This is a genomic window from Streptomyces sp. NPDC020965, assembly GCF_044333555.1.
In the GTDB taxonomy this organism is placed as follows: Bacteria; Actinomycetota; Actinomycetes; order Streptomycetales; family Streptomycetaceae; genus Streptomyces.
The window spans coordinates 228,549-459,234 of the sequence record NZ_JBIRRE010000006.1; the positions used below are offsets into that span (position 1 = coordinate 228,549).

186 protein-coding genes, 19 pseudogenes, 2 CRISPR repeat arrays and 1 riboswitch are annotated in these 230,686 nt (G+C 70.1%); of the genes and pseudogenes, 112 read left to right on the plus strand and 93 right to left on the minus strand.

The window, feature by feature from the left end; translation table 11 throughout:
* The first annotated feature begins 420 nt into the window (after nt 1-420).
* The gene (locus tag ACH4S7_RS20095; protein ID WP_398522564.1) at nt 421-933 is read left to right on the plus strand and encodes an SRPBCC family protein; all 513 of its coding nucleotides are present in this window, start codon (nt 421-423) and stop codon (nt 931-933) included.
* Nucleotides 934-962: 29 nt separating this feature from the next.
* Complete coding sequence (locus tag ACH4S7_RS20100) at nt 963-3,149, plus strand: ATP-binding protein (RefSeq protein WP_398522565.1); 2,187 nt, start codon at nt 963-965, stop codon at nt 3,147-3,149.
* A 122-nt stretch (nt 3,150-3,271) separates the two neighbouring features.
* Here the strand turns inward: ACH4S7_RS20100 and ACH4S7_RS20105 are convergent, their stop codons facing one another.
* The 3 genes from ACH4S7_RS20105 to tdh form a co-directional block, all read right to left on the minus strand.
* Entirely contained in the window at nt 3,272-4,207 is a 936-nt protein-coding gene (locus ACH4S7_RS20105; protein ID WP_398522566.1) for a LysR family transcriptional regulator, read from the minus strand.
* Nucleotides 4,208-4,251: 44 nt separating this feature from the next.
* The gene (locus ACH4S7_RS20110) at nt 4,252-5,433 is read right to left on the minus strand and encodes a glycine C-acetyltransferase (protein ID WP_398522567.1); all 1,182 of its coding nucleotides are present in this window, start codon (nt 5,431-5,433) and stop codon (nt 4,252-4,254) included.
* A gap of 82 nt (nt 5,434-5,515) precedes the next feature.
* Nucleotides 5,516-6,544: an L-threonine 3-dehydrogenase gene (tdh, locus tag ACH4S7_RS20115; RefSeq protein ID WP_398522568.1), complete on the minus strand. Its 1,029-nt coding sequence runs from the start codon at nt 6,542-6,544 to the stop codon at nt 5,516-5,518.
* A gap of 513 nt (nt 6,545-7,057) precedes the next feature.
* On the opposite strand from tdh, the gene ACH4S7_RS20120 reads away from it, so the two are divergent.
* Together ACH4S7_RS20120 and ACH4S7_RS20125 are read left to right on the plus strand one after the other, a co-directional pair.
* Nucleotides 7,058-7,348, plus strand: coding sequence for a hypothetical protein (locus tag ACH4S7_RS20120; RefSeq protein ID WP_398522569.1), 291 nt, complete (start codon nt 7,058-7,060; stop codon nt 7,346-7,348).
* A gap of 71 nt (nt 7,349-7,419) precedes the next feature.
* A pseudogene (locus ACH4S7_RS20125) lies at nt 7,420-7,620 on the plus strand (hypothetical protein); the annotation flags it as partial.
* A 304-nt stretch (nt 7,621-7,924) separates the two neighbouring features.
* On the opposite strand, the pseudogene ACH4S7_RS20130 reads toward ACH4S7_RS20125, so the two are convergent.
* Nucleotides 7,925-8,617 (minus strand): annotated as a pseudogene (locus ACH4S7_RS20130) (DUF6397 family protein); the annotation flags it as partial.
* Between ACH4S7_RS20130 and ACH4S7_RS20135 the strand changes: the two are divergent.
* Complete coding sequence (locus tag ACH4S7_RS20135; RefSeq protein ID WP_398522813.1) at nt 8,514-8,807, plus strand: hypothetical protein; 294 nt, start codon at nt 8,514-8,516, stop codon at nt 8,805-8,807. The pseudogene ACH4S7_RS20130 and the gene ACH4S7_RS20135 overlap by 104 nt on opposite strands.
* A 137-nt stretch (nt 8,808-8,944) precedes the next feature.
* On the opposite strand, the gene ACH4S7_RS20140 is transcribed toward ACH4S7_RS20135, so the two are convergent.
* A complete protein-coding gene (locus ACH4S7_RS20140) occupies nt 8,945-9,349 on the minus strand; it encodes a roadblock/LC7 domain-containing protein (protein WP_398522570.1) in 405 nt (134 codons plus the stop codon).
* A 534-nt stretch (nt 9,350-9,883) separates the two neighbouring features.
* Between ACH4S7_RS20140 and ACH4S7_RS20145 the strand changes: the two genes are divergently transcribed.
* Both ACH4S7_RS20145 and ACH4S7_RS20150 read left to right on the plus strand, forming a co-directional pair.
* Complete coding sequence (locus ACH4S7_RS20145; RefSeq protein WP_398522571.1) at nt 9,884-10,456, plus strand: GNAT family N-acetyltransferase; 573 nt, start codon at nt 9,884-9,886, stop codon at nt 10,454-10,456.
* A 106-nt stretch (nt 10,457-10,562) separates the two neighbouring features.
* Nucleotides 10,563-10,862 (plus strand): hypothetical protein, encoded by a 300-nt coding sequence (locus ACH4S7_RS20150; protein WP_398522572.1) that lies wholly within the window; start codon nt 10,563-10,565, stop codon nt 10,860-10,862.
* Nucleotides 10,863-11,028: 166 nt separating this feature from the next.
* On the opposite strand, the gene ACH4S7_RS20155 is transcribed toward ACH4S7_RS20150, so the two are convergent.
* Together ACH4S7_RS20155 and ACH4S7_RS20160 are read right to left on the minus strand one after the other, a co-directional pair.
* Nucleotides 11,029-11,211, minus strand: coding sequence for a hypothetical protein (locus tag ACH4S7_RS20155; RefSeq protein ID WP_398522573.1), 183 nt, complete (start codon nt 11,209-11,211; stop codon nt 11,029-11,031).
* Nucleotides 11,212-11,280: 69 nt separating this feature from the next.
* Nucleotides 11,281-12,549 (minus strand): fatty acid desaturase family protein, encoded by a 1,269-nt coding sequence (locus ACH4S7_RS20160; protein ID WP_398522574.1) that lies wholly within the window; start codon nt 12,547-12,549, stop codon nt 11,281-11,283.
* A 372-nt stretch (nt 12,550-12,921) separates the two neighbouring features.
* Between ACH4S7_RS20160 and ACH4S7_RS20165 the strand changes: the two genes are divergently transcribed.
* From ACH4S7_RS20165 to ACH4S7_RS20205, 9 genes are all read left to right on the plus strand, one after another.
* Entirely contained in the window at nt 12,922-15,744 is a 2,823-nt protein-coding gene (locus tag ACH4S7_RS20165; protein ID WP_398522575.1) for an SNF2-related protein, read from the plus strand.
* Nucleotides 15,741-17,042, plus strand: coding sequence for an SWF or SNF family helicase (locus ACH4S7_RS20170; RefSeq protein ID WP_398522576.1), 1,302 nt, complete (start codon nt 15,741-15,743; stop codon nt 17,040-17,042). The genes ACH4S7_RS20165 and ACH4S7_RS20170 overlap by 4 nt, the downstream gene beginning before the upstream one ends.
* Before the next feature lie 326 nt (nt 17,043-17,368).
* Nucleotides 17,369-18,733, plus strand: coding sequence for an esterase-like activity of phytase family protein (locus ACH4S7_RS20175; RefSeq protein WP_398522577.1), 1,365 nt, complete (start codon nt 17,369-17,371; stop codon nt 18,731-18,733).
* Nucleotides 18,734-19,164: 431 nt separating this feature from the next.
* Nucleotides 19,165-19,791: an N-acetylmuramoyl-L-alanine amidase gene (locus ACH4S7_RS20180; RefSeq protein WP_398522578.1), complete on the plus strand. Its 627-nt coding sequence runs from the start codon at nt 19,165-19,167 to the stop codon at nt 19,789-19,791.
* Nucleotides 19,792-19,880: 89 nt separating this feature from the next.
* A complete protein-coding gene (locus tag ACH4S7_RS20185) occupies nt 19,881-21,134 on the plus strand; it encodes a GAF domain-containing protein (RefSeq protein WP_398522579.1) in 1,254 nt (417 codons plus the stop codon).
* A gap of 235 nt (nt 21,135-21,369) precedes the next feature.
* Nucleotides 21,370-22,839, plus strand: a complete 1,470-nt coding sequence (locus ACH4S7_RS20190; protein ID WP_398522580.1) for an aldehyde dehydrogenase family protein — start codon at nt 21,370-21,372, stop codon at nt 22,837-22,839.
* The gene (locus ACH4S7_RS20195) at nt 22,836-24,413 is read left to right on the plus strand and encodes an APC family permease (RefSeq protein ID WP_398522581.1); all 1,578 of its coding nucleotides are present in this window, start codon (nt 22,836-22,838) and stop codon (nt 24,411-24,413) included. The genes ACH4S7_RS20190 and ACH4S7_RS20195 overlap by 4 nt, the downstream gene beginning before the upstream one ends.
* Nucleotides 24,414-24,499: 86 nt before the next feature.
* Complete coding sequence (locus ACH4S7_RS20200; RefSeq protein ID WP_398522582.1) at nt 24,500-26,062, plus strand: GMC family oxidoreductase; 1,563 nt, start codon at nt 24,500-24,502, stop codon at nt 26,060-26,062.
* A 127-nt stretch (nt 26,063-26,189) separates the two neighbouring features.
* Nucleotides 26,190-27,713 (plus strand): aldehyde dehydrogenase family protein, encoded by a 1,524-nt coding sequence (locus ACH4S7_RS20205; RefSeq protein WP_398522583.1) that lies wholly within the window; start codon nt 26,190-26,192, stop codon nt 27,711-27,713.
* Between the two features lie 61 nt (nt 27,714-27,774).
* Here ACH4S7_RS20205 and ACH4S7_RS20210 read toward each other — a convergent pair whose 3' ends face one another.
* From ACH4S7_RS20210 to ACH4S7_RS20225, 4 genes and pseudogenes are all read right to left on the minus strand, one after another.
* Nucleotides 27,775-28,830, minus strand: a complete 1,056-nt coding sequence (locus ACH4S7_RS20210; protein WP_398522584.1) for a tyrosine-type recombinase/integrase — start codon at nt 28,828-28,830, stop codon at nt 27,775-27,777.
* 426 nt (nt 28,831-29,256) lie between these two features.
* Nucleotides 29,257-29,445: pseudogene (locus tag ACH4S7_RS20215) on the minus strand (helix-turn-helix transcriptional regulator); the annotation flags it as partial.
* A 639-nt stretch (nt 29,446-30,084) separates the two neighbouring features.
* On the minus strand, nt 30,085-30,411 hold the full coding sequence (locus ACH4S7_RS20220; RefSeq protein ID WP_398522585.1) for a hypothetical protein: 327 nt from the start codon (nt 30,409-30,411) through the stop codon (nt 30,085-30,087).
* 45 nt (nt 30,412-30,456) lie between these two features.
* Nucleotides 30,457-30,585 (minus strand): annotated as a pseudogene (locus tag ACH4S7_RS20225) (IS5/IS1182 family transposase); the annotation flags it as partial.
* A gap of 1,015 nt (nt 30,586-31,600) precedes the next feature.
* Between ACH4S7_RS20225 and ACH4S7_RS20230 the strand changes: the two are divergent.
* The gene (locus tag ACH4S7_RS20230) at nt 31,601-32,272 is read left to right on the plus strand and encodes a hypothetical protein (protein ID WP_398522586.1); all 672 of its coding nucleotides are present in this window, start codon (nt 31,601-31,603) and stop codon (nt 32,270-32,272) included.
* Nucleotides 32,209-32,802, plus strand: a complete 594-nt coding sequence (locus ACH4S7_RS20235; protein ID WP_398522587.1) for a hypothetical protein — start codon at nt 32,209-32,211, stop codon at nt 32,800-32,802. Before ACH4S7_RS20230 ends, ACH4S7_RS20235 begins: the two co-directional genes overlap by 64 nt.
* A gap of 321 nt (nt 32,803-33,123) precedes the next feature.
* Here ACH4S7_RS20235 and ACH4S7_RS20240 read toward each other — a convergent pair whose 3' ends face one another.
* The gene (locus ACH4S7_RS20240) at nt 33,124-33,645 is read right to left on the minus strand and encodes a hypothetical protein (protein WP_398522588.1); all 522 of its coding nucleotides are present in this window, start codon (nt 33,643-33,645) and stop codon (nt 33,124-33,126) included.
* Nucleotides 33,646-34,235: 590 nt separating this feature from the next.
* Complete coding sequence (locus tag ACH4S7_RS20245; protein WP_398522589.1) at nt 34,236-34,661, minus strand: hypothetical protein; 426 nt, start codon at nt 34,659-34,661, stop codon at nt 34,236-34,238.
* A 187-nt stretch (nt 34,662-34,848) separates the two neighbouring features.
* On the opposite strand from ACH4S7_RS20245, the gene ACH4S7_RS20250 reads away from it, so the two are divergent.
* The gene (locus ACH4S7_RS20250) at nt 34,849-35,793 is read left to right on the plus strand and encodes a MerR family transcriptional regulator (RefSeq protein ID WP_398522590.1); all 945 of its coding nucleotides are present in this window, start codon (nt 34,849-34,851) and stop codon (nt 35,791-35,793) included.
* A 1,122-nt stretch (nt 35,794-36,915) separates the two neighbouring features.
* Nucleotides 36,916-37,479, plus strand: a complete 564-nt coding sequence (locus tag ACH4S7_RS20255) for a barstar family protein (RefSeq protein ID WP_398522591.1) — start codon at nt 36,916-36,918, stop codon at nt 37,477-37,479.
* A gap of 137 nt (nt 37,480-37,616) precedes the next feature.
* Here ACH4S7_RS20255 and ACH4S7_RS20260 read toward each other — a convergent pair whose 3' ends face one another.
* Nucleotides 37,617-38,207 carry a DUF5959 family protein gene (locus ACH4S7_RS20260; protein WP_398522592.1) on the minus strand — a complete coding sequence of 197 codons (591 nt, stop codon included), beginning with the start codon at nt 38,205-38,207 and terminating at the stop codon, nt 37,617-37,619.
* A 28-nt stretch (nt 38,208-38,235) separates the two neighbouring features.
* Here ACH4S7_RS20260 and ACH4S7_RS20265 point away from each other — a divergent pair, with 28 nt between their 5' ends.
* On the plus strand, nt 38,236-38,604 hold the full coding sequence (locus ACH4S7_RS20265; RefSeq protein ID WP_398522593.1) for a hypothetical protein: 369 nt from the start codon (nt 38,236-38,238) through the stop codon (nt 38,602-38,604).
* Between the two features lie 266 nt (nt 38,605-38,870).
* Here the strand turns inward: ACH4S7_RS20265 and ACH4S7_RS20270 are convergent, their stop codons facing one another.
* From ACH4S7_RS20270 to ACH4S7_RS20280, 3 genes are all read right to left on the minus strand, one after another.
* Nucleotides 38,871-39,146, minus strand: a complete 276-nt coding sequence (locus ACH4S7_RS20270) for a hypothetical protein (protein WP_398522594.1) — start codon at nt 39,144-39,146, stop codon at nt 38,871-38,873.
* A 47-nt stretch (nt 39,147-39,193) separates the two neighbouring features.
* Complete coding sequence (locus ACH4S7_RS20275; protein WP_398522595.1) at nt 39,194-39,865, minus strand: hypothetical protein; 672 nt, start codon at nt 39,863-39,865, stop codon at nt 39,194-39,196.
* A 412-nt stretch (nt 39,866-40,277) separates the two neighbouring features.
* Nucleotides 40,278-40,832, minus strand: a complete 555-nt coding sequence (locus tag ACH4S7_RS20280) for a hypothetical protein (protein WP_398522596.1) — start codon at nt 40,830-40,832, stop codon at nt 40,278-40,280.
* A gap of 191 nt (nt 40,833-41,023) precedes the next feature.
* On the opposite strand from ACH4S7_RS20280, the gene ACH4S7_RS20285 reads away from it, so the two are divergent.
* Both ACH4S7_RS20285 and ACH4S7_RS20290 read left to right on the plus strand, forming a co-directional pair.
* A protein-coding gene (locus tag ACH4S7_RS20285) for an IS5 family transposase (RefSeq protein WP_398522597.1) occupies nt 41,024-41,867 on the plus strand; the annotation gives its coding sequence in 2 pieces (ribosomal slippage) (nt 41,024-41,361 and nt 41,360-41,867; 846 coding nt in all).
* Nucleotides 41,868-41,909: 42 nt separating this feature from the next.
* A complete protein-coding gene (locus tag ACH4S7_RS20290) occupies nt 41,910-42,215 on the plus strand; it encodes an aminoglycoside phosphotransferase family protein (RefSeq protein WP_398522598.1) in 306 nt (101 codons plus the stop codon).
* 929 nt (nt 42,216-43,144) lie between these two features.
* Here ACH4S7_RS20290 and ACH4S7_RS20295 read toward each other — a convergent pair.
* The 3 genes from ACH4S7_RS20295 to ACH4S7_RS20305 form a co-directional block, all read right to left on the minus strand.
* Complete coding sequence (locus tag ACH4S7_RS20295; RefSeq protein WP_398522599.1) at nt 43,145-43,879, minus strand: hypothetical protein; 735 nt, start codon at nt 43,877-43,879, stop codon at nt 43,145-43,147.
* Between the two features lie 456 nt (nt 43,880-44,335).
* Nucleotides 44,336-44,530, minus strand: a complete 195-nt coding sequence (locus ACH4S7_RS20300; protein WP_398522600.1) for a hypothetical protein — start codon at nt 44,528-44,530, stop codon at nt 44,336-44,338.
* An 835-nt stretch (nt 44,531-45,365) separates the two neighbouring features.
* The gene (locus ACH4S7_RS20305) at nt 45,366-46,178 is read right to left on the minus strand and encodes a hypothetical protein (RefSeq protein WP_398522601.1); all 813 of its coding nucleotides are present in this window, start codon (nt 46,176-46,178) and stop codon (nt 45,366-45,368) included.
* Nucleotides 46,179-46,419: 241 nt separating this feature from the next.
* Between ACH4S7_RS20305 and ACH4S7_RS20310 the strand changes: the two genes are divergently transcribed.
* The 6 genes and pseudogenes from ACH4S7_RS20310 (at nt 46,420) to ACH4S7_RS20335 (ending at nt 57,628) form a co-directional block, all read left to right on the plus strand.
* Nucleotides 46,420-46,731, plus strand: coding sequence for a hypothetical protein (locus ACH4S7_RS20310; protein ID WP_398522602.1), 312 nt, complete (start codon nt 46,420-46,422; stop codon nt 46,729-46,731).
* A 2,415-nt stretch (nt 46,732-49,146) separates the two neighbouring features.
* A complete protein-coding gene (locus ACH4S7_RS20315) occupies nt 49,147-52,086 on the plus strand; it encodes an FG-GAP-like repeat-containing protein (protein ID WP_398522603.1) in 2,940 nt (979 codons plus the stop codon).
* 553 nt (nt 52,087-52,639) lie between these two features.
* Nucleotides 52,640-52,870: pseudogene (locus ACH4S7_RS20320) on the plus strand (Rieske 2Fe-2S domain-containing protein); the annotation flags it as partial.
* A gap of 1,539 nt (nt 52,871-54,409) precedes the next feature.
* Complete coding sequence (locus ACH4S7_RS20325; RefSeq protein ID WP_398522604.1) at nt 54,410-55,633, plus strand: serine hydrolase domain-containing protein; 1,224 nt, start codon at nt 54,410-54,412, stop codon at nt 55,631-55,633.
* A 770-nt stretch (nt 55,634-56,403) separates the two neighbouring features.
* Nucleotides 56,404-57,132, plus strand: coding sequence for a DUF3592 domain-containing protein (locus ACH4S7_RS20330; protein ID WP_398522605.1), 729 nt, complete (start codon nt 56,404-56,406; stop codon nt 57,130-57,132).
* Nucleotides 57,133-57,358: 226 nt separating this feature from the next.
* The gene (locus tag ACH4S7_RS20335; RefSeq protein WP_398522606.1) at nt 57,359-57,628 is read left to right on the plus strand and encodes a hypothetical protein; all 270 of its coding nucleotides are present in this window, start codon (nt 57,359-57,361) and stop codon (nt 57,626-57,628) included.
* Between the two features lie 291 nt (nt 57,629-57,919).
* On the opposite strand, the gene ACH4S7_RS20340 is transcribed toward ACH4S7_RS20335, so the two are convergent.
* Complete coding sequence (locus ACH4S7_RS20340) at nt 57,920-58,267, minus strand: hypothetical protein (protein ID WP_398522607.1); 348 nt, start codon at nt 58,265-58,267, stop codon at nt 57,920-57,922.
* 40 nt (nt 58,268-58,307) lie between these two features.
* Here ACH4S7_RS20340 and ACH4S7_RS20345 point away from each other — a divergent pair.
* From ACH4S7_RS20345 to ACH4S7_RS20355, 3 genes and pseudogenes are all read left to right on the plus strand, one after another.
* Nucleotides 58,308-58,501: pseudogene (locus ACH4S7_RS20345) on the plus strand (IS5/IS1182 family transposase); the annotation flags it as partial.
* A 326-nt stretch (nt 58,502-58,827) separates the two neighbouring features.
* On the plus strand, nt 58,828-59,295 hold the full coding sequence (locus ACH4S7_RS20350) for a peptidase inhibitor family I36 protein (RefSeq protein WP_398522608.1): 468 nt from the start codon (nt 58,828-58,830) through the stop codon (nt 59,293-59,295).
* A gap of 606 nt (nt 59,296-59,901) precedes the next feature.
* A complete protein-coding gene (locus ACH4S7_RS20355) occupies nt 59,902-60,228 on the plus strand; it encodes a hypothetical protein (protein ID WP_398522609.1) in 327 nt (108 codons plus the stop codon).
* Between the two features lie 54 nt (nt 60,229-60,282).
* Here the strand turns inward: ACH4S7_RS20355 and ACH4S7_RS20360 are convergent, their stop codons facing one another.
* Both ACH4S7_RS20360 and ACH4S7_RS20365 read right to left on the minus strand, forming a co-directional pair.
* On the minus strand, nt 60,283-60,747 hold the full coding sequence (locus ACH4S7_RS20360) for a hypothetical protein (protein ID WP_398522610.1): 465 nt from the start codon (nt 60,745-60,747) through the stop codon (nt 60,283-60,285).
* A gap of 190 nt (nt 60,748-60,937) precedes the next feature.
* Nucleotides 60,938-61,366, minus strand: coding sequence for a hypothetical protein (locus ACH4S7_RS20365; RefSeq protein WP_398522611.1), 429 nt, complete (start codon nt 61,364-61,366; stop codon nt 60,938-60,940).
* A gap of 91 nt (nt 61,367-61,457) precedes the next feature.
* Here ACH4S7_RS20365 and ACH4S7_RS20370 point away from each other — a divergent pair, with 91 nt between their 5' ends.
* From ACH4S7_RS20370 to ACH4S7_RS20405, 8 genes and pseudogenes are all read left to right on the plus strand, one after another.
* Entirely contained in the window at nt 61,458-61,796 is a 339-nt protein-coding gene (locus ACH4S7_RS20370; protein WP_398522612.1) for a hypothetical protein, read from the plus strand.
* 141 nt (nt 61,797-61,937) lie between these two features.
* Nucleotides 61,938-62,135, plus strand: coding sequence for a hypothetical protein (locus ACH4S7_RS20375; RefSeq protein WP_398522613.1), 198 nt, complete (start codon nt 61,938-61,940; stop codon nt 62,133-62,135).
* 133 nt (nt 62,136-62,268) lie between these two features.
* Nucleotides 62,269-63,201: a hypothetical protein gene (locus tag ACH4S7_RS20380; RefSeq protein WP_398522614.1), complete on the plus strand. Its 933-nt coding sequence runs from the start codon at nt 62,269-62,271 to the stop codon at nt 63,199-63,201.
* Between the two features lie 70 nt (nt 63,202-63,271).
* Nucleotides 63,272-63,409 (plus strand): annotated as a pseudogene (locus tag ACH4S7_RS20385) (Ku protein); the annotation flags it as partial.
* Between the two features lie 224 nt (nt 63,410-63,633).
* Entirely contained in the window at nt 63,634-63,798 is a 165-nt protein-coding gene (locus ACH4S7_RS20390; protein ID WP_398522814.1) for a hypothetical protein, read from the plus strand.
* A 134-nt stretch (nt 63,799-63,932) separates the two neighbouring features.
* On the plus strand, nt 63,933-64,895 hold the full coding sequence (locus ACH4S7_RS20395) for a helix-turn-helix domain-containing protein (protein WP_398522615.1): 963 nt from the start codon (nt 63,933-63,935) through the stop codon (nt 64,893-64,895).
* A gap of 217 nt (nt 64,896-65,112) precedes the next feature.
* Nucleotides 65,113-65,544 (plus strand): hypothetical protein, encoded by a 432-nt coding sequence (locus ACH4S7_RS20400; protein WP_398522616.1) that lies wholly within the window; start codon nt 65,113-65,115, stop codon nt 65,542-65,544.
* A gap of 394 nt (nt 65,545-65,938) precedes the next feature.
* Entirely contained in the window at nt 65,939-66,064 is a 126-nt protein-coding gene (locus tag ACH4S7_RS20405; protein ID WP_398522617.1) for a hypothetical protein, read from the plus strand.
* Between the two features lie 1,035 nt (nt 66,065-67,099).
* On the opposite strand, the gene ACH4S7_RS20410 is transcribed toward ACH4S7_RS20405, so the two are convergent.
* Nucleotides 67,100-67,729: an RICIN domain-containing protein gene (locus tag ACH4S7_RS20410; protein ID WP_398522618.1), complete on the minus strand. Its 630-nt coding sequence runs from the start codon at nt 67,727-67,729 to the stop codon at nt 67,100-67,102.
* 551 nt (nt 67,730-68,280) lie between these two features.
* Between ACH4S7_RS20410 and ACH4S7_RS20415 the strand changes: the two genes are divergently transcribed.
* On the plus strand, nt 68,281-68,802 hold the full coding sequence (locus ACH4S7_RS20415; protein WP_398522619.1) for a hypothetical protein: 522 nt from the start codon (nt 68,281-68,283) through the stop codon (nt 68,800-68,802).
* A 10-nt stretch (nt 68,803-68,812) separates the two neighbouring features.
* Here the strand turns inward: ACH4S7_RS20415 and ACH4S7_RS20420 are convergent, their stop codons facing one another.
* A complete protein-coding gene (locus ACH4S7_RS20420) occupies nt 68,813-69,688 on the minus strand; it encodes an IS5 family transposase (RefSeq protein WP_398522620.1) in 876 nt (291 codons plus the stop codon).
* Nucleotides 69,689-70,373: 685 nt separating this feature from the next.
* A CRISPR array of direct repeats spans nt 70,374-70,584; the repeat unit is 28 nt; unit sequence GTGGTCCCCGCGCACGCGGGGGTGTTCC.
* A 229-nt stretch (nt 70,585-70,813) separates the two neighbouring features.
* Between ACH4S7_RS20420 and ACH4S7_RS20425 the strand changes: the two genes are divergently transcribed.
* From ACH4S7_RS20425 to ACH4S7_RS20435, 3 genes are read left to right on the plus strand one after another with little or no spacing between them, the layout of a single operon-like run.
* Entirely contained in the window at nt 70,814-71,476 is a 663-nt protein-coding gene (locus ACH4S7_RS20425; RefSeq protein WP_398522621.1) for a hypothetical protein, read from the plus strand.
* The gene (locus tag ACH4S7_RS20430) at nt 71,473-72,249 is read left to right on the plus strand and encodes an erythromycin esterase family protein (protein WP_398522622.1); all 777 of its coding nucleotides are present in this window, start codon (nt 71,473-71,475) and stop codon (nt 72,247-72,249) included. Before ACH4S7_RS20425 ends, ACH4S7_RS20430 begins: the two co-directional genes overlap by 4 nt.
* Entirely contained in the window at nt 72,207-72,383 is a 177-nt protein-coding gene (locus ACH4S7_RS20435; protein ID WP_398522804.1) for a hypothetical protein, read from the plus strand. The genes ACH4S7_RS20430 and ACH4S7_RS20435 overlap by 43 nt, the downstream gene beginning before the upstream one ends.
* 372 nt (nt 72,384-72,755) lie before the next feature.
* Here ACH4S7_RS20435 and ACH4S7_RS20440 read toward each other — a convergent pair whose 3' ends face one another.
* The 6 genes from ACH4S7_RS20440 to ACH4S7_RS20465 all read right to left on the minus strand — a co-directional run bounded on the left by ACH4S7_RS20440 (nt 72,756) and on the right by ACH4S7_RS20465 (nt 76,964).
* Entirely contained in the window at nt 72,756-73,808 is a 1,053-nt protein-coding gene (locus tag ACH4S7_RS20440; RefSeq protein ID WP_398522623.1) for a serine hydrolase domain-containing protein, read from the minus strand.
* The gene (locus ACH4S7_RS20445) at nt 73,798-74,733 is read right to left on the minus strand and encodes a DUF6895 family protein (RefSeq protein WP_398522624.1); all 936 of its coding nucleotides are present in this window, start codon (nt 74,731-74,733) and stop codon (nt 73,798-73,800) included. The genes ACH4S7_RS20440 and ACH4S7_RS20445 overlap by 11 nt, the downstream gene beginning before the upstream one ends.
* Complete coding sequence (locus ACH4S7_RS20450) at nt 74,730-75,485, minus strand: hypothetical protein (protein ID WP_398522625.1); 756 nt, start codon at nt 75,483-75,485, stop codon at nt 74,730-74,732. Before ACH4S7_RS20450 ends, ACH4S7_RS20445 begins: the two co-directional genes overlap by 4 nt.
* 53 nt (nt 75,486-75,538) lie before the next feature.
* Nucleotides 75,539-75,733: a hypothetical protein gene (locus ACH4S7_RS20455; RefSeq protein WP_398522626.1), complete on the minus strand. Its 195-nt coding sequence runs from the start codon at nt 75,731-75,733 to the stop codon at nt 75,539-75,541.
* A gap of 530 nt (nt 75,734-76,263) precedes the next feature.
* Nucleotides 76,264-76,554, minus strand: a complete 291-nt coding sequence (locus ACH4S7_RS20460) for a hypothetical protein (RefSeq protein WP_398522627.1) — start codon at nt 76,552-76,554, stop codon at nt 76,264-76,266.
* Complete coding sequence (locus tag ACH4S7_RS20465) at nt 76,551-76,964, minus strand: ATP-binding protein (RefSeq protein WP_398522628.1); 414 nt, start codon at nt 76,962-76,964, stop codon at nt 76,551-76,553. The genes ACH4S7_RS20460 and ACH4S7_RS20465 overlap by 4 nt, the downstream gene beginning before the upstream one ends.
* Between ACH4S7_RS20465 and ACH4S7_RS20470 the strand changes: the two genes are divergently transcribed.
* The 5 genes and pseudogenes from ACH4S7_RS20470 (at nt 76,938) to ACH4S7_RS20490 (ending at nt 82,759) form a co-directional block, all read left to right on the plus strand.
* Nucleotides 76,938-77,210, plus strand: coding sequence for a hypothetical protein (locus ACH4S7_RS20470; RefSeq protein ID WP_398522629.1), 273 nt, complete (start codon nt 76,938-76,940; stop codon nt 77,208-77,210). The genes ACH4S7_RS20465 and ACH4S7_RS20470 overlap by 27 nt on opposite strands.
* Before the next feature lie 867 nt (nt 77,211-78,077).
* Nucleotides 78,078-78,714: direct repeats of the CRISPR family, unit length 28 nt; unit sequence GTGGTCCCCGCGCACGCGGGGGTGTTCC.
* 747 nt (nt 78,715-79,461) lie between these two features.
* Entirely contained in the window at nt 79,462-79,986 is a 525-nt protein-coding gene (locus ACH4S7_RS20475; RefSeq protein WP_398522630.1) for a hypothetical protein, read from the plus strand.
* A 173-nt stretch (nt 79,987-80,159) separates the two neighbouring features.
* A pseudogene (locus ACH4S7_RS20480) lies at nt 80,160-80,429 on the plus strand (hypothetical protein); the annotation flags it as partial.
* A 501-nt stretch (nt 80,430-80,930) separates the two neighbouring features.
* Nucleotides 80,931-81,833, plus strand: coding sequence for a class I SAM-dependent methyltransferase (locus tag ACH4S7_RS20485; RefSeq protein ID WP_398522631.1), 903 nt, complete (start codon nt 80,931-80,933; stop codon nt 81,831-81,833).
* Nucleotides 81,830-82,759, plus strand: coding sequence for a malate dehydrogenase (locus ACH4S7_RS20490; protein WP_398522632.1), 930 nt, complete (start codon nt 81,830-81,832; stop codon nt 82,757-82,759). The genes ACH4S7_RS20485 and ACH4S7_RS20490 overlap by 4 nt, the downstream gene beginning before the upstream one ends.
* A 600-nt stretch (nt 82,760-83,359) precedes the next feature.
* Here the strand turns inward: ACH4S7_RS20490 and ACH4S7_RS20495 are convergent.
* The 4 genes from ACH4S7_RS20495 to ACH4S7_RS20510 all read right to left on the minus strand — a co-directional run bounded on the left by ACH4S7_RS20495 (nt 83,360) and on the right by ACH4S7_RS20510 (nt 86,893).
* A complete protein-coding gene (locus ACH4S7_RS20495; RefSeq protein ID WP_398522633.1) occupies nt 83,360-83,671 on the minus strand; it encodes a hypothetical protein in 312 nt (103 codons plus the stop codon).
* A gap of 70 nt (nt 83,672-83,741) precedes the next feature.
* Nucleotides 83,742-85,070 (minus strand): cytochrome P450, encoded by a 1,329-nt coding sequence (locus tag ACH4S7_RS20500; protein WP_398522634.1) that lies wholly within the window; start codon nt 85,068-85,070, stop codon nt 83,742-83,744.
* 1 nt (nt 85,071) lies between these two features.
* On the minus strand, nt 85,072-86,058 hold the full coding sequence (locus ACH4S7_RS20505) for a terpene synthase family protein (protein WP_398522635.1): 987 nt from the start codon (nt 86,056-86,058) through the stop codon (nt 85,072-85,074).
* Nucleotides 86,036-86,893 (minus strand): class I SAM-dependent methyltransferase, encoded by an 858-nt coding sequence (locus ACH4S7_RS20510; RefSeq protein WP_398522636.1) that lies wholly within the window; start codon nt 86,891-86,893, stop codon nt 86,036-86,038. The genes ACH4S7_RS20505 and ACH4S7_RS20510 overlap by 23 nt, the downstream gene beginning before the upstream one ends.
* Nucleotides 86,894-87,719: 826 nt before the next feature.
* Between ACH4S7_RS20510 and ACH4S7_RS20515 the strand changes: the two genes are divergently transcribed.
* From ACH4S7_RS20515 to ACH4S7_RS20525, 3 genes are all read left to right on the plus strand, one after another.
* Entirely contained in the window at nt 87,720-89,102 is a 1,383-nt protein-coding gene (locus ACH4S7_RS20515; RefSeq protein WP_398522637.1) for a protoporphyrinogen/coproporphyrinogen oxidase, read from the plus strand.
* Between the two features lie 628 nt (nt 89,103-89,730).
* On the plus strand, nt 89,731-90,537 hold the full coding sequence (locus ACH4S7_RS20520) for a hypothetical protein (protein ID WP_398522638.1): 807 nt from the start codon (nt 89,731-89,733) through the stop codon (nt 90,535-90,537).
* Between the two features lie 190 nt (nt 90,538-90,727).
* The gene (locus tag ACH4S7_RS20525; RefSeq protein WP_398522639.1) at nt 90,728-90,961 is read left to right on the plus strand and encodes a hypothetical protein; all 234 of its coding nucleotides are present in this window, start codon (nt 90,728-90,730) and stop codon (nt 90,959-90,961) included.
* Between the two features lie 327 nt (nt 90,962-91,288).
* Here the strand turns inward: ACH4S7_RS20525 and ACH4S7_RS20530 are convergent, their stop codons facing one another.
* On the minus strand, nt 91,289-91,450 hold the full coding sequence (locus ACH4S7_RS20530; protein WP_398522640.1) for a hypothetical protein: 162 nt from the start codon (nt 91,448-91,450) through the stop codon (nt 91,289-91,291).
* A 1,512-nt stretch (nt 91,451-92,962) separates the two neighbouring features.
* Nucleotides 92,963-93,121: pseudogene (locus ACH4S7_RS20535) on the minus strand (alpha/beta fold hydrolase); the annotation flags it as partial.
* On the opposite strand from ACH4S7_RS20535, the gene ACH4S7_RS20540 reads away from it, so the two are divergent.
* Nucleotides 93,074-93,466 (plus strand): hypothetical protein, encoded by a 393-nt coding sequence (locus ACH4S7_RS20540; RefSeq protein ID WP_398522815.1) that lies wholly within the window; start codon nt 93,074-93,076, stop codon nt 93,464-93,466. The pseudogene ACH4S7_RS20535 and the gene ACH4S7_RS20540 overlap by 48 nt on opposite strands.
* 178 nt (nt 93,467-93,644) lie before the next feature.
* Complete coding sequence (locus ACH4S7_RS20545) at nt 93,645-94,448, plus strand: IclR family transcriptional regulator (protein WP_398522641.1); 804 nt, start codon at nt 93,645-93,647, stop codon at nt 94,446-94,448.
* Between the two features lie 214 nt (nt 94,449-94,662).
* Here the strand turns inward: ACH4S7_RS20545 and ACH4S7_RS20550 are convergent, their stop codons facing one another.
* The 7 genes from ACH4S7_RS20550 to ACH4S7_RS20580 form a co-directional block, all read right to left on the minus strand.
* Nucleotides 94,663-95,889, minus strand: coding sequence for an NAD(P)/FAD-dependent oxidoreductase (locus tag ACH4S7_RS20550; protein ID WP_398522642.1), 1,227 nt, complete (start codon nt 95,887-95,889; stop codon nt 94,663-94,665).
* Nucleotides 95,889-96,107, minus strand: coding sequence for a ferredoxin (locus tag ACH4S7_RS20555; protein WP_398522643.1), 219 nt, complete (start codon nt 96,105-96,107; stop codon nt 95,889-95,891). The genes ACH4S7_RS20550 and ACH4S7_RS20555 overlap by 1 nt, the downstream gene beginning before the upstream one ends.
* A gap of 61 nt (nt 96,108-96,168) precedes the next feature.
* Nucleotides 96,169-96,960, minus strand: coding sequence for an SDR family NAD(P)-dependent oxidoreductase (locus tag ACH4S7_RS20560; RefSeq protein ID WP_398522644.1), 792 nt, complete (start codon nt 96,958-96,960; stop codon nt 96,169-96,171).
* Nucleotides 96,957-97,940 (minus strand): ornithine cyclodeaminase family protein, encoded by a 984-nt coding sequence (locus tag ACH4S7_RS20565; protein WP_398522645.1) that lies wholly within the window; start codon nt 97,938-97,940, stop codon nt 96,957-96,959. Before ACH4S7_RS20565 ends, ACH4S7_RS20560 begins: the two co-directional genes overlap by 4 nt.
* Before the next feature lie 40 nt (nt 97,941-97,980).
* Nucleotides 97,981-98,256: a hypothetical protein gene (locus tag ACH4S7_RS20570; RefSeq protein WP_398522646.1), complete on the minus strand. Its 276-nt coding sequence runs from the start codon at nt 98,254-98,256 to the stop codon at nt 97,981-97,983.
* Nucleotides 98,257-98,805, minus strand: a complete 549-nt coding sequence (locus tag ACH4S7_RS20575; RefSeq protein ID WP_398522647.1) for an aromatic-ring-hydroxylating dioxygenase subunit beta — start codon at nt 98,803-98,805, stop codon at nt 98,257-98,259.
* Nucleotides 98,802-100,145 carry a Rieske 2Fe-2S domain-containing protein gene (locus tag ACH4S7_RS20580; protein ID WP_398522648.1) on the minus strand — a complete coding sequence of 448 codons (1,344 nt, stop codon included), beginning with the start codon at nt 100,143-100,145 and terminating at the stop codon, nt 98,802-98,804. Before ACH4S7_RS20580 ends, ACH4S7_RS20575 begins: the two co-directional genes overlap by 4 nt.
* Before the next feature lie 360 nt (nt 100,146-100,505).
* On the opposite strand from ACH4S7_RS20580, the gene ACH4S7_RS20585 reads away from it, so the two are divergent.
* The 3 genes from ACH4S7_RS20585 (at nt 100,506) to ACH4S7_RS20595 (ending at nt 103,970) form a co-directional block, all read left to right on the plus strand.
* Nucleotides 100,506-101,522: a dihydrodipicolinate synthase family protein gene (locus tag ACH4S7_RS20585; protein WP_398522649.1), complete on the plus strand. Its 1,017-nt coding sequence runs from the start codon at nt 100,506-100,508 to the stop codon at nt 101,520-101,522.
* Nucleotides 101,523-101,555: 33 nt separating this feature from the next.
* Nucleotides 101,556-103,001 (plus strand): NAD-dependent succinate-semialdehyde dehydrogenase, encoded by a 1,446-nt coding sequence (locus ACH4S7_RS20590; RefSeq protein WP_398522650.1) that lies wholly within the window; start codon nt 101,556-101,558, stop codon nt 102,999-103,001.
* 69 nt (nt 103,002-103,070) lie between these two features.
* Nucleotides 103,071-103,970: a VOC family protein gene (locus tag ACH4S7_RS20595; protein ID WP_398522651.1), complete on the plus strand. Its 900-nt coding sequence runs from the start codon at nt 103,071-103,073 to the stop codon at nt 103,968-103,970.
* 94 nt (nt 103,971-104,064) lie between these two features.
* Here the strand turns inward: ACH4S7_RS20595 and ACH4S7_RS20600 are convergent, their stop codons facing one another.
* The gene (locus ACH4S7_RS20600) at nt 104,065-104,847 is read right to left on the minus strand and encodes an IclR family transcriptional regulator (protein WP_398522652.1); all 783 of its coding nucleotides are present in this window, start codon (nt 104,845-104,847) and stop codon (nt 104,065-104,067) included.
* A 364-nt stretch (nt 104,848-105,211) separates the two neighbouring features.
* Between ACH4S7_RS20600 and ACH4S7_RS20605 the strand changes: the two genes are divergently transcribed.
* From ACH4S7_RS20605 to ACH4S7_RS20635, 7 genes are all read left to right on the plus strand, one after another.
* Nucleotides 105,212-106,444, plus strand: a complete 1,233-nt coding sequence (locus ACH4S7_RS20605; RefSeq protein WP_398522653.1) for a DUF1116 domain-containing protein — start codon at nt 105,212-105,214, stop codon at nt 106,442-106,444.
* A gap of 53 nt (nt 106,445-106,497) precedes the next feature.
* Entirely contained in the window at nt 106,498-107,829 is a 1,332-nt protein-coding gene (locus ACH4S7_RS20610) for an amidase (protein ID WP_398522654.1), read from the plus strand.
* The gene (locus ACH4S7_RS20615) at nt 107,823-109,829 is read left to right on the plus strand and encodes an acetoacetate--CoA ligase (RefSeq protein ID WP_398522655.1); all 2,007 of its coding nucleotides are present in this window, start codon (nt 107,823-107,825) and stop codon (nt 109,827-109,829) included. Before ACH4S7_RS20610 ends, ACH4S7_RS20615 begins: the two co-directional genes overlap by 7 nt.
* Nucleotides 109,819-110,628: an enoyl-CoA hydratase/isomerase family protein gene (locus ACH4S7_RS20620; RefSeq protein ID WP_398522656.1), complete on the plus strand. Its 810-nt coding sequence runs from the start codon at nt 109,819-109,821 to the stop codon at nt 110,626-110,628. Before ACH4S7_RS20615 ends, ACH4S7_RS20620 begins: the two co-directional genes overlap by 11 nt.
* A gap of 427 nt (nt 110,629-111,055) precedes the next feature.
* On the plus strand, nt 111,056-111,826 hold the full coding sequence (locus tag ACH4S7_RS20625) for a cyclase family protein (protein WP_398522657.1): 771 nt from the start codon (nt 111,056-111,058) through the stop codon (nt 111,824-111,826).
* A 1-nt stretch (nt 111,827) separates the two neighbouring features.
* On the plus strand, nt 111,828-112,220 hold the full coding sequence (locus ACH4S7_RS20630) for a RidA family protein (protein WP_398522658.1): 393 nt from the start codon (nt 111,828-111,830) through the stop codon (nt 112,218-112,220).
* A gap of 276 nt (nt 112,221-112,496) precedes the next feature.
* Nucleotides 112,497-113,726, plus strand: coding sequence for a nitrate/nitrite transporter (locus ACH4S7_RS20635; RefSeq protein WP_398522659.1), 1,230 nt, complete (start codon nt 112,497-112,499; stop codon nt 113,724-113,726).
* A 533-nt stretch (nt 113,727-114,259) separates the two neighbouring features.
* Here ACH4S7_RS20635 and ACH4S7_RS20640 read toward each other — a convergent pair.
* Together ACH4S7_RS20640 and ACH4S7_RS20645 are read right to left on the minus strand one after the other, a co-directional pair.
* A pseudogene (locus ACH4S7_RS20640) lies at nt 114,260-114,739 on the minus strand (hypothetical protein).
* Nucleotides 114,740-115,185: 446 nt separating this feature from the next.
* Nucleotides 115,186-115,623, minus strand: a complete 438-nt coding sequence (locus ACH4S7_RS20645; protein ID WP_398522660.1) for a hypothetical protein — start codon at nt 115,621-115,623, stop codon at nt 115,186-115,188.
* 304 nt (nt 115,624-115,927) lie between these two features.
* On the opposite strand from ACH4S7_RS20645, the gene ACH4S7_RS20650 reads away from it, so the two are divergent.
* Nucleotides 115,928-116,476 (plus strand): hypothetical protein, encoded by a 549-nt coding sequence (locus tag ACH4S7_RS20650; RefSeq protein ID WP_398522661.1) that lies wholly within the window; start codon nt 115,928-115,930, stop codon nt 116,474-116,476.
* A gap of 147 nt (nt 116,477-116,623) precedes the next feature.
* On the opposite strand, the gene ACH4S7_RS20655 is transcribed toward ACH4S7_RS20650, so the two are convergent.
* Both ACH4S7_RS20655 and ACH4S7_RS20660 read right to left on the minus strand, forming a co-directional pair.
* Entirely contained in the window at nt 116,624-117,256 is a 633-nt protein-coding gene (locus ACH4S7_RS20655) for a hypothetical protein (protein WP_398522662.1), read from the minus strand.
* A 216-nt stretch (nt 117,257-117,472) separates the two neighbouring features.
* Nucleotides 117,473-118,054 (minus strand): hypothetical protein, encoded by a 582-nt coding sequence (locus ACH4S7_RS20660; RefSeq protein ID WP_398522663.1) that lies wholly within the window; start codon nt 118,052-118,054, stop codon nt 117,473-117,475.
* Nucleotides 118,055-119,255: 1,201 nt separating this feature from the next.
* Here ACH4S7_RS20660 and ACH4S7_RS20665 point away from each other — a divergent pair.
* The gene (locus tag ACH4S7_RS20665) at nt 119,256-119,900 is read left to right on the plus strand and encodes a hypothetical protein (protein ID WP_398522664.1); all 645 of its coding nucleotides are present in this window, start codon (nt 119,256-119,258) and stop codon (nt 119,898-119,900) included.
* 165 nt (nt 119,901-120,065) lie between these two features.
* A complete protein-coding gene (locus tag ACH4S7_RS20670; RefSeq protein ID WP_398522665.1) occupies nt 120,066-120,221 on the plus strand; it encodes a hypothetical protein in 156 nt (51 codons plus the stop codon).
* Between the two features lie 263 nt (nt 120,222-120,484).
* Here the strand turns inward: ACH4S7_RS20670 and ACH4S7_RS20675 are convergent, their stop codons facing one another.
* Nucleotides 120,485-120,811: a hypothetical protein gene (locus ACH4S7_RS20675; RefSeq protein ID WP_398522666.1), complete on the minus strand. Its 327-nt coding sequence runs from the start codon at nt 120,809-120,811 to the stop codon at nt 120,485-120,487.
* Between the two features lie 314 nt (nt 120,812-121,125).
* Nucleotides 121,126-121,476: a hypothetical protein gene (locus ACH4S7_RS20680; RefSeq protein ID WP_398522667.1), complete on the minus strand. Its 351-nt coding sequence runs from the start codon at nt 121,474-121,476 to the stop codon at nt 121,126-121,128.
* Nucleotides 121,477-121,967: 491 nt separating this feature from the next.
* Between ACH4S7_RS20680 and ACH4S7_RS20685 the strand changes: the two genes are divergently transcribed.
* The 3 genes and pseudogenes from ACH4S7_RS20685 to ACH4S7_RS20695 all read left to right on the plus strand — a co-directional run bounded on the left by ACH4S7_RS20685 (nt 121,968) and on the right by ACH4S7_RS20695 (nt 123,728).
* Nucleotides 121,968-122,582, plus strand: coding sequence for a YdeI family protein (locus tag ACH4S7_RS20685; RefSeq protein WP_398522668.1), 615 nt, complete (start codon nt 121,968-121,970; stop codon nt 122,580-122,582).
* Between the two features lie 382 nt (nt 122,583-122,964).
* A pseudogene (locus tag ACH4S7_RS20690) lies at nt 122,965-123,090 on the plus strand (DUF2867 domain-containing protein); the annotation flags it as partial.
* A gap of 164 nt (nt 123,091-123,254) precedes the next feature.
* Entirely contained in the window at nt 123,255-123,728 is a 474-nt protein-coding gene (locus ACH4S7_RS20695) for a hypothetical protein (RefSeq protein ID WP_398522669.1), read from the plus strand.
* A gap of 117 nt (nt 123,729-123,845) precedes the next feature.
* Here ACH4S7_RS20695 and ACH4S7_RS20700 read toward each other — a convergent pair whose 3' ends face one another.
* Nucleotides 123,846-124,532, minus strand: a complete 687-nt coding sequence (locus ACH4S7_RS20700; RefSeq protein ID WP_398522670.1) for a TetR/AcrR family transcriptional regulator — start codon at nt 124,530-124,532, stop codon at nt 123,846-123,848.
* A 617-nt stretch (nt 124,533-125,149) separates the two neighbouring features.
* Here ACH4S7_RS20700 and ACH4S7_RS20705 point away from each other — a divergent pair.
* Nucleotides 125,150-126,013 (plus strand): alpha/beta fold hydrolase, encoded by an 864-nt coding sequence (locus ACH4S7_RS20705; protein ID WP_398522671.1) that lies wholly within the window; start codon nt 125,150-125,152, stop codon nt 126,011-126,013.
* Nucleotides 126,014-126,286: 273 nt separating this feature from the next.
* Here the strand turns inward: ACH4S7_RS20705 and ACH4S7_RS20710 are convergent.
* Nucleotides 126,287-126,485 (minus strand): annotated as a pseudogene (locus ACH4S7_RS20710) (oxidoreductase); the annotation flags it as partial.
* A 140-nt stretch (nt 126,486-126,625) separates the two neighbouring features.
* On the opposite strand from ACH4S7_RS20710, the gene ACH4S7_RS20715 reads away from it, so the two are divergent.
* Nucleotides 126,626-127,279: a hydrolase gene (locus tag ACH4S7_RS20715; protein WP_398522672.1), complete on the plus strand. Its 654-nt coding sequence runs from the start codon at nt 126,626-126,628 to the stop codon at nt 127,277-127,279.
* A gap of 239 nt (nt 127,280-127,518) precedes the next feature.
* Complete coding sequence (locus tag ACH4S7_RS20720; protein WP_398522673.1) at nt 127,519-128,067, plus strand: dinucleotide-binding protein; 549 nt, start codon at nt 127,519-127,521, stop codon at nt 128,065-128,067.
* A gap of 70 nt (nt 128,068-128,137) precedes the next feature.
* Here the strand turns inward: ACH4S7_RS20720 and ACH4S7_RS20725 are convergent.
* From ACH4S7_RS20725 to ACH4S7_RS20785, 13 genes and pseudogenes are all read right to left on the minus strand, one after another.
* Nucleotides 128,138-128,368 (minus strand): annotated as a pseudogene (locus ACH4S7_RS20725) (alpha/beta hydrolase); the annotation flags it as partial.
* 60 nt (nt 128,369-128,428) lie between these two features.
* Nucleotides 128,429-128,893, minus strand: a complete 465-nt coding sequence (locus ACH4S7_RS20730) for a MarR family winged helix-turn-helix transcriptional regulator (protein WP_398522674.1) — start codon at nt 128,891-128,893, stop codon at nt 128,429-128,431.
* Nucleotides 128,894-129,075: 182 nt separating this feature from the next.
* Nucleotides 129,076-131,814, minus strand: coding sequence for an AAA family ATPase (locus ACH4S7_RS20735; protein WP_398522675.1), 2,739 nt, complete (start codon nt 131,812-131,814; stop codon nt 129,076-129,078).
* A 277-nt stretch (nt 131,815-132,091) separates the two neighbouring features.
* Nucleotides 132,092-134,884, minus strand: a complete 2,793-nt coding sequence (locus tag ACH4S7_RS20740; RefSeq protein WP_398522676.1) for an AAA family ATPase — start codon at nt 134,882-134,884, stop codon at nt 132,092-132,094.
* 28 nt (nt 134,885-134,912) lie between these two features.
* Nucleotides 134,913-136,478 (minus strand): carbamoyltransferase C-terminal domain-containing protein, encoded by a 1,566-nt coding sequence (locus ACH4S7_RS20745; RefSeq protein ID WP_398522677.1) that lies wholly within the window; start codon nt 136,476-136,478, stop codon nt 134,913-134,915.
* Nucleotides 136,479-136,550: 72 nt separating this feature from the next.
* Nucleotides 136,551-137,357 (minus strand): histidinol-phosphatase, encoded by an 807-nt coding sequence (gene hisN / locus ACH4S7_RS20750; protein ID WP_398522678.1) that lies wholly within the window; start codon nt 137,355-137,357, stop codon nt 136,551-136,553.
* Nucleotides 137,358-137,437: 80 nt separating this feature from the next.
* Entirely contained in the window at nt 137,438-138,127 is a 690-nt protein-coding gene (locus tag ACH4S7_RS20755) for a methyltransferase (RefSeq protein WP_398522679.1), read from the minus strand.
* A 26-nt stretch (nt 138,128-138,153) separates the two neighbouring features.
* Nucleotides 138,154-139,443 (minus strand): DegT/DnrJ/EryC1/StrS family aminotransferase, encoded by a 1,290-nt coding sequence (locus ACH4S7_RS20760; RefSeq protein WP_398522680.1) that lies wholly within the window; start codon nt 139,441-139,443, stop codon nt 138,154-138,156.
* A gap of 47 nt (nt 139,444-139,490) precedes the next feature.
* A complete protein-coding gene (locus ACH4S7_RS20765; protein WP_398522681.1) occupies nt 139,491-140,513 on the minus strand; it encodes a Gfo/Idh/MocA family protein in 1,023 nt (340 codons plus the stop codon).
* A gap of 96 nt (nt 140,514-140,609) precedes the next feature.
* Nucleotides 140,610-141,098: an NUDIX hydrolase gene (locus ACH4S7_RS20770; protein ID WP_398522682.1), complete on the minus strand. Its 489-nt coding sequence runs from the start codon at nt 141,096-141,098 to the stop codon at nt 140,610-140,612.
* 326 nt (nt 141,099-141,424) lie between these two features.
* Nucleotides 141,425-142,267, minus strand: coding sequence for an SAM-dependent methyltransferase (locus ACH4S7_RS20775; RefSeq protein ID WP_398522683.1), 843 nt, complete (start codon nt 142,265-142,267; stop codon nt 141,425-141,427).
* A 722-nt stretch (nt 142,268-142,989) separates the two neighbouring features.
* Nucleotides 142,990-144,840, minus strand: coding sequence for an asparagine synthase (glutamine-hydrolyzing) (asnB, locus tag ACH4S7_RS20780; protein ID WP_398522684.1), 1,851 nt, complete (start codon nt 144,838-144,840; stop codon nt 142,990-142,992).
* Between the two features lie 196 nt (nt 144,841-145,036).
* Nucleotides 145,037-145,711 (minus strand): TetR/AcrR family transcriptional regulator, encoded by a 675-nt coding sequence (locus tag ACH4S7_RS20785; protein WP_398522685.1) that lies wholly within the window; start codon nt 145,709-145,711, stop codon nt 145,037-145,039.
* A 372-nt stretch (nt 145,712-146,083) separates the two neighbouring features.
* Here ACH4S7_RS20785 and ACH4S7_RS20790 point away from each other — a divergent pair, with 372 nt between their 5' ends.
* Together ACH4S7_RS20790 and ACH4S7_RS20795 are read left to right on the plus strand one after the other, a co-directional pair.
* On the plus strand, nt 146,084-160,375 hold the full coding sequence (locus ACH4S7_RS20790; protein ID WP_398522686.1) for an SDR family NAD(P)-dependent oxidoreductase: 14,292 nt from the start codon (nt 146,084-146,086) through the stop codon (nt 160,373-160,375).
* Nucleotides 160,376-160,426: 51 nt separating this feature from the next.
* Nucleotides 160,427-166,765, plus strand: coding sequence for an SDR family NAD(P)-dependent oxidoreductase (locus tag ACH4S7_RS20795; RefSeq protein ID WP_398522687.1), 6,339 nt, complete (start codon nt 160,427-160,429; stop codon nt 166,763-166,765).
* A gap of 177 nt (nt 166,766-166,942) precedes the next feature.
* On the opposite strand, the gene ACH4S7_RS20800 is transcribed toward ACH4S7_RS20795, so the two are convergent.
* The 6 genes and pseudogenes from ACH4S7_RS20800 to ACH4S7_RS20825 all read right to left on the minus strand — a co-directional run bounded on the left by ACH4S7_RS20800 (nt 166,943) and on the right by ACH4S7_RS20825 (nt 172,398).
* Nucleotides 166,943-167,317, minus strand: a complete 375-nt coding sequence (locus ACH4S7_RS20800; protein ID WP_398522688.1) for a hypothetical protein — start codon at nt 167,315-167,317, stop codon at nt 166,943-166,945.
* Between the two features lie 539 nt (nt 167,318-167,856).
* Complete coding sequence (locus ACH4S7_RS20805) at nt 167,857-168,489, minus strand: TetR/AcrR family transcriptional regulator C-terminal domain-containing protein (RefSeq protein ID WP_398522689.1); 633 nt, start codon at nt 168,487-168,489, stop codon at nt 167,857-167,859.
* A 335-nt stretch (nt 168,490-168,824) separates the two neighbouring features.
* Complete coding sequence (locus ACH4S7_RS20810) at nt 168,825-169,700, minus strand: intradiol ring-cleavage dioxygenase (protein WP_398522805.1); 876 nt, start codon at nt 169,698-169,700, stop codon at nt 168,825-168,827.
* Between the two features lie 147 nt (nt 169,701-169,847).
* Nucleotides 169,848-170,564, minus strand: a pseudogene (locus tag ACH4S7_RS20815) (FAD:protein FMN transferase); the annotation flags it as partial.
* 1 nt (nt 170,565) lies between these two features.
* Nucleotides 170,566-170,973 carry an FMN-binding protein gene (locus tag ACH4S7_RS20820; protein WP_398522690.1) on the minus strand — a complete coding sequence of 136 codons (408 nt, stop codon included), beginning with the start codon at nt 170,971-170,973 and terminating at the stop codon, nt 170,566-170,568.
* An 87-nt stretch (nt 170,974-171,060) separates the two neighbouring features.
* Nucleotides 171,061-172,398, minus strand: coding sequence for a ferric reductase-like transmembrane domain-containing protein (locus ACH4S7_RS20825; protein ID WP_398522691.1), 1,338 nt, complete (start codon nt 172,396-172,398; stop codon nt 171,061-171,063).
* A gap of 154 nt (nt 172,399-172,552) precedes the next feature.
* Here ACH4S7_RS20825 and ACH4S7_RS20830 point away from each other — a divergent pair, with 154 nt between their 5' ends.
* The 6 genes and pseudogenes from ACH4S7_RS20830 (at nt 172,553) to ACH4S7_RS20855 (ending at nt 177,331) form a co-directional block, all read left to right on the plus strand.
* On the plus strand, nt 172,553-173,242 hold the full coding sequence (locus tag ACH4S7_RS20830; protein WP_398522692.1) for a response regulator transcription factor: 690 nt from the start codon (nt 172,553-172,555) through the stop codon (nt 173,240-173,242).
* A complete protein-coding gene (locus tag ACH4S7_RS20835) occupies nt 173,239-174,750 on the plus strand; it encodes a sensor histidine kinase (RefSeq protein ID WP_398522693.1) in 1,512 nt (503 codons plus the stop codon). Before ACH4S7_RS20830 ends, ACH4S7_RS20835 begins: the two co-directional genes overlap by 4 nt.
* 309 nt (nt 174,751-175,059) lie before the next feature.
* Nucleotides 175,060-175,152 (plus strand): annotated as a pseudogene (locus tag ACH4S7_RS20840) (FAD-dependent monooxygenase); the annotation flags it as partial.
* Between the two features lie 3 nt (nt 175,153-175,155).
* Entirely contained in the window at nt 175,156-175,638 is a 483-nt protein-coding gene (locus tag ACH4S7_RS20845; RefSeq protein ID WP_398522694.1) for a hypothetical protein, read from the plus strand.
* Nucleotides 175,639-175,830: 192 nt separating this feature from the next.
* Nucleotides 175,831-176,088: an IPT/TIG domain-containing protein gene (locus ACH4S7_RS20850; protein ID WP_398522695.1), complete on the plus strand. Its 258-nt coding sequence runs from the start codon at nt 175,831-175,833 to the stop codon at nt 176,086-176,088.
* 361 nt (nt 176,089-176,449) lie between these two features.
* The gene (locus ACH4S7_RS20855; protein ID WP_398522696.1) at nt 176,450-177,331 is read left to right on the plus strand and encodes a hypothetical protein; all 882 of its coding nucleotides are present in this window, start codon (nt 176,450-176,452) and stop codon (nt 177,329-177,331) included.
* 403 nt (nt 177,332-177,734) lie between these two features.
* On the opposite strand, the gene ACH4S7_RS20860 is transcribed toward ACH4S7_RS20855, so the two are convergent.
* Entirely contained in the window at nt 177,735-179,135 is a 1,401-nt protein-coding gene (locus tag ACH4S7_RS20860) for a cytochrome P450 (protein ID WP_398522697.1), read from the minus strand.
* A 380-nt stretch (nt 179,136-179,515) separates the two neighbouring features.
* Between ACH4S7_RS20860 and ACH4S7_RS20865 the strand changes: the two genes are divergently transcribed.
* From ACH4S7_RS20865 to ACH4S7_RS20920, 12 genes are all read left to right on the plus strand, one after another.
* Complete coding sequence (locus ACH4S7_RS20865; RefSeq protein ID WP_398522698.1) at nt 179,516-182,221, plus strand: phosphoenolpyruvate synthase; 2,706 nt, start codon at nt 179,516-179,518, stop codon at nt 182,219-182,221.
* Nucleotides 182,214-183,926: an AMP-binding protein gene (locus ACH4S7_RS20870; RefSeq protein WP_398522699.1), complete on the plus strand. Its 1,713-nt coding sequence runs from the start codon at nt 182,214-182,216 to the stop codon at nt 183,924-183,926. The genes ACH4S7_RS20865 and ACH4S7_RS20870 overlap by 8 nt, the downstream gene beginning before the upstream one ends.
* Nucleotides 183,923-185,560 (plus strand): hypothetical protein, encoded by a 1,638-nt coding sequence (locus ACH4S7_RS20875; protein WP_398522700.1) that lies wholly within the window; start codon nt 183,923-183,925, stop codon nt 185,558-185,560. Before ACH4S7_RS20870 ends, ACH4S7_RS20875 begins: the two co-directional genes overlap by 4 nt.
* 16 nt (nt 185,561-185,576) lie before the next feature.
* Nucleotides 185,577-185,864 carry a phosphopantetheine-binding protein gene (locus ACH4S7_RS20880; protein ID WP_398522701.1) on the plus strand — a complete coding sequence of 96 codons (288 nt, stop codon included), beginning with the start codon at nt 185,577-185,579 and terminating at the stop codon, nt 185,862-185,864.
* The gene (locus ACH4S7_RS20885; RefSeq protein ID WP_398522702.1) at nt 185,861-186,973 is read left to right on the plus strand and encodes an SDR family oxidoreductase; all 1,113 of its coding nucleotides are present in this window, start codon (nt 185,861-185,863) and stop codon (nt 186,971-186,973) included. Before ACH4S7_RS20880 ends, ACH4S7_RS20885 begins: the two co-directional genes overlap by 4 nt.
* Entirely contained in the window at nt 186,970-187,977 is a 1,008-nt protein-coding gene (locus ACH4S7_RS20890; protein WP_398522703.1) for a nucleoside-diphosphate kinase, read from the plus strand. Before ACH4S7_RS20885 ends, ACH4S7_RS20890 begins: the two co-directional genes overlap by 4 nt.
* 14 nt (nt 187,978-187,991) lie before the next feature.
* Nucleotides 187,992-188,975 (plus strand): ScbA/BarX family gamma-butyrolactone biosynthesis protein, encoded by a 984-nt coding sequence (locus tag ACH4S7_RS20895; RefSeq protein ID WP_398522704.1) that lies wholly within the window; start codon nt 187,992-187,994, stop codon nt 188,973-188,975.
* Nucleotides 188,972-189,610, plus strand: coding sequence for a nitroreductase family protein (locus ACH4S7_RS20900; RefSeq protein WP_398522705.1), 639 nt, complete (start codon nt 188,972-188,974; stop codon nt 189,608-189,610). Before ACH4S7_RS20895 ends, ACH4S7_RS20900 begins: the two co-directional genes overlap by 4 nt.
* On the plus strand, nt 189,598-190,515 hold the full coding sequence (locus ACH4S7_RS20905; protein ID WP_398522706.1) for a UbiA family prenyltransferase: 918 nt from the start codon (nt 189,598-189,600) through the stop codon (nt 190,513-190,515). The genes ACH4S7_RS20900 and ACH4S7_RS20905 overlap by 13 nt, the downstream gene beginning before the upstream one ends.
* Nucleotides 190,512-191,828 (plus strand): amidohydrolase family protein, encoded by a 1,317-nt coding sequence (locus tag ACH4S7_RS20910; protein ID WP_398522707.1) that lies wholly within the window; start codon nt 190,512-190,514, stop codon nt 191,826-191,828. Before ACH4S7_RS20905 ends, ACH4S7_RS20910 begins: the two co-directional genes overlap by 4 nt.
* Nucleotides 191,825-192,688 carry an SAM-dependent methyltransferase gene (locus ACH4S7_RS20915; protein WP_398522708.1) on the plus strand — a complete coding sequence of 288 codons (864 nt, stop codon included), beginning with the start codon at nt 191,825-191,827 and terminating at the stop codon, nt 192,686-192,688. Before ACH4S7_RS20910 ends, ACH4S7_RS20915 begins: the two co-directional genes overlap by 4 nt.
* A gap of 273 nt (nt 192,689-192,961) precedes the next feature.
* On the plus strand, nt 192,962-194,158 hold the full coding sequence (locus ACH4S7_RS20920) for a macrolide family glycosyltransferase (RefSeq protein ID WP_398522709.1): 1,197 nt from the start codon (nt 192,962-192,964) through the stop codon (nt 194,156-194,158).
* Here ACH4S7_RS20920 and ACH4S7_RS20925 read toward each other — a convergent pair.
* The 3 genes from ACH4S7_RS20925 to ACH4S7_RS20935 all read right to left on the minus strand — a co-directional run bounded on the left by ACH4S7_RS20925 (nt 194,150) and on the right by ACH4S7_RS20935 (nt 196,703).
* Nucleotides 194,150-194,299 carry a hypothetical protein gene (locus ACH4S7_RS20925; protein ID WP_398522710.1) on the minus strand — a complete coding sequence of 50 codons (150 nt, stop codon included), beginning with the start codon at nt 194,297-194,299 and terminating at the stop codon, nt 194,150-194,152. The genes ACH4S7_RS20920 and ACH4S7_RS20925 overlap by 9 nt on opposite strands.
* Nucleotides 194,300-194,790: 491 nt before the next feature.
* Nucleotides 194,791-195,207 (minus strand): hypothetical protein, encoded by a 417-nt coding sequence (locus tag ACH4S7_RS20930; RefSeq protein WP_398522711.1) that lies wholly within the window; start codon nt 195,205-195,207, stop codon nt 194,791-194,793.
* A gap of 116 nt (nt 195,208-195,323) precedes the next feature.
* Nucleotides 195,324-196,703 carry a hypothetical protein gene (locus tag ACH4S7_RS20935; protein ID WP_398522712.1) on the minus strand — a complete coding sequence of 460 codons (1,380 nt, stop codon included), beginning with the start codon at nt 196,701-196,703 and terminating at the stop codon, nt 195,324-195,326.
* Between the two features lie 744 nt (nt 196,704-197,447).
* Here ACH4S7_RS20935 and ACH4S7_RS20940 point away from each other — a divergent pair.
* Nucleotides 197,448-197,882: a VOC family protein gene (locus tag ACH4S7_RS20940; protein ID WP_398522713.1), complete on the plus strand. Its 435-nt coding sequence runs from the start codon at nt 197,448-197,450 to the stop codon at nt 197,880-197,882.
* A gap of 69 nt (nt 197,883-197,951) precedes the next feature.
* Here ACH4S7_RS20940 and ACH4S7_RS20945 read toward each other — a convergent pair.
* Nucleotides 197,952-198,352, minus strand: a pseudogene (locus tag ACH4S7_RS20945) (hypothetical protein).
* Nucleotides 198,353-198,481: 129 nt separating this feature from the next.
* Here ACH4S7_RS20945 and ACH4S7_RS20950 point away from each other — a divergent pair.
* Nucleotides 198,482-198,955 (plus strand): VOC family protein, encoded by a 474-nt coding sequence (locus ACH4S7_RS20950; protein WP_398522714.1) that lies wholly within the window; start codon nt 198,482-198,484, stop codon nt 198,953-198,955.
* Nucleotides 198,956-199,079: 124 nt separating this feature from the next.
* On the opposite strand, the gene ACH4S7_RS20955 is transcribed toward ACH4S7_RS20950, so the two are convergent.
* From ACH4S7_RS20955 to ACH4S7_RS20965, 3 genes are all read right to left on the minus strand, one after another.
* The gene (locus ACH4S7_RS20955) at nt 199,080-199,811 is read right to left on the minus strand and encodes a poly-gamma-glutamate hydrolase family protein (RefSeq protein ID WP_398522715.1); all 732 of its coding nucleotides are present in this window, start codon (nt 199,809-199,811) and stop codon (nt 199,080-199,082) included.
* Between the two features lie 417 nt (nt 199,812-200,228).
* Nucleotides 200,229-200,735, minus strand: a complete 507-nt coding sequence (locus tag ACH4S7_RS20960; RefSeq protein ID WP_398522716.1) for an NUDIX hydrolase — start codon at nt 200,733-200,735, stop codon at nt 200,229-200,231.
* Between the two features lie 99 nt (nt 200,736-200,834).
* Nucleotides 200,835-201,428, minus strand: a complete 594-nt coding sequence (locus tag ACH4S7_RS20965) for a TetR family transcriptional regulator (protein WP_398522717.1) — start codon at nt 201,426-201,428, stop codon at nt 200,835-200,837.
* Nucleotides 201,429-201,513: 85 nt separating this feature from the next.
* On the opposite strand from ACH4S7_RS20965, the gene ACH4S7_RS20970 reads away from it, so the two are divergent.
* On the plus strand, nt 201,514-202,362 hold the full coding sequence (locus ACH4S7_RS20970) for a methyltransferase domain-containing protein (RefSeq protein ID WP_398522718.1): 849 nt from the start codon (nt 201,514-201,516) through the stop codon (nt 202,360-202,362).
* Nucleotides 202,363-202,704: 342 nt separating this feature from the next.
* Here ACH4S7_RS20970 and ACH4S7_RS20975 read toward each other — a convergent pair whose 3' ends face one another.
* Nucleotides 202,705-203,070: a hypothetical protein gene (locus tag ACH4S7_RS20975; RefSeq protein ID WP_398522719.1), complete on the minus strand. Its 366-nt coding sequence runs from the start codon at nt 203,068-203,070 to the stop codon at nt 202,705-202,707.
* A gap of 371 nt (nt 203,071-203,441) precedes the next feature.
* On the opposite strand from ACH4S7_RS20975, the gene ACH4S7_RS20980 reads away from it, so the two are divergent.
* The 3 genes from ACH4S7_RS20980 (at nt 203,442) to ACH4S7_RS20990 (ending at nt 206,568) form a co-directional block, all read left to right on the plus strand.
* On the plus strand, nt 203,442-204,398 hold the full coding sequence (locus ACH4S7_RS20980) for a GlxA family transcriptional regulator (RefSeq protein WP_398522720.1): 957 nt from the start codon (nt 203,442-203,444) through the stop codon (nt 204,396-204,398).
* Nucleotides 204,399-204,504: 106 nt separating this feature from the next.
* A complete protein-coding gene (gene gap / locus ACH4S7_RS20985) occupies nt 204,505-205,503 on the plus strand; it encodes a type I glyceraldehyde-3-phosphate dehydrogenase (RefSeq protein WP_398522721.1) in 999 nt (332 codons plus the stop codon).
* A gap of 432 nt (nt 205,504-205,935) precedes the next feature.
* Nucleotides 205,936-206,568, plus strand: a complete 633-nt coding sequence (locus ACH4S7_RS20990; protein WP_398522722.1) for a GNAT family N-acetyltransferase — start codon at nt 205,936-205,938, stop codon at nt 206,566-206,568.
* A 286-nt stretch (nt 206,569-206,854) separates the two neighbouring features.
* Here the strand turns inward: ACH4S7_RS20990 and ACH4S7_RS20995 are convergent, their stop codons facing one another.
* From ACH4S7_RS20995 to ACH4S7_RS21005, 3 genes and pseudogenes are all read right to left on the minus strand, one after another.
* Nucleotides 206,855-207,082: a DUF5133 domain-containing protein gene (locus ACH4S7_RS20995; RefSeq protein ID WP_398522723.1), complete on the minus strand. Its 228-nt coding sequence runs from the start codon at nt 207,080-207,082 to the stop codon at nt 206,855-206,857.
* Nucleotides 207,083-207,278: 196 nt separating this feature from the next.
* Entirely contained in the window at nt 207,279-207,818 is a 540-nt protein-coding gene (locus ACH4S7_RS21000; RefSeq protein WP_398522724.1) for a DinB family protein, read from the minus strand.
* A gap of 250 nt (nt 207,819-208,068) precedes the next feature.
* Nucleotides 208,069-208,254, minus strand: a pseudogene (locus ACH4S7_RS21005) (dihydrofolate reductase family protein); the annotation flags it as partial.
* Between the two features lie 183 nt (nt 208,255-208,437).
* On the opposite strand from ACH4S7_RS21005, the gene ACH4S7_RS21010 reads away from it, so the two are divergent.
* The 3 genes from ACH4S7_RS21010 (at nt 208,438) to ACH4S7_RS21020 (ending at nt 211,277) form a co-directional block, all read left to right on the plus strand.
* Nucleotides 208,438-209,280, plus strand: coding sequence for a hypothetical protein (locus ACH4S7_RS21010; RefSeq protein WP_398522725.1), 843 nt, complete (start codon nt 208,438-208,440; stop codon nt 209,278-209,280).
* 111 nt (nt 209,281-209,391) lie between these two features.
* On the plus strand, nt 209,392-209,922 hold the full coding sequence (locus ACH4S7_RS21015; protein WP_398522726.1) for a carboxymuconolactone decarboxylase family protein: 531 nt from the start codon (nt 209,392-209,394) through the stop codon (nt 209,920-209,922).
* Nucleotides 209,923-210,002: 80 nt separating this feature from the next.
* Nucleotides 210,003-211,277: an MFS transporter gene (locus tag ACH4S7_RS21020; RefSeq protein ID WP_398522727.1), complete on the plus strand. Its 1,275-nt coding sequence runs from the start codon at nt 210,003-210,005 to the stop codon at nt 211,275-211,277.
* 294 nt (nt 211,278-211,571) lie between these two features.
* On the opposite strand, the gene ACH4S7_RS21025 is transcribed toward ACH4S7_RS21020, so the two are convergent.
* On the minus strand, nt 211,572-212,795 hold the full coding sequence (locus ACH4S7_RS21025; protein ID WP_398522728.1) for an MFS transporter: 1,224 nt from the start codon (nt 212,793-212,795) through the stop codon (nt 211,572-211,574).
* A 604-nt stretch (nt 212,796-213,399) separates the two neighbouring features.
* On the opposite strand from ACH4S7_RS21025, the gene ACH4S7_RS21030 reads away from it, so the two are divergent.
* A complete protein-coding gene (locus ACH4S7_RS21030; RefSeq protein ID WP_398522729.1) occupies nt 213,400-213,537 on the plus strand; it encodes a hypothetical protein in 138 nt (45 codons plus the stop codon).
* Between the two features lie 128 nt (nt 213,538-213,665).
* On the opposite strand, the gene ACH4S7_RS21035 is transcribed toward ACH4S7_RS21030, so the two are convergent.
* From ACH4S7_RS21035 to ACH4S7_RS21045, 3 genes are read right to left on the minus strand one after another with little or no spacing between them, the layout of a single operon-like run.
* Complete coding sequence (locus ACH4S7_RS21035) at nt 213,666-214,235, minus strand: rhodanese-like domain-containing protein (protein WP_398522730.1); 570 nt, start codon at nt 214,233-214,235, stop codon at nt 213,666-213,668.
* Nucleotides 214,236-214,270: 35 nt separating this feature from the next.
* Nucleotides 214,271-215,014 carry a sulfite exporter TauE/SafE family protein gene (locus tag ACH4S7_RS21040; protein WP_398522731.1) on the minus strand — a complete coding sequence of 248 codons (744 nt, stop codon included), beginning with the start codon at nt 215,012-215,014 and terminating at the stop codon, nt 214,271-214,273.
* Nucleotides 215,011-216,399, minus strand: a complete 1,389-nt coding sequence (locus ACH4S7_RS21045; RefSeq protein ID WP_398522732.1) for a rhodanese-like domain-containing protein — start codon at nt 216,397-216,399, stop codon at nt 215,011-215,013. The genes ACH4S7_RS21040 and ACH4S7_RS21045 overlap by 4 nt, the downstream gene beginning before the upstream one ends.
* A 368-nt stretch (nt 216,400-216,767) precedes the next feature.
* Here ACH4S7_RS21045 and ACH4S7_RS21050 point away from each other — a divergent pair, with 368 nt between their 5' ends.
* The 3 genes from ACH4S7_RS21050 to ACH4S7_RS21060 all read left to right on the plus strand — a co-directional run bounded on the left by ACH4S7_RS21050 (nt 216,768) and on the right by ACH4S7_RS21060 (nt 223,034).
* Nucleotides 216,768-217,040 (plus strand): metal-sensitive transcriptional regulator, encoded by a 273-nt coding sequence (locus ACH4S7_RS21050; protein ID WP_398522806.1) that lies wholly within the window; start codon nt 216,768-216,770, stop codon nt 217,038-217,040.
* A gap of 855 nt (nt 217,041-217,895) precedes the next feature.
* On the plus strand, nt 217,896-220,655 hold the full coding sequence (locus ACH4S7_RS21055) for a hypothetical protein (protein ID WP_398522733.1): 2,760 nt from the start codon (nt 217,896-217,898) through the stop codon (nt 220,653-220,655).
* A 930-nt stretch (nt 220,656-221,585) separates the two neighbouring features.
* Complete coding sequence (locus tag ACH4S7_RS21060) at nt 221,586-223,034, plus strand: amidase (RefSeq protein WP_398522734.1); 1,449 nt, start codon at nt 221,586-221,588, stop codon at nt 223,032-223,034.
* Between the two features lie 266 nt (nt 223,035-223,300).
* Here ACH4S7_RS21060 and ACH4S7_RS21065 read toward each other — a convergent pair whose 3' ends face one another.
* From ACH4S7_RS21065 to ACH4S7_RS21075, 3 genes and pseudogenes are all read right to left on the minus strand, one after another.
* Nucleotides 223,301-224,326: a tectonin domain-containing protein gene (locus ACH4S7_RS21065; RefSeq protein ID WP_398522807.1), complete on the minus strand. Its 1,026-nt coding sequence runs from the start codon at nt 224,324-224,326 to the stop codon at nt 223,301-223,303.
* Nucleotides 224,327-224,599: 273 nt separating this feature from the next.
* A pseudogene (locus ACH4S7_RS21070) lies at nt 224,600-224,779 on the minus strand (transposase); the annotation flags it as partial.
* Nucleotides 224,780-224,896: 117 nt separating this feature from the next.
* Complete coding sequence (locus ACH4S7_RS21075; RefSeq protein WP_398522735.1) at nt 224,897-225,523, minus strand: TIGR03086 family metal-binding protein; 627 nt, start codon at nt 225,521-225,523, stop codon at nt 224,897-224,899.
* A gap of 103 nt (nt 225,524-225,626) precedes the next feature.
* Here ACH4S7_RS21075 and ACH4S7_RS21080 point away from each other — a divergent pair.
* Nucleotides 225,627-225,830, plus strand: a pseudogene (locus tag ACH4S7_RS21080) (GNAT family N-acetyltransferase); the annotation flags it as partial.
* 85 nt (nt 225,831-225,915) lie between these two features.
* Here ACH4S7_RS21080 and ACH4S7_RS21085 read toward each other — a convergent pair.
* A complete protein-coding gene (locus ACH4S7_RS21085; RefSeq protein WP_398522736.1) occupies nt 225,916-226,389 on the minus strand; it encodes a DUF2000 family protein in 474 nt (157 codons plus the stop codon).
* Between the two features lie 49 nt (nt 226,390-226,438).
* On the opposite strand from ACH4S7_RS21085, the gene ACH4S7_RS21090 reads away from it, so the two are divergent.
* The 3 genes from ACH4S7_RS21090 to ACH4S7_RS21100 all read left to right on the plus strand — a co-directional run bounded on the left by ACH4S7_RS21090 (nt 226,439) and on the right by ACH4S7_RS21100 (nt 229,177).
* Nucleotides 226,439-227,245 (plus strand): AraC family transcriptional regulator, encoded by an 807-nt coding sequence (locus ACH4S7_RS21090; RefSeq protein WP_398522737.1) that lies wholly within the window; start codon nt 226,439-226,441, stop codon nt 227,243-227,245.
* Between the two features lie 87 nt (nt 227,246-227,332).
* Nucleotides 227,333-227,836, plus strand: a complete 504-nt coding sequence (locus ACH4S7_RS21095) for a YfbM family protein (protein ID WP_398522738.1) — start codon at nt 227,333-227,335, stop codon at nt 227,834-227,836.
* A gap of 255 nt (nt 227,837-228,091) precedes the next feature.
* Nucleotides 228,092-229,177, plus strand: coding sequence for a hypothetical protein (locus tag ACH4S7_RS21100; RefSeq protein ID WP_398522739.1), 1,086 nt, complete (start codon nt 228,092-228,094; stop codon nt 229,175-229,177).
* A 146-nt stretch (nt 229,178-229,323) separates the two neighbouring features.
* On the opposite strand, the gene ACH4S7_RS21105 is transcribed toward ACH4S7_RS21100, so the two are convergent.
* Complete coding sequence (locus ACH4S7_RS21105) at nt 229,324-229,584, minus strand: hypothetical protein (protein WP_398522740.1); 261 nt, start codon at nt 229,582-229,584, stop codon at nt 229,324-229,326.
* A 241-nt stretch (nt 229,585-229,825) separates the two neighbouring features.
* A riboswitch (guanidine-III (ykkC-III) riboswitch) is annotated at nt 229,826-229,889 on the plus strand.
* 17 nt (nt 229,890-229,906) lie between these two features.
* Here ACH4S7_RS21105 and ACH4S7_RS21110 point away from each other — a divergent pair.
* Together ACH4S7_RS21110 and ACH4S7_RS21115 are read left to right on the plus strand one after the other, a co-directional pair.
* Nucleotides 229,907-230,221 carry a DMT family transporter gene (locus tag ACH4S7_RS21110; RefSeq protein ID WP_398522741.1) on the plus strand — a complete coding sequence of 105 codons (315 nt, stop codon included), beginning with the start codon at nt 229,907-229,909 and terminating at the stop codon, nt 230,219-230,221.
* On the plus strand, nt 230,221-230,589 hold the full coding sequence (locus ACH4S7_RS21115; protein WP_398522742.1) for a DMT family transporter: 369 nt from the start codon (nt 230,221-230,223) through the stop codon (nt 230,587-230,589). Before ACH4S7_RS21110 ends, ACH4S7_RS21115 begins: the two co-directional genes overlap by 1 nt.
* Nucleotides 230,590-230,686 lie beyond the last annotated feature (97 nt).

Below are 230,686 nucleotides of genomic sequence, written 5' to 3' on the forward strand. Positions count from 1 at the left end.
GCACATTTAATTGCAAGCGCTCTATATCGTCGCACGCATGGTACGGGGGTGACGCGGACCGCGTCCGACGGCGGTACGGACTCCACGCGGACGGCGGGCGGGCGCTCCGCCGCACGCGGCGTGTGTGTGCCGGGGGATGTGTTTCCGGCGCTACGGCAGCGGACGCCCTCCGGGCCGCGCGGGCCGACAGCGCGACCCGGGGCCGGCCCGGACTCCCCCGCCCCGCCGACACGGTCCGCCCCCGCGCGCCGAGGCGCGGCGGGGGCCGGCGATCATGTGCGAGGCCGGTACCCGACGGACACCCCGCGCGGGCGGGGTTCGCCGAAGACGCCGGGGCCCACCGTGGCGAGGGGTTGAATCCCGCCCACGGGGCATGGGCCCGAACACAGTACGGAATCCAACGGATCGGAGTCGTCCACCATGGCACGAACCCTGGCGGTCTCGGACAGCATCGTCATCCAGGCCGCCCCTGCCACGATCTACGAACGGGTGAGCGATCCGCGCCTGATGGGCCGGTGGAGCCCGGAGAACCTGGGCGCGACGGTGCGCGGCGAGAGCACGGGCGCGTATGTGGGCATGGTGTTCGACGGCCACAACCGGCGCGGTCCGCTGCGCTGGACCACGCGGTGCACGGTCCTGGCGGCGGACCCGGGCGAGCGCTTCGCCTTCCGGGTGCACGCCATCGGCGGGCGCCGGCCGATCCTGCGGGGCCGGATCGCCACCTGGGAGTACCGCTTCGACGCGGTCGACGGCGGGACGCGGGTGACCGAGACCTGGCGGGACGACCGCAGGTCGTGGCCCGACGCCTTGGCCAACGCCTTCGACCGGCTGGCGACCCGCGGCCACACCTTCGCCGATTTCCAGCGTGCGAACATCCGCAGAACACTGAGCAATCTGAAGAAGGCGATGGAGTCACCACCGACCGGTTCCTGAAGGTCCCGGTATACGGGAGACTGTCCCTCGTGTTGGGCAACCTTCCCGAAGAATCCACCAGTTTCGTCGGACGGGACCGGGAGCTGCTCGAGCTCCGTCGGGCAATGATGCGTCATCGGCTGATCACCCTGGTGGGCAGCGGTGGTGTCGGTAAGTCACGGCTCGCCCTGCGGGCCGCGCGGCGGGCGGCCGGCTCGTTCCCCGACGGGGTGGCGTGGGCGGATCTGGCGGCGTTGTCCGGGGATCGGCTGCTGCTGCCCACGGTCTCGGACGCCTGCGACCTCTCCGACCACACGCCGCGGATGCCGGTCGACGCCTTGTGCGAGTGGCTCGCGGACAAGCGGCTGTTGCTGGTGCTGGACTCCTGCGAACATCTGGTCGACGCCTGCCGGACGATGGTCGGCGATCTCCTGACGGTGGTTCCGGGGCTGACCGTGCTGGCCACGAGCCGGCAGCCGCTGGGGATGGTGGACGAGCGGCTGATCGAGGTGGAGCCGTTCCCGGCCCAGGGGGCGGACGCCCAGGAGCTGTTCCGGCAGCGGATGGCGGAGGCGGCACGCGGCACGCGGGCCCGGGGGCCCGCGGGATCCTCAGGGCCCGCCGGCTTCCCGGGTGCGGGGCGCTTCGAGACGGACGGCAGCTCGGCGGAGCACGCGCGGGCGGAGGACGGGCCGGCGGGATCGGCCGAGGACCCGAGCGCGGCGAACACCCGCCGGACCGCTGCCGCCGTGACCCGGATCTGCCGTCGACTCGAAGGCATTCCGCTGGCGCTGGAGCTGGCGGCGGCGCACGCCGCCCGCTCGGGGGTCGAGCGGGTCGCCCGCCGGCTCACCTCCCGCTTCGACGTGCTGAAGACTCCCGCCGGTCTCCCCGTGCACCCGGAGCGCCACCGGGCGATGCTCACCACCATCGGGTGGAGCCATGAGCTCTGCGCCCCGTCCGAACGGCTGCTCTGGGCCCGACTGACCGTCTTCCGGGGCGATTTCGACGAAGCGTCCGCGCGGGCGGTCTGCACCGGCGAACCCCTGACGGCCGATCAGGTCGGACCACTGCTGGACCGACTGGTGACCGGGTCCGTGGTCCGGATCGTCAGAACGCCGGGCTCCGACGGCGTGCGCTACCGGATGCTCGACGGAATCCGGGAGTACGGCGGTCTGTGGCTGCGTGCCCTGGGCGAGCAGAGCGCCGTGGCGGAGCGGCACGCCCAGCACTTCCTGCTGTTCGCGCACCGCGCGGACGCCGGCTGGCTCGGCCCCGAGCAGGCCCACTGGTACCGCACGGTCGGCGCCGCGCACACCGATCTGTGCACGGCGCTCGACCACTTCCTGGCCACGTCACCGGTGCGGGCGCTGCGGCTGGCGGGACTGCTCGGATTCTTCTGGAGCTGCTGCGGCCACCTCCACGAAGCACGGGACTACCTGGAGCAGACCCTGGCCGCGCACCCCGGTGGCGGCCCGGACCGGACGCGCGCGCTGTGGGCGCTCGGGGTCGCCGTCACCCTCCAGGGGGAGTACGGGACGGCTCAGCGGGTCAGCGACGAATGCACGCGCTCGGCCCGCCTGGACGGGGATGTGGAGGGGGCTCTCGCGGCGGGGTACCTCGGCGGCCTCATCGCCCTGCTGACCGGCCGGCCACTGGCGGCCGATCGGCTGGCCGCGCAGGCGCTGGACCGGTCTCCGGGCGATCCGTTCGTCTCCCCGGCCGGGCTCCGCTGCCATCTGGTACAGGTATTCGCGCTGACCGGGCTCGGCCGGCTGCCCGAGGCCCGTGAGCGGGCGCTGGCACTGCGGCGGGGCTGTGTGGAGCGGGGCGAGTCCTGGACCCGCGCCTATCTCGACTACCAACTCTGTCTGATCGCGCTCTTCGGAGGAGAGCCGCTGGAGGCGGCCGAGCACGCGCGCGCGATGCTCGCGTGCAAGAAGGGGATCGGCGACAGTTTCGGAGTCGCGCTGGGGCTCGACGTCCTGGCCGCGGCGGTCGCGGCGGCGGGCGACGGCGAGCACGCGGGGCTGGTGTACGGCACGGGCCAGGCGTTCTGGAGCACGGTCGGTCACCCGCAGCGGGGCACTCCGGAACTGGGCGCGGTGCGCGAACAGTGCGAACGGGCGGCCCGTGCCGATGTCGGCGACCAGGTCTACGAGGCGGCGTTCACGCGCGGCGTGAACGCGGATCTGGAGGCGGGGCTGAAGGCGGCGCTGATACCGCCCCCCGGGTAGACCCCAGCTCGATCGCCCCGGAGGCCGAGACGGGCCCGCGGGCCCTCTATCAGGGCTCCGGCTGCGGGCCGGACCGGTCCCGCTCGGGAGTCGACCCGCTCGGGAGTCGACCCGCTCGGGGATCAGCCGGAGGAGTCCGGCGCACCGAGCCACTGGCGTTCCGCCGCGGCCTTCTCCAGGGCCAGCAGGACCGGGCTGATCAGCGGATGGTGCTCCGCGCCCCGCCGTACCGCAGCGAAGACCCGCCGCGTCGCGGCCGGACCGGACACCGGCCGTACGACCGTGTCGCCGCGTTCCATTCCGCGCAGCGCCGAACGCGGCACGAGCGCCACCCCGGCTCCCGCCCCGGCGAGCGCGACCACGGCGCGGAAATCGTCGGACGAATGGACCAGTCGCGGCTGGAAACCGGCCAGCTCGCAGGCGAGCAGCACCATGTCATGACAGGGATTGCCCGGATAGGGACCGATCCAGTCGTGGTCGGCCAGCTCGGCGAGCGCGACCCGCTCCGCCGCCCCGAGGGGGTGGTCCGCGCGCAGGACGGCGTCGAAGGGTTCCGCGTAGAGCGGTACCCGGGCCAGCCGTCGGTCGTCGGCGCCGGGCGCTCCCCGGTACTCGACCGCGACCGCGAGGTCCGCCTCGCCATCGAGCACCAGGGGCAGGCTCTCGTCCCCCTCGGCGTCCCGGACCCGGACTCCGATACCGGGGTGGTCGGCGGCCAGCAGGCCGATCGCCGGGGCCACCACCTCAGCGATGCCGGTAGCGAAGGCGGCGACCGTGACCTCACCTGCCGCACCACCCGCGTACGCGGCCAGCTCGGCCTCGGCGCGTTCCAACTGGGCGAGCACGGCATGGGTGTGGTGGAGCAGGATCTCGCCGGCCGCCGTCAGCCGGACCCCCTTGCCGTTACGGATCAGCAGGGCGTGGCCGGTCTCCTGCTCCAGCGCGTTGAGCTGCTGGGAGACGGCCGACGGGGTGAGGTAGAGCGTGGCTGCCGCGGCGGTCACCGTACGGTGATCCGCCACAGCCCGCAGGATGCGCAGCCGTCGAGGGTCGATCACCCCACCATCCTGCCAGCCGGGCCCGACCCCCTCCGACCTCGGTGTCAGTCCTTCAACGCACGGCGCGCGTCGACGAACGCAGCGACCGCCCGCTCCACGTCCTCCGTGGAGTGCGCGGCGGAGAGCTGGACCCGGATCCGGGCCTGCCCCATCGGGACGACAGGGTACGAGAATCCGATGACGTACACCCCCCGCTCCAGGAGAAGTTCGGCCATCCGCGCCGCCTCGGCGGCATCGCCGATCATGACGGGGGCGATGGGGTGGTCGCCGGGCAGGACCTCAAAGCCCGCGTCGACCATCGCCGTACGGAACAGGGCAGTGTTCTCGCTGAGCCGCTCCCGCAGCTTTCCGGCCGACTCCAGCAGGTCGAGGACCTTCAGGGAGGCGGCGGCGATCACGGGGGCGAGCGAGTTGGAGAAGAGGTACGGGCGGGAGCGCTGCCGCAGCAGGGCGACGATCTCCGCGCGGGCGGCGACATACCCTCCGGACGCTCCGCCGAGCGCCTTGCCGAGGGTGCCGGTGACGATGTCGACCCGGTCCATGACCCCGGCCAGCTCGGGCGTGCCGCGCCCCTGCGGGCCGACGAAGCCGACGGCGTGCGAGTCGTCGACCATGACCATGGCGTCATAGCGGTCGGCGAGGTCGCAGATGGCGGCGAGCGGTGCCAGATAGCCGTCCATGGAGAACACCCCGTCGGTGACGACGAGGCGGCGCCGGGCGCCCTGGGTCTCCTGGAGCCGCTGCTCCAGTTCGGCGAGATCGCGGTTGGCGTAACGGTGGCGGGCGGCCTTGGAGAGACGGATGCCGTCGATGATGGAGGCGTGGTTGAGGGCGTCGGAGATGACGGCGTCCTCGGGGCCGAGGAGGGTCTCGAAGACTCCTCCGTTGGCGTCGAAGCAGGAGGAGTAGAGGATCGTGTCCTCCTGGCCGAGGAAGGCAGAGAGCCGCGCCTCCAGCTCCTTGTGCACATCCTGGGTGCCGCAGATGAAGCGGACGGAGGCCATGCCATATCCCCAGCGGTCCAGGGCCTCCTTGGCGGCGTCCACGACCTCGGGGTGGTCGGCGAGACCGAGGTAGTTATTGGCACAGAAATTGAGCACCTCGCCGGAGGCGACGGAGACGGTGGCCCCCTGCGGGGTGCCGATGACCCGCTCGGGCTTGTGCAGACCGGCGGCGCGGATCTCGTCGAGGGCAGTGCGGAGGTCGTCGCGGACGGACGCGTACATGGTGGGTGCTCCCTTGGGGGTGGTCCGGTGGGCGGGCGCCGCCGGGGGGCTCATCGCGCTCCGGGGTGGGCGCGGGCCGGGGTCAGCGGGTCCAGTCGAGAATGATCTTGCCGCTGCGGGCGGTGGCGGCCTCGTCGAAGGCGGCTTCGAAGTCCCGGTGGCCGTAGCTGCCGGTGATGACCGGGCTGAGGTCGAGTCCGGCCTCCAGCAGGACCGTCATCGCGTACCAGGTCTCGTACATCTCGCGTCCGTAGATGCCCTTGACTGTGATCATCGAGGTGACGATCTTCGACCAGTCGACGGCGAATTCCTTGGCCGGCAGTCCGAGCATGGCGATACGGCCGCCATGGGTCATGTTGTCGACCATGTCGCGCATGGCCTCGGGTCGGCCGGACATCTCCAGGCCGATATCGAAGCCCTCCTTGAGGCCGAGCCGGTGCTGCGCCTCGGCGATGCCGTGCTCGGAGACATTGAGCGCGAGGGTGGCTCCGGCCTTGCGGGCGAGCTCCAGACGGGGCTCGCTGACGTCGGTGATCACCACATTGCGCGCGCCGGCGTGCCGGGCGACGGCGGCGGCCATGATGCCGATCGGGCCCGCGCCGGTGATCAGCACGTCCTCGCCGACGAGCGGGAAGGAGAGCGCGGTGTGCACGGCGTTCCCGAAGGGGTCGAAGATCGCGGCGATGTCCAGGTCCACCCGGGTGCGGTGCACCCACACATTGGACGCGGGCAGGGCGACGTACTCGGCGAACGCGCCGTCCCGTCCGACGCCGAGGCCGACGGTGCTGCGGCACAGATGGCGTCGGCCGGCCAGACAGTTGCGGCACCGGCCGCAGACGAGATGCCCCTCGCCGCTCACCACATCGCCCACGGCGATGTCCCGGACATCCGCACCGACGGCGACGACCTCACCGGCGAACTCGTGACCGAGGACCCTCGGTGCCGTGACGGCCTGCTGGGCCCAGGCGTCCCACGAGCGGATGTGCAGATCCGTGCCGCAGATCCCCGTACGGAGCACCTTGATCAGCACATCGCCCGGTCCGGTCTCCGGCTCCGGCACGTCCATGAGCCACAGACCGGGCTCGGCGTGCTGCTTGACAAGTGCCTTCATCGGGGCGGCTCCAGGCGTGACATCGGATTCTTCATGACAAACACGATCTACTGCATAGATGTCTTGGATCGCGACAAACTATGTCAGTGATGATCATCGGGCCCACACCAATCTGCCCAGCGTGGCCCCGAGAGTCCATCGAGGATTTCTTAAGCAGGCCCACAGCGAAGCTTCATACGACGGGACGGACGACGAGGTGGACACAGACCGCGCGGGTGGGCGACCCGCACCCGAGGTGGCACCCGAGGGCCTCGGCCATGAGTCCTCGACGCGGGGCCGCACTTATCCGGTCACACCGCGTGGCCGACCGGGCACAGGGCCGGGCCGTATAGGGCACGCCCGCCGGCGAGTGAGCACGGCCTCCGCACCCCTGCGACACGGTGCGTGCGTCGCCCCCCGGAGGGCCCCTCCCCTTCCCCCGGCCCCTCCAGCCCCTCCCGTGGAACCGCACCAGAAGCCGCCCCAGCCGTCACATCGGTCGCGTTTACGGTCCGGCGGTGCGAGCCTGGGAGGATGAGCTGGGCATCGTGGACGACCACCGGGGTGTACTCCGGGCGTGGAGGGGTGCTCACCGACGAGGTCGGCGTCCTGACCGGAGACCTCTCCGTGCACACCACCTGGGCCGACGGCGAAGCGCGCGTCGCCGTGCAGTACAGCGGTGCCTCCGACTGGTTCACGATGTCGGGCAGCCCCACGCACTGCGCCACGGAGGACGACAGCCGGGCTCTGCACCAAGCCGTGGTGCAGGCGGTGGCGGCGGGCGGCGGCGCCACCGTCCCCGCGGCACCCAGCGGCACCCCGTGACTCCCGGACCGACACCGGGCGACACAGACGGGCCCGGGATCGGCCCACCACCCGCCGGTCGCTCCCGACCCCGGGGGGTCGTGGAGCGGAGTTTCGGGTGCATCATGATGCACCGCCGCCTCGTCCGCGACCACGAGACCAAACCCGCGCACTCCGAGAGCGTGATCCGCCTCTCGATGATCTCGAACTTCGCGAAACGAGCAACCAGTGAAACGCCCATAGCCTGGCACCCTCCCGTGAACTATCCGGTTTTTGACCAGAACGCCCTCTGACCACGGATCGATCCGCTGACCGACCGCCTCCGGTGGGACGGCCAGCGGGACGATGAGCGGGGCAGTCGGGTCGTGAGTCGCTTCGGGAACCGACGCCGGTCACAGGGCGGGGCGCTGGGCAGGGCGCCGGATCGGGATGGGAGTGGGGGTGGGGCGACAGAACCGGTCCGTGGAGCGGAGCGCGCCGCACCAGGAGGGTGGCTGCGGAGCCGGCGCCGAAACCAGCAGGCTTCGCCGGACCGGACGCGGACCCTGCCTGCCGGGCACGGCTCACCGCTCGCGCCAGGTGCGCCCGGTGCCATCGAATCTCGTCCGGGCGGTCCGCCCGGACCAACCGCTCCACCACCGCGAGGGCGGCGGCGGAGTTCGGGCGGAAGTCAGCGAACTCCGGTCGCGCGAGCAGCAACCGGGAGCGCTCGGCGGGATCGGCCACCACCTCGGCGACGGTGCTGGGATCGAGCACGGCGGCGACGGTCGCCGCCCGCAGCCACGGATCCTCCGCCGTCCGCAGCAGCATCCCCAGCCGCCTCCCGCGCCAGGCGCTGGCGCGGCGGTCCACCCCGTCATCCAGCATCGCCCGCAACGCGGGTGGGGTCGGGCCAGTCAGCAGTCCGGGATGGTCCGCCGCGCATCGCGTCACGTCGTCGGCGAGATAGAGCCAGACGACCGCGCGATAGCGGTTGAGGTAGAAACGGACCGGAGTGAAGTGGCCTGTGCGGGCGAGCCGCCCGAAGCGCCAGGGGCTGATGGAGATGAGCTCCGCGCCCGTGCGCGTGTCCACCGCGCGCACCCGCTCCCGCAGCGTGCGGGGGAAACCCTCGGAGCCGCGGAGCCGGTCGACCTCCGCCTGGGCGATCCGTGGTGGGCCGCCACCCGGTGCCGATGTGGTGCCGATGTACCCCAGGCCGACCGCGAGCCCGAATTCCGTGCTCCTCAGCCCCAGTTCATGGGCGGCCCGGCTTGAGGGCAGGGTGGGTAAGGCCGCTTGCGGTACCACCGCGCGCGCTGCCGCCTCCGCCGTCGGTCCCGTGGTGCCCGTCGTCCACGCCGTCCCGTCCGCCGTCGGTCCCGTGGTGCCCGTCGTCCACGCCGTCCCGTCCGCCGTCGGTCCCGTGGTGCCCGCTGTCCGTGCCGTCCTGTCCGCCGTCCAAGCTGTCGCGCGCGCTGCCATGTCGGTCTCCCCGTGAGGTTGCTTACTCTCGGTGATGACCCTAGCCCGGCACCGCGCGCTCTCGCCCGGCCTGTGGATAACTCCGCGGATCAGTTCGGCCACAGACCCGGTGAAGGCCGGGCCGCGGGTGATTGCCGGCGAAGTATGCGCAGCTCAGCGTCGGTTGATCCCTGGCTGCCTGGCTTCGACACCGAGATGCTCGCCGACTCGGTTGACCATGAGCGTCATCTCGTACGCGATCTGGCCGACGTCCGCCTCGGCCTCGCTCAGGACACAGAGACAGCTCCCTTCCCCCGCGGCCGTGACGAAGAGCAGCGCCTCGTCGAACTCGACCATGGTCTGTCGGGCCCGGCCCGCGCGGAAGTGTCGTCCCGAGCCACGGGCCAAGGAGTGCAGACCGGAGGAGACGGCCGCGAGATGCTCGGCGTCCTCCCGCTCCAGCCCCGTACTCGCCCCGGTCACCAGGCCGTCATTGGACAGCACCAGTGCGTGCCTGACGTGCTGTATCCGCTTGGTGAGATCGTCGAGCAGCCAGTCAAGTCCTTTGTCCAGCGGCATGGTTGTTCCTTCCCAGCGCATGCGTTCCCCGTGGCGCCCGTAAGCTTTTCGTACCCGGAGCGGTAGGGCAAGGTGCAACCGACCTATCGAATCGAGCAATAGTTCGCCGTACATTCGAGCGGCATATTCAAGGCGCCGCGCGAACAGGCCCATCGGCACATGATCACGTACGTCACTCCACCCGGACAGAGTTCCGGGAACCGGATCGTGCGTGCGAAGAACCTTATGGCAGCCATAAGAATCCAACTCACGGCGGAAACCTCTGCCGGGGGTATTCCCGCCCGAATCCGCCAGGTATCACGCTCGCCGCTCCGAATGGCCCGCGACCGGTAATTCCACGGCGTCGAACGGTTCATCTGGTATCCGTCGATCCGCCTGCCCACGGCCGGCAACGGCAGACTCCCCGTAGGCCACCGCCATGGAATTTCTCCATAAGTCGGCTGGTCAGCGGCCCGGCTGCAGGGGCCGGACGAGGAACCCAGACCGACACAATCGGGTGGCGGGCGACGGCCGCGGGTCGCGAAGATGGGAGCCATGACCGTCCTCCTCACGACCGAACGACTGTCCCTGCGCGCCTTCGACGCGGCCGACCTCGACCATCTCCTCGACCTCGACAGCGACCCTCAGGTCATGCGCTTTCTCAACGGCGGCCGCCCGACGACACGGTCCGCGGTGCGGGCTGATGTGCTGCCCCGACTGAGCCGGCGCATTCCGTGTCTCGACAAGCCCGGCTACTGGGCGGCCGAGGACCGGGCGAGCGGGACGTTCCTGGGTTGGTTCGAGTTCCGTCCGGTCCGCGACGACAGCACCGCCGTGGTCGAACTCGGGTACCGGCTCAACAGAGCCGCATGGGGCCGAGGCTGTGCCACCGAGGGAGCGCGCGCCCTGATCCGTACCGGCTTCACGGAGCTGGGCGTGGAGCTGGTGACCGCGAACACGATGACGGTCAACGTGCGTTCGCGGCGGGTCATGGAGAAGGCCGGTCTGCGGTACGTCCGCACGTACTTCGAGGAGTGGCCCGACCGCATCGACGGATCCGAGCTGGGAGAGGTCGAATACACCCTGACCAGGAGTGACTGGCAGCGTCATGGCGAGGCGGCGGGCTGAGAGCAGGCACCCGGATACGGGATGGAGTCAACGCGCCCTGGGCATGGACACCCTGACGACCTGAGAGATCGGCGGCGACCGCCGCCCCTGGCGGAGGGTGGACCGGATGTTCGACAGGCTGAGTGGAATCCGCGCGCGAATCGGACGCCGCCCGGAGAAGATACCGGCCCCGGCGCCGACCCGCTCGCGACAGCACAATCTGTTCGAGGCGGCCGCGACCTATGTAGCCGGACGTGCGGAGGATGATCAGGACCGGATGGAGGAGGCCGGGGGCTGGGTCTCGCCCGAGGCACTCTCCTTCGGGGTCGACGAACTGGCCTGTCGCGCCGTCATCGCCCTCGCCCGCGAGCGGGGTGAGTCACCCGGGACGGTGGCACGGAGCCTGCTGGGCCTACCCGCCGCGTGACGGACGGGCGGCGCGGATCGCCGGATAGGGGCCACGGGGCGCCCTCGCCCCGCCGCCCGGGGAGCACCCCAGCTACGACAGCACGAAGCCTCCCCTCAACGGAACCAGGAACCCCAGCTCGCGCCCGCCGCTCACACGGCGGGCGCGGCGGCCAGGGCTCCCGGTCTCAGCGGCCCAGCTCCTTGCGGGAAACCCTCCGCAGCCTGCGGCGCTGACTGGGGTCGAGCATCAGATACGCCACCGTGGGCACCCCGATCACCACCAGCAGCGACAACCAGAATCCGATCAGCGGCATCAGGAGCAGGCCGACGGCCACTCCCCCGATGACGAGCTTCGTACGTGTCGACATCTCGACGCCTCCTTGCACGGCCTTGGCCGTCTCTTCCTGGGGAACGCGCAGCCACCCCTCACAGTTCCACTATGCGTCCGCCCGCAGCGGTTCGCCGACCTCACGCATATGGGCCAGCGCCTGCCGGTAGGACTCCACCAGCCCGGTTTCGGCGTACGAGAGGGAGAGCGCGTGACAGTGCGCGCGCACCAGCGGCTGCGCGAGCCTGAGGTTCGGGCGCGGCATGTTCGGGAAGAGGTGGTGTTCGATCTGGTAGTTCAGGCCACCCAGGAACCAGTCCGTCACCGGTCCGCCCCGGACGTTGCGCGAGGTGAGCACCTGGCGGCGCAGATGCCCCCAGCGCTCGCCGCTCTCCTCGTCGGGCGGCATCTCCATGCCCTTGTGGTTGGGCGCGAAGGCCATACCCAGGTGAAGCCCGAGGAGCATCTGGTGGATGAGGGCGAAGAGCAGGGCCTGACCGAGCGGCATCGTGGTGAGCAGCAGGGTCACATACCCGATGACGTGGGCGGCGAGCGACAGACCCTCGACCGCCCGCGCCCGCGGGGACGGACTGGGCCCGTCCCCCGGAGGCCCCACCGGCCGGGTTGCCGTCGGGGTCGCCTCGGGAGAGTCGGAGGAGTTGGAAGAGGACGACGAACCTGAGGGCTTCACGTCCGGAGACTGCGAGCCCGGGGAGTTCCGGCCCGGCGCGGGGGGTCGCGAGCCCGGGGATTTCGCGAACACGGCACGGAATCCGTAGACCTTGAGCGCGATGCCCTCAAGGGTGGTCAGCGGAAAGAACAGCCACGCCTGATGGCGGGTGAGCCAGCCGCGGAACCCCGTACGGCCCACGGCCTGCTTCTGGGTGAAGACCAGGATGTCCGCCCGTACATCGGGATCCTTCTCGATGTGGTTCGGATGGGCGTGGTGGCGATTGTGCTTGTCGTTCCACCACTGCTGGCTCATGCCGAGCAGCAGATTGCCGAGGAAGAGCTGAAGGAGCCGGCTCTTGCGCCGGTCGCCGGTGATCTGCGCGTGTCCGGCGTCATGGGCGAAGAAAGCGGTACGGGTGGAGAGCAGTGCCAGCGCCGGCGCGAGGAGGAGTACCCACCAGGAGCCGCCGACGAGCGCCACAGCGGTGATGACCGCGGCGAGTCCGCCCAGATTGACGGCCATGGTCCGGGCGTACCAGGCTGTGCGACGCTCCAGTAGTCCCTGCTCCTTGACGATCCGCAGGAGGGGTGCGAAATTGCTGCCGGGGTTCCGTTTCGCACCTGCGGATGCGGCCCCTGAGCCCCGTTTCCGGCCGGTGGCGGATGTGGCCGGGGAGTCCCCGACATCTGCGATGGCCTGGGGCATGACGGTGTCTCCGGTCTGTGGGCCGTACGTGGACGTACGCGACTGTGCTGACCCGAGAAAACCTAGGTAAGGGCGCCCGTGCGCGGCCATGGCGCCATCCCCCGGATCCGGTGGGGGGCAACCCGCACCCCGGGGTGGTGTTGAGTACACCACCCCTCGGCCACCCGAGTACACGTGAGCCGGAACACATCCCCGAACGCCCCGCGCGGGTTCCGGGTCAGGTACCCTCGGCGATTCCGCCTCCTTCTAGTCAAATTTGAGGAATGCGTCATCGCTGTGCATCCGCCCTCCGCGGCAACGCTCTTCCCGGCCCCCGAAACCACCCTCCCCTCGCCCTCGCCCTCGCCCGACGGGCCCTCCGCCCGTCACTCCGTGGTGTTCCTGCCGGCCGACCCGCCCCGCGCCGGGCGGGTCGCGTTCTGGAGCCCCGACGGCGCACCGGTCCCCGGAGCGGCCGGCGAGGTGACCGTCGTCCTGGACGACCTGCGCCCGCACACCGTGCCCGCGCTGATCGTCCCTGTGCGGGAGGCGCTGCCGGTCCTGACCCGGGCGCGCGTCGCCCCGGACACCTCCGTTTCGGCGGCGTTCTGGGGTGGTGCGGCCGTGCTCGCGCTGCAGCTCGTCTCCCGTGGCCTGCTGCTGCCCGGGCTGACCACCGACGACCACGACGCCTGGCGCGTCGGCCCGCTCACGCCCGAGGACCTGGAGCGGACCCGGACGCTCGCGGCGTCGATGCCACCCGCCGCACACGCCGTCCCGCTGGAACCGGCCCACGGCGTCGTACTGCTGCCCGAGCCGGAACGGCTGCTGCGGTCGTTCCTCGACGCGGTGGCCGACGGGCTACCGCGCTCCCCCGCCGCGGAGTTCGCCGCGGGCGGTCCGGCCTTCGCCGCGCCGGAGCCGCAGCGACTGCCCGGTCGGCGTGCCTGGGCCGCGGACATCGCCGCGGGCCACGACGCGGGCGTACGGCTCTCGCTGCGCATTGAGATTGACGACGCCCCCGACGGGTCCCCGGCACAGCCGGAGCAGGAGTGGGACGAGAGGGGGCCGTCCTTCCGGGCCGTTCTCCAGATGCACAGCGTCAGTGATCCGGCCCTCGTCGCGGACGCAGCCGACGTCTGGGCGGGCGGGGAGCGCGCGGGAGAGGCGTTCGGGCCCCGCGCCCGGATGGACGCCCTGCTGGCGCTGCGCCGCGCCGCCCGCGCCTGGGCGCCGCTCACCCCGCTGCTGCACGCCGCCGTCCCCGACGCGATCGACCTCGCCGACGAGGAGGTCGCCGAACTCCTCGGCGACGCCACCCGCGCGCTGGCGGCCACCGGTGTCCAGGTGCACTGGCCGAAGGCGATGACCCACCGGCTCACCGCGCGCGCCGTGATCGGCCCGCCCGCGGGCGACGGTACGGGCGACCACGGCGCCCCGGTCGGCGAGTCCGCGCTGCCCTCCTTCCTCTCCGCCGACGCACTGCTCACCTTCGACTGGCGTTTCGCCTTGGGCGACCAACCGCTCAGCCGTGCGGAACTGGACCGGCTCGCCGAAGCCAACCGGCCCGTGGTGCGCCTGCGCGACCAGTGGGTACTCATCGACCCCGAGGAGGCCCGCCAGGTCCGCGCGGTCCGGAACGGCACCCTCTCCCCGGTCGACGCGCTCGGCGCCGTCCTGACCGGCTCCACCGAGGTCGACGGCCGGCAGGTGGAGGTCGAGGCATCCGGCTGGGTGGCACGGCTGCGGGACCGGCTCACCGACCCCGAGGGCGGTACGCAGGAGATCGGCCCGCCCGCCGCGCTCGCCGCCACGCTGCGCGACTACCAGCTACGCGGTCTCAACTGGCTGAACCGGATGACCTCCCTCGGCCTCGGCGGCTGCCTCGCCGACGACATGGGGCTGGGCAAGACCATCACCGTCATCGCCCTCCATCTGCACCGCCGCACCGATCCGTCGGCGGCGGGACCCACTCTCGTCGTCTGCCCGACCTCCCTGATGGGCAACTGGCAGCGGGAGATCGAGAAGTTCGCACCCGGTACGCCGGTACGGCGTTTCCACGGCGCCACCCGCACTCTGGACGGCGTCGCCGACGGCGATGTGGTGCTCACCACGTACGGGACGATGCGGCTCGACGCGGACCGGCTCGGCGAGGTGCCCTGGGGCCTGGTCGTCGCTGACGAGGCCCAGCACGTCAAGAATCCGTACTCGGCCACCGCCCGGCAGCTCCGCACCATCGGCGCGAAGGCCCGGGTGGCCCTGAGCGGCACCCCCGTGGAGAACAACCTCTCCGAACTGTGGGCGATCCTCGACTGGACCACACCCGGTCTGCTGGGCCGGCTCGGCACCTTCCGCAGTCGGTACGCGCGGGCCGTGGAGAGCGGCGACGACCCCGCCGCCGCCCGCCGACTCACCGCGCTGATCACGCCGTTCCTGCTGCGCCGCCGGAAGTCCGACCCGGGTATCGCGCCCGAACTCCCCCCGAAAACCGAGACGGACCGGGCGGTGTCGCTCACCGCCGAACAGGCGGGTCTGTACGAAGCGGTGGTCCGGGAGACCCTCGACGCGATCTCCGCGGCCGACGGCATGGAGCGGCGCGGACTGGTGATGACCCTGCTCACGTCACTCAAACAGATCTGTAACCACCCCGCGCAGTACCTGAAGGAGGAGCGGCCCGTCGTCGCGGACCGTTCCGGCAAGGTCGAACTGCTGGACGAACTCCTCGACACGATCCTCGCCGAGGGGGCGGGCGTGCTGGTCTTCACCCAGTACGTCAGGATGGCCCGGCTGCTGGAAGGCCATCTGGCGACCCGGGGGGTGCCGACCCAGTTCCTGCACGGCGGTACGCCGATCGCCGAGCGCGAGGCCATGGTCGACCGCTTCCAGCGCGGCGAGGTGCCCGTCTTCCTGCTCTCGTTGAAGGCTGCCGGCACCGGGCTCAATCTCACCCGTGCCGAGCATGTCGTCCACGTCGACCGGTGGTGGAATCCCGCCGTCGAGGCGCAGGCCACCGACCGCGCGTACCGCATCGGACAGACCAGGCCGGTGCAGGTCCACCGGCTGATCGCCGAGGGGACCATCGAGGACCGGATCGCCGACATGCTGGCCCGCAAACGCGAGCTGGCCGACGCGGTACTCGGCTCCGGCGAGGCCGCGCTGACCGAACTGTCCGACGCCGACCTGGCGGATCTGGTGGAACTGCGGGGGCGCGCATGACGAACGACCACGACCATGACGGCATGCACGATCCGGAGGAGCGGATCTTCGCCGCGCTGCCGGCCGCGCGGGACCGCGCGTTCGCCCAGTCCTGGTGGGGCCGGAGCTGGGTGCAGGCGCTGGAGGAGACGGCTCTCGAATCCGACCAGCTCACCAAGGGCCGCAAGCAGGCGCGCGCGGGCGCGGTGGGAGCGGTGTCGGTCCGCCCCGGGCGGGTCACCGCCGTCGTCCGGGACCGGGACGGCACCGGACACCGCTGCGATGTGCTGCTCTCCCGGCTGGACGACGCCGACTGGGACCGGTTCCTGGACATGGCGGTGGACCGCGCCGGGCACATCGCGGCGCTGTTGGACCGGGAGATGCCCCCGCACCTGGTCGAGGACGCGGCGACGGCCGGGGTCGAACTGCTGCCGGGCATCGGGGACCTGGAGCCCGAGTGCGACTGCGGGGCGTGGGACCTGTGTCCGCACACGGCCGCCCTCTGCTACCAGGTGGCCCGACTGCTCGACCAGGACCCGTTCGTCCTCCTTCTGATGCGCGGACGGGGGGAACGCGGGCTGCTCGACGAGTTGCAGGCGCGCAGTGTGGCGCGGGCGGCCGACGCCGCGCCCGCGCCAGCGGATCTCGTGGCGGAGCCGGCGGGGGTCCCGGCGGACGAGACCTATGCAGCGCGGGACATCCTTCCGCCACCGCCGGGGCCCCCGCCGGTACCGGACCGGCCGGGGCCGCCGCCCGCCCTGCACACCGAGAGCGCTCCGCCACCGGGCATCGACCCGGACGCGTTGGAGTTCCTGGCGGCGGACGCCGCCGCGCGGGCCCACCGGCTACTGGTCGAGGCGCTCACACCGGTCCATCGGCACCAGTCCTTGGACGACGGGTTGACACCCGGTCAGGACGCGGTGCGGATGGCCGCCTCGGTGCCCGGCCCGGTGATCACCGGCCGGCTCGCGACGGCGACCCGGCGGACGCGCGCCGAGCTGGAGCTGGCCGTACGGGCTTGGCGGGCGGGCGGTCCGGCCTCGCTCGCCGTGCTCGACGGGGAGTGGACGCCGTCGGCGGTTGAGCTGGCGCGGGCGGCCACGGTGCTGGAGGCGGCCTGGGAGGCAGCGGACCGGCCGCGGTTGCGGCCGGCCGGAGCCGGGCGGTGGACGGTGGTGGGCGCCGAGGCGCAGTTGCGGCTCGGCGCGGACGGCCGCTGGTGGCCGTACCGCAAGGAGCGGGGACGCTGGAGCCCCGGCGGTCCGGGCGACCACGACCCCGCCGCCGCGCTGGCGGAGGCGCTGGGCGAGACGGGCTGACAGACCACCCGGCCGGGTGTCCGGGAGCGCGCGTCGTCGTGTCCGCGCTCCCGGAGCCGGGGCGGGCGCACCCCGGGTCCGGTGGGGGCGCGTCTGATCCGCCCGAGATCACCCGAACCGCCCCGGGGCCCCCGGTAGTCGGATGGCACCGAACCGGCCCAACCACCCCCGCGGCGGCGCCGTTTCGGGCAGTGTTCCTCCCGACGGCCCGTGACGGTCCCCTCGCCCGGGGAGGGCGCACGACCCCACCGCGCCACCCGCCGAAGGTTTCAGCGGCGTCGTCGAGCAGACCTGACCGATCCGCCTGCTCCCCACCAGGAGGCCCGATGTCCCGTTCCTCGCGTCCGCCCCGCCCGGTCCGCCGCGCCCTCACCATGGGGCTGCCGGTCGCGGTCGTGGTGGCGCTCACCGCCACGACGACCGCGACCGGCGCGCCCGCCCCGTCCGCCGGTGAGCCCGCGCCGTCGGTGGTCGGCAGCGCCGTGCTCCAGGACGTTCCCCTGGGCGAGTTCAGCAACTCCCTGGTACCGGATTCCGTGGACGACGACCGCGGGATCCACCTGGGTATCGGCAGCGACCTCTACCCCGCCGGCCGGGCGGGCGAGTTCTGGGCGATGACCGACCGCGGACCCAACGGTCAGATCAGGATCGACGGCAAGAAGCGCCGTACGTTCCCGGTGCCCGGTTTCAATCCCGCCATCGTGAAAGTGCGGGTCTCCGGCGACGACGTACGTGTGCTCGGGGCGATCCCGCTCACCACCTCGTCCGGCAAGCCGGTCTCCGGCCTGCCGAACCAGGCGTCGCGCGACGAGGCACCGTATACGTACGACGCCAGCACCCCACTCCCGTACAACCCGAACGGACTGGACACCGAGGGCCTCGTGCGCGCCGCCGACGGTTCGTTCTGGCTCGCCGACGAGTACGGGCCCTCGCTGGTGCATGTCTCTCCGCGCGGCCGGGTGCTCGCCCGGTACGTGCCCCGAGGGCTCGATCTGCGGGGTACCGACTATCCCGTCGTGGAGGCGCTGCCCGCCATTCTGTTGCAGCGGAAGCTCAACCGCGGTTTCGAGGGGCTGACCCGGCTCCCCGGCGGCGATCTGGTGGCGGCCGTGCAGAGCCCGCTCTCCGTGCCCGATCAGGCCGCGGGCGAGACCTCGCGTAACGCGCGACTGCTGCGCTTCTCGCCCGCCGAGCGGGCCGTGACCGCCGAGTACGCCTATCGCTTCGACGCGGTGAACGTGGTCGACCCCACCGAGACGGACACCTCCGAGCTGAAGATCTCCTCGCTCGTCGCGCTGGACCGGGACACCCTTCTGGTGCAGGAGCGCACCGACAAGGCATCCCGGCTCCAGCGCGTCACCCTGCCGCGTGGTGCGGGCATGCTCGGCAGCCGTTGGGACGATCCGGCGACCTCCCCCAGCTATGAGCAGATCGAGGACCCGGCCGCCGCGGGTGTGCCGGTGCTCGGCAAGCGACTGGTGGTGGACTTCGGGAAGGTCGCCGGGGTGCCCGGGAAGATCGAAGGCATCGCGGTGGTGCGCCGGGACACCCTCGCACTCATCAACGACAACGACTTCGGGATGACGGACGGGCCCGGCGCGTTCGACCCGGAGGGTCGGCTGATCGATAGCGGTATCGAGACGCGGATGACCCAGGTACGGCTGCCGCGCCCGCTGCTCGACCGACGGTAGGGCGGGCGGGTCGGCACGTGACTGACTCACTGACTCACTGACTGACCGGATCACAGCGGGGAGCGGCCCCGGGGGAAGTGACAGACCCCGGGGCCGCTGCCCTCGCCACGGACCGCTCGCCGGCGCCGGGGCCACCGTGAACGCCCGCCCGGTGTCCGCATCGCTCCGTACCGTGAGGTCCGCCCGGGCCCCCCGCCGGGGGGCACCATCCACCACTCCCTCACCCCGTCTGCCGGCGGGGGCGACCGGCCCTCCGCCCGCTGCCGTGGCACCGGTCCCCCGCCTCTCCGCCCGTCCGCCGCGACACTGGCGAACTCGCCTCGCCGATGTCCCCGGTGAATGGAGGCCGGCGCGAGATCCTCGAAGCGGCCTCCGCCGCCTCGCGCCGCAGGCCGTCCGCCTCACTTCGGACACCCACCAGGAGAGGTCCCATGGACCGTAGAAGACTGCTCCGGGGCGCCGCCCTCGCCGCGGCGACCGGCGCACTGCTCCCCCCGGCCCGGGCCACGGCCGCCGCGCCCGCCCGATCCGCCACCGCGACCACCGACGCCGCGACCACCGACGCCGCGACCATCGACTACCCGGGCGCCCTCTGGCTGCCCGCCACCACCGCCAACTACACAGCGTCCGAACGCCCTTCCTCGTACGCCGTCGACCGGGTGGTCATCCATGTCACCCAGGAGACCTTCGACGACACGGTGAAGATCTTCCAGAACCCGGCACGGAAGGTGTCCGCGCACTATGTGGTGCGGTCGGCGGACGGGCTGGTGGCCCAGTGCGTACGAGAGCGGAACATCGGTTGGCATGCCGGTAGTTGGGGCCACAACACCCGCAGCGTCGGCATCGAGCACGAGGGCTGGGTGGACCAGCCCGGGTATTTCACCGACGCGCTCTACGAACGGTCGGCGGCCGTCACCGCCGCGATCTGCAAGCGGTACCGGATCCCCAGGGACCGTACGCACATCATCGGCCACCACGAGGTCCCGGGTGCCACCCACAGCGACCCCGGGCCGTACTGGGACTGGGCGCGTTACATCCGACTCGTCAACCTCGACTGACGCGCCGGGGCGCACTCCCGGCCACGACGCGCCCCCACCGCTTGTCGCGTCCGGCCGCCGGGGGCCACGATGGGTCCAGGGAGGCCGAGTTGAGCGACGCGTGGGTGGCCCTGGAGCCGGGTGTGGATCCGGCCGAGCGGATTGTCGCGCTGCGCCGGGCCCATGACGCGTATCTGACGGCCGGCCGGGTCCAGCGGCCGGTGCGCCCCGTGGTCGCGGACTCGTGGCGGCGTTCGGCACGGGCCCGCGTCAGCCCGGAGGGCACGGCCGGCGTCGAGTTGACCGACGACCACCTCAGCGCCTACCGCGAAGATCATCCGCTGGCGCGCGTGATGCCCCTGGTACGTGAGCTGACCGGCGATTACGCCAGGGACGGCGAGCATCTGGTGGCGGTCTGCGACGCGCACGGCCGCCTCCTCTGGGTGGAGGGCGCGCCCGCCACCTGCCGCGCGGCGGGACGGATGAACTTCGTGCCCGGCGCCCGTTGGGCCGAGACGGCGGTCGGGACGAACGCGCCGGGTACGGCGATCACCGTGGACCGGCCCGTCCAGGTGTTCGCGGCCGAGCACTTCCGCCGCCCCGTCCAGGCATGGACCTGCGCGGCGGCCCCGATCCACGACCCGGCGACCGGGCGGGTGCTCGGCGCGGTGGACATCACCGGCGGTGACGGGCTCGCGCATCCACACAGCCTCGCCTTCGTCGGCGCCGTGGCGCGGGCCGCCGAGTCCCAGCTCGCGCTGCTCGCGCCGCCGCCCGCGGTGGGCAGTGTCCGGCTCCGCGCGCTCGGCCGGGACGAGGCGCTTCTGACGGCGGACGGGCGCACCGTTCGGCTGAGCCGACGCCACAGCGAGATCGTGCTGCTGCTGGCCCATCGCCCGGAGGGCGTCGGCGGTGATGAACTACTGATCGAGTTGTACGAGGACGAGTCCGTCACCCCGGTCACCCTGCGGGCGGAGGTGTGCCGGCTGCGCCATCTACTCGGGCCCGAACTGCTGCGCTCGCGGCCCTACCGGCTGGCCGCGCGGGTGGACACGGATGCCGACACGGTGAGCCGGCGGCTGGCATCGGGGGCGGTGCAGGCGGCGCTGGGCGCGTACGCGGGCCCCCTCCTGCCCGCGTCCCGGGCGCCCGCGGTGGCACGGCTGCGGCGGCGGCTGGAAGACCAGTTGCGGGCGGCGCTCATCGCGCGCGGCGATCCGGGGTTGTTGACCGACTGGGCGTACAGCCCGTGGGGGGAGAACGACGTGGCGGTGTGGCGGGCGCTGGCCGGCGCCCTGTCCGCTTCGCAGCGTCCGGCGGCGCTGGCCCGGGTGCGGGAGCTGGACGGCTGGCAGGGCTGCTGACGATCCCGCCCGTACGCCTGCCCGCGCCCCACGACGTCCGGTGATCCGACGGACCGTCAAGCAGCCCGGAGATCAACCGATCTGACGAGGGGGCACGTCGTCCCCATACCTCCCGTAATGCTTCGGCACCGCACTGACCAGGTACTTCCCCTCTCCACTCCGCGGAGGAGTACGACCGGCCCAGCCGGGCAGGGGTCCCCTTGCCCGACTGCGTGAGAACCGGAGGAACCACCCCATGGCGGAGCTGTTCATCGGCGGCGAGTGGATCGCGGCCCGCGACGGACGGATACGGGAGATCCGTTGTCCCGCCGACGGCACTCTCGTCGCGACCGTCGACGAGGCCGGTCCCCAGGACGCGGCGGCGGCGGTCGCGGCCGCCCGCGACGCCTTCGACCGCGGTCCCTGGCCGCGCACCCCGGCCGCCGAGCGCGGCAGGCTACTGCTCCGCGTCGCCGATCTGTTGGAGCGCGACAAGGACACACTCGCGCGGGCCGAATCCCTGGACACCGGGAAGCGGCTCGTGGAGAGCGAGTACGACATGGCCGATATCGCCAACTGCTTCCGCTGGTTCGGCGGCCTGACGGCGGCCGGTGACGGCGGCCGGGTCGTCGACACAGGAAACCCGGAGACGGACAGCCGGGTGGTGTACGAACCGGTCGGAGTCTGCGCCCTGATCACTCCGTGGAACTATCCGCTGCTGCAGACGGCGTGGAAGGTGGCCCCGGCACTCGGGGCGGGCAACACCTTCGTCCTCAAGCCCAGCGAGCTGACCCCGCACACCGCCATCCTGTTGATGCGGCTGCTGACCGAGGCAGGACTGCCCGACGGGGTCGCCAATCTGGTGCTCGGCACGGGCGCCGAGGCGGGCGCGCCGCTCACCGAGGATCCACGGGTCGATCTGGTCTCCTTCACCGGAGGGCTGCTCACGGGCCGGCGGGTGATGGCGGCGGCGGCGCCCACCGTGAAGAAGGTGGCCCTGGAACTGGGCGGCAAGAACCCGAACATCGTCTTCGCCGACGCCGATTTCGACACCGCCGTCGACCACGCCCTCACCGCCGTCTTCCTCCACTCCGGGCAGGTCTGTTCGGCCGGGGCCCGACTGCTGGTCCAGGACGAGCTGCACGACCGGTTCGTGGACGCGGTGGTCGCGGGCGCCCGGGAGATCCGGCTGGGCGGCCCCTTCGACGACAGCGCCCGGACCGGACCGCTGATCTCCGCAGCGCACCGGGACAAGGTCGAGGCATATGTGGCGGCCGGGATCGCCGAGGGCGCGGTGCTGCGCTGCGGCGGGGCCCGGCCGGACGATCCGGAACTGCGGGACGGTTTCTACTACCCGCCGACGGTGTTGGACGAGTGCACCCCGGATATGTCGGTGGTCCGTGACGAATCGTTCGGCCCGGTGCTCACCGTCGAACGGTTCCGGCACGAGGAGGAGGCCGTCGCGCTCGCCAACGACACGATCTACGGGCTCGCGGGCGCGGTCTGGACGCGGGACGAGGGGCGTGCCCAGCGGGTGGCCGGGCGGCTGCGCGCCGGGACCGTCTGGATCAACGACTTCCATCCCTACGTCCCGCAGGCGGAGTGGGGCGGGATGAAACAGTCCGGCTTCGGCCGCGAACTGGGTCCGGCCGGGCTGGCGGAGTATCAGGAGGCCAAACACATCTGGCGCAACCTCGCTCCCCGCCCGCAGCGGTGGTTCTCTTGACCGGACCGGAGGACGCCGCGCGGCACGACGGACCGGACACCTCCCTGCCGGGACACGAGGACGACCGGGCACTCGGCGACCTCGGCTACCGGCCCGAACTGAAACGCACCCTCGGCACCTTCCACACCTTCGCGGCCGGGATCAGCTACATCTCCATCCTGACCGGGACCTTCCAGCTCTTCTACTTCGGCGTCTCGTTCGGTGGACCCGCCTACTGGTGGTCCTGGCCGCTGGTCTTCGCCGGACAGCTGATGGTGGCCCTGTGCTTCTGTGAACTGGCGGCCCGCTATCCGGTGGCCGGATCCGTCTACAACTGGGCCAAGAGCCTGGGCGGCCCGCACATCGGTTGGCTCGGCGGCTGGATGATGTTGATGGCCACGATCGTGTCGATGTCCGCCGTGGCGCTGGCGTACCAGGTCACACTGCCGCAGATCGACGGCTGGTTCCAGTTCGTCGGCGACGGCAGCGGCGCGTCCGACGCCGCCACCAACGCAGTACTACTGGGCTCGGCCCTCATCCTGTTCTCCACGCTGGTGAACGCCTTCGGGGTCCAGTTGATGGCCCGGATCAACTCGGCGGGGGTGTTCGTCGAACTGATCGCCGCCGTGGCCCTGATCGTCCTGCTCGCCGCGAACATCACCCGCGGCCCCAGCGAGGTCCTCACCGACACCCACGGCCTCGGCGGCGGGGACTCCCTCGGATATCTCGGCGCGTTCCTGACCGCGTCACTCGCCTCCGCCTATGTGATGTACGGATTCGACACGGCCTCCTCGCTCGGCGAGGAGTCGCACGACCCGAGCCGTAACGCGCCCCGGGCCATCCTCCGCGCGCTGCTCGCGTCGTTCCTCATCGGCGGGCTGATCCTGCTCTTCGCCCTGATGGCGGTGCCGGATCTGGCGTCGAAGGAGCTGACGGCCGGTGGACTCCAGTACGTGGTGCTGGAGACGCTCGGCTCCACGGTCGGCGAACTGGTCCTGTGGTGCGTGGTCGTCGCGATCACCGTCTGTGTGCTGGCGGTGCACGCGGCGGGCATCCGGCTGATGTTCGCGATGGCGCGCGACAACAATCTGCCGGCGGGCTCGGTCCTCGCCCGGGTGAGCCCGCGCTTCCGGACACCGGTCGCCCCCGCCGTCCTGATCGGCGTGGTCAGTGTCCTCATCCTGGTGATCAACATCAAGCAGCCACAGATCTTCTCGGTGATCACCAGCATCGCGATCATCATGATCTATCTGGCCTATCTGCTGGTCACCGTCCCCATGCTGGTCCAGCGGCTGCGCGGCACCTGGCGCCCGGCCGAAGGCAGGTTCTCGCTCGGGCGGTTCGGACTGCCCGTCAATGCCGTCGCCGTGGTGTGGGGCGCCGCGATGTCGCTCAACCTGGCCTGGCCCCGAGCGGAGGTCTACAACGCGACCGGGGACCAGCACTGGTATCTGCGCTGGGGCGCGTTCCTGTTCATCGGTGTGGTCGCACTGGGGGGCTTCGCCTACTACTGGTTCGTCCAGCGCCACCGTACGGGTGTGCTCGCCGAACACCGGGCCGTCGTCACTGACGACACCCCGCCCGCCACCAGTTGACCTCCCGCACCAACTCCTCCCCCTCCCCCTCCCCTGCCCCATCCCCTGTCCCATCCCCTGTCCCGATACGGAGACCTGGAGACCTCATGCCCGCCCAGAACAGCCCTGTCCATGAGTACGACTATGTGGTGGTCGGCGGCGGCACCGCGGGCGCCGTCATCGCCGCGCGGCTGTCCGAGGATCCGGGCGTCAGTGTGTGCGTACTGGAAGCGGGCCCGTCGGACGTCGGCGATGAGAACATTCTGCGGCTCGACCGCTGGATGGCCCTGCTGGAGTCCGGCTACGACTGGGACTACCCCGTCGAACCGCAGGAGAACGGCAACAGCTTCATGCGCCACGCCCGCGCCAAGGTGCTCGGCGGCTGCTCCTCGCACAATTCGTGCATCGCGTTCTGGGCGCCCGCCGAGGACCTCGACGAATGGGCCGCCATGGGCTGCGCGGGCTGGAGCGCCAAGGACTGCTTCCCGCTCTACCAGCGGCTGGAGACCAATGACGCGCCCGGCGCCCACCACGGCCGCTCGGGTCCGGTCACCATCCGCAGCGTCCCCCCGAACGATCCCTGCGGCAGGGCGCTGCTGGACGCGTGTGCCGCCGCGGGCATCCCGACCACCCCGTTCAACAGCGGTACGACGGTGGTGCGCGGCGCCAACTGGTTCCAGATCAACTCACGGGAGGACGGCACCCGTTCCTCCGCCTCGGTCGCGTACCTCCATCCGATCATGAACCGCCCCAATCTGGAGATACGGACGGGACTCCAGGCCAAACGACTGCTGTTCACCGACGACGGGCGCTGCTCCGGGGTCGAATACCTGGAACCGGACACCGTGCACAGCGGTTCGGTGGGCGCGCGGCGCGAAGTGATCGTCTCCTGTGGAGCCATCGACTCGCCGAAGCTGCTGATGCTGTCGGGCATCGGGCCGGCCGCCCATCTGCGGGAGACCGGCGTGCCGGTACGGGTCGACTCCCCCGGTGTCGGCGCACACCTCCAGGACCATCCCGAGGGTGTGATCATGTGGGAGGCGCAGCAGCCCATGGTCACCTCGTCCACGCAGTGGTGGGAGATCGGCGTCTTCGCCGACACGGAGCCCGGCCTCGACCGGCCGGACCTGATGTTCCACTACGGTTCGGTGCCCTTCGATCTGAACACCTACCGGCGCGGCTATCCGACCACGGACAACGCCTTCTGCCTCACGCCGAACGTCACCCGCGCCCGGTCCACCGGAACGGTCCGGCTGCGCACGCGTGACTTCCGGGACAAGCCGAAGGTCGACCCCCGCTACTTCACCCACGAGCACGACATCCGGGTGATGACCTACGGGCTGCGGCTCGCGCGCGACATCGTCGCGCAGACGCCGATGGCCGGGTGGGCGGGCCGGGAACTCGCCCCGGGGCCCGCTGTCCAGTCGGACGAGGAGTTGTTCTCCTACATCCGCGAGACCCACAACACCGTCTACCACCCGGCGGGGACGGTACGGATGGGGGCGCCGGACGACCCGGACTCGCCGCTTGATCCAGCACTGCGGGTCAAGGGAGTGCGCGGACTGCGAGTGGCCGACGCCTCGGCGATGCCCCTGCTCCCCGCGGTCAACCCCTGCATCACGACGATGATGATCGGCGAGAAGTGCGCCGATCTGATCAAGGCGGGCTGACTCTGATCAAGGGGGCTGACCTCGGCTCCGGCCGTCGCGTCGCAACCCCGTTGCAACGTCGGGGCTCCTAGCCTCCCGCTGAGTGCCGTCCACTCGCGGACGGCGTCCTCACCGGGAGGCCCTGGAGATGACCCGATACGCAGCGCCGGGGAGCGATGGCGCGATCGTCTCGTACCAGCCGCGCTATGACCACTGGATCGGCGGCGCGTACGTACCCCCGGCGCGCGGGCAGTACTTCGAGAACCCGAGCCCGGTCAACGGCCGCCCGTTCACGGAGATCGCCCGTGGCACCGCCGAGGACGTGGAACGGGCGCTGGACGCCGCGGAGGCAGCGGCACCCGGCTGGGGCCGTACCTCGGCCGGCGAACGCGCCGGAGTCCTCCTGAGGATCGCCGACCGGATGGAGGAGAATCTGGCGGAGCTGGCGGTCGCGGAGAGCTGGGAGAACGGCAAGCCGATCCGGGAGACGCTCGCCGCCGACGTCCCCCTGGCGATCGACCACTTCCGGTACTTCGCCGGAGCGCTGCGGGCCCAGGAAGGTTCCCTGAGCGAGCTCGACGACGACACCGTCGCGTACCACTTCCATGAACCGCTCGGTGTGGTCGGCCAGATCATCCCCTGGAACTTCCCGATCCTGATGGCGACCTGGAAGCTGGCGCCCGCCCTGGCCGCGGGCAATACGGTGGTGCTCAAGCCGGCGGAACAGACCCCGGCCTCCATCCACGTCTGGCTGGGGCTGGTCGCCGATCTGCTGCCGGACGGCGTCCTCAACATCGTCAACGGGTTCGGCGTAGAGGCGGGCAAGCCCCTCGCGTCCAGTGCCCGCGTCGCGAAGATCGCGTTCACCGGGGAGACCACCACCGGGCGGCTGATCATGCAGTACGCCTCCGAGAACATCAAACCGGTCACCCTGGAGCTCGGCGGCAAATCGCCGAACATCTTCTTCGACGACGTCTGGGCCGCCGACGACGACTTCAGGGACAAGGCGCTCGAAGGCTTCACCATGTTCGCCCTCAACCAGGGCGAGGTGTGCACCTGTCCGTCACGGGCGCTGATCCAGCAGGGCCACTACCGCGACTTCCTGGCGGCGGCCACCGCCCGCACCGAACTGATCGTGCCGGGCCACCCCCTGGACACGGACACGATGATCGGCGCCCAGGCATCCAACGACCAGCTCCAGAAGATCCTGTCGTACTTGGACATCGGCCGGCAGGAGGGCGCGAAGGTCCTGACGGGCGGCGAGCGCGTCGAGTACGACGGGGAACTGGCCGGCGGGTACTACGTCCAGCCGACGATCTTCGAGGGCGACAACCGGATGCGGGTCTTCCAGGAGGAGATCTTCGGGCCCGTCGTAGCCGTGGCGCCCTTCTCGGACTTCGACGACGCCATGAAGACGGCCAACGACACGCTGTACGGGCTGGGCGCGGGCGTCTGGACCCGCGACATCAACACCGCGTACCGCGCGGGCCGGGCGATCCAGGCGGGCAGGGTCTGGACGAACTGCTACCACGCGTATCCGGCACACGCGGCCTTCGGCGGCTACAAGCAGTCGGGCATCGGTCGCGAGACGCACCGGATGATGCTGGAGCACTATCAGCAGACGAAGAATCTCCTGGTGTCGTATTCACCGAAGAAGCTGGGCTTCTTCTAGACGCCGAAGAAGGGCGCCTGACCAGGGGTTCTCCCTGCCAGGCGCCCTTCGCGACGCACTTCTACGCGGCGAGTCGAAATTCGGCGTTACTCCCGATTTCACCCACCCGTATCCCACCTCTGACCAGCTGTTCCGGGGCCATTCCGGGCCAGTAGCCGGTTAACCCGCCCTCATCAGCCTCCGAGGAGCTCTCCCAGCGGCGCATGGAGTCCTCGATGAGCCGGTTGGCGTGGTCCCGTGTCTCGGCCAGGAACTTTGCGTAGTGCCGGAAGAGGACCTGGATGCTCTGTCCGGCGCGGCGGGCGCATTCGGCCGGGTCGACGCCGGAGGCGAGCCAGAAGGAGATGCCGGCGTGCCGGAGGTCGTAGGGTCGCTTGGCGAGTTCGAGGGCGTGTTCGTCCAGGGTGAGAGGGGCTTCGCGGGCCCGGTTCCAGGTGATGCCGTAGGCGGAGGCGTCGATGTAGTTGCCCTTCGCGTTGCGGAAGAGGCGGCCGTCCGGTGCGACGCCGAACTGTTCGATGTGTTCGCGCAGGATGCGGACGAGTACGGGTGGGATGGGTACGGGCCGGGTGGCTTTGGCCGCGCGCCGCTTCAGGGAGTGCACTTCGTGGACGGCACCGTCGTCGGTCCATTCCTTTCCCGCGGTGACGACGCCGCCCTTGAGGTTCAGCAGGCCCCATCCGGTGGCCGGGAGGCGGCACTGGGCCTTGCGGAGATGGATGACTTCGGCGGGGCGCATGGCGGCGTGGTACATGCAGCCGAAGAAGCCGTACAGGTGAGGCCCTCGGCCCGGGAGTTCCCTGACGGCTTCGAGTAGCCGGGCGGCTTGGGCGGGGTTGGGGACGCAGTCGGGGTCGACCTCGTCCGCCACTTCCGGTGCCGTCCATCGGAGTCCGTTGAGCGGGTTGTGGGTGAAGTAGCCGCGTTCGACGGCCATGCCGAAGACCTCGTTGACCGCTGCCTTCTTCCGTTTCGCGGTCTTGGCGGCGGCGGCCGTTCCGTCGAGTTTGCGGCACAGGGCGTCCAGCGCGCGGCGGAGGATGTCGGGGTCCTCCAGCTCGCTCACGGGTAGGGAGTTCTGTTCCAGCCAGGCCAGTGCCGTCTGCCACTCCTCCATGGGCTCCGGTCTTCCAGGCGTTCATGTTGAAGGCCCATGAGTACAGGGCTCGCCGCAGAACGCGCGGATGGCGGTAGGCGGCTCCGGGCTCCACCAGGGCGGGCGTGATCGTGGCCAGGGCGTCGGCGAGGGTTCGGCGGGTGTTGCCGGGTGTGCGGTCCCAGCGCTGTTCGATGTATTCCCGGGCGAGGACGTACCAGGTGGTGCGCTGTTTCAGGGCGCGGACTTCGGAGGCGGGCAGTCCGGTCCGGGGATCGAATGGCTCGCTGTCCCGGGCTGCGGTCATCAGTTTGGCGCGGCGACTCTCCGCGAGTCCCTTGGTCCTGAAGGACTCGGACTCTTCACGACCGCTGGCGGTCCAGCGGGCCTCGAATCCCTTTTGGCGGCCGGTCCGCTCGCGTATTTCCCAGAATCGAACCTTGTAGCTCATCGCCATTCAGGCGTTTCCCTTTCACACGCAGCCCACCACGCGTCCAGATCAGCGCGGCGGCAGCGCAGTTCACCGTTCGGTAGCTTGATCATTCGGGGAGCGTCGCCCCGGGCTCGGAGGCGGTAGAACGCCGACGGGCTCATACGGATCGCCGCGAGCACATCGGCAGGTTTGAGTGCGGGGGGGACGGGCCATTGGAGTCTTCCTCATCTTTCAGCAGGGCACCTGAGCGGCGTCCGCCTGGAGGACCCCGCAGCGCTTCATCTTTCGGCGCGAATATCCACCGGAGCCGCTGATGCAACACTCACACAAGGGAACATGTGACCGCGCGGCTCCATCGCTAAGTACAGCCAGTGCGAACACCACCAATGGTCCGAAGGATTCCCGTTTTGGCGAACCGGGGATCTTCGGCTATAGCTACACAGCGCTCTGCTTCATCGTCGGCATATCGCGTGACCGGCAGGAAAGTCCGGTGGCGGACAGGGCTCCTGCGTGAGGGGGCCGCCTCCACGAAACGAAGCAAGGAGCTCTGACAGGGGGTCGAACGAGTATCTGGTGAGGTGTTACTCGTTCAGCAACGGGGACAGCAGCTACGCAGGCTTCCGCCACCGGGTGATCTCCGGGGTGTCGTAGGTTGACTTGCCCAGGAGGGATCTTCAACTCCCTTCGGGGTTTTATCCTTCTGCCGTAAGCGAATAAGAAACCACTCCGCTATATTTGACCCGGCCTCGGTTATTCTTGTCCGCCCGATTGTCTGGCATCAGCGCGGGGGGAAAGTGGGTACCGACACCGCCTAAGAGCGGCTAACACAATGAGGTTGCTGACTACATGCAGGCGATGGAGCGGGTGAGATCTTCCGTGAGGAAGATGATGAACCGTCGCTGCGATCCGGTGATCGTCGCCAGGGAGATCCGTGCTGTTCCCGCAGCATGGAGTCTGTCGACGGCTTCGGCCAGCCCGGGGCGAGGAATGACGCCGGTGTCGAGCATGACCTGATGCCGGTGGGACCAGATGTCCCAAAGCTCGTGTGCGGAGACGGTCTGGCTCTGGAAGAGCTCGAAGTCGGAACCTGCCTGGAGCTCGACCAGGGCGGCACGTGCGGAGGTGCTGTTGTCCCGATCGAGTGCGGATTGCAGGTCGTCACGGTGCATGCGATCAGTCTGCCGGACCCCTCCTCCGGCATGGGCAGTTGCTGATCAGGTAAGCGACAACACTTGGCGGTGGGTGATCAGGCAGCAGGCAAGCTTAAGGAAGGCTTCGTGGATGTCGGCTCGGCGTTCCCAGCGGATGCGGAGTCGTTTGAAGCCGTGGAGCCAATGAACACGTCATCCCGTACGAGATCACGCTGCCGGCCTGTCCCTGGACGGTGAGCAGTTCGCTGGTGATAACGGTTTCAGTGAGGCGGTGACGGAATTGGGGCAGGGCGGGGTCCGGGGTCTGCGCGGAGTGGTTGAGCGGGTGGACGCGCACGTCGGCGGCGATTCGGCTGAGTTCCCGGATCGCGGTGGGGTGGAAGGCGAAGTCGAAGTACCCGGGGCAGGTGAAGAGCGGAGAGTCGGAGCAGGCGCGGGCGAAGGTTGTTGTCGGCGAAGGGCGGGGAGGGCGGGGACACGGCCCAGCAGTTCCCGCCGGTGCTTTCGGCCCGGGAGAGCCGGAGTCGTCGAGGAAGGAGGTGGCGGCGGAACTCCAGCGCTGGGCCTGGATCCTCTGGCCGCTCTCGTCGAGGGGGAAGCGGCCCGGTTGTGAGGCCGTCCACCGGCGGACCCGGGCAAGGTCGCGCTCGATCATGCGGGCGAGGCGTGAAGGGCACTGGCGGTAGGCGGGGTCGGCGCTGAGCTGAGGAGGGTCGGGGACTGGCGCGGTGGCTGATGCTCCATTTCCAGTCCCCGCCGTTTCAAGCCGCACGTGCGATTCTCCCGCATACGGCTTGCTGGCACCGTTCCCCAACTGGCGTGCGCTGTTGCCGGTCTGGGCCTGGAGTGTGCCGAGGGCGTTGGCGTCATGGCCGGGGGCCATCGCCGTGCCCTGGCTGGCGGTGACCGTTCCGGCGCCTTCAGCAGTGGGCGGAGAGTTCAGCGGCTGCGGTGACCACTGCTGTTCCCAGTGCGGTCGGGCGTATGGGCCGGTTGCGGCCGGCGGGGGGTCAGGAGGGGGCCGCCGAGGTCGCGTGCCAGGCGCCTCATCTGGCTGCAGAGGGTGTACTGGTTGATGCCGAGGGCGGCCGCTGCATCCCGGAGGGTGGGATACCGGACGACCTCGGGGAACCGGAGCAAACGCTGGCGGGCGTGTGGGCCGGTGAGGGCGGGGCGTAGCAGCGCGGGCACGGTTTCGGGTGGGTCGGTGGTGCGGCGGAGAGACCGTGCCCGACACCACCCCACCCTCCCGGCCCCAGGCCGACTGCCTCACCGCCTTCAGCGCCCTGCGCCAAGGCAGGGCAGGGCAGACGACGCGGTCGAGATCGGCCAGGGCTGCAACCGCTTCCCACCCGCACCCGACCTTGCCTCCCATCTCTCCGCCGGCATCGCACGCCTCGCCCTCGACGGCTCCCTGTCCGCCTACACCGGCCCCCGAAGCAGCGGAGCCCGCACGGTCCTGGCCGAGCTGCTCTCCGCCCACCTGGGTGTGCCCCTGGAGCCGCCTGACATCTTCGTCACCCGCGGAGGCACCGAGGCCATCAGCCTCACCATCGACCACCTCGCCGAAACCGGCCACGACCTCCAGCTGCCGCTGCCCAACTACTACGCCTTCGACCAGAGCGCGGCCCCCTGTTCCGCGCCCGTCACCGGCTGTTACCGGCACGACGGGCACACCGTCACCACCGGCACCCCGGGCACCGGCCGTACCTGCCTCGTCGAGGTCCTCCCCAACGGCGTCACCAGCACCCGCCACACCCTCCCGCCGGCCCCGCCTTCACCCTGGTCGACGTCCCCTTCCAGGTTGGCGCCCGAATGCGGCCCGGAGCCCTGCTGCGCGAACCCATCCGGCAGCTCGACCTGCGCACCAGCGCGCTGATCATCACCGCCTCCAAGGACCTGTCCCTCCCCGCACTCCGGGCCGCCGTCGTCATCACCAGGAACAGGCCCTTGCTCCAGCACCTGGGCAGCGACCGGTTCGAACGCCTCGCCACGACCAGCAGCCCCATGGCCGAGGCAGTCATGATCCTTTACACCACACTCCTCCAGATCCTCCAAACCCCCGCGAGCACCAGCAGCATCGTCCAGGCCGCTCACGGCCTCACCCGCGCGGCGGGTCAGCCGGCCCCTCCCGGCCCGGAGGCCTTCGACCGTCTCCGCCTGCACCTCACCGCCATGCGCCGACGGTTCCGCCACAACCTCCACACCCTGGAAAGGATGCGACTCCCCCTGCGCCGACCCTCCGGGCACGCAGCCCCCGACGGCTACTCGGGATTCGCCGAGCTCGCCACCCCACAAGCAGACTTCTTCGCCTGGACCCGTCACTGCGCGAGCCGGGGACTGCTCCTCAACCCCACTGTCGTCCACGGCGGCACCGCCCCCGCCTGGAAAGCCCTCCACCCCGGGTAACAGCTCCTGCGGATCAACCTCTCCGAGGACCCCACCACGCTGAGGCAGCACCTCGACCTGATCCAGCTGTCGCACGAGTACGCGGACCACTTGTGATCAGCACAGGCCCAGGCGCCCACCGGCCGGCTCTGCGCGCTGTTCTTCGCCCCGTTCGTGGGGGGCGGCGTCCCAGGGCCGACCGCCCGCCACGCACCGCCGCCCTGCACGGGCTCCAGGCCACTACTCAGGCAGCCACGCCCGGCTGATTCCTGGGGGTTTCGTCTCGACGGCTCGCACAGTGCCACCAGTTCGTTCCCGCGGCCTCTTCATCTTCTCCAGCCGTCAGGTCGGTTGCCTCAGCCACGAGTCGAGAGCCACATAGTCGCGGTCAGTCAGGCCATGGCAGGGATCGACACGATGGAGCATGGCCGGCCCCTGATGATGGGCAGCGACCCAGGACCGATCGATGTCGGTCACCTCGTCATCGGCCCAGGCGAACGGGCGTCCCGCAGCCCACTCGACGAGGGCACGGGTCTTCCAGTGCAGTCCGTTCCGTACGTCCTGGTCATCGATGTCGGACGGCTCCGGCCAGGCCACCACGGCCAGCTGCGGCAGACCGATGCGGGGCGCGATGCACTCGTTCGCGTCCGCCATCCATGTCGTCGCCCAGACGAGCTCGCACGGGAGTGCCGCCAGCCGGGGTCCGTGCTCGGGATTGATCCTGGTCAGGAGCGGATTCGCGTCGGCACCAGCCGGTTCAGAACCCGTCGCATAGGTCGGATACGGCTGGGCCACGGCCCCGAACGGAATGAGCGGCCCGTCGACATCGAGAAACAGCAGCGCGCGCTGCACGGAACCAGTCACGAAAGCACGATAGCCGCAGATCCCATCGCTGACCGTCTCAATGACCAGGCCCGCCGACCGCCCGTCGCCCCGCCTACTGCTCGTGCGTGCCGACGACACCGATGGGGCGGACCTTTGGACATACACGCCAGGCGCGGTCGGGGGCATGAGCGCCCCGTCGGTCCATCGAGCCGGGGGCATGGAGAACTGCTGGATTCCTGCGCTTCATCTCCGTGGAGCTCACCCCCGGGGAGCTTCCAGGCAAGGTTGAGGCCCTTCTTCCCGCACATGGTGGGGGCCGACCCTCTCGTCCACGCGGTGGAGGGCGGTCTGGGCCACCGTGAGTTCGGCAGGTTCATCGAGGCTGTCCACGACGTTAGGACGGAACTCTCTGGAGAGGAGGAGCCCGCCGGTCTGAGCTGATCTGGTGTCTCTGCCCGGCGCCTGAAAGAGACCCTTCAGGCATGCTCCCCCGAGCCGTGAGTGCGCATCGGGTGGCGGCTTTGTGGTGGAGAGCCGCCACCCGATTGAGGAGCTGGCTTCTTCGGCCGTGAACCCGCGCCGTGCGGACTCACCTCACATCAGAGGCGACGGTGACGCGGACTACGTGCTCATCCGATCTTGAGCCAGGGGCTCCAGGGGCTCACGTCGACGTTCGGTCCGGTGGCGCCGTCCCGGGTGACGACACGGATGCTGATCCTGCCGCCCTCCCACATCTGGTAGTCGCAGTAGCCGCCCGCACCGGCGCCGCCGGTCTGATGGCACTCGCCGGGTGCACGGTCGTAGTTGAACCTGTACTGGACTATCGCCCGCAGACCGTCGGCCCTCTTGTCCTTGACCCAGATCCTGTCGCCGTGGTGGAAGAAGCATCCTTCGGCCTCAGGGATGCTGATGCAGCCGTTCTGGCCGGCCAGCGGCGCCGGCGTCGCGCCGCTGGAGGCCACGGCGACGTCACCGTTGTCCGCCTGCGCGGGGCTCGCCGTCATACCGAAGGCGGCTAAGCCGGTGAGGGCCGCGGCAGCGATTCTCATTCTCATGGTCTTCTCCTTCGATGGTGAACTCGACTTCCAGGGTGGGAACATGCGACCTATGCGTTCGAACGCAGGCCCCCTGGCCGACGGGGTGTTCTGTCGGCCACCAGATAGCAGCGAGACCCGTAGGGCCTCGCCTCTCGCCCTGGCGCTTCGTACGCTAGGGCCTCCAGCGCACTGGAGGTTCAAGTAGATGAGTCCCATAACTTGGACGATCGGAGGCCTGGCGGCCCGCACCGGACTACCGGTAAAGACCATCCGGTACTACTCCGACATCGGGCTGCTCCCGATGGCCCAGCGCAGTTCCGGCGGGCACCGCCGGTATGCGTACGAGGCATTGGAACAGTTACGGCTGGTGCAGCAGCTACGCGCCCTGGGCACCCCGATAGCCACCATCACCCAGCTCACCACTGGTGAACGGTCCCTCGGTGAGCTCGTTAGCCGCGAGCTCGACCAGACGCGGACACGATTGGCCGAACTGAGCTGGCGCCAGGCAACTCTGCAAGCCCTCGACGACTGCTCCGAACTGGAGCGGCTGCGCCGGCTCGCGGTGCTGTCCCGAGTGCAACGGCTGTCCGAAGCGCCTCTCGATCTCGCCAGGGCGTGGGAACGAGTGATTCCCGCTGAGGTGCCCGCGCATCTGGCTGATCTCATCACCGCGCAAGCCGTTCCGGAACCACCACAGGACCCTGCGCCCCAGACAGCACTCGCCTACGCCGAAGTCCACAGCCTCATCGAGGAGCCGGGCTTTCGAATGTACTGGGCCGCACCCCATGTGCGGGACAAGGCGTCGCTGTACTCCGAACTGGTCGAGGCCGCCGAACTCGCCGAAGCCGCGGTCGCCGCCGGGCTGCCGCCGCAGCCCGGGGAGGCACTGGACCGGTTCACCCGTGCCTGCGCACGCGCCCGCGGCCAGGACGACAGTCCCGGGTTCCGCGCCTTCATGGGCGCGGAGTTCCGCAGCACTGTGCCGTTGTTCCGCCGCTACTGGCAGCACATCGCAACGCTCACCCCCCGCGACAGACCTGATGTGGGCAGCACTCACTGCTGGCTCGTGGAAGCCCTCATCACGAGCGCAGCGCCTGTGGACTCCCGTGGCTACCTGCGCGGACCGCCGTTCTTGCTCGGCACCGAATGAGCAAGTGCCTGCAGGGCCACACCCGTGACCGGACTCGTCCGTCGCCCGGCTCAGCGCTCCACACCGATACCCCGGTAACCGAGCCCGAGTCCGCGCCACGTCGGACGGGACCACGACGACGTCACGGGGCCGGCACCCCGGACCACCGCGCCACCGACATGTGGTCGAAGCGGCGGCCGCTCAGGATCGGCAGCCTCGCACATTGAATAAGGGTCCGTGGTGGGGGATCAGTAAATCCGCGATGAGAACCTCAAGCCCTGGTCTCGGTCGCGGCTGACCTTCTCCTGGCCTTTCCCTACCGGACGACTACCGCCGAGTCCGCGAACCAGCGAAGACCCTCCCGATCACTCGCTCATGCGCACTCTCGATGCCCCGGTCGGTCCCGTCGTCGCCCAGCGCCCACCAGAGATGGACAGAGGGCTGGGGGCGGAACTCGAGATCGACCCCGACGACCTTCACCCGCCGCCCAAGCGCACCCACCCACCACGCCTTCACTGTGGGCTGCCCGGCATGACTGCTGCTCGGCCTATTTCCGGGCTTCCGGTGGATCGGTGAACCGGAGGTACTGAACCCGACAACTGCACCGCGTGGGCGTGGTGGCCGCGCGACGCGCTCCCGGCCGACACCGTCGCCTACACACGGACCGCCATCAGGGAGATCGTCGCGGCCCGCCCGTACTCCGAGCTCGGATGGCGCCCCTGACCCCCGCCCATCGACCCGAGCACCTCGACAGCATCCACCTGCCGGGCGGGCCACACCGAGCAACGTTCCGAAGCGGCGAGTTGTCGGTGCACCGCAGCTGTTCTGCCGGCCTAGTCAACGCCGCCTGATCGAAGCCTCTGTAGGCTTTCCACTGATCAGAAGGGGTGCTGTGGACGTGGCGGGCAGTGCAGAGCGTAGGTACGCGTTGACGGGCGACGAGGACAAGAGCGACTTCTGGGGCTTCGCGGAGGAAGCCAGGGGTTTGTTCGTTGCGAGTGAGGTGAGGGCGGAGTTCGTCACGTCGAACTCCTGAGATGCTCGCCGCGAGGAACACTCCTGGCCGGCCTCGGTCATCTCGGTGGCCGCCGCGCATTCGCCGGGAGCGCGGACCTGGCCTTCCTCGACGCTGGCGGCGTCGACATGGGTTCGTACTTCGTCAGCGATGTCACCCCGATCGCCGCCGTGCCGTCACAGCGTGGGGAGGGTCTCCTCGATGTCACGGTACGTTTGTGGTGCGCGGAGCTCCTCACCGGTTCGGCGTGGGTGTGGGACGCGGTTCGCACGGGGCGTCTGAACCGTCAGGGCCTGTGGCACGGTCTCGACGCGGAAGGACGGAGGGCCTGGTTGTCCGTGGCCCTGTGGTCACGGCGGTACCAGCGCCGCGACCGCCCGCAGGACGCCGCACCGGGACAGGTGTTCCGTCTGGACGGCCGGCAGGTCGTTGATGCGGACAGCTTCTACTGTGCGCTGGGTGAGGCCGTCAACGGCCCCGGCGGATACTTCGGGTGGAATCTCGCCGCCGTGGACGACTGCCTCAGAGGAGGCTTCGGTGCCCGAGCTCCATTCACTCTGGAGTGGCACAACTCAGGCGAATCGCTGTCACGGCTGATGAGCAACGACGCCGGGGACAAGGACACCGGAGCCTTCTTCGATGTGCTCCTGGAAATCTTCGCCGACCACGACATCCACGTTGCCCTGCTGTGAAGCAAGAGCGCCTTCATCCCGCAAAGGGAACGTCCGCAGGGCGGCAACAGTCGGCACGACGAAACCCGCCCGCTCGGACCGCCCACCTTGCGCGCGAAGGGGCCGCTGACCTCATGGCGGACCGGCGCCCCCGGGCATCACTGCCAGAAGCTTCGTGAACGCGTGGACGTCACCATCTCGCGCGGCCAGGTCCGCTGAACCCGCGCGTAGCGCTGGCGCAGGTCATCGACCCAGCCGTGGCCGACGTCCAACCAGACGCGTACCGCGGACGATGAATCTTCCTCGTCCGTCACGGTGACGATGGGCACGGGCACCGAGAACTGCCGGTCGATCTCGATCCGCATCTCGGTGTTGCGCAGCCAGATGACATCCCTGCCCGCAGCAAGCTCCTCAAGGGTTGCGGACCAGTCGTCCATGTCTTCCGGCGAAAGAAGCAGTTCAAGACGGCCGTTGGCGAAGCCGCTCGTGATGACGATCGCGGCGTCAAGGTAATCGTGGTACGGCGTCTTCCCAGACTTGTGACGCCCCAGCACCCGCAGTCGGACGCCACTGCCTGCCGATCTCATGTGGATCAGATCCACCCCGCCGTCCTCCATCACATCCCCTCCCACAGGAAGTCGTCGACCTCCATGATGGAGGAACTGCGCACCGATATGGTCGCCCTTGCCGTCCTTGGCGCGGGGTTGATTTCGCGGAGGCACACCGCTCGCCACCTTCCGGTGGAACACCGCATCACAGTGGGGACATGATCTACTCATGGAACGAGTTGTTGATCTCGATCAGGCGGCCGCGGTCCTTGCTGAGCGGGCCGCTCGTTGGGGGGAGGCCGGCCTCACAGTCGGGAGGGTGACATGGCGTGACGAAGCAGCGTCGTGGCCTCAGGGGCTTGAGATTGACCGGGAGCTCGTAGGCGATCCTGACTCGGTCGGCGTGCTCATCTCCGGCCCTGCGGATGCCGAACTGTCCGTTGTGCTCTTTCGCGGAGGCTGGGCCGACGTGGACTTCATCGCCAGCCTCGACGACGCCGGAACACTGCCGGCATTCGGTATCGACTCAGCAGCGGCCTTCGGCACCCAACTAGATCAATGGATACCACGGGCCTTCGGGAAAACCAGCGACAAGTAGAGCTGGAGGGGCAGGCACTCATCTGCGACAGGACCCCGACGCCGCGCTTCCCGCTTCAAGGCACGGCTCGACGAGCCCTTCGAATCATGGTGGATCGCCGCATACAGATCGACCTTGGACTGCGGCAGCACCCCGCCCCCTCGTCGTGCCGCGCATATCCATGGCCCCGAAGCAAGCGCTCAGGTGCTCTCACAACCCAGTTCTAGCGAAGATCTGGGGGAGCTGTCTCTGCCGTCACCTCCGTGTTCGAATGCACTCGTGACTGGCTACTCCAGAGCTCGGTAGTCAGGTGATGGATGAACCAGCTCGGAGCGTTCGGCTCCATACCGATCGCCGTGGATCGCCAGCATCGCCCAGTGCCACGCCTCGTCGTGAAAGATCAGTCCGCGGTTCGGCACTTCAGCCGGTTCGTACGGGTACCGTCCCAGGGCTGCCTCCCGGGCCTCCTTCGGAGCCAGCCCGCCGTGATGCCGCATTACCCAGGCGTAGCCACGCCGCTCGGACCGCAGGCAGTCGAGATAGTCGGCTTCGTTCCACGTCACGGCGCAACGGTAGACCAGTCGCCGAAGGTAGCAGGCCCCTACCGGGGTCACCCCTTCGAGGCGAGGGCTTCGGCCTGAGCGCGTTGGGCAGCGGCAACGGCAGACGCGCCGTACTCGGGGACCTGCTCGGTGATCGTCGGGGTGACCGGCCCCTGGACCGCCACGTTGATGACGACGGTGCCGGACCGGATATGAAGGGCGTCCCACGGCCCCTGGTCCGTGCCACGGAACCGGGCCTGCTCCTCCCCCAGTGCGGTGACGGGAAGATTCTTCAACCCCGGCTTCGCGGCCGGTTCGGCCAGCCCCTCCCGGTACGCCGCGCGTGCAGCCGCCACATCGCGGTAGGCGTTCAGGGTCAGGACCATCATCCAGCCCTTCTCCGGGTCGTCGGACTGCTTCACCCAGTGCACCTGACCGCCGTACAGAAGCCCCTTGCACCACGGTTCCACGGGCTGGGACACATCCTGCTCGGGGCAGACGAGTTCGGCGGGGTCCATCGCCCGGCTCGCCTCCTTCGCGATTCCCGGCACCGTGAGCGTCGGCAGCGCCTTCGCCGCGCCCGCGGCGTCCAGCGGCGCGGCGACCGGAGGGGACACAACCGCAGGACCGGCTCCGGCCACCGCGGGCGCTGCCCTCTTCTGCGGTGACGCCTCCTCACCACACCCGGTCAACAGCCCCACCGCCACCACCGCCACCGAAACCGCACGTCTGCCACGCATCCCGCCCCACCCCTTCACCCGTTCGAGGCGGGTCATCCTACGCACGCGGCAATCCCAGGCCGTGCACCGGTCCCTCCGACCCCCTGGACGCAGGGGTGGCGCTCGCGGCCCCGGGCCCGAGTATCGACGTCGGAGACGGATGCCTGACCGGATCGCAGGGGACACGGGAACGCGGAGCGGGAGAAGGCCGACGCGGCCGCCGAGGCCCGCAAGAGGGCAGCGGCCGAATGTGCTCGGAACGCGACCACGACGTGTGCCTCCGACGATGGACGCCTCGGACCCTCACCTGGGCGGACTGTCGACATCGGTGCTCACCTGGTCTCCGTGTGACGGTTTGACCAGGCGCACCGGCGTGGGGCCATCGCCCGGGCTCATGACCGCCCGCCGCGCGAAGGGAACTCCCGCGCTGGTCTCAGTCGGAGAAGTTCCAGAACATGCCGACCTCGGTGACGACGACCAGGCCGCAATCCTCCATGTAGGTGCTCAAGGGGCTGTAGCCGAAGCCCTTCAGGGCGAAGTCGAGTGTGCCTGAGGGGCTGCCTTGCTTACTGACATTCGTCAGATAGCGGGCCTCGTCGCCGTAACGCGCGAGGATCGTCCGTGCCATCGCCCGCAGTTCCTCCCGGCTCTCCGGGAAGCGTGCCAGGTTGGACAGGGTGCACCCGTCGTCCGTAAGGGCCAGGAGCAGGTTCTCGGCGCTGCCCCGGTCGATATCCTTCAAGCGCTCCGCGATGTACTCCGGAGGGTGGACGGCGAAGGGGTACGTGGGGTGCCCGTGGCGGTCCGGATGCTGTGCGGCGTCTTCGAGTCCGGTCCAGCCCTGGGGGTCCGGGACGGCCCGGGCCATCAGCGCGAGGACGTCGAGGATCCAGTCCTCGTGACGGCGCGGGCCCGTCGCGTCGTACGGGTACGCGTCCTCGAACAGATGGCGTACCGCGGCTTCCCAGGACAACTGATTGACGGACATGGAGTACTTGGCCTTTCTCGGGTTCGGGTGCTCCCGCCTGGTGGAACCGGCGAAGCCAGGATGCGTTCGACGTTGCGTGCTGAGCGACGGTGCAGGCGACGGCGCCTGTGCCCAGGGGACGTACGCGGGTACGCCTGTGGGCGGGGGCGGCTAGGCCGTTTCTTTCGGATCATCGGATCATTGATTGATGTGTGTCGTTGACTGATGCGCAGTGGGCGCGGATCGAGCCGTTGCTGCCGGACCGTTCGCCGAGGCGGGGTGGGCGGTGGCGTGATCACCGGGAGGTGATCGACGCGATCGCGTTCAAGTACCGCACCGGAACGCCGTGGACGGAGCTGCCAGAGCGGTTCGGGTCGTGGAAGGGCGCCCACAACCGGCTGCGGATATGGGCGGTCGACGGCACGTGGGAGAAGGTCTTCACCGCCCTGCTCGCCCAGGCCGACGCCGACGGCGACCTCGACTGGGTCGTGGCGGTCGACTCCACAATCGTCAGGGCGCATCAGCACGCCGCCGAGCCCGTCAAAAGGGGCGCCGGCAGGCGAGCCGGATCACCATGCCCTCGGACGCTCCCGCGGCGGACTGACGACAAAGATCCACCTTGCCGCGGACGGCCGCCGCAGACCGCTCGCCTTCGCCGTCACACCAGGCCAGTTCGGCGACGCGCCCGCATTCGAGCAGGTCATGGCACGGATCCGGGTGCCCCGGCCCATCGGTCGCCCCAGGACCACGCCGGACGCGGTCCTGGCCGACAAGGCGTACTCGTCCCGGGCGATCCGCCGCCACCCGCGCCGTCGCGGGATCCGGGCGGTGATCCCGCAGCCCGCCGACCAGGCAGCAAACCGCAAACGGCTCGGTAGCCGAGGCGGCCGCCCGCCAGCGTACGACCGCGAGACCTACCGACAGCGGAACACCGTCGAACGGGCCATCAACAAGATCAAGCAGTGGCGCGGCCTGGCCACCCGCTACGACAAGACCGCCACCATCTACCTCGCAGGACTCCACCTCGCCGCCATCCACATCTGGTCTGCAAGGTGATCCGAAAGAAACGGCCTAGCCGCCAGTGGGCCCGTTGGACTCGTGCATGGCGATCTCCATCCGGCCAACGTGTTGTCGGGTCCGGGCGCCCGCACGGTGGCGATCGACCCGAGGCCGACATGGGGCGACCCAGACTTCGACGCTGTGGACTGGGTCCTCGACGGAGTTACAGATCCGGCCCTGCTGGAGCAGAGGATCGAGAAGCTGGCGGCGCTGGTCCCTGACCTGTCTCCTCACCGTCTGCTGCATTGGTGCCGGGCCCTGGCCGCCCCCAACGCGGTCCCCGGACTGTGCTCAGGGCAGGACGATGCAGAGACACAATTTCTCATGACCCTGGCCAACGGCTGATCCACCCGGTGGCCGTGGCCGGATCCGCTCAGCCTGTGCCACCCCGCCTGTCAGCCGCAGTGAGCGTACGGAACGCAGTTCTTCCAGGGGGCACCGGATTGAAAAACGGGTCAGCTTCGTGCACCCCTCCATCACGCAGAACGACACAACGCCGGATTTCGCGCAACGCGCTCAACTCGTCGCTCCCAGGCTTGTCGTCACCCGCGCCGATCTCGCGAGACGGCTCCGACCTGTGCTGGTAGGCGTGACCCCTCTTCCAGCAACTCCGGCCGAGGGCCGGGATGACAGAATCCGCGCTCACGGTGACAACCATCGCCCTCAGCGACGGTTGCCATGAACTCGCCGGCCGCTCGGAAGCAGCCGTCGTCGTGGAGCAGCTCAAGCGCGCTGCTTCACCGCGAGGACTCCCGTCCCCGTCCTCCGGCCGTGTGGCATGAGCAGGCACTCCTCGCGCATGCCGAGACCGTGGTCATGCTGTACCGGCCCGCCTCCTACGACCCCCGCTGCCAGGCGGGACGCTGGGAGGCGGGACGCTGGGAGGCGGGACGCTGGGAGCGCTCGCCCGACCCCGACCTGTACTACCCCGCGCACCTGATTGCTCGGTGCGGGCTTCCCGAGACAGCCGTCCAGGATGCCGTGAGCGTGGAACCGGGCTTGCTTCCGCGACCTCCCCGCCGACACCGCCTGATCCCGCGGCCAGGAACACTCTGCGGCAGTCCGAGCGAGGACCGGAGCCTCACCGTCCGCACCCTGCCCGGCTCACGGAGGATGAGTGGCGGTGGAGATCATCAGGCAGGATGACCGCGACGAGCGGCCGAACGCGCGGCGCGGCGGGCGCGGTCCGCCGCCGCACCGGCTTCCCGTTCTGCGGTGACCGCTTCGTCAGCAGCGGCGCGGGCCGTGCGCTGTTCATGCTGGGCCAGCCGGAGCTACTCCTCCAGGTCCCGCACGCGGGCGATGGCCGCCGTCTCGACGGCCTCCGCCCGGGTGCGTTCGGTCTGGGCGAGTTCCAGCGCCTTCTCGCGGCGCCCGGTCTCTGCCTGCGCCTCGGCTGACGCGCGCCGCGCTTCGTCCTGCCGCCGATCCGCCCTGTCCTCCTGGTGCCTCTTCGCCGCGCGGGTGGTTCCTGGCTCATCCGGTTCCGGGGCAGGGGGTCGGTTGTGCCGTCCGTCGGCGAGTGCGGGGTCCATGGTGGCGAAGCCGCCGACGGCCTGTGGGACGCTGACCATCCTTCCCGCCGCCCACCGGGCTGCCGTCTCGGGGTCGATGAGCACCGCGTGGAGGATCTGTTCCACCTCGTGCCGGACGGTTTCCGCGATCGGCTGTCCGGCATCGAGGGCGAGGTCGGCGGCCTGGCTGGCCAGGGCGGCGGTGACCCGGTGGCGGTCGTGGCCCAGTTCCCGGAGTGCCGCTCCGTCCAGTCCTTGCTGGGCTTCACGCAGATCCGTCCCCAGCTTCAGGAACCGCTCGGTCGCATCGCGGTCGTGGCGGGAGAGGAGGTTCGCCGACCAGGCCGCGAGCACCGGCTTCCGCAGCGCGGCGATCCGCCGTACCGCCTCCCGGTCGCCTTCTCTTCGGGCCCGGGCAATGCACACGGCTCGCTCGGCGATGAATTCGTCCGGGCGCAGCGCGTACAGCGCGCCGGCCACCTCCTCCACATCCACAGCTCCACACCTCCTCATCCTCATCCTCATTTCCACTGTCCGCTCCGTGGGCACGGTCAGCACCCCGGTCTCAGATGGATGGCACCTCAGACTGTTCCCCAATCCGGCGAGGGGTGCCCGGTGACGGTGGGCGCGGCACCAGCGCGACCGGGCCGGGCGCACATGATCCAGCTGCGTGTGCCGGGGCCAATCGCTGGCTCCTCCCCCGCAAGCACCCCGATCTCGAGGACGCTCTCCTCGCCCACCGCTCCACTCCGGCGACACCGTCCCCCGTCATCAGCCGACCACCGGATCTCATCGGCCAACTGCCGCGTCCGGGCCCTGGAGCGCCACTGCGGCATGTCGGTCGCTGGTGTCTGGTCGCGGGAGGTCAGCGGGCGGCGTTCTCCCACGCGTCGCGTAGGTGTGCGGCTGATGTGTTGTCGAGCGGGAACCGGCTGCGGGTTTCTTCGCCGGTCACGGTGGGTTCGGCTTCCTCGGTGGGGGTGACGAGGAGGTGGACGTCGGGGTCCCGCTGTCGAGGCCGTGCTCTTGGGCGCAGGTCAGCAACTCGTGCGGGATGTCGAGGTCGTGAAGACCGGGGTCGAGGGCATGGGTGGTCGGGGATTCGCCTCGGATGACGAGCCACCCGGCGGAAGAGTGCTCGGGCATGGGACCTTCAGGAGAAAGCGGGGCGGCCGCCTGACCGCCATGGATCGGCCGGGGCCCTCCTGGGCGGATGAGGTGCAAAGGGTAGCGCTGTCGTCGCACCGACGAGGAGTGGCACGCGCGAGCACCTGCGGGCCGAGAGCCAGCGCCTGGCCGAACGGGTGCACGTCTACACCCAGGCCATCGCCACCCTCCGTACCGACCCCAAGGGCGCCGCAAGTCCGGGCCGGTTGTCCTTTCTGCCTCTCAGAGTGAGAGGTGTCGCGCTGCGGGCCGAGGGCATTCGGCCGGCCGCGGCGGCGCGGCTGATGTTCGACTGGGTGGTTGAGAACGGCGGTCTTGGGGAGAGAGTGGCTGGCCGGGCGCGTTCGCTCTGGGGGCCCGGCATCATCGCCCGCGCGGAGGGGATGGTGGGGAGGGCATGGGGTACGACGGTCTTGCGGGCTCAAGCCGCGTCAGGCTGGCCAGTAGCGGCGGGAGTGGATTCGGTGCCTGCTGACGGAGGCGGGCGTGGTACGCGCTCGAGGCCGCCGGCCGAGTGTCCAGCCGGTTCGCCACCGCGCCGACTGGCCTCACCCGTGGAGCGCAAGGGGGTGCCGGACAGATTGCCGGGCGGGCGGCTATCGTGCGGTGCGGGTTCAGACTCGGCAGGCTCCCGCTACCCGCCTCCCACTGCGCCCTCGGGTCTCGGGCGCGCCGTCTGACGAGACTGTGTTGGCCTGCTGCACTGCTCGGCGTGGACTCGCCATGCTGTCCATTGGCAGACACTGCTGCCTCTGCCTGCATAGCGCGGCCCGGACCCGTGCGTGCGCTTGGCGGAAAAACACGCATCGCGACATCAGTTGATCTGGTCTTTCCTTGCGTCTGTCGGCGTGCCGGTCCGGGGGGGGCGCGCTGCGGAATGGATTGCCGTGGCGACCGATCGTGACGCTGCCCGTCTGCGCCAGAGGTACACGGGTGTTTTCCCACCGTCAGCTGATGATCTTCTCGGCGGGAGCTCACGCGGAAACGGACCGCGCGGGGAGGGCCGCGGCGCGTCAGCCAACGCGGTGTCGACGCCCCCGGTACACCCACGCCGGGGGCAGCCTTCACACTGCGTCCGCGCCGACGGCTCGCGTTCACTGGGCCGGTGCTCAGAAGTCGAACCGGTCCAGGAGGGGCTGCTTGTTCTTCTTCCGGCGGATGTGCCCGCGGTACCCGGCCAGGAGCGCCATGGCCGTCCAGGTAACGGTTCCCAGATCAGCCAGTCCAGCTTCTCGGCGGAGTCGACGTCGCTCCGGTCCCAGAGCGGGGGGATTCCCTCCGGGTCGCGGAGGATCTCGATCCGGTCCCCCACCTCGTAGGGGGAACCCCCGCCGCGCCACACCGTCTTCTCCTTCAGGATCCCCTGATCGCCGCGGAGGGTGTAGGCGTGGCACTTGTTGTCCGTCCCTGCGGCGCTGTCCGCCGTGATCGTGACCTGCTCCCGGACACCGCGCTGCTCCAGTGCCAGCTCGGGCGTGTAGTCGCCGGCGCCGAACATGACCATCAGCGACGGTACGAGGGAGAGCGCGGCGAGCCACCAGGCCCGGTGCAGTGCCCGCAGCGCCACGGCGATCACCAGGCCGAAGATGACGCTGGCCATGACCGCGATGAAGCCCGTGATCCCCATCGTGAGATAGGCGATCGCAGTGTTGGCTGCGCCGGACCGAGACCCATACCGGGACAGCCCCGCTCCGGCGACTGCCGTTGGACTGTGGAGCCGGCGTGCCGCCAGCGAGTATGTCTGCGTCGAGCATTGGCGAAGCATAGGCGCGCTCAGCGGACACCGCCGTCGGTGCCGTCCGAACCGGCCGCGGCGTGAGTGCGGGGGCTCCGGTCAGTGCCTGGAGTACGATCGACATGATCTGAACATGTTCAAAACTGAGGAGTGGGTCTTGCCCGAGCGGACCGCGCCCGACCCGGCGGACTCGCCGGCTGTTCTGCTGGGCACCGCGGCACTATTCTTCGGCGCCATCGCCGCCCTGGCGGTGTCGGTGCCCGTGCCGTTCTTCCTGACCCCGTTCGCCGCGCCCGCCGGCGGCCTCGCCCTCGCCTTCGGCGCGGCGGGCATCCACTACGCGCGGCGCGGTGTCGGACGCCTGTGGGTCGCGGCGGCCGGGACGGCCCTCGGTTTCGTCGGGTTAGGCGCTTTCATCGGCTTTCTCGTGATGTTCGCCGCTTAGCGGGGCGGCTCGCTGCTCTCGGTGCTGTGAAGCCGGGGCACGCCGCGGTGCATGTGTGAAGTCCAGTCCGGAACAGGCGAGTCCGGCCAGGGCGCGTGACGGGCCTCAGCCCAGGGTGCGCAGGTGCAGCCCCTCACGTCGGTTGCCCGCCGCCGATGATGTATCCGGGGGCCCGGGTCGTTCAGGGGGTCGAAATGCCCGTACAGGACGCGCAGGAGACGGGCGTAGTGGAGGACGGCTTCGGCCGCTGTGCAGAGGCTGTTGCCGGCCGGTAGACGGTCGGCGAGGTGGTGGAGGTCGTCGGCGACGGAGTGCGAGCTGCTCTGGTGGTCAGGTGGAGCACGGTCTGCTGCTGGTAGACGAGCGCGTCGATTCCGCGGTCGCCGAGCCGGGCGAGGGACCGTGGAGGAGGGTCTGACGGGTGGTCGCCCGGTCGACGTGCGAAGGGCGTCCGGGCGGACTCCGCCACCCACGATGCCCTGTCCTGCACGCCTGGTCTCGTGGGTGCGGCGGGTCGGTGAGCCGAACGAGTGCACCGGTACTTCCGTATACGCCGCGTCGGCGTATACGGCGCCAACTGCACTGCTGAATCGCCGACTGGTGGCGCAGTCGACGAGGAGCGCCGCGCACCCCCGCTGTGCCCTTGTGGCCGTGGGGCCTCTGCCATGCCTTCGGCAGCGCGGGAAGGAGACAGCGGTCCTCGCTGCGGGTGACGAGCCGCTGCGACGCCCGGGGTCTTTCCGGGTTTCGGAGCTCTTGGCCAAAAGCTTGGGCCCGGTGGTCACCGGGTGCGGCCGAAAGCGCGACCGGTCGCGGGGGCGAAGGTCACTGAGGCGCTCCGTGAGTACGCCGGCGAACGTGCTGATCCATCAAACGAACTGCGCGTTCAGATCAGTTGGCACGCGTCGGCTGCGGCCTGGGGCGACGGCCATGATCGTGTGCAGGCGACTGGCTCATGTCGCACCTCCTGCTTCGCGCTTTCCGACCACGTGACGAACAGTAGAACGGCCGGACGGGGAAAACTCATCGCCGCATCGTGCCGTTCTCGTTGAGCTCCGGAAGCCGGGCGCCGGGCGCCGACTCCAGGGTGGTCCTCCCCCGGCGCGACCCCGTACGGAGCCGTACGGCTCCGGGCGAGCGTCCAGCGGGAGCGACGGGCCTTCCGGCCCGTACTTTCGCCGCGGGCTGCGGCGGTCAGGGGTCCTGTCGGGTGTGGAGGAGGTGTCGGGAGCGGGTGGCGGCGAGGTAGATGGCGGCGAGCAGGGTGGCGAATTGTTCCCAGGGGGACGCTCAGGATGAAGCCGGAGATCTGGGTGGCGATGACCACTGTCAGCACCAGGGCGATGACCAGGCCGAGGAGCGTGCCGGCGGCGACAAGGACACCGACCCGGACCAAGCCGCCCCCACCGCCAAGAAAAAGAGCAAGGGCAAGGGCAGGAACACCGCCAGGAGCAAGGACGGAAAGGACACCTCCGGCGACTCCCCCGCCCACAGAAACCGGTGCCGCGAAGGACCTGACCGTCAAGGTCACCTCCCCGCGGGGCGTTCCCGCCACCGTCCGCGTCATCAACCGTCACCAACAACGGCTCCGCCTCCTGCGGCCTGGACCACCACCCCACCGTCGGCTTCAGCGCCAAGGGCAAGGCCCTCGGCGTCGAGGCCACGGCCCCCGGCTGCCTCGGCGGCGCCCCCGCCTACCCCTCCAGACCGGCATCACCGCCTACGCCGCGGTCGACCTCGGCCCCGAAGGCGGCAGCGGCCCCCTCGCCGCCGCCACCAGCATGCCCAACGCCGACGGGACCAGCCTCCCCCTCACCAACCCCGCCAGAGTCCCGGCCCCAGGATCGGCCTCTACCGCCCCAGCGCCACCAAATCCCTCAACACCCTCCTGAAAGGAAGCCACCCCACCCAGGACCGCCACACCGCCGGGCCGGACGGAGTCCCTGGCCCGGCCCGGCCGTACGTCAGCAGATCGATAGCGGAACGTCAGCGGTGTGTGGGACCGTTGTGGGGCAGCGGGTCCAGCGGTGTCACAGCAGGACCCGGATCCACCACGCACCGTCGGGGGAGCCATGTACGACGAGAACAGGGGTCTCACCGTCACGGCGGCCGTCACCGGCAAGTCGCGCCGGGCCGGCCATTGCTGAAGAGAAGGCCCCCGTCCGGGCGCCGCAGGCGTGACCGGCATCCTCACTCCCCCGCGTGTCTCCGGTACCGGTGCTCCGCGCCTGGCGCCGGTGGCCGCGCGGACGACAGAAATCCCCGTCGGAGCGGACGGTCCTTCGGGGCCGTCCGCTCCGACGGGGTTTCCCGCCCCACACCGGGGTGCCGTGTCCGCCGATCCGGCACAGCCCGCTGCCTGTTCACCCCGGTGTGCATCCGCACCGGTGATCTCCTCACAGGAATGGTGACCTCTTGACCAAGAGAAGCCCGGTGACGGCCCACGGCCCCGCCGACGCGTACGCCCCACCCGGGAGATCCGGGGGAAGACACCCCACCGGACCTCTGAGACGGGTGGTGGTCCAACTGCTCGTGGTGGCACTGGCCGTGGGAATGCTCAGCGCCGGCGCGTTCACCGGTGGCCCCCAGGCGGCCATGGCGGCGCCGCCCACGACGGAGATCTATCTTCAGAACCTCGGCTCCGGCAACGAGGCCATGGGCACCGGCAATCTGCGGAGCGTGGAAGTGGCTCCGCCAAAGGGTGGCCAGCAGGGCAAGCAGTGGCGGATTGAGCACAAGAGCGCGGACCTGTACTGGATCAGGAGTGTGGACTGGCCGGACCACTGCGTGGCACGGACCACCGTCCACAGCGGCGGGGTGGCGACCCCGGTCGTGCGCCTCATGTCCTGCGGTACCCACGCGGAGTGGAGGTTCACCACCCTCGGCGGTGAGCGCTACCGGATCATGGACCCGGCGAGCGGGGATCACCTCACCCACACGGCCAATGACGAGCTCGGATACGCCACGGGGGTGGGTGCGAGGGAATCCTGGTTCGTCACCCCGATCACCTCGCCCAAGTCACCGATGGCGGCCGACCCCACCTTCGACCAGATGACCTTCCTCACCGCGCACAATGCGTACCAGAACACGGAGGACATCCCGAACGCCTGGTTCCCCAACCAGCCGCACTCGATGGAACGGCAGCTGAACGACGGCGTTCGCGCTCTGATGCTCGATGTGCACAAGCTCTCCAATCACAGCGAGCCCATGCTCTGCCACCAGGGGATGTGCGGCGACAGAACACCGCTGCACGGAAAACTGGTGATGCTCACCGCGTGGCTCAACGCGAACCCGACCCAGATCGTCACGGTCTTCATCGAGGACTACATCCCCGCTTCGGAGATGGCCGCCGCGGTGCAAAGGGTCCCCGGGATGGGTGCCCTGATCTTCAACCCGGCCAAGGAGAAGGTCCGGCAGAAAGGCTGGCCCAGGGTCTCCGACATGGTCAGCCGGAACAAGCGGCTGTTGCTGTTCACCGACGCGGCGCGACCGGAATCACCGCCCCCGGGACCGGATCCACGGGAAGAGGCGGGAGTCGCGTACGGGCGTGAGTGGACGGTGGAGAACCACTGGTCCATGGGGCCGGGACTCGGTAACTCGGACTGGACGTGCGTCAGGCGCGGCAGCAGCCCCCCGCTGCTCGCCGAGGAGCCGAACTTCCGGCGGCTGTTCGTGATGAACCATTTCCGGGACGTGGCCATGAGCCCGACGTACAGCAACGACAACGAGAAGCTCCAGGACCGGGCGGAGCGGTTCTGTATGCCGGCGGCGCGGAAGAAGCCGAACTTCCTGGCGATCGACCAGTACAAGGACGGCAACCCGATGGCTGCCGTCACCGCCCTCAACCAGTACACCTACCACGGTGACTCCCCCGGGGGTAACTGGTCGACGGCCCGGCTTGCCGTGATGCCGCTCGGCGACTCCATCACCCATGGGGTCGGCCACTCCACCTGTGCCGGGGGCACGGGGCACGCCACCTGTGAGGGCTACCGCACCGTTCTTCGTAAAGACCTGACACCGCGAGCCGGCACAGTCGACTTCGTCGGCTCCCTCAGGAACGGAAGCCACGCCGACTCGGACCACGAGGGTCACTCGGGCTGGCTCATCGAGCAGATATCGGCGAACATCGGGCCCTGGCTGCAGGCGGCGAAACCGAATGTGATCACCCTGCACATCGGTTCCAACGACATCAACCGGAACCACCTGGTCGCCACGGCACCGGCCCGGCTCGGCACGCTGCTGGACCGGATCACCGCCGCCGCACCGGATGTGACCGTCCTGCTGGCGCCGATCGTCCCCAACAGCAGAGCGGGGGCGCAGCCGCGGGTCGACGCCTTCAACGCAGCCCTGCCCGCGCTCGTCAATGAGCGTCTGCTCCTGGGCAAGAAGATCCAGCTGGTCGACTTCAGCGCCATCGGAACAGGAGACCTCAAGGACGGTCTGCACCCCAATGACAGCGGCTACGAGAAGATGGCCGAGGCGTTCTACGCCGGAGTCGCGAAGGCCGTCGACCGGGGCATGATCACGGAGAACGTGACGGTCTCGCCCATCCCGGAGGTCTCCGGAGTCCAGGGAGACGGACCGATCGACCTTGACGGGGACGGTAAGGGCGACTACCTGGTGCTGGGGCCGAACGGATCGGTGAACGCCTACCGGAACATGGACGGCGCCGGAGCCTGGACCGACCTGGGGCAGGTGGCCAGCGGTTCGGAAACCTGGATCGACCGGCAGGTACGGTTCGCCGACATCACCGGCGACGGCAAGTCCGACTACCTCGTCCTCGGACCCAACGGCTCCGTCGACGCCTACCGCTACGACGGCGGCACCACCTGGACCAACCTCGGCCGCATCGCCAACGGTTCGGAGACCTGGGGCGACGCGCAGGTGCGGTTCGCCGACCTTACCGGCGACAAGAAGGCCGAGTACCTGGTGCTCGGTGCCAACGGCTCGGTGACCGCCTACCGTTACGACGGGGGCACCGCCTGGACCAACCTGGGGCAGGTAGCCAACGGCTCCACGAACTGGATGGCCGCACAGGTACGGTTCGCCGACATCACCGGGGACGGCAAGTCCGACTACCTCGTCCTCGGACCCAACGGCTCCGTCGACGCCTACCGCTACGACGGCGGCACCACCTGGACCAACCTCGGCCGCATCGCGACCGGGTCAGCGAGCTGGACGGAGAACCAGGTGCGGTTCTCCGACGTCACGGGGGACGGGAAGTCCGACTACCTCGTCCTCGGGCCCGACGGCTCCGTCGACGCCCGCCGCTATGACGGCGGCACGGCCTGGACCAACCTCGGCCGCATCGCGACCGGGTCAGCGAGCTGGACCGACCACCAAGTACGCGTCTGACACACCGGCCTCATGGCCCTGAGCAGCGGGTCCGTCACCCCACACGGTGTGGGGCGGCGGGCCCGCCCGCGTTCCGCGACGCTCCGGCACGAGGCCCCGGGGCGCGGTGCTCGCCGACTGTCCCGGAGCACAGCGCCCCGGCTCACCGGTTCACCGGACGAGGACTACCGGGCTCACGGACAGGTCTCGCCCGTCGTGACCGTCGAGAACACGATGAGCGTGCCCGAATCCGCATCACCGGCCGCCGGAGACGGCGGCAGCCGGCCGCCACGGTGCGCTGGCTGCCGTCCGCTCCGGCCGCGCCTCACGGCGGGGCCGCGTGATCATGGAAAATGCTGTCGGCCGGGCACGCGCGCTGCCCAACCCCTACGCGGACAACACCACCGCCCGGACGCCCCGGACAACCCGTCGAGCGCCCGGCCCAGGTGATCGTCGCCGAGCCCGGCCCGCCATGTACCGGCCGCGGCCGGCCCGCTGCAGCTCAGCTCTGATCCCTGGAGCAGCAGCAGTACCTCTATCAATGCGATGAAGGACGGTGTCTTCATCACCCCGACCAGGGCAGGGGAAGGTGATCCGGCGCGGGGCATGCCACTACGCAGTGGCCCGCGGCGACGACGGCACCCTGCGCACGCTCTCAGCGCGCTGTACCCACCTCGGCTGCCTCGTCCAGTTCAACGACGCGGAACGTACCTGGGAATGCCCCTGCCACGGCTCCCGCTTCGCCACCGACGGCAGCATCCTCCAAGGCCCCGCCACCCGCCCGCTCAAACCCACCGCCCCCTGACCCGACAACTGAGCAGCGGCTCAACGACCTCCGTACCGACCACCGTGTCAGAGACCGTGGGCACCCGGTCCAGCTCGTGCGCCTACTCGACATGGCCGGCACCCGCTCAGCCACCGGGGCACCCACTCCGGCCTCCAAGGAGTCAGCACCTCCGGCAGGGGAAGTCGCGGAGCAGGCGCGCAGCGACTGAAACGGGAGGGTTATGGGCTGGTTGAAGGCCAAACTCCGACAGTGACACTCTCGCCCGCGTAGACCGACACCGGAATGGGACAAGTCCGGTCGGTGACCGCGGTGGCGTGCATGACATCCCGCACGACCGTGCGCAGGGTCGCGCTGACCTGGTCGTTCAGCGGGCGGAGGTCTTTCTCCTGGGGATGGCGTACGACCAGTGCCCGCCGTCGTAGAGAGAGCAGCAGTTCGGAACCCTTGCTCGGGCACGCGATCATGACCAGCCTCTGGATCCGGGCGAGTTCGCTCCCTCTGCCGTCATGGAGCACGGGCCAGGCGGACTGACCGGCATCAGCCCGGTCGCGTACTCGAACGGCAGCGGCTCGACGAATCCGAGACCCCGGTCCGCGGCGATCAGTTCGCGTAACAGCTCCCACACCTTCGGCCCGGACATGATCCCGTGGACCGGTTCCGGGGGAAGCGGATTTCCCTGTGCACGGAGGCCATCACCAGCCGTCCGCCGTCGAGCAGCGCGAGGAGACCGGGCATGATCAGGGTCGGGGGCACCTCGGCGTTCAGAGGGGTGGGCCTCTTGGACGTAGTGGGCGAAGGGGGCGTAAATCAGGCCATGGATCGCTTGCGTGTCCGGGTCCTCGGTGTAGGCGCCGTATCGTCTGGCGCCGTCAAGGAGGTCGAACATGGTGGGCGCGGTGCCGGTTCGGGCAAAATGTGCCATGCGGAGGCAGGCATGCTGCACAGGTGGCCGCACCACCGGCCGTAGGTGACGGGGGTTACGGGACACCTACCGGCGCTCCCTGGGAGTCGTCGAGCGGCGCTTCGGGCTGTCTCTTCCGCCCGTCTGCCTGCGGGAGGGGCGTTTGCCGGCGTACGCGGTCCGCGGGACCCCGGACATGAGGATCTGACGACACCCCCGGGGCGTTTGGGTCGTCGCGGCGAGCCGACCGGTTCCCACGCTGTACGGCCAACTCACGTATCACAGGTCGTCTGTGATCAGGCACCCGACCACATCGTCCGCCATGGTCACGGCGCAGGTGATACCCATGCGTGGCGACGCCGCTCGGACTGCAGGCTGCCGAGCTACCAGACTGGGGTTTTCCTCAGCCCGCGATGGGGTGGTGACCTCATGGTGCGGGGGCCCTGTCGATGAGTTCATTGATCACAGAGAGAGCGATGCGCAGAAGCCACGAGGAACTCAAGCCGTCGGCAAAAGGGACGGGCGGCGCAGGACGGCGTACCGTCGTGCGGCGCCGTGGTGAGCCCACGCATCGCCCGCTCGACACGAGGCCGCCCGGCAGGGGAGGGCGGTCGCGTGGTTTCACCTGGCATCCAGGCGATTTGAGGCACATCAGCATGATGCAGACACCGAACTCCGCTCCCGGCGCCGGACCGCGCCCCACCCTCCTTCGACGCCGGGGGAGCCTGCTCGCCGCGACCATGGCACTCACCCTGGCTCCCCTGTCGATGCCGCTCTCCACGGCATGGGCGGATTCGGGCACCCGATCCTCCGGCTACACCAGGGCCGATCTCCAGCGGGACCTGGACACCCTCACCGCCAAGGACGGCGTGGTGGGCGCCCAGGCCACGCTGGTGAAGGGCGAGGACCGGATCGCCGCCCGCAGCGGCACCGCCGAGCTCGGGACCATGCGCCCGATGCCGAAGCAGGGTTTCTTCCGCATGGGCAGCAACACCAAGACCTTCGTCTCCACCGTGATCCTGCAACTGGTCGGCGAGGGCGGGATGAAGCTCGACGACACGGTGGAGGACTGGCTGCCGGGGATGGTTCAGGGCAACGGCCACAACGGCGATCGAATCACCGTCCGCCATCTGCTCCAACACACCAGTGGTCTGCCGGACTACGCCGCGAGCATGCCGGGCATATCCACGGCGGACGGCTTCCAGAAGTACCGATACACCACCTTCGAGCCGCGCGAGCTGGTCGCCCTGGGCCTCAAAAGCCGACCACTCTTCGCCCCCGGTCACGGCTGGAGCTACTCCAACACGGGCTACATACTCGCCGGCATGATCATCGAGAAGGTGACCGGGAACCCCTGGAGCCGCGAGGTCCGCTCACGGATCACCGAGCCACTCGGACTGAAGCACACCTACTCCCCCGGCAGCGATCCCACCCTGCCCGCGCCGCACGCCCGCGCCTACATGCAGTTCAGCGAGGAGGGCCCACTGGTCGAGGCCACCCGGCTCAACATGTCCTGGGGGGACTCCGCCGGCGATCTCATCACCACCCCTCACGATCTCGCCCGCTTCTGGCAGGGCCTGCTCGGCGGCGAACTACTGGCGCCACGCCTGCTGACCGAGATGCGGAAGACCGTGCCGGCGACCTCCGGAAGCGAAACCTCCGGCGTCCGAGCCGGGCTCGGCATCTTCAAGACCCCCCTGAGCTGCGGCGGCAGTAGCTGGGGCCACGGCGGTACCACCCTCGGCCACCTCAACGGCAACGGCTTCACCGACAAGGGCCAGCGGGGTGTCATCACCCTCCGCTCCACCAACCTCGCCCACATGGACCGCGACGTCCGCAACGACCGGCTCATCGACAAGGCCCTCTGCAAGACGCGCTGAGCACCACCTCCAGGAGTATCCCCGGCCCCCGGGGCCGCAGGGTAAGCGGTACTTCAGCTCGTCAGACGCCAATACAGACCTCCAGTATCACCGAGTCGAACCGTTGTGCTGGGTGCACCACAGCAACGCGTGCGGCTGCCCGGATGAAGAGGAGCAGCCCGGGATGAACCGGGTCACGGGTATGCCGTAATCCGCCGTTCTCGCCTGGTATGCCACCTGTGGGCAGCACCATGCCGGAGCCGCGGTTGTGTGGTCCGACACCGTGAGCGTGCGGGCGGCAGAGGGGGGCCACTGGCTGGATCGCCTTCATGTTGCAACCCCGCCGAGTGGCGAGCGCCGTCGTTCTTCGTTCAGACCGTTCGCGCACACCAGTCGCGCACGCAGCTCCACTTCCGGTCCGGCCGTGGGGGTGGCCGGCTTGATCGGGCTCGGCCGGCGGTGTCTCCACGGGACGGGTCGACGGTTCCTCCTCACCTGGCCCAGAGTTCGGCCGTGCGGCGGGTGCGTGGCCGGAGGGGCACGGTTGGGCGACTTCGTGCAGCATCGAGGCGAAAGGCGCGCTGCTCGCGGCGTCGTCCGGGCTCTCCGGGTGGGTTCAGTGGTGGGTGAGCATGCCGGCGCTCGCCGGCTGCGGTCCCGTGGCGTCCGGCCCCAGGCTCGTAGGATGCATCTCTATGGGGGAGATCAGCGTAGTGCTTAAGGGTCGTGGAGGCTCGTTTCGCCTGGAGGGCTCCGAAGTACGGGTGATACAGGGGCGCACCGTCTGGCGGGTGCCGTTGGAGGCCATCGCGCACGTCGAGTCCGCTGACGGGAGGTCCGTACGGATCAGGATCAGCGGCGGCGACGGACAGCTCTTCCGTGTCCGTGGCCGTCCCGAGGCCGCGCGGGCGTTCACCGGTGTTCTGGAGCGGGCGCTGGCCGGGGTGCGGCACGTGCCCGAAGGGGCGGCACGGGTGACTATGGTGGTCCGCCCGTGGACTGTGCCGATTCCGTCTCCGCGCACCCGCAGGGTGATGGCCTTGACCGGGCTCTTCCTCGTGCTGCCCGCCGTGGGGTTGATGACGGGTTCCCCCGGTCAGCGCGCCGGCGTGGTCCTGTCCACCCTGGCGTCTCCTGCGGGGGCGGCCCTGCTGGCGCTCTCCTGGAAGTTCTTTCTGCGCGACCCCTGGATCCTGTGGCGGCGGGGTGTGATCGTGCCGGGCACCGTGGTCGACTATCGGACCTCGACCAAACAGCAGGCGATGTACCCGGTGTACCGCTTCACCCTGGTGAACGGAGACATCCGGAGGGAGAGTTCATCCGTCAGCGTCCTGATGCGCCACAGAGACCCCCGGGTGGATGTGGTCTACGATCCGCACGACCCCTCTCGGGTGCGCGGTGGCCGGGCTGTGGCGCATATGACCGCAGGGCTGGCACTCGGAGTGCTGGGCGGGCTCATCCTCGTACCGTCACTCGTGGCACTGGTGAACATCGCGCTCGGTGGGCTGCTGCCGGGGTGAGTCGCCCGCGACAGGTGGACAACGGCGTACGGCGAGCGACGCGGCAGCCGACGCGGCCGGGCGTCACGGAGACAACCAGGAAGGACGGCCCGGCGTACCGGGCCGTCGACACGGCCACGAGAGTACGAGTTTGCGCCAAACGCGTCGATTCCATCCTGCACAATGCGGCTGACGAGCCCACCGCCGTTCTACACACGGCGGCGGGCAACTCGGCCCAACAGAGCCCGTGCATCCCGTCCTGTACCACCGGGCGGGTGACGCCGAAGGTCTCGGTGAAACGGGTGTGCAGGGCATCCCGCCCGTGACGGCCGCGGTGTTCATGGAGGCTGCCTTCTGGTGGAGTTGGTGGCGTCGACGGCAGGGCCCCCCGGCGGTGCGCGGCGACCTGCTCCCGGCCGTCTGCGGCACCTGGGAACTCCCCGACACCCCCGCCGCGCGACAGCAAGCCGCCCGCCTGGTCAGCCTCCTCCTCGACGGACTCCACACCACACCCTGACCTCCGCAGCCCGGAAGAACCGGGCAAACCACACGGCGACCTCGGGGGCGGGGAGGCTCGCCCGCCGGAACCCGTCTCCTCACTCCCGCCCAGCCGGACGCCCTCTCCGAGGCCATCGACGCCTGCCCGATCAACCGAGAACGCGCCCGGCTGGTAGCCGCCGCCCTTCTCGAACCACCCCGTTGACCGAACCCGGGGCGCGGTCAGGCGATCGTGTAGGGCCTGGGGTGGCCCATCCGCTCCACCACGGTGCATGAGGGGAAGCCCTCCTCGACCCCGATCCCGCCCCGGTCAGGGGGTGAGGTCGAGGATGCGCACAGGCTCTCCGTCCCACCGTTTTGGTGCGGTGGTGGCGACGACCGCGCCGTCGAGGCGGTCCGCGGTGGGCTGCGCGGCGTGTCGGCTGCGGGTCGCGGCCCACGTCTCCTGCTGGGCGGCGGACAGGTCGAGGTCGAGGACAGTGATGCCGGACAGCGCTGCCAGGTGTTCGGCCGTGCCGGGGCGTGCCCGGTCAGCCTCGACCAGCGCGCAGGCGGGGGGCGTACCGGCGCGCAAGCCGGCGGCGAGGAAGAAGACGACCGCTGCGAAGAAGACCGCGTAGACCTCGCAGGCGGGTGAGAGACTTCGGTCTTCAACCATGCCCTGCCGGGGGTCGAACGGATGGCTCGCCACCGCGGACTGGGCGGCGGACCGGACCTACGGCTGGCTCATGCTGAACCGCCGCCTGGCCCGCAACTACGAGACCCTCCCACCCGCTCCGAAGCCATGATCCACCTGGCCATGAGCGACCTGATGGCCCGCCGCCTGACCGGCGAGAGCACCATCTCCTGGCGCGACCCGACATCACCGGAACAAGCTCGTACAACGGGATGAAATAACGGAAGGAAACGACCTCTCAGGGAACCAGCGGACGCCGGAGATCAATCAGCCCTCACACGGGAGTGATTCCCAGGTGTGAAGCATTGACATCCATGGGGGGCAACCTTTGATCCGAAGGGTATTTTCCCTGGCCAGGAGGGTTTTCCATATTCCCCGCCTAGTCATACAAGCGCACTTTGTAACTCGAAAGCGTGATGCGCACGATCGAGGACTACCGGCGTGGCGCAGGGACTGGTGTGCTCTGGGCGGCCCGTCATCAGGCGGGCCGCTCGCCATAACGCGGACATGTCCTCCGCGTATGGAAGGTGAAGGAGTACGCCATGATCCGTACGTCGAGGACGAGGGCCGTGACGGCCGTCGCGAGCGCCGTCGGCGCCGCCGTGCTGGCCCTCGGTGCGACCGCCGCCCCGGCCCAGTCCGCCCCGGCCAGGAGCGACGCTCCGGTCAAGGCCGCCGCGCCCGTCCTGCCCGCCGGTGCCGTCGCTCTGCCGAGCGGGGCGCGGGGGCCGGAGCAGTGTCCGGACGGCGCGATGTGCTTCTGGGAGGGCGCGAACTTCTCCGGGAACGGCTGGGCCCTGGCCAAGCCGTCCAACGGCCTGCAGTGCCAGGGCGCGGTGCCGCAGGGGTTCTCCGCGCCGCGCAGTGCCTACAACCGGACCAACGGGAACATGGCCTTGTACCGGGGCGGTTCCTGCATCGGCGTGTGGCAGATCGGGGTCCTCAGCCCCGGCTACGCGTATGGCGATGTCGACCCGAACCGCATCTACGCCTGGAACTGGACCCTGTGACCGTCCGGGCGTTCCTCTGACGGATCCGTCCGGGCCCGCTCCGTGAGACCCCCGCCCCGGCTGTCCCGGTACGGGGACCGGTGAGGCGGTCTTGAGAGCCCGCGCCCCCTTTCCGGGCCCCGGGGTCCCGCCTCACCGACCGGCCGTGCGACCGCTCTCCGCCGAGGGTCACGGCCCGGCGAAACCTCCGCTGTCCGACCCGATACGCCTACGTATCCGGCCGGCACCGGAGGCTTCAGCGGCGTCGAGCCACGACAAGCCACCAGCGAGGGTGATGGCGACCGGGAGCTCGCCACCACCTTGTACGAGCGGATCGAGGAGAACCTGACCGACCTCACCGCCAACGGTGAGCCGGTCAACCATCAGCCGCCAGGGCCGAGGACGACCCCTCGGTCTCAGAGGAACCGGCCCCGGACACGGCCGAGCCAGAAGGGCCCTTCGAAGGCTGATCGAGACCGGGCGGCGAAGCCCGCCGTCCTGGTCGCGTTCCTCGCCCGAGCAGGACGGGGCGCTGCCGGGAGGCACCCCGACGAAGCGGTACTGCTCGCTACGTGGCCGTCATGCCGCAGGTGGCGAAGGTCGAGCTGTCCCTGGAGACCACGATGGGTGGCCCGGCCCGACGACAAGGCGTTCCTCAGGCTGCGGCTGCTGACCATGCCCTGTGTCGATCCGGTCGAGGACCGCACCCGCGTACGGCGGTCCGCGGTTGAGGTCAAGGAGGGGGACGCTGTGTCCGTACGCCCGGCGCGCCCGCTGCGGTGTTCAGCGGATGATGTCGACGGCCGTGATGGTCAGGACGCTGTCGTGGACCCAGCACAGGACGATGGCGTCGGGGACGAGACCACTCGCCGGTCCTTGGTCTGCGGGCGCCCCGGCACCTGCTCCGAGCCCGCCCGTGCGATGAAACGACTCCTCGGCGTGCACCGGAAGTGAGCTGGCCCCGGGCCGGCAGTGCGGAAGTCAGCAGTCCGCGGCTCTGGCAGGGGGCTACCGGTGCCAGGCGCTCCAGGCCCCGTTGGCGTAGCGGTCCTTGTACCAGCTTCTACCGTCCGTGCCACGCACTTTCAGCGTCAGGGCATTGCCGCTGTAGGCGCTGATGACGGGATCGGAGGTGACCTTGCCGCCCAGTGAGACCATCGGGCCCCAGCCCTCCCCCGGAGTGAACCAGCCGGACCAAATCGCGTAGTCGGCACCGACGAAGAATACCTGCTGTGAGCCGTCCGCGAAGAGGTACCGGGCGATCTTGTCGCCGAACCCTCCGCCGCAGAGGTACAGCGCACCGGGCCACATATAGGGTTCGAACTCCAGGGCCGTGATCCCCGGCTTGTTGCAGTGGTTGTAAGTCATCTCCGACGGATATGCCTGGGCGGTGCCCGCTGTTCCGGCGATGGCACCCACGACCGTGGCGGTGACCACGGCGGCCGACGCGACGGCTCTCCTGAGTCTCTTCATCCTCATTGTCCAACCTCCGGATCGCACAGCGGCCCGTCTGCCGGACGGCAGGCGGTGCACGTGGCCCCCGGCCGGGCCGACCGCCCCCGGGTGCCGTACCGGTAGAGGGGGATCGGGGCGTTCTGGTTCCACGGACAAGCCGGCCAGGGGCACCGGGCAGGAGGTCTACTCCGCCTGAGGAAGCCCGAGTTCACCCTCGCCCGCGCCGAGCGCGCCCGCGCCGGGCAGCCGACCCCGGCAGCTCCCGCACCTCTTCGTCCCGGCGCTGGTAGGTGTCGGGGTCGTACTCGGCCATGACGACGTCGAGCGGGACGCCGTTGTCGATCCCGGCCTCGTCGTCGGCGACGGCCCGGACAATGTCCGGGTGGACCCTTGCCATCCACTCGACCCGATAGGCGCTGATCACGTCCCGCACCGCGCGCAGCGGCTCGGCACCGTCCTGGTGGAACGGCGCGGCCTCCAACTCGGTGGTGAACTGGGCCAGCAGGTCGGGCCACGGGGTCAGCGCGGCCCTCAGCTCGCCGATGCTCCAGGGGTCCCTCGTCCGCGTCCAGCCGGTACGGCGAGCGGGTTGGCGACACCGGTTCGTCCGGCGTCTCCTGCTCGCGGGTCGGGTCACTCATCGCGCTTCCTTCCGCGTCGGCGGCGGGCACCCCTCGGTGTCGTCCCCAGGCTGCCCCAAACCAGCACTCATCACCCCATCGGATGACATGGTCCAGCCCGATGACGCCGCCCCTGCGGCGTGGTGGTTTGACCGGTTTCCCGGTGAGGCGTTTCGTCGGCCCTGGGCCCGTGGGCGCCCGGCCGACGGACCGCCGTGCCCCGACCTGATCCGCCTCCTCGGCGACGGCCCCACCGGGACCGGCTGGCAGATCACCCACAAGCGCTGCACCTGCCGGTGCGACCACGAACACGACACCTGCACCGTCAACTTCCTCGACCCGCCCACAGGAATCGCCATCCACTACAGCAACGGCCGATGGGGCCGCACCGCCAACCACGCCCACCACCAGCAGATGGCCGAAGTGAACGACAAAGCCTTCGGGTGAGTGGGTGTTTCTCTTCCTCAGCACGTCGAAGCGTCCATTGACCTGCAGGTTTCGTCTGACATGGGCTGTTGAGGCGGCCGTGAACGTTCCCTGGCCCCGACGGAGGCGGGGCCAGGGACGGGGCCCTTCGTATCGACCGCCATGGCCATGCCGAACCAGGCGGGCATCGCCCGGACCATGGTTACGGTCAGCCAGCGCCACCGGTACCACGCTGCTTCCTCGCACGCCGACGTCCGCGTCGCGGACGGAACGCGCATCGAGCGTCTGGACGCCGAGGTGGAGCGGGCCCGGGCCCTGGAACGGTGGAACGAGGACCCCTCTGCTTGGCACCACCGCTGACCGTCCTGGGGCGCGCGGGCGGGCCGGTTGAGTAGCGGGCCGGGTCCGGCTGAGTGCGAGTGCTCAGGGCGGGGCGCCGAACTCCTCGTACCGTCGGGGGTGGTAGTCGAGCGGACCGGACGGCGGGGAGCCCATGAACGGACTCATGCAGCACGCGAGCGGTGGTTCCTGCGCGTCGGAGGAGTGGCCGATGCTCTACCTGGGCGTGGTAGCCGTCCTCGCGGGGTGTGGGTTCCTGGTCAACCTGATCGCGCTCTGGGTGTGCGTCAACGTCGAACAGCCGGTCAGGAGGTGGGCGGTGGCGATGGTCCTGCTGCCGTGGATCGGCCTGGTCGTGGCGTTGGTGGCGTCCGTCGGGCTCGGCCTCAACGCGGCGGACCGGGGCGGGTCACCCTGGTGGTTCCTGCTCGCGGGAGCCGGGGCGCACCTGGGGGCGCTGGCCGTGGTGGCCCTTCTGGCCTGGTCCGCCGCGCGGAGGGCCTACCGTGATGGCGTCCCGGCGCCGGACACGGCCGCGCCCGGCGTGCGGACCGGTGGGACACGTGCCCCATCGGAACCGGCGCGGTCGCGGCCCTCCGCCGTCCCCGTCGACTCGCCCCGCTCGCAGGAGGAGCGGCGGGCCCGGGTGATCCGCAGGCCGGACGACGTGGGATACGGGGTCCTGCTGCCGTGGCTGGCCGAGAAGTACTTCGCGCACTACCACCGCCTGGTGGACCGGCACCTGCCCTCCGGCTGCCACCCCGGAGAGACCGCCACCGCGGACGACGCGCTCGCGGTCCTCGCCCTGGGGGAGAGTATTCACCGCATGCTCTTCCGGGACCGCTCCTGGTTCGTGCACGACGCTATGAGGTGGGGTGCCACCTGGAACGAGGTGGCGGCCGCGCTGGACGTGACGACGGGCCGGGCCCGGTCCGTCCTCCGGTCCTACGCAGAGACGCAGCGGAAGCTGTACGAGGAGACTGAGAAGACGGGTGACCGGCCCTTGGGCTACTCCGCCGAGAAGTACCGCTCCGCGCTGGCGCTCATCCGGCTCGCCGACGACGCCCGGTCACCGTCCGCCGCGTAGCGGGACGGACGGACTCAGTCCAGGTCGGGGATGAGAGTGCCCCGGCCTGGGTCAGCCGCGGACGTCGACGGTGACGCTGCGCCGGGCCCTCGACCGCAGCGCCAAGGTCGCCGTCGCCAAATTCGCCTGGCACAGCCACGAACGCCTGGGGCTGTTGCGGGTCAAGGACGACGTGATTGTGCTCCACTCCCTGAAGTGGCCGGACGAGGTCCGCTCCCTCGCGACGCTGGCCCCGACGGCCGTAGACGTGGACGAGGACGAGATCAAGAGCGCGCTCGCGCTAATGGAGACGATGGCCGAGGAGGACGCCTCCGGCTACAGCGACCACACCGCGAAGCCCTCGAAGACGTCATCGCGGCCAAAGCCGACGGCAAGATACCGCCCCGGGCCGAAAGCGACGGTGGTGAGCCGGCCGGGCAGGTCGTCGACCTCATGGCCGCGCTCAACGCCTCCGTCGAGAAGGCGAAAGAACGGCGCGGCGAGCACGAGGGCCGTGGGGCGACCGTGCACGACCTGCCCAAACGGCCGGCGAAGAAGAGAACCGCTGCGAAGAAGACGGCGAGGAAGAAGGCGACCACCGCGAAGAAGACCGGGTAGACCTCACCGCTGCGCCAGTCAGGATCTACAGGTCACCCTATCGAACAGCTCAGTGGCCGAAGATGTGCTGGTCTCCATGCATCTCCCCATGTCACGTTTCAAGCCTGCGAGAAAGACCAGACGTGGGGTGGGCAATGCTGGTGACGGAATTCAGCACGGGGATCGTGGCAGCGTCGGAGCGGTTCGACCTGTTCGCCGACGCCACGTCACGGCCGCATATGGCCTACCGGCTGCGCAGCGACGATCGTCACGACTTCCGTGCCACGGCGCGCCTTCTGCGTTTAGGAGGTGTGGACATCTGTTCGCATGCCAATCCGCATCTGGAACTCGCGCGGACCCCGAAGCTGGTACGGCAGTCCGATCCGGAGATCTACACCGTCCACTGGCTGATCTCCGGCAAGGGCCGGCTGGCACAGGATGGGCGTGAAACAGTCTTCCGTCCCGGACAGTTCGTGCTCGCGCACAGCAGCCACCCCGTGGACATCACCATGAACACGACCACCGGCTTCTGGTCCTCGCTCATCCTCCAGTGCCCACGCTCCCGACTACCCCTGCCGGAGAACACGGTGCAACGCCTGACCGCCGTACCGATCCCCGCCCTGCACGGCATGGGCGGGGTCCTCTCACGGTGGCTGGCCGACCTCAACGCACGCGCCGAGGAGTTCACCCCCGCCGACATCCCCACCCTCGCCTCAGTCACCCTCGACCTCCTGGCGGCCACCCTCGCCCGATGCTTGGAAGCCGAGCAGTCACTGACCCCGGAAGCAGGCCGCAGCGCCCTGCGGGCCCGGATCACCACATTCGTCGAGCAACACCTCGCCGACGCGCACTTGACCCCCCAAACGATTGCGGACGCCCACCACATCTCCCTGCGCCACCTCCAGCACCTGCTCGCCGAGGACGACACGACGCCAGCCGCCTGGATCCGCCACCGCCGCCTCGAACGCTGCCGCCTCGACCTGACCAACCCACGCCTGAGCGCCCGCCCCATCCACGCCGTCGCCGCACGCTGGGGTTTCAGGGATCCGGCATACTTCAGCCGCCTTTTTCGCGCCACCTATGGTGTACGGCCCGGTGAGTACAGACCTGCTACCTGAGGCATGCGCGCATCTCCAATACTCCTGCGCGGAATAACAAGGTCAGACGCTTTGGCCTGCGGCAATCTGAACGCAGAGCGTGCCACCACGGACGCTCCAGGGGCTCGTCCGGCTGGCTGGACAAAGACACGAGGACAGGGGGGACGCGGCAACAGTCCGCGTCCAGCGGGCAGCACGTGTTCTCTGAAAACAACCACACCCTGCTAGGGAGTCTTCTGTGAGAAAGCTCTTAGTGTTTCTGATGTCCTTGGTGGCTTCGGTGGGGCTGGCGGCTCTGCCATCCTCGGCTTCCGCCACGGCGCTGGCTTCCCTCAGCGGCTCAAGCTATAACAACTGCGCCCGGGTCAGCGGCGACTTCAGTTGGACGTACCGGGGCAACTATGACGGATACCCCGGCTACTCGACCTCGGGCACTGCGCACATCAGGCGCGGTAACTCAGCGTGCAGCCTCACCCCTGTTTTTCAGTTCAAAGGATGGGTGTATAGCGGGACCAGCAGCTGGGTGCCCATCAACACCTTCCGGACCCTCAGTACTGGCATTGGCTCCGTCGATCTCTCCTTCGACAATGGTGTCACCCGGTTGATCGAATTCCGCATTTGCAACCGGCAGCCCGATGGAAGGATCAACGGCTGCGGCCCTGTGTCATGACTACCCGTACAGGACCGTCGGCACATTGGACGGCGGTCCTGTACATCGGTAGCGGGGAACACCGGCCAGGGGTAATGCGACGCGCAGCTAGCGCTGGTGCGCAGCAATCTCCCTCTAGAGGTCTTTTTCATCCATTTCGCCCGTGTGTCAAGTAATTACAGGAGTGGGATTGCTGTGCGCGCGTGACCCGGGCGTGCTCCTGGGTGAGGTGGGCCCGTGCGGCTGCGTAGGTGAGATCGGAGAGCGCATGTCGCCGGATTCGGAGAGCGGTCCGTGTCTCTAGCCATCTGGAATGTTGCTGAGAGCTGGCAGCGGACAGTTGCGTCGGAACCTGGGTGACGTCGAGCAAACGTTCGGCGGCGGGGACCAGTGGAGCAGCCAGTAACCTAAGCGTGTGATCTTGGGCTTCTGGCAGCTCAGGGCGGGATTGTCGAGCATGCGTCTCGCGGAGGCCCTCGGCGTCGACGATCTCGCCTCTCTCACCGGCGACGAGAGGCTCGCGGCCGCGACCTACACCTAGGCCACCCACCCGGCGCTTGCGCGGGGTGGGTGGCGCGCTGACGGCCTTCAAGCTGACTGTCCGGCACGAACAGCCCGCCCCGACCCGCGTGCTGGGCGAGCGGCTGCACCGGACATGGCAGGCGTGGCACGGGTTCGGCGACCACCGCACCCTCGTCGCCGACGTCCTGCCTGGTCTGCGAGAGCCGGGGCATCGTCAGCCTGCCGGTCTCGATCGCGATTTCACCCACCCAGGACTTCGTCCGACGAAATCGGCGAGCATCGGGCAACGCCCCCTCAGTCGCCTCCCTGTACCCGGCGCTCGCCGAAGCCGAGGCGAACGGCGCATCCGACGGCGCGACGGTCATCGGCCCCCGCCCGCATCACCGGCCCCTGCAGCGGCACCGACCCCGAACTGATGGAGCGCCTCACCCGGCAGGTCCTCGACGGCGAACCCGTCGGGGAAGACCGCGCCCGCCGGGCCCGGGACGGGTCCGACGACACGGTGGCCCCAGTTCCTCGCCCAGGCCAGGAACGGAGAACTCGAGTGATCCCGACGCCGCACTGGACGAAGGGCCCCGGCGCCCTCGGAGCCCTCCGTACTCGCCGGCGGTGTCGCGGAGGTAGACGCCGATGCAGAAGCGCCGGAAGCCGATGCTCTCCCACAGCGCGGCAATCTTCCGGGGGGCCTCGGCGGTGTACGTGTCGGTGAGCAGACTCTCGTCGGAAGGATTCTCCCTACGATCTGTCACGGCGCAACTCCACGTATAGGTGCGCCGTGCGTGGCGCTGCTCCTTGACGGTGAACTGCTCCGGCACCCTGACCAGTTCGGCACGGCGTCATCCGGTCGGTGTGATGTCGCGTGGTCCAGGCAGGTGGGAAGTGGCCGACCTGCCGCACTCCCTTCCTTGACAGGCCGGTTCCCGCACCGTACATGCGGGAACCGGCTTGTGTGCATCTCGTCAGGAACACCTCCACGGAGCATCGCACGGCCCCGGCAGGCGCAGCGAAGATGGCCGCCTGAACGAAAAGCGAGGGCTCTTCCTCAAGAGACCGCTCACTGGGGCGCCCAGGTCCAGCGCTGGGTGGCAGTGCCGGTGTAGTCCCACTGGATCGCGTTGGCGCCGTTAGCATCGCTGCCCGCACCGATCGCCAGGAACTTGCGGCTGTTCTGGTTGATGATGTGGGCGCCGTCCTTCCTCCAGCGCTGCGCGGCAGTGCCGGTGCGCTCCCACTGGATTGCGTTGGCGCCGTTGGCAATGCTGCCCGCACCGATCGCCAGGTACTTGCCACTGTTGAAGTTGACGAGGTGCTCGCTGCCCCACACCCACACCTGGGCGTTGCTGTTCAGGCAGTCCCATTGAATGGCCCTGGCGCCGTTGGCATGGCTGCTCGAACCAATGGCCAGGCATTTGCCGCTGTTCTGATTACGGATCTTGTAGAACTCAGCTGCAGTCGTCCCCACGCCGCCGGAACCGGAGGAGTGGGCGATGGCCTCCCTCACACGCTTGGCCTGAACGGGGAACCTGCTTTCGAGATCCCGCACCTCGTCCGGGGAGAGCCTGTCCAGCGATGCGCCGGAAGTAGGTTGGGCCGACGCTGTGGTCGGTGCTGCGAGCACCGGGGTCGTCACCGCTGTCACCGCGACCGCGATGCATCCGGCAAGCATCCTGGCGGTACGAGTCATGACCGTTTCCTCCTGAGGGTCAGGGCGCGCGACGCCTCCACGTCCTCCCGCGACCGTTCCCCGGGTGTTGTGACCCGTTTCACTCCCTGATCGCAGTGCGCGGAGGATTCACACCAGTCGTCGACCTCATTCAACAGCCTTACGGTCAGTGCCTGTTCGGGATCGGCGGGAATGCGCTTGCACCCGAGAGGACCGTCATGCACATGTACATCGCGATATCTGCCGACCGGGTGATGTGCCGAATACGGGAGGATCCGTCTTCCGGGGCGCTTGTCTGTGATCCACCTCGTGTTGGCCCGCACCTGCACTTCGGCCGGATCGCCTCGACGAGCCCGCCGCGATGGTCGGCCTTCCGCAGCGGTGGTCCCCGCGCACGCGGGGAGGACTTCCTGGGCCAGGCCCGGTCTGGGCGGCCCCGCGAACTACCCCCGCGCGGGCGGGGCGGACACTTGGTGTGGTGGTCTTCACGATGTGGAAGCCGGCCGCTACCCCCGCGTGGGCGCGGCGGACGCCCCTAGGGCGTGTGTCGGAAGTGCTCTAGGTTGGCTGATGTGAGTGCGCGGGGGCGGAGCTACCAATATGTCGGACCGGTCGAGCTGAAGGCTGCGGTCCGGCCTGGCAGCGGCGGGTGCCGGATCAGCTCGGCAGCCGAATTCAGCGACTGGATCGCTGAACGATCGGCGGCGGATCTGACCGAGCCGTTCACCTTCGTGGTCGGCACGGACGGTGTGCTTCGGCTGGCGCCGCGGCGGAGCGAGCACGTGGCCTGTGCCGGCGGAGACATGGTTCTGAGTGCCGGCGAGATCGGTTTCGTGCGCGAGGCGGACGGGTGGGCCGTGAGCGAGGTCAGCAACCAGTCCACCGGGTATTGCCCCGACATCGGCTCCTGGTCGGAAGTCGCTCGAGCTCTGGACGACGTAGGGCTCGGACGGCCTTCCGGCTTTACCCACGAGATGGTGTTCCGGCGGTGCCCCGGCTGCCAGAAGCACAACATCGTGCGCGAGGACGACTTCGTCTGCGTCTTCTGCGGAAGCGATCTGCCGGAGACGTGGAACATGGATCCCACCGTGTAATGGCCGAGGTTCACAGCCGCTCGTTGACGGCCGCGACGAGGACGGTCGCCTCGTAGCGGACGGCGAGCTTGTCGTATCGCGTGGCGACAGCGCGGTTCCTCTTGAGGCGGTTGATCCCGCACTCGACCGCATAACGCTCGCGGTAGTCGACCGGGGCGAAGTGCGGTGGTCGGACGCCGCGGGAGCCGAGCTTCCGGCGGTTGCGTACTTGGTCGGCCTTGTCGGGGATGTTGCAGCGGATTCCGCGGCGGCGCAGGTAGGCGCGGTTCTTGCGGGAGGCGTACGCCTTGTCCGCGCGGACCCGATGGGGGCGGACGCGTGGCCGGCCCGGCCCGATGCGGGGCACGCGGACCTTCTTCAGAACGGGTTCGAACTGCGGCGAGTCGCCGCGCTGCCCGGCCGTGACCACGATCGACATGGGCTTCTGACCTTGCTCGACGGCCAGGTGCAGTTTGGTGGTGAACCCGCCGCGTGAGCGTCCCAGTCCGTGATCTCCGGGCTCGGTGAACACACCGCCCGGTGGTTCCTTCTGCAGCTCACCCTGCCTGCGGGCCCCTGCCGCACGCTGATGAGCGCGGCACACGGTGGAGTCGATGCTCAGGTCCCACGTGATCGCGCCCTTCGCTTCGCTCAGGGACTGAAGCCGGGTGAGGATACGGTGCCAGGTGCCGTCCCGTTGCCAGCGTCGGAACAGGTCGTAGACCCGGCCCCACGGCCCGTACTCGACAGGTACATCCCGCCACGGCACACCGGTCCGCACCCGGAACCGTACGCCGTCGATCAGCTGCCGCCAAGGCCAGACGGGCGGCCGCCCCGCTTTCGCCCCCTTCGGCAACAACGGCTCCAGCGTTGCCCATTGCTCGTCCGTGAGATCTCCCCGCCCCATGAACCGTGATCATTCACAACCCAAGATCCACTTTCGATACACGGCCTTGAGGGCTTCGGTTCTGGGACAGAACCGAACGACCCCCGCGTGGGCGGGGTGGACGAAGCATGGTCGAAGATCGCCAGCACCACCAAAGGACTACCCCTGCGCGGGCGGGGCGGACACTTCGTGACCTGGGGTGTTGTCAGGTGATCATGCTGTTTGCTTTACCTGCTTCATGGCGGTTCCCAGGCGTTGTTGTTGTGTCTGCGTTCGGCGGCGGCAGGTCTGGTGGCACCGTATCCGTTGGAAGCATTGGCGCGTCGCCGGTTCCCCAGGGACAGTGACGGCTGGCCATCGGACCCAGCCAAGAGGGAGGCCGGTGGCCGGTGCCTGGCAGTGACGAACTGACGCGACCACCTGCCACTCCCCTGCGCGGGCGGGGCGGGATCGGAGGGCGAGGACAACCCGCGCGCGTGGATGACGACCGTCTCTCCGCGTTCTGGACGACGTGCAGAAAGCTGGACGATGTGTCGTCTGGGCGTCGTCGTCTGTCTATCGTTGGTGCGGGACCGTGTCTTCGGGCAGCGTGATTCACTCATGGCGCCCGCGCGCGGCCTTAATATGCCGGAAGTGGAATATGTTCGAATCTTGGGAAGTTGCCAAAAACAGGCACCTGCCGAGTTAAACCCGCAGGTCGCGAAGGGTGGTCCCCGCGCACGCGGGGGTGTTCCATGATCACCACCGACATCAGCCCGCCCGCGCTGGTGGTCCCCGCGCACGCGGGGGTGTTCCCCATCCGACGGTGAACACGTTGAGATGGACCCTGTGGTCCCCGCGCACGCGGGGGTGTTCCCAAGCAGCCGATCAGATGCTGTTGAGAATCGCCGTGGTCCCCGCGCACGCGGGGACGACGCAGCGACAGCTAGCCCGCTGACCGCACTCGGCGTGGTGGTTTGACCGGTTTCCCGGTGAGGCGTTTGATCGGTTCTGGGCCCGTGGGCGCCCGGCCGCGCGAGGGACAGCCCCGTCACGTCCTTCGCCCAGGACCGGTCAGAAGCTCACTCTCATCAGCTCGTTCACCATTGTCTTGAGCCGTCGTCATCACCGTCGGCCGTGCGGGGCCGGTCCGGCGTGGAAAGACCCATGATGAGCTCACCTAAGGCCCTGGCCCGTACTGCCGACCGGCGCCGCAGCACCGGCGAGTCGCACCAGGCCCTCGAACCGCTCCTACCCGGCGACGAGAGCGTGCTGACCATCCCGGCCGCCCGGCACGAAGAGCAGGCCCGACTGGAGGCGGAGGTCTTCCTCGGCCTCGGCGCGGTCGGCGGCCTCACCGCGCACCCGCTCGGCATCGCCCGTCTACGCCCGGAGCCCGACCGGCTCACCATCCGGGTGACCGACACGTCGTATGTGGTCATGTGCTGGGCAGACCTTCTCCTCCCCCGCCCCACCGGCGAACCCGCAGAGGATCCCCGCGACCGCATCACAGGCGTCCCCGGCCTCCGCTACCGCCGCGACCACGGCGACCACGGCGACCACGGCGACCACGGCGACCACGGCAGCATCCACCTCCACCGGCCAGACATGCCCACGAGGATCACCCTCACCGGATTCCCCGCCCACTGGTGGGACCGCATCACCAACCCCATGAACCGCGACTACGACCATCTCCTCCAGCCGCAGCCCGGCTGGACCTCGGACGAACGGGCCGCGTACGACACGGACTCCCGCTGGCTTACCCGCCCGGCCCGGTCTTCTCACCCCTGCTGCGCCGGCCCCGGGCCACGGCCGGCCCCGGGACCGTGAACTCCACCAACGCCTGGACCTCGGACAGCGGCTACCGGATGGAGGCGACCGACGGACCGCCGTGCCCCGACCTGATCCGCCTCCTCGGCGACGGCCCCACCGGGGCCGGCTGGCAGGTCACCCACAAGCGCTGCACCTGCCGGTGCGACCACGAACACGACAGCTGCACCGTCGACTTCCTCGACCCGCCCACAGGAATCGCCATCCACTACAGCAACGGCCGATGGGGCCGCACCGCCAACCACGGGCTCGACGACTACATCCACCAGGGGACGGGCGATCCCCGGGCGCTGCTGGCCGGGGCCCGGCCGTTCTGGCGGACCGAGGAGGTCCTCGCCGCGGTGCAGTGGATGCGCGGGTACAACCGGCGCCACCCGGACGACCCGGTCCGGTTCGCCGCGGTACCGCCTCCGCCGCCGCCCGGGGCGGCGCGCCCGGCGGGCCAGGCCGGAATCGAACTCGCCCTGGCCGAGCAGGTGATCCAGTGGTACGAGCGCACCGCGGACCGGATCGTCTACTGGGGCGGTCTGGCCCATACGGTCAAAGGCTCCGACTGCGTGCCCCCCGTCCTTCACACCGGCGGGCTGCTCACTGGCACCGCTGCCGCCCGACCCGCCGCAGCCGCCGCCCCGGGCGGCGGACGGCGCGTCAGCACCCCCGGGAACAGCCGTCCCCCGGCCCCGCGGCACTCCACCGCCCCCCCGGGACAGAGCGGAACGCGGGCAGCTATCTGCGGGAGCGGTTCGGCGCCGACTATGTCTCGCTCGGGCTGACGTTCCACCACGGCCCGGCGCCGGTACCCCCGCCGGACTACGCCGAAGCGGTCCTCGGCAGCGCCGGACACGACGCCTATCTGCTGGATCTGCGCAGCGGAGTACCCCCCGGCGGGGGGTCTGGCGCTGGCTGACCGCACCGGCGCGGACCCGTCTCGTCGGACCGGGGTACGACCCCGCGGACGACCGGGCGCACCAGCTGTCGGGCGGCTCGCTCGCCCAGTGATTCGACGCGATCGTGCACTGGCGGAAGGTCACCCCGGCCCAGCCGCTCCGGGTCCCGCACTCCGAACCCACGCCCTGAAGCTACGTTCTGAAGCCGCGTCCTGAATCCGTGTGCCGAACCCTGCACCGAACCGGCGCGCACAACCCCCGTACCGGACCCGCGGTGTGCGGCCACACCGGACCGAACCAGCCACACCGAACCGGCCGTGCTGACCCGCCCTGCCGACCAGTCGCGCCGGCCGGCGCAGCCGGCACCCGCGCCGAACGCAGCCGGGGAAATCTCAGCCGCTCGGCCGCCGGACAAGGGTCCAGAGCAGCTCATTGGCGGCGTTGATGTACCGCAGCCGCAGATTGGGCATCACATTCGCCAGCGCCACCACGGCGACCGCCGGGTCCTGGCTGAAACCGATGAAGGTACTGAAGCCCCGGGTGGCACCCGAGTGGGAGAGCACCACCTGTCCCCCAGGCAGCTCGTGCCTGCTCCAGGCGAGCGCGAGGGCCGGGCCGCCCTGGGCACGCGGGCGCGGCAGCGCCACCTCGCGCAGCGCGGTACGGAGCGTTGCCTGCGGCCCGGTGTGGTCCGGCGGCGAGATCAGCGCGTGCAGATAGTGCAGCAGATCACGAGCGCTGGAGCGCAGCACTCCGGCACCCGGCAGCCCGGGAATCACAAACGGCGGACGGGGCCTGCCGTGCCAGTGCCCGGTGGCCTGGGGCTCGCCGGGGTCGGCCGTGGTGTCGAGCATGCCCAGCGGCTCCAGCACCCGGTCGTTCAGCAGAGCGCCGTACTCGGTACCGCCCTGTTCGGCGAGGAGATGACCGAGCAGACCGACGCCGAAGTTGGAGTAGCGCACCCGGATGCCCGGGGCACGGTCCACCCGGGTGCGGGACAGTGACTCCAGCAGCCTCCCCGGCGGATAGCCCCGGTAGGGGTTGGTGGTCCAGGAGGGCACCGCGGTGCGCAGCAGACCCGGCGGGAGCCGGGGCAGACCCGAGGTGTGGGTGGCCAGCTGCTCCAGGGTGATGTCGGCACCCGCCGGTCCGCGCGGCAGCGCCCAGCGCGGGACCCACGCGCTGAGCGGCTCATCCGCGCTGACGGTGCCGCGCGCGGCCATATCGGCGAGGAGCAGCGCGGTGAAGGTCTTGGTCACCGAGCCCAGCTCGAACCGGGTCCGGTCGGTGACCGGTTCCCGCCGCGACCGGTCGGTGAAGCCCTGGCAGAAGGTGGTGGTCGCGCCCCCCGCCGACACCGCGATCACGGTGGCCGCCCGGCGGGGGGCCGCCGCCGCGACCCGCTCCAGCAGCGCGTCCGGTGCCTGGACGCGGTCAGACGTCAACGGTGTCGCCGAGCCGGGACAGCGCCAGGGTGCCGGCCACGATCGCCACGATGGAGGTGTGCCGGTTGTCCAGGAACGCCTGGTCCGGGTCCTCGTCGAGAGGCTGCCCGTCGCGCGGCACCAGACCGTCGGCGTGCTGGGCGGCGGCGAGCCGCTCCCAGTACTCCGCCTCGCACCGCGGCTGGGGCAGACAGGCGTCGACAATGATCAGCTCGGCGAGCAGGTCCCACTCCTCGATCTCCGCCCAGGCGTCCATCCAGACCGGGAGCCAGTCGATGAGATAGTCCCGGATCCGGGGTGGCAGCCCATGCGGCTCGGCTCCCCAGTCGGTGGCGTGGAAGACGGTGTGCGTCATGCAGTACGCCGTCATCCAGTCGATCATCCAGGGCTCGGGGGTGTGCCCCAGCCAGGTGGCCTCGATCAGTGACGTCCAGTCCGCCTGGCGCTCGATCCCGGCGACCCGGGCGGCGTTGGCCACCGCCATCCGCCGGTTGGGAATCATCTCGGCACCCCGGTGCGAGGCCATCGAGCCCAGATGCCGCAGCAGCCCGTGGAGCCGGTCGTGCCGGTAGCCGACCCGGGCGAAGTGGGTGTACATCTCCAGCGGGTCGGTCATCATCGGGAACCGCATCTGCCGCTCGTAGAGCAGATCACCGGAGGCGAGCTGCCCCCAGGCGAAGTCGAGCAGATCCCGGGCCGACTGCTGCTCGCCGGACGAGGCCATGCCCTCACGGAGCACCAGGGAGGCGGCGAGCGCCAGCTCGCCCAGCGGCTTGTAGAAGCCATCGGGATCGGCGAGCACCTCCCGGGACTCCGGCGGCAGCGAGCCCCGGCTCCGGTTGGTGTGCAGCCAGCCGATGGCGCGGGTGGCCACCTGGTGCGCGATCTGCCGGCGGGTCGCCGGTGCTCCGGTCGATGTGCTCATGCGCCGCACCCTTTCCGTTCCTGCCGCCCGGGAATGAGCAGAGCCGCGATCTCGATGTCCAGAACCGTCCGGGCGTCGACGGCGCCGCACAGCTCCAGATGTTCGACCACGGGCTCGGTGTCCAGACCGGGCAGCGCGGCACCCCGGCTCTGGACCAGTGCGGCCCAGCGGGCCAGCCGTGCCGCCGTCGGATAGTCGCGGCGCAGCATCGAGCGGGTGAGCCCGCGCTTCAGCGCCGTCACCCTGCGGACCGCCTGTTCGGTCACCGGGCCCGGCAGACCGGGCAGCGCCAGCGAGGAGAGCCGGGCCATGCCCTGTGACCAGGGGCGCCAGTGCAGAGTCTCCGGGAGCAGCGGTACCCCCGGCTCCCGGTCGGCCTGCTCCTCGATGGCCGGGTCCCGGCCCCGGTCGGCCCCCGGCGCGAACCGGGTGAGCAGGGCGTTGGTCGCCTGGCCGAGACAGACCATCTCCGGGGGGTCCTCGGGAGAGGCGGGGAAGACGTTCAGCGCCTCCGCCACCACATCCCAGTCGTCCGGCCCAAAGGCCGTCGAGGCCAACAGCGCGGGTGCGAAGACATCAGGTCCCAGCACCCGCACCGCGGCCAATGCCGCTTTCGTGTCCGCCGCGCCATCCACGTGCACCGCCAGGCTCGCGGAGTGCCCGGTGCCCCGCAGGGCATCGAGCAGGCGTGCGGCCAGACTCTCCACCGCCGCTCCGTATTCAACCGACGGTGCGGAGTCCGCTTGCGACATGGGATCTCACCTTCTTTTAGAAGTGATCAGCACTGCTGTGGCGGTGAGCGGTGTTACTTGCCGCTCGGCTGCTTCGGCTGACGCGGCGAGAGCAGAACAGCGGCGAGCAGGAGCAGAACGGCCTCCGGCGCGTAGACCGGGGCGCCGCTGACGGCCGCCTCGGGCTCGGTGAAGAGACCGCGCACGGCGGTGCGCTCAGCGGCCTCGGCGCGGACGGTGCGGGTACGGATGGGAGTGTGGACTGACATGTTTCCTCCAGGTTGTCTGCCGCCCGCTTTTTCGGACGGGTCAACCGGCGTCGCACGGCGGATACCGGCGACGGACAGACCGGCGTGGTTACGTGCCGTCACGAGATGGTCACCCAATGGCGCAACGACTCGCCATGGCAAGTCACCCTTTTTCACCTGATCAAGTGAACAAGGTGCATCGCAATGAAGCCGCGAAGAAACGCTTCTCCCTCGGCTGGGCAGGCGATCCCGACGGCGTCCACCCCACCCGCCCCGCCCCGGAACCCCGCATGGCGGATTGCCACCCACCGCCCACCCTGCTCACCCGCGCGCACCCGCCCGCGATCCGCTCGGTGAATCACCCGTACGGGGGGGGCCGCCTCGGTCCGGGTCCAGCTCCCCGGGCAGCGGCCGGGGCGTCATGGCGTGCGCGCATCCGGGGCAGGCGTACCGCCCGGCTCCTGTCGGCACCGGCGCACCGGTGAAGCACCCGCACCGCGCGCAGCGCACCCTGCGAGCCGGTGGTACGGGCACGGTGAGCCCCTCGGGCGTCACCGCGCCTCCCTCGCGCCGGGCCGCCGCCCGCGCCGGTGCCGCCCGCGCGCCCTCGCGGCTTCGGTACCACCGGTACCGGCATCGGCATCGGTATCGGTGAGGACCAGCACCCGGACCGGTCGGCCGTAACAGCGGCAGCGGTAGCCGACCCCGGGCCGGTCGAGCGGCGGCATGCAGGCGAGCCGGGGATCAGGATGGGCGCGGTGGATCGCCACCACCGCACCGGCCGCGAGCGCCACGGCCGTGCTGATCAGCGCCCAGAACGCCACCCCGTCGGCCGGGCTCACCGGGTCGCCGCCCGCCGGGCGGCGACCCGGAACCATACGGTCTTGCCCCCCCACGCGTCGGCGACGGCCCCCAACAGCAGCAACCCGCGCCCGTGTTCCGCCCCGGGCCCCGCCCCCGCCGCTTCCGGCAACGGCCCGGCCCGGCCGTCCCGTACCCGCACCAGCACATACCGCCGCCGGATGAAGACACAGACCCTGATGACGGATGTCCCGGTGTGCCGGTGCGCATTGGTGACCACCTCGGAGGCGCAGAGCAGCACATCATCGACCAGCTCCGGATGCGCCTCCCGCACGGGCCCGGCGATCCGGTCACGCACCTTCCGTGCGGCGCTGGGGTCGTTGGCCACCGCTATCCGCAGCCGGACGGATCCGCCGGGTGCGCCGTGTTCACCGCGTTCCTGTCCGAACACGCGATCGTGCTCACCCCGCCCCCCCACGCCTACCTCACCGCTGCCTCCGGCGCTGAAGGGAACCGGCTGTTGCGGGAGCGGCACGCGAGTGGTCTCAACGCGGTCCTGCGGCCCGGCGACCAGGAGGAGGCCGACCGGCTGGTCGCCGACATGGGTCCGCTGCCCGACGGCGTGTTCTCCTGGACCGACCTGCTCAACCCCACCGCCTTGGAGCGGTTCCTCGACGACCCGGCGCCCGAACGGTGACCTCGCAGCCCGAACCGGCCGTCCGCATGGAGGTGAGCGAGGCCCTGATCCTGGTGACCGTTGGCACGGTCCCCGGCTCGGTCACGGCCGTGCTCGCCCAGTAGCTCGCGGACACCGTGGTTCACCTGCCGGTCCCGGCTGCGGCCATGATCGGATTCGTGACGATGCCCGCAGACATGAACTACCCCCGCGCGGGCGGGGCGGACACTTCGTGACCTGCGGGTCTGTCACGTGATCATGCTATTTTCCTTTACCTGCTTCAGAGCAGCTCCCAGGCGTTGTTGCTGTGTCTGCGTTCGGCGGCGCGGGGCCTGGTGGCACCGTATCCGTTGAAAGCATCGGCGCGTCGCCGGTTCGCCTCAGATAGCGGAGGCCGGCCAGCGGACCAGCCAAGGAGGGGAGGCCGGTGGCCGCTGCCTGGCAGTGACGACCCGACGCCACCAACCACCACTCCCCCAGCCACCGACGGGGCGGCCGGTGACCGGCTACCCGGCGTAGACAACCCGACCCAACCCCACCGCCACTCCCCCATGTGGGCGGGGCGGATTCCAGCAAAAGCCCCTGGTGCTCCTCCTCCGCCGAACGACCCCCGCGCGGCGGGCGGGGCGGGCTTCGGAGGGCGAGGGGCGACCCGCGTGGATGACGACCGTCTTTCTGCGTTCTGGATCACGTACAGGAAGCGGGACGATGTGGCGTCTGGGCAGCGTCGTCTGTCTATCGTTGGTGCGGGACCGTGTCTTCGGGCAGCGTGATTCACTCGTGGCGTCATCGCGCGACCCCTCAATGCGCTGGAAGTGAAATATGTCCGAATCTTCGGAAGTTGACAAAAACAGGCACCCGCCGAGGTAAACTCGCAGGTCGCGAAGGGTGGTCCCCGCGCACGCGGGGGTGTTCCCGTACCGAGCGCCCGGCCGGACTCCGGGCCCATGTGGTCCCCGCGCACGCGGGGGTGTTCCCCGAAGCATCAAACAGCGAGCGGCCCCCTGGCGGTGGTCCCCGCGCACGCGGGGGTGTTCCATCCACCACGTGGGTACTGTATCCACTATGTGGTGGTCCCCGCGCACGCGGGGGTGTTCCCATCAACGTCACGCTCACGTCGCGCATCCGCTGGTGGTCCCCGCGCACGCGGGGGTGTTCCCGGCGCTCCACCCGTTCGCGTCACCAAACAGCGGTGGTCCCCGCGCACGCGGGGGTGTTCCCTCACCGTCATCGATCCGTGCCCGCAGGTCGTCGTGGTCCCCGCGCACGCGGGGGTGTTCCCCGCGTGTCAGGTCGGCCGGAAGGTAGGAGGTCGTGGTCCCCGCGCACGCGGGGGTGTTCCCGTTTTACGCTGCTAGACGGTGGGTGTTTGCGAGTGGTCCCCGCGCACGCGGGGGTGTTCCCGTTTTACGCTGCTAGACGGTGGGTGTTTGCGAGTGGTCCCCGCGCACGCGGGGGTGTTCCTCATCCTCGGGGGTCAGCGTCAGGTAGCGAGCCGTGGTCCCCGCGCACGCGGGGGTGTTCCAGAAGGAGGCGGCAGCCGCGATGTCGGGACTGCCGAGATCGAGCCAGTTGGGAGATCCGGTGCGGAAGTCGGTGCCGAGCATGTGGGTCCTCCGGCGCGTGGAGCGACACGGTCGCCGACCACCATGCCCGCGCGCCGCGCTCAGGACGGCGTACAGCGGCCCACTTGTCCGGCCGATTCATCCGTTCGCATTACCACCCGGCCGGGCCCCGGCACGGAGGTGGGCCGTGCGGGTGCACCGGAGGACCGCTCCTGGCCACCTCTCGCTTCCACAGCTCCACCAGACGGCCGTGGAGATCGTCAAGGCGCGCTCGTCATCAACCCTCGAGGGTTCGCGACAGTCTTGGGCGTCGCAGCTCTAGAACTGTGTGAACGAGGAAGATCCGGACCATTCCCGGGCCAAATCATTGACTCAGGGCCCCAACGCACGCGTCTCCGCAAGTCATGAGTCCGCGGTGCCGGTACCACCAGCAGACGAAGAACCTCCTCGTGTCGTATTCACCGAAGAAGCTGGGCTTCTTCTAGGCACCGAAAAAGGGCGCCTGACCAGGGCGTGCGTTCGGGAATGTGGTGACGGCTCTGCAACGCGAGGACGCGGATGCGGTCCACCGGGGGTCAGCCCACAGCCGCACCGGCGCGGGGAAGGCCCGGGAACGTGGACTCCGTGACAGGTAGCACCACCTGTGGGCCCTTGTGAGGTGGTCCGTATGCTCTGCTACTAGTTGATCACTCAATCGGGGGGAAAGCATGGAGTCGAAGCGGCGTCGAATCGCACTGTGGGCTGGTCTTGGCGTGCTGGTGGTGGGTGCCCCGGCCACCGTGTACGGCGTGGTGCAGGACCAGGAGGCGGAAGCCCGCGAGGCGGTGGAGCGCGCGACGCTGGCGATCATGCAGCAGCGTGCGGACCTGTCCAGTGCCGTCGCACGCGAGGAACGGGCACCCGTACCACGCGGGATGACCGCGGATTTGACGACCAAGCTGGGACCGCACTACGCGGAGATCGCGAAGTCGGGTCGTGCGTGGGCCGCCAAGGGCGAGGGGTGGCGTGAGGCGGAGGTGGAACTGGTCCCGCTCTCCGTCGACCTCATCGACGACTCCGCCACGATCCGCTTTCATTCATTCACCCACATCCGCTACGAGGACGCCACGGTTGAAGGGTCCGACCAGGACACACCCGCGCTGTCGATGCACAGCTTCGCCTTCGTCCAGCAGGACGGCGAATGGCGCCTCGGCCGGGACCGCACCCAGAAGGACATCAACGGCGTCGGATAGCCCCCGGACGGAAAGCCCGAACTGCCCACACCAACGGGGAAGAAGGCGGTGGCCGACCTCTTGGCCGTCTCTGCGGTTGGACGACGTCACCCAACCGCGGGCGGTTCCGAATCCGCGACGCGCACAGCGCATACGGACCGCTTCCTGTGCAGCCTCGGCCAGCCGCCGACTGGGTCGCGGCGACCAGTATGCCGGAGACCTATCGGGCCAGGCACGCGTTGCGAGACACCGGGCTCGCGCTGGGGATCGCCCCGCGAGTGGTCGACCGGATCGCGAAGTCGTTCCCGCACATTCGTGCCCGCGACATCCGTAGGGCGCTGGTCGAGCTGCCCGAATTGCAGCCCCTCGCCGCCGAGGCAGCGTCGTTCGGGCCCTTGCGGGAGCTCGCCGAAGGGCTGGACGCGCTGCCGCGGGGACACCCTCGGCATGTTCCAGTTGGACTCTGTTTCAACTCCAGGCGTGTTGCCCGCGCGTGGCAGGTATACGCCACAGGGTCGGACGGCGGCCGGGGTGATGTTCATCGATCGTTTGTGGTGCAGCGTTGGTCCCCGGTGGGATCACCGCTGATGACCGCTGCCATCACAGCTGTGTATTGGACGGGCGTGGACCGGTGGCCGGACGCTGATGCCAGGCTGCAGTTCTGCAGCCGCATTCCAGAGTTCCCGGGTCGGAGGAGGCGTCGTCATCGGTGGACTCCAGGACCGCTGAGCTTGCCGAGTTTCTGCCCCACCGGTCCCTGACCGGCGACACGGACAGGTCCCTACGGTCTTCCCGTCGATGCCCGACCGGCCGGGCGAAGCGAGGAAGGCGAGGGGCGCAACGGCTTCGTACGCCGACGCTCCTTCGAACCCGCCGCGTATCCGCCTCCGCAGCCGTCCCCTTGTCCGGGAACACTCCAAGGCGCCGACACCGTATGAGCACCGCACTCGTGGCCCCGGCCGCAGGTGCCGGCCACCGTCGACATCGGCGCCGCGTACCGCAGGGCGGAGTGTGACCGAGAAGCAGGCGATGAAAGGACATCCCCCATGACGAGCGCATTCTTCCCGGAGCGCGCTGAGGCTCACCCCTACGTTTTCGCCGACTCCGGGTCGGAAGAGCGTGATCGTCTGCGGCTGCTGGCGCGATTACTGGATCCGCTGCACCAGCGGACGCTGAGAGCGGCCGGGATTCGCGCGGGGATGCGCTGCCTGGAACTCGGATCGGGAGCGGGCACGATGGCCGCGTGGATGGCCGATCAGGTGGGAGCCGATGGTCATGTCATGGCCACGGACATCGATCTGTCGATTCTGAAGGACCTGCGACGCCCGAACCTGACCGTGCGTGAACTCGACGTGATCACGGACGAGATGCCGCGAGGCGCTTTCGATGTGATCACCTGCCGTGCGCTCCTGCACCATCTGCCGCAGCGGGAGGCCGTGGTGAAGCGTCTGGCTGGTGCTCTTGAGCCGAACGGTGCCCTGGTCCTGATCGAGCCGGATGCCGGCGCCGCGGTGTTCGGCGATCCGGAGCAACAGCGCTTCTGGTCAGCCTGGTGCCGCTGGGGAGAGGCCGAGGGAATCGACTTCCAACTCGGCCGCAAACTGCCCCGAACCGTTCAGCGAGCGGGGCTCGACCTCCGTGACGTGACCATGGAGGTGCCCTTCTACGGCGGCGACTCCTCCTGGGGGGAGCTCTACCGCTCCACCGTCAGAGCAGCTCGGCCGCGCCTGGACGGCTGGGTCGACCCCGAGCTGATGGCCGGGTTCGAGCACTCCGGCACCCGAAGCGCTCATCCGATGTGCTCGTTCGGCTGGGTGGCGGTCCGCGGCCGAGCCGCCCATGAGGCGAAGGCGGTGCGATCGCGGTGAAACCCCCCAAGGTCACCATCGTCGGCGCGGCGGGCGGGGTGGGGGCATCCCTCGCCCATCTCCTCGTCAACGCCCACGACCCTTACGAGATCGCGCTCATCGGCCGAAGCCCGCAGTCCGTCACCTGTCTGCTGATGGATGCCGCATCACTCGCGCCGCTGGGACGGACGCCGATCGTCAGACACGGAGAGACCCGGGATTTCCACGACTCGGACATCATCGTCATCACCGCGTCGGTCCCGTTGACCGCCTGGGCGCCACGCGCGGACTCGTTGGCGGACAATGCGGAGGTGGTGCACCCCTACTTCCGCGAGATCGCCAAAATCTCTGCGGACTGGCGTGGGCACGTCATTGTCGTGACCAACCCGATCGATGTGTTCAGCAGTTGGCTGCGGCGGTATGCGCAGATCGACCGCTCAAGGATCCTGGGCTACTCATGGAACGACAGCCTGCGTCTGCGAGTGGCCGTCGCCCGGGCCCTGGGAGAGGACGCGGCGGACATCACGGCCTGGGTCATCGGCGAGCACGGGGACGCGTTCGTGCCGCTCTTCGATCGGATCCTGGTGGCTGGCGAGCCCGTACGACTGTCCACCCCCCAGTGCGAGACCATCCTCGCCGACCTGCGGACCTTCTACACCCGATGGGGTCGACTCGGCATCCCGCGCACCACGGAGTGGACCACGGCCGCGGGAGTCGCCCGGATGATTCACGACATCACTCACGGATGGCCGGTCCAGTGGACGGCTTCCGTGGCCCTGAACGGGGAGTACGGCTTGAGCGACGTCAATGTCGGAGTCCCCGTCGCCATGGACGCACAGGGAGTCCTGGGCGTGGTCGAGTGGAACCTGGAGGCATCGCAACATGCCGCCCTCGAACGGGCGGCGGCTGTCGTACGGGACCGGGTGGACGGTCTAGGCGGGCTGTGAGCGGCCCCGCGCCCCGCCGCCGAGCTCTGGTGCCGCGGATCACCGGTGGTACGCGGGCCCCAACCCAGGTCACGATAATCCTCCGCCCCCGGTCACGCGGCGCTCGTGCGCCGTGACCGGCTCGGGTTCACTCGCGCCCGGTCCCCCACGCCACAGCCCCGCGAGCCCGACGCCCACCTCCTGGACCGCCGACACCACTCGTGCGGTGAGACCGTGCCGCCCTCCTCCGTACCATCCGTCAGATACCTGACACCCAACACCGTATGCAGCCTTCTGATCAGGAACCGTAGCTACCAGCCCTCCCTCAGGTGCGCGTTGTGGACCTCGTGCCCCTTGGCCTCCAGGCCCGCGATCGGTGCCTCGCAGCGGGACCGCTCCCGCATGGCGCCGGTCTCGTCCACCAACGCTGTGAACGGTCCGCCGAGGAAGACCCCGCCCGACGCTGCCCGTGCTCATTCACACCCTTAACACAGTGGATGAGAAACGGTGGATGCCCCGTCGTCCAGCGACGGGTCCGTGCTAACGAGGTCCGGGACATCGCCGAGCTGCGATTCACTGACGGTGACCGCGCCGAAACCCGCCCCGGTGAGGACTTCCCCATCAGTTCCCATGGCTCTCCCCCGCCATTCGCACAACTCCCATCGCTTGTTCCACCGTCTCGTTGCTCAGACTCGGGGTCGCCAGTGCGGGGTTGTCGGGACGGGCGCGAAGACCGTTGAGGAGAATTTCGAGGTAGCGGCGCCAGATGTCCGGCTGCTGGCCCCGGGTGAACTGGGCAGCGGCGTACAGCATGTGCTGGATGACCGGAATATCGGAAGGAGTCACCTCCGGACGGAGATCCCGACCTTCCTGGGCCCTGCGGATCAGGGCTTCCAGGAACGGCGCCTCGATCAGGTCGACCCCATGCTTCACCCTGAATCCGACCCGGTGGCCGATGCGCTCGATCCGGCCGGGCCTCGTGCCTCGCGTGGCGATTCCGGGGTCAGCCCGGATGAGGGCGGGCGGAGACCGTCATGGTGATGGGGGCGGGGCCGAGTGTGGCGGCTGCGACCGGGGCGGGTTCACTGCCCGGTGCCGGGTTCAGGTGCCAGCGCGCGGTGACGGCGGCGGTGAGCAGGGTGAGTTCCGCCAGGGCGAAGTCTCCTCCCGGGCAGGCGTGCACTCCCGCGGCGAAGGGAATGCACGCGCCCTGCGGCGGCTGGGCGCGGCGGGTCGGGTCCCACCGGTCGGGGTCGAAGGACTCTGGTCGCGAGTACCAGCGGGCGTCGCGGTGCATGGCGTAGGGACTGTAGAAGACCTGGGTTCCCCGCTTGATGGAATGCCCGCCCAGTCGCAGGTCGGTGGCGGCTCGCCGGGGGAAGAACCAGATGGGCGGGTAGAGCCGTAGGGTCTCCTGGACGATGTGGCGGGTGTGGATAAGTTCGGGCAGGTCCGAGGGGGCGGCGGGGCGGTCGCCCAGCACGCGGTCGATCTCCTCGTCGAGGCGTCGACGGATCTGCGGGTGTCTGCCGAGGAGGATGAACAACCACGCCGCCGCGGCCGCGCTGGTGTGAGACCCGCCGATGAGCAGTGCGGTCACGTCATCATGGAGTTGCTGTTCGTCCGCGCCGGCGGACAGTCGGGCCATCGTGGGGCTGTCCGGGTTGGCGGCGATGACCTCGTCCACCACATGGTGAATACCGGTCAGGGCCTTTCGATACCTGCTGCGCTCCGGAGTGGGTACGCGGTCGAGAAGTGCCGCCGTCGGCCCGTGGGCACGGCGGGCCAGGCCGGCGACGACGATCGGTAGATCGTGGTGGATCGACGAGCCGGCCCCGGCCGGGAGATGTTGTCCGAAGATGGTGGCGGCCACCACGTTCAGGGTGAGATCGGCCATCTCGGCGTTCAGGTCGATACTCTGGCCATCGCTCCAGGAGGCCGCTCTGGCATTGGTGTGATCGGCCATGGCGTCGAGGTAGGGCGCCAGGCGCGTGGTGTTGAGCAGGGGCTGGATCACGCGTCTGCGGTCACGGTGGTGTTTGCCGTCGGCCACGGCCACGCCGTTCCCGAACAGGGGGCGTGCCCTGGTGAAGATCTCACCGCGGTCGAAGCGCCGGCTGGGTCCGGTCAGCATGGCCTGGACCAGGTCCGGGTGGTTGAGGATGAAGGCGGGCCGGCGTCCGATACGGATCTCCACGATGTCTCCGTACCCGCGTTGCCGGTCGAGGAAGGCCAGGGGGTCCTTGATCAGGCTCATGGCGTGGCCCACGAGGGGGAGGCCCCCGGGGGCGCGGGGTACCCGGTGTGTTCCGTGTCCGGAGGGTGCCGCCATGTCAGTCCCTTCCCGTTCGCGTGGTCCCGGAGTGGTAGCGCGGTGTCCGCAGACCCCATTCCAGATGGCCGCGGACCCAGACGCGGAGGGAGGCGGCACAGCGATCCGCGTCGGTCCGGACGGTGTCCGGCAGTCCCAGAGCAGCGGTGAGCGCGGAGAGCTCTCGGCAGGCGGCCGTGTAGGTCCGAACCCTTCGTTCGCAGGCGGCCGACACCTCGGCGGCTGCCACCCGTCGGGCCTGGAGTCGTTCGTGCGCGGTGACGAGTACGAGGTTGTGAAGGTCGCCGTGTGCGGCCTCCTTGTCCACGGTCATCAGATCGTTGGTCCAGCACACCAGGTCCGCGGCCGCGACCAGGAGATCCTGGTAGGCGCGTGAGTAGTAGACGCTCGACGGCAGCGCGCCGCCGTTCGTTCTCTCGACCAGATCGAACGTCGGCATGATGGCTCCGAACGCGCGGCGCCAGTACGGGAAGGTGCCGGGGAACGGGACCTGCGCGGCCTGCCGGTGCGCGGCCTGCCATACACAGGCGGACAGATAGGCGCTCACGTGCTGGCGGAACCTGAGTTGCCAGGCATCGCTCATCCCCGCCGACGCCTCCCCGATGATCTCCTCCAGCGCCCGGCTCATCGGCCGGGATTCGGAATCGAGGGTGCCCAGGGCGGTGGCCTGGAGGTCGTGCAGGTGTTCCTCCAGGCGATCGGCGTCACGGCCCAGATCGCTCTCGTCGATCCGGTCGTCGAGAAGGAAGAGCCATGCCATCCATTTGGCCGACAGCGTCAGGTCGGCTTCGGTCGCCTCCGGGTGGCACCATGCGGCCAGCAGACCGGGCCGGATGCGGATCAGATTCTCCCGTTCCGCTGCGTCGTCGCAGAGTTCACCCGCGTCCACCCAAACGAGCGTCCTGGCGTCAGCGGTGTCGGCGTGGGGGCCGCACCGGGCGGGCCCGCTCCAGATCGCCGATCCCTCAACCGGTCTGGTCGACAGCATGGTTCCGTTCCCTCCCTCGGCCCGAAGGCAGAACACCCCACATAGCGATCATCGCGTGCGCCACATCGATGAAATCGGTTCGCCTCAGGTGTGCCAGGGCGGCGACAGCTTCCGCCTCCGGCAGAGTCCCCTGCTGATCCATGACCGGCATCAGATCGGCCACCGAGAGCCGCCACGCGGCTCCTGCGGCGTTCTCCGAGGTCAGGGTGGAGCAGTGGACACGCACTCCGACCTCGACGAGGCCCTGCCCGAGCAGCGGGGCCGGAAATGATCGCGCCCATGCCTCCACGTCACTGCCGAGTACCGAGGCGAGGGTCGTGGTGATCGCGCCGCCCAGGCGTCGTACGACCGGATCGGAGGAGGACGCGGCGGGAAAGAAGGAGGGGTCCTCGACGTAGATCCGTCCCCCCGGTGCCAGCCAGGACACCATCCTGGCCAGCACCGCGTCCCGCTCGCGCAGATGGCACAGGACGCTGCGGGCGAGGATGAGGTCGAACGTCCCGGATGGGAAATCCTCGGTCCGGACGTCGTGCCGGAGCACGCGCACACCCGGGTGCCGAAGTGCTGCCAGGAACCGAAGGTCGGTATCGGTGGCCGTGACCTCCGCTCCCGGACATCGCCGTGCGAGCCAGCGCGACACCGTACCGGCCCCCGCTCCGATCTCCAGGCACCGTGCCCCCGGAGGCACCTCCCACCGTGAGATAACTGCCTTCGTCGGGGGATCGCACACGACGGCCAGAGCCTGGAGCCGCTCTCTCTGTGAAGGGTGCTCGAAGGCGAACATCTCGTCCCCGTAATCCGGACGATCCCCACCGGCCAGCGGGTCCTTCCGCATAGCCCCTCCTCCTCAGGCGCCCCTCAGGGGAAGTGCCCTTCGGTGCTTCGCAAGGGAATTCCTTCACCCGTCCGGCAGGGGACGGCGCGTTTCGATGAGTGTGCTCTCATTGTCAGAGGAATCCTCTTCGAATTCCCGGATCTGACGGCCGGTGCCGCCCCCCTGAAGAAGCTCGTTCACCTGCACATACCGTTCGCAGGGAGACACTTACCCATTCCGGGTAGAACTGATGCCGCCTTCAAGGACTTGCTCACAGTGCCCCCGGACGACCATCGGGCGAAGCCCTACACCTCCCACGGTCACGCCTCCCCTCGTCGCCACGGGGAGTCCAACGGCGAGGAATCGGGGCCCGGGAGCGGCCATCACCGCGAACGAGTACGGCCGCCAACCGCCCCTGCCCATGCGCAGGTCAGCGGCATGGGACGGCATGACGTACAACCCCACATCGCGCGGCCACACGTCCCACCCCGATCATGGACGGAGACCTGCCCCATCAAGACGGAATGCCAATAACTCTTTCATTCGATATTCCTATGCACAATTCCGAAGGCGCAACCCACGAGTTGACCGCACGGCACGGCACGAAGCAAGGTGCGGCAACACGTCACCATCGGGTGCATATTGAATCATCGTCACAATGGGAAACGAGACGCATCGAACCCCACGGGGCCGTGCGCCATTCCCCCGCACCGACCGCATGACGGCACCCCTACTTGGGGATGGATGGGCTGAGAACCGGAGCAGGTACCAGGTCGCGACAGCCGCCGAACCGCGCCGATCGGCGAACGGGCCTCAAAGGTTCCAGCCCATCCCGAGGAGGCACCGCATGGCAGCGCGGACAACCACCAGACATGTGATCGTCATCGGCTCCGGAATCGCGGGAACCACCGCCGCGTTCCGTCTGCGACAAGCGGGGCACCATGTCACTCTCCTCGAACAGGAGGACTACCCCGGTGGCCGCATGTCCTCATACACGAAAGCCGGCGAGTACGGCCGGTACCGGATCGACCGGGGCGCGAGCTGGCTCTCCCACAACTACCGGCCCATGATCGAACTGCTGGAGGAGACGGGGCTCGCCTCACACATGCTCCCGTGCTCCAACGAACTGGGCGTGCTCCGCGACGGCAGGGTTCACCGTCTGTCGCTGGTACGGCCATCGGACCTGCTGCGCACACGGCTTCTGGGATGGCGGTCCAAGCTCAAAGCAGTGCGCCTTCTTCGTGACCTCTCAGCAGCGCGCTCGTCACTGAGCTGGAACGACATGTCCGAAGCGGCCGGGATCGACATCGAGAGCGCACAGGACTACGCCCTACGCCGCCTCGACCGGCCCCTGCTCGACTATCTGGTGGAGCCCTTGTGCGGCACTCAGTTCCTCGCCCCCGCCGACGAGGTCTCGGCCGTCGGGGTCCTCAGCATCATGTGGGGCACCTTCGGAGCGGCGAGCTTCACCTTCGACGGTGGCGCCGGCCGGCTCCCCACCCTCCTCCTCGATCTTCCCCTGATGCGATCCGAGCAGACGCGTGTCGAGCTGAACGCACGAGTGCACGAAGTGCGGCAGGACGGAAACGGCGTCCACGTCACCTGGGAGCGCGACGGGACGAGCAGCGTCGCCCACGCGGACGCGTGCGTCGTGGCCGTTCCCGGACCAATCGTGGCGAACATCGTCCACTCGCTCACCGACGATCAGCGCGCGTACCTCACCGGACTGCGCTACACCAGCGACGTCCATGTCACCTACGGGCTGCGCAGGGCGCCCCGCGAAACGGCGCTGGGTGTCGCCGTTCCCCTCCGGGAGCACCCCGACCTGTGCGTGGTGCTGCACGAGCACAACCTCGGCCCCGGGCGGGCCCCCGCGGGCCGGGGTCTGGTCTCCCTCGTGTTCCGGCACCACTGGAGTGCCGCACATATCACCCTCGACGACGACAGGGTCATCGAGGACTCCCTCACCGCCGTCGACGAGGCCCTCCCCGAACTCGCCGCCCACATCGGCGAGCACCGCGAGATGGCTGCCGTCCAGCGGTGGGACAGAGCAGTCCTCGCCCGCCCCGCCGGTGGCTACCGCGACCTCGCGCGCTTCACCAACAGCCTCGACACCCGATCACCGGTCCAGCTCGCCGGAGACTACTTCGCGTACAGCACCACCAACAGTTCCCTGGCGACCGGGGAGACCGCCGCGCATCGCATCGCCGCCCTCCTTTCCGCACCGTGACGCCTCGGCTTGATCATCGCCACACACGCCGCGTGCGCGACCACGGCTTGTCTTCGGGCAGCGTCTTGGGCGAGGGCGCCCGCGCGGTTCACCCTGCGGGTGGTTCCGCGCCCGCCCTCGTAGCCCTTCAGGTCCTCACCACTGCCTCCGGGCCCGTGGGTCAGCGAACCGACGCGGAGGCCGTCAGGGCGTCCATCGCCACGGTCAGTGCGGCTTCCCGGGACAGGTCGGCGACGTCAGCGGTCCCGTCCGCCGCCTTGAAGTACTGGACGTAGGAGTACGGCGTCGCCGTACGGGCTGAAGTCCCCCGCCCGCGACCGGGGTCCGAGGCGCTCGTTGTCCCCCTGAAGCGAGCGTGAGAGGCGGGTGGCGATGGCCGCACAACGAGAACCGCGCCGGCGGGGGCCGCGCATACGCACCCGGCGCACCATGCGTCCGCGCACCACGGGACGAACGGCGCCCCCCCGGAGACCGATCCGGCGACCGTCCCGGCTGCCGGCCCGACACCCCGCGCGGCAACCGGGCCACGCGCATGCTGCGGTTCCTCCTCGACTGTCTCAACCCGGGGAGCGAAGGGATCCCCCCGGCGCGGCGATGGGCGACCCTGGCTCTCGCGGGAATTCTCACGGTGGCCGCCGTCGTGGTCGGCGTCTGGGTGCAGGCCGCCGCTCCGGTCGCCGACCATCTGTTCGCCGGCGAGGACCAGGCCCAGGACCGCGCGGACAGCGGGAAGCCGCCGTTCGAGCAGACCGATCCCGTCCATGACTGGGAAGGAAACGGCAAAGGCGGTGAGCACGAGAAGTGGGCTCTCGACCGTGTGCTCACCGCGGACGAGATCACGATGCTCAGGAGGTTCGGTTCCCTCGGCCCCAGTGGGGAGAGCGGACCCGCGCACAGCGCCCGGCTGGGCGCGTGGGCCAGGTCCGTGGGCGCCCGGCCCATTCTCAGCACCGGGGACGTAGGTGAGGTCGTGGTGAAGTTCCAGTTGCTGGGCACGCGGACCAAGCCCGTGGTCATCCATCGGCTACGAGCCGAGGTCATGGAATCCAGCTGCCGCAGGTCCAGAGTGAGGACGATCATCGGCCATGTCTCGCAGGGCGGCGGCGAAGCCGCGCAGGTGTACTTCGACCTCGATGATCCGAAGCCCGTCGCCTCCCTGATCGGTGCACCAACGGAGTCGGAGGAGGAATACGACGACAAGCGTTTCGAATCGCTGAGTGCCGGCGGACAGCCTTCCGGATTCGTTGTCAGCGCCACATCCCGAAGGACTTGCGCATGGCAGATCGAGGCCGACTGGCAGGATTCGTTCGGGAAAGGGACCGCCATCATCGACGACAGCGGGAAACCCTTCACCCTTGAGGCGCCGGGGCCGGATGTCGAGCACTTCGCCGAATGGGATGGCGACTTTGTTCCCCTTGACGAGTGGGCGAAGTAGAACCCCATCAGCCGGAGGAGGCCAGTCTGTCTGTTCACGCCGGAGTCCACCGAGCTGTGTGAGCTCGTGTGTGCGCCGTCGTGCGGCGCGCTGCGGACGGGGCTGGTGACGAGCGGCGGTTGTCCGTGGCGGGGGTGTCACCCAGGCCAGTGATGGCCCGCGTCATGGACTGGTCGGGGCATGGTGGTCGTTGGGCACCATCACCCGAGCCAGCCAGGCGAACCGCCGCCGCAGTGACGTCGGACCAGTCCGGTGCGTCGAGATAGACCTCGTCGGGAGCATCGGCGCCCACCGCGTCCTGGACCGTGTCGTAGGCAGCGCCAAGACGGGCCATCAGCTCGACCTCCTCCTCGGTCCGCAGACACCGCCCACGCCCTCCTCGCCCTCGACGACCACCCCGGGGCTCTCCGAGAGCTCCTGGTGATCGCTTCCTTCTCGGCCGAAGAAGTCGCCCACGCGGAGGAGCCGCAAGCCCCGAACCGACGGGGACGGTGTACGGGGACCTGCTGCGTCTGTACCTGAGGAGCGACAACCAATCGAACGACGTTTCCCCCCTCTGCGACCACACCCCAAGATCTGTGCCAGAACCCACAACTCGGCGAGGAATGGCGCACCGCGGACGCCGCGGACGCACATCCACTGCCGCTACCTGGTCGATCTCACCAACTGGTAGCGAAGGGGCTGGTGACGGCTTCGTGTTCTGCGGCCTCGCTGTCGAGGATCGGGCTCGTCGCTTGGTACGGGTGCCGCGCTACTCCACGGCTCGGTGTTCCACCCAGGCTTGTGCGGTCGCCTCCATGTCGCGCAGCCATGTCTGCGCGGGGAGGCGTTCCGCGCGCCTGCGGAACATGCGGAGGTTGGCGTGGTCGAACGCGTCGATGCTTCGGTGTCCGATGCCGTGGACGCCGGACACACCCCGGCCACGACGTGTTCCGCCGTGGCCGGGGTGTGTCCGGCTGCGGTGAGTTGGAGGACACAAGCCCCTCCACCGCGCCTGGTTCGGCTTCGCCGCCCGCATCTTCAACCGGGACCGCACGATCGACCGGACCGGGGTCTTCGGCTTCGACACCCTCCTGCGCAAAGCCCAGGAGCAGCACGCCCAGGGGTTTCGAGGTCTTCGTCATCCTCGACGCCGAGGGCGGCTCCCAGACCCGTCTCCAGCAGGACCCCCGGCTACAAGGCGCAGCGGTCCGGCCCGGTCCCGGGGTTGATGGATTCGCTTCCGCTGGTCAAGGCGGCTCTCGACCACGCCGGGGTTTAGTGGATCGCGCAGGGCGTGTGTCAGGCCGACGATGTGATCGCCACCCCCCACTGCCCGGGCGCGTGCCGCAGGTCGGCCGGTCGATGTCATGAGCTCGGACAAGGACTACATCCAGTTTCTCTGTGACGACGATCCCGCCGTCCGGCTGCGGCCGAGCCACTGCCGTCCTCGGCGGAGGTCAGCGACGCGCAGCGGAGGATGGCCGCACAGCTGATCGACGCCCTCACAGGCGAGTGGCATCCGGAGGAGTACGTGGACACCTACCGTGAACGGGTCGCGGCTTTGGTCGAGGCGAAGCGCAAGGGCGAGGCCGCCGAGAAGGGGCCCGACGCCGAAGGCCACCCCCGTGGTGGACCTGGTGGAGGCCCCTGCGGACGAGGCGAGGAGCCCCGAGGACACCGGTGCCAGAGCTACCGCCGTGCGAGGGCACGGCCGCACGCGGGAGGCGAGTGGCCGGGGCGGAGCGAACGGCGGTACGGCGAAGAAGCGCGACCCCTCGCCGCCCGGTCGCCGCGCGAGGAGCTGGAGGGACCGACGGGGGCGGAGCTGTACGAGAGGGCCGCCCGGGCCGGGGCGCCGGGGTGGTCCTACATGCGGCGGGGCGAACTCCTCCGGGCCCCGGCTGAGCGCCCGGGGCGGCGCAGCCCGCTTCCCCAGCGGACGCGCGCGGTGACCGGTCTCCGCCGTGTTGTCCGGCCGTCCGGGGTTCTCCGGTTGCGGTCCGTCCCGGCGGCTGGGCTGATGGAGACGGACCACCCCGCCCCCGGGTACCCGGCCCGTGCCCCGCGGCCACGACAGCGGCACGGCGGGGTGCGCACCAGGGCGGAGCCGACACGAGGAGGCCGGATGGGACAGCGGCCGAGCAGGTACCCGCGCCGCCGGGGACACCGGCAGCGGCGCGGCCGCTTGCGGCGGTGGACGGGACGGGCGTGGACCCGGTGGGCGTGGTGGCTGTGGGTCCTGCGCGCCGTCCGGCGCTGGAGACGCCGGTCACGGATCCGGAAGGCGGGACGACGCCCGTGACGCCGATGGGGCCGCCTGGCCGCAGCACTGCGGGCGCCCGCGGTGTGCGGGTCGGATCCCGCTCGGGACCCGGCCGCCCGGGGCTCGTTCAGGCGACGCCGCCAGTGATCGCTGGTGGCGTACGCATCGGGGTCGGTGGCCCGCCGGTTTATCGGTGGCGCCGTAGCCCCGCAGGTCAGGACAGATCACCGTGTGGTCGTCGGCGAGCCTCTCGGCTACGTGTCGCCACATGAGGTGGGTCTGGGGAAATCCGTGCAACAGCACGACCGGGCTGCCGCTGCCGCCTACACCCACAACCACCTCCGTCGCCCCGACCCCGGATCCCTTGCGACCGGGGAGTCCACCGTGGCGGAGCGCCGGGTGTGGCACGCCCTCACCGGCCACCCCGACACGGGGACGGCCGCGCGGTCCCTCGGCCACGAGGAAACAGCCGTCGCCACCATCGTGGACACGCTCCTCGTACGGACCGGAGCCCGCAGCGTGCCGCATCTGATCACCCACGGACACGCCCTCGGGATCCTGAGCACGGGCGGGGTCGACCCCGGGACCGATCTCGCCACGATCGCCCTCCCCGGCCTGTCCCGCGCCCTGCTCCAACGGGCCGAACAAGCCGAACCCGGCTTCCCCTCGGGTGGCGGGCCGTGAGGCGTACGGACTCATCTCCCCCATCTCCTGGCCGCCGCGCAGTCGGAGGGTCGGCACGGCGGCAGCGGGATGGCCTCGAAAGAGGCTTCGGGACGACGGTCGGGCGACGGTGGACGCCGCGGATTGGGACAGTGCATCGGCTGACCAGGTGCGATAGGGAGCGTGGTAGATTCTGGCGATGTTCGAAAGTGGCGATTCGGCCCGCGCGTCCACATCCAGCTCGATGCAGAGCATGCACAGGGCTATGCAGATGCTTGAATATCTCGCCGAAAAGCCGATGCGGGCGACAGAACTCGCGGAACGCACGTCCTCGAAATGGGCGACGGCCCACCGCACGCTCGCGTACCTCCGCGAACACGGATTCGTGCATCGGGACGAGGCGACCGGACTGCATTACGTCGGTCGCCGGCTCTTCGCGATCGGGTCCTCGTACCTGAGCGAGCACCCTCTTTTCCACACAGGCGAACCGCTCATGCGGAACGCTGCTGATCGTGTGGGCGGATTTGTTCAGATCGCCGAGCGCGAGGCGTATGCGTCCATCGCGATCGCGAGTGTCGAACCGCGCAATCCGGTTGCCAGTCTCTCCTACGGCAATACCTATCGACCGTACCCGCTGCACATCGGTGCCCGGGGGCTGGTTCTCCTGGCCTTCGCCCCGGCCGATTTCAGCGATGCCTACATCGGCCATTTCGCGTCGGTCGAGGACGATGAGACCGGCATCGGCGACACCGCCGCGTTGTACTCCGTCCTTGAGTCTGCGAGGAACTCGGGGTCGGTGACCACGGACCACGACATCACTGCGGCGACGACCGCGACCGCCGCTCCCGTACGCAATGCCGAAGGCGTGGTCGTGGCGTCCGCGTCCGTTGTGAAGGGGCGCGGGGACGGCCACGATCCTGCGCAGGTCCGGGAAGTGACGCTCGGTCTGGCCGTATCACTGTCCCAACTGCTGGGGTGGCGGGGGAAAGTGGCGCCTCGTTGATCGGGCGGGAGCGCAGGGGCACGTTGTTCGGCGTCCTCACCGAGGGCGCGCCGACAGCACCCCCGGCCCCCAGTGTGTGCCCCCGTGGGTGCCCTTGAGGGAATGACTTCCGGTGGGGCCGCCCACGGGGCCGTGCCTTCTGTGGTGGAGCGACATTCCGGACGGCGGACGACCGGGTCCGTCCACTACCGACCGCCGGGGGTGGGCACCCGGGTCAGCGGGCGCCGTTCGTGCGGGGCCAGGGGGCGCCGTCGGCCACGAGTGCCTGGTGGCGGATGAGGGCGCGGGGTGCGTCGACGGCCAGGGCGGCTGTGGCCCGCCCGTGCCGGGTGTAGACGGCGACCAGACCGGATTCCCCGGGTGCGCCGGCGAGGATGTCGACGTCGTCCTCGGGGTCGGGGGCCCCCACCAGTTGCGTGCGCGTACCGAACTGGTCCGTCCAGAAGGAGGGCAGCGCGTCGAGTCGTGACACGGCCTCGCCGTCGGCGGCGACAGCACCGGCGACGATGTTCTCCGCCACGACGGTCGCCTGCGGGCTGACGTGGTTCCAGTGTTCCGACCGCACGGGGCGGCCGTGCCGGGGGGAATGCCACCTGGCCGCGTCCCCGAGCGCGAGAACGCCGGCGACGGACGTGCGGCCCGCGTCGTCGCAGACCACCCCGTTGTCCACGTCCACGCCCGACCCCCGCAGCCAGTCGGTCGCGGGGACTCCGCCGAATCCGATGACCACCAGATCCGCGTCGAGGACGCGGCCGTCGGTCAGCCGGACGCCGGAGACATGATCGTCGCCGACCAGCCCTGCCACGCCCGTGCCGAGTTCCAGCACGGTGCCCCGGGCCCGGTGCAGTTGGGCGAAGTGGTTGCCGACGACGGGGCCCAGGACAGTGCACATCGGGGCGGGCTGGAGATCGACGACGGTCACACTGCGGCCGAGGGAGCGGGCGCTCGCCGCGACCTCGCAGCCGATGAAGCCGGCCCCCAGGACGACGACGTTCGTCGCGGTCGCCAGGTCGGTGCGGACCGCGAGGGCGTCGTTCAGGGTGCGTAGCACGTGGACGCCGCGCAGGTCCGCGGGGAACGGCGGTCGGCGGGCGGCGGAGCCCGTCGCGATCACGACGACGTCCGCCTCGACCGACGATCCGTCGTCGACGGTCACGCTCTTCCTTCCGGTGGCGACGCTCAGCCCCGTGGCCCGGCGCCCGGTGCGCAGGTCTAGCCCGAGGTCGGCCACCTCCTCCTCGGTCATCAGGTACAGCGACTCGGGTTCGGCGAGACCGGTGAGCAGGTCCTTGGACAGCTGGGTGCGGTCGTAGTGGGCGCGCGTCCTCTCCGCCCCGATCACCGTCACCCCACCCTCGTAGCCGAGCCGGCGCAGCTCCTGTGCGAGGGACATGCCTCCGAGGGAGCCACCGACGATCGTCACGTTCTCGGGCCGGGCCATCAGCCGGTCACCTGAAGGGCGCGGGCGGGGCAGGACCGCACGGCACGCTCGGTCTTGGCACGCAGCTCGTCACCCGGCTCGTCGTCGAGCACGACGACCCGGTTCTCGTCCTCGTCCAGTTCGAACACCGCGGGGGCCTCCAGCATGCAGCTGCCGTAGCCGCGGCATTTGTCGAGATGGGCGATCACTTTCATGGCAGTACCTCTGATCTTTCGCATACGCCGGTGCACCTTCGGATGCGCCGAATCATCGGGGACGACGTGAGGGGAGGCGGCCTCGTCAGCCGAGGAGGTAGCCGCCGTCGATCGGCAGGACGGTGCCGGTGATGTAGCGGGACCGGTCGTCGGCGAGAAAGACGATCCCGTCGGCGACCTCGTCAACCGTGCCGGGCCGCCGCATGGGAATCACGCCGCCGACGGGCGGCGGCTCGTTCGGGATGTCCCCGGCCCGCGCGTCGGCACGCAGTGCGACTGCGCTGGTCTCGAAGAGCCGGGTCGGTATCCAGCCGGGTGCGACCGCGTTGACGCGTACCCCTTGGGCCGCGACCTCGGCGGCCACCTTCTGGGTGAGGCCCACCACGGCGTGTTTGGACGCGATGTACGCGGCGCCGCCGCCCCGGGGGACGAGCCCGGCGGACGAGGCCACGGTGATGACGCTGCCCCGCCGCCGCCCGACCATGGCGGGAAGCGAGGCACGCAGGACATTGACGGTCCCCTGGACGTTCACCCGGAGCACCACCTCCCAGATGGCATCGGAGAGTTCCGCGAAGGACTGGTTCTGGTCGAAGATGCCGGCGGCGTGCACCACCACGTCCAAGGGGCCCAGTTCGTCCTCGGCGGCGCGGACCGCGTCCGCGACGGCGGTCCCGTCCGTGACGTCCACCGCGTATGCCGCGGCTGTCGAGCCGGAGGACCGGATCTCGTCCGCGGTCTCCTTCGCCCCGCAGCCGGACAGGTCCACGGCCGCGACGGCGTATCCGGCGCGACCGAGCGCGCGGGCGGTGGCGGCTCCGATCCCGCTGGCGGCTCCGGTGACCAGCGCTGTGCGCCCAGGGGTGACGGGCGCGCTCATGACCCGGCCGGCTTCTTGACGCGCAGGAGGTCGAATTCGGTGCCGGTGCCGCTGGCGAGGGCGCCCCCGTACACCACGCGGGCCGCGACGAGATCCTGGAGCGCCGTCCCGACGGACTTGTAGACCACGATGTCCGTGGGGTTGTCGCGGCGTGCCCCGTTCGTGGCGAGTTCCGCGAGCGACCTCATCTTGCCGTCGAGCACACCGGCGTCATCCGCGGCGATCAGGTCACCGGACTCGCCACGGGCCTGTTCGGGGGCGTCACTGACGACGAGGGAGGCGCGGGCGATCACCTCGACGTCGAGCTCGCGCAGGGCGGGCATCGTGGAGCCGATCGACAGGACCGTCGCACCGGGTCCGAGCCAGCCCCCGCGCAGGGCCACCCGTCCGGTACCCATTCCGGTGTTCGTCGCCACGATCACCACCGTGGCCGAGGCGGCCTCCTCGGCCGCGTCCACCGGGGCGACGGCGATGCCGAGCCGTTCGGCCATACGCGCGGCGAACCGCTCGCGCCGCTCGGTGTTGGGGCTGAACACCGAGACCTTCGCGACTTCGATGGCGGCGCAGACGCCTTCGAGATTGGTCTCGGCCTCCAGTCCGGAGCCGATCAGCCCGACCTCGACCGGGCCGACGGGTCCGAGCAGACCCGCCGCCACCCCGGTCGCGGCGCCCGTCCGGGCGGCGGTGAGGTAGGCGCCGTCCAACTGGGCCAGCAGTTCGCCCGACGCCTCGTCGTAGAGGCCGATGAGGTACTGGACACCGCCAGCGGCGACCTGGTTGAACACTTTGAAGCCCATCACGCCGGCGCCGCCGACGATCCCGGGCATGAGGCGGAAGAATCCCGGTTGCGCATCCAGGTTGATGCGGTCGGGGAGTCGGACCCCGCCTCGGGCCTCGACCCGGTACCCGTCGCGCAATGCGTTGACGAGCTGGTCCATCCGGAGGGAGGCGCGGACCTGGTCGTCCGTCAGAAGAAGCATGTTCGGCAACTTTCTCGATGGCGGCAATGTCGCTGTCGGGTCAGAGGTGGGACGGGTCGGACTCGGGCCCGAAAGGCTGGTCGAGGAAGTGGGAGAACACGTCCGGCGACTGCCAGCTGATGCTTTCGAGGGCGAGGGGATCGAGGCGTACGCGATGGCCCAGGCGCAGTGACCGGATCTCGACCCGGTGACCGTTCGGGGTCCTGATCTTGCTGATCCGCACGGCCGTGAATTCGTTGATCACGGTGAATTCGGCCTCGACGATGCTGTCGTCGTCGAGGGGTGCGACCGTATGGGGCAGGTCGCCGCCCGGCACTCAGATCACCATCCGCAGATGGGGCAGCCGGATGACGCTCTCGTCGTAGACGGTGGTGCGGCTCACCAGGCCCCAGCCGTCCGGGCGGCGCCGTACGAGGTCGTGTCGTCCCGCGGGGGCGATGACGGCGGGCTGCGACTGGTGGACGACGCTGACCAGCACATTGCTGTCGATCATGTACTCGCCGTCCCGCTCACCGGGCTCCGCGACGACATTGGTGACGAAGCGGCGGATGCGGTGCAGCGGCACCTCGCCCCAGGCGAAGTCGATGTGGTCCGGTTCGAAGCGGCGCGCCCACAGCGAGGCCAGCGAGTCCCGCGACTCGTCCACCAGATACGCGCCGGGGAAGGTCGGCGCCAGCGACGGGTCATCGCGGGTGACGGTGACCGGGACGCGGTAGACGAACTCGTCCTCCAGGAGAGGAAGCCAGTTCGGGTAGTCGTAGGCGTCCAGGAGTCGCGCTTCGATGTCGTAGAAGTGGCGCAGTGAGCTCGACGTGTCGGCGTCCACGGCCCGGAACCGGGGGAGCCGGCCGGTGTGTGTGCTCATCGGGTCGTCCTCCGACCCGTTCCGGTGGAAACGAATGTCTCGTCGTTCATCAGCTCGGCCCAGCGGCGGTACAGTTCCCGCTGGTTCGTCTCGGAGTGATCGATGTCGTAGACGTCCCCGGGCCAGGTCTTCTCCGTGTCCTTCGGCGCGGAGAGGCCGCCCTCGTAGACGAAGTCCGTCGCGCGTGCGACCGATCCGCGGCTCATGTCCGCGACGCTCGTCCAGTTCTGTAGATCGTCGGTGTCGAAGATGCCGGCCAGGCCGACCATCCTCAGGTTGGCCCGGAGTGAGTGCGCGCGCTGCTCGTCGTCGTACCAGCTGGGCACCAGTGCCCAGAGCATGAGCTCGCTGTGCATGCTGTCGATCGGCTGCCACACGCGGAACTGGACGTACGACACGGCCGGCGTGTCGTCACCGGAGCTGAGGGAAGCGGCGTCGATGAGCGACAGGTTCGGGAAGATGTTCCCGTGGAGGACGGACTGGCGTGACATCAGGTCGATCTGGCCGGGCTCCAGTCCCTGTGCCATCTCCTGCCACTTGTCGGGCGGGTAGCCGAAGAACATCGGCTCGGTCCCGGGCAGGTCGTAGTGCTGCACACGGAACGCGTGGCCGTTTCCGGCGACGATGCACCGGCCGCGCATTTCGGCCATCGAGACACCGTCCAGTTGTGGGAAGGCGTCGGTGTTGAGGTAGGTGCCCAGTTCGATCGGGCTCTGATGGGTGGTCGCGAGGTGGTATCCGTCTCCGGCGAAGTTCTCCGAACCGAGCTTCCAGTTGGTCCGGACCCGGGCGCGCGCCGGTGGGCCGACCGCCACCAGGTCACCGGCCTTGTCGAGGACTCCCTTGAGGTACCACGCGGCCGGCCCCAGTTCCTCGGTGAGGGGCGGCGCGTCCGGGTTCCAGCTCGCGAACACGAGTCCGTGGAAGCTCTCCACATGAGGAACGCGGACCAGGCCGAACGCCGACTTGTCGAACGACGGCTCGAAGACCTGCTTGCGTTCCGGGACCCCTTTGAGGTCACCCGAGTTGGAGAAGGTCCAGCCGTGGTAGCTGCACCGGAAGTGCGAGGAGTTGCCGAGGTCGGCACGGCATAGCTGAGTCCCTCGATGTGTGCACGAGTTGAGGAACGCCCGGATCTCCCCCCGCTCGTCGCGGGTCACGATGACGTCCTCGCCACCCAGGTTCCGCGTGACGTAGTCACCGGGTTGGGCGATCTCGCTCTCGTGCGCCACGAAGAGCCAGCATCGGCGGAAGATGCGCTCCATCTCCAGTTGAAACTCGTCGTCGCCCCAGTACGACTGTCGGCTCACACGGGTGTCGGTCGTTTTCGCCCTGATCATCTGCAGACTCCTGTCGTCCAGCGCAGCACAGGCGTTATCCACATAGTGGATACATCATCCATTTAGCGGGTGCGGTGAAGCTACAACCGCGATTGACGGGTGTCAACGCCTGCGGGAGTGCACGGAAAAGCCCCGCTTTACCCCTCGGACCCCCACGAGCCGCAAGGACGCCGGATCGGGAGCGAGTGGCGCACGACCAGGTCACGCCGAGACGGAAAGAGCAACCCGCCGACGAACCATTGACCCACCCCAGAGTGGTTGCTAGCCTCCGCAAACATCCACCACGTGGGTACTGTATCCACTATGTGGATATCCATATGCGCTGCAGATCCGCGCCCCCCCTACGAATGGAGTCCGTCCATGAGCTACTCACGCCTCGAAGCCCGCGAGTGGGCCAAGCGGAACATGACCGGCATCTGCGGATGTGTGATGCCGACCTTCACCAGCGATCTGGCCAGGATCAACGAACGTGCCGTCCGACATGACGTCGACATGGAAAAGAACATGGGCATGTCCAGCACGCTCATCGTGTCGGAGTGCGGCACCTCCTTCGAGGAGCTCCTCCAGGTCACCGAGATCGCGATCGACGAGGCCGGGGACGAGCTGCAGACCGTGGTCCACGCCGCGCTGCCGACCCTGGAGGACAACATCCGTCTGGTCCAGGAGTCGGAGAAGCGAGGGGCGACCTTCGTCCTCCTGTCGTACCCGCTGACCTTCTACCCGGCGACCGAGCAGGAGGTCTTCGACTACACCAAGGCCGTGGCCGACAGCACCAACCTCGGCGTCATCATCTTCGCGATGCACCTGTGGAACTTCCGCCGGCTGCACCCGAGTCACTTCTCAGCGCGGTTGATCGGCCGGATGATCGAAGAAATCCCGAACGTCGTCGCCGTGAAGAGCGAGGTCGGCGGTCCGGGAGTGGGCGGCATCGCCGAGATCTTCCACCGGTACCGGGACCAGGTCATCGTCATGGACCCGATCGAGTCCAACTCCCCCGCGTGGCACTCGATGTACGGGATGCAGTGGATGGGGACCTCGAACTACGAGGCGTACGGGCCCTGGGTCGCCCGCTACTTCACCCTCATGCGCGAGGGGAGGTTCGACGACGCAATGGAGATCTACTGGAGGATCCACCCGGTGCGCGAGGCGGACTCCGCCGCCGTCGGGCAGGCCGTGGCCGGCACCGCCATGGTCCACCGCTACCTGTGGAAGTACCAGGGGTGGCTCAACGGCTTCAACGGCGGACCCATGCGCGCACCGCTGTCGCGCATCAACGACGGGCAGATGGCACAGCTCCGCGCCGCTGCCGTGGCCGCCGGACTCGACGTCACGGACTCCCCGGACAGCGAGTTCTTCGCCGGCCGCAACCCGGCCTGACGCTCTCCCGCGACACGTAGCGAAGGATCCCCGATGACGACGTCCATCCCCTCGCCGTACTCCGATCTCATCATCGGCACGGCGCCCCCGAATCGCCGACGCGACACGATCGACGTGCTCGACCCCTCCTCCGGCGAGCTGCTGAGCAGCGTCCCCGACGGCACCGTCGGCGACGGGCTCGCCGCTGTCGACGCGGCAGCGCAGGCATTCCCTTCCTGGCGGGCGACCAGCCCACGAGAGCGGGCCGAGATCCTCCGCCGCTGCTGGGAGTTGATGACCGAACGCAAGGACGAGATCGCCCGGCTCATCTCGTCGGAGAACGGCAAGACACTCTCCGACGCCCTGGGGGAAGTCGTCTACGCGGCCGAGTTCTTCCGGTGGTACTCCGAGGAAACGGTACGGACGACGGGCCAGCTCGGCACCTCGCCGAACGGGGCCAACCAGATCATGGTGTCCTACGAGCCGATCGGGGTCGCCGTGCTGATCACCCCGTGGAACTTCCCGGCTGCCATGGCCACCCGGAAGATCGCACCGGCCCTGGCAGCCGGTTGCCCGGTCGTCCTCAAGCCCGCCTCGGAGACCCCGCTCACCAGCTACCTCATCGCACGGATCTGCGCAGAGGCGGGGGTTCCGGACGGTGTCATCAATGTCGTCACCACGAGCCGTTCCGGCGAGGTGGTGCGCGCGATGATCCACGACCCGCGGGTGCGGGCCCTGTCGTTCACCGGCTCCACCGAGGTGGGACGCGTCTTGCTGCGCGAGGCCGCTGACACGGTCCTCAAGTCCAGCATGGAACTGGGTGGCAACGCACCCTTCATCGTGCTCGACGACGCCGACCCGGACCAGGTCGTCGACGGCCTGATGATCGCCAAGATGCGCAACGGCGGACAGGCATGCACCGCCGCCAACCGAATCTACGTGCACCGCTCACTGGTCGGGAAGGTCTCCCGACTGCTGGCCGACCGGTTCGCCGAACTGGTCATCGGCCCGGGGACCGACCCGGCGACCGGGTGCGGGCCGCTGATCAACGACCGCGCTGTCGACAAGGTGGCCTCCCTGGTCGAGTCGGCGGTGGCCGCCGGGGCACGGGTCCTCGTCGGCGGCGAACGTCCGCCGCGTGAAGGTTCGTTCTACCCGCCCACGGTCCTGGTCGACGTCCCGCCCCAGGCGGACATCGTCCGCGAGGAGGTCTTCGGTCCGGTCGCCACCCTCATCGCCTTCGACTCCGACGACGAGGTCGTCCGCGCCGCCAACGACACCCACCTCGGACTCGCGGCTTACGTCTACACCTCCGACCTGCGGCGCGGCCTGCGGATGGCCGGCGAACTCGAAGCCGGGATGGTCGCCGTCAACCGCGGGCTGCTCTCCGACCCCGCGGCACCGTTCGGCGGCGTCAAGGAGAGCGGCCTCGGCCGTGAGGGCGGTTCCGAGGGAATGCTCGAATTCATGGAATCGAAGTACATCGCCACCTCCTGGTGACCGCGGTCGGCCTTTCGGCAAGAAAGCGAGAATCACATGCCCATTCCCGTCCCCCATCCGATCACGAGCGTGCGATCCGTCGCGATAGCCGTCGAGGACCTGCCCGTCGCCAGGGGCTTCTACCGCGATCTCTGGCAGCTCGACCTGGTCACCGAGGAGCAGGACAGGAGCTACTTCGGGTCCGGATGCCCCAGCAACTACATCATCAAGTTGCGCCAGAACGACGTCGCCGGCATCGAGCTCACCACGTTCGACGTCCGGGACCGTGCCGGAGTGGACCAGTTGTTCGAGCGGGTCGCTCAGAGCGGTACGAAGATCATTCTCGAACCGGGTGACCGTGCCGACTTCGGCGGCGGCTACTCGTGTGCCTTCTTCGACTGCGACGGCCGGGCCATCGAACTCGCCACCGAGGTCGAGCAGCGTGCCCACCGCCCGATCGAGCGGGGCGAGTCGCGGCCGAAGTTCATCAGCCATGTCGTCTTCAACACCACCGATGTGAACCGGGCGGTCGCCTGGTACGGCGAGGTCCTCGGCTTCAAGGTCTCGGACTGGCTCCAGGACTTCTTCTGCTTCCTGCGCACCGGAAGCTGGCACCACATCCTGGCGTTCGCCCATTCGAAGCACACAAGCCTCAACCACGTGTCGTTCGAGCTCAACGGGATCGACGAGTTCATGCGCGGAACAGGACGACTGATGCGCGCGGGCGTCCAGCCGCTGTGGGGCCCCGGGCGGCACGGCGCCGGGGACAACACCTACTCGTACTTCCAGGAGCCGTCCAGCGGGTTCGTCATGGAGTACACGACCGAACTGATCCAGATCGACGAAGAGCACGGCTGGGCCCCCAAGGTCTGGGGCACCACCCCCGAGGAGCAGGACCAGTGGGGAACCGCCAACGCCTTCGACGAGCTGATTCTCGCGAAGATGTCCCCCGCGAACGACCCCGTCCTGTGGACGCCGCCGAGCATCTGACGGCGCATTCCCCTCCGCCCCGCTCGGCCCCGGTGCTGTTCCCGGGGCCGAGCGGGCCCATGAGCCTGCCGGGCCGGGAGCCCCCGGCCCGGCTTCAGTCCAACCGCCAGCCCAGCGCGTGGGACAACGACCGGGCCAGATCGACGATCCCCCGGACGGCCGCGGCCGAGTGCTCCCCGCCCTCGTGGTAACTGATGGCCGCGGCCGAGGCGACGACCTCTCCGTTCCGGTCACGGATCGGTGCCGCCACCGATGCGCTCCACACCGTCACGTCCTGCGCCGTCACGGCGTAGCCATTCCGCCTCGTCCTCTCAAGCCGCTCGCGCAACTCCTGAGGGTCCGTGATCGAGAACATCGTGAGCGGCTCCAGGGGTGATGCGAGGTACTCCTCGACGACTTCCGCGTCGGCGTAGGCGAGGAGCACCTGGCTGCGGGCCCCGGTGTGGAGTGGGTAGCGCCTGCCCAGCATTGAGGAGGCCGTGATCGAGTCGGCCGGGGTACGGGGCTCGACGCTGGCTATCGCCGTCGAGAACGCACCATCGCGCTCCGCGATCTGCACGAAGCCGCCCATTTCGTCCGCCAGGGCACGCATCGCGGGCAGGGCGTTGTTCAGGAGGGCGTGGTTGCCGAGGTAGGCGGCACCGATCGAGAACATACGACGGCCGACGTAATGGAGCCCACTGTCCTCGTCGCGCCGGACATAGCCGCTCCCCCGGAGGTAGGTCAGGGTGCGGTGGGTCGTCGCCCACTTGGAACCCAGGGCATCCGCCAGATCTTTGGCTCGCATGGGTCGCTCGGCGAGCAGCTCAAGGATCCGCATCCCCCGGTCCATGCTCTGCAGGGTGGGCGCCGGGGTCGATTCCTTCGTCTGTGACATGCAAGCACGCTACCAAGCCGAACAGAGTGTCCACTCTATGGGCACTACGTCAGGCGGGCGCCCCCTCCCCACCGTCACACCGCCTGAAGCATTGACGCTTCACCCTCATGATGGATAGCGTCTCCGTACAGTGGGCATGATATCCACTATCTGGATGCGCATGTTCCCCTCTTCTCCGTGAGACCCATCAGCGTTCCACGCCCCGAACCCACGCCGCGGACGACTACCGCAAGCCACCGCCGACGAAGAGTCGGCTTCGTGTCGGCCGTGGTGGCGCGGACCAGGCCGAACCTTCCCCGCCGTAGCGGCAGGTCGGCGACGGCCGAGCGCTTTCGATTCCCCCAGACGGCAGGAGTGAGCAGGTATGAGTATCAGTGACGGCTGGACACTGTTGTCCGAGGCGCCGGCAGTGGCGAGAAGGGTTCGACGGGCGGGCGACATCACGGACGCCGTCGGCCCCAGGAGGTTCCTGCACGCGGGCCCCCCGCTGGGACAGGACGACCTCGTCGGCCCGATGCGCGGCGCCGTCCTCGGCGCGCTCATCCTCGAAGGCGAGGCCGAGGACCTGCGGGCGGCGGAGGAACTACTCGACTCCGGTGGGGTGACACTGGCACCGTGCCACTCTGCCGGCGCGGTGGGCGCGATGGCCGGCATCATCTCCCCCCGTATCCCCGTCGTCGAGGTGGAGGGGGCTGACGGACGGAGGGCGTTCTCCCCCCTCAACGAAGGTCTGGGCGAGGCCCTACGGTTCGGCGCGACGAGCGATCGGGTGGTGGCACGCCTCAGATGGATGGGCGACACCCTCTCCCCCGTACTCGATGACGCACTCACCGCCGTGGGCGGGGTCGACGTCGTCGCGCTACAGGCGGAAGGGCTGCGCCGCGGCGACGAGTGTCACAACCGCAACGTCGCCGGCACGGCCGCCCTGCTGGCCAGGCTCGCGCCGGCCGTGGTCCGCAGGGCCCCCGACCCGGAGACCGCCGCTGCTGTCCTGGAGTTCCTCGCGGGCAACCCGCACACCTTCCTGTCCTTCTCGATGGCCGCCGGCAAAGTGATCGGCGACGCCGCACATGCCGCGGCGGACGCGCCCGGGCTGGTCACCGCGATGTGCTCGAACGGCAGACGCATGGGGCTGCGGGTGAGCGGCGTGGACGGCTGGCTCACCGCGCCCGCTCCGACCGGGCGACCGAAGGTGTTCTCCGGCTTCACCACCGCAGACGCCTGCCCCGCGATGGGCGACTCCTTCATGACCGAGACCATCGGCCTCGGCGCGTTCGCCCTGACCGCGGCGCCGGCGATCAGCTCCTTCATCGGCGGCACGCACGAGGAGGCCGTCGAACTCGTCCGCTCGATGCGGCGGATCTGCCGGGGCGGCAGCAAACGGTTCCTCATCCCCTCCGACGCCTTCGCCGGCACACCCGTGGGCATCGACGTCAACCTCGTCTGCCGGACCGGGATCACCCCCATCGTCAACAACGGCTTCGCCCACCGTGAACCGGGAATCGGCCAGGTCGGCGCGGGCCTCACCCGGCTGCCGATCGAGCCGTTCCTCACGGCGCGCGACACCTTGGCGGCACCCTCCGCGGCATCGGCCTGACGCAGCCGGAGACCCCACCGCCCGTACACCGCCGGAAAGCACCAGGGAGAAGGATGGCGATCCATGAACGGTCCGCGCGTACTGCCCGGGAGGGCCCGACAGGCCGGGACGGCGGGCCCGACCGCCGTACACACCACGATGCGACGGCGATCTCGACGGCCGTGCGGGCCGGTGCCCGATCGGCGGAGGAAGTGTGCCGCCGGGCTCTGGCGGCCGCGGTGGCGGCCGACGGCGTGTTCTGGTCGGTGGACCCGACGGTCGTGGAGGCGGCGCGCGACATCGACCGCCGTGCCGCACGCGGGGAGCCACTGGGACCGCTGGCAGGCGTACCGGTCGCAGTGAAGGACAGCTTCGATATCGCCGGGCTGGACACCACGCTGGGGCTGCGGACCCCGGTCCACCGGGCCGAGCGCGACGCGGAGGCCGTCGCCCGGCTGCGCGCGGCGGACGCCGTGGTCATCGGCAAGACGGCGATGGACCAACTCGGTTGGAGCATGACCGGACAGGCTCCGGGAAGACCGCCGTGCCGCAACCCCGCCGTGCCCGGCGCGCTGCCCGGGGGCTCGTCCGGCGGGTCCGCCGCGGCCGTCGCTGCCGGGATCGTTCCGCTGGCGATCGGCGGCGACACGGCCGGATCCGTGCGGGTGCCGGCGGCCTGGTGCGGAGTGGTCGGCATGAAGTTCTCCCACGGCGGCGTGGGACTGGACGGCTGCGCCCGGCTGGCTCCCTCGATGGACTCCGTCGGCGTGTTCGCCACCTCGGTGCGCGACTGCCGGTCGGCCGCCGAGGTACTGGGAGTGACGGGCCCGGACCGCGCCGATCGGCGCCCGCGCATCGGCGTTCCCACCGGCCTGGAGACGCACGGTCCGATGGATGCCAGAGTCGCCGGGGCGTTCGGGGCCGCCATGGAGCGCCTCGCTGACCTCGGTCACACGATCGTCGAGGTCCCCTTCGAACTCCGGCCACGGGGGGCGGGGCGTGTCCTCACCCATGAGATGGCGGCGTACTGGGCCGGCCGTGTCGCGCCCGACGAACCGGACCTGCTGTTCGCCCTCGACCTCGGCACCCGGATGGACGCCGCCACCTACATGCGGGCGAGGGAGGCCGTCGCACTGACCACCCGTCAGGCATCAACGACGTTCGCCCGGGTCGACGTCGTCGCGCTGCCCACGGCAGCGATCCTGCCACCTGCCCTCGCCGAGCCCGCAGCGGTCCTGGACGCCTCACGGTTCACCCGCGCGGCCGGCGCGTACGGATGGCCGGCGATCTCCGTACCCCTCGGCCCAGGCGCCCCCTCCATCGCGCTCCAACTGATCGCCCCGCACGGAGAGGACCACCAGCTCATGAACTGTTCCGAGCGCCTGTGGAAGGCCGTCACATGCTGAAGGCAGCCACCAACGAAACGCCACCGGTACTGTGGACGCCCTCCGAGGAGTGGGCGGCCGCCAGTGGGCTCACCCGGTTCCGACACTGGCTGGCACGGCACCGGGGCGTCGACTTCGGTGACTACGACGCGCTCTGGCACTGGTCGGTCGACGACATCGAGGGGTTCTGGAAGGCGATCTGGGACCACTTCGAGGTGCGTGCCGACGGCGACCCGACGCGGGTGCTCACCGGACGCACCATGCCCGGGGCCCGGTGGTTCCCCGATGTCGCCCTCAACTACGCGGAGCAGATCCTCACCGGACACGACCCCGGGCGGGTGGCGATCGTGTGCGCGTCCGAGTCACAGCCGCCGGTCGAGGTCACCTGGGCAGAATTGACTGACCGCGTGACGCGGGCCCGGGCCGGACTCGTGGCCGCCGGCGTGGGCCGGGGCGATCGGGTCGCGGCCTACCTGCCCAACACGATCGAGGCGGTGGTCGCTCTGCTGGCGACGACGAGCCTCGGGGCCATCTGGTCAGTCGTCGCTCCCGAGATGGGGGCGAAGAGTGCGCTGGACCGCTTCCGGCAGATCGACCCCTCGGTGTTGATCACCGTCGACGGATACCGCTATGCCGGACGGGAGTTCGACCGCCTGGACGTCGTGCGTGAGATAGTCGACGGCCTGCCGACGCTCGACCGGGTCGCCGTGGTCGACCAGTTGCGTCCCGGCAGATCACTCATCGGGCTCCGCTCCGCCGCCCCGTGGGACGACTTCTGCACCGACGGAAGGCCCCTGGCGTTCGAACGGGTGCCCTTCGACCACCCGTTGTGGATTCTCTACTCGTCAGGAACGACGGGTGTACCGAAGCCGATCGTGCACGGTCACGGTGGCATCGTGCTCGAACACCTCAAGAAGCTGCATCTCCACATCGATGCCCGCCGGGACGACCGGATTCTGTGGTTCACGAGCACAGGGTGGATGATGTGGAACCTCCTCGTCGGCGGCCTGCTCACCGACGCCACGATCGTCCTCTACGACGGAAGTCCCAGCCATCCGAACACGGAGGCGATGTGGGACGTGGTGGCCACGACAAGGACCACGTGCTTCGGCACCAGCGCGGGCTTCCTGACCGCGTGCCGCGCCGACGGCGTGCGACCACGGGACGGCAGGAACCTGTGGCGGCTGCGCGCGGTCGGCTCGACGGGGTCACCGCTCACGCCCGAAGTCTTCGACTGGGTCTACCAGGAACTCGGCCCGGACCTGTGGCTGTTCTCGTCCAGTGGCGGCACCGATGTGTGCACGTCGTTCGTGGGAGGCGTTCCGACGGTGCCGGTGGTACGGGGGGAGTTGCAGCGCCGGTCACTCGGCGCGCCCATCGCCGCCTGGGACGACGGGGCGCGCCCGGTGATCGGTGCGGTGGGCGAACTCGTACTGACGGCGCCGATGCCCTCAATGCCGGTGATGTTCTGGGGTGACGCCGACGGCAGGCGCTACCACGACGCGTACTTCGGCCACTACCCGGTCGAACCGCCTGTGTGGCGGCACGGGGACTGGATCGAGATCACGCCGTACGGCGGGGTGGTCATCCACGGCCGTTCGGACTCGACGATCAACCGCGGCGGGATCCGCATGGGCACCAGCGAGCTCTACCGGTCCGTGCTGACGCTCGACGCGGTGGTCGACGCGCTGGCTCTGGACATCGCAGGACCGGACACGAACTCACGGCTGGAGTTGTTCGTGGTCCTGGCGGCCGGACAGGAACTGGACGGGGAGCTGAAGCGCGCGATCACCGTGCGGCTGCGCACGGACTGTTCCCCACGACACGTTCCCGACGCCGTGCACCGGATCGACGAAGTGCCGCGCACTCGGTCGGGCAAGCCCCTGGAGGTTCCGATGAAACGGCTGTTGATGGGGGCCGAGCTGGACAGCGTCGTCGACCGCGATGCCGTGGTCAACCCCCAGGCGCTGGAACCCTTCCGGCGGCTGGCCGAGGAGAGGGCGGACCGGCGTGCGCACTGAGCCGGGCCCGTGCCCGGCCGTCCGCGTCGAGGAGGTGGAACCGGGCATCACCGTCGTCACACTCGACAGGCCCGGCAGGCGGAACGCACTCGACGCCCGGACCCTCGACGAACTGACCCGTGTGCTCAGTGACCTCGACGCCCGCGCAGTGGTCCTCACCGGCAACGGACCGGCGTTCTGCGCCGGCTACGACCTGCGCAGCGTCGCCGGCCCGCGTTGGGAGCAGCTCGCCGAACAGTTGATCGCCCATCCCGCGCACGCGGTGTTCGATGTGATGGAGAGCTGTACGTATCCGATCGTCGCCGCGATCGACGGACCCGCCCTCGGGGGCGGCCTTGAGCTGGCCTCCTGCTGCGACGCTCGCGTCGCCACCCGCGACGCGTTCTTCTCCGTACCGGCCGGCGATCTCGGCCTCGTGTACTCCGACACCGGGGTGCGCCGGTTCGCTTCGGTCTGGGGCGGCTCCCTGACGCGCGAGATGCTGCTACTGGGACGGCGGGTGGACGCGAGCCGCGCATGGCGGGCGGGAGCCGTCGCGGAGCTGGCCGACGACGGTGCCCATGTCGACGTCGCGTTGCGACTGGCTCGGCGCGCGGCCCGGCTCGCACCGCTGGCCAGCGCCTCCAACAAAAGAATCATCGGTGGCGTACTCGATCCGGCGCCGCATCGCCCATCACTCGACGCCGGCCGCCTGCGCCGGGCCTGCTTCGCTCCGGACGGCGAACTGCGCACAGGGGTGGAGGCGTTCATCCGCAGCGGTGCGTCGCGTCCGGTCGGCCCCGACCTCCGGGACAGGTGAGGTCCGAGCAGGCGAAAGGGGCGCGTACAGCGGCAGGTCCGTCGCGCTTTCGACAGAGTGATGACCACGGAGCCCACCACCGGTCGTGTGCCCCGCCCTCCCGTGCTGGTCAGTGACGAACACAAGAGAACGCACCACGGTGTCCGTCCCCCGCGGCCTCGCCATCGCCGCCGCGCCTCGCACGATCCGTACGCCGCCCTCATGGGCCTGTGTGGAAACGGAAGGCTCCCGGCGGGCGGGGATAGATCTCTTTCCGCTGTTCACGGCGGGCGAAGGGGGTGAGCCGGAGGCAAGTTGGAAGAGGCGCCGCATAGCCATTGACGAGACTCCGTCCGCACATTTACCGTCTCGGACACAGTATCCAACTAGATGACTCCGTATCCACTAAGTGGATACGGAGTCATGGAGGAAAGGTGGCGCAAGCCCCATGGCCAACCGCATCGTCGACCTCTCGATGACCGTTGACACCGATCCGACCCTCGACGGCAAGGGGGTGACGCTCGTCCCCCACTCGGAGGGAGCCAAGTGGAACAAGGACAACTACGACATCGACCCGCAGGACTGGCCGACCCCCGGTGAGGCGTACGCCATCTGCAACCTCGACATCACGGACCACACAGGCACACACATGGACGCCCCGTGGCATTTCGGTCCGCGGATGGCCGATGGCTCCCGACCGAAGACCATCGAGGAATGGCCGCTCGAACGCTGCATCGGCGACGGCGTCGTCATCGACATCCAGGACTGTGCGGACGGCGAGGAGGTGTCCCTCAAGAAACTCCAGCAGAAGTTCCGCGACATCGACTACACGCTCAAGCCCGGCGACATCGTGCTGTCGATGACCGGCAACGACAAGTACTTCGGCTCGGACGTCTACACGACCCGGGGCGGCGGCATGAGCCGCGAGGCACTGGAGTGGATGCTCGACCAGGGCGTCACCACCGTGGGCACCGACGCCTGGAGCTACGACCGACCGTACGCCGCGTGGGCCGCGGACTACCACGAGCACGGACACGACCCCAAGTTCCTCTGGCCCTGCCACCTGCTCGGACTGGAGAAGGAGTACGTACACATGGAGAAGATGGCCAACCTCGACCAACTGCCGCCGCACGGTTTCCAGGTGATCGCCATGCCCCTGAAGATCGCAGGTGGCACCGCCGGCCCGGTACGCGCGATCGCGATCGTCGACGAAGCCTGACATGGCCAGGGACCTCACCCTCGTCACCGAGGTGCCCAAAGTCCTCTCCGGGACCGCCTGGCACTGGGCGGGCACGGTGGGCGAACTCGTCTTCACATCAGGACAGATCGGCTGGGACGAAAAGGGAGACGTGGTCGGCGCGGACGACGCCATCGCTCAGACCGACCAGGCTTTCACCAACATGGCCCGCACCCTGGAGGCCGCCGGCAGCTCGATGGACCGGATCGTCAAGATCACGGGCTTCATCGCCAAACCCGAGGCGCTGGAGGAGATCAGGTCGGTCCGTGACCGGTGGCTGCCGACCCGCCCGCCCTCAACCTTCGTGTTCGTCACGGGGCTGGTGCAGCCGGACCTCATCGTCGAGTTCGAGGCGATCGCGGTGAAGAAGCCTTAGCCGCAGAGTGCCTCCCCCGGCAAGGACGTGGGGGAGGCACCGGGCATCCGCACCGCCCGCAGGCCGGCTCCGACTTCCTGACACCAACCGTCACCGGGTCGGGCGCCGCTCTCCCCCACCCGCCCGGACGGCGACGGATCGAGTTCCACGGAGCCATCCGCCTACGGCGTCTCCTGCTCATCCGCGACGACTGCGCCTCCCGGCGGGGGGACAGCCGGGTATCCCATGTGCCGCTCTCAGGGGCACCACATCTTCGAGAAGGGATGTTCCCCGCCCATGTCCGAAGACATCTATGCCACCCGATGGCACATGCTCGCCCTCCTGGTGGCCGGGTATGTGGGCCTGACGCTGAACTGGTTCAACATCGCCTCGGCATTCACACCGATCAGCGAAGAACTGGGAACCTCATTCACGCAGCTCGCCTTCCTGATCGCCCTCTTCCTGATCGGATACGGCGTCGTCCATGTTCCTGCCGGACTTCTCGCCACCCGGCTGGGGCTGAAGCGCACGCTCGTCCTCGGTATCGTGCTGCAGAGCGTCGGCGGCATACTCTCCGGGATCGCCGTCGAATACACGGACCTCGCGATCTACCGCGTGATCGCCGGTATCGGCGGATCCATCTTCCTCTCGGTGTCGGTTGGCGCAGTCACCGTCTGGTTCCGGCACCACGAGATCAACTTCGCCCTGGGCATCACGGGCGGTGCCGCCTTCAGTGTCGGAACCGCGCTAGGGCTGTACGGGTGCGTCGCCCTCACCGATGCCTTCGGCTGGCGAACGATGCTGGTCTCCTGCGGGGTCCTCAACCTCATCGTCGCCGCTGCCGCCGCCGCGTGGTTCAGCACCCCGCCCGGTGTGGCCGGTCTCGCCGGTACTGAGATCACCCGTTCGGGCCTCACCAAGGCTTTGTGGGACCGGCAGTTGTGGATCTACGGCGGAGCCATCGTGGGGGTGTACGGCGCGTACATCACCGTGTCGCAGCTGATCGGCGAGTACGCGATCGACGAGCTCGGATTCAGCAGCGGCCAAGCGGGGGCCCTCGGAGCGGTGTTCGCCCTGGCCGGGATTCCAGGCAGCCTGGTCGGCGGGTATGTAACGGACCGGCTCAAAAACTACCGCCTGGTCATGGTCGTGCCATTCCTCGCGATGAGCGCCGCCCTGTTCCTGGTGCCCATCCGCTCGGCCCCCCTGCTGTGGTTCCTCTCGGCCCTGATCGGATTCCTGTTCCTCTTCGGCTTCCCGGCATGGCTCTGTGTCCCCTCCAATGTGTCCCGGATCGACGCCGAGCACATCGGCACCGCGGTGGGTGTCATGCTCACCCTCGCCGCGATCGGCGGCTTCATCGGCCCCGTGGTCTTCGGGAAGGTGGTCCCCGCCGCAGGCTACAGCGCCGGCTGGGTCACGCTGGGTGTCTTCTCCGTACTCACCACGCTGATCGGCCTGCTCGGCCGTCCCGGACCGGCACCCGCCCCCACCAGCATTCCTTCCCGGACCACGGGCACTGCCTGACCCCTCGGATGTGCAGGACCGCCACCCTCGGTGTCTGTTACCTGCTGGACGGGCTAAACGCCCCTGCCCCCCCCCGGGGGGGGAGGCATCCGGGTTCCGCACAGGCCGCTACCTCCGACACCGCGTCCGTACGGGGCGAGCCGTCAGACCGGCACCACCGCAGCGGACACACGGCTTGTACCCGACCGCTCGCGCGTCACCACGCAGCATCCAGCTCGCCCGCTTGGCATACCGACCCCTGCCCGATGCCAGTCCACAGGCATCATCACCCTGAAGGGCTTCCCGCCTGCCCGGATCGCTCCACCGCACCAGGACAGCAGGCTCGTCGCGTCGGTCCACGCCTTCGTCCAGGTAGCACTCGTGCAGGTACCACTGGGCGTCCAGCCGCCCGTTCGCCTGCGTTGCGGGAAGTTCCCTGCCGCGCATTCCGCGTACTCCAGTTCTGTCGGCAAGCTCAACGCACCCCTTGGGCGCAGCGGCGCCGAGCCGAAAGCTCCAGTTCGTTCCCGCGGCCTCTTCATCTTCTCCAGCCGTCAGGTCGGTTGCCTCAGCCACGAGTCGAGAGCCACATAGTCGCGGTCAGTCAGGCCATGGCAGGGATCGACACGATGGAGCATGGCCGGCCCCTGATGATGGGCAGCGACCCAGGACCGATCGATGTCGGTCACCTCGTCATCGGCCCAGGCGAACGGGCGTCCCGCAGCCCACTCGACGAGGGCACGGGTCTTCCAGTGCAGTCCGTTCCGTACGTCCTGGTCATCGATGTCGGACGGCTCCGGCCAGGCCACCACGGCCAGCTACGGCAGACCGATGCGGGGCGCGATGCACTCGTTCGCGTCCGCCATCCATGTCGTCGCCCAGACGAGCTCGCACGGGAGTGCCGCCAGCCGGGGTCCGTGCTCGGGATTGATCCTGGTCAGGAGCGGATTCGCGTCGGCACCAGCCGGTTCAGAACCCGTCGCACAGGTCGGATACGGCTGGGCCACGGCCCCGAACGGAATGAGCGGCCCGATGCCTCACCAGGGGGAATCGTTCATCGCGTCGCACGCCCTCCTGTGCCGGGGGCACCGTCGGCAGCGGTCGGGGTTGTTCGGTTCCCGGTCTGCGGACTCTCCGGCTGAGGACGGGGTCTTGGGCAGGTCACCGGCGTGTGCGGTCCGTCCCCGTCCGGTTGCTGGCAGGGCGCGGGGCACATCGTCGGTGGTCGCGCTCGTCAGGTGCGTGATGACACAGCCGCAAACGTGGCGGTCTCCTCATGCCGCACTGGCGCGGCCGGGCGCGAGCCGCCAGGGCCCTGGGTACTCGTCGCCGCAGGTAGCGCAGTAGGCCAGGTAGAGCGCGGAGGTCGGCCCGAGGCTGTCGGACGGGAGGGCTGCCAACTGCCGACCCTCGATGACGGTCACGAGTTCCGCCCAAGCGTTCCGGCACACGCACCCTGCCGGGACCTCCGGCCAGGCGGTCACGCCTGGGTCCCGGCCTCGGGCGGGTCGGCGGGGTCGGCCGCCCGCCATTCCCGCGGCTTGCGCGCGGTCGCCCGCTCGACCGCGGCGACGTCACCGTGTCCGTAGCAGGTGCGGACTCCGGAGACGGACATGCCGGAGGCAGCGGCCAGGTCGGCCAGCCTGTAGGGGCGGGGGCGGGTGAACTCCCTCCCGTAGGCCACCAGTCGGCGAATCTCGGCCTCGGCCTGCTCCTTGCGCGAGCGGGCGGCACCGATGGCGGACATCAGCGGCTCATTCCCCTCCGGGTCGGAGTCCGAGGCGCCTTCCAGGTTGAGGACCAGTTCCTCGCGGGCGGATTCGACGTCGTGGCGGACGTCGCTGTAGACGTCCTCCGGAATGTCGCCCGGCTCCGGCATGGCGTACACGATCGCGGCGATGTCGTCGTAGATGTTCATGCATTACAGATTACGCAACAAATTGCGATGAACGCAATACCTTGCGACGGATGAAACTCGTTCGGGTCTGCGAACCCGGCGCGGGAACCTCGAACTCGTCCACGTCACGCACCGCCCCGACCAGGGTGGGACCCGGCTATGAACGGGGCTGTCCAACACGACTCCGCCGCCGTGATCACTGCAGTCGCATCAAGATCGCCCCGCCACCCCGGACTCGATCAGACCCCTACGTGCCGGAATTGCGGTGGCGGTCTCGCCATTGGCCGGTACGGTACGACGCAGAACCAAGAGGGGGGATGAACCGGTGCGCCCAGCACTGCTGGTGGATGTGGACGGACCGCTGAATCCGTATGCCGCGAAGCCGCAGCGCCGGCCTGAGGGCTATCAGACGCACCGTCTGCTGACGCCTCACTGGGAGGCCGCCGAGCGGCGCCGGCTGATGGAGTGGGGGCTGCCGCACAAGCACGTGAAGCCGCTGCGGGTGTGGCTCAACCCGGATCACGGTCCGGCGCTGGAGGCCCTTCCCTTCGACCTGGTGTGGGCGAGCACCTGGGAGGAGGAGGCCAATGGTTTCATCGCGCCAGTCCTGGGACTGCCCGAGCTGCCTTTCATCGCCTGGTCCTCTCCGAGGCCCGAGCCCGGCGGTGGTGTGTTCTGGAAGACGCCGGAGATCGTCGCGTGGGCTAAGGGCCGCGCTTTCGCTTGGGTCGACGATGAGGTGACAGAAGCCGATCGCGCCTGGGTGAAGGACCACCACCACGGTCCCGCCCTAGTGCACCGAGTCGATCCCCGATGCGGCCTCACCACCGACGACTTCGCCGCACTCACGGCATGGGCGACCTGCCTCGACTGACTTCACCGCCGGTCGGCAACCGCCCCCGACGCCATCGCGCAGGACCATAAGGGGACAGCCCTTGGCCTGTCGCTTCCCGGGGGCATGACCCCGACCACTCAAGCCCTGCCCCTTCCGCATCCGATACACCGCATGTCCAGGGGACGTTCACGATCGTGTGGCGGTCTCACACTCCTGCCTCTGCGGCTGCCGCAGCCGCTCGGTCATGGGCGTGCTGCGGTCGTACGAGTCGACCCGGGGTCCGTCGCCGAATACTGCCAACTCCGCGCTGAACTGCGGCGCGAAGTAGCCGGTGACCGGGCCGCAGCCACCGTTGGCGGTGTGGACCGGGTAGGAGACGAGGGAGAGCGTTCCGGGCTGGGTGAGCACCTTCGTGGGGTTGTCCCAGTCGACCACCACCTCGCGTCGCACGATGGTGCGCGCGACCTCGTCGCCGCCCGCCGAGCGCGCGAGGGGGTACACGAAGGTGACGTCGGCGGTTACCCGGAGCGCGCGGTCGTCACCTTCCCGGAACGTCATGCGTCCTCGTGTCCTGACCTGGTCCCCGACGAGGCGTACCTGCTCCGGCTTGAACCGGCTGAAGAGCATCAGTGGATTGTTCGTCCGGTCCGGCGAGCGGAAGGCAGCCCCCAGATAGTCCTTCACGTCCTGCTGGTGGGGGTTGATCAGCGCGATCGCCTTGCTGGGGCGCTCGCCGCGCAGTACTCCCGGGTTCAGGTTGGACGCGGCGAGGAAGGCGCGGGACCGGTTCAGCGCCTGCGCCACCTGCGCCGTGCTCATCCAACCGGTGGCCCTGGTAGCGGCCGACGGGGTTGCGGGGGTGGACGAAGTGGCCGGCCATCCGGTCCTTGCCGCGGCCGGTGTCCGTGCGCCAGCCGGGTGTGGGAGCGTTCAGCCAGGCGGCAACGGTGTCCGTCAGGAAGGGGTACTGGTCGCGGTCCGCTCCGCAGGCTTGGGTGACCCTGTTTCACGGGGTACGCGCCTACGGTCTGTTCGTCAGTCGGAGAGGTCGACCACGTTGGCTTTCGGGGGCTCGACATTCAGCGGGGTGTCGAAGTCGCTGAAGGAGGTAACGTTGCGGAAGTCGGGGCTCTTGTACACGACCCGGTAGATATGGGCTTTGCCTTCGGTCGCCACGTGGAAGGTGTACGTGGACCCCTTGTCCGCCTTGTCGGTGACGATCAGGCTGGTCGTCGGCACTCCGTCGATCTTGCCGCTCTTGCCCTTGACGGCCTTCCCGAACGAGGCGAAGTGGTGGGTGCAGTCGGTCAGTCCGTTCTCGCCGGCAGGTGTGGCCGGGTCGACGGTCGTCTTGGCCCAGTTCTTTTGGTCCTTCAGGCCCTTGGTGACCATGCCGGAGAGTTGCATGTGTTTCAGGTTCGGCCGAATGTAGTCGGTGTCGCCGATACGGATCTGTTCAAGCTTCTCGCCTGTGCTGCCAGCTGACGTGAAGGAGCAGGTGCCCTTCAGGTCGGTCCTCATCCGAGTGGAACCCCAGCGGTCCTCCTCCATGGTCACGCGCCCGGTGATCGTCACCGCCTGGAGGGACTTCATGGTCTTGTTCGCCTCACCGAGCATCTGCGCAGCCGACCGCTCCCGCGACTCTGCGCCCTCGGAGCATCCCGACAGCGCCGTGGCCAGCGCGATGCACGCAACGCCGAATGCCGTAGTACCAGATGATATTCGCACGATCGTTCCCCCAGAGTTGAATCGATCATGATAGCGGCGCCGGCGACCCCGCCCACGCGGATGACCGCAGGGAGCTTGGTTGGTGGAAACACCGACGGCGATGAGCGGCACCTGCCGGCTGCGTGGGGTCTGAGTCGATGCTGCCGCTCGTCTTGACTGTGGCGGATGGCTGAAGCAGGTTGTTTAGCGGCCAAAGCGTCGTCGGCGGGCACTGGAGGAGCAGGCTGGCAAGTACGGAGCCGGGCCGATCTCGGGCGGCTGATGCATGGCGAGGACGCCGTCGCCCCATGGGGCCCGCGTGTCCGGCCTGTCCTGCTGCTCGCACCAGACACCCGCCCGCCTGCATCTGGTCCCCGAGGAGCGAGTGTGCGTATGCCACCCTTACTGGTTAACTTGCCTGCCCGGGAGCAGCGGTACGCCCGTGCCCCTTGGCCGGTGCCCGAAGGTGATCGCCACCCAGCGGCGGGCGTGTCCGGCTACTGCGCCGCTCCCCCCACCGGGGCGGCGGCTTTCGAGGCCGTCCGCGCCGTCACCGGATCCTGGTGGGAACAGTCCTGGCCGGACGAGGAACGCATGTGGCCAGGTTGACCGAGATCGCCGCGGCCCGGGTGGCTGCTCTACTTCAGGACAAGGCGCCGCCAGGTCTCGGCCGTGAACCGCGACACGATCACCCCTGGACCGGCCGAGAGGACCGGTCAGTGCGCCGCCGTCCCGAACGTGTCGGGCGCACCGTATATCCGAGTGATGTGGGCCGGACGAGCGGAGGGCCGGAATTGCTCTGGTGGGCCGCACGAGCGGACGGCACGATGCCGAGCGTGCGGGCAGCCGGAGCCACTGGGACTGGGGTCAGGAATATATGCGCAGAGTCGGGATGGGCGTACTGGCGGGACTGGTACTCACGGCGGGGGCAGTGGGGTGCGGGTCGGAGAGCGGCGGGAGCCCGGTGCTCTCGGAGGCATCGCCCGCGCCGTCGCCGTACCGGGGTCCGCTGTGGATAGAGGACAAGGGGGGCGAAGAGGCCGTTGGAAAAGAGACGGCGTACGACCCGTCATCATGGGGAACGGGGGCGGCCGGACGGGCGGTGCAGTGCGTGGCGAAGCTCTACGGCGGCGGGGCCTCCGGGCCCTGGAGCGAGCAGGACGGCGGTGAGTCCCCGGAGGAGGGGCTGAAGCTGTTCTTTGAGATGGAGCAGCCCGAAGTGCCCCTCTTCGGCTACCGCGTGGAAAGGACAGAAGGGGAGCGGGTGCTCTACTCCTTCGATGTAAAAGGTCAAACTAAGGTCGCCGTGATCGTCGCCAGGAACCGGGCGGACCGGCCTGGGTGGGGACCAGAGACCTCCGCCTGGTGCGACCCGGCGGAAATGCCGGTCGGCTTCGCCGAATCGAAGTCGTACGAGGTCTGGACCGACCGCGACGGGGAACGTGTGCCCGTCGGCGAGCTAAGCAGCCGCGCCGGTCCGGAGCACTGCGACTGGCAAGAGGCCCACTTCCTGGAGGCAGGCGCGGAACCGGACCGGCGAATGTATGCCCGGGACCCGGACGGAGTGCTCCCCTCCGAGATGCTCAAGTCCCGCTACGACGGGAACGTGACCATGCCCGGCGACGCCCTTAACACCGGCTACCGGCTGAAACACTGGGAACTGTCGCTGGCGGCCGACGGATCCAATGCCTATATCCGCACCCCTGACGGGGTGGAGGCATGGCCAGCCGTCAACGAAGGCATGGGCTGCGCATGAAGACGGAAGACCGGCCCTCCCGACAGCTCCGGGGCCGATGTACGCGTCGGTGACGGCCAGCCTGGATCGCTGAGGCGTTGGGCACGCCGATCCTCCACCTGGGCACCCGGCCCGGACGGCTCAACAGCGCTTCCCGGCCGGTCGCATTCTGCCGGGAACGCGCACATGGGCGATGATGACAACGACCGCTCCTCCCTCACCTCCGTGCTCCAGCGCGCACTCAAGGCGTACCTCCCAGCCCACGACGACGTCGACAGCATCGGCACCGAGGACCTGGCCGCGCAGCTCGCGAGCCGCGCCGAGAGCCACGTCGACCTGTAGCCCGCCTGCCCACCCCGGTGTTGGTGCTTCACCCCTGCCCCTTGCGTCCAGATCCGGCGCCTGCGTCCGATACGGCGGGCGGGTCAGCGGGCGCGGTCGTCGTAGGCCGTGAGGGTCAGGGCAGGGCGGTCATCGCGGCCTGGGCGTGGTCGGCGTCCAGGCCGGGGGCGAGGGTTTCCAGAACTGCGGCAGCCGACACCCGCACCGCACGGGGCAGTCCGTCAAACGCGGCGAGCCGGCGCGACGGTACGGCAAAACGCCCGTTACTCGCCGGTGACCCCGTTGAGGGTGAGGGGAAAGACCGCGGCCTGGTACACGACGATGGCAGCGCTGACCCCGCCGGCGATGCCCTCCCCATACCCGTCAGCCTGCCGAACCACGAGAGCCACGGGCGAAGACGCGAGCTGGCGGAAGGCCGTCATAGGGCGGCGAGAGAGCCAGGGGCCGATCCCCCGCACCCAGCCCAGCCACTCCCCCAGCCACCAGAGCCGCCGTCCAGCCGCCCCACAGATACCCGAACACAACGCCACACACATCACCAGCACGAAAGTCACCATCAGGTGCATACGGGCCACGATCGAGAACGTCATGCCGGAAGGGCCGCTCCAGCAGCGGTCCGGCGTAGGTCTCCTGCCAGCGGGAGCGCGGTGGACGGGCGGCGTTGCCGCGTCCGGCAGCGGGTGCGGTGCGGTAGGCGTCGTAGCGTTCCAGCTTGGCGATCAGGAGCGGGTAGGACATCGTGCGGTCGATCTCCACGAACGCCTGGGAGCCATTGTTCAGGAGCACGACGCCGTTGGGGAGCAGGCCGGGGGTCGGGTTGGGTGACCTCCAGCTGCCAGGCGGCTTGGTCGGCCGCCTGCGCTTGGTGGAAGGCGATGACGGTGTCCGCCAGGGCGAGGCCGTGCTACCGCAGCCCCCTCCTCGCCGCGACACGCTTCCCAGTCGCCCGGCCGTCCCTCGGTGCGAGCTCGCCGGAGGCGGCGGCTTCCGCAAGCCCGGCCGGGGTGCAGAACCAGTAGCTCTGCTGCGCGCGATACGTCCGGCCGACCAGAGGCGGGGACTCGGCGAGCAGGTTCCGCAGCACCCGGCGGACGTGGTCAGTGCCCTGCTGCTGCGGCAGGAGCAGCGTCTTCAGATGGAGAGGGGGCGCCAGGCGCAGCCGGGCGAGAGTGCGGAGGGCTTCGCCGCGGATGTCCGCTCCGGCCTTCGCCACGGTCTTCTTCCGGCGCCGGAACGCTTCTCCAGGCACATTCATGCTGGGAGTAGAAGAGTTGCAATCAGCCGGGGAGGGTAAGTACGTGGGCTGACCAGCGTCAACGGTGAGATGGCGGCCCGGGGCTGCGGGCTGGGCGCGGGGCTCACCGCGGGGCTCACCGTCGCGGCGGCCTCAGCCAGGGCGCGCTGGGTGTGCGGAGAGGGAGTCGTGGTCATCGTGTTCTCGCCATCCTCCGGCCATCGGCGCCGGATCGGAGACAGGTCCCACCCGCACACGCCAAGGCGTACGGGCCGGACCCGGCGTCGAGAGGCACCCCATGACCGCGGGCTGACACCCACCACCGACCAGCGCCCGTTTCACCCCTTAACCACCCCTTAACCACCCGGAATATCCGTGACCGACACCACCGCCGCCGATCGCCCCACCGCGCCCGGAGGGCACACCGACGGCGAGCCAGGCCGACGCCGACGCCGGGGCTCAACGAATCACCCCCGACAGGTCGCCACACCGGGTTGCGGCACTAACCTGCCGTGGTGACCGGAACCGAGCTCGATAAGTTGATCGTTGCTGACAGCGCGGCGCTGCGCGCGTGGCTGCTGGACAACCACACCGCTTCTCCTGGCGTGTGGCTCGCCCTGACCAGGAAGGGCGGCTCCGTTACCACGCTGACCTGGCAGCAGGCGGTCGACGAGGCCCTGTGCTTCGGCTGGATCGACGGCCAGGCCCGCAAGCGCGACGAGGGGAGTTCCTGGAGGCGGTTCACCCCGCGCCGGCCCCGCAGCGTCTGGTCCCGGCGCAACGTCGCCAACGTGGCCCGACTGGAGGCGGCCGGCCTGATGCTGCCCGCCGGCCGCGCCGCGGTGGACGCCGCGAAGGCCGACGGGCGGTGGGCGGCCGCCTATGCGCCATCATCGGAAGCGGAGGTGCCGGCCGACCTGCGAGCCGCGATCGCCGCCGACCCAGCGGCGCAGGCGATGTTCGAGGTGCTCACCAAGACCAATCGCTTCGCCCTCATCAACCGGGTCAATGCCGTCAAGCGAGCCGAGACACGCACCCGGAAGATCGCTCAGTACGTGGCGATGCTGGCCCGGCACGAGACGATCCACCCGCAGCGAGCCAAGCCGGCGGACCCGCCAACGTCGTGACCGCCCGACCACCGCGCCATACACCGGGGCCGGAACGATTACCCAGGGCCGGCCTGCTGCCCGGTACGCGATGCGGGCACCGCCTGCTCCCCGCCGAAGGTACTGCGTCGTGATGTCATCGGTGACCCGCTGCGGCGGGAACCCCGCCTCTGCCGGGGGCGTCGTGTTCGGAATCGAGGCCACCGAACTACTGGAGGGCAGACTGGCGGCTCACCTGCTGGCTGTCAGGAGTCGGAGCCCGTCGCGGCGCTGCTGGCCATGGCACGCGGACACGCCGTCTTCTGCCGACGCGACTTCGCCCGCATGGCGATCGTGCTGCGGCTGGAGTTCACCGGCCAGGACCATCCCGTCGGGCACGAGGTGGAGCGGAGCTACGACGAGCTTGAAACCGAACGGCCTGCTCGGCAGGATCTACCTGGCCGCGATCGTTCCGTTCCGGTACCTGATCGTGTACCCAGCGCTGATGCGCATGATCGGACTGGGGTGGCGGGTCGGCACGCCGACCTGACGTGCGCGCACCTCGGCAAGACCAAGACCGTCCCCTGCCAGCAGATGAAGACGCCACTACTCGGACTCGCCCGAAGCAGGTTTCCGAGGGAAGTCAAGGAGATGAAGGTGGAACCAGAAGGCGACCGTCCCGTCCGCCGAGACGGGACGAACAGGGATGATCACGTGCTGACCGTCCGTCAACAGCACGACATTCCGCAGGCGGTCCGCGCTCTCAGTCCGACCGACCCCGACTACATCGACGTCTTCACGCTCATCACGCATGACGCCTCACACAGGTCACCGGAGCAGTGGGCCCGCGCGGCGTTCGAAGACGTCGCGGGCCTCCAAGGCCAATTCATCTGGCGGGTACTCCTTGGCCTGCGTCTACAGCGGCGCGCATCACCGGACCACGTGGCCGGATGGCGGATCGCTGACCGCAGCGACAGGGGGATCAGGCTCGAAGCCCACTCCTGGATGCTGACCGGCCACCTCGTCATCCAGGTCGATGACGAGCAGGTGTCATTGGCCACGATCGTCCGCTACGACCGGCCGATAGCGGCACGCATCTGGTCGCCGCTGTCCTCGGTACACCGCCGCTTGGCGCCCGGGCTGCTGCGCGACGCGCACAAGGTTCAGCAGCCGAGACCGCGCCAATGAATCCCGTCCGCGAAGTACGGCGAGATTGCACGGACGACCCAGGCTGCCTGATTCGGCCAAGCCACTCGTGGACGCACCCATGAGTGACGAACAGGTATGCGGTGAGGCAGCTGTCGTCTACGGTGACGCCTCGTCAGGTCTGACGATGCCCATCGCTTGTTCCACCGTCTCGTTGCTCAGACTCGGGGTCGCCAGTGCGGGGTTGTCGGGACGGGCGCGAAGACCGTTGAGGAGAATTTCGAGGTAGCGGCGCCAGATGTCCGGCTGCTGGCCCCGGGTGAACTGGGCAGCGGCGTACAGCATGTGCTGGATGACCGGAATATCGGAAGGAGTCACCTCCGGACGGAGATCCCCGCTTTCCTGGGCCCTGCGGATCAGGGCCTCCAGGAAGGGCAGCATGCCCCCGCGTGCCGCCTCAATCGGCCCGGACGTGTGCGCGCCCAGCATGAGCACGTCGTGCAGGCCACGGTTCTCGGCGAGGTCGGCGGACATCTCCACCAGGAAGTCGACCAGACCCTGCCAGGGGTCGGGGTGGGCGAGGGCGCTCTCGGCCGCCTCCTGGCGCATCTGGAGGTCCTGTTCGAATAGGGCCCGGATAAGGACTTCCTTGGTGGGGAAGCGGCGATAGACGGTCCCGACGCCGACGCCGGCGTGGCGGGCCACGCCGTCGAGTGTGACCCCCAATCCCTGTTGCCCGAAGACCTCACGCGCCGCGTGGAGAATGCGTTCGCGGTTGAGGGCGGCGTCGCGCCGTAGCGGGCGACCGCCCTCAACCGGATCGATCCGCCGAGAACTCTCCGTCATACAGCACAGGGTAGTCCTGTTGATCGGGCAGCTTCCGCTGCCCCGGCCTGCGCGCGATCAGCCATACGTCGCCGAAACCGAGCAGCGTGACTCCGGTCAGACACAGGGTGACGGGGGCGTGGCGTGGAGGTCCGGTTTCCCTAGGGGGAGGAACCTCAGGGCGTGGTGATGCAACGTTTCGAGCCGTCGGGCAATCCCCCAGTCACCGACGGAACGATGGGGCACCTGACCCACGGCGAGCGAAGGGAGCCCCCTGAACGGGCGCCGGAGCCTGGCACTCAAGCCACGGCGGTGCTACCGTCCAAACTGGAGATACCTTCTCCACTTACTGGAGGGCTCACATGACTGCACGCGGTAGGTTAGGCGCGATCACGGGGATCGCACTTCTCGGCCTGGGTGCGACGGCACACCCGTCCGTGGCACCCGTAACACCCCTGGAAACGGTGGCATTTGCGGCGTCGGCGAAGCTGGTCGACTGCCCACAGTCCCCCGCCCCCGGCGGACCGCCCGGCGGGTCCGTCCCGATCGCGAAGACGATCAAGCCCACCAGTACGAGATCCAGCAGGGTCATCATTCCGGACGGTCCGCAAATCCAGTGCGGACGTACCCATGTGACCATGCATCGGGACATCGTGTACGCATCACCCACGGCAGGCGGAGAGCAGCGTGACCTGAGGCTGGATCTACAGATACCGCGGACGAAGGGCCCGAAGCCACTGGTGGTCTACATCACCGGCGGCGGGTTCATGACGGCGAACAAGGCGGGCAACCTCGACGAGCGCACCTACGTGGCGGAGCAGGGATACGCCGTGGCGAGCATCGAGTACCGCACCACAACCACCGGCTCCACATACAAGGATGGCGTCGCGGATGTGAAGTCGGCCATCCGCTATCTCCGTGCCCACTCGGCCGAGCTGGGCATCGACACCGCCAAGGTGGCTGTCTGGGGTCAATCGGCCGGCGGCTATCTGGCGGCCATGGCCGGCGCGACCAGCGGCACGGACCGGTTCGAGCAGGGTGACAATCTGGACCAGAGCAGCGACGTCCAGGCCGTCGTCGACCAGTTCGGCGTTCATGACCTCGCCAAGGTCGCCGATGACTTCGACCCGGAGACCAAGGCCACCTACATGGCGCCCGGCAGCTTCATCAACGCATATGTCTTCGGCCCGAACTCAGCCCGAACAGTCGTGACGGACCACGCGGCGAACAGGGCGGCCAACCCCGCCACCTACCTCAACCGATCATCGGCACCCGTCGCCCTGCTCCACGGCGACAACGACCACATCATTTCACCCAGCCAGTCACTGATCCTGCTCGACGCCCTCACAAGGAAGCGGGTGGAGGGCACCCGATACGTCGTCAAAGGAGCCGACCACGGGGACCTTCCCTTCCTCCCTGACCCCGAGGCCGGCCGGAAATGGACCACTCAGAAGGTGATGGGCACGATCACCCGATTCCTGGACAGAGAACTCCGGAGCTGAGGCCAGGGGCCGCGCGGCGGCTCGGCGTGTCGTGCCCCTGTCGACGGGCCCGGGTCAGCCGGTCCCCCGGCTCGTGTCCCGCCTTCGGCGGCACCGACAGCACCGCTCCTGGTGAGCCCACGGCCGTCGCGCTGACCGCATCCGCCCGTGCCCGGACCACGGGCGCTCGCGGCCGGAGCCGTCGAAGGGGTAGCGGAGCAGGTCGATGCCGCGCCGGTGCTCGCGCACGGAGCTGCCCTCGTAGCGGGTGAAGTCGTTGAAGTCGCAGGCCAACTGGAGTTCCCGTGTGAACAGCAGGGTTGGCCAGCTTGGATTGGCTGTACGTCTTCCGTGGCTCGTACACGCCGCTGAGGTTGAGGTTGTCGAAGTGGATGTGAGGGACGCCGGGCTTCTTGTGCGCCTCGGACGACACGGTCACCACACGATCGGTGATGTGCGGCACCAGGAGCTTGGTCAGGGCGAAGTGGGCGATCGCACCTTGCGCGCGTCCGCCAGGCGCCGCCCCAGGGGCATAGGTGATTGTCACCGACGCGAACGGGTGCCGCGTACTGGAAGGGTCGGCAGGGCGGCGACAGAACGGGCCGCGGACCGACACGACCACCGGGAGAATTCATGATACCCCAGGGCATCACGTATACCGGTCTCGACGCTCTTCTCACCCCGGAGAACTCCGTTCTCCTGTTGATCGACCATCAGGGTGCCCAGTTCGCGGGCATGCGCAGCATGGACGCCGGTGTGGTGGTCAACCATGTGACGGCGCTGGCCAAGGGCGCGAAGGTATTCGGTGTTCCGGCGATCCTGACCACTGTCGTGGAAGAGCGCGGTGGCCGGCTCATCCGTCAGGTCCAGGACGTCTTCCCCGAGCAGGCTCCGATCGACCGTACGACGATCAACACCTGGGAGGACCAGCGGGTGGTGGACGCGGTGGCCGCCACGGGCCGCAAGGACATCGTCATGGCGGGACTCTGGACGGACATATGCCTCGCCTGGCCCGCGATCCACGCCATAGCCGACGGCTACCGGGTGTTCGCGGTGACGGATGCCTCCGGTGCCACCAGCGTCGAGGCCCATGAGCGCGGCATCCAGCGCATGATCCAGGCCGGTGTGATCCCGACCTGCGCCGGTACCGTCATCGCCGAGTGGCAGCGCGACTGGGCCCGTGAGGAGACCGTACCGGGCATGACCGAGATCCTCCTTGAGCACGGTGGCGTCTTCGGGACCAGCCTGGCCTGGGAACTCCAACTACTCGGCCTCGACAAGAGCTGACCCGGCCAGCGGCCCGGCCGTGCACCCGGGCCGGGCCGTCCGGTTCCGCGCCCACCGTTCCTCCCTGACGGAGGCTCATGCGGCCCTGCGGCCCCGCGGCGCCCTGTCGGACCATGCGCAGGGCAGCCGTTCGGCCCTCCACCCGATACCCCTGCTCATACCGGTGGCTCGCCCGCAGGGGCAGGTGACCAGCAGGTCCCGAAGCCGTCGGCCAGGGCGACCTCCTAAGGAGTCTCACGATGAACATCACTGTTGTCGGCCGGGGTCGGGTCGGCGGCGGGCTCGCCCGTCTGTGGACCCGAGCGGGTCATACGGTAACCGGGCTCGGGCAGGACGGCGGGGATGCCGCCGGCGCCGACGTCGTCGTGGTGGCCGTGCCAGGACATGTGATCGCCGACGCGCTCGGCAGGGTGTCCGGTCTCGCCCGGAAGACGACCATCGACGCCACCAATGTCTACCGGGAGCGCGATGGTTCGTTCCCCTCGCTCGCCCACCAGGTCAAGTCGATCGTCGGCGGCCCGACCGCCAAATCCTTCTCCACGGTCTTCGCCGACACCTATGCGCGGGTCGCGACGGAGCGGATCAGGCCGAGTGGCCTCTTCGCGAGTGACCCGGCGGCCCGGAGCATCGCCGAACAGCTCATCAGGGACGCCGGTTTCGACCCTGTCTTCGTCGGCGATCTCCACCCCGGGGCGCGGCTGCTCGAAGACAGCTCCGGCCTCACCCGGGCACTCGCCGGACAGTTGGGCCCCTTCTTCTCCTGGTACGGCCGACCCGGCGAACTCTGATCCGCGGTCCCCCCGCCGGCGTCGGGGAGCCGCAGATGACCATCCCCGCCACGGTACGGGCTGGTCGGGATCAACCGTTCAGCAGTCGCCGTAGCCAGCGCGTCCGGGCGGCGCGGGCAGCCTTCGCAAGGGCCGCCTCCGGTACGAGGGCGTCGAAGCCGTGGAATCCTCCGGGCCACACATGGAGCTCGGCCACTCCCCCGGCCTGCCACAGACGACCGGCGAAGGCGATGACCTCATCGCGCAGTGTCTCGGCAGAGCCGATGTCGAGGAAGGTGGGAGGCAACAGAGGCGGGTCTTCAATGCAGGTCTGAGGAGCGGGTCTTCGAAGAGAGGCGAAATCCGGTTCTGAGCGGATTCCTCACTGGTTCTCCTGGCTGAGCGCGTCCAGCATTTTATCCATCAGGATGCCCATGGTCTCGACCTCCGCCGAAGTCAAGGGATCGAAGAAGCACCGACGAACCGTCTCCACATGCGCCGGGGCCGCTCCTTCTATCGCGGCCCGCCCAGGGGCGGTCAGCCGCACCATCGCTCCCCGGGCGTCATCGACGCAGACCTCTCGGGTGACAAGTCCCCGCTTCTCCATGCGGATGATCTGATGGGACAGCCGACTGCGTTCCCACCCGACCTCCAGCCCGAGGTCCCGTGACCTCATCAGGCCGTCGGGCGCCTCGGACAGGGGGACGAGCAGCGCGTAATCGGCACCCGACAGCCCGGAGTCGCGCAGGAGCTGGCGATCCTGCGCACTCTGCAGATCCCGGCGGAGGTCCCGGTACTTCTTCCAGACCTGCGCCTCCCGCTCATTGAGCCATCGAGGTTCTCCCATGGGGTGGAAGGTAGCAGAGGGTTGATATATCACCGAAGCGGCATTTCTCCCATCGCCTTCCGGAGTCCACCGGCCCCTGCGGGGAAGGTCCGGACAGCACGGGATGAGGTTGGCTGGACCATGGATCCCCCGTCATCTCGCTGAGTTGACCGGCGTTCTTCCCGCCCGGGCCGTTCGCGCGATCAGCGGAGGGGAAGCATTCCGTGCAGTTGTCTGCGGGACGAGATGCCCATCTTCTTGAAGATGCTCCTCAGATGGGCTTCGACCGTCCTGTTGCTCAAGTACAGCTCGTCTCCGACTTCCCTCGAAGTGGCTCCTGTCGCCACGAGGCGCGCGATTCTCAGCTCCTGCGTGGTCAGACAGGAGGCATCGACCGGTCCGCTCCGCGGGGTGTTGACGTGCTCCCCCGCCCCGTGCAGTTCCCGGGCGGCGCGGGCGGCGAAAGCTGTGGCACCGCAGGCGGAGAAAATGGAGTTCGCCTGTCGTAGCTGCCTCCTCGCCGCCATTCGGTGTCCGCCGGCCCGCAGCCACTCGCCGTGGAGAAGCCGGGCGCGGGCCGCGTGGAGGATCGCATCGCTCAGGTCGAGCCGTCGAATGGCCTCCTGGTACAGATCGCCGGCGTCCGAGCCGCAGCTGAGGAGCGCTCGGGAGCACAGTCGCACACCGAGCGCCCAGTTCGTCGAACTGGTCTCAGTGCGCCGCAGCACTTCGTCCAGCGCGACTTCGGCCAGGTCGGGAGTACCCGACTTCACGGCCGCCTCAACGAGTTCGACCAGGCCCCAGGTGTGCAGGCCGGTCTCCTCCAGTTGGTGGACGGACCGCCACATCCGCACGGTGTCGGCGGGGCGGCCGAGCCCGTTGAACAGGACGGCTCCGGCGTACTCGACGGCCGTGAGCAGGTGACCCTCCCCACGGGAGACCGCGTCGCGCCGGGCCCGGGAGGCCGGTCCCACCACCTGGGCCCGCTCTCCTCGCCAGGCCGCGAGTACCGTTCGTACACAGGGCACGCCCCAGCGGCCGGTGTCGCCCGGCAGTGAGTCGATCTCCCGGACGAGCGCGGCCGCCGCCTCCAGTTCACCGGCGTGCACATGGACCAGTGCCCGTCGACCCAGGGCCGCGGGTAGCCCGGTCAGGGCCCCCGCGCGCCGGACGTCGCGCACCTGGCGGTCGGCCAGCCGCCGCCATGCCGAGTCGTCCCACAGGTCGATCGCCGCACTGCACACGGCCCATGCTTCACCCGGTCCGTACGGATGGGCGTCCCGGCCGTCGAGATACGCACGGAGTGCGCGTCCAAGCGCGGGGGCGGCGGCGGTGACACCCCCGCGCACCCGTTCGACGAGGCCGTCGAGGAGCAGGTCGAGCGGGCGCACGAAGTCGGGCAGCGGGGTTCGGCCGGTGGCCTCGGGCGGTGCCGGGGGACGCGACCCGGTGGCGAAGCGGCCGGCGCAAGCAGCGGCGGCCAGCTCGTCCACACGGACCTCTCGGGCCAGGTCGCCGTCCACGGACGCCATAAGAGCGGCGGCCCGCCCGAGAAGCCCGGCCGCCACCCCGCACCGTCCGCGATCGAGGGCCATGCGGGCGCGCAGGGTCTCGACACCCGCGGTCAGGCGTTCGTCGAGCGGCCCGGAGCGCAGGAGGGTCAGGAGTCGTTCGGCCGCGTCGTGCGCTCCGGCGTCGCGTTGTGTCCCCGCCGCTCTCAGGGTCCGCGCGGCGCGATCCCGGACGTCGGGGGTGAGCCGGGCCGCCGCTTCGAGGAACGCGGCCGCCCGGCCGGGCAAGTGCTCCCGTGCCGCGGATCGCTCCAGGGCCTTCGCGGCGGCTTCGTCTGGGCCTGCGAGGGACTGCGAGTGATGCCAGATCCAGCGGTCCGGCTCATGCGCCATGGCGACCACCGCGAGAGCGCGGTGGACGGTCCGCCGGTCGGCCGGTGTCGCGTCGAACCAGACGATGGACCGTACGAGAGGGTGGCTGAACCGTATCCACAGGTCGACGGAGAGGAGTCCTGCCTCTTCGGCGGGGACCGCCGCCTCGACATCGATGTCTAAGTGGCGCAGGGCTCGCCATAGGCACAGCGGGTGCCCGGCCGGCTCAGCGGCGGCCACCAGAAGGAGCTGCCGGGTGTCCGCGGGGAGTGCGTCGATGCGTCTGCGGAAGCCGTCCTCCATGGGCGTTCCGGGTGAGGCGGCGCCGCTTCGGGTCTCAGGATCGGGGAGCCCTGCTGTGCAGACGAGTTCACGGAGGGCCAGCGGGTTGCCCCAGCCCTCGGCGATGACGCGCTCTCTCACGCCGCGGTCGAGAGGGGCACCGACCCGTTTCGACGGAACTCCGCGAGTGTCGTCCTCCGGAAGTCCGGTGAGGAGCAGTGAGGGGAGGCTCGCCCATTCGGCCCGGTCGTTGGGCTGCCGGGTGGCGATGAGGAAGGCGACCCGGGCGTCAGGGGCCCTTCGGGCAGCGAAGGCCAGTGCGCGGACGGAGGCCCCGTCCAGCCAGTGGGCGTCGTCGACGACACACAGCACGGGGAGTTCGGCCGAGGCTTCGGCCAGGAGACCCACGGTGGCCGCGCCCACGAGGAAGGGGTCCGGATCGCGGCCCGTCGCTGGGTCGAACGCGGCCTCCAGGGCCTTGCGTTGGGGACTCGAAAGCTTGGTGACCGTGGCCAGCAGGGGCGCGCACAGCTCGTACAGCCCGTCGTGGTCCCGCGGCCTGTCGATCTCCCTGCCGCAGGTACGCAGGACAGCCGTCCGTGGCGGGACGCGCACCGATTCGAGGAGGGCTGTCTTCCCCATGCCGGCCTCGCCGAGGATCAGCAACGCTCCTCCGCGCCCGGCACCGAGGCCCTCGATGAGCCGGTGAAGCCGTTGGGTCTCATGGGGCCGACCGATGAGCGCCGGGCTCTCGCACCACACTCGTCCTATGGGCACCGTTAGCGTCTCCCGTTCCACAGCTGCGACTGCCGTACGCCGGATCGCCTGGGGGTGGTGCGCGCGGCTCCGGACCGACCACTCAGCGGCACACGCCGGAGGCAACCGGACCGTGAACCGATCGAACCGTCACCCGCCCACGCGAAGCGGGTGCGCCCCACCGTCCCATATTTGAGGACACGTCAACAATATGCCGTCGCCGCGCTCTTGGGCAGGCCGACGGCGGGCGGGACGTGGCCATCGGGCGGGCCGGACGCCCCCGGCGCTCGTACCCGACTCAGCCGTTCCGGGGGACGCGACCGTGTTCCCCTCCATGGGATTCATCACGACACAACGGAACATCCCGGAGTTGCCTGCGTGAGGTGACGCCGAGCTTCCTGAAGATGTTCCGCAGATGGGCGTCGATGGTCCTGGGGCTGAGGAAGAGCCGCGTCCCGACCTCTTTCGAGGTCGCTCCGGCGGCGACCAGACGGGCGATCCGGCATTCCTGGGCCGTCAGCCCGACCGGCAGCGGGCCCTTGCGGCCCCGGGGGCGCTCCCCCGTGCTGTCGAGCTCGCGGGCCGCGCGGGCCGCAAAGGCCCCGGCACCCAGCACGGAGAGCCTCGTGTGCGCGTCGCGCAGCACGGTCCGCGCTTCGCGCCTGCGCCCTTCGCGCCGCAGCCATTCGCCGTAGACCAGGCGGGCGCGGGCCGCGTGCACGACGCCCCGGGTGCGGTCCAGCCGTGCGATCGCCTCCCGGTAGCACTCCTCGGCCAGGGGGCCTTCCGCCAGCAGGGCCCGGCTGCGCAGGGCCGCTCCTGATGCCCAGTCCGTTCCGGCCCTCTCCGCGCGCTCAACCAGGCGCCGGAGCGCCTCGGCGGCGATCTCCCGGTCGCCACTGCGGGCCGCCGCCTCCACGAACTCGGTGAGAATCCACGCGTGGAATCCCATCTCGTCGAGCCGACAGGCGAGATGGAGGGCTTCCAGGGCGGCGTCGTAGCGGCCGAGACCGTTGAACAGCACGGCTTGGGCGTACTCGACCGCCGTGACGAACCTGCCTTCGCCCCGGTCCCGTGCGCCTATCCGTGCGAGTTCCGCCAGTTCCAGGGTCCGGGCCTCCTCCCCGCGCCACGCGGCCACGGTCACCTCGATGTGATCCGGGCCCGGGACGCCGATCCCCTCGGCGACCGCATGGGCTTCCGCGACGAGGGCGGAGGCGTCGTCGAACTGCCCGGCGTGTACGTGCGCGAGCGCGCGGTGGCCGAGCGCCACCGGCAGCAGTGTCAGGGCGCCCGCCGCCCGGCAGTTCGTCAACTGACGCTCCGTCAGGGCGAACCACGGGCCTTCCTCCCATAGATCCGTTGCGGCGCAGTAGGCGAGCCACAGCTCGCCCGTCGAGAGGTGGGCGCCGTCGCCCGGTGCCCGGTCAGCGTCCACCGCGCGGCGCAGCAACGGGACCGCCGCCGCGAAGTCCTTGGTCGTCCGGGTGGTCAGCGCGTCGAGGAGAAGGTCCCGTGGCCGCGCGGGAGTGTCGTCACCGAGCATGACCCGGGCGGCTTCGGCCACATCGGACAGCCGCGCCGAGCGGGCGAACCGACCGACGAGGACAACGGCGGCGAGGGCGTCGAGCAGCGAGTCCCGAGCCACCTGAAGGTCGACGGCGACCATGGCGCCCGCAGCGTCGAGGAGTCGGTCGACGGCCGCGTCGTCCCGGCTCCGGTCGAAGGCGATCCTGGCGTGGAGAATCCGGGTCTGCGCCAGCTCACGCGGTCCGAGCGGGCCGGTCCGCGACACCGACAGCAGCTCAAGTGCCTCATCGATGGCCCCGGCCTCGTGTTTGGCCGCCGCGGCGGACAGCGCCCGCTCGGCGCGGAGCCCCGGCTGCGGGGTGAGCCGGGCCGCCTCGGCGAGGAACACCGCCGCGGCGGCGGCTCCTCCTCGCGCCCGGGCGCGGCCGGCCGACCGGTGCATCGCGTCGGCGGTGGCTTCGTCGGGCCCGATCGCGGACCGGGCCAGATGCCATGCCCTGCGGTCACCGTCGCTCTCGCGGTCCAGCGCACGGGCCAGCGCTCGGTGTACCGCACGCCGCTGGTCCGGCGGCGCCGAGCGATAGATCGTGGAGCGTACGAGGGGGTGGTGGAACCGTACCCGGTTCCCCAAGGCAACGAGTCCGGCCTCCTCCGCGGGCCGGGCCGCGCCGGTCCCGACGCCCAGTTCCGCCGCGGCCCGTAAGAGCAGCGGGAGATCGCCGGTGGGCTCCGCGGCTGCCACCAGCAGGAGGAGCCGCGTACGGTCCGGAAGGCCGGCCAGCCCGGCCCGTACGCGCGACTCGATCACCGCCGGAGCGGCGGACGCGTCGGGACGGGTGAACCCTCCGGCCGGTTCGCCCGCGCCGGGCGGTTCCAGCGGAACGAGCGGGTTGCCACGGGCCTCGTCGAGGACGCGCTCCCGAACCAGCGGGTCGAGGGGTACCCGGCTTCGGCCCATGAGCAGGCTCCGGGCGTCGGCTTCGGCCGGCCCGGCCAGCGGCAGCCGCGGCAGGCCCCGTAACTCGGGGTGGCCGGCGGGGTCGCGGGCGGCGAGGACCAGCGCGATCGGCTCGTCCCCCACCCGGCGCGCGGCGAAGGCGAGCGCCTGCGCCGATGCCGGGTCCATCCACTGGGCGTCGTCGACGGCGCAGAGCAGCGGAGTACCGTCCGCGGTGTTCCTCAACAGATCGAGGAAGGCACGGCCCACGCGGAGGCCGTCCGGAGTGGCACCGTCCCGCAGCCCGAAGGCTGCCCCCATCTCCGCACGCCAAGAAGACGGCGACGCGGCGATTCCGGCGAGGAGCGGGCCGCACAGCTGGTGCAGCGCGGCGAAGGCGAGGCCCATCTCGAACTCGGCGCATTCAGCCCGCAGTATGCGCACCCCCGGTACGGACCGCGCGTATCCCAGCAGGGCGGACTTGCCGGTCCCGGCCCCGCCACTGATCACCACGCAGCCACCGTGCCCGGCGGTCAGCTCGTCGATGAGGCGATCAAGGGTCGCGCACTCGCGCGCCCGCCCCGTGAGACGGGGGCGCTGCGGACGGGAGTGAGGTGGGGACACCCCTCCATTCTGCGGGGCGTCGGCCGGATCACTGTCGCGGGGTGATGAAGGCGCCGTTCACCACATATCCATCCAGTCCGTGCAGCTCGCCGTATGCCCTCAGATCGCTGGTGCGGTTGATGAACCCGCGCCCTGAATAGTTGAGCGAGGTGTTGCAGAGGACGCTGAATCCGGTCAATTCACCGAAGGAGGTGAGCAGCTCGGCCATTTCTGGGTTCGCCGTCGGGTCGACGGTCTGGGTGCGAGCCGTGCCGTCGACGTGGGTCACCGCCCGCAGGTCGTTGGACTCGACCTGGCTGAAGTACAGCATGTAGGGATCGGGCACCCCGCCGCCGAACCAGCGGCCCGCGTCCTGTTCCAGGCAGATCGGGGCGATGGGGCGGTAGCTTTCGCGCTGCTTGATCTTGTTGAGCCTGACGGTCGTCTTCTCGGTGAAGGGAGCGGCCAGGATCGATCGGTTTCCGAGCGCGCGGGGTCCGATTTCCCAGCGGCCCTGCGCCCAGCCGATGATGTTCCCGTCGCGGAGGTAGCGGGCGACCTCGTCGTAGCGCACCGGGCGGGATTCGTAGCGTCGCGGGTCGAATTCCATGTCCTCGACGAATTCGCCACCCGCGTAGACGTCCCAGTCCAGGTCGGCCGACCCGGTGTAGAAGTGCTGGGCGTCGATGGCGGTCCCGATCGCGGAGCCGCTGTCGTTGGGGCATGGTGGGACGAAGACCGCGGGGAAGAGTCCGCACTCGCGCCAGCGGCGATTCCACTCGCAATTGAGTCCGCAGCCCCCGGAGATGAGCAGCGGGAAACCCTCCGTCAGATGCTCCCGGGCGTAGGTGTGGAAGCGGTCGAAGATGGCATCCGACAGGCGGGCGGCGAGGCTTTTGTACGCGTTCGATTCCACGCCGATGTTATAGAAGGGTGAGTCGACCATCCGGTCTTTGAGACTGCCGGTGATGACCTTCTTCTGGCCGAGTACGAAGTCGATGACCTCCTGTTCTGCCTGGGTCGCCGAGCGATTCTCGGCAAAACCGGCCAGGGCCATCTGTTTGCCAGCGTCCTGCAATCGGACAAATTCCTCGTGCGCACTGAATTGGGGGTCCGCGAGCGCAAAGCCGTAGGAGTACTTGTTGCCCGGGTGGTTGAGCACCTCTTTGAGATGGGTCACCTTCCCGTGCTCGTCGATGCGGTAGAACGAGCCGATGTTCCCTTCCCACACCAGGCTGTAGAAGGGCTGGTCCCGACGGAACGCCGACATTCCATAGGACGTCATGATGTGGGAGCGCTCGTGCGTGGAGGAGAAGACGCGTACGTTCTTCCCGAAGAAGCGGCCGGCGTCGTCCGTCATCGCGGAATCGCCGACCCCGAAGTACCCGGCACGCGAGGGTTGGTCGGTGGCCTGGGTCCCCTTGATCCAGCCGCTCATGGCGACGACGTCCGGCTGCTTGTCCAGCCGGTCCGCCGCGATGGCGAACACCTCAGCAGTCAGACCGCCGTAGCGGATGAACGAGTCCTTCTCCGCCTCCAGGGAGAAGAGCAGCCTGCCGTCCTCGACGGCTGCCATCGCCCCGTCATGGCCTTCCTTGAGGGAGAGAATCAGCATGATGGTCCGCCTCTCTGTGGATGTCCGACCCTGGCAGTTGGGCGCCGGGGTCAAACGGTGCCGGGATCGTGGTCAGAAGCGGCACCCCCGGCGGGGGGACGCGAGGGCTTGCAGGGCGAGCCGGTGCAACCGTGGGTTGGCGGACAGGGCTCCGGTGCCGCCTTGGGGCGACGCGCCCAGCAGATCGGTACAGACACCGCCCGCCTCCTCCACGAGAATCTGTACGGCGGTGATGTCCCAGGGGTTCACGACCGGTTCGGCGGCGATGTCGAGGGTTCCTTCGGCGACCATGCAGTGTTGGAGGAAGTCTCCGAAGGCACGGTCCTCCCAGCACGCTTCGGCCAGGCGTAGATACGCCTCGCGCGAGTGGAAGGTGTCCCAGGTGCGTGTGCTGGTGGTGGACAGATATGCCTCGTCGAGGCGGGTGTTGCCGGAGACCCGCAGGGGCAGGGGGGCGCTGTCGATCGGCCCGCGCCGCAGCCAGGCACCCCGTTGGGCCGCCGCCCACCAGCGGCTGTGCAGGGCAGGGGCACTGATCACACCGACGGTGGGTCGGCCGTCCTCCAGCAGAGCGATCAGTGTGGCCCAGACCGGTACCCCGCGCAGGAAGTTCTTGGTGCCGTCGACGGGGTCGACCATCCAGGTGCGCCCGGCCGTGACGGAACCGCCGGTCTCCTCCCCGGCGAAGGCGTCGTCCGGGCGTGCGGACCTCAGCGCCTCGCGTACGGCCGTTTCGACGGCAGTGTCCGCGTCGGTCACGGGCGTACGGTCCGGCTTCTCCTCGATCCGCAGGTCGCGGGCCTGGAAGCGTCGGCCGGTGATGCTGTCGGCGATATCGGCGAGTTGCCGGGCCAGTTCGAGATCGGCCTGTGATGACATGGAGTACCTCTCCGCACCCAACGTAGGTTTTCGGGGCCGAGCCCTTGGCGATCCGCGCGGAGCGCCGAGGGCTGCCGGGATCACTTCGCGTGCAGTTCGAGCATGTGGTATTCCATGACCCGTACCTCCTCGATCCGGCGTACCCGGTGCAGCAGTTCGACCCGCATACCGGCTTCGTCGGCGCAGGCGTCGAGCCGTTCGCGGTCCCCGAGGTCGGCCGTGCCGAGCAGCAGTCGGCCACCGTCGGCCAGATGCTCGGGGGCGCCGGCGATGTACCGGGCCTGGCCCCGGTAGCCCGGGTCGAAGACGGCGGAGTGCAGATCAGTGGAGAGCGCGAAGCCGTCATCCACATAGGTCCAGGGCACGTTCCAGAAGACGGTGTCGAAGCGCTCGGTGGGCCCCAGGGCCGCGTACATGTCGCTGTGGAGCACGCGTACCCGGTCACTCACACCGTGCCGCTCCGCATTGGCAACCGTGTTGGCCACCGCCTTCTCATTGATGTCCAGCGCGGTGACGGAGGCGCATCCGCTGAGCGCGGCGGTCACGGCAATGACACCTGTGCCGGAGCCGACCTCCAGGAACGAGCCACCCTGCGGATAGGGCACGATCGAGGCCAGCACCTCGGTGGCGGCGCTCAGGGTGCTGGGGAAGACGCCCCGGTGCAGGCTCCATTCCCGCCCCAGCAGGGTGAAGGAGTCCGGCAGGTCGTCACCCACGAGGGCGTGTCGCAGGACCTGGGCCACGTCCTCGGGGGACTCCTTGAACGTCATGGTCGCTACCTCTTCGGTGGTGTCGGTCATCGGGACGGGCAGGCCGCGTACCGCACGAGTGCTTCGCGGTGCCGACCGATCTTGCGGAATGCCTCGGCGTACTGGTCGATGAGCGTCCTGTCCCCGGGCCAGTTGGTGAAGGTGGGCAGGGACAGCGCATGTCGCTCGACGTGCTCGGCGTGTGAGCCGGTCTCCGCCGCGGTGCCCTTCTTCGGCGTGCCCGGGAAAAGGGGGTTCTCCGGGCGGGCGTAGAGCGGCAGGGTCGACAGCCGGGGGCCGGAGGGAGCACCCACCTCCATGCCTTCGGCGCGCAGCGCCTCGATGAGTACGGAGCGTGGGACACCGCCCAGTGCCGCGGGCCGGTAGAGCGGTTTGTAGCCGTACCAGGCGCCCATGTCGACATGGTCGGCGACGTGCACCGGCTCCAGATAGGTCACGTCGCCGAGCTGCTCGCCGAAGTGGCGCAGACAGCGGTGCCGGGCCTCTTTACGGGCCGGGAACGCCGCGAGCGCGTGCCGGGCGACGATGGCGTTGAACGGCGACATGCGCAGCTTGAGCCCGAAGCCGGTGACCCAGTGCGTACGCAGGTCCTCGTCGAGGACAGTGTCCCGGGAGCGGTCCCGGTAGTGGCCGAGGAGAGTGGCACGGTCGTGCACCTGGGGGTCGCTCGTGACGAGGATGCCGCCCTCCCCCGCATAGACGGCCTTGTTCGCCTGGAGGGAGAAGACCGCGGCGTCGCCGAAGGTACCGACGGGCTTCCCCTTGTAGTGGCTGCCGTGGGCGTGCGAGCAGTCTTCCAAAACGCGCAACCCGTATCGCTCGGCGATCCCCAGGATCGCGTCCATGTCGCAGGGGTGGCCCCACTGGTGGACGACCGTGATGACCTTGGTGTGCTCGGTGAGCGCGGCTGGAAGTGCTTTGGGGTCCAGACCACGGGTGGCGGGGTCGATATCGGCCAGGATCACGTCACCGCGGAGCGCGAAGACGGGACTCAGCGCCGCGTGGTAGGTGAGGGCCGGTCCCACGACGTCCACGCCTTCGCGCACACCGAGCGCGAAGTAGGCGGCGAGCAGGGCGCTGGTACCGGAGTTGAAGGTGACCGCGAAGCGGGCTCCGCCGTTCAGAAAGGCGAGGAAATCGGCCTCAAGCCGGCCGATGGGACCACTGTTGCCCTTGATGGAGATGTCGGTGTTCCGCTGCTCGGCCAGTTCGGACAGCTCCGCCTCATCGGCAGGGGGCGGCCAGACCTCGTGCGGCAGCGGCTGTGCGACGGCGGGCGCGCCTCCGAAGAGGGCGAGTCGTTCGGCGGTGGTCATATGTCCTTCCTGCTTTCGCGGGTGGGCTCGGACCTTGACGGCAGAGGTCAGGCGCACCGGTCGGCGAGCTCGTTCCGCTCAGGAGAACGGTCCCGGTAGATTCCGTCGATCGTGCGCACGACGGCGAGTTGACGCTGAAGGTGGTCATGGCGGTAACCGCGATCGTCCAGATGGCCCAGATGGTGGGCGATCATGGAACGCGCGGTGTCGCTCTTGGGACGTTCCCAGATGTGGCGCTCCAGCGGCAGCCCTCCGACGGAGTGCAGGACGGCGACCCCGGGGACGACGCTCAACGCACCCTCCGTACCGAGCACGGAGAGGCGTTCGCTCTTCTCGTAGTGATGGCGTGAGATGCGCAGCGAGCCCACCAGCTCTGTTGAGGGGTAGCCGCACACGAGGCTGACGAGATCCTCCAGCCGGCGATCCCGCGTTTCCTGGTACTGGTGCACGAAGGCGGAGTGCACCCAAGGAGGTTCGGGTTGGGGGAACATTCCGCAGAGCACATCGATGAGGTGGTAGCCCATGTCGAGGAGCACGCCACCCATCGCCTGCTCCCTGAAGGCGCGCCAACCCTCGGTGGGATGAGCCAGGTTGAGGTGGTAGTCGTAGGAGAACCAGTAGGGCTTCCCGATCCGCGCGAGATTCTCCCGGGCGAACTGGAACACGGGGTCGAAGTTCCGTTGCAGCAGCGTGAAGACGCTGCGGTCGACCCCTTGCGCCAGATGTATCAGTTGCCGGGCTTCCTGCTCGGTGACGGCGAACGGCTTTTCCTTGATGACGTGCCTGCCGTGGGCCAGGATTTTCACACAGACCGGAAAGTGCTCACTGTGCGGCACGGTGACCACCGCGGCGTCGAAGTCGACTCTGTCGAGCGCCTCACCGAGGAGATCGTAATGCGGGAACCCCCACTCGCAGGCGAGCGATGAGGCAGCCGGGGCGGGGTCGACCCCGCCGACGATATCCGCGCTCTCCCGGATGATCGGCAGGTACTCCCTTCCTTGATGTCCGGAAAATCCGACCAGCAGTACTCGCGATCGAGAGTTCAGCTTCTTCAATTTGTCGCCGGGCATGCAGAAAACCCCCCTCACAGAACATCATTCGAGGATGACGCAGGCAGCCGGTAAGGCTCGTGGAGACCCCTGTCGGACTCTTGGACGCAGGGCGGTTCAGAGAGCTCCGCGGCTCTTCCCGGAAGCATCGGCGAGCCAGGCATGCGCTGCGGTCACAACGTCCTTGATGAAGGTACTGTTGCTGAGCAGTTCGTTCTCATCAAGCAGCGAGACTTCGTCGGCCGCTATCCAGGCGAACTCGGTGTGCTTGTCCCGTTCGAGTTCGGGTGACGAAAGGTCTCCGTCCACCTCGACGACGTAGTCCGACTCAATGTGCCGTAGTCCGTCCGCCGTCCACTCCTCGTGCGCCACCCGGGCGAGAACACAGCGCAGGCGCCACCCGGTCTCCTCCGCTATCTCCCTGTGGAGCGCGCCCAGGAGAGACTCGCCCTCCTCCACGGCGCCGCCGACGACGTCCCAGCACCCGGCGAAGAGGCGTCGGCCGGCCGCACGGCGCTGCACGAAGATCCGGTCGTACGGGTCGCGGATCAGCGCTCCCACCATCAGTCGGGATTCGGCGAGGTCGGCGATGGGTATGCGGGCCATTCTTCCCTCACCTCATTCACACATCATACTTATATGCGTCATACATCCGACTGACATATAGACGGATCCGGGTAATCCGAACCACGATATGGAACAGCCCGCATTATCACCGGATCGCAATTTTGAAGGTACCTGCGTTTCCGCCCTCAATACCACCTGGCCCCCTAGGGGCACATAGGTTCGCATCAGACTTCGGACGCCGCGGCTTCTTCGGGTCACTCATCGTGGCTCGGTGAGGGGTCGACCTCCGGTGCACCCGGCGCCCGGCAAGCCGGAGCAGCGGGGCCCTGTCGTACCACTCCCGCTCCCCCGGGCGGGTCCTTCGTTCACGGGCGTCGGGCGACCAGGAGGACATAGCCGATCTGTGGGAGCGCACCGAACCGGGGAAGGGAGCGGGTGAAGTTGAAGAACTCGTGATGGGGGTCGTCGGCGGAGGGTGCGACATCGCCGAAGGCGTCGGCGAACGCCTGGTAGGTGCGCCGTACGTGCTCTCCGATGTCGTTGAACTCCACCACCTCCAGACCCGCGCTGTTGAGGGCGGTACGGAGCTTCGCCGGTTCGGGCAGCGAGGGGGACTGGAACGCCCGGCACGTCCGACGGACCAGATCCGCGGCATCCCCGGTCACCGGCGATCGGAGCAGCACATCGGTGATGACCAGCGGGCTACCGGGGCGCAGGGTCCGGGCGATCTCGGTGAGGGCGGTGGTCCGGTCGGGGATGTGCATCATGGACTCGATCGCCCAGGCACCGTCGAAGGAGTCGGCTTCAAAGGGCAGCGCGCAGGCGTCCGCGTACTGGAAGTCCACCCGGTCGGCGAGTGCGGTGACGTCCGCCCGGGTTCGGGCGAGATCGATGTCCTGCTCGCTGATCGAGATTCCTGACACATGAGCTCCGGTGGCCCGGGCGATGCGCAGGGCGGGCCGTCCGGTTCCACAGCCGACGTCCAGCAGACGCCGGCCGGGTGCGGCGGCCAGTCGCTCCGCCACGAGGTCGGTGAGCCGGTCGGTGGCCTGGTTGAGCGAGCGGTCGTCCGCGGCGCTGTCCCAGTAGCCGAGGTGGATGTTTCCGTCGAGGGCCGCGCCGTCCGCGACCTCGGTCTGCTCGTCATCGAGCCGACCGAGGCCCGGTGACGACGGGACGGCGTGGTGCACGGATGGGTCGTTGGTCATGGAAGTCTCCCGAGCGTCGACGCCGTCTGCGGTGGCCGGCAGGGGTTCCCCTATAACGGCGGCGACAGCGTCGGTTTGACGGCGTTGCAGTTCGAGGCGTTGCGGGTGGCCTTACCGGAGCACCTGGGTGTTACGGACGGCAACCTCGGCTGTGCCCGGACAACCCGCGATCGGTTCGGTGCGTGGGCGGGGTCTGCGATGGGGAACCTGAAGCTGACGATCAGTTGATCGCCGAAGCCGTGGAAGTGGCCTTCGTCTGTGGCGATCAGCCGGGCCCCGGGGCGGTGGACCCGACCTGGGCCGAGGGCAAGGATCTCCGCCTCGGTGACCGATGCCGTAGGCCCTCTCCGGTTGGCGTCTGACGGTGGTGGTGGGCATCGAGGGACCATTTTCCCGGAGGACACGCAGTTCGTCCAGGGCGCCTGGGGGGGGAGCCGGTCGGACGAGTGGAGAGGGCCTGCCCGCGGGGACACCCGGCGCCTCGACATCGAGCGCGATGCCCGTCGGCGGATCGACTTCGGCTCCGGCGCCCACCCGTGTCTCGGCCAGCCACGCCCCCGCTCTGCCCCGTCGGTGGAGGGGCCCGCCACAAGCGGTCAGCGTCCGGCGCCTACAGCTCGGCATACCCCCCGGCGGATCGGAGTGGGTCAGGCGTGTGGTGCGCGTGGGGCGTCCGAAGTCGGAGCAGCGGCCTCGGACGCCCCACGCGCACCACAGGTGCGTCACAGGTCGAGCGTCACCGCGTAGGCCGAGAGCCAGGAATTGAGGCCGAGTGCCAGCTCCGTCCCGGTGCGGCGGTGCTGCGGACTGATATCGCCCACCTCGGAGCCGATCAGGCGCAGCGCGGCCGGCCGGTCGAGCAGCGGCAGGACCGGCGCGTCCGGGTCCGCCAGTACCTCGCCCAGGGCCGTACGGAGTCTCCGGTCGTACGCGGGGTCCTGGGTGGTGGGGTAGGGGCTCTTGACCCGGCGTACAACGGATTCGGGCAACAGATCGGCGGTGGCCGCCCGCAGCAGGCTCTTCTCCCGGCCGTCGAAGGTCTTCATCTCCCAGGGGACGTTGAAGACATAGTCCACCAGCCGGTGGTCGCAGAACGGCACCCGCACCTCCAGGCCCACCGCCATGCTCATCCGGTCCTTGCGGTCCAGCAGGGTCTGGACGAAGCGGGTCAGATGGACGTGGCTGAGCCGCCGCATCCGCCGGTCCACGGCGCTCTCGCCCGGGAGTACCGGGACCTCGCCCATGGCCTGGGCGAAGCTGTCGCGCAGGAAGTCGTCCATGCCGAGGGTGCGGAGCAGTCCGGGATCCAGCAACTGCTTGCCGTCGAAGAAGACCCGGGTGGCCGGGGCCAGCCAGGGGAAGGTCTCGCCCCGGACCGCCTCCGGGTCGAAGAACCAGCGGTAGCCGCCGAACACCTCGTCCGCCGCCTCTCCGGACAGAGCGACCGTGGAGTGCTGCCGTACGGACTGGAACAGCCGGTAGAGGGAGGGCCACATGTCACCCCAGTAGGCGGGGGGCAGATCCACCGCGCGCAGGACCTTCGCCCGCAGCCCGGGCTCGGCCATCTCCCCGCTTTCCAGCAGGATCTCCTGATGCTCCACTCCGACGTGCCGCGCCATGTCGCGGACGAAGGACGCGTCCGACGTGCCACGCAGACCATCGGCCACGTACTCCCGGCCGTGGGGGTGGAAGTCCACGGAGAACGACCGCAACGGCCCTTCGCCCCGCACCGTCGGACTCCTGGCGGCGAGCGCGGTGATCGCGGACGAGTCCAGTCCGCCCGAGAGCAGGGTGCACAGCGGCACATCGGATATCAGCTGCCGTTCGACGATGTCCTGAAGCAGCTCCCGGACCGTGCGGACGGTGGTGGGCAGGTCGTCGGTGTGTTCCCGGGCCTCCAGGGACCAGTAGCGGCGTTTGGTGAGGCCGCTGCGGGTGACCCGGACGACATGGCCGGGCCGTACCTCGTACATGCCCGAGAAGACCGCGTGTTCGGGGGACTTGACGATCTCCAGGATCTCCCGCAGCCCGTCGGCGGTGACCCGTCGTGGCACCTCGGGACGGTCCAGGATCGCCTTGGGCTCCGAGCCGAAGATCACTCCCGACGTGGTGGGGAAGTAGTAGAGCGGTTTGACTCCCATCCGGTCGCGGACGAGGAGGAGCTCCTCGCTGCGGGCGTCCCACACGGCGAAGGCGAACATGCCGTTGAGGCGTTCGGCGACGCCCTCGCCCCAGTGCAGATAACCGCGCAGGACGACCTCGGTGTCGCTGCGGGTCCTGAAGGCATGGCCATGGCTCGCTAACTCGGCGCGTAACTCGCGGAAGTTGTAGACCTCGCCGCTGTATGTGAGGCAGGCGATCACCCTTCCGTCGGCCTCGGCGGTCATCGGCTGTCCGCCGCCTTCGAGATCGATGACGGCGAGTCTGCGGTGCCCGAGGGCGGCGTGCCGGTCCGTCCAGACGCCTTCGGCGTCCGGGCCGCGGCAGGCCATGGTGCCGGTCATGGCGGCCGTCGCTCGCCGCTCGTGCCGGAGGTCGCGCTCGAAGTCCACCCATCCGGTGATGCCGCACATAACTGGCTCCCTGAGTCGTGTCCATGTGGAGGTCCTCGCGGAACGATCGTGCGGAGTGTGGTGCCGTCACCCCCGCAGCCCTGTGATCGTGCCACCACGGAACGCGGTTGTCAGGCTCCCGTCCCTCCGGGTGCCCCACGTCGGCGGCGTACCTCAGGGTCGCCGGCCGTCACCACCTGACGGCGGTCCGAGCGCCTCAGCAGCCGTTCTCGGCGCTGCCCGGGTGCGGTTCGGGGGCCTTGGGCCACGACCGACGTGACTGGTCGTCGGTCATCGTGGACGTGTGCATCGCCGGGCCCTGTACGAGATCGAAGCCCATCAGCAGGGCTTCGGCATAGCGGCGCCATGCCGCGGGCGCGATGTCATGGGTACGGTCGGCGATGGCACCGACCATGTACAGGATGGCGTAGACATCGGCGCTGGCGAAGTCCGCGCGGACCGTGCCGGCCGCCACCGCCCGTTCTGTCAGCCGGTCCACGCGGACGCGGAGATCGTCACGCAGTCTGTCGATCGGCTCGGTGTCGACGCTCGCGTTGGCGAAGATGATGTCCAGTGCCTGGTCCCGGGCCCGCCACTGCGCCGCTTCCAGCACGTAGTGGCGGAGTGCCTGTCCCGGCTCCGGTTGGAGCGCGGCCTCGGCCGCGATCCGGAGGAACGCGGTGAACCGTTCGGTGAACAGGGCGTCGATCAGTGCCTGCAGATCCGGGAACCGGCGGTACACCGTGCCGACTCCTATGCCCGCGGCCCGCGCTATCTCATTGAGGGGTACCGAGGCCCCCCGCTCGGCGAAGAGACGGCCCGCCGTCTCCATGATCAGCCGACGGTTCCGCTCCGCGTCCGCCCGCAGCGGTCGGCCTGTCTCCCGGTCCACGCCGGGCATTCTTCACCATCGCGGGGCGCCGCGGACGACCGGCCGTGCGGACCCGGCCGTCGCGGTGGCCCGGACACCGCCGGTCGGTGCGGCGGTTCGACCACGGGCCCCCCGGCGGTTTCGTGGCCGGTCACGACGGATCAACTCTCCCTACCGCAGGCCATGTTGACGAGCACTCCCATCAAGCGGATAGTTGGATCCACTTATCCGGAGTGCGGTCATCCGCGTGGCGGCTCGGCGGTGGCGGCGGAGAGCCGTGCGCCGCGTACCCACGTCGCCCGGGGCGGTCAGAGACTCCCCCCGGCGGCCGGTTCGATCCGGTCGGCAACGACGGCTCCGTACATCCGGAGGTACCTCGGTGATGGGGGACTGATGAGCGACATCGCGGACGGCATCGGATCAACGGGCGAGGCCGTGGCCGTCATCGGCCTGTCGTGTCGATTTCCCGGTGCGTCCGACGTCGAGGAGTTCTGGCGGCTGTTGAACTCCGGCACCGACGCGGTCACCACGGCCCCCGCCACCCGCGGGGACGGCGCCACGGGCCCCGCGCGCGGCGGATTCCTCAACCATGTCGACCAGTTCGATCCGGCCTTCTTCGGGATGACACCGCAGGAGGCCGACGCCACCGACCCGCAGCAGCGACTCGTCCTCGAAGTCGGTTGGGAGGCCCTGGAGCACGCCGGCGTCCGGCCGGACCGCACCGGACGTCTCGGTGTGTTCGTGGGTGCGATGTGGGACGAGTACGCCTCTCTGGTGGGAGCGGCCCCCGACGGCCCCACCCGCCACACCGCCACCGGAGTCCACCGCGGCGCCATCGCCAACCGGCTCTCGCACGCCCTCGGTGCGAGCGGACCCAGTCTCGTGGTGGACACCGGTCAGTCCTCCTCTCTCGTCGCCGTCCACCTGGCCTGCGCGAGCCTGCGCGGGGGTGAGTGCGAACTGGCCGTCGCCGCGGGCGTCAACCTGCTGCTGGGCCCGGAGAACTCCCGGATGCTGGCCGAGTGGGGCGGACTCTCACCGGACGGCCTCTGCCGCACCTTCGACGCCCGGGCCAATGGATTCGTACGGGGCGAGGGGGCCGCGGCCCTCCTGCTGAAACCGCTCTCCGCCGCTGTCGCCGACGGCGACACCGTCCTGGCGGTCATCCTCGGGTCGGCGGTGAACCACGGCAGCGCGGGCTCCCTCGCCACCCCCGACGCCACCGCGCAGCGCGCCGTCCTCAACAGGGCGCGCCAGGCGGCCGGAGTCACCCCCGGTGACATCCAGTACGTCGAACTCCACGGAACCGGGACCCCGGTCGGAGACCCCGTCGAGGCCGCTGCGCTCGGCGCCGAACTCGGGGTGTCACGCGCCGTCGACGACCCGGTCGCGGTCGGCTCCGTGAAGACCAACATCGGTCACCTCGAAGCCGCCGCCGGGGTGGCCGGCCTGATCAAGACCGTACTCGCGCTGCGCCGTCGCACCATCCCCGCGACCCTCCACCACGAGGTGCCCCACCCGGACATTCCCCTCGCCGAGCTCCGGCTGGACCTCCCCCGGCGGTCACGCCCCTGGCCCCACCCCGAACGGCGTCTCGTGGCGGGTGTCAGCTCCTTCGGCATGGGCGGCGCCAACTGCCATCTGATCCTCGCGGAGGGCTCCCGCCGTCCCGCACCCCGCACCACCACCACAGCGCCGCCGCCCGCCGTGCCCTGGGTGGTGAGCGGTCACACCGCGTCGGCACTGCGCGCACAGGCGGGGCGGCTGGCCGCCTTCGTGGCCGGATCCGTCGAGCCGCACCCCGTGGACATCGGTTCGTCCCTGGCCACGGGCCGGGTCGTGCACGCCCACCGGGCCGTCGTGGTCGGCACGGATGCGCGGGCCATGGCCGAAGCCCTCCGCGAGCTGCCCGGCGCCGGCCGGGCCGCCTCCCCCGACGCCCGTCTGTGCCTGATCCTCGCCGGCCAGGGCACCCAGCGCGCCCGGATGGGCCGCGAACTCCACGACGCCTATCCGGCCTACGCCCGTGCCTTCGACGCGATCCGCGGTCGCCTGGACCCCCTGCTGTCGCGTCCACTCGCCGATGTCATCGACTCGGGCCGCGGACTGGACCGGACCGGCTGGGCCCAGCCCGCCCTGTTCGCGGTCGAAGTGGCCCTGGTCCGGCTGCTGGAATCCTGGGGCGTACGACCGGACATGGTGATCGGCCACTCCGTGGGCGAGGTCGCCGCCGCCCACCTGGCCGGCGTACTCGATCTGCCGGACGCCTGCGCCCTGGTCGCGGCACGCGCACGGCTGATGCAGGCGCTGCCCGCCGGGGGCGCGATGGCCGCCGTCGAGGCCGCTGAGGACGAGGTCGCAGGGCTGCTGCGGGGCCGTACGGACGCGGCGGTCGCCGCCGTCAACGGACCGGCCTCTGTCGTGGTCTCCGGCGTGGAGTCCGCCATCGCGGAGATCGTGAGCGAACTGGGGGGCCGGGGCCGGCGCACCCAACGGCTTGCCGTCAGCCACGCGTTCCACTCACCGCTGATGGATCCGATGCTGGCCGAGTTCCGGGAGGCCGTGGCACAACTGTCCTTCCATTCCCCTCAGGTTCCCATGATCTCCACCGTGACCGGGACGAGGGTCACCGCGGCGGACATCGGGTCACCGGAGTACTGGGTGCGCAATGTGCGGCAACCGGTGCGCTTCGCCGACGCGGTCCGGCACAGCGGCGCGACCGCGTTCCTGGAGATCGGCCCGGCGGCCGCACTCACCGGCGCGGTCGCCGAGACCCGCCCGGACGCCCTGGCCCTGCCCGCTCTGCGGGCGGACCGGCCCGAGGCCGGGCAGTTGCTGACATCGCTCGGACGGCTCTTCACCCACGGCACCGAGGTCGACTGGCGCCAGTCGTTCGACGGCTACGGGCCCCGCCGGGTTCCCCTGCCCAGCTACGCCTTCCGCCGGTCCCGGCACTGGCTCGGCATCCGGCGCGACGGCGAGCCCGCGCGGGAGCCGGGCCGGGCCGACGCCCTCCGGCAGCGGCTCACCGCGGCACCCGGCCCCGGCACGGCCCTCCTCACTCTGGTGACCCGTCATGCCGGACATGTCATCGGCGTGGACGGTGCCGACATCGATCCGGAGGCGACCTTCCGGGACCTCGGCCTCGACTCGGGGGCCTCCGTCGAGCTGCGGAACGCGCTGCTGACCGCGACCGGGCTCCCCCTCCGGACGGGCCTGGTCTTCGACCACCCCACCCCCCGCGCTCTGGCGACCCATCTCCACGACCTGCTCTTCGCGGCACCCGGGCCCACTCGAACGGATGTCCGGCCGTCCGTCGAGGACGATCCGGTGGTCATCATCGGCCTCGCCTGCCGGTTCCCCGGCGATGTGTCCTCCCCCGACGAACTGTGGGATCTCGTCTCCCGGGGCCGGGACGCCGTCTCCACCTTCCCGACCGACCGTGGCTGGGGGTCCGCTCCGGTGGGACACGGCGGCTTCCTCACCGACGCCGCCTGCTTCGACGCCGGGTTCTTCGGCATCTCCCCGCGCGAGGCGCTGGCGATGGACCCGCAGCAGCGGCTGCTGTTGGAGACGGCCTGGGAAGCCTTCGAACACGCCGGAATCGACCCTGTCTCCCTGCGCGGCAGCGACACCGGGGTCTATGTGGGCGCCACCGCCGAGGAGTACGGACCCCGCCGGCACCAGGCGCCGGAGCACCTGAGCGGCTTCCTCCTCACCGGCAGCTCGCCCAGTGTCCTGTCCGGCCGGATCGCCTACGCGTTCGGCTTCACGGGGCCCGCGCTGACGGTGGACACGGCGTGCTCGTCGTCGCTGGTGGCGCTGCATGTGGCGGAGCGCGCGCTGCGCGCGGGTGAGTGCGGGATGGGGGTGGTCGGCGGGGTGACGGTGATGTCGTCGCCGGGGACGTTCATGGAGTTCTCACGGCAGCGGGGGCTCGCGCCCGACGGCCGGTGCAAGGCGTTCTCGGCGGCGGCGGACGGTACGGGGTGGGCGGAGGGGGTGGGCGTCCTGCTGGTGGAGCGGTTGTCGCGGGCGCGGCGGCTGGGTCACCGGGTCGTCGCGGTCGTCCGGGGTTCGGCGGTGAACCAGGACGGTGCGTCGAACGGGTTGACGGCGCCGAACGGGCCCGCGCAGGAGCGGGTGATCCGGCAGGCGCTGGCGAACGCGGGGCTGTCGCCCGCGGATGTGGATGTGGTGGAGGCGCACGGTACCGGGACCCGACTGGGCGATCCGATCGAGGCCGGGGCGCTGCTGGCGACCTACGGCCAGGGACGCGACCCCGGGCATCCGCTCTGGCTCGGCTCGGTGAAGTCGAACATCGGACACGCGCAACACGCGGCGGGCATGGCCGGTGTCATCAAGACGGTGCTGGCCATGCGGCACGGGCTGCTGCCCAGGACCCTGCACGCCGAGGAACCGTCACCGCACATCGACTGGTCGTCGGGGGCGGTGGAGCTGCTCACCGAGGCCCGGGAGTGGCCGGTGGGCAACCGTCCGCGGCGGGCCGGTGTGTCGTCGTTCGGGATCAGCGGGACCAACGCCCACGTGATCCTGGAAGAGGGGGATCCCGAGCCCGCGCCGCTTCCGCCGGCTGCCGATCGGGTGGTCCCGTGGGTGGTGTCGGCCCGGGGCCCGGGGGCGCTGGAGAGGCAGGTGGAGCGACTGGCGGGGTGGTCGTACGGGGCGGATGACCGCCTGGCGGCGGGGTGGTCGCTGGCCGCGGGCCGTGCGGTGTTCGAGCACCGGTCCGTGCTGCTGAACCCGGGCCGGGGTACGGGTGGTTTCGTACGGGTGTCGGGGGTGGCGCCTGGTGATGTGGGAGTGGGCCTGGTCTTCGGCGGTCAGGGCGGCGGGGGTGTGCGGACCGGCCGTGGACTGTACGAGGCGTTCCCGGTGTTCCGCGCGGCGCTGGACGAGGTGGCGTCGGGGCTGGGGCTGGACGGGGCGGAACTGGCCGGCGCGGGTGCGGTGCGGGGAGGCACGGGTACGGAGCAGCCGGTGCTGTTCGCGGTCCAGGTGGCGCAGTTCCGGTTGTTGGAGTCATGGGGCGTCGCTCCCGCGGTGGTGGTGGGCCACTCGGTCGGGGAGCTGGCGGCGGCCCATGTGACGGGGGTGTTGTCGCTCAAGGACGCGTGCACGGTGGTGTCGGCGCGGGCCCGGTTGATGGAGGAGTTGCCCGCGGGCGGCGTGATGGTCCTGGTGGAGGCGTCGGAGGACGAGATCGTGGGCGCGCTGGAGGGACGTGAGGGCGTGGCGATCGCGGCGGTGAACGGGCCGCGCGCGGTGGTGGTGTCGGGTGCCGAGGCCGCGGTGGAAGGGGCACTGGGCGCCCTGGGAGGCCGTCGGGTGCGGCGGTTGGAGGTGTCGCACGCCTTCCACTCGCCGTTGATGACTCCAGTGCTGGAGAGGTTCCGACAGGTGGTGGCGGGCGTGTCGTGGGGAGCGCCCCGGTTGCCGGTGGTGTCGTCGGTGACGGGCCGAGCGGTGTCGGGAGAGTGGTCGGACCCGGAGCACTGGGTGGACCACGTGGTGCGGACGGTGAGGTTCGCGGACGCGGTGGCGGCGGCGTCCCAGCGGGCGGGTGTGTGGGTGGAGCTGGGCGGCGGAGCGGTGCTCTCCTCCGTTGTGGAGGGGTGTGTGCCGGCCGTGCGGGCGGACCGGGGGGATGAGTTCCAGGCGCTGTGCGCGGCGGCGCACCTATGGGTACGGGGCGGGGGTGTGGACTGGCGGTCGGTGCTGACGGGGCACGGGGAAGGTGCCGGGGGCGGGGGCGCGGTGCTTCCGTCGTATCCGTTCGAGCGGGAGCGCTACTGGCTCGCTCCCACCGGCGGGGGGTCCGCGTCCGCGATCGGCATGACGGAGGCAGGGCATCCGCTCCTGGGGGCGGTGGTCGAACTTCCGGACGGTGGAATGGTCCTGACGGGGAAGGTCTCGCCGCACACCCACCCCTGGCTCGCCGATCACACAGTCCTCGGTTCCGTCCTGCTGCCCGGCGCTGCCTTCGCCGACCTGGCCGTCGCCGCCGGCGACCGGGTGGGGTGCCCCCGTGTGGAGGACCTGACCCTGACCGCCCCGCTGGTGCTGCCCGGAGAGGGCGATGCATCGCTCCGCATCACCGTGTCGGCGCCGGATCCGCGCGGGCGGCGGGACATCGGCGTCGACGCCCGGCCGGGCGTCGACGGGAGCTGGACGAGACACGCGGACGGGGTCCTGGGCGCCACCGTGCCGCCGCCCGCCGCCGAATCGGGGGCATGGCCGCCACCGGGAGCGATCGAGGTCGGCGTGGCGGACGCCTACGCCCGGCTCGCCGGGCACGGATACGCGTACGGCCCCGCCTTCCAGGGCCTTCGGCGGCTGTGGCGGGCCGGCGACGCACGGTACGCCGAGGTGGAGTCGGCCGGGGACGGCACCGGCACCGGCGGTTTCGTGCTGCATCCCGCGCTGCTCGACGCCGCGTTGCACGCCTGGCTGCTCGACACGGCGTCCGGGGACGGGCCCCGGTTCCTGCCGTTCGCCTGGCGGGGCGTCGACGTCCACGCCACCGCCGCGACCCGTCTGCGGGTACGGATCACCCCCGCCGGGTCCGAGGCGGTGAGCCTGAGGATCACCGACGCCGAAGGGACACCGGTCGCCACGGTCGAGTCACTGACCTGGCGGGCGGCGGCGGACCCGCTGGAGGAGCGGCCGGACGGTGAGGTCTTCGGGGTGGCATGGGAACCCGTCGAGGTGTCGTGGGTCGAGGGCGCGAACCGTGCCGAGCTGCCCTGGGGCGACTCCCCGGACCGGCTCACCGATGTCGTGCCGCCACTGGTCACCGTGTCGGTGCCGGGCGTCACCGACGGGGACGTCGTCGGCGCCGCCCACCGGCTCTGCCATCAGGCGCTCCGACTGGTGCGGGACTGGCTGGCGGATGATCGGTTCGCCCACGCCACCCTGGTGTTCGTGCTGGACGAGCACGATGTCGCCGCGGCGACCGTGCGCGGTCTGGTCCGCTCAGCGATGACCGAGCACCCCGGCCGGTTCCGGATCATGGCCACGGACGGCCCGCCCCACAGCGGCCCACACCACGGCGTCCCGTGCCCCGACACGGAGGAACCCGAGATCGTCCTCCGCGACGGAGTCACCCTGATGCCACGTCTGGCCCGGCCCGCCCCCGACAACGACGCGCCACCCGCCCACTTCGACCCGGACGGAACCGTTCTGCTCACCGGCGGAACCGGCGAACTGGGCGCTGCGCTCGCCGGACATCTGGCGCGCGACCACGGCACACGGCGGCTGCTCATCCTGAGCCGCCGCGGCCGCGCGGCACCATCGGCGGACCGGCTCCGCGCCGAACTGGCGCCCCTGGGTTGTGAGGTCACCGTCGTCGCCTGTGACGTGGCCGACCGGGAAGCCCTCGAAGCCGTCCTGCGCGACATCCCCGTCGAGTATCCGCTCCGAGGCGTCGTCCACGCGGCCGGGGTGCTGGACGACGGCGTCGTGACCTCCCTCACCGAGCCGCGGCTGGACGCCGTACTGCGGCCCAAGGTCGACGCGGCCTGGGCGCTGCACGAAGCGACGCGCGGCCTGGAGCTGACCGCCTTCGTCCTCTGCTCCTCGATCTCGGCGCAGATCGGGGCCGCCGGTCAGGCCAACTACGCCGCGGCCAACGCCTTCCTCGACGCCCTCGCGCCGCACCGGCGGGGGCAAGGGCTTCCGGCGACCTCATGGGCATGGGGCCTGTGGGCGCCGGCCGGGGGAATGGCGGCTTCCCTGACGGACACCCAACTGGCCCGCATGGCACGGATGGGCGTCCTGCCGCTGGACCACCGGTCGGGCCTGTCCCTCTTCGACACGGCGCTGCGCCTGAACCACCCCCAGGCCGTACCGATGCGGTTCGCGGCCGGAGCCGTACGGGCCGACGCGGTCCCGCCGATCCTCCGCGGCCTGGTCGGGACCACGGCTCCGGCTCGCCGGGTCGCCCGGAACGGGACCGCCGCGGGGCTCGCCGCACTGCCGCCCGGTGCACGCGAGGGCGCGGTGACCCGGCTCGTACGGGAGCGGACGGCCCGGGTCCTCGGCCGGACCGACCCCGACGCCATCGCGTTGCACCGCACCTTCCAGGACCTGGGCCTCGACTCGCTGACCTCGGTGGAACTCCGCAACGGCCTCACCGCCGAGGCCGGCACGAAGCTGCCGACCACGCTGGTCTTCGACCACCCGACGCCTCAGAGCGTGATCGATTACCTGCTGGCCGGGCTGTCCGGAGAACGGTCCGGCGCTTCGGACGCTGCGGAACGGACCCCGGCTGCGGTGGGCCAGGCGGAACCCGTGGCGATCGTCGCCATGGCCTGCCGCTACCCCGGCGGGATCCGGACACCGGAAGACCTCTGGAGCGTCGTCGCCGAGGGGCGCGACACGGTGTCCGGCTTCCCCCTGGACCGGGGCTGGCCCGCCGACCTGCACGACCAGGACCCCGAACGGCCCGGTCACACCTACGCCACCGGCGGCGGCTTCCTCCATGAAGCGGCGGAGTTCGACGCCGCGTTCTTCGCGATCTCCCCGCGCGAGGCACTGGCGATGGACCCGCAGCAGCGGCTGCTCCTGGAGACGGCCTGGGAGGCGTTCGAACGGGCCGGCATCCCGCCCGAATCCCTGCGCGGCAGCCGGACCGCGGTGTTCGCCGGGCAGATGTACCACGACTACGCGCCCGGCGCCGACCGGATGCCCGGGGAACTCGAAGGCATGCTGCTGACCGGCACGACCGGCAGTGTGCTGTCCGGCCGGCTCTCCTACACCTTCGGCCTCACCGGGCCCGCGGTCACCGTGGACACCGCCTGTTCCTCATCGCTCGTAGCGGTGCATCTCGCCGCACAGGCCCTGCGGAACGGCGAGTGCTCCCTCGCCCTCGCGGGCGGCGTGACCGTGATGTCGACACCCGGCACCCTGATCGAGTTCGCACGTCAGCGCGGGCTGTCCGCCGACGGCCGGTGCAAGCCGTTCTCCGCCACCGCCGACGGGGTCGGCTGGTCCGAGGGCGCCGGCCTCCTGGTCCTGGAACAGCTGTCGGACGCAGTACGGAACGGGCATCCGGTCCTCGCCGTCGTCCGGGGTTCCGCGGTGAACCAGGACGGTGCCTCGAACGGGCTGACGGCGCCGAACGGGCCCGCACAGCAACGGGTGATCCGGCAGGCGCTGGCGAACGCGGGCCTGTCGCCCCTGGACGTGGACATGGTGGAGGCACACGGTACGGGGACCAGGCTGGGCGATCCGATCGAGGCCGGGGCGCTGCTGGCGACCTACGGCCAGGGGCGCCACCCCGAACACCCCCTGTGGCTCGGCTCGGTGAAGTCCAACATCGGACACACCCAGGCCGCTGCCGGTGTCGCCGGCATCATCAAGACCGTCATGGCGATGCGCCACGGGCTGCTGCCCAGAACCCTGCACGCCGAGGAGCCGTCACCGCACGTGGATTGGGCGGCGGGCGGAGTGGACCTGCTCCGTGCCAGCCGACCCTGGCAGCGGACGGACGCCCCGCTCCGCGCCGGTGTGTCGTCATTCGGCATCAGCGGCACCAACGCCCATGTCATCCTCGAACAGGTCACCGCCACCGGAACCCCGCGCACCGACCGGGACCCCCGCCCGCCGTTGGCCGGTCCGGTTCCCACCGCGGTGCCGTGGGTGCTCTCCGCCGGGAACCTTCCCGCCCTGCGCGAGCAGGCCGGACGTCTCGCGGAGTGGCCGGCCGACGCGCCGGTCGACGTCGCGCACTCGCTGATCACGGGAAGAACGGTGTTCGAGCACCGGGCCGTTGTGATCGGCACCGACCCGGATGAACTGCGGGCGGGGCTACGCGCCCTCGCCGCCGGCGCGTCCGACCACCGGGTGGCCCTCGGCGGGCCGGCCGAGCCGTCCGGTGCCGTGGTGTTCGTCTTCCCTGGCCAGGGTTCCCAGTGGATCGGCATGGCCGCGGAACTGCTGACCACCGCTCCCGTGTTCGCGGAGTCCCTGCGCGCCTGCGACCGTGCCATCGGTGCCCTCACCGGCTGGTCCGTGGTCGCCGCGATGACCGGCGCCCCCGACGCCCCGCCGCTGGACCGGGTCGATGTCGTCCAGCCCGCGCTCTTCGCCGTGATGGTCTCGCTCGCCGAATTGTGGAAGTCCTGGGGCGTCCATCCCTCGGCGGTGGTGGGACACTCACAGGGCGAGATCGCGGCCGCCCATGTCGCCGGTGGGCTCTCCCTCGCCGACGCCGCGCGCATCGTCGTCCTGCGCAGCCGCGCGCTGACCGAGATCGCGGGGACGGGAGGCATGTTGTCCGTGCCCCTGCCCCGTACGGAGGTGGAGAAGGCCATCGCCGGCCGGTGCGGACACCTCTCGGTCGCCGCCGTCAACGGACCGCACGCGACCGTGGTCTCCGGCCGGCTCGCGGATGTCGACACTCTCGCGGCCGAGCTGACGGACTCCGGGGTCCAGGTGCGGCGCGTCCCTGTGGACTACGCCTCGCACTCGGCCCGGGTGGAGCCTTTGAAGGAGCGGCTGCTCAGCGAGCTCGCGCCGATCACCCCGGCCTCCGGCACCGTCCCGATGTGGTCCACCGTCACCGGAGGGCTCCATGACACCGCGGACATGGACGCCGCGTACTGGTACGAGAACCTCCGGCGTACCGTGCGCTTCGACACCGTGATCGGCGAACTCCTGGACCGCGGGCACGACACCTACGTCGAATGCAGCCCGCACCCCGTGCTCACGGTCGGGATCCAGGACCTGGCCGAGAGCACCCACCGGGACACCGTCGTCACCACCGGTTCCCTCCGTCGCGACCGGGGCGGCCCGGACCAGCTCCTGCGCGCCGCCGCCGAACTGTTCGTACGGGGCCGCGCCGTGGACTGGGGCCGCTGTCTCGGCGCGCCCGCAGCCCGCACCGTCGACCTGCCGACCTACGCCTTCCAGCGGGAGCGCTTCTGGCTCACCCCGGCCCCGCGCGGTTCCGATGTCACCGGTGCGGGGTTGGCCGGCATCAGCCACCCACTGGTCGGGGCCGCCCTGGACCTGCCGAACGGCGATCTCGTCCTGACCGGGCGGCTCTCCCTGGACACCCGGCCCTGGCTCGCCGACCACACCGTCTCCGGCCGGGTACTCGTCCCGGGCACCGCCTTCGTCGACCTGCTCACCACGATCGGCGACCGGGTGGCGGCACCCTGCCTGGAAGAGGTCATGATCACGGCTCCCCTCGTGGTGCCCCCGGAGGGAGCCGTGCTGATGCGAGTCGTGGTCTCCCCCGGCGTCGGGGACGGCCGACGACGCCTCACCCTCCACTCCCGTACCGAGTCCGATGCCATCGGCGGCCGACCGTACGGCACCGAACCGCCGTGGCACGAGCACGTCACGGCGGTCCTCGGCACCGAGGGCGGCGCCCCGGTGGAGCTGCGTTCCTGGCCGCCGGCGGACGCCGCCGAGGTCGACCTCGACGGCGCCTACGAACAGCTCGCCGCCGACGGCTACCGGTACGGCGACAGCTTCCGGGGCCTGCGGCGACTCTGGCGGCACGGCGCCGACCTGTACGCCGAAGCCGTCGCCGACTCCACGCCCGCCGATGGCCACCTGATCCCGCCGGGGCTGTTCGACAGCGCCCTGCACCCCCTGCTGCTCGACGGCGACCGGGCACGCGGCCTGCCGTTCGTCTGGCGCGGTGTACGCGTCCACGCGTCCGGAGCCGGTCGGATACGGGTACGGCTCAGCCCGGCCGGACCCGGCTCGGTGGCCGTGGCGATCGCCGACAGCACCGGCACACCCGTACTCTCCGTCGACTCCCTCACCGTGCGCGCCCCCGGCACGCCGCCTCCCGCTGACGACACCCCGGATGCCCTGCACCTCCTCGATCTCATCCCCCTCGGACAGCACCCGGAGCTCACGGACCACGCGCGGCACGACTGGGCGGTCCTCGGCGAGCTACCGGGCTGGTGGCCCACCGGGTGGGCCGCCCCACCGCGCTTCTCCGACCCGGTGGACCTCGCGGGCGCGGACGGCCCACCGCCCGCCGTCGTCCTCGCCCCGGTCGCCGTCCCCGGCGCCGGTCACCGCACGGACACCGCCGCGCGGACCACGGTGCACCGTACGCTCGGCCTGCTCCGCTCCTGGCTCGCGGACGAGCGACTGGACGCCTCGGAGCTGGTCGTCCTGACCTCGGGAGCCCGGAGCGCCGACCCCGCGCAGGCCGGTGTCTGGGGCCTGCTCGCCACGGCACAGACGGAGCACCCCGGCCGGTTCCGGATCGTCGACGTCGAGAACGAGGCCGCCGCGCGCCGGCTTCCCGCAGCCCTGTCCGTCACGGAGCCGCAACTGGTCCTGCGCGAGACCGGGATGACCGTCCCCCGTCTGGTCCCGGCGCACCGCCGGCCGGCGCTGCCCGTCCCCGACAGCGCCGCCTGGCGACTGGAGACATCCGGTTCCGGGACGCTGGAGGGCCTCGCGCTCGCCACTGCCGACACCGACACGGTCCCGCTCGTGGAGGGACAGGTGAGGATCGCCGTACGCGCCGCCGGGCTGAACTTCCGCGATGTCCTGATGGCCCTCGGCATGTACCCGGGCGACGTCGTCCTGGGCAGTGAGGGCGCGGGGATCATCACCGAAGTCGGCCCGGGCGTCACCGACCTCGCCCCCGGCGACCGGGTGATGGGCCTGTTCCCGCACTCCTTCGGCCCCGTCGCCGTCGCCGACCGGCGCACCATCGTCCCCGTACCCGACGGCTGGAGCTTCGCCGAGGCCGCGTCCGTACCGGTCGTCCATCTCACGGCGTACTACGGGCTGGTCGACCTGGCCGGCCTCCGCGCCGGGGAGAGGGTGCTGATCCACGCGGCCACCGGGGGCGTCGGCATGGCCGCCGTCCAACTCGCCCGCCACCTCGGGGCGGAGGTCTTCGGCACCACCGGTCCCACCAAGCGGCGGGTGCTGCGTGACCTCGGCGTGGACGAAGAACACAGCGCGTCCTCACGCTCCCTGGAGTTCGAGGACCACTTCCGCGCCGCCACCGCCGGCCGGGGCGTCGATGTGGTGCTCAACTCCCTGGCCCGCGAGTACGTCGACGCCTCGCTGCGGTTGACCGCGCCGGGCGGTCGCTTCGTCGAGATGGGCAAGACCGACATCCGTCGCGCCGACGACGTGGCCCGTGACCACCCCGGCATCACCTACCGGGCGTACGACCTGATCGACGCCGGGCCCGACCGGATCGGGGAGCTGCTCCACACCGTCCTCGCCCTGTTCCGGAGCGGCGCCCTGACCCTGTCGCCACTGCGGGCCTGGCACATCCGCCGGGCCGAGGACGCCTTCCGGCACCTGCGCGAGGCCCGACACACCGGCAAGAACGTCCTGACCGTGCCGGCGCCCCTGGACCCCGCGGGCACCGTCCTGATCACCGGCGCCACCGGCACCCTGGGCGGCCACCTCGCCCGGCACCTGGTCCACACCCACGGCGTACGCCACCTCGTCCTGGCGGGCCGCAGCGGTACGGCGGCCGAGGGCGTACCCGCCCTGCTGGCCGACCTCGACGCGGCGGGCGCCCGGGTCTCCGTCGTCGCCTGCGACGTGGCCGACCGCGACGCCGTGGCCGAACTGCTGGCCGCCGTACCCGCCGGGCATCCGCTGACCGCCGTCGTGCACGCCGCGGGCGTCCTGGACGACGGCACCCTCACCGCTCTCACCACCGATCAGGTCGACCGGGTGCTGCGCCCCAAGATCGACGCCGGATGGCATCTGCACGACCTCACCCGCGACCTCGACCTGTCCGCCTTCGTCCTCTGCTCCTCCGTCGCCGGTGTCAACGGCGCGGCGGGGCAGGCGAACTACGCCGCGGCCAACACCTTCCTCGACGCGCTCAGCCGCCACCGCGCGGCACGCGGCCAGGTCGCGCTCTCCCTCGCCTGGGGCCTGTGGGAACAGCCCAGCGGGATGACCGGCCATCTCACCGACACGGACCGGCGGCGCATGGCCCGCAGTGGTCTGGTGCCCATGACCCCGGAGGAAGGGCTCGCGCTCTTCGATGCCGCACTGGCCCTCGGAGATCCCGTCGTCGTACCGGCCGGGCTCGACCCCCACGCCCTGCCCACCGACCCCGGGCGGGTGCCGCCGCCGCTGCGCGCCCTGGTACGGCCCGCGGCCAGGCCCGCCGCGGCACCCGACGGCGACGGCGACGGCACGCTCACCGCGAGGCTGCGCCGACGGCCCGGGGCCGAGCGCCGCGACGCGCTGCTCGACCTCGTCACCGCGGCGGCGGCCACCGTGCTCGGCCACCCGGACCCGGTCGCGGTACGGGACGCCCGCGCGTTCCGGGAACTCGGCATGGACTCGCTCACCGGCGTCGAACTGCGCAATCGGCTGGCCGCCTTGAGCGGGCTCCGCCTCCCGGCCACCCTCGTCTTCGACCATCCCAGCCCCGCCCAGGTCGCCGATCACATCCTCGGCAGGCTCGACCTGCCCGCGGACGAGGACCCGGTGACGGCCGGACTGCGCGCGATCGGTGACGGCCTGGCCGCGGTCATCGCCGACGACAGCGCACGAGGACGCGTCGCCCGCCGGCTCAGGGAGCTGCTCGACGCCTGCGCCGCACCCGGCGGGGACGGCACGGAGGACACCACCGGGCCCAGCGATCTCGACGCCGCCACCGACGACGAACTCTTCGCGCTGGTGGACCAGGACCGGTCCTGACCACCCGCACCACCCTGCCTGACGTGACCACACCAGGGAAGTGACCGCCGCGTGTCCGACGCCCCCAAGCTCCGGGAATACCTCAAGCGTTCCATCGCCGAGGCCCGCGACCTCCGCAGACAGCTCCAGGAGCTCCAGGACCGGGCGGACGAACCCATCGCCGTCGTGGGCATGGCGTGCCGCTTCCCGGGTGGGGTCGACTCACCGGACGGCCTGTGGCGCCTGGTGGCGGACGGGACCGACGCCGTGGGGGGCCTGCCCACCGACCGGGGCTGGGACCTTGAACGGCTCTACGACCCCGACCCCGGGGCGGCCGGACACAGCTACACCCGCGAAGGCGGGTTCCTCCATGACGCCGCCTCCTTCGACGCCGGGTTCTTCGGCGTCTCCCACCGCGAGGCGCTGGCGATGGACCCCCAGCAGCGGCTGCTGTTGGAGACGGCCTGGGAGGCGTTCGAACACGCCGGAATCGACCCCACGTCCCGCCGCGGCAGCGACACGGGGGTGTTCGTCGGCGCGAACTCCCACGAGTACGGGCCCCGTCTCGACGCCACCCCCGCCACGGTGGAGGGGTACGTACTGACCGGCGGCGCCCCCAGCGTCATGTCGGGCCGGATCGCGTACACGTTCGGCTTCACCGGGCCCGCGCTGACGGTGGACACGGCGTGCTCGTCGTCGCTGGTGGCGCTGCATCTCGCCGCGCGGTCCCTGCGGAGCGGTGAGTGCTCCCTGGCCCTGGCCAGCGGCGTCACGGTCATGGCGACACCTCGCACCCTCGTGGAGTTCGCGCGGCAGCGGGTGGGCGCGCCCGACGGCCGGTGCAAGGCGTTCTCGGCGGCGGCCGATGGCGCGGGGTGGTCGGAGGGCGTGGGGGTGCTGGTTCTGGAGCGCCTGTCGGCGGCGATACGGAACGGGCATCCGGTCCTCGCGGTCGTCCGGGGTTCGGCGGTGAACCAGGACGGTGCGTCCAACGGGTTGACGGCGCCGAACGGACCCGCGCAGGAGCGGGTGATCCGGCAGGCGCTGGCGAACGCGGGCCTGTCGCCCGCGGATGTGGATGTGGTGGAGGCGCACGGTACCGGGACCCGACTGGGCGATCCGATCGAGGCCGGGGCGCTGCTGGCGACCTACGGCCAGGGACGCGACCCCGGGCATCCGCTCTGGCTCGGCTCGGTGAAGTCGAACATCGGACACGCGCAACACGCGGCGGGCATGGCCGGTGTCATCAAGACGGTGCTGGCCATGCGGCACGGGCTGCTGCCCAGGACCCTGCACGCCGAGGAACCGTCACCGCACATCGACTGGTCGTCGGGGGCGGTGGAGCTGCTCACCGAGGCCCGGGAGTGGGCAGCGGGCGACCGTCCTCGGCGGGCCGGTGTGTCGTCGTTCGGGATCAGCGGGACCAACGCCCACGTCGTCGTGGAGGAGGCACCCGGGCCCCGGAACAGGCCGGAGGGCGCGCCCGAACCGCGGAATGAACCGGCGATCGGCGCGGCGCCCGCCCGCCCGTCCCCCTCCCCCGTGCCCTGGGTCCTCTCCGCCCGCAGCGCGGCGGCGCTGCGCGAGCAGGCGGAGCGACTCGCCGCCCGGCCGGTCCAGGACATCAACGACACCGCCTGGTCCCTGCTGACCACCCGCGCCGAGTTCGACCACCGGGCGGTCGTGGTGGGCGCGAACCACACCGAACTCGTCGCGGGACTCACCCAGGTCGCCGCAGGCTCCGCCGGGGCCGTCACCGGCACCGCGACCGCCCGGGGCGGGCGGCCCGTGTTCGTCTTCCCCGGTCAGGGATCGCAGTGGACCGGCATGGCGGGCGAACTCCTCGCGGAGTCAGCGGCCTTCGCCGGGGCGCTGGCCGCGTGCGACCGGCCGCTGCGCGAACTGACGGGCTGGTCCGTGCTCGACCTGCTGACCGGGGACCCGGACGCGCCGTCGCTGGACCGGGTCGATGTCGTCCAGCCCGCGCTGTTCGCGGTCATGGTGTCCCTGGCGGCGGCCTGGCGCGCCCTGGGAGTGACCCCGGCCGCCGTGATCGGCCACTCCCAGGGGGAGATCGCCGCCGCCTGCGTGGCGGGCGCGCTGTCGCTGCCGGACGCGGCGCGGGTGGTCGTCCTGCGCAGCCGCGCACTGACCGAGCTGACCGAGGTGACCGGGCTCGGCGGCATGATGGCCGTGTCGCTGACCCCGGCCGGCGTCGAGGAACGGCTCGTGCCGTACGGCGACGTGCTCTCCGTCGCCGCGGTCAACGGCCCGCGGTCCGTCGTGGTGTCCGGCACCCTCTCCGCACTGGACGACCTGCGCACCGAGCTGACCGGCGCGGGCGTACGCACGCGCCGCATTCCCGTGGACTACGCCTCACACTCGGCGCACGTCGCCCCGATCCGCGGGCGTCTGCTCACCGAGCTGTCCGGCCTCACCCCCCGGCCCGCCACCACGCCCCTGTGGTCGACGGTGACCGGGGAGTGGTTGGACACCAGCCGGATGGACGCCGCCTACTGGTACGAGAACCTGCGGCGCACCGTACGCTTCGCCGAGGGCACCACCGCCCTCCTCGCCGCCGGGCACAGCGCCTTCGCCGAGGTGAGCCCGCACCCCGTACTGACCGGCGCCGTCGCCGAGACCGCCGAGGACCACGGCGCCGGCCACACCGCTGTCGTGGGATCACTCCAGCGGGACCGGGGCGGCCTGCGCCAGTTGCTCACCCAGGCGGCCGCCCTGTATGTGCACGGCGTACGGGTCGACTGGACCGCCCTGTTCGAACGCCCCCGCCCGGTGGCCCCGCTGCCCACCTACGCCTTCCAGCGCTCCCGCTACTGGCTCACCTCGGGCGACCCCATGGGTGACCTCACCACCGCCGGACTCGGTGCGCCGGGCCACCCACTGTTCGGCGCCACCGTCGACCTGCCGGACGGTGGTCTGATCCTCACCGGCCGACTCGCCCTGAGCGGCCACTCCTGGCTCGCCGACCACACCGTGCTGGACACCGTGCTCCTGCCGGGCACCGGACTCGTGGAACTCGTCACCGCCGCGGGCGACCGGGTGGGCTGCGGGCGTATCGAGGACCTCACCCTGACCGCACCACTGCACCTGCCGTCCGCCGGTGCCGTACAGATCCAGGTCGCCGTCGGCCCGGCCGACGAGCACGGCCGACGGGAGGTGTCCGTCCACGCACGACCCGAACCGCGCGAGGGAACGGCACCCGAGTGGACGGCGCACGCGAGCGGCGTGGTCACCACCGCCACCACCGAACCCGCCCCGACCGGACCGTGGCCGCCGGAGAACGCCACCGAAATGAACCTCGACGGAGCGTACGAGCGCCTCGCGGAACTCGGGTACGCCTACGGCCCGCGCTTCCAGGGCCTGCGCAGGGCGTGGCGGCGCGGAGACGACCTCTTCGCCGAGGCCGCCATCGCCGGGGAACACAGCGCCGAGGCAGCCCGGTTCGTTCTGCACCCCGCGCTCTTCGACGCCGCCCTGCACCCCCTGCTGTGCGCGGCCGCCGACGACGGGCCCGGCATCCTGCCGTTCGCGTGGCGCGGCGTCGAGTTCCACGCCGCCGGTGCGACCCGGCTCCGGGTCCGTATCACCCGGACCGGCCCGGACTCCGCCGCCCTCGCCCTCGCCGACGCCGACGGCGCCCCCGTCGCGACGGTGACCACCGTGTCCTGGCGCCGGGCCGCTCCCCCGGTACCGCACGGCGCACCACGCCACCCGGGCGGCCTGTTCGCTCTCGACTGGCGCGAACCCTCCGCCGCGCCCCCCGTGGCCACCATGCCGACTCTGTTCGCCGCCGACGAGTTGACCAGCGCCTTCCCCGACTGCACCGCGCACCCCGATCTGGTCGCGCTGATCCGGTCCCTGGACGCGGGAGAGCCCGCACCCGGTCTCGCCCTCACCCGCCTGCCCCGGGGCGAGGGTGATCCCGTGGCCGCGACGCACACCGCGGTGGTCCGCACGGCCGCGCTGCTGGCCGCGTGGCTCGCCGACGAACGGCTGACCGACACCCCCCTCGCCGTCGTCACCAGCGGCGCCGTCGACGGCACGGACCTGGCCGCGGCCGGCGCATCGGGCGTCGTGCGGGCCGCCATCGCCGAACACCCCGACCGCTTCCGGCTCATCGACGCGGACAGCGCCGAAGGAGTTCGGGCCGCGCTCGCCGTCGACGAACCGCAGACCCGCGTGACGGAGCGCACCGTGCGCGTACCGCGACTGGTCCGCCGGCCCCCGGCCCCCGCCCGGCACACCCCCTTCGACACCGCCGGCACGGTCCTGATCACCGGTGGCACCGGCACTCTCGGCGCCCTCCTCGCACGCCATGTGGCCCGTCACCACGGCGTACGACATCTCCTCCTGGTCAGCAGGTCCGGTCCCACCGCGCCCGGTGCCGACGAGCTGAGAGACGAACTGACCGCACTCGGCACCGAAGCCGCCCTCGTGGCCTGCGATGTCGCGGACCGCTCCGCGCTCGCCGCGCTCCTCGCCGGTGTCCCTGAGGAGCATCCGCTGCGCGCGGTCGTGCACACCGCGGGCGTCCTGGACGACGGCGTCCTCACCGCGTTGACACCGGACCGCTTCGCCGCCGTGCTCCGGTCCAAGGCCGACGCCGCCTGGCACCTGCACGAACTCACCCGCGATCTCGACCTCACGGCGTTCGTCCTCTACTCCTCGGCCGCCGCGACCCTCGGCGGAGCGGGCCAGGCGAACTACGCAGCCGCCAATGCCTTCCTCGATGCCCTCGCGGCCCACCGGGCCCGGCTCGGCCTGCCCGCGACAACCCTCGCGTGGGGACTCTGGGCAGCGGGCAGCGCCATGACGGGGGGACTCACCGACACCGACCGGGAGCGCTTGGCCAGGCTGGGTATGCGCCCCCTCGGCGAAGCCGACGGACTCGCTCTCTTCGACACCGCTGTGCGCGAAGGCACTACCTGGACCCTGCCCGCCCGGCTCGGCCCGCCGACGCACGCCCCTGGAGCCGGCCCACCGCACCTCCTGCGTGCCCTGGTCCACCCCGGTGCGCGCCGGGGCACGCCCGGGCCCGGCCGCCGCGATTCCTCAACGGCCGCACGGCTCGCCGGACTCTCCCCCGCCGCCCGGGCCCGGGCGCTGATCGGCCTGGTGCGCTCCCAGGTCGCCGACGTACTGGGGCACCACGACGCCTCGGCCGTCGAACCCGACCGGCCGTTCACCGAACTCGGCCTCGACTCCCTGACCGCCGTCGAGTTGCGGAACCGCATCAAGCACGTGACCGGTCTGCGCTCCTCGGCCACGCTCGTCTTCGACCACCCCAGCGTGGCCGCGCTCGCCGCCCACCTCGACACCCGATTCAGCGGCTCTCCCGGACGGCCCGAGGCCGGTGCCGCCTCACCGCCCGCGGGCCCCGGCGACGATGCGTCCCCGTATGCCGACGGGTACTCCCGCGCGGGCCACCCGGGCGGCGGACCGGTGCTCCCGCCCGTACCCCTGTCCGTTCGCGGCGACGCGGTACCGCAGGCACGGGCCGACCGCCCGCACCCCCGCTCGGCGACACGCACCACCGAACAGTCCGGCCAGGACGGCCCTCCCTCCGGGCCGCTGCTGACGCTCTTCCGCGAGGCCCTCACGGCCGGCAGGGCGGGCCAGGCGCTGCGGCTGCTCGCCGCCGCGGCGGAGCTGCGCGACACACCTGCCGGGGTGGCCCCCGCCCCCCGCCGGACGCCCTTCGGCGACGGCCCGGCCGGGCCCGCGCTGGTGTGCTTCCCCTCGCTGATCGCTCCCGCGCACGCCTACCAGTACGCCCGGTTCGCCACGGCCTTCCGGGAACGGCGCGGGCTGTCCGTCCTGGCCCCGTCCGGCTACACCTCCGGCGAACCGCTCCCCACCACCCTGCGGGAGTTCATCGGCTCCCAGGTCGCCGCCCTCCACGACGGCCACGACGACCGGCCGGCCGTCCTGGTCGGCCACTCCTCGGGCGGCTGGGTGGCCCAGGCGGTCGCCGAAGCCCTGACCCGGGAGGGGACCCCGCCCGCGGGGGTGATTCTCCTCGACACGTATCTGCCGGACAACCCGGAGCTCGGCGCACTGAAGACAGCGCTGTTCGCGGCTCTGGCCGACATGCCTCGAATCACCGAACTCACCTCGGAGAGTGCCCTGTCCGCCATGGGGCGACACCACGCTCTCTTCCGCGACTGGCGCCCCACCGCGGTGGTTGGGCCGACCTTGCTGGTCAGAGCGTCCGACACCGTCGCCGGGACCGCACCGGGCAGGACCTTTCCCGGTCTGTCCTGGCCTCATCATCATGACGTGATCGACGTACCGGGTGACCACCTGACCATGATGAGCACCTTCGGCCCGGCGACCGGACGTACCGTCGAGTCCTGGCTGTCCACGCAGGTGCTTGAGCGACTGCCATGACCACCGGTCCGACATCGGTCGCGTGGTCGCAGAGGGTCCAAAGGGGGCGTCAGCAGGCCAATAGACCGTTCCTCTCCGTTCCGGAATGAGCGGTTCGACCAGCGGAGGGAGATCGGCTCCGCGCCCGTCCAGCAGGGCGGGCACGGAGTGCGGTGACGCCGTGCGGATCGCCTTCAGTCAGCAGGGCCGGTAGGACGAGATCTTGTCGTTGATCCACCCGGGGAGCGTGGCCCACCACTCGCCGGGACCGATCCTGAACTCAAGACCGCCGTAGTTCCCGTGCTCGTAGAAACACATGCGGAGGTCCGTGCTGTTGCCTATGGAGGAGATGCTGTCCTGCGCCGGACCGCTGAGATTCGCGACCTGCACGGGCGCACCGCTGGGGTACACCGGGATCGAGTAGTTGGGGTTGGCGTAGATGAAGACGCCGGCCAAGGCACGGGCCGGAGCAGCGGTCGCCGGGGGCGCGGTCGTCACAAGCCCGGCCGCGGCCAGGGCTCCCACGGCACCCGCTACGGCCAGACGCTGCCTGGCCTTCCTCAACAGCGACATGGACTTGTCCTTTCCTTGTCGAAGACAAGATGTCGGTCCGCATGGAAAACGGCCCTGAAGGGGACGCCCGACCCGGACGATCCCGGCGCCCAGGGTGCGACCCGCGCCACGGATGGACACCGTTCCCTCGGGCGGGGGCTTTTGTTGGGGCACGGTTGGGCGCCGGCCACGGAGTCGACGCCGTCCGCGCCGGCCGGCCCATCGGTGCCCTCGACCGCGGGCCGGCCGTTCACCGGTCCAGGAAGTGGGCCCGAGGACCGTCCGGGATCTCCGCGAAGCGCCGTATCCGCAGACCCCGCTGCGGAGACGTCCGGCCCGCAAGCGTCCTCATGCACAGCCGCGATGGCAGGGAGGACGATCGCTGATCGCACCGTCGGCCCCGCGGGCGCGTACGGAGGCACCCGCCTCTTCGGCCGCCGGGGGGCGCGGCTTGGACAGGAACGCGAGGCCGATGCGCGGCGATCCATAGGGCGAGGCCGCAGGGGCTGCTCTCGTCGACCCCCCGCCGGAAGGAGGGGACGGCGCGCGCGGGCCGTCGGTCAGGGGGTCCGGCCGGGGCCCAGGATGCGCCGCACGCCGTCCTCGAAACGGGCGGAGAAGGTGTCGTCGGCGAGGGCGGCCCGGGACGCGCGCAAGGCAGGGTAGGGGCCACTCGCCACGGCCTCCCGGAAGCGGGCCCCGTCCATGTCGTCCACGGCCTGTTCCTCCTGGGTGAGGCCGAGGGTGAAGTAGACCAGGGCGTAGAGCGTACGGGCCGACGCCTCCGCCGTTTCCTCGTGCTCCCCGAGGACGGCGAGGAGGGTGTCCGCGAAGCGCAGAGTGTGCGGCTCGGCCGCGTATGTCCCGGTCACCAGGGCGGCACCGTCGCGGTGGGCGAGCAGCGACCGTCGGTACCGGCGCATCAGTTCGGCGGCCCGCTCCCCCGCCCCGGCTGGCAGACCGTCATAGGCGATCGACCCGGCGACGGCATCGGCCATCAGTTCGAGCAGCCGCCTCTTGGTCTTGATGTGCCACAGAACGGTGTTCATCCGGACGCCGAGCCGGTTCGCGACGGCGCGCGTGGTCACGGCCTCCAGCCCTTCTTCGGCCAAGAGGCGCAGGGCCGCGTCCACAACGGCGGCGGGGGTCAACCGGGTAGGGGCCGCCGCACCGGCCGCTCGCTTGTTGGTCATCGACCTACTCTATCGCGGGCGCGGATCTCGCCGTCAGCAACCGGGATTGCCGGCAGGCACCGGTCCAGGTTGTCCACGGTGATCCGCTGGGCAGCGCGCTCCATCCGGGTCAGTGGCAACAGCCCCCGTCGCACCATCCACCGGGCGCCCACGAGCGCGCCCGCCGCCGTCACGACGAGCAGCGCGGCAGTTCCCGTGGTGCGGCCCTACCGGAGCCCGCACTCGTCACCGTGTAGCCGGTGAGGTTAAGCGCCGACTCCAGCAGGGTGCGGATGCTGTCGTCGTCCCCGACGACCAGCAGTCGGTACGGCGGGGAGGCGGCGGGAGGACCGGCGTCACTGGCCCGGGCGGATCGGACCGGGTGGCGGGTTGCCCCGCCGTCCCGGGTTGATGGCGTCCAGGTCGACGGCGGTCTTGATGGATGCCTGGATCGGCCTGGTCGCGTCGGCGCGGTCCCACTCCACCGTGAGCAGGCCGTCTGCGGCCGTGTCACCGGAGTAGAAGGGGTCCGTGCTGTTGATGGTGCGGGGCAGGTCGTTCCGCGTGTACGGCCGCACCCTGCTGACCGCCGCCGTGAGGTCCTCGGGGAAGAAGACCTGTCCGGTGTGTACGGTGACGCCTTGGGCGTACGCCCGGTCCAGGAGGACGCCCCTGGTGTGCACCTTGGCGTGGATGTGCACGGTCCGCCCGGTGTACCAGCCGGGGAAGACGGTGCGGAAGCGTACCCAGCCGTCGCGGCCGGTCATCTGGAAGCCGCGCAGGTAGGTGGTCCTGCTGTCCGGCGGCAGCTTCGGGATCGGGCCGTCGAACACCAACTCGCCCTCGTTCATGGCCTCCGAGGTCTCCTCGTACCCGGAGTAGATGCCGAGCGCGTCACACTGCCAGATGTCGACCGCCGCATCGGGCACCGGCTTGCCGTTCTTCGCGTTCAGTACCTGGATGCGCAACTCCAGCGGTGTGCCGGGCCGGCCCTCGGAGATGTCGACGCGGTGCTTGTCGTAGTCGAGGTAGTAGGGGCCCTCGGTGGTCTCCTTGACCAGGGACAGGTGGTCCGGCGCGGGAGGGGAGCCGGGGGCGGATGAGGGCACGGTGGCCGCCGGCTCCGAGTTGGCGCTGGCGAGGTGGACCCCGCTCAACCCGATGACGGTGGCGCCAGCACCACCCGCGGCGAGGAGGGAACGACGGCTCATATGGGGTCTGTGGTCCGTCATGGCCCGCAAGCCAGTGGCCGTTCCTGGGAGAACGCGGGGAGGTGCGGGCGGTAGGGCGGATTCCGGACTGAGCGGAGGGCGCGTCGGGGAGGCGAGGTCCGCCGTCTGTTCGGCCAGCCAGGCTCCCCCGGATCCTCCGTCCCGGACGGCGACGGGCAATCCGCCGCTCCTCCGAACCCGGCCCTCTCCGTCGACGGCGAAGACCTCGCACCCGTCCCGCCCGGCGGCCCAGGCGATGCCCTCGGCGCCGAGTGCGAACGCGGCGGTCGCCGTCACATCCGCCTCGGTCAACGTACGGGCGACAACCGTCAGACTCAGCAGCCCCGTCGCAGGCGAACCCGTACGCCCGTCGACGATGTGATCTCCCCGCTCATACCGTGCCGAAGTGGCCACCGCCCCGTCGCTGAGCTCCAGGACCACACAGACCTGATCCGCGATCTCGGGATGCCGCACCCCCACCCGCCAGGGTCCTCCGCCGACGATCACATCGCCACCGGCGTTCAGACAGAACTTCCGTACTCCCGCCTCTCGCAGAATCCGTACCGCCCGCTGCACGGACCACCCCTTCACCACCGCGCAGGGATCGAGCCCCCGCCCCGGCAGCCGTATGTTGAAGGCGCCCCCCGTCTCGACCCGGTACCGCTCCGACAGGACCAGCACTTCCAGCAGATCCGCGCTGATGCCGTCCAGCCCGATCTCCCCCCGGTCGAGTCGGCACACCTCGCTGCCCGGTCTGAACGGACTGAACCGCTCGTCCGCCTCCCGCAGCCACCCGAACACCGCGTCCGTGAGTCCTTCGGGCACGTTCTCGTCGTCGATCCGGAGCGAGACGGGGAATCCCATCACCTGCTCGACTCGGTACATGTCAGTTGCCTTTCGCGTCGATCGCGGCCTGGAGGGACTTCATGTAGGCGTCGCTGGTGATGGTCGCCCCGGACACCGTGTCGACATCGGCCCCTTGCACCCGCAGGGTGTCCTCGATGAGCCTCGGCACCGCGGCGTGGGTCTGCGGATGGTCCGGCTGCCGGAGCATCCGTACCGCACTGATCGTTTCGCCCTCGAAGACGACCTCGACCTGCACGGGACCCTTCTCCGTGTCGATCGTGGGCCCGGTGAGGACGACCTCGCCGGCGCGGGAGGCCCCCGTAGCCGGGGAGGGCGCGGGCGGCGGGGCCACCACGACGGTGGAGCCGTTACCGTGGGAGGGGGCGTAGCGCCACACCGGGATCACGCCGATCACGGTCAGGGCAAGGACGGGCAGTACTCGCTTCACAGTCACTTCCTTGTCGCTTCGGTGGCCGCTTCGGTGGCCGCTTCCGTGCCCACCACGGGTGTCGGCCAGGGCCGATTCGTCGCCCCATCAGCCGGCCAGGCTGAACCGTTCGCAATGGATCTGCGACTTGGGTACGCCCAGCTCACGCAGGCCGCGGAGGACCGCGGTGGTCATGCCGGGCGGGCCGCAGACGTAGACGTCCCGGTCGGCGATGTCCGGCACCAGCCCGGCCAGGGCGCGCGGGGTGAGTGGGTCCGGCCTGATCGGGCCGGTGACCAGATGCACCTCGGCGCCACGGGCGAGGGCCAGTTCACGCATCTCCTGGTGGAGGACGGCGTCCTTGTCGCTGCCGACGCGGTAGACGACGACGGCGTGGCCGTGCAGTTCCTCCAGCAGCGCGCGGATCGGGGTGACTCCGACACCGCCGGCGATCAGCACGGCGTCCGGGCGGGTGCGGTGCAGGGTGGTGAAGGCGCCGTAGGGGCCCTCGGCGAAGACCCGGGTGCCTGGCTCGACATGGCGCAGGGCGGCACTGCCGACACCGACGGCCTTGGCGGTCAGCCGGAGCGTACGGCCGTCGGGCGCGGCCGACAGGGAGTACGGGTTGGCCTGCCACCAGCGATCGCGGGTCAGGAACCGCCAGAGGAAGAACTGCCCGGCGCGGGCCGGCAGCCGGTCCAGGTCACGGCCGGTGAGGTAGATGGAGACGACGTTGTCCGACTCGGGCACGACCGCGGTGACCACCAGCCGGTGCCGCCAGTTGCGCCACAGGGGCAACAGCATCCGGCCGACGACCACCGCGCCCAGCGCGCTGCCCCACAGTGCGTACCAGTAGGCCGTGGCGAGGTCGGAGGAGGTGAAGGAGGTACCGGCCGCGACCTGGTGCGTGAAGGCCAGCACCACGGCGAGGTAGGTGTAGAGGTGGATGAAGTGCCAGGTCTCGTACGCCAGTCGGCGCCGGGCGGAGCGGGCCGAGACCACGCCGACCACGAGGATCAGCAGCAACGCGACGACGGCCCGCAGAACACCCTCGACGGTCTTGGCGAGATCGACCATCTGATTGACCGGATCCAGGCCCGTGGGCCGGGCATATCCGAACCCGATGAAGACGGCATGGCCGAGCAGCAGCCACAGCAGGAGAAGGCCGTTCCAGCGGTGCCAGTTGGTGAGCCGGTCCATGCCGATCCGGCGGTCGAGCCAGGGCAGCCGAGCCACCAGAAGCAGTTGGAAGGCCATCAGCAGCGCGGCGTACAGGCCGGTCACCCGGCCCAGCACGATCAGAGCGTTCGAGGCGAAGCCACCCTGGACGAAGAAGGCAGCGACAACAGCCGCGTTCACGACGAGAACGGCGTACAGACCGGTGCGGGCCACCACATTCGGCCGTATGCCCCGGGTGGGGCCGGGACGTGCTTCGACAGTCGTCACGGACGGCAGCTCCTTGGTCGGGAATCGGTGCGCACCTGAGCTTGGCGGGCGGAAGCTGTCGAACCCCTGTCGCCCGGCTAACAAGTGCCTGTCGATCGGCGCCGGATCTTCGTCGGGGTCTGGCGCGAGCGGTGCCGTGCCGCAGTATGGACGGGTGGACAGAGTTCGAGTGCTGGTCGTGGACGACGACCCACCCATCGCCGACCTCGTCGCGACCGTCGCCCGCTACGAGGGCTGGGACGCGATGACGGCGAACACCGGCGATGAAGCGCTGCGGCTCGCGGCCGAGTTCCCTCCGGACATCGTGGTGCTGGACGTGATGCTGCCGGATGTGGACGGCTTCGGGGTGTTGGACCGGCTGCGGAGTTCCGGCACGATGGTGCCGGTGGTCTTCCTCACCGCCCGGGACGGCGTCGCGGACCGGGTGGCGGGGCTGACCCGGGGCGGGGACGACTACCTGGTCAAGCCGTTCGCGGTGGAGGAGCTGATGGCCCGGCTGCGCACCGTGCTGCGGCGCAGCACGGGGCCCGGTTTTCAGCGCTCAGTGCTCCGGGTGGGCGACCTCTGCATGGACGAGGACACCCGCGAAGTGCGCCGAGCGGGCAAGCTCCTCACCCTCACCCCCACCGAGTACGAGGTGCTGCGTTATCTGATGCGCCGATCCCCGACCGTGCTGACCAAGGCTCAGATCCTGGACCATGTATGGGAGTACGGCTTCGGAGGGCGGTCGAACGTCGTGGAACTGGTGGTGAGCAGGCTCCGCCGCAAGCTGGACGAGACCGGTGAGCCGCTGATCCGCACAGTCCGCGGCTTCGGGTACGTCATCCGACGGGCCGACGAGTGAAGCGGGCACTGGGCGGGCTGCGGCACACATACGGCAGGCTGCGTCTGGGCACGCGGCTGGCGCTCGGCCTCGGAGTGCTGTCGCTGATGGTGTTCGCGGTGGTCGGCACCGCGCTGACGACGTACATGCGCGACTATCTGGAACGGCAGCTCAGCGATCGGATGAAGTCGGCTCAGGTGGTCCAGGCGAAGGACGCCATCGAGCACGGCGCGGTCCAACGGGAGACGTATCTGGGCTGGTACCAGGCGGTGTACGACATCTCCGACGGTGAGCCGCGGCTGCGGCAGCCGGCCGCGCTGCCCGAGGACAGTACGGCGTTCGCCTCGATCGCCGAGCGGCTGGCCCACGCGCGGGCCGACGACATCTTCGACACCCGGTCTCTCGGCCAGAAGGGCACCTACCGGCTGCGGGCCTGCGAGGTGAAGCCCGGGGTGGTACTGGTGACGGCGGCGCCGACCACCGACATCGAGAGCACCGTCACCCGGCTGATCACGGTCCAGGTGATCGCCTTCGCACTGGCACTGTTGGCCCTGGTGGTGTTCGGTCTGCGAACGCTGCGGCGCGGACTGAAGCCGCTCAGCGACATGGCGCACACCGCGCACCGCATCACCTCGCACGATCTGACCGAGTCGGCGGCCCGGCTGCCCCTGCGCGCCGACCCCCGGGGCGGCGGGCCGGAGATGGAGGAACTGCGCACCGCGTTCAACACCATGCTGGAGCACATCGACGACTCGCTGGCGGTGCGCGCGGAGGCCGAGCAGCGGCTGCGCCGGTTCGTCGCGGACGCCTCGCACGAACTGCGCACCCCGCTGATGTCGGTACGCGGCTACGCGGATCTGTTCCAGTACGCGGCGGCGAACGCACCGGAGGAACGCGACAAGCATCTGTCCCGGCTACGCGCGGAGGCGGCCCGGATGGGCTTCCTCCTGGACGATCTGCTGCTCCTCGCCCGACTGGACGCGTCCGAGGCGGAGATCCCACTGCGGCTGGTGGAGACGGACTTGGTGGAGTTGGTGCACCAGGCCGCGGACGCATTCCGGGCGAGCCACCCCGGCCATCCGCTGCGGATGACGGCCGTACCGGCCGCCGTGTGCCCGGCGGCGGACGCACAACGCCTGCGCCAGGTACTGGACAATCTGCTGGCCAACGCGGCCGTGCACACCCCACCGGGCACCGAGGTGTCGGTCTCCGTCGCGATGACGGGCGTCGAGGCCCTGTTGACGGTGGCCGACACCGGCCCCGGCATCCCGCCCGCCGACCGCGCACGCGTCTTCGACCGCTTCTACCGCGTGGACAAGGCCCGCACCCGGAACCGCGGTGGCAGCGGCCTGGGCCTGTCGGTCGCGGACTCCCTGATCCGCGCCCACGGCGGCACCATCGAATTGACGAGCAGCCCCGGCCGGACGGTGTTCACGCTCCGACTGCCGCTGCGACGCGGTACACAGCCCACCGGGCCGCTGGTCGGCGGCGTGAGTGGGGTGAGAGAGCAGACCGACGGGTCCGTGTGACTCCCCGGCTGGGGGTCGGCTCCTTCGCCCCGCCCTCGTCATGACCTCTCGGTGAAGAGGTGCACCCCGGGCTCGGCAGGGCTTCGGCGAGCCCGTCGGGAGGGGGCGCGCCCTGGCGGAGATCTCTCTGCGGTCGAAGCGTCTCCGGACCCGCGATCGGGTGAGCGCGGAGCCGTCCAGGGGAGGTGGGGCGGGCAGCTCCCTCACACGCATCGGCCTGGCCGGTTTAGACCCCCCACATTGCACCTTGGTCACTGACCTAGTTTACTGCACCATCACTTCTAGGTCACCGACCTAGACGCGTTCAACCTGGGATGGAAGCTGGCCGCCACCGTCAACGGGTGGGCCTCGGACGGTCTGCTGGACACCTACCACACCGACCGGTATCCGATCGGTGAGCAACTGATGGAGCACAGCCGCGCCCAGACCTACCTGTTCCACGGCTTCACTCCCGAAGGGCTCGCACTGCGCTCCCTGCTCAGCCGCATGACCCCGGAGTCGAAGGAGTTCAGCGACGTACTGGCCGGGCGCCTCACCGGGCTCGACGTCACCTACCCCGCCACCGACCCGAACGCGCACCCCCTGACCGGCGTTCGCGCGCCCGCCCTCGCCTTCACCACCACGGGCACCGACCTGTTCGCGCTGTTGCGGGCGGACGCGTACCTGCTGCTCGACCTGACACGCCAAGGCGTACTCACCGACCGCGGAGAGGACCGGATCACCGTACGGGGCGGGGCACTCGACCACGTCCCGGACGGCTGGGAGGGCGTGCGCGCCGCCCTGATCCGGCCGGACGGACATGTCGCCTGGGCCCGAACGGAACAGGACGACGTGAAGCTGGCAGCGCTGGTGGACGTTGCCCTCACCACCGCACTGGGCCGCCGTTAGCGACCTCCCCGGTGGCAGGCGGACGCCGAGGGGACCACGGCCCGTCCGCGGAGACCCCTGGCCCTCGCACTTCCGCCTCCCGCACCCGTACACCCGGGGGCCGTTGCCTCAACTCGCCGAGCCGCTGGTTGGCAGGACAAGACTGACGAGATCAAGATGTGACGCCCGGTCACGAGCCCCATCCGAGGCTGCATGGGTGGGCCCCGGTGCGCGCTCATCACCTTCGCCGCCCCCGCCCCCGCGCCCGTGGTCGTGACCGCGGTCGGGCCGAACAAGGGAGGGGCCGGTACTCCGGTGACCATCGACGGCTCGGGATTCGTCGTCGACGGAACCACCGTGCACTTCGGGGAGACCACCGCGGAGCACGTCGGCGTCGCGTCCCCGACCTCGATCAACACGAGGGCGCCCCACCGCTGCTCGACGACCCGAGAACCGTGGACGTCACGGTGACGGTCGGCGTGGCGACCTCGCACACCGGTCCGGCCGATGAGTTCACCTACCCGGACTGAGAGCGCGTCGTGAACTTGTCAGCCGGGCGGGGCGCGGTCTTGTGCGGCCCGGCCCGGTTTTCCCGCCCACCGATCGGTGTGATCCGAACCGAGACCCCGGTGACCCCGACGCGGTGATTCGCCGGAGGTGGGGAGAGGAGTTGTCCGGCGCCTGCTGGGCCTCGGGCACCTGGCTCCGGTGCGTACCGGAGGCCCCTCGCGTCCCGCCCCCACGAGGGGTGTTCGCACCGTGTCGCGGGAGATGCGCCGGTGCTACCGTCGATGCCGGGTAACGCCAACCTCACCGTTTCTCAGGAGTCACTGTGATAAAGCGCTGGTTATTGTTGCTCTCCGCCGCCGTGATCGGCATGTCCATGATGATCGCTCCGGCCCAGGCGGCTCCGGACGGGGCGCCACCCCCCGCCCCCCTCTCCGCCGCCGCGGGGGCCGGTCAGGCCAGGGTGGCCAGTAATCCCGCCGGGTGCGAGACCTGGGCCGAGTGGGTGGGCGGTGGCAGCACGCTGTACTTCGGCCGGGGCAACGCGCGTTGTCAGAGCGGTCGTTACGACGTCAAGAACGTCTGCCGCAGTATGCAGAGCGGCGGCGCCTATGTGACCTACGGTGGTTCGCCGAGGTACGCGCCCGGCGTGGCCACCGTCGTGTGCGGCAGCGGGCATCAGGCGGAGTCCGTCCATGTCGTGGCGGACGTGGCCACGAACGAGACCACCGGTTGTGTCACCTGGGGCGAGTGGGTGAGCGGGGGCGGTTCGATGTACTGGGGCCGGGGCGCCGTCCAGTGCGACACCGGCCGCTACCAGGCCAAGAACGTCTGCCGCAACATGCAGAGCGACGCCGCCTATGTGACCTACGGCGGCGGCTGGTCGAACCCCCGCCAGACGAACATCGCCTCGTGCGGCAGCGGCCACCGCGCCGAGAGTGTTCATGCGGTACCTGAGCTGACGGCCCCGGGCATCAACGGCTGTGTCTTCTGGCGGGAGATGGTCTCCGAGGGCGGCCACCTCTACTACGGACGGGGCGCGGTGCAGTGCGACACCGGCCGCTACCGAGCCGTCAACAGCTGCCACAACGTCGTGACCGGCGCCCGTTACACCACCGGTGGATACATCTCCAACGCGCCCGCCGCGTCCTACGCCCTCTGTAATCGGGGGGACCGCGCGGAGCGGGTGGATTTCTCCCCCGCGTGACCGTGACCGGATGAGGCTCCGGGCACCCCGGAGAGCAGTGGTGCGGCGCCGCCCGCCCGGACCGGCCGGCGGCGGCCGCGGAACAACCGCGACCGTCGCGACGTGGAAGCCCTGGCCCATGGACAGCCTTGCCGCCTCGGCCGTCGAACTCCTCGACGGCCTGGTGGAAGTGCCTGCTGCCTGCTGGGGCTCCTCGCGGTGGCGGCTGTCGGTCACCCTTCTCGGCTCTGATGGTGACGCTGCCGACTTCCGCTGGCCGCATTTCCCTCTCGGCCTTGGCAACCGGGCGGATCGAGGGTGGACCTTGCCTCCGCGTACTCTGCCTTCGCCGTTGTCCGCTGCATGAACATCATCAGACCGGCAATCGGAGAAGTGGTGAGCGGAACAGCCGCCTCCCCGCGGATCACCGCTCCGGCGGGGCCGGATGCACGGGGCACGCCGACTCCTGGGCCGATGGCCCCCGCCGCATGGGACGTTCACGGGCCACCGCGACGGCGTTCCTGCCCGGGATGAGGGAGGCGTGCCACATTCGCTGGGTCTCCGGCGCGAGGTCGGCGGGTGTCAATCGCACCTGCCTGAGCACTTCACGGGTGATGACCTTCATCTCCATCGTGGCGAGTTGGGCGCCGACGCAGTAGCGGCGGCCACCGCCGAACGGCAGGAACGACCGCTGTGCCGGTCTGGCGTTCTCGCCGAGGAAACGCTCCGGACGGAACTCCTCGGGGTCCGGATACACCGCGCTGTCCTGGAGGATGAGCGAGAACATCGGGATGGCCACCCAGCCGGCCGGGATCTCGTACGCGCCGAGCCGCAACGGCCTGTCCAACAGGCGCCCCATGCCGAAGATCACGGGGCGGGAGCGCAGCGCCTCCTTGACGACCGCGTCGAGGTAGGCATCCCCCTCGCCCTGTTCCAGTTCGTCCTGTAGTCGGCCGAGTGCCTCCGGGTTGCGCATCAGCCGCTCGAAGGTCCAGGACAGGCCGGTCGCCGTGGTCTCCAGGCCGGCCTCCAGCAGGGTGAGCAGTTCGTCGCGGATCTCCTGGTCGGTCATCGGGTGACCCTGATCGTCCCGTGCCCGGAGCAACCGTCCCAGTACGTCGGTGGCTTCGTCGTCCTCCTCGTCCCTGCGCCGGGTGATCTCGGCGAACAGGACGTCGTCGACCGCGTTGGCGGCCCGCATGGCGCGGGTCGTCGGCAGGAACGGCAGGCGCATCGCCAGCGGTGACGTCTCCGCCCAGGTACGCATCCGGGCGGGTGTCAGGAACAGGGCCGGGGAGCCACTGGCCCTGGACAGGCCCAGGAGCGCGGCCCGCAGCCGGGCTCCCTGCCCGGCGTCCCGGACCCCGAAGACCAGCCGCACGGTGACTTCCAGCGTGATGGCCTGCATGTGCTCACGCAGCGCGAACGGCCTGCCGAGCGGCCAGGTCCTGATGTTCGCAGCGGCGATCTCCGCGATCATCTCGGGGTAACCCGCGATGGACCGCCCGTGCAGGGCGGGGTTGAGCAGCTTGCGATGGCGCCACCACTCCTCGCCGTCGTTCGTGAGCAGCGAGTGCCGCCCCACCCACGGCACATATCCCGCGCGCAGTGCTCCGGCGCGGCTGCCGCCGTCGCCGTCGGTGCGGTAGATCTCCGCGGCCAGCTCCGCGGTGGAGACCACCACCTGGGGCGGGAATCCGAGCAATTTCATACGGAACACCGGACCGTGGCGCCGCCGCAGAGTCTCGAAGTAACGGACCGGATCCCGCATGTGCAGGGTCTGTAGGAAGGCGGGCTGCCGCGATCCGGGGGGAAGGGGATGCATCGCTCTTCTCCTTTCTCCGGCATCTGCCCGGTTCACCGTCCGCGGGAGCGACGGCCATGGGGCCGACGCACTGCGGATCCGCCGACTGCCGGGGAGAGCAAAGGGGGTAGAACAGGAAGCGGGGCGGTACCTTACGGGGATCCTAGGTGCGGACCGGCCGTCCGCCGATTCCCGGGTCACGGGTCGTTAGGGATATCCCTAGACGAAGAGCGGGGCTCGTGGCAGTCGTTCGACGACCAGGCTAATCTCTGCGGAATCTTCACTGGAGTACCGTTGTGGCCCAGAGCATTTCACCGGCCACACGGATCGCACTTCAGACCATAGATCCTCGGAGATCATGGGGTCTTATGCGAGCCATAGTCGCCGAAAGTCCTGCAGGTTTGGTTGCCCGAACGGCAGGCGGCAAGGGAAGGAATCTCCACGCACTCTCGGAGAACGGTCTCGACGTTCCCCGGTGGGCGGTGGTGGGTCTCGATGTGTTCCAGGAGTTCTTCGCCGCGCTCGACGAGCCGGGACGCATCGAGGCCCTGCTCGCCGGGACCACCCAGGACACCGCGGCACGCGTCTCCGGGCAGCTAGCTGCACTCGTCGAGTCGGGGACGCTGAACGACCGGGCCGCGTCGGTCGTCGAGGACGCGTACGCGCGGGTGGGGCGCGGTCGGGTCGCGGTCCGTTCCTCCGGCGCCGAGGAAGACGGTTCGCTGCTCTCCTTCGCCGGGCAGTTCGCCACCTACCTGAACATCTCCGGGCTGGACGAGGTCACGGCGCACGTCAAGAAGTGCTGGGCGTCGGTCTTCTCCGAGCGGTCGCTGTGCTACCGGCTGCGTCACGGGCTGCCGCTGCTCGGCGCGGGTATCGCCGTCGTCGTCCAGGACATGGTGGATTCCAGCCGCAGTGGCGTCATATTCACCGCCGACCCGGTGAGCGGCGACCGGCGCCGGTTCGTGGTCAGTTCGGTCTACGGGCTCGGGGAGGGCCTGGTCTCGGGGGCCATCGACGCCGACAACGTGACCCTCGACGCCGCCACGGGCAGGGTGGCCGGGACCATGCTGGGCGACAAGCGGGAGCGCTATCACGCGGACCCGGCGGGTTCCGGATGCCTGGTCAGTGAGGTGCCGCCGGCCGAGCGTGCGAAGCTGTCGCTGGCCCCGAAGGACCTGGCGCGACTGCACCAGGCAGGGACGCGTGTGCACGCGGCCTTCGGCGTTCCGCAGGACATCGAGTGGGCGTTCGCGGGCGATGTCCTGTGGATTCTTCAGACCCGTCCCATCACCGCGCTGCCGGATCACGTCGTGCCGTCGGACGGTGCGTCGGGGCCGGGCGCGGGCGAACTCCGGATCTGGGACAACGCCAATATCGTCGAGAGCTTCTCCGGAATCGTGTCACCGCTGACCTACACCTTCGCGGCCCATGTCTACGGAAAAGTCTACGAGAACTACGCCCGGAGCCTGCGCGTACCTCCGGCCGGTCTGCGCGAGATCGGGGAATGGGCCCCATACATGCTCGGCTGTTTCCACGGCCGGGTGTACTACAACCTGCTCAACTGGTACCGGATGGTGCGCATAGCACCGCTGTACAGACTCAACAGGAAAGTCCTGGAGATCGCTATCGGGGTCGAGGAAGAACTCGACGAGGAAACGGCGGAGACGATCCGTCCGTACACCGTCTCGTCCGCACCACGTGATCGGCTGGCCCGGGCCGGGACGGTAGCCGCGTTCGTCCACCGTTTCCTCACCATGAACCGCTCGGTCGAGCGTTTCATGGCGTATTTCTACTCGGCGTACCAGGAATTCGACAACGTCGACTACGACGCGCTGGAGGGGCAGGAGGTCTACCGGCGTTTCCGTGCCCTGGAGAAGGATCTGTTGGAGAAGTGGGGGCCGATGCAGGCCCTGGACGCGGCGATCCTGTGGTCCATCGGCGGGCTCGCCCTGCTGCACAGGCGCTGGCTGCCCGACGCCCCCGAGTGGCTCACCTGGAGCGCCGCGAGTCCGGGACCGCGTCTTGAGTCCATCGAACCCGCCCGTGCGCTGGCGCGTCTCGCGGCCGCCGTCCGCGCGGACGCGGAACTGGACCGCCTCGTCCGGGAGACCCCGGCCGAGCGCGCCTATGAGGCACTGCGCGAGAGCGGCCACTCCGGATTCCTCGCGGCGGTGGACGCGTACATCGCCGCGTACGGCTACCGCAGCCTGGACGAGTTGAAGCTCGAAGTGCCCGACCTGCGGGAAGACCCCTCGACCCTGTTCGCGATGGTGCGCACCGCGCTGCCCGAGGTGGACACCGCCCCCGACCGGGCGGCGGACGCCTATCTGGACGCCCACCTCCGCGGGCCGCGCCGGCTGGTCTACGACATCGTCCGCCGCAAGGCGCGGAGCTCGCTGTACAACCGGGAGCGGTTGAGGTTCTGCCGCACCCGCGCGTTCGGCTCGGCGAAACGGATGCTGCGGGCGATGGGCCGGGACCTCGCCCGGATGGGGGCGATCGATGACTGGAACGACGTCTTCCTCCTGCACCTCGACGAGGTGCGCGGCGCCTACGAGGGCACGACGGTCCACACCGACCTGCGGAGCCTGGTGGAACTGCGCGGGCGACAGCGGGCCGCGGACGAGCGGTTGTCCGTGCCGTCCCGGTTCATCACGCGTGGGGCTCCCTACTGGCGCGGCAATCTGGAGCGGGCCGGCTTCACGCCGGGGCCGGGGGCGCGCACGGGTGTCCGGGAGCTGCGCGGGACACCGTGCTGCCCCGGGGTGGTGGAGGCTCGTGCCGTGGTCACGGACACGCCCGTGGATGTGAACGGCGGTGTGCTGGTGACCTACCGCACGGATCCGGGCTGGGTCGCCGCACTGCCGTCGGCGTCGGCACTCGTCATCGAACGGGGCAGCCCACTGACGCATGTGGCGATCGTCGCCCGAGAGCTGGGCATTCCGACGGTCGTTCAGGTCAAGGGCGTGATGACGGAGCTGGAGACCGGTATGCGGCTGAGGGTGGACGGAGCGACGGGGTCGGTGACGGTCCTGGCCGACGTGCCGACCGGAACGCCTGGCGCGGCGGGAACCGGGACCGCGAAGGGTGCGGCGGATGAGTGACGAACTGCTCGCCTGGCTGGCGGAGCCCGTCCGGGCCGGCCGGGGCGACGGCGGCCGGGGCATCCACCTGGCGGACGACCGAGGTGGCTGGGTCCTCCACCCGTACCCCGAAATCGCCGCCTCCGCACGGCGGGTGGCCGGTTCGGTGGCCGCCCTGGGGGTGGGACCCGGCGATGTGGTGTGCGTCCTGTTGCCGACCGGTTTCCCCTGTCTGTCCTCGCTCTTCGGCGTCTGGGCCGCGGGGGCGACGGTCTGCCTCGTCCCCCCGCCCGCGTTCGCCGCGCGGGATGCGTACGTGGAGCACGCCGCGGGCATCCTGGGGCAGGCCGGGGCCGCCGTCACGATCACCGCCGAGGGCCTCGCGCCGCTGGCCGCCGCGGCACTGGCCGCGGCCGGAGTGCCCGGCGAGCCGTGGATCTGGCGGGACGACGGAGAGGAGGCCGCCGTCCGTCCCCCCGGCGGTCCGGCCCTGCTCCAGTTCACCTCGGGCTCCAGCAGCAGGCCGCGCGGTGTGCGCGTCACCTGGGCGAACCTGGAGGCCAACATCCGGCTGATCCGGGACCGGCTCGGCTGGCGCGCGGGCGACGCCACGGCGTCCTGGCTGCCGCTCCACCACGACATGGGGCTCATCGGCTGTCTGCTCACGCCCGTGAGCGTCCAGGACGACCTGTGGCTCATGCGTCCCGAGCAGTTCATCCGCGATCCGGCCCGTTGGCTGGGCAGATTCGGCGTCGCCGCGCACACGGCCGCCCCGCCCTTCGCGTTCGCGTACGCGGCCCGGCGGCTCGGCGACCGGCTCGCGGAGCTGGACCTCTCCGCGTGGCGCAACGCCATTGTCGGTGCCGAGCCCATCGACCCCCGGGCGCTGGAGCACTTCGCCGCGCTCGCCGCGCCCGCCGGGTTCACCTCGTCCGTCTACCTCCCGTCGTACGGCCTGGCGGAGGCGACGCTCGCGGTGACGATGCGGTCCCGGGACACTCCCGCGCCGATCGTGCGGGTGGACGGCCGCGATCTGCGGTTCGGTGGCCCCGTCGCCATCGAGGCGGAGCGCGTGTTCGCGGGCGCCGGCCCCCCGGAAGCCGGTGCCGACGGTGCCGACGACGGCTGGGTGATCGGCTGCGGACATCCGGGCGGCGGAGCGGGCGTGGCGATCGTCGACGAGGAGGGGACGCACCTGCCGCCGGGGCACCTCGGCGAGATCGAGGTGACGGGCCCCTCGGTCACCGGTGGCTACCACGCCGGGCGCACCGGCTCCACCCGGTTCGTCGACGGCCGCGTCAGGACCGGGGACGCCGGCTTCCTCCACCGGGGCGAACTGTTCGTGCTCGGCCGGATGGGCGACAGTCTCAAGGCGCACGGGCGCAGCGTCTTCATGGAGGACCTGGAGTCGAGGGTGGTCTCCGCGACCGGGATCGCCCGGGAGAAGTGCGCGGTCGTCGGCTTCGGGGGCACCGGCACGGCGACGGTGACCCTGTTCGCGGAGAAGGCCGCGGGCGCGTGGGTGGCGGAGGCCACCAGAGCGTTGCGCGGGGCCCTCGCGGAGGAGATCGCGATCAGCGTCGTCGTCGGTGGCAGTGGACTGATCAGCAGGACGTCCAGCGGGAAGCCGAAGCGGCGCCAGATGTGGGAACAGCTGCGAACGGGCCGCCTCAGGGACGCGCGTGTCCTCGGGCCGGCCCCCACCACGACCGGGAGTCCCGTGTGATCCTCAGCGAGGAGTACCTGCAGAACCTCTTCGACAAGGCTTTCCCGCAGATCCGTTCGGTGGCCGGCTGCGCCGTGGTGCTGGAGGGTTCGATCGCCGAGGGCTTCGGAAACTCGTCGTCCGACATCGACTTCCTCCTGATCGCCGACGGCGACGCCGAACTGCCGACCATGCCGTCGCTGCTGTTCGTGGACGGGCGGCGGGTCGAGATCAGGGCCCGTTCCGTACGGCAGGTCACGGAGCAGTTCGCCGCGATCACGGCGGTCGGGGCCGGCCGGCCCGCGGAGGATCTGCTGAACCGCTGTCAGCGGCTGCTGGGCAGCTTCCCGCTGCGCGATCCGGAGCTGGTGGGGAGGGTCAAGGGGCTGATGTCCCTGAACGACTTCCGAGCCGCGGTGCGCGACTGGTGGGCGCACGCGGCACGTCAGTCGATCCGGTACGCACTCGCCCTGCGGCGGCTCGGCCAGGAGCGGGAGGCCGCGGCCTGGACCGAGGCCGGACTGTTGCAGGCGGTGAAGGCATGGGCGGCCGATCGGGGGGAGACCTATCTGGAGCCGAAGTGGCTGCCCCTGCAGCTGGACCGGATCGGTGACGATCCGCTGTCCGCCCGGTATCGGCCGCTCGCGTCGCTGGACGTCTCCGGTCTCGGCGCGGCCGAGTACGTCTCCGCGGGCGCCCGGCTGACGGCGGATCTGGGCGTCTCGGGCGCCGCGCCCGGTTCCGGGCGGATCACCGTGGCGAGGGCCGGCGAGGTGACGACGTGGCAGACCGGTGAGCGCGTGCATGTCGTACGCGGTCGGCAGGATGTGTTCGTCCTCGGGGACCGGGCGGCGCGGGTCTGGCGTTCACTCGTCTTCGGTCGGACCCTGGAGCAGGCGCTGGCCGCGGCGGGCGCGGCGGAGGCGGGCCCACTGATCGCCCAGTTCCTGCGGTTCGGCCTGATCCGGGTGGCGTGGCGGGGCGAGGGCCCGATCGTCCCCGGGATGCCGCTGGCCGCCCCCTCGGGCGATGTCACCCCGCCGCCGAGCACTGCGCGGCCCGTTGTCGGCGTGGGCGGAGCGACGGCCGTTGGTGCAGAGGCGGTCGATCTCGTGCCGGTGCCCGCCCGCCGGTTCAGTGCCGCCGCGATGACCCTGGTGTGGTCCAACGTGGTGGTGGAGAACGCCCGCGAGGATCTCATCGGCGCCCTTGACCGCGGTCAGTGGGGGGTCGCCCAGCTCAGTGCCCGGAGGATAGTGCGGTTCGCGCTGCGGGGGCTGCTCAGCGCCTACGCCGTCAATCCGCTGCCGCCGGACTCGGAGGTCGTCCTCCGGCTGTCGCTCCTTCCGGCCGGCCCGGACGTCGACGGGATCCGGGCGCGGGCCGCGCACCTCGAAACCCTCACGATCGGCTCCACCGCCCAGGGCGCCGGGGCGCTGGCGTCGCTGGACGACTTCGTCGCACTGGTCCGCGGTGCCACGGGCGCGGGCGGCTTCCCGTCCTCCTTCGACTCCTCGGACGGATGGCGGCGGACCCTGGAGATCGGCTACGACTGGCTGCGCCTCGGCGCGCATCTCGACGCGGACCTGCCCATCGACGAGGCGAGCGATCTGCTGGCCAACGGAGGGGCGCAACCCCATGCAGCCTCGGCCTGACCACGCTGGAGGAACGTTGACATCCCCTACGGACCCGCCCCGACCGATCGAGGACGAGGCGCGGAGCAAGGTGTACGCGATCGTCGGCGCGATGGCGCCCGCCACGGGTGTCGAACTGGCCGACGACACCCGGCTGGTCACCGATCTGGCCTATGACTCGCTCCGGCTCATCGAGCTGACGATGGCACTCGAACAGGGCTTCGGCCTACCGGAACTCGCCCCGGAGGACGCCGCCGCGGTCAGCACGCTCGGCGACGTCGTGCGCCTGGTGACGGCGGCGCGGCGACAGGAGGCGGCCCGATGAGGCCGCTGCGGGTCCTGGTGACCGGCGCGGCCGGGCTGATCGGCGCGGAGGTCACCGCCCGGCTAGCGGCGGCCGGGCACGAGGTGACCGCCCTGGTCCACGACAACCCGGTGCTGGTGGGCAATGACGGCACTCCCCTCGACGCCGCCGTCGGACGGGTACGCGGCGATGTCACCCGGCCCCGGCTCGGTCTGTCCGATGCCGGGTACGGCGCGCTGGCCGACGGCGGTGTCGACCGGATCGTGCACTGCGCCGCGATCACCGACTTCGGTCGTCCCGAGGCGGACTACCGGACGGTCAACGTCGACGGCACCGCGCGCGTCGTCGAGCTGGCCCGCGTCAGCGGCGCCCGTCTCGTGCATGTCAGCACCGCCTATGTGTGCGGTGAGCGCGACGGACTGATCCTCGAAACGGAACCGGACGACGACCAGCGGCCCGCCGGTGCCTACGAGGCCAGCAAGCTCCGGGCCGAGATGCTGGTGCGCGGGGCCCGGGCCGACGGAGTACGGGCCGCGGTGGTGCGTCCCAGCATCGTCGTCGGCGACGGGCGGACCGGTGTGGTGCGCGACTACAAGAACATCTACGTCGTCCTCAAGCTGGTCACCGAGGGCAGGGTCCGCTCCATCCCCGGCCAGTACGAGGCGCGGCTCGATCTGGTGCCCGTCGACCACGTGGCGGACGTCACCACCCGGATCACCGAGCGGTTCGACGAGGCGGCGGGCCGCACCTTCCACGCGGTGGGCGCGGCGCTGACCCTGCGGGACTTCTCCGATGTGATGGCGGAGTACCCCTCGTTCCACGTGCCGCGGTTCGTCCCCCCGACGAGCTTCGACGCGCGACGGCTACCGCCCCGGGAACGGCCGTACTACGAGCGGGTCGTCGCACTGTATGAGAGCTACTTCCGCCGCCGGATGACGTTCGACGACTCCCACACGGCAGCGCTCGGCGCCCCGAGGCCCGGGAACGGTCAGGACCTCCTGCGCGGGCTGATCGACCACTGCCTGGATGCGGGCTACCTGGGCGCACCGCTGGCCGATGTCACCGATGTGCTGACCGGGCTGGACATCACGGGACCGGACACCACCGTCATGGACGGAGCAGGCCGATGACAGAAGGCACCGCGGACGGCGGTCCGTTCGGCGACGACGTCTCCCCCGCCCTCAGCTGCGATCCCCACAAGCGCGCCCTGTTCGCCTCGGACACCTACTTCCTGGAGAGTCTCGAACAGCTCGGCGCCCTCACCGCCGACGTGAACGGCTTTCTCCACCGGCACGCCGTGCTGCTGCTCAAGCCCGACGCGGTGGTCAGCAGGCGGATCCCGGCGACGGTCGACTGGTTGACCGCGGAAGGTTTCCGGATCGTGGCCGCGGAGCGCACCCGGCTCAGCCGTACCGTCGTGCGGTCACTCTGGTACTACCAGTGGAATCTGGCCACCCCGCACCGGCGCCGTCTCGCCGACATGTTCCTGGACTCCTGCGACGCGGTGGTGCTCGTCGTGCGCCCGGTGGTGGAAGAGGACGACGCCGTGCCGGCGTCGGTCGTCATGACCGAGCGCAAGGGCCCGACGGACCCCCTGGCCAGGGTTCCCGGCCAACTGCGATATGAGCTAGGCCGGTACAGCTACCTGCTCAACCTCGTTCACACCCCGGACGAACCAGCCGACGTCGCACGGGAGTTGGGCATCCACTTCGACACGGCCCAGCGGGAGCACGTCTACTCCTGCGCGCTGGCGGGCGAGGACCGTTCGGGGCGGGCGCGCGAACTGGCCGAGCAGCTCCACACCGAGGTGCCACGGCGGGACCTCACCTTCGGGCCGGCGGCGGAACGGCTCAAGCGGGCCGTCGCGGAAGCGGAGAAGTCGCCGCTCCCCCCGGCGATCCGGGACGAGCTGCGCGCGGCTCGGCTCGCCGCCCGCTCCCCCGACGGCTACCCGAGGCTGCTGGAAGCCGTCCGGCTGGCCGGGCTTTCGCCGGACACCTGGGACGTGGTGATCGTCGGCACCCATGTCCTGCCGATGAAGCGCAAGGGACTGGTCCCCGTACTCGACGGGGTCGGCGTGCCCGACTGGCGGCTCCACCTGGCGTGGCTCGCGGCCGGGCAGCCCGCCAGGTAACAGGGAGGAGAAGCATGGACACGGTGGAATTCAGCCGTACGGTACCCAGGGAGCTCGTCCACCGGTCGAGTGTCACGGAGGTGTTCGTCACCGGCGCGGTCGCCCGGGACGAGGACACCCTCGACGTCGGAGTGCAGATACCCCGCTCCCATGCCTTCTACCGGGACACGGTGGGATGCCGTCATCTCTACGACCCGATGGTGCTGGTGGAAGCGGCCCGGCAGACACTCATCATGCTGGGGCACGAGCTGTTCGGCATGCCGTTCGGTACGAAGTTCATCCTGCGCGAGATCGCGCTGCGCGACACGGACATGACCGCGCTGACGGTGCGCGGCGTGCCCACCGAGGTGGTGCTGCGCTGCCGTGTGCTGCGCCGGTTCGGTGATCGGACGACTGTGCGGGGAGCGCGGCTGTGTTACACCGCGCTGATCGGCGACCGCGCGGCGGCGACGCTGGAGTGCAGCGAGTCCTGGGTGTCGGCCGACCAGTGGCAGGTGATGCGCGACGAGGGGAGGGCGACTCTGGGGCTGCCGCCGCATCTGGTGACCGGCGCCCCCGAGCCGCAGCCGCGGGTCAGGGCGGGCCTGGTCGACCGCCGGGACGCCGCCAACGTGGTCATCTCCGCGTTCCGGCTCGCGCCCGGCGGGGTCGGGACCGCGCGGCTCGTCGTCGACACCGGCCACCCCGTGCTGTTCGACCACTTCGTCGACCATGTCCCCGGGATGCTGACCCTTGAGGCGTTCCGGCAACTGAGCATCGCCACCGCCGTCGCCACCGGGGCGCTGCCGTCGGCGTCGGCCCTGCTCACCGGGGTGGGTGGGCGGTTCACCGGGATCGGTGAGCTGCATCTGCCGCTCACCTGCGAGAGCGTCCTGGTCGAAGGCGACGGGACGAGCGCCGTCCTGCGCTGCGCCATGCGGCAGGACGGGCGCACCGTCGCCACGGGCGAAGTGCGCCTGACCAGGGTCGGCACCGAGACGGAAGCGCGGACGGAATGACGGCCGGCCCCGTCAGCCTCGACATCGACGGCCTGCTGACCCGTACTCCCACCGTCCGCCACCGACTCGACCTGTCCAGACCGGTCCCCCGGCCGCTGATCGCCCAGTGTCTCCAACTCGCCCTGCACGCGCCCAATGGGGGAAACCGGCAGAATTGGCGGTTCCTGGTGATCGACGATCCGGAGACGAGGGCGGGGATCGCGCTCCACTACCGGGCCGCGTCGGATGCCTATCTCGCCGCCACGCCCCCCGAGGCGTTGAGCGAGAAGGCCGTGGCCGGGGTGCGCCACCTGGCCGACCAGTTGCACCGGGTACCCGTGCTCGTGCTGGCCGGGATCCGCGGCCGGCTGCCCCACGACGCCACGCTCGCCCAGCAGTCCGGCTTCTTCGGGTCCGTCTACCCGGCGCTGTGGAGCTTCATGCTCGCCGCCCGCAGCCGTGGCCTGGGCACCGCGCTGACCACGGCGCACCTCGCCCACGAACGTGAGGTGGCGGCGCTGGTCGGTATCCCCGCCGACGCGTTCACCCAGGTCGCCCTGGTCGCCGTCGGGTACACGACGGGAGACTGCGGCTTCCGACCCACCCCGCGGCAGCCGCTCCACGACGTGGTGTCCTGGAACGGGTGGCGGAGTTGACGGGCACCCCGAGCCTCTCCCGGGCGCCGGCCCGGCTGGGCCGTTTCGTCCTGCGGATGTTCCGCCCGCGGATCTATGTCACCTACGGCGTGCTGTGGACGGTGGCGCTGGAGGGCACCGCCGAGAAGATGTCGGGGACCACCGGGGCGTGGACGCCCTCCTGGTCGACCGTGGTGCGCGCGGCGAGCGTGGTACTGGCACTGCTGTTCGCCCGGATGGTCGACGAGCAGAAGGATCTGGCGTACGACCGGCGGCACCATCCGGACCGGCCGCTGGTGACGGGCGCCATCACGGTCGCGGAGTTGCGCGGCGCGATGGCGCTGATCACCGTCCTCGTCGTCGTGCTCAACACGCCGGTCTCGGTGTTCTCGGTGCTGCTGATCCTGCTCGGCCTGGGATACACGCTGTTCCTGGTCGCGCTGGAACGCCGGTTCCCGCGCGTCGGCGAGGGCCTGCTGCTCGGTCTCGTGGTCAGCCTTCCGGTGCAGGTGCTGCTGTCGGTCTACCTCTACGGCTCCCTGCTGGCCCAGGGCGAGATCGACGCCGATCCGCGGGCCGTGCCGCTGGTGGCCATGTTCGTCTGCGTCTTCCTCCAGTTCGAGTTCGCGCGGAAGACCGAGTGGCGGCGGGATCCGCGGGCGCGGCTGTACTCGCAGGTGTTCGGCCCGCGCGGCAGCGCGGTGATCAGTCTCGGTCTCGCCGTGGGTGCCGTGGTGCTGGCACTGGTGTTGCTGGGGAGGGCGGGCCTGCCGGCGACGGCCGCCCTCGTCTTCCCCGCGCTCGGCGCCTGGCGCTTCCTCCTGCGCAGGCGGCCGGCTGGGCTGATGCTCCCGGCGACGGGCTTCGTGCTCTTCTTCTACCCGCTGTGTCTCTACGGGTCCACGACCATCGGAATCGGTTGGTGAGCCGGGTGCGACGGGTGCTCATCGAGGGAGTACGGATCTTCGACGGGGAGTCGGTGGCGGGCCACGGCTCGGTGGAGTTCGCCGGCGGGGTCATCACACGCGTCGTCACGGATCCCGCACCGAGGCCGCCGGTGTCGTGCGAGGTGATCGACGGAACAGGTCTGACCCTGCTGCCGGGGCTGATCGACGCCCACACCCATGTGTTCGGCGCCGAGAGCAACCTCGAACTGGCCCTGGCCTTCGGTGTGACGACCGAACTGGATATGTTCATGGGACCGCCGGAGGCCACCCGGTCCCTGTGCGAGCTGGCCGGCCGGCGCGACGACCTCGCCGATCTGCGCAGCTCGGGGCTGCTGGCGAGCGCGCCCGGCGGGCACCCCGGTGTCACCATGCCGCTGCTGCCGACCGTTGCCGGCCCCGATCGGGCGGACGCCTTCGTGGCGGCCAGACAGGCGGAGGGCGCTCACTTCATCAAGATCATGGTGGACGACGGCGCGAACCATGGAATGTCGCTGCCCGCGCTGGACCGGGCGACGGTGACGGCACTCGCCGACGCCGCGCGCCGACGGGGGCTCCTCACCGTGGCCCATGTGTCTGCCGTATGGTCCGCGCGGCTCGCCCTCGACAGCGGTGTGGACACGCTGACACACCTCCCGCTGGAAGCGGCTCTGGACGAGGCGTTCGCCCGCCGGGCGGCGGCTGGCGGGCGCGCCGTCATCCCCACCCTGGCGATGCTGGAGCTGTCCGCGCCCCGGCCCTCCCCCGCGCTCTGCGCCGGACGGTCCCTGGCACACGACCCACGGATCGCCGACCATCTCCCGGAGCAGGCCCGTACCGCGATCGCGGAGGGCCATGAGGGACTGTGTGTGGAGCGCCCCTCACCCGGACACCGCTTCCGCCACGCCCTGTCGAGCGTGGCCCGCCTGCACCGGGCGGGTGTGCCCGTCCTGGCGGGAACCGACTCCAACCACCGGCCGGACCGCGCCTGCCCGGTCGTCCACGGCGCCGCTCTGCACGCCGAGTTGGCCCTGCTCGTCGAGGCGGGTCTGACTCCGGCGCAGGCGCTCGCCGCGGCGACCTCGGCGCCGGCAGCCCACTTCGGTCTCGCCGACCGCGGGGTGATCGCGCCGGGGCGCCGCGCGGACCTGGTACTCGTCGCGGGCGACCCCACGGAGGACATCACCGCCACCCGGTCGATCGAGGCGATCTGGCGGAGCGGTGTCCGCTTCGATCGCGAGGCGCACCGCAGGCGCGTCACCTCAGGAGCGGCGACGGAACGAGCGGCGCCCCGGACGAAGCGGAGAACGCCATGACCGAGGGACCCGGACTTCTGGCCGGTGTCAGCAGCACCGCGCTGGTCGTGGGCATGGCCCGCGCGACCGAGAGCCGACGGGCTGACCGGTTGTTCGAGGACCGGCTGGCCGGCCGATTCCTCGACGCGGCGGGCCGTGCGCGGCGGGCGGTGTGGAACGAGGGGACGGGCGAACAGTTCATGGCGGCCATGGGCGACTACTTCGCGCTGCGCACCCGGTACTTCGACGACTACTTCGGCCGGGCGTGCGCGGCGGGCTGCCGCCAGGTCGTCCTGCTCGCGGCCGGCCTGGACACCCGCGCCCTCCGGCTGGAGTGGCCGACCGGGACACACCTGTTCGAACTGGACCGGCCCGATGTGCTCGCCTTCAAGGAACACGTCCTGCGGGGCGAAGTACCCCGCTGCCGGCGTGAGGTGATCGCGGCGGATCTGTGCGAGGACTGGCCCGTACTCCTGGCCGCGCACGGTTTCCGTGCGGATGAGCCGACGGCCTGGCTGGTCGAGGGGGTGCTGGTCTACCTGACCGCGGACGAAGCGGACACCCTCATGGGCCGGATCAGCGCGCGGTCGGCACCGGGCAGCCGTCTCGCCGTGGAGCACGTCACCCGGGCGATGGTCGCATCGGACCGGGCGAAGGAGGCGGCGGCGGCCTCGCCGGAGGGCGTCGTGAACCTGCTCTCCTCGCTGTGGAAGAACGAGATGACGCGTCCGCCGGGCGACTGGCTCGCCGCCCACGGCTGGAGTGCCACGGAAGAACCGCTCACGGAGCTGGCGGGGCGCCATGACCGCCGCGTCCCCCCGGCCTTCGACCCGGCACTGCCCGGAACGGGCCGCGTCAGCCTGCTGACGGCCGTCCGGTGAGAGCGCGGCCCCGGACTGTACGCGCCATGCCCAGACGCCCCGGACCGTACGCGCCGTATCCGGCCGACCGACACCCGTGCGCTCCGCCCGATCAGGCCCCCCCCCGTGAACCGCGCTCCCCCCTCCGCGGAGACCGCCTCGCCACCGGCCGGCCGGGAACCCCCCGCGGCCACCGATCTGGGGTCCCTGCGCGTGGGACGACGGGGCGACCGCCCGGGGGTCTCATCGGCCTCCCCCACTCCTCCCGGACCACCTCACCCGCTAAGGACACCCATGCCCGGCCACATCCTCGTACTCAACATTCCGGCCCAGGGGCACATGCGGCCCGCGCTGGCGGTCACCGAGCAACTCGTCCGGCGGGGGCACCGCGTCAGCTTCCTGACGTCGGCGGGCTTCGAGCCCGCTGTGAAGGCCACCGGCGCCACCGCTCTCCGCTATGAGAGCCTGCTGAGCGAGGCGCTGAACCCCGGGCAGTACAAGACGCTCACCTCGGACGTACTGGCCTGGTCGGCCGTGCTCTTCCTCCAGGAGAGCACCCGGCTGGTGGCACTGGCCCAGCGGCTCTTCGCCGACGACGTGCCGGATCTGGTGCTGTACGACATGATCGTCGCCCCTGCCGGCCGAGCCCTGGAACAACTCTGGGACCGACCCGCGGTGCAGTCCACCCCCTCGATGGCGTCCAACGGCCACTACTCGCAGGTACGCGCGGTCCAGGAGCTGTCCGGGGTGGCCGACGAGCACCCGGCGGTGGTCGAACTGCTCAGCCGGGCGGCGGAGTTCGCGGCCGAGCTGGGCATCACCGCCTCACCGGGAGAGCTGGTGGACTGGGGCGCGGAGCAGAGCCTGGTCTACACGCCCCGGGAGTTCCAACCGTTCGGGGAGACCTTCGGGGAGGAGACGACGTTCGCCGGCCCCTGTCTCTCCACGGAGTACGCCGGACAGACCTGGCGGGTGCCCGGGGACGGACCGCCCCTCGTGGTGGTCTCGATGGGCACCCTCTACAACCAGCAGCCGGACTTCTTCTCCCTCTGTGCCCGCGCCTTCGAGGGCCAGCCGTGGCGAGCGGTGATCACCGTGGGCAACGGCTCGGACCCCCGGGAGCTGGGTCCGCTCCCGCCGAACGTCGAGGCCCACCGGTGGATTCCCCAGCTGGCGGCGGTGCGGCGGGCCGATGTCTTCGTCACCGGTGCGGGGCTGGGCAGTCTGATGGAGTCGCTCTACGCGGGCACGCCACCGGTACTGGTCCCTCAGGTGCCGGAGACCCGGGTGCTCTCACGCAGGGCGGTGGAGCTGGGGCTCGGCACCCTCCTGGAGCCCACGGAGATCACGGAGGAGACACTGCTGGCAGCCGTGTGCGAGACGGCCGCGGACGAGGGGCTGCGCGAACGGGTCCGGCGGATGACCGGGGTGATGGAACGGGCCGGAGGCGCCGTACGGGCCGCGGAGGCGCTGGCGGCCCGACTACCGTGACCGGGCGACCGCGCCACTGCCGTGCACGCCCTCATGGATGCCCTGGACGCCCGGCAGTGGCAACCGGTGCGCCAGTAAGACCTTGAGGGCACAAGCAAGGAAGCGCTGGTCGTGCCGGTTCTTCCGGATCTCGAAGTCCATCGCATCTCCTGAGCTGGGGTGTTGCGACGACCACGAGAACTCAAGCACGCCGGGGGCTCCGCGCCTCCCCAAGGAACCCGCCGTGCCCACCTTCGACACCTGACGCGACCGGAGTCGCGGGGCATTCACTGACGCGCTCTCCCACTTCATGCCGGACTTCCGTGGTGCCGGGTGGAGGACGAACACCCCGGGCCCGTGGGCAGGGTGGCTGTGGCGAGACGCGTCCACCAGGCGACGGGCTGCCGGTATCGGGCCAGGCACGCGGCCGGTGTACCCGGGGGGGGACCGGTCCACTCGCACTCGAATGCGGTCTCGACCGTCTGCCCGGTCCGCATACGCGCGAGGGCGCGGGCGGCGACGGCACGACGCGCGGGAGTCGGGCCGGTGCCGGGGGCGGGGTCGGACAGGTGCAGCACCCGCACCGCGACGAGAGCGACACCCTCTCCCGCGGGCGGCGGGCGGGGGCGAGTTGGGCGGTGATCCAATGGGGGTTAAGATCTGGCGATCTCTTGCCTGAGCTGGCGGGTGAAGCGACGCAGAAGGTCCACCGTCTCGCGGAACTCGGCCCTGCGATCGTCCCTTCCTTCGGTGGGCCGGGTACTCCAGACCCGACGCGCGAGTGCATCGGCGAGATCGACGGTGTCGTCGGCACAGAGCAGGTAGAGGGCTGAGCGCGCTTGCTGCATCTGGTTCGCCAGTTCGTTGGCTCCGGGGCCGTCGTCACTGAGCTGTGCTTCCCTCAGGTAGTCCAGGAGTTGAACTACTGCCGTGTTGAAGCCGATTCCGGCTTTGAGCTTCTGTTCTCGGAGCCACATGCGGTCCTGTCGGCGCGCGGTGAACCACGCACCGAACAGGACCCCTATGAGGCCGATGGCGGCCCCGATGACCACGGACAGGGTGTCCCCCACGGTCAGCTCCCCCCGACGTCCATGACGTCAGGCTACAGAGGCGGTCGGAGCGGCCGCACTCGATGCGCATGGTCACATGCAAAGGGTTCGGTGATTCGATCGACACGGCCTGGTTGTCAGCGTGGACGCAGGGCTTCGGTGATGTCGTAGCGCATCGTGCGGAAGGATCTTCGCCACGCGACGACGCGCTGCGGGTCGCGGGCAGGTTCGCGCCACAGGCGTACGACGTTCGCTATGGGGTCGGGCAGCGGTTCGGCGCCACGGTCGGGGGTCTCGGCGCGGCCCCAGGCGAAGGTCCGTTGGCCGAGGCGATCCGGCGGGGTGTAGGGGTGGCGTTTCAGCCGGGTCACGGTGCCGCTGACGACATCGGCGAGCATCAAGGCATAGGAGGACCGCTCGGGTAGGGGGGTGCCGAGTGGCCGGGTGGCCCACTTCAGGGAGTCCGGCTCCCAGGCGATGACGACGCGGTCAGCCGCCAGAGCGTTGGCCAGGCTGCCCATCAACGCGACGAGGAAGGCGTCGTTGTGGCCGATGCTGTGCGGCAGGACGCGGATGGAGGTGAAGTAGGGGTGCGCAGCGCGCGTGTCGTTCACGATATGCAACTCGGAACGGAAAAGCTGCGGGCCGTTGGTGCGCAGCCGGTGTTCCCAGTCGGTGAGGATCTTGTGGTGGATGGCTTTGATGACGGCACCGTCCCGGCTGGGTCCGGAGAGGGTGTAGGGGCGCAGTGGCCAGTGATCGTCCGAGGCCGGGTCTTTGCCGGCCGCTGCGTCGTGGGTACGCTGCTCGGGGGTTTCGCCTCCCCGGTTCGCACCGTTGCGCTGGGCCCTTTGCTCGGCCCAGTCGATTTGTTTTCCGTGTAGTTCCAGCGGGGTTGGTCTGCCCACTGTGGTCGGGTGGAGTTTGGCGAGGCGCCAGGCGAGTCGGGCGGCGGCGAGTGCGTCTTCGCCCGGGCCACAACCCGCCTCATGTCGGACGCGGTAGTGCTGGCAGGTTGCTTCCAATGTGCGCGGGCCCGCGCGGCGGTCCAAGGCGCGGTCAATGACGTGCGGGTCGATGAGCGGGCCGGTCACCGCCAGCCCTTCGCCGAGGTGCCTGCGCATCTCCCGGTCCAGGGTGGTGAGGGCGGGGGCCAGGTCGAAGCCGATCACCGGGCGTTGTCCTGATCCTAAGGTGCCGGCCAGCCGGTTGGCGATGTCTCGGAGTGCCTGGGCGGCGGGTATCCCCTCGGCTTGGACCCGTGCGGTGGTGATGCCATGCCGAGCGGCCGCATCCGCGGGCACCGGGATACCTGGATCGATCAGGATGTCGATGTCGATGTCGGTGTCCGGGTTGGGCGAGACGAGGAACTTCACGGAGAGTGCAATGATTCTCGCCGTCTCGACGCCGCCGCCGGTGGTCGCGACGGCGATCGCACACAGCGGGCCGTCCGCCCAACTCGTCCTGTTGCAAGAAGTGGTGGCTGGGCGCGGCCTGTTACCGCGCCGCGCGCTCATCGTTTCGCCCCCGGCACCGGGAGGGCAGGCCGTCTGCTCATGCCGACGCATTATGCCGACGAAAACTGGACCGTGCCCCGCCATGTACGAACTGGCACTGCGGCTGGTCGGCATCGGGGATTCCAGGTGGTCTTCCGCCATGCCCGAGCCGTCAGCCGACAGGGCTGGGCGAAGATTCCCCGCACCGGGGGATGAAAGTCCGCCCACAGTAGCCGGGCCAGTTCTCACCGGCTCTCCGGGACCACGTGCCCGCCCGTCCTCGCCGACGAGTACTTACCCGTGATGAGCGGTCCCGGGTACCGATCGGGCATCCCGCCACGGCGTCGACTCCGCGAGTTCCGACGACCACAACTGCTCTACCAGCACCTCACGTACCGCCGTGGTGGGATCCGTTCTCACTCACCTACGAGGACGACGTCTCCGCCGTGCCCAGTGAGGTGTAGCGGCAGTCCGGCCGCGGGGTGCACGTAGGGTGCGTGCTGGCCAGTGTCCAGGCTGGCGGCGAGCTGCTCGATCACTGGCTGCCCGGCCGACCGGGCGAATGACAGTTCCGCACCACGGTGGTCTATCGCAGGGACCACGCGCGATTGCCCGCCAGCATGGCCCATTTCGGATCCATCTGATCAGTACGACACGCTCCGTCGGTGCCCAGCGGGTGGCCGGCGGCTTCTCGACGATCGCATCCATGATCAGCACGGCTTTATGGTCACAGTCCGCCGATTCGGGTCTTGGTAGGGTACGCCGATGTCAACGATCAAGCAGTTCCAAGTGACCTTCGACTGCGCGGAACCTGCGCGCCTAGCCGCTTTCTGGTGTGAGGTGCTGGGGTACGTCGTGCCGGCGGTCCCGGAGGGCTTTGCCACGTGGGAGGAGTATCACCGCTCACTGCCGCCCGAGGAGAAGGTGATCTACTTCGCTTGCACTGATCCCTCGGGAGTGGGTCCGCGCCTGCTCTTCCAGCGAGTTCCCGAAGGCAAGGTCGTCAAAAACCGGCTGCATCTCGATGTGCGGGCCGGTATCGGGCTCGTGGGTGAGGAGCGCCTTGCCACACTTGAGGCCGAGTGCGCACGACTGGTCGCGCTCGGCGCGGTACATGTGCGAACGATGCGTGCCGACGGCGAGAACGAGTCCTGCATAGTGATGCAGGACCTTGAGGGCAACGAGTTCTGCCTCGACTGAGCCTCCTCCGAGACCGAGAGGGCGGAGAGCCGCCTCCGGTGGGCCTCTCACGTCTCGCATGCGGCGCGGTTATCCCGTGAGAGCGAGGTTGTGCAGGCGGGCGACGCCGTGCATTGCGTGGTCCTCTCCCTTGCGGCGGCGGTGCGGCATCACGAGCCCGGTTCCTGGGTAGCCGCCATCAGCGATGGCCATCGTGTTGCCGACGGCGGCTTTGGCGCCGGACTCCGCCCAGGCCCGGCAGTCGTTACCCCGAACAGCCAAGCCAGTTGCCGCATCGTCAAGTTCGTCCGCCCGTACGCGGCGACCAGCGGCACCCCGTCCTCCAGCGGCAGCTTCCACAGCCGCCCCCGGGCCGGGGCGTCGGCACCCTCACGACGCAGATGTGTCACCAACTCGCCGAAGGCGCGGGGACTCAGCCCGGTACACGGGACCATCCAGGACGCCTCGGACGCCGTCGTCACACCTGACACGGTCGAGATCATCGCAGAGCGAGATCGCTTACGGGACAGCCACACCCGACAGTCGTAGGCATTAAGGAGCAGAGTGATCCCGTCCAGGGTCTCTGGGGCTGGCGCTGGTGGCGTGTCAGCGTGGTTCTCATGACAGAGATATGGCCCGAGCACCTGCTCGTCGGTGCCGTCCGCTTTGCACGGCCCACCGGCAGGTTCGACGATGTCCTCGCCTTCTACCGGGATGACCTATGCCTTCCCGTCATCGCGCTGTGGCGTGATCATGATGGATACGACGGTGTGGTGTTCGGTCTGCCCGGCACCGCGGTGCAGATGGAGATCACCCAGCACGGCACTCCGCCCAGCGTTCCCGAACCGAACCCCGAGAACCAGCTCGTGCTCTATCTGCGTGGCCCCGGCGCCAGGGACGCAGTCGCCGCCCGTCTGGCGGAACGTGGCCACCAGCCGGTGGAAGCAGCCAACCCTTACTGGCCGCGATACGGTGCCGTCCTGTTCAAAGACCCTGACGGCTGGATGGTCGTCCTCGCTCCGTGGGTGTTCGGCCAGGAGCCTGCGCCCGGGCCCTCTCTCGGACCAGTGGGCCCACCGGACCCCCCGCCCTGATCGGCCCACCCCCTGCACAGACGGCGTGCCCGTCTCCGTGTCCCCTTGTCCGAAACACCGCGCCTGTGCCCCAAAAGTGTTCTCCGGGGCACAGGCGCAGCAATGTGCTGGTTCTGCGCTTTCCTTACAACGATGAAGTGATGATGCCGCGTTCGTAGTCGTCGACGGCTTCACGTACGGCGGTGACAAAGCCGTTCCAGAAGTAGCCCTGATTGCCGGAGCCCACGCCAGCGGTGCTTCTACGGCTAGCAGCGGTGCCGATGTCGCCGAACATCGCCGCACGCAGAGGACGGGAGATCTCCAACTGGACGCCGAATCCGCAGCGGGTGCGGTTGACGATGTTCTCCGGGTCGTACCCGCCCTTGGACGCGCCGGGGTCTGCGTAGACCACTTCCACGGCCAGGGCGGGATTGCTGGCGCCGAGTTGGTACTGCTTGGCGAGAGCAGCCTTCATGTTCTTCTTCAGTTGAAGTCGCTTGCTGGGCTTCGTCGGGATGAGTTCGTTCAAGTTGGGGTTGCCCGGGTCCTCCGCGACGCCGCCGATGATGATCTTCCTGGCCAGCTCTCCCTCGTCGAATCCGTGCACGGAGACCGCGTACATGTTGCTGCCGCAGATATGCAGCGCGGCCGGGTCGTCACAGTGCGTGGAGGTGACATGAAGGTCCGTGGTGGGGTCGGTCAGTCCTTCGAACATCCAGTAGTCGCGCTGCGGCACGCCCTGCACCGGGGACGGAAGGGTCGCTCCCGGCCCTGTGAGGGTGTAACCGGCTATGGCGAGACACAGTTCGCTGGTGCCTTCCTCGATGCTTCCGCCGTGCGGCGCGATGATCGCCGTATTGCGGAAAGGCTCGCTCACGGGGTTCGCATTGTCGATGAGCTCAGCCGGGACGCTACGGCGGTAACGGCGTGCCCAGTTTCTTCCCTCCAGGTGAACCTTGCTGTTGAACAAATGGGTGTACGAGTCGTACATCTCCGGTGTGGGGGGCGTCGTGGCCGCCACGGCGGTCCGGCCACGGCCAGACAGATCGTTCAGCAGAGGAAGGCCGGCAAGGGCGGCTGCGGAGCCCAGGACAGTACGACGATTAGTGAGATTCATTATGTGATCATCTCCAATTCCCCATCCCCGCAGCAACCGTGGGCTTCGGCCACACCCATGGCCCTTTCTCTCGGGTGCGCAACTGACGGTTTCTCCCGTCGGCCGGTTCCCGGGGGCTGCGCGACCGGCCGAACCGATCCCTCTCCCTGACCGGGGGGCACGCGCTACAGGCGGCCCTCAGTGGTGCCAGGGCAGGTGAATCGGATCGGCGGGGGTGTGCCCCGTCGCGAGCTCGGCCGTCAAATGAGCCAAGCCGAAGGGATAGACGGTCTCGCTAGTGGCTGCCAGGTCAGCGAGGGGCCACCAGCGGTACCCGGCGTGGTACTTGCTCTCATTCGCTTCCTGCCCCGTCACATCAACCTGGTGAGTCGTGACACGAAGGTGAAAGAAGACATCCCGGAAGATCCCCTCAGCCCATCCGACATCTGCATAGCCGGAGGTCTCCGCGACGACCGGCCCCAGAGCCCCCGGCGCTACGGACAGGCCCGTCTCCTCGCGCAGTTCGCGGGCTGCCGCCTGCGCCAGGGTCTCCCCCTCTTCGACACCCCCGCCCGGCGTGCACCATCCGTGACCGTGCTCAGGGGCCTCTGGATCCATATGGAACTTCAGCAGGAGCAGGCGGTCCAGCTCATCGATCAACAGAACACGAGCGGAGTCACGACGAGTGCTTTCCTGAGCAGACATGCCGGCAGCGTAACCGGGGCGAAGCCAACAGGCCGTTGGGGGCTGCGCCCGGCCGAAATGCCGCCCAGCGCCCTGGTCGGGGGCGCTGGCCGATCCGGGCTACCGGGCATCTCCCAGCAGGACGGCCGTCAGCCGCCGGATCGTCTCCGCGGCCGCCGTGACGCTGTCGGGCGTACGTGTCAGCAGCAGGTGGTGGACGGTGCCGACGAGTGCGAGGGAGGTGGTGGCCGCATCGGTTCCCTCCGGGACCCGGCCCCCTTGCCGTTCCGCCTCCAGATACTCGGTGACCGATTCCTGGATGGCGGTGAAGCCCGGCGCGCCCGCCTCCAGCGCCCGCCGAGTGTGTGTCGAGGCACCGGGGCGGGTCATGGCCAGCCCGACGACCGCGGGATCCAAGGAGTCCAGCAGGGCGAGCGCCACCTCGGCGAGATTCCCCCCGACACTGCCCCGCCCCACCTTCGAGGCCAGCTCCCCGGCGTCGCGCGCACTGCGCGCGAACCGGTCCAGGACCAGCTCCGCGACGAACTCGTCGATGCCGGAGAAGTGTGTATGCAGCACCCCTTTGGCGCACTCGGCCTCGGTCGTGACCGCGCGGCTGGTCAGGGCGGCCGCGCCGTCGCGGGCGACGACCCGTTCGGCGGCCGCGAACAGCCGTTCACGCAGGTCAGGAATGGCCACTCCACGCGGTGACACAGGGACTCCCCCGATAGACGGTTGCCAGTATGGGCAAGCGCCCATACTATTTGGGCGCCCGCCCATTTTAGCTCGGAGGAACTCGATGGAACACGTGGTCAACACCGACCAGGCCCAGGCGTGGAACGGCTCCGAAGGGATGCAGTGGGCCCGTAACCAGGACCGCTGGGACGCCGTCAACGACGTCTTCAACGGGCCCCTGCTCGACGCCGCCGCCATCGGGACGCGGGAGCACGTGCTGGACGTCGGCTGCGGAGCCGGCCACACCACACGCCTCGCCGCCCGCCGGGCCACCGAAGGGCGGGCCACCGGCCTGGACCTGTCCGCCCCCATGCTGGAACGCGCCCGCGCGAGCGCCCGGGACGAAGGAGTGGCCAACACCTCCTTCACCCAGGGCGACGCCCAGATCCACCCCTTCACACCGGACACCTTCGACGTGGCCATCAGCCGCTACGGCGTGATGTTCTTCGCCGACCCGGTCACCGCCTTCGCCAACATCGCGAGCGCACTGCGCCCAGGCGGACGCCTGGCCTTCGTCTGCCCGGCGGAGCCCGAAGGCAACGAGTGGCTCCAGGCGTTCGCCACACTGCGCGACATCCTGCCCGTCGGAGAGTTCGGCGCCCCGGGATCACCCGGAATGTTCTCGCTCGCCGACCCGGAGCGCACCGTACAGATCCTGTCGGAGGCCGGGTTCGAGGCGACCCAGGCGGTACGTGTCCACGCAGACGGGGCATGGGGGCACGACGCCGAGGACGCCGCCGCGTTCCTGCTCGGATCCGGCCCCGGCCGCCACCTCCTCGACCAGGTCGGACCGGAGGAACAGCGACTGGCCCGCCGCACCCTCGCCGACACGCTCCGCCCCCACGAGAAGGGCGCCGCCGTCCTGCTGCGCAGTTCCTCCTGGCTGGTCACCGCAGACCGGCCAGCGCACTGACACCGTGGGCGGACACCGACCATGGCGGCGTGCCCGGCCCCGCGCCGTCGGTCAGCCGGCGTCGAAGGGACGGTGCTGTTCCTTCCGCCAGGCACTCGTTCGCGAGCTGAGGACCTGCCCACCGTCGGCTCATGGCCCCGGTGGGGCGCTGACCGGCCTCAAGGCGCCACTCCCCCCGCGACGTCCAGCCCCGCAACGTCGCAACAACCCCACGAGTCTGCCCCTCCTCCGCCATGGGACCCCTCATGTGTGGAGCAGCGCTGATCGTCTTGAGTGGGACGGGGTCGTGAAACGGCACGAACGACTTCAGTAGCGCACCAAACAGTTCAGTCGCCGGTGCAATCAGTGGGCCCGATCGTGTGGACGCGGGTCACAGCTTCGCGGACGACGAATGATCCGTACGTCATCGACGGTCGGCAAGGATGTCGGCATCTCGTCGGTGACCCAGGCGCACTCCAGGGCCGCCAAGGTGGCGCCCTCGTCAGTCCACACCAACAGCTCGCCGACGTACGCGCCTGACTGATCGTGAACATGAGCCTCGACGGGTACGAGGTCGGATGCCAGCACCGCGTGCTGCACAGGTTCGTGAACCCGCAGGTTGATGCTCACGGATTCGGGTGCCCAAATGCCCACCACCTCCGTCTGCTCCAACTGGCTCCGCAGCGCCGGAGCGCCGGAGAAGTCGGCCGAGAGGATGTACTCCAACACGCCTCGCTCAGGACCACTCAGCGGACGGGGTGTGACAGGTACGGGCACCATGCACTCATCATCCTCGCTCCACACCTTGACCATGACGGCTGGTGGTGGCTGGCCGCAGTGACATGCGGTTCGACCAGATGACGTCTGCATCGAGAAGTCACAACCCGGGGCAGAGGCCCGGGGCGCTGAGCAATTCAATTGCATACGGGCCCAGCCGAGAACTCGGTCACATCCTTCCCGATGTGACCGAGTTCTTGGAACCGAGTTCTTGAAGTGGCCCCGTGAGTGGTTGAGCCGGCCCGCAGGTGAGCCGAGACCCGCCCGGCGGGCACGCCCGGCTTTCGGCACCAGACCGATGCACCACCGCGTACCCTCTTCCCGTGTCTGCCCTGTCCCCACATCACGTCGCCGTCCTCGTGCTTGAGGGTGCGAAGCCTCTCGACGTCGGCATTCCCGCGCAGGTGTTCACGACCCGCGCGAGCATGCCGTACGAGGTGCGGGTGTGTGGTGCGGAATCCGGACTCGTGACCGGCGGTGACGGCCTGTCGTACTACGTCGCCCACGACCTCAACGCACTTGCGTGGGCTGACATCATCTTCGTCCCCGGCTACCGGTTCCCGGACCGCGACGACCCGCCACGGGCCGTCGTCGAGGCGCTGGTCGCCGCCCACGACCGGGGCGCGCGGCTCGCCGCCATCTCGACGGGCGCCTTCGCGCTCGCCGCCACGGGGCTGCTCGACGGCAAGCGCGCCACAACGCACTGGCACTACACACGGGCACTCGCGGCCAGGCATCCACTCGTCCGGGTCGACGAGAACGTGCTGTTCGTCGACGAGGGCAGCGTGCTCACCTCGGCCGGCGCCGCCTCCGGCATCGACCTGTGCCTGCACATCCTGCGCGGTGACCTCGGAGTGGCCGCCTCCAACCACGCGGCCCGACGTCTGGTCGCGGCCCCCTACCGCAGTGGCGGCCAGGCCCAGTACGTGCCGCGCAGCGTCCCCGAGCCGCTCGGCGAACGGTTCGCCGACACCCGTGAGTGGGCGCTGCACCGGCTCGGCGAGCCCCTCACCCTCGACATACTGGCGCGACGGGCGGGGGTTTCGCCGCGCACGTTCTCCCGGCGCTTCGTCGAGGAGACCGGCTACACACCGATGCAGTGGGTCATGCGTGCCCGCATCGACGTGGCCCGCGAGCTGCTGGAGCGTTCACAGCGCAGCGTCGAACAGATCGCCGCCGACGTCGGGCTCGGCACCAGTGCGAACCTGAGGCTGCACTTCCGGCGCATCCTCGGCACCACGCCAAGCGAGTACCGGCGCACCTTCACCCGGGGCGAGTAACCCGCCGGCACCGTGTGGCGGGATCCTTGTGAACCGTGGCGATCCCGCCACTGTCAGCGGCGCCAGCCGCGGGCGAGTCTGGTGAGGAAGGGAAGGGACATCACTCATGACTCGTATCGCCATCAACGGATTCGGCCGCATCGGACGGAATGTGCTGCGCGCACTGCTGGAGCGGGACAGCGACCTTCAGATCGTCGCCGTCAACGACCTGACGGAGCCAGCCGCGCTCGCCCGACTGCTCGCCTACGACAGCACTGCGGGCCGGCTAGGGCGCCCGGTGACCGTCGACGGGGATGTCCTCGTCGTCGACGGCCGGCGGATCACGGTGCTCGCCGAGCGCGAACCGGCGCGGCTGCCGTGGGCCGAACTCGGCGTCGACGTTGTCTTGGAAGCCACCGGCCGCTTCACCTCGGCCACGGCTGCCCGCGCTCACCTCGACGCGGGCGCGAAGAGGGTGCTCGTCAGCGCGCCGGCGGACGGCGCCGATGTCACGCTCGCGTTCGGCGTCAACACCGATGCGTACGACCCGGCCGAGCACACGATCGTCTCGAACGCCTCGTGCACGACCAACGCGCTCGCCCCGCTGGCCAAGGTGCTCGACGATCTTGCCGGTATCGAGCACGGCTTCATGACGACGGTGCACGCCTACACGCAGGAGCAGAATCTGCAGGACGGTCCGCACCGCGACGCCCGCCGCGCCCGCGCCGCCGCTGTCAACATCGTGCCGACCACGACCGGCGCCGCCAAGGCGATCGGCCTGGTGCTGCCGAACCTCGACGGCAGGCTGTCGGGCGACTCGATCCGCGTACCGGTGCCGGTGGGCTCGATCGTCGAACTCAATACGACCGTCGCCCGCGACGTGACACGCGAGCACGTCCTAGCGGCGTACCGCGCCGCGGCCGAGGGGCCGCTCGCCGGCGTACTCGAGTACTCGGACGACCCGCTCGTGTCGTCCGACATCACGGGCAATCCCGCCTCGGCGATCTTCGACTCGGCCCTCACCCGCGTCGACGGCCGCCACATCAAGGTGGTCGCCTGGTACGACAACGAGTGGGGCTTCTCAAACCGCGTGATCGACACGCTGGAACTCCTCGCCAGCAGGTGACCGGAAGCCCGGGCGGCGCTCCCGCGGAGGCCGCGCCGCCCAGCACCTCGGGTGAACGCTCTGGCGGGTAGGAGACGCGTGTGTCTCTACCTCACGGTGGGGAGCGGAGACTCCTCGGGCCGCGTCGGCGGCGGGAAGGCAACCCAGGAGTCGTCTCGGGTAGATCCTCGGAGAGTTCGATCCGGCCGCCGGATCAGCGTCAGCCTGGGACCGCCTCGGTATCCGGTCCCAGGCACCATGCGCCGGCGACCCTCCGGTGTCACTCTGACGGAGAGTCACTGCCATGTCGGCGCTACCGTCAGCGCAACCTGGCGGCCCCCAGGCCGGCGCGCTGGAAAACCGGTTGCGGGGACCCCGGCCCCTGCTTGATCGTTTCTCCCGGCCGTTCCTTCGGCGCGGCCCGCCCACCCCCGACCGAGGAGCAGGACCTTCATGACACCCCCCGGCACCGGCGCCCCTGCCTCCCGTGCCCCCGGCCTCGTACGCCCCGCGACCCCCGCGGACATCCCCGCCGCCGTCCGCACCCTGGCGAGCGCATTCGCGGACTATCCGTACACCCGGCATGTGGTGGCTGCCGACGGACACGAAGAGCGGGTACGACGGCTCCAGGAGCTGTTCCTCACCCGGATCGCCATGCCGTACGGCCGGGTGTGGGTCGGCGGGGAGGGGCGCGCCGTCGCCGTGTGGACCACCCCCGAGAAGGACCCTGCACCCGGGTTCGCCGAGGTCGGACCGCTGATCGCGGAGTTGGCGGGCGACCGGGCGGCGGCCTACGAAGCGGCGGAGAGTTCCGTGGAACCGCACCGCCCCCAGGAGCCCGTGTGGCTTCTCGGCGCTGCCGCGGTGGACCCCGGATCGCAGGGCCAGGGGCTGGGCGCTGCCGTGATCCGTCCCGGCCTGGCCGCCGCCGACCTGGCCGGGCAGCCCTGCTACCTGGAGACCGCGACCGAACGGAATGTCCGGCTGTACGAGCGGCTGGGCTTCCGGACCACCGCGGAAGTACCGAGTGCTGACGGTGGCCCCCGCGTGTGGTGCATGCGCCGCGAGCCGAACGTCCACGGCTGACAGGGGTCCCACGAGCGCACCCTCGACCGCTTCACCTCGAATCCGGCAGTGCCCCCGCCCCCGCCAGCGTCCAGCGCGCTGCCGGGGGGGCAGGCTGTCGTCACGGGTGGCGGTCCGAGCCGGACGATGTCCAGCACGGGCGGGTGCCGCGCCGCGCGGTCGGCAAGGTGCGGATCGACGGCTGACCGAGGGACGCGGCCCACTCGTCCGCGCCCTCCGAGTCGCCCCATCCGCCTGGAGGCGTAGCAGAGGCCGGATGCCCAAGGCCGGACAGGCGCTGCGGGGTTCAGGCAGTGAGGACGGAGTCGTCCTCAGGGCGGGCGCCGGGGAGTCGGTGGCGGGCGGCGATGAGGGCCGCGTCGATGTCCTGGGTGCCGGTGGACACGCACAGGGTGTAGGCGACGTCGCTCATCCGCTGGCGCGCTCCGGGCGTGCGGCCCTGTGGGTCGAGCAGGCGCAGCGTCTCGTACTCATCGACCAGCCGGGACAGTACGACGGGGTGTGCCATGAGCATGGGTACTCCTCCTGTGCGCCGACGTCGGCTGCGTCTTCTGCCGGTCCGGCTGCCCACTGGCCGATGGGATACACCCACCGCGGCGATCTCTGCGGGCGTTGTGTCCTCGTCCGGCGAGGAACACGGGCCGGCCGGGTTCAGCGGCCGGTGACCGGAGACGGGCGGCAGGGCCGCCTGGTAGCAGGGCGTCCACCTGTCATTCCCCGGCGCGCAGTGCGGATGCGGCACGCAGCAGCCGCATCTGGCCGATCTCCGCGACGTTCTTCATGAGTTCGGCGTTCACCCAGGTCACCGTATGAGCGACGGTACGCTCCGGGTCGTTCCCCCACGGAAGCATCGAAGGGCGGTCGAGATCGGCTTCAGTGAGCTGGTCCAGCCCGTTCAGCCAGGCTTCCCGAAGGCCGCGCAGCCATTCGACCGTCGAGTCCCCCGGTCCCGGCCACACGATGTCCGCACGCTCACGGGGTGTCCGGCCGCACACCTGGTCAGTGGCCACGCTCAGCCACCATCCAAGGTGCCAGCTCACCCAGCCAACAGTGGGGACGGGCACTGGATCCGGCTCTGTCTCCGCCCAGTCCGGAACCCAACGGCCCTCGGCGTCCTGGCGAACGGTCCAGCACTCAGCGGCCGGCTCCCACAGGAAGTCCCCCGGCTCCAGACGCTCCAGGTGGTACTCGAACAACGACCAGGTCAGCTCGAACTGCCAGCGCAACAGATCACATCGAGGAAGACTCACCCCGCGAATCTGGCACAGAGGCGAAGCACCCGCAAAGCAATATCCCCACACCGGGAATCCGCATATGCCGATGTTGCAGCCGCTGCGTATGGGTTCCGCACCGGCGCTTCTGGCGGCGGTGCACCGAAGGTCACGACGAGTCATGGGGCTGCGGCTTCGGGCACACCGCCCACACCTCACGGTCTGGACGGCCGCCCTCGGCTCCCCCGGACGGCCCAGCCGGCATCAGCAACTTCTCCAGCAAGGTCTGGCGCGCCACGCGGTGGCGGAGGTAGGCGACGCCTGAGCTGAAAGTGCGGGTCTCGACGAGTTCGGGGTCTACCCGGCGCTCGCGTCGGGGAAAGACCGGAATGCCACCGCCGACCAGCACCGGGGAGACCCCGGCCCGGTACTCGTCGATCAGATCCGACGCGGCCGCCTCGACAGCGAGGGTCGCGGGTTCCGCTCGGATCTCGCCATCCCACACGAAGATCAGTACGACGGACGGCGATCTTTCAGAACACGGCCGAGAAGTCGAAGCATGCCCTTGCGGGAATACCCCCGGGGGGTATGCTGTTCCCTGGATGCGGACAACACCAGAAGACACATCCCCAGCACGCACCACACAGGTGGAGACACGATGAAGAACGATTCAGGCCACGACATGACCAACCACAGCGGCCACGGCGGCGCTCGTCCCGGCGGGCTGTCGGTCTCCGAGAGCGGGTACACCCTCGAACTCGACTCGACGATCCTTTCCGCCGGGGTACAGACGGTCACCTTCCGGGTGACCGGTCCCGACGGACAGCCGGTGACCGAGTTCACGCCCGAGCACGAGAAGAAACTGCACCTCATCGCCGTCCGGCGCGATACGACCGGCTTCCAGCACGTGCACCCGGTGATGGACGAGAGCGGCACCTGGAGCATCAAGCTGACCCTGGAACCGGGAGACTGGAGGATCTTCGCCGATATCCACCCGACCGGCCACCACGAGGCCATGACGCTGGGGATCGACGCCTCGGTCGCGGGACAGTACGACCCGCAGCCCCTTCCGAAGGACACCCGCACCGCGCACGCCGGCGAGTACACCGTCACCCTCGGCGGCGAACTCGTGCCCGGTGAGGCGAGCGACCTGACACTCACCGTCAGCCGCAACGGGCGGCCTGTCACCGACCTGCAGCCCTACCTGGGCGCGTACGGGCACCTGGTGGCGCTGCGGGTCGGGGACCTGGGCTACCTCCACGTCCACCCGGAGGGCGAGCCCGGGGACGGCACCACCGAGCCGGGGCCCGAGATCACCTTCATGGCCGCCGCGCCGTCGGGCGGCACCTACCGCCTCTACCTGGACTTCCAGCACGACGACGTCGTTCGGACGGCCGAATTCACGGTGCGGACCACCGCGTCAGCCGCTGACTCGGACACGGCGTCCCAGGCCGCACCCGAGCACACGAGCCACCACCACGGCGACCACGCACACCACTGACCGCATGAACCTCACTGACCAGCCATCGCGGTGTACGGCGCGGCCGAGGAGCGCTCGACTCGTCGCGCGCTCCTCGGCCCCCGGCACCACCTCACGTCGAAAAGGACCGTCATGCCCCGCCTGACCCGACTCACGCCCGATACAGCGGTCGGCGCCTCGCGCGACCTCCTCGCCGAGTTGGTCTCCCGACACGGCCAGACCGGTGACATGGTCTCCACCATGGCGCACTCGCCGGCCGTCCTGGGCGGCTACCTCCAGCTCAGCCGGGCCATGGGACGAGCCAAGCTCAACCGTAAGATCAGCGAACGAATCTCGATCGCCATCCAGGTCCAACAGGGCTGCGGACTGTGTCTCGACGCTCATGTCAGCGCTGCCCGCGCGATGGGAGTGGACGAGGAGGAGATCGAGCGGGCCCGCGCGGGCAGCTCGGCCGATCCCGCGATCGCGGCGATCATCGCCCTCGCCCTCCAGGTCTACCGCGAGCCGACGTCGATCACTGACGAGCAGGTCATCGCGTTGCGTGAGCACGGCTACAGCGACCGCGCGATAGCCGACGTCGTCGGCATCGTCGCACTCAACATCCTCACCGGTGCCTTCAACCTGCTGGCCGGCCTCACACCGGAGAGCGGCACCGATGCGTAGGGACAACCCAGCCTCCCCCTGTGGGGCCCGGCCTCCGCCCCGAGGCCGCGCCCCGCCGCATGGACATGGAAGGAACAGCCATGCGTCTGTTCGCCATCCGCGACTACCGGCACCTGTTCAGCGCCCAGATCATCGCCCTCTTCGGTACCGGGCTGACCACCGTGGCCCTCGGCCTGCTCGCCTACGACCTCGCCGGCCCACGCGCCGGCACGGTCCTCGGCACCGCCCTGACCGTCAAGATGGTCATGTACGTGGTCATAGCTCCGCTCGTCGCCGCGTACGTCGACCGCTTCCCCAGAAGAACCCTCCTGGTCCTCCTCGATGTGGTGCGCGCCGCGGTCGTCCTGGCACTGCCGTTCGTCACCGAGATCTGGCACATCTACGTCCTGATAGGACTGCTGCAAGCCGCGTCCGCGGCGTTCACCCCGACATTCCAGGCCGTCATCCCCGACATCGTCGCCGATCAGTCCGACTACACGCGCGCCCTGTCCGCCTCCCAGGTCGCCTCCACCATGGAGAGCCTGCTCAGTCCGGTACTGGCAGCGGTCGCCCTGGCGTTCATGAGCTTCAACTGGCTGTTCCTGGGCACCTCCGTCGGATTCTTCATCTCAGCCCTGCTCGTCCTGTCGACGCGCATCCCGGATGCCCGCCCCAGTGCTCACACCCGGGCATGGGACAAGGCGGCGTCAGGGGTCAGGACATTCCTCAGGACACCGCGACTGCGCGGCGTCATGGCGCTCAATCTCGTGGTCGCGGCGGCAGGGTCGATCGTCGTCGTCAACACCGTCAACTACGTCCGTGACGAACTCAGCGGCTCACAGTCGGACGTCGCATGGATGCTCGCCGCCTCAGGCGGCGGAACCCTCCTGGCCGCCCTCGTATTGCCCCGCGTACTCGACCGAATCTCCGCTCGCTCCGTCATGGTGACCGGTGCCGGGGTCCTGGTCGGCGGCACGATCGCCGCGGTGGCTCTCACCGCGGCCGGCCTGACCACCTGGACCGGTACGGCGATCGTCTGGACCATGATCGGCGTCGGAATGGCGCTGGTCATCACACCGACCGGAAACGTCCTGCGCGCCTCCGTCGAGCCGCGCGCGATCCCCGAGGCATTCGCGGCCCAGTTCTCCCTGTCACACCTGGCCTGGCTGATCACCTACCCCATCGCGGGATGGGTCGGTACCAACGCCGGCTTCGCTCTCGCCTGGTCCGTCCTCGCCGCCCTCGCCGGGGCGGGCGCCGTCGGTGCCCTTCTCCTGTGGCCACGCCACGACGGACGACGAGCTGTGACCGGGCCCGCAACGCCCGACCGGACCGCGCCCCGGATGGACAGGGCCGCCCTGTCCAAGGCCGCGTAGAACGCAGACCGTTCGCGTGGTGCACGTACACGCTGCTGGTCAGGCGTACGAGAAGGCCGTGACCGCCGCCCGCGCTGAGCGGGACGGCGGTCACGGCCTTCTCCTACGAGACCGCACGGGGCTTCAGCGAAGCCGTGTGCAGCGAGTCGGTCCCGGAAGCCGGACAGCACGCTCACCGTCGCGAGCCGGGCACGGGAGCGGTCCCGATCAACCGTCAGGCTGGTACGGGGAGGTGGGATCCCCAGCCCTGGCGGAGTCGCCCCGGCGGTGGCGAGCACTTCAGGCAGAGGCGTCTCACGACTGCCGTACGGTCGAGGGCTCCCTGGTCGGCTCATCGGAGCGCAGGCGGAGTCGGGCGATTGTGGCCACGACACTGAGGACGGCGATGGCGGCGCCGAGAACCGCCATGGCGCCTTGCACCGTCAGAACGGGGACGAGCAGACCGGCGACGATGGTGGGCACTCCCAGCGCGAGGTGGGAGATGCTGTAGATCACGCCCATCACGGCCGCCCGCTCGGCGGGAACGGTGTAGGGCATGAGTGTGCGCAGGGCTCCCATGAACGATGTCCCGAAGCCGGAACCGACGATGGCCACGGTCGCCAGATACGCAGGGAACGAGTGGGCGGCGAGGGCTCCCAGACTCAGCACCGTACCGATGGCCAGCGCGGATGTTCCGTAGACGGTGATGACACGCGAGGAGCGGCGGGAGACGAGCTGGGAGGCGAGGATGCCGGAGACGGCCAGGGTGAGGATGACGGCACCCGCCTGCGTGTGCGTGACGGCGTCGAACTCGCTCTTGACGAGCCCGGCACCCAGCGCGAGGAACAGTCCGTTGGTCGCCGAGCCCGCGACGATGGCAGGCGCGGCCACCAGGAACACGCCGCGCAGACGGGGCGAGATGCGGAATCGCGGACGCACCGGTCCGCCGGAGGTGGGTTTCTTCCCCGCACTCTCCGGAACGAACCACACGAGCACGGCGGTCAGGGCGGACAGGCCGGTCAGCGTTCCGAACACCGCCCCCATCGGGTTCGCCGTGACATCGAGCAAGAGCGCCGCCGTCATGGCCCCGGCCCCGAGGCCCATCATGGGGGCGATGGTGTTCCACAGCCCCGCACGTCCCGGTCGATGCGGAGGTTCGAAGTCGACCATGACCGCCGAGAGAGCGGGTATGAGCAGGCCGGCGGCGACACCTTGGAGTGAGCGGGCGACCAACAGCAGGGCGAGGTCTCCGGAGCTCCAGAAGAGGACCAGGCTCGCCGCGAGCAGCAGAGCGCCGACGGTGATCACCGGGCGGCGCCCCTTGGCGTCCGACAGTGGCCCCATGAACAGCAGTGTCGCGAGCATGGTGAAGGCGTAGACCGCGAACACGGCGGTCGTCGCGACCGGGGGCAGGGACAGGTGTTCAGCGAGCAGGGGATAGAAGAGGGACGGTGCGCTGGCAGAGGCCATCGTCAGGATGATCCCGCCGATGGCGAGGCCGAATCCCCGACGATCGGCGGTGCGGGCAGGTGTGCGCATGAAAGGTGTCGCTCCCAAGGGGATGGCCGGGTGCGGGGCAGGCCCACGGATGGGTTCGATCGGTTCTGGCCTGTGCCGGACGAGCAAGGGCGTCGGGGGGTACCGCTGCTCCCCCGGCTGCGGGCCATGGCCTCGTACGGACTGACACCCCCGCCCGGGAGGACCGAAGGATCATCGGTCGCTACCGCAGCGGCTCCCCCTGGCATGACCTGAACCCACAGATGCCGCGTCTGGCAGTGCGACGTGGCCTTTTCTCGTCGTCGAGCCACTCCATGGCCGGTTGCCGACCACCACGCCAGCATACCCCCTTGGGGTATGCGTTCGGGGTGAAGTCTCGGCGACCTTGGTGGGCCGGTGGGCCGGATCAGGACAGGGGGTGACCCCTATGGGTCCTACGGTCGGTCCGGATCTTCCTCTCCACCCGGTACGAAGTCGATCCGCGGCGCATCGGCGTGCTCGGTGTCTGCGCCGGGGGCGGCTACGTCCCGTTCGCGGCGGCGACCGATCACCGCATCGAGGCGGTGGCGACCGTCACCGCGGCGGACATCGGCGCCCTGTTCTGCGAGGGGCTGGGGGTGGCCAGGACGAGAAGGTCCTGCGCGACATGCTCGACGCGTTCGAACCCTCCATCGGCCTGGTGCTCCGGCCCGAGATCGCCGCCCTGACCGTGTCCGGATCCAGCCTCATCGTCGCGGTCAACGCCCTCACCCTCAAACGCCTCCGCCTCACTGACTCCGGCTGAACCTCTCGGCAGGTGGGTGCGGGGTACGGGTGCTGACGGCGCACGCCGCAGCCCCGCGACGGCCCCTGGTTGACGGGCCCGGGGCACGGGTCAGCGCCCGCAGGGCGGCCGGCTACCGCATCGCGGGCTCAGTTCCGCCGCAGGGCCGCGAGGGTGGCGTCCAGATCGGTGCGGCTGGTGCGGTTGTAGGGGAGCTTTCCGAGGAGGGCGGCCATGGCACAGGTGTTGGAGAGGGCGGAGTACACGAGTCCGGCGGCGATTCCCGCGGAGAACAGTTGGAAGGCGGGGTGGATGAGGAGGCCGAGGAGCAGGCCGAGGAGGACGAGAGAGCCCGCGGTGAGGCGGACCTGACGGTCCATGGCCCACCTGGGCCGGGTGGCCACCGCGGGCCGGTGCAGTTCGCCGCCGGCGCCGGCCCAGGCAGCGGTCCCGCCCTCCAGGGTGGCGGCGGTGATGCCGTTGCGGGACAGCACCGTGCAGGCGCTCTCTGAGCGCGCCCCGGAGGCGCAGACCATGAGGAGCTCACCACGGTCGGCGACCTCGCGCAGGGCGGGCAGGGCCTGGTCAAGTTCGTCGAGGGGGATGTTGTGGGCGCTGGGCAGGTGACCCGCGGCGTATTCACCCGGGGTGCGGACGTCGACGACGGTCAGGGTGTGCAGCCGCTCATGGGCCATGCTGATGGTGAGGGTGGTGTTCATGACGGGGTCATGCCTTTCGGTTCGGTGGGACAAGGTCAGATGAGGCTGTCGAGGAGCATGAAGGCGGCCACGGCGAGCAGGACGAGGGCGAAGACACGGCGCAGTCGGTCATCGGAGACCTTCGCGGCGAGGCGTTGGCCGTCCCAGGCACCGAGGATCGCGGCCCCGGCGAAAGGCGCGATGACGGCCCAGTCAAGACCGTCAGCGGTGCCGGTACGGGTGGCGAGCGCCGCGACCGAGTTGCTGACGACGACCAGGAGGCCGGTGCCGACGGCGGCCTTCATCCGCAGTCCGACCACGCCGGTCAGGGCGGGGACCGCGAGGAATCCCCCGCCGACGCCGAGGACGCCGGTGACCGCGCCGAGCCCGGCCCCGGCGCCTGCCGCACGCGCCGGCCGCACGGGTCGGTCCTGCGCCGGGCGGTGAGGGCTGAGCATCCGCCAGGCCGCGAGGGCGGCGACCACGGAGAACGCCACGGTCAGCGCGGAGCCGGGCAGGCGTCCGGCCGCGATCCCGCCGAGCAGGGCGGGGCCGACGCCCGCAGCGGCAAACAGCAGCCCGGCGCGCCAACGCACATGACCGTCCCTGGCATGGGCGAACAGCGAGACGAGCGAGGTCACAGCCACGATGATCAGACTGGCGGTGGTGGCGGCGGCGGGGCTGAAGCCGAGCAGGTAGATCAGCGCGGGAACGGCCAGAACGCCGCCGCCCCCGCCAAGGCTGCCCAGGGCGAGCCCCACCACCGCCCCGGCGATCAGGGCAAGGACCAGCACACTCATATGCCGGCGGTACGGACGGTCAGGCCCGCGGCGACTGCGCGGTCGAAGCCGTCGTCGACGGCGACCACATCACGGCCGGCCGCGTCGAGCAGCGAGGCCGCGATCGCGGCCCGCATCCCACCAGCACAGTGCACCCAGACGGTCCCGTCGGGGACCTCGTCGATCCGTCGGTGCAGCGCGTGGACCGGAATGTGGACCGAGCCCTCGATGTATCCGCCCGCGCGCTCGGAGTCGCGGCGCACGTCCAGGACCACCGGCGGCGCCGACGCCGCGCGAAATTCCCCGGCCAGCTCGGCGAAGGCCGCCCGGCGGAAGGATGCGGGGGCCTCACCGGGGCGCAGCCAGTCGGCCGGGCCGCCCGTGGCCGCGGCGGCGGGCCGGTCGATGCCGACCCGTACCAGCTCGCGCTGTGCATCGGCGAGCTGCCGGGGCGACTCGGCGAGCAGGGTGACGGGCTTGCCCCAGGGGATCATCCACGCGAGGTAGGTGGCGATCTTGCCGTCGGCTTCGAAGTTGAACGATCCCGCGACGTGCCCCGCGGCGAAGGCGACCCGATTGCGCAGGTCGACGACCCACTCCCCGGCCGCGAGCCGGGCGGCGATGTCTTCCGCGTCGGCACGGGCCGGTGCGGTCAGGTCGACCGGGTCCGGGCCCGCGGTGTTGGCCGGACCCATGTGTGCGTAGTACGCGGGCACGTCCTCCAGCCCCGCCAGTAGGCCGGCGACGAAGGTGTCGACGTCCTGGGCCAGGGCCGCGTTGACCGTCCTCTCCCGGCCGATGGTGCTCGTATCGCCCCCGGCCTGCCCGGACGAGCAGAAGCTGCCGAATCCATGGGTGGGCAGCACCGACGCACTGTCGGGCAGCTCGGCGGCGAGGCGCCGCGCGGAGGCGTGCTGGGCGCGGGCGAGCTGCTCGGTGAGTCGGGGTTCGACCAGGTCAGGGCGGCCCACGCCCCCGATAAGGAGGGAACCGCCGGTGAATGCGGCGACCGGGGAGCCAGCCTCCTGGAGGACGTACGCGGTGTGGTGGGGGGTGTGTCCTGGCGTGGCCAGAGCCCGCAGGCTGACACCGTCGTCACCACCGTCACCGTCGATGTCGATCACATCTCCGTCGTGGACCGGGACACGGGCGAAGGAGACCTGCGCGGCGGCCGGCACGAGATAGGCGGCGCCGGTCACACGGGCCAGCTCCAGGCCACCGGTCACGTAGTCGTTGTGGATGTGCGTCTCCACGACATGGGTGATGCGCACTCCTCGGCGGGCGGCCGCTGCGATCACCTGGTCGATGTCGCGCGGCGGGTCCACCGCCACCGCTGTCCGGACGCCTCCGGCCAGGTAATGCCGGTTTCCCAGGCCCTCGATCTCGATGGTGTCGACGAAGAACACGTGTCGCTCACATCCTCAATTGGTTACCCCCCGGGGTATTAATCCGACGGTAACAGATTACCCCCCGGGGTATACTGAGGGGGTAAATCGGCCCGATCATCCGGAATCGGAGGGGCAGAGCATGGGATACGACCGCATCACTGGGGGCCGCGCCGGACTCTCGCCCGTGGCGTGGCCGCCACGCGGGAAGCGTGCACCACGGTGGGCCTCGGCGTGCTCACCGAGATCGCAATGACCACGCCCCGCGGAGGCCCGCTCACTGGCGAAGCCACCCGCAGGCCGGACCACACCCTTACCGCCCTCGCCAAGGAGCCCAACGGATGAACGCGCCCGAGCCCGCCCAGCAGACCACCCCCGGGGTACCGGCCATGAGCCCTGCGGACGAAGCCGCTGCCCGCGCCGTGCTGAATCGCCTGCGCCGGGCGCAGGGGCAGTTGACGGCAGTGATCACCATGGTCGAGGAGGGTCGCGACTGCCGTGATGTCGTGACCCAACTGGCCGCCGTCAGTCGCGCGCTGGACCGCGCAGGCTTCAAAATCATCGCCACCCGGATGCGCGATTGCATGACCACCCGGGAAGAAGGCGGCGAGCCCAAGCTGGACGAGGAGCAGCTAGAGAAGCTCTTCCTCACCCTGGCCTGACCGGTCAGGTCAGGTCAGGTCAGGTCAGGTCAGGTCAGGTCAGGTCAGGTCAGGTCAGGTCAGGTCAGGTCAACGAGTACAGGTCGTGGACAGGCGCGGCAATCCGGCTGCATCGGTCGTCTCACCACCGGTCATGGTGGCGCGGTCGCCGGCTCCGACCGCTGACCGTCCCCAGCCGGTCGGCGCGTCCCTGTAGGTGTACGTGCTGACCTTCGCTCCGGTGTCGTCGCCGGCCGCGAGCACCTCCACATCAGGGGTACCACGTGGAGCGGAACCACGGGACCTCAGAGGCGCACGCCCATCGTCCGTCGCAGCAAGAAGGTCCCGGCCTCCATCAGGAGGCCGGGACCTTGGTCGAGCGCTGGGCAGGTCTTGCACCTGCATCCCCCCACAGGAAGTGGGGTGTCTTTCCTTGGACCACCAACGCCGGTCCCACAGCCGGGAATTACGGCCGCGAGCACAAGATCAATATACCGCAGGAATCCTGCCCCGGCACCCCCGGGACGACCGCACCCGGCACCCGGCACCCGGCAGCACACACCGGCACCACGACGGACCGACCGGGGCACGGAACCTGACGACGGAGCGCCCCGTCGGCTCCTAGGAGCTCGGGCAGCGGCGTCATATCGCGGTCAGGGAGGCCCTGGCCCGCCGCGCGGGCATCGGACCGCCGCCTCTGACCAGGCCCCTCGATCACGGGGTCGGCCCCATGACTCCCGTCAGTTTCCTGTCAGATTCCTGTCAGATTCGCTGAACCGAACAACCGGTTACGGCGCGTCACCATCTCCTCGATGCGAGGGCACCCCGGGGATTCCTGGAGCGCTGAAGCACAGCCAACGACGAGGAGACATCACCGTGAGACAGGTCTCACGCGCGCTGACGGCCGCCCTGGCGGTCGCGGCGCTGACGGCGGGTGCGCCAGGATCGGCACACGCCCAGCCGACCCCACAGTCCATACTCGGCGCGCTACCGGGCGCCACTGGGGAGCGGTTGCCCAAGGGATGGTGGGTCGAGGGCGGGGAGTTGGTCTGGAGTTCGCCCGAGCCCGTGGGCCTGGGCAGTGCACGGGTCGAGTTCCGCTCGGGAGAACGGACCCTCGGTGTCCCGACGGCCTCCGCCGATCACCGCACCTTCCGCCTCGGCCTCAACGGGGTGCGGATCGGGCCGGTGAGCGAACTCCAGGTGGTCGCCGGTGAGCGGCGGCTGGACGCGGCAGGGGCTGACCGGGCGCCCGGTCAGCGGCGAGCGCCGGTCCCGGCGGCGCCCCAGGCCCCGCTCCCCGCCAACCCGGTCGATCCCGGTGTCGCGGGCAAGTACCGCGTCACCAGCGGTGAGTACGCGCTGAAGTCGATCAAACTGCCGGGCTACCAGCATCCCGTGGAGATGCGCGCCACGGTCGTCGGGCCGACGGACGCGCCGGGCAAACGACCCCTGGCGCTCTTCCTGCACGGTCGCAGCGCCACCTGCTACAAGCCCGGCAAGAACAGCGCGAGCATCGAGTGGCCGTGCAAGCCGGGCCATAAGACACTCCCGAGCTACCGCGGCTATCTGCACGACCAGAAGCGCCTGGCGTCCCAGGGCTATGTGACCGTCTCCATCTCCGCGAACGGCATCAACGCGCAGGACTATCGCGCGGCCGACTCCGGGGCGCAGGCCCGATCCTCGCTGGTGCGCCAGCACCTCGCGCGCTGGGCGGCATGGGGCGCGAACCCCGCGAAGGCCCCCAAGGCCGTGCGCGCGACGGAGCCCGCCGACCTCTCGAAGGTGCTGCTCGTCGGCCACTCCCGCGGCGGCGAGGGCGTCAACCGGGCGGCTCTCGACAGCCTCTCCCCGCCGCCCGCGGAGGACGGCTACCAAACTCCGGTGAGCTGGCGGATCCGCGGGACCGTTCTGATCGGCCCCACCCTCTTCGGCCAGAACCCCACGCCCGATGTGCCCTCCATGACGATCCTGCCGGGCTGCGACGGCGACGTGGGCAACCTCCAGGGCCAGCTCTACCTCGACGGCACCCGGGGCATCGGCCGGGGCACCGCACTGCACAGCGCGGTCTACGTGGTCGGCGCCAACCACAACTACTTCAACACCGAGTGGACGCCCGGCCAGGCCGAGGGTCCGGCCGCCGACGACGTCTGGGACGACAAGGATCCGGTCTGTTCGGCGGGGGCCAAGCTCCGGCTGAGCGCCAAACAGCAGCAGACGGCGGGAACCACCTATATCGCCGCCGCCGCACGGCTGTTCCTCGCGGGCGACGACCGGATCCGCCCGCTCATCGACGGGACCGGCCGGCGCGCGCCGTCCGCCGGACCCGCCCGGGTGTTGACCCACGCCATCGGCGGCAACCGCACCGCGGCGATCCTGCCCGACGCCCCGCTCTCGGTGACCAACGGGCGCGTGTGCCAGCAGGTCACGGAGGACACCACCCGGGCGTGCATGACCGAATCCGAGCCCGGTCGTTCGCCGCACTTCGCGTCCTGGGGCTTCGTCGGCAGCGAGCCGGGCCGCAACGCGATCACGGCCAACTGGAAGAAGCCCGGCACCCCGGTGAAGCTGACGCCGAAGAGCGCCTTCTCGCTGGCGGGCTCCGACGCGCTCGCCCTGCGAGTGATCGTCCCGCCCAACACCCGGGGCACCCGGGTCGACGTGGCCCTCACCGACACCTCCGGCAAGCGGGTCGGCCTCGGTCAGGTCACCGTCGACGGCCTTCCCGGCAGCGACGTGACGGCCGCGCACTGGGCAAGGGAGATCCGCGTCCCACTGAAGGCCGCCGCCAAGGCCGGCCTCGACCTGAAACGCGCCCAGTCGCTGGAACTCATCCCGCGCAGCGACTCCGGCAAGCTCTGGCTGATGGACGCCTGGGGCTGGCGACCCGGCACTCCGGCGGTACGCCCCGTGCCGCTCCCGCGCGTCGACATCGGCCGGCTGACGGTCAAGGAGGAGGACTCCGGTACCCGTACCTACCGGGTGCCCGTCCAGGTCACCGGCGAGGGCACCGGCGTGATCAAGCTCGCCGCCCTCGCCCCGGGGACCGGCGAGTCCACGGTCCGTACCGTGTCAGTGAAGTCCGGCGGCTCCGTGCAGGTACCGATCACCGTCAAGGGCAACTCCCGCTTCGACTACGACCTCAGCCACGAAATCGCGGTCAAGGCCGTGCGCGGCGCGGCGGTCGGCAGCGCCGTCGGGGGCGTCCTCGTCGAGAACGACGACCCCATGCCCACGATCACCGTGGCCCCGGTCACCGACTCGATCACCGAAGGGAGGAAGCTCACTTGGAGGGTCGAGCTCTCCCAGCCCGCCGACACCGGCATCAACATGTCGTTCGCCTTCCTACCGGTGTCCGGGGGCACGGAGCTGTCCACGAAGGACGTCGCCCCGGAGTGGCTCGCCGACCTCGGCCTGCCTGCCGACCCGGAGCGCGCTCTGTCCACGGACGCCGCCCTCATGTGGCTCTGGTTGCCCGCGGGCGAGACGAGCACTGAAGTGTCCGTGCCCACAGTGACCGACACACTGACCGAACCGGACGAGTCCCTGCGGATGCGGATGTCGTACCTCAAGGAGTACGAGTGGGTGGAGGGCCCGCTCCTGACGGGGAAGGTCACCGACGCTCCGCGACGCTGACGCCCGGGACCCGCGTCCCGTGCTGACGATCCACGGGCGCACCAACTGAACGATGGGCACCGGCCCCCGCCCCGGGGCCGGTGCCCCTGGGCATGAGGAGGCCGGCTCGGGGGCCGCGGAGGCCGTACGGGAGGTCTACTGGCGGAACGGAGACTCCCGACTTCCGGCCGCTGAACCGCGATGCGCGGGGCTCCGGGACCGCGATGGTCTCGGAGCCCCGCGCGTTGCGGGCGGGCTCGGCCCGTGGGGTCGTCAGTCCGCTGACCGACCAGGCCCCAGGACCAGCGGGGGCCTCCGCTAGCGGTCGGTCGTGTTCAGGCCGTCCCGCCCCGGACAGTGGCGTCGTGACATCACGGGCCGTTCCCGCCCCACGAGCGGTGACGGGGCGTCCATGGCCTCCTTGGCTTCACCAGTGGCGATCCTGGACGGGCTGACACCCTGGCGGCCGGTCACAACCTGCAGGCATCGGCTGCGAGCGGGACACTGCCATCACTGTCTCAACGCCGCCCTGGAGCTCAGGTGTTGTCGAAGGGCACGTCAACCGGATCAGGATGCTCAAGCACCAACTGTTCGGCCGAGCAGGATGCACGCTGGTGTGGAAGAGGGTGCTGCTGGCCCGAGCCGAGGTCGACTTGCGGCGGTCGAGGCGCTCGGCCCCGGGGCGAGATCCTCCAACCCATCACCCAGCGAGCCCCTTTCGCGGAGAGCGGCAGGGCTGCCGGGACTCATTTCTCGTGAACATTCCCGAGCCCGTAGACCTCTGGTCGCTGCCCGGCGTACCGGGCGAAGTGAGGCCGGAGAGTGAGAATAACCACACCCCGACATGGTCCCCCACGTCCGCTAAAGTCGCATTGGATCCGCCCTGAGCTGGGGTTTTGCGTCGCCCACAGAGATGTGAGTGCCGCGGGTCAAGCTTTACTGGAGGTTCGCATGACCGATCTGGCATTTCGCTCAGCAGGCCAGCTCGCTGCCGCCGTCGCGGCGAAGGAGGTATCGAGCGTCGAGTTGCTCGACCACTACCTCGCCCGGGTGGAACAACTCGATCCGAAGGTGAACGCCATTGTCGCCCGGGACGAAGAGGGTGCGAGGGCCGCAGCGCTGGAGGCCGACCGCACGGTCTCGCGCGGCGAACCGCTCGGCCGTCTGCACGGCGTCCCTGTGACGATCAAGGACAGTCTCGAAGTTGCGGGCATGCGAACCACCGGGGGTTCGGCTCGCTGGGGGGAACATGTCTCGACGAGCGATGCCGAGTCGGTCGCCCGCCTCAAGAACGCGGGAGCGATCGTGTTCGGCAAGTCCAACATGCCGCCGGACGCCCGGGACTGGCAGACCTACAACGAGGTCTACGGGACCACGAACAATCCGTGGGATCCGACCCGCGGACCTGGCGGTTCGTCCGGAGGGTCCGCCGCGGCGCTCGCCGCTGGGCTGACCGGCCTGGAGCTCGGCGGCGACTCGGCAGGCTCGATTCGGGTGCCTGCCCACTTCTGCGGCGTCTACGGGCTGCGCACGTCGTTCGGGATCGTGCCGCGGTACGGGAGCGTCTCGGGACATGCTCCTGGGACGCTGGCGGATTTCGATATGGCGGTGCTCGGCCCGCTCGGCAGGCACGCCGATGACCTCGACCTGGGTCTCGACATCCTCGCCGGAGCGGACCACGACCGCGCCCCGGCTTGGCGGTTGGAGCTGCCCGCCGCCAGGTCGACCACCCTGCGGGGTTTTCGGGTCGCCGCATGGCTGGAAGACCCGTTCTGCCCCGTCGACAGCGAGCTGGCCGCGATCATGCGGACGACGCTGGAAGCGGTGCGAGCCGAAGGCGCCGTCGTGATCGAGGGCAAGGGACCGGTCGGGCTCGAAGAAACGATGGCCCTCTATGAGCCGTTGCTGATGGCGCAGAGCGGGCTGGTCGAGTCGGACGAGTCGTACGCCGGGCTCGTGGACTTCGCCGCCGCTGAAGGGACCGCGGGCGGATTCGCGTCGGACCTGACGGTCAGCTTCCGTGAGTGGCACGCGCTCGACGAACGTCGGCAGCACTCCCGGCGCCGCTGGTCCGAGTTCTTCCGCGACGTCGACGTGCTCCTCTGCCCGGTGACCCCCACGGCTGCCTTCCCCCACGACCAGCAGCCCGATCCCACCTGGTCGGTCCGGACACTGCAGGTCGACGGCGCCGACCGGCCGTATCGCGACATGCTCACGTGGATGGCGCCGTCGGCGGTCAACCATCTGCCCGCGGCGGTGGCACCCGTCGGGACGACCCGGGACGGGCTTCCGGTCGGTATCCAGGTGATCGCGCCCTACCTGCACGACCGCACCGCGGTCCAGTTCGTGCGGCGCCTTGCGGAGGTGATCGGCGGATTCCGCCGACCGCCGGGGTTCTGAGCTACGCCACCGGGCTCTGCCGGCCCGCGGCGTAGCGGCGGCGAACCGGACACCGTGTTCTCGTCGTAAGCGGAACGCTTCCCGGCCCGGCCTGTGCCGACACGTACGTCGAGGGGTCGCGGTCGTAGGGGGCCCGCGGGCCTCCCGGGCCGCCGCTGGCGGCGCGGACACCCCACCGGGAGCTGACAGACACGCCATGGGCCCCGGACCGATTGGTCCGGGGCCCATGGCTGTTTACTGTCGCATACGGTCGCGACCGGTCCTGATCAGCTACGGAACTCCCCGTAGGTCTGTACCCAGGGCGTCCAGGCGCCGCCCGGCCAGCCCTGGGAGCGGTGGTGGGCGCGGCCGGAGGCATCGATGCCGAGCAAATCGATCCGGCCGTCGGTATTCGTCTCGGCAGCGATCTGGGTGAGCGAGCCGTCGAGTTGCGTCCAGGCGCCCCAGCCGCCGCCCGGGGTGGTCTGCGAGCGGGTCCACAGCTCGTTGGTCCCGCTGGTGCCGAAGACATGGAGCCGGCCCCCGCCGTCGCGGGTGGCGGCGATCGAGAGCAGCGCGGCGCCCATGGGCGTCCAGGCCGACCAGCCGCCGCCGGTTTGCCAGCGGTGGTACACCTCGCCGGTGCTGTCCAGGCCGAAGAGTTCGATCCGGCCGTCCGCGTTGCTGTCGGCGGCGATCCGGGTCAGACTCCCACCGAGCGGGCTCCAGTTGGTCCAGGTCTCACCGCCGGGGGCGACCTGCGTCCGGGTCGTCACACCGATGCCGCCGATGCCGGTGGCGAAGTGGTGGAGCCGTCCGTCACCGGCGCGGGCGACCGCCATGGACGACACCTGGCCGTCCGACTGGAGCCAGCCCGACCAGGCCCCGCCAGGCGCGGTCTGCCAGCGGCGCTGGGGCTGGCCCGCGATGTTTCCGCCCAGTACCTCGATCCGGCCGTCGGCGTTGGTCTCGGCGGAGACGCTGTGGATCCGCTTGTCGAAGTAGGTCCAGTCGGTCAGCGGGCCGCCGGGGTAGTTCTGGGTCCCGGTCTGGATCCATCCGTTCCGGCTGATGCCGAAGAAGCGGAGCCGTCCGTCCGCGCCCCGGGCGATGGCGACCGATGAGCCGGAAACGGGGTCGGTCCGGGTCAGGGGCGGTTCCGGTGCGGCGTCCGACGCCGGTGCGGCGGTGGCCGTACCACCGAGGAGGGGGGTGAGGAGGAGGAGCCCGAGGGCGGTGGTGAGGGCGGCGAGCCGGGTGGCCCCGCCGTGTCTGTCGAGTCTCCGCGGAGTCCGGTGCGGTTGGCGCAACATGAGTGCCCTGCTTTCCGGTCTGCGGGACCCCCGGCCGGGGGTGCTGACGGCGGGGCCCCGGTCGGGGGTACGTCCGGTGGGGATGATGGCACGGGTGGGCCGGCGGTGCCGCGGGGTGGCCGCGGGCATCGCGAAGGACCCACCCGGAGAGCGTGACCGGGTCGTGGCCCCTCTGTCGAGGGGGAGATCCCGCCACGGGCTGGTCCGTTCCCTTGGGCGACCGATCGGTAGGTCGCCGGCGGCGTGGGCGGGCGGGGCGGTGAAGACCCTCTCCCAGGCCCGGTCGGCGGCCCACTTCTGCAGGCGGTGGTGGGCGGTCTTTCCTAGGCCGGAGCGCTCGGGCAGAGCCGTCCGCGGCGTCCCGGTGCGGTACTTGAACGCGATCGCGTCGATCACCTGCCGGTGATCACGCCACCGCCGTCCCCGCTTCGGCAGCAGTGCCGCGATCCCCACCTTCCGTTGGTTCTCGAAGTCCGGCCGGGTGTCAGAGCCGCCGCATGGAGTCCTGGGAACGGGGCCGGTACCAGGAGTACCGGTGAACAGCAGCCTCCCCGGTCCGCGCGGGGGTGGTCACGGCCCGACCGGGGTCCAGTCGGGAGCTCGACCGCTGAGGCCGATGACGCGGTCGAGCAGCGGCGCGTCCGCCTGGACCGGGACGGCCGGGCCGAAGTTCGTGCCGCGGATCGGGTCGTCGTCCCCGGCCGCCGCCAGCAGTCCGTGCGACACCCGCAGGCTCGCCTCTGGCAGGCCGTACGGCTGTCCGGTGGCCCGGGCGAGATCCCAGCCGTGGACGACCAGTTCGTTCAGGGCGATCTGCCCCGCGATCTGGGCGGGCAGGGTGACGCCCCCGGCGCGGGTCATGCCCTCCCAGGCGTCCGGACCGGCCCAGACCGTCGCCAGCTCCCCGAGCCGCTCCGGCAGCACCGTCCGCCAGTCGTCATCCAGTACCGGCAGGGCGCTGTCCGGTGGGGTGTCCGTGGTGGGCCCGAGATTCTTCAGCGCGGCGTCCCGGAAGGCCGCCGCCAGCCCGGTCAGATGCCCGAGCAGCTCCCGCACCGTGTAGTCCGGGCAGGGCGTCGGCTCCCCGAGCTGCCCGTCCGCCACCCCGTCGAGCAGACGGGTCACGGCGTCGGCGGCGGGCCGGAGGTCGGGCTGGGGGCGCGGGGGGTCCGACGGGTTCTGTACGGTCGATTCCATGCGTCTATGACTTCCCGGCCGGGAAAACTCATCACCGAACGTCCGTCCGTATGGTCCGTTCGGAGGTAAGCCTGACGCCTGTCCGGTTCGCCGGGGCCCGGGGTCGCTGACCTACTTCCAGTGCATGTGGACCGCGCTGACGGCCGCTGACCCCCACCGCACGCGCCTCTACCTCGCCCACCACGAGGGCGAAGTGCTTGCCGCAGCGACGATGCTGACCGTCGGTCAGCACGTCGGGTACTCCTACGGCGCCTCCACCAACCGAAAGCGCGAGGTCCAGCCGAACGACGCGATCCAGTGGCGGATGCCTCGACCTCTCTCTGTCCCGCCGCTGATGCACCGCCCCGGACCAGAGCCGGTACCGATGACGGAGTCGGGTACAGCGAGATCTCTCAGGGGTGCATGCGCGCGCCCTTGAGGACCTTGTCCACCGCGTTGCGCGGCCCGTACGTGGCCATGCCGACCAGATCGAGCTGGTCCTTACCCACGGCCCGTACCGCTGCCCGGTTGTCCCGGTCATTGCCCGTACGGAACAGGTCCGACGTGAAGACGGCCCTCGGCAGCGATCGGGACAGCGCACGAGCGTGCGCGGCGGTCAGGGTTTCCTTGGTCCCTTCGAAGACCAGCACGGGCTGGCGGAACATCGGCAGGTACGGGGTGTCGTCGGCGTCCGCGTACGGCTCGCCGATCACCTCGGGTGCCAGCGTACCGAGCCCGCTGACCAGGAAGGCCGTCACGTTCAGCCGCTGCCAGGGCTCAAGGTCGTCGCGCAGCAGGACAGCGATCTTGCTGTCGAAGCGGACAGGCCCGCTCGTGCTCCCCGCGTCGGTGTGGTTCATGTCCGTGTCCGTGGTATCGGTTTTCATGCCTTGAGACTCCACGGTGCGTACCTCGTCCGTCTTGTACATTCTTTGCGTGACACCCCGGCAGGAGATCTCCGCTTGGCGCCCGTCGGTCGCGGGTGTCGTGGAGGTGTTCCACGCCCACTTCACCGAGCACGTGTATCCCATGCACGTCCACGACGCGTGGACCCTACTGATCGTCGACGACGGTGCGGTCCGCTACGACCTCGACCGCCACCAGCGCGGCACTCCGGGTGACACCGTGAGCCTGCTCCCGCCGCACGTTCCGCACAACGGCTCACCTGCCGGCCCTCAGGGTTTCCGCAAGCGCGTGCTCTACCTCGACATGACGCAGTTGGACGAGAGCCTCATCGGACCGGCGGTGGACGGCCCGGACCTCAACGATCCCGTCCTGCGCCGACGTGTGGGACAACTGCACACGGCCCTCGCCCACCGGGGCGACGAGTTCGAGGCGGAGAGCCGTCTGGCCCTTATCGGCGAGCGTTTGGGCGAGCACCTGCGTCCCAGACTGACCGCCGCCGAGACGACGTCACCCGCCCGCGGCGTCGCGCAGAGCCTGCGCGACCTCCTCGATGAGCGGCTACTCGGAGGCATCGCCCTGCACGAGGCCGCGCGCCTGCTCCACGCACACCCGACACATCTCGTACGCGCCTTCAGCGGCGCCTTCGGCATCGCCCCACACCAGTACCTGACGTCCCGCCGCGTCGACCTGGCCCGTCGTCTCCTGCTCGACGGTCAACCGCCTGGCGAAGTGGCGGGCGCGGCAGGCTTCTACGACCAGTCCCATCTCACCCGGCACTTCAAGCGGGTTGTGGGCATCACCCCGGGCAGGTACGCCCGTACGGCGACCGCCAGGTGACAACACCCCTGGCGTTGCGGGATGGCGTGGGTGATCCAGGTGGTGAACGCCCGGGGCGTTGTCAGTGGTGGACCCTATGATCCGGCCATGAGCATGATCGGAGAATACGCCCGCCTCACCCCCGCTGAGCTGGATCGAGCGGTCCAGGATCCGGACTGGGGCTGGGAGTTCGTCGAGGAGCAGTTGGCCGCGGGGCAGGACGACGGCACACCCGTCCGCGGGAGCCGGCTGCACAGCACCGGGAAGATGTGGCACGCGCTGGAGTATCTGCTGAGGCTCAGGGGCGTTGAGGTGAACGTGGTGCACGGCGAGGAGGAGATCCCCGGCGCGGAGGAGTGGGGGTACGGGCCGCCCCGGACCATAAGCCCGGAGCGGGTGGAGGTCGCCGTCCGAGCCATGGCGGCGATCACGCCGGAGGGACTCATCGAGGGAGTCGCCCTGGCCGAGCTGGCGGAGGCGGGGATCTATCCCTACGCGGACGCCGAACCGGGTGAGCGGCTGGACGACGTGGCGGTCGCGTACCAGGATCTCGCCGCCTTCTTCAGGACGGCGGCCCGTCTCCGGCACGGTCTGCTGGTCTGGATCGCCTGACCGGCAGAGACCGGCCGCCCTCCGAACGGCCATGTCGAAAGGCCGGGCAGGACTTGGCTCCTGGATGCCCGGGGAGCTCCTGGCCGTCGCCCTGTCGAGGCCGCTTCCCACCCATCACCCGCCGAGCGGTTCGTGTATTCCGGTGGTGCCGACAGGTGATCGCTACGATCAAGCAATCGTCGCAGCAAGGGAGTTCTCCGGGTCGGTACCCCGGCCCAGGGCCCATCCCCCTTCATGACAAGGAGCACTGACCCTATGAAGGCACGGACCAGATGGTGGCGCACCACCGTGACGGCAGTCCTCGCGTTGGCGTTGATACCGCTGTGGAACACACCGGCGGGTGCGACCGGCACCGCGGCCACCGGCAGCTCGGCCGCGGTCACCAACACCCGAGTGACCCTGGGTACCGACACCGCGGTTTATGACGACACCCCCGCGGTGCACGTGCTCCAACAGACGTTGACGATGGCCGCAGGGGAGAAACGGCACCTGCGCGGCCGGGTCGAGACCACGAACTCGGGCACGGGCAACGTCGGCAAGACCATATACATCTTCTGCAATGACGCATCCGGGAACCCGGCCAGCGTGGAGGCAGCCTCGGCCCGCAACCACGAGGGCTACGACACCACGAGCTACGCCACCCCGGGCCGTCTCCCGCTCTACACCGATCTGCTGTTCACCGCACCGGCCGCGGGCACCTACACCTGCATCCTCAAGGTCTGGGCCTACACCACCCTGCCCGGCAGCCTCTATCTGACGGCCAAGGCAGGCAGCACCTGGCTTCAGTCCAGCGACAGCGACCGGCCCGGCGCCCACTGGTGGCAGAACCCCAACTGCGCGAGCAACGCCACCACCGGTACCTGCACCTACGTCGGGAACGCCCCCACCAATACGGACAGTTGGGTCTTCTACGACGACGGCACGCCCGTCCACCAGTGGCAGGCCCACCCCGACGCCATCAGCGTCTCCGCCCAGGCCAACCTCGGCCTCACCACCTGCTACACGAAGACCAAATCCTGCCTTTCCGGCATGTGGAGCGGCCCCAAGGGGCCCGGAGCGGTCGTCGACACCCGATTCGAACTCATCCAGCTCAACACCACCGGCCACACCTGCGTCACCCATAACGACGCAGCTACCCGCACCATCAGCGATGACGCCCACCACACCGCCGCCTACTACGCCCTGAACAACATCCCCATAGAAGCCTCCTGCGGCACCCGCACCTTTGTCATGCGCATCTACGTCAAACACGTCTCCGGGCAGACCGTGAAGATCGACGGCGCCCAGAGCAACGGCCTCACCCCCCTCACCAGCGGCATCGCCTTCAACAACTTCGTCTGACCAGCACCGCAGGCCGGCAAGGGGCCCACCCGCACTGCCACCACCTCCGGGCCCCCCGCCGGCCTGGCGCATCACACGGTGATGGCGGCAGACGACGCTTGAGCCGATCGCGCGGATCGCCTCGTCATATCCACGGTGTCGACTGGTCACGTTCGCTTGCGGCCCTGGGCGTCACAGGGCAGTCCGTCCGTGCCGTACGTCGCCTGGAATGCGCGAGTGGCTTGGGCTTCGGTCTCCGCGATCGCGGTGGGCTGCACCCGGACCAGGCCGGTGAAAGGACGTTCCACATCGCGGATCATCAGCAGGGCTCCGGTCAGCAGTGCGGTGATCACCAGCAGTGCCACGAGCTGAGGTCGGTTGCCGGTGCGCGGCAGGCACAGTCCCAGCGCGATGATGGTGATGAGCACAGCCCCGAACCTGGCAGACACCCGCCCGCCCCCCACGGAGCGCAGACGGTCACCGGCGGTTCACCGATCCAGCCCAACGCGCGCACGGTGCGCACTGCACCCATCACCGGGAGTGGCGAGTGCATCGGAAGGAGATCGCCGTCACAGCGCAGACGCCGGGGGCGAGGGCACCGCGATCAGGGGTACGGAGCCTCTCCGCGAGCGAGCGGCGAGAACGCTGATCCGTTGTGCTATAAAAGTATTGAGGCCCTGGTAGGGCCTGCGGACGACGGATCAGTACCCGCTCAGCGACAAGACTGGCCATTGGGAGGTCAGTTCCGCCATGGCGTGGTTCATTCTCGTCGTATCAGGAGTGCTGGAGGCCGTCTGGGCCACAGCACTATCAGCATCAAAGAACTTCAAGCGCCCCATCCCGACCGTCGTCTTCGGGGTAGCCCTCACAGCAAGCATGACGGGCCTGGCATTCGCCATGAAGAGCCTGCCCACGGGGACTGCCTACGCCGTCTGGGTCGGTATCGGAGCGGTGCTCACCGCCGTCTGGGCCATGGTGACCGGCCAGGAGCGCGCCTCCACCGGCCGCGTGATCCTTCTGTTGGGTCTCGTCGGTTGTGTCGTCGGACTGAAGGCGGTCAGCTAATGCCTTGGGCGATTCTTCTCATCAGTGCCGTGTTCGAGGCCGTCTGGGCCACCGCCCTCGGTCAGTCCGACGGGCTGAGCAAAACCGTTCCCACCGTCGTCTTCTTCATCGGGCTGGCGCTCAGCATGGCCGGTCTCGGCTATGCGATGATCCGGATTCCGATCAGTGTGGCCTACTCGGTCTGGATCGGCATCGGGGCGGCCCTGACGGTCATCTACGCCATGCTCACAGGCGAGGAGCCCACGTCCGCACTCAAGGTCGTGTTCCTCGGCGGGATCATCCTGTGCGTCATCGGCCTGAAGTTCGTCAAGACCAAGCCGGGGCCGAAGGCCGAGCACCAACTGCCGGAGGCACCGAACCCGCGGTGACCGTCGTGGCCGCCGTCGGATTCGAAGCCGGCTGGACAGTGCCTTAGGCATAAGCCGGCCGCTCTCGGCGAAGCCGCGCACCGGAAAGCCTGCCGGG

Excerpts from the sequence above, each read along its gene's own strand:
- ACH4S7_RS20675 (WP_398522666.1), bottom strand. The coding sequence starts at position 120,811 with ATGACGTTCTCGATCGTGGCCCGTATGCACCTGATGGTGACTTTCGTG.
- ACH4S7_RS20885 (WP_398522702.1), top strand. The coding sequence starts at position 185,861 with ATGAGGCCGCTGCGGGTCCTGGTGACCGGCGCGGCCGGGCTGATCGGC.
- ACH4S7_RS20170 (WP_398522576.1), top strand. The coding sequence starts at position 15,741 with ATGACGAACGACCACGACCATGACGGCATGCACGATCCGGAGGAGCGG.
- ACH4S7_RS20370 (WP_398522612.1), top strand. The coding sequence starts at position 61,458 with ATGGTCCAGCCCGATGACGCCGCCCCTGCGGCGTGGTGGTTTGACCGG.
- ACH4S7_RS20265 (WP_398522593.1), top strand. The coding sequence starts at position 38,236 with ATGGAACGAGTTGTTGATCTCGATCAGGCGGCCGCGGTCCTTGCTGAG.
- ACH4S7_RS20940 (WP_398522713.1), top strand. The coding sequence starts at position 197,448 with ATGTCAACGATCAAGCAGTTCCAAGTGACCTTCGACTGCGCGGAACCT.
- ACH4S7_RS20510 (WP_398522636.1), bottom strand. The coding sequence starts at position 86,893 with ATGCGGAAGGACCCGCTGGCCGGTGGGGATCGTCCGGATTACGGGGAC.
- ACH4S7_RS20925 (WP_398522710.1), bottom strand. The coding sequence starts at position 194,299 with ATGGACTTCGAGATCCGGAAGAACCGGCACGACCAGCGCTTCCTTGCT.
- tdh (WP_398522568.1), bottom strand. The coding sequence starts at position 6,544 with ATGAAGGCACTTGTCAAGCAGCACGCCGAGCCCGGTCTGTGGCTCATG.
- ACH4S7_RS20505 (WP_398522635.1), bottom strand. The coding sequence starts at position 86,058 with ATGCTGTCGACCAGACCGGTTGAGGGATCGGCGATCTGGAGCGGGCCC.
- ACH4S7_RS20275 (WP_398522595.1), bottom strand. The coding sequence starts at position 39,865 with ATGCGTGGCAGACGTGCGGTTTCGGTGGCGGTGGTGGCGGTGGGGCTG.
- ACH4S7_RS20305 (WP_398522601.1), bottom strand. The coding sequence starts at position 46,178 with ATGGGGATCACGGGCTTCATCGCGGTCATGGCCAGCGTCATCTTCGGC.
- ACH4S7_RS20555 (WP_398522643.1), bottom strand. The coding sequence starts at position 96,107 with ATGCGAAAGATCAGAGGTACTGCCATGAAAGTGATCGCCCATCTCGAC.
- ACH4S7_RS20110 (WP_398522567.1), bottom strand. The coding sequence starts at position 5,433 with ATGTACGCGTCCGTCCGCGACGACCTCCGCACTGCCCTCGACGAGATC.
- ACH4S7_RS20860 (WP_398522697.1), bottom strand. The coding sequence starts at position 179,135 with ATGCATCCCCTTCCCCCCGGATCGCGGCAGCCCGCCTTCCTACAGACC.
- ACH4S7_RS21060 (WP_398522734.1), top strand. The coding sequence starts at position 221,586 with ATGACCGATCTGGCATTTCGCTCAGCAGGCCAGCTCGCTGCCGCCGTC.
- ACH4S7_RS20705 (WP_398522671.1), top strand. The coding sequence starts at position 125,150 with ATGCATCGGGACATCGTGTACGCATCACCCACGGCAGGCGGAGAGCAG.
- ACH4S7_RS21020 (WP_398522727.1), top strand. The coding sequence starts at position 210,003 with ATGCGTCTGTTCGCCATCCGCGACTACCGGCACCTGTTCAGCGCCCAG.
- ACH4S7_RS20445 (WP_398522624.1), bottom strand. The coding sequence starts at position 74,733 with ATGAGCACATCGACCGGAGCACCGGCGACCCGCCGGCAGATCGCGCAC.
- ACH4S7_RS20805 (WP_398522689.1), bottom strand. The coding sequence starts at position 168,489 with ATGACCAACAAGCGAGCGGCCGGTGCGGCGGCCCCTACCCGGTTGACC.
- ACH4S7_RS20325 (WP_398522604.1), top strand. The coding sequence starts at position 54,410 with ATGATGCAGACACCGAACTCCGCTCCCGGCGCCGGACCGCGCCCCACC.
- ACH4S7_RS20625 (WP_398522657.1), top strand. The coding sequence starts at position 111,056 with ATGGCCAACCGCATCGTCGACCTCTCGATGACCGTTGACACCGATCCG.
- ACH4S7_RS20760 (WP_398522680.1), bottom strand. The coding sequence starts at position 139,443 with ATGACCACCGCCGAACGACTCGCCCTCTTCGGAGGCGCGCCCGCCGTC.
- ACH4S7_RS21115 (WP_398522742.1), top strand. The coding sequence starts at position 230,221 with ATGCCTTGGGCGATTCTTCTCATCAGTGCCGTGTTCGAGGCCGTCTGG.
- ACH4S7_RS20600 (WP_398522652.1), bottom strand. The coding sequence starts at position 104,847 with ATGTCACAGACGAAGGAATCGACCCCGGCGCCCACCCTGCAGAGCATG.
- ACH4S7_RS20420 (WP_398522620.1), bottom strand. The coding sequence starts at position 69,688 with ATGGGGCGGGGAGATCTCACGGACGAGCAATGGGCAACGCTGGAGCCG.
- ACH4S7_RS21095 (WP_398522738.1), top strand. The coding sequence starts at position 227,333 with ATGAGCATGATCGGAGAATACGCCCGCCTCACCCCCGCTGAGCTGGAT.
- ACH4S7_RS20560 (WP_398522644.1), bottom strand. The coding sequence starts at position 96,960 with ATGAGCGCGCCCGTCACCCCTGGGCGCACAGCGCTGGTCACCGGAGCC.
- ACH4S7_RS20845 (WP_398522694.1), top strand. The coding sequence starts at position 175,156 with ATGGAGCACAGCCGCGCCCAGACCTACCTGTTCCACGGCTTCACTCCC.
- ACH4S7_RS21085 (WP_398522736.1), bottom strand. The coding sequence starts at position 226,389 with ATGAAAACCGATACCACGGACACGGACATGAACCACACCGACGCGGGG.
- ACH4S7_RS20210 (WP_398522584.1), bottom strand. The coding sequence starts at position 28,830 with ATGGAGGAGTGGCAGACGGCACTGGCCTGGCTGGAACAGAACTCCCTA.
- ACH4S7_RS20410 (WP_398522618.1), bottom strand. The coding sequence starts at position 67,729 with ATGACTCGTACCGCCAGGATGCTTGCCGGATGCATCGCGGTCGCGGTG.
- ACH4S7_RS20145 (WP_398522571.1), top strand. The coding sequence starts at position 9,884 with ATGACCGTCCTCCTCACGACCGAACGACTGTCCCTGCGCGCCTTCGAC.
- ACH4S7_RS20180 (WP_398522578.1), top strand. The coding sequence starts at position 19,165 with ATGGACCGTAGAAGACTGCTCCGGGGCGCCGCCCTCGCCGCGGCGACC.
- ACH4S7_RS20245 (WP_398522589.1), bottom strand. The coding sequence starts at position 34,661 with ATGAGAATGAGAATCGCTGCCGCGGCCCTCACCGGCTTAGCCGCCTTC.
- ACH4S7_RS20895 (WP_398522704.1), top strand. The coding sequence starts at position 187,992 with ATGGACACGGTGGAATTCAGCCGTACGGTACCCAGGGAGCTCGTCCAC.
- gap (WP_398522721.1), top strand. The coding sequence starts at position 204,505 with ATGACTCGTATCGCCATCAACGGATTCGGCCGCATCGGACGGAATGTG.
- asnB (WP_398522684.1), bottom strand. The coding sequence starts at position 144,840 with ATGTGCGGCATCACCGGATGGGTGGACTTCGAGCGCGACCTCCGGCAC.
- ACH4S7_RS20475 (WP_398522630.1), top strand. The coding sequence starts at position 79,462 with ATGGAGTCGAAGCGGCGTCGAATCGCACTGTGGGCTGGTCTTGGCGTG.
- ACH4S7_RS20390 (WP_398522814.1), top strand. The coding sequence starts at position 63,634 with ATGGCCGCGCTCAACGCCTCCGTCGAGAAGGCGAAAGAACGGCGCGGC.
- ACH4S7_RS20630 (WP_398522658.1), top strand. The coding sequence starts at position 111,828 with ATGGCCAGGGACCTCACCCTCGTCACCGAGGTGCCCAAAGTCCTCTCC.
- ACH4S7_RS20310 (WP_398522602.1), top strand. The coding sequence starts at position 46,420 with ATGTTCAAAACTGAGGAGTGGGTCTTGCCCGAGCGGACCGCGCCCGAC.
- ACH4S7_RS20850 (WP_398522695.1), top strand. The coding sequence starts at position 175,831 with ATGGGTGGGCCCCGGTGCGCGCTCATCACCTTCGCCGCCCCCGCCCCC.
- ACH4S7_RS20920 (WP_398522709.1), top strand. The coding sequence starts at position 192,962 with ATGCCCGGCCACATCCTCGTACTCAACATTCCGGCCCAGGGGCACATG.
- ACH4S7_RS20715 (WP_398522672.1), top strand. The coding sequence starts at position 126,626 with ATGATACCCCAGGGCATCACGTATACCGGTCTCGACGCTCTTCTCACC.
- ACH4S7_RS20235 (WP_398522587.1), top strand. The coding sequence starts at position 32,209 with ATGCGGCCCGGAGCCCTGCTGCGCGAACCCATCCGGCAGCTCGACCTG.
- ACH4S7_RS20730 (WP_398522674.1), bottom strand. The coding sequence starts at position 128,893 with ATGGGAGAACCTCGATGGCTCAATGAGCGGGAGGCGCAGGTCTGGAAG.
- ACH4S7_RS20255 (WP_398522591.1), top strand. The coding sequence starts at position 36,916 with ATGGGTTCGTACTTCGTCAGCGATGTCACCCCGATCGCCGCCGTGCCG.
- ACH4S7_RS20995 (WP_398522723.1), bottom strand. The coding sequence starts at position 207,082 with ATGCTCATGGCACACCCCGTCGTACTGTCCCGGCTGGTCGATGAGTAC.
- ACH4S7_RS21065 (WP_398522807.1), bottom strand. The coding sequence starts at position 224,326 with ATGTTGCGCCAACCGCACCGGACTCCGCGGAGACTCGACAGACACGGC.
- ACH4S7_RS20565 (WP_398522645.1), bottom strand. The coding sequence starts at position 97,940 with ATGCTTCTTCTGACGGACGACCAGGTCCGCGCCTCCCTCCGGATGGAC.
- ACH4S7_RS20280 (WP_398522596.1), bottom strand. The coding sequence starts at position 40,832 with ATGTCCGTCAATCAGTTGTCCTGGGAAGCCGCGGTACGCCATCTGTTC.
- ACH4S7_RS20870 (WP_398522699.1), top strand. The coding sequence starts at position 182,214 with ATGAGTGACGAACTGCTCGCCTGGCTGGCGGAGCCCGTCCGGGCCGGC.
- ACH4S7_RS20150 (WP_398522572.1), top strand. The coding sequence starts at position 10,563 with ATGTTCGACAGGCTGAGTGGAATCCGCGCGCGAATCGGACGCCGCCCG.
- ACH4S7_RS20300 (WP_398522600.1), bottom strand. The coding sequence starts at position 44,530 with ATGCCCGAGCACTCTTCCGCCGGGTGGCTCGTCATCCGAGGCGAATCC.
- ACH4S7_RS20500 (WP_398522634.1), bottom strand. The coding sequence starts at position 85,070 with ATGGCGGCACCCTCCGGACACGGAACACACCGGGTACCCCGCGCCCCC.
- ACH4S7_RS20770 (WP_398522682.1), bottom strand. The coding sequence starts at position 141,098 with ATGGCCCGCATACCCATCGCCGACCTCGCCGAATCCCGACTGATGGTG.
- ACH4S7_RS20550 (WP_398522642.1), bottom strand. The coding sequence starts at position 95,889 with ATGGCCCGGCCCGAGAACGTGACGATCGTCGGTGGCTCCCTCGGAGGC.
- ACH4S7_RS20175 (WP_398522577.1), top strand. The coding sequence starts at position 17,369 with ATGTCCCGTTCCTCGCGTCCGCCCCGCCCGGTCCGCCGCGCCCTCACC.
- ACH4S7_RS20590 (WP_398522650.1), top strand. The coding sequence starts at position 101,556 with ATGACGACGTCCATCCCCTCGCCGTACTCCGATCTCATCATCGGCACG.
- ACH4S7_RS20900 (WP_398522705.1), top strand. The coding sequence starts at position 188,972 with ATGACGGCCGGCCCCGTCAGCCTCGACATCGACGGCCTGCTGACCCGT.
- ACH4S7_RS21015 (WP_398522726.1), top strand. The coding sequence starts at position 209,392 with ATGCCCCGCCTGACCCGACTCACGCCCGATACAGCGGTCGGCGCCTCG.
- ACH4S7_RS20610 (WP_398522654.1), top strand. The coding sequence starts at position 106,498 with ATGGCGATCCATGAACGGTCCGCGCGTACTGCCCGGGAGGGCCCGACA.
- ACH4S7_RS20160 (WP_398522574.1), bottom strand. The coding sequence starts at position 12,549 with ATGCCCCAGGCCATCGCAGATGTCGGGGACTCCCCGGCCACATCCGCC.
- ACH4S7_RS20720 (WP_398522673.1), top strand. The coding sequence starts at position 127,519 with ATGAACATCACTGTTGTCGGCCGGGGTCGGGTCGGCGGCGGGCTCGCC.
- ACH4S7_RS20810 (WP_398522805.1), bottom strand. The coding sequence starts at position 169,700 with ATGACGGACCACAGACCCCATATGAGCCGTCGTTCCCTCCTCGCCGCG.
- ACH4S7_RS20135 (WP_398522813.1), top strand. The coding sequence starts at position 8,514 with ATGTACCCCAGGCCGACCGCGAGCCCGAATTCCGTGCTCCTCAGCCCC.
- ACH4S7_RS20765 (WP_398522681.1), bottom strand. The coding sequence starts at position 140,513 with ATGCCCGGCGACAAATTGAAGAAGCTGAACTCTCGATCGCGAGTACTG.
- ACH4S7_RS20140 (WP_398522570.1), bottom strand. The coding sequence starts at position 9,349 with ATGCCGCTGGACAAAGGACTTGACTGGCTGCTCGACGATCTCACCAAG.
- ACH4S7_RS20395 (WP_398522615.1), top strand. The coding sequence starts at position 63,933 with ATGCTGGTGACGGAATTCAGCACGGGGATCGTGGCAGCGTCGGAGCGG.
- ACH4S7_RS20190 (WP_398522580.1), top strand. The coding sequence starts at position 21,370 with ATGGCGGAGCTGTTCATCGGCGGCGAGTGGATCGCGGCCCGCGACGGA.
- ACH4S7_RS21050 (WP_398522806.1), top strand. The coding sequence starts at position 216,768 with ATGAGCCCTGCGGACGAAGCCGCTGCCCGCGCCGTGCTGAATCGCCTG.
- ACH4S7_RS20800 (WP_398522688.1), bottom strand. The coding sequence starts at position 167,317 with ATGTCGCTGTTGAGGAAGGCCAGGCAGCGTCTGGCCGTAGCGGGTGCC.
- ACH4S7_RS20990 (WP_398522722.1), top strand. The coding sequence starts at position 205,936 with ATGACACCCCCCGGCACCGGCGCCCCTGCCTCCCGTGCCCCCGGCCTC.
- ACH4S7_RS20605 (WP_398522653.1), top strand. The coding sequence starts at position 105,212 with ATGAGTATCAGTGACGGCTGGACACTGTTGTCCGAGGCGCCGGCAGTG.
- ACH4S7_RS21025 (WP_398522728.1), bottom strand. The coding sequence starts at position 212,795 with ATGCGCACACCTGCCCGCACCGCCGATCGTCGGGGATTCGGCCTCGCC.
- ACH4S7_RS20700 (WP_398522670.1), bottom strand. The coding sequence starts at position 124,532 with ATGACGGAGAGTTCTCGGCGGATCGATCCGGTTGAGGGCGGTCGCCCG.
- ACH4S7_RS20545 (WP_398522641.1), top strand. The coding sequence starts at position 93,645 with ATGTTCGAAAGTGGCGATTCGGCCCGCGCGTCCACATCCAGCTCGATG.
- ACH4S7_RS21040 (WP_398522731.1), bottom strand. The coding sequence starts at position 215,014 with ATGAGTGTGCTGGTCCTTGCCCTGATCGCCGGGGCGGTGGTGGGGCTC.
- ACH4S7_RS20450 (WP_398522625.1), bottom strand. The coding sequence starts at position 75,485 with ATGTCGCAAGCGGACTCCGCACCGTCGGTTGAATACGGAGCGGCGGTG.
- ACH4S7_RS20915 (WP_398522708.1), top strand. The coding sequence starts at position 191,825 with ATGACCGAGGGACCCGGACTTCTGGCCGGTGTCAGCAGCACCGCGCTG.
- ACH4S7_RS21100 (WP_398522739.1), top strand. The coding sequence starts at position 228,092 with ATGAAGGCACGGACCAGATGGTGGCGCACCACCGTGACGGCAGTCCTC.
- ACH4S7_RS20250 (WP_398522590.1), top strand. The coding sequence starts at position 34,849 with ATGAGTCCCATAACTTGGACGATCGGAGGCCTGGCGGCCCGCACCGGA.
- ACH4S7_RS20660 (WP_398522663.1), bottom strand. The coding sequence starts at position 118,054 with ATGCTCGGTGAGGCGAACAAGACCATGAAGTCCCTCCAGGCGGTGACG.
- ACH4S7_RS20095 (WP_398522564.1), top strand. The coding sequence starts at position 421 with ATGGCACGAACCCTGGCGGTCTCGGACAGCATCGTCATCCAGGCCGCC.
- ACH4S7_RS21010 (WP_398522725.1), top strand. The coding sequence starts at position 208,438 with ATGAAGAACGATTCAGGCCACGACATGACCAACCACAGCGGCCACGGC.
- ACH4S7_RS20455 (WP_398522626.1), bottom strand. The coding sequence starts at position 75,733 with ATGTCAGTCCACACTCCCATCCGTACCCGCACCGTCCGCGCCGAGGCC.
- ACH4S7_RS20350 (WP_398522608.1), top strand. The coding sequence starts at position 58,828 with ATGATCCGTACGTCGAGGACGAGGGCCGTGACGGCCGTCGCGAGCGCC.
- ACH4S7_RS20635 (WP_398522659.1), top strand. The coding sequence starts at position 112,497 with ATGTCCGAAGACATCTATGCCACCCGATGGCACATGCTCGCCCTCCTG.
- ACH4S7_RS20775 (WP_398522683.1), bottom strand. The coding sequence starts at position 142,267 with ATGACCAACGACCCATCCGTGCACCACGCCGTCCCGTCGTCACCGGGC.
- hisN (WP_398522678.1), bottom strand. The coding sequence starts at position 137,357 with ATGTCATCACAGGCCGATCTCGAACTGGCCCGGCAACTCGCCGATATC.
- ACH4S7_RS20380 (WP_398522614.1), top strand. The coding sequence starts at position 62,269 with ATGAACGGACTCATGCAGCACGCGAGCGGTGGTTCCTGCGCGTCGGAG.
- ACH4S7_RS20360 (WP_398522610.1), bottom strand. The coding sequence starts at position 60,747 with ATGAAGAGACTCAGGAGAGCCGTCGCGTCGGCCGCCGTGGTCACCGCC.
- ACH4S7_RS20515 (WP_398522637.1), top strand. The coding sequence starts at position 87,720 with ATGGCAGCGCGGACAACCACCAGACATGTGATCGTCATCGGCTCCGGA.
- ACH4S7_RS20200 (WP_398522582.1), top strand. The coding sequence starts at position 24,500 with ATGCCCGCCCAGAACAGCCCTGTCCATGAGTACGACTATGTGGTGGTC.
- ACH4S7_RS20680 (WP_398522667.1), bottom strand. The coding sequence starts at position 121,476 with ATGAATGTGCCTGGAGAAGCGTTCCGGCGCCGGAAGAAGACCGTGGCG.
- ACH4S7_RS20585 (WP_398522649.1), top strand. The coding sequence starts at position 100,506 with ATGAGCTACTCACGCCTCGAAGCCCGCGAGTGGGCCAAGCGGAACATG.
- ACH4S7_RS20655 (WP_398522662.1), bottom strand. The coding sequence starts at position 117,256 with ATGAGCACGGCGCAGGTGGCGCAGGCGCTGAACCGGTCCCGCGCCTTC.
- ACH4S7_RS20375 (WP_398522613.1), top strand. The coding sequence starts at position 61,938 with ATGGCCATGCCGAACCAGGCGGGCATCGCCCGGACCATGGTTACGGTC.
- ACH4S7_RS20615 (WP_398522655.1), top strand. The coding sequence starts at position 107,823 with ATGCTGAAGGCAGCCACCAACGAAACGCCACCGGTACTGTGGACGCCC.
- ACH4S7_RS21030 (WP_398522729.1), top strand. The coding sequence starts at position 213,400 with ATGCTCGACGCGTTCGAACCCTCCATCGGCCTGGTGCTCCGGCCCGAG.
- ACH4S7_RS20645 (WP_398522660.1), bottom strand. The coding sequence starts at position 115,623 with ATGAACATCTACGACGACATCGCCGCGATCGTGTACGCCATGCCGGAG.
- ACH4S7_RS20950 (WP_398522714.1), top strand. The coding sequence starts at position 198,482 with ATGACAGAGATATGGCCCGAGCACCTGCTCGTCGGTGCCGTCCGCTTT.
- ACH4S7_RS20120 (WP_398522569.1), top strand. The coding sequence starts at position 7,058 with ATGAGCTGGGCATCGTGGACGACCACCGGGGTGTACTCCGGGCGTGGA.
- ACH4S7_RS20790 (WP_398522686.1), top strand. The coding sequence starts at position 146,084 with ATGAGCGACATCGCGGACGGCATCGGATCAACGGGCGAGGCCGTGGCC.
- ACH4S7_RS20205 (WP_398522583.1), top strand. The coding sequence starts at position 26,190 with ATGACCCGATACGCAGCGCCGGGGAGCGATGGCGCGATCGTCTCGTAC.
- ACH4S7_RS20970 (WP_398522718.1), top strand. The coding sequence starts at position 201,514 with ATGGAACACGTGGTCAACACCGACCAGGCCCAGGCGTGGAACGGCTCC.
- ACH4S7_RS20575 (WP_398522647.1), bottom strand. The coding sequence starts at position 98,805 with ATGAGCACACACACCGGCCGGCTCCCCCGGTTCCGGGCCGTGGACGCC.
- ACH4S7_RS21075 (WP_398522735.1), bottom strand. The coding sequence starts at position 225,523 with ATGGAATCGACCGTACAGAACCCGTCGGACCCCCCGCGCCCCCAGCCC.
- ACH4S7_RS20890 (WP_398522703.1), top strand. The coding sequence starts at position 186,970 with ATGACAGAAGGCACCGCGGACGGCGGTCCGTTCGGCGACGACGTCTCC.
- ACH4S7_RS20670 (WP_398522665.1), top strand. The coding sequence starts at position 120,066 with ATGGGCGATGATGACAACGACCGCTCCTCCCTCACCTCCGTGCTCCAG.
- ACH4S7_RS20220 (WP_398522585.1), bottom strand. The coding sequence starts at position 30,411 with ATGCACCGTGACGACCTGCAATCCGCACTCGATCGGGACAACAGCACC.
- ACH4S7_RS20425 (WP_398522621.1), top strand. The coding sequence starts at position 70,814 with ATGATGAGCTCACCTAAGGCCCTGGCCCGTACTGCCGACCGGCGCCGC.
- ACH4S7_RS20155 (WP_398522573.1), bottom strand. The coding sequence starts at position 11,211 with ATGTCGACACGTACGAAGCTCGTCATCGGGGGAGTGGCCGTCGGCCTG.
- ACH4S7_RS20580 (WP_398522648.1), bottom strand. The coding sequence starts at position 100,145 with ATGATCAGGGCGAAAACGACCGACACCCGTGTGAGCCGACAGTCGTAC.
- ACH4S7_RS21110 (WP_398522741.1), top strand. The coding sequence starts at position 229,907 with ATGGCGTGGTTCATTCTCGTCGTATCAGGAGTGCTGGAGGCCGTCTGG.
- ACH4S7_RS20340 (WP_398522607.1), bottom strand. The coding sequence starts at position 58,267 with ATGGTTGAAGACCGAAGTCTCTCACCCGCCTGCGAGGTCTACGCGGTC.
- ACH4S7_RS20935 (WP_398522712.1), bottom strand. The coding sequence starts at position 196,703 with ATGAGCGCGCGGCGCGGTAACAGGCCGCGCCCAGCCACCACTTCTTGC.
- ACH4S7_RS20960 (WP_398522716.1), bottom strand. The coding sequence starts at position 200,735 with ATGTCTGCTCAGGAAAGCACTCGTCGTGACTCCGCTCGTGTTCTGTTG.
- ACH4S7_RS20755 (WP_398522679.1), bottom strand. The coding sequence starts at position 138,127 with ATGACGTTCAAGGAGTCCCCCGAGGACGTGGCCCAGGTCCTGCGACAC.
- ACH4S7_RS21035 (WP_398522730.1), bottom strand. The coding sequence starts at position 214,235 with ATGAACACCACCCTCACCATCAGCATGGCCCATGAGCGGCTGCACACC.
- ACH4S7_RS20745 (WP_398522677.1), bottom strand. The coding sequence starts at position 136,478 with ATGCTGATTCTCTCCCTCAAGGAAGGCCATGACGGGGCGATGGCAGCC.